Origin of the sequence: Actinomyces gerencseriae DSM 6844, assembly GCF_000429265.1 — a bacterium.
GTDB classification, from domain to species: Bacteria; Actinomycetota; Actinomycetes; order Actinomycetales; family Actinomycetaceae; genus Actinomyces; species Actinomyces gerencseriae.
This window is the reverse complement of record NZ_KE386871.1, coordinates 341,100-507,851: the sequence shown is the minus strand read 5'-3', so window position 1 is coordinate 507,851 and position 166,752 is coordinate 341,100. Positions and strand designations below refer to the sequence as shown.

Sequence of the window (166,752 nt, the reverse complement as noted above, 5' to 3'; positions counted from 1 at the left end):
GTGGTGTTCTACAGTTGGTCGGTGATGTCCTGGCCGGTGGTGTTGTCGTACCAGCGGCGGCGTCCGTTGTGGACGACGAGCTGGAGGTCGGTGCCCACGGGCAGGGTGTAGATGCCGATCAGGGCGGGCTCGATGTTGGCGATGGAGTTGAAGCTGGCCACGACGAGGTTGCCGGGCGTGTTGAGGAAGTCGTCGGTGTCGGCGTCGGACAGGATCCGCCATCCGTTGTCGACGGGGTTGACGGACTTCTCCCGGCGGGCCCACTTGATGTGGCCCCGGCCGTCGATGATGTTGCGGGAGACCAGGCAGCCCCCGGAGTCCTTGATGAACTCGGTGAACTCAGGCGTGCTCACGGACATACTCCTTCATGCGGTCGGCGATGGCGGTGCGGTGCGGCAGTCGGTCGGCGATGTCGATCGGCGTGCGGCCCACGGCGTTGGCGATGGTGAGGTCCAGGTCGGGCTGGGCGAGCATGAGGTCGTACAGAGGTGCGAGCTCCTGGTCGGACATGCCTCCGGTGATGAGCTCGCACATGGCCACGGTACCGCGCCTGTCCGTGGCGTTGATGTTCACGCCGTTGTCGATCAGCCAGCGTGCGATGGTCAGGTCGCGGGCGACGTTGCGGTGGGTGTGGCTGAACAGCACGTGCAGGGGCGTGTGCCCCTCGGATCCGGGTGGTCCGATGAGGGCATCGCGCTCGATGAGAAAGTCCGCGATCGTGTACCGCGTGTTCATGTCGGTGTTGGCGATGGCGCACATGAGCAGCGACCTGCCGTAGAAGCGGCGCTGCTCGTCCCCGGGCTTGTACGCGGCGAAGAACGGCTCCGGCGACTTCTTCATGCGCGCGCTCATCGAAATATCCATGATGGACCTTTCCTCAAACTCAAGTCATCAATGGAAGCAAAGGGAGGCGGTGGTTAACCTATACCCTCGGCTCTATGACTGCGGTTGGATGATGGAAACTCAGGACGGTAGTGTGATGGGTTATTATACCAGTCGCGAAACTCCTGAGGTGTCAACTGCCCGTCAACATAGCTTCTCCAGATATCACGGTACTGATGTTCGGGTTTGTGGCCCATATCCCAAACGCCTCGGCGGGGATCGCCAGCTGTCCACTGAATCTCTTCTCCGGTTAGAGGATCGTACACGTGGCCGCCGTGTTGGGAGGCTGTGAGGTTCCAAGTGTCTTCGGGAACCCCCTGTCGGAAACTAGGTCGATTATCTGGGTCCAGGTAGGGGCGATCGTCGTCCGGGCTGATATGGGGTGTGCCATCGTCGTCCACATAGGTTCCGTGGTTGACGTTCGGATCATGCTTACCCGCCTCCTTTTGCGGCGTAAATGTGTCGTCGTCCCCTTTCCTGTCAGTGTGCGCGTTGGCGTCATCGTTTTCGTTCTTAGGCGATTCTTCCTCTGAGCGAGTGGCGGATGTCGTCTCATCGCTCTCTGACTGAGAAACGTTATCGTCGTTGGAACGCGAAGATATCGATTCGCCGTCCTCAGGGCGGGAGGTGTCAGGATCCTTGCCTTCGGGACGTTGGGGGTGCGGATCGTCTCCCTTGGGGCTGGTGGCGTCGTGGGCGCCGGCTGGCTTGCCTGTCGCGTCGGGGGCGCCGGTGTGGTGCATCCCGCCGCTGGTGGGTGTGCCGCCCCCGGCAGTGTGGGGACTGCTGGGGGCGTGGGCGCCGGCGGCGGGTGTGCCGTTGGTGTGGCTGCTGCCGGCCTCGGACACAGCGGCGTGGGCGTGCTGCGGGGTCTCGGGCGTGGCGTGGGTCCCGCTGGTGGGTGTGGTGTCCCCGGTAGCGTGCGAGGTGTGCGGGGCTTCGGGTGTGCCGGTGTGGCGGGTTCCGCCGGTGGCGGGGGCGTCCTCGGAGTGCGTGCCGGAGTGGGTCCCGCTGGTCTCGGGCGCGCTGCTGGCGTGGGCGGTGCTGCTGGGGGTGTCGCCTCCGGCGGGGTGGGTTCCGCCGGCGTCGTGTGGTGTGTGCGGGGCTTCGGGTGTGTGGGTGTGGCCGGTGACGGGGTCGAGGCCGTGGTAGGTGGGTGTGCCGGTGGTGCCGGTGGGGTGTGCCGATGGTGTTGTCGCGGGGGTGGGGGCCTCGTTGATGGGGCCCTTGATGGGGTCCAGGCCGCGGTAGGGGGAGCCGGTTCCGCCGGTGGTGGACGGGCCCGTCCCGCCACCGTGGCCGCTGCTGGTGTGGCCGGACCCGTCGGTCGAGCCGGCCCCGGTGTGCTCGCCGCCGCTGGTGGGGGTGTGGGCGGGGCCCGTGCCGCTGTGGTCGGATCCGCTGGCGGGGCTGTGGGAGCCGGTGGGACCATGACCGCCTGCGTTGGTGCCGCCGGTTCCGCTGCTACCGGAGCTGCCGGTGGACGGGCCTGTCGATGGGCGCGCGCTGGCGGTGGACGGGCTCGTCCCGCCGTGCCCGCCAGTGCCGGGGGATCCGCTGGCGTGCCCGGCCCCGCCGTCGCTGGTGCTGTGGGCGGATCCCGTGCCGGCGCCGGTGTGCCCGGCCCCGGTGCGGCCGCCGTCGGCGCCGCCGGTGGGGCCGTGGGAGCCGGTTTCTCCACCGCCGGCGCTGGAGTGCCCGCCGGTCGAGCCGTGCCCGCCGGTGCCACTGGCACCGGTGTGGCCGCTGCTGGTGGCGCTGTGGCCGCTGCTGCCGCCGCCGTGCCCGCCGGTTCCGCTGCCGCTGCTGGTGGTGTGTCCGCCGTCGGTGGCGTGGCTGCCGCCGTGCCCGCCGGTTCCGCTGGTGGCGTGGGCGGTGTGTGCGGTGGTGTGGGTGGCGGTGGTGGTGGCGTGGGTGGTGTTGGGGGTTCGTCCCAGGGCCTGGTTGATGCGGCGTCCGGTGGCGTGGCCGGCGTCGGCGGCCTTGTCGGTGACGCTGCCGATCTTGTCCAGGACGCTCTTGAGGCGGGTGACGATGGGCTGGATCTTGTTCAGGAGCTTGGACAGGGCCTGGAAGGAGGAGATGAGGTCGTTCACGCGGCGGGTGACCTTGGTGACCTTGTCGGCGACCCAGGTGCTGATCTGGGCGGCGACCGCGGGGGTGGCCAGGCCCAGGGTGAAGACCTCCTCCAGGACGGACTGGAAGAACATGCCGATGGCCTCGGCGATCAGGTCGCGGACCATGTCGTGGACGACCTGGACCAGGGTGGCGGCCACGCCCAGGCCCGAGGAGATGCCCTCGGCCAGGGACGACAGGGACTCCAGGGCGCCGGTGAGGACCTGTCCCTGGGAGCGCCAGGCGTCGGCGGCGGCGCCGACTTGGTCGGCCATGTCGGCGCTGATGTCGGCGCGCAGGTCGGCGGCCTTGGTCTTCAGGTGGGTGGAGATGTTGGTCCAGGTCTGGGAGCCGGCGCGCACGGCGTCGGCGTCCCCGGTGAGCTTGTCGAGCATGTCGGGCAGGGGCGGGATGTGATCCATGATCCAGCCGGCCACCCAGCCGATGGCCGAGGCCACGGGGTTGAAGGCCAGGGAGGCGACATCGGCGGCGGCCCCGATCCCGGCCATGGTGCCCTGGGCCCACGAGCCCTGGCCGATGGCCTCCGACAGATCCGAGATGTCCTCACCCAGACCCGTACCCGCCCAGAACGACGTCGAATCCTGCCGCGACGCCACCAACGAGTTCTCGCTCACGACCAAACACCACCACGAATCACAGAACCGACATGGAACACAACCAACCTCCTGAAAGCATGCGGGTGGGCGAGCAACGGATGGTGCTGGGTGGTCGGACGGGACCGTCCAGCACCATCGGGGCTCACCACGTGTCGGACTCCTCGGTCCACCTCCCGGCCCAGCCGATGTCGGCGCGCGAGCCCGCCTCGGCGCTGGGGCCCGGGTCGCCGGGCACGGGCCTCTCGGGCTCGTCGAAGACCGGCACGTCGTACGTGCCCCGGGCGCGCTTCCGGCGGCGTCGCGAACCTCCGGCGGCGCCACTCCCCGGAGCACCGCCCATCGGGCGTCCGCCCATGCCCCCGGCCCCTCGTCCAGCGGCCGTTCCCTGACCCGCCGGGCCGGTGGCGCCCGCCGCCGGTGCGCCGGTGGTGCCGTTGACGCCGAGGGCGGACGAGGCCTGCCCGGCGTTGGCGAGGCCCGCTGCGCCGGAGGCGGTCTGCGCCGTCGTGTAGGCGGAAGCGGACCCCATCGCGGCGCCCGTGGCACGAGTGATACCGGCGAGACCGGCCAAACCGGCCAAGCCCGCCAGGAGACCGCCGGCGCCCTTGAGACCGGGGCCCGACCCCTTGGCGCCGCGCGACCTGTTGGCCAGGAACGCGCTGCCGGTGGTCCCGGCGACCATGGGAACGGCCGAGGCTCCCGACGTATGACTGTTGACGAAGCCGTTGCGAACCAGGCCGTCGAGCCCGCTCGTGCTCTGGCCGTCCATGGCGGAGCCGTAGTGGCCCGCGGCGTCGGCGATGCCCGACACGCTGCCGGCGGCCTGCGCGCCGGGGGTGATGAGACCCGCGGTCGAGCCCGAGCCGCCCAGGGCTCCGTCGTGCGATGCCGTCGTTCCGTTCCCGCCCGCCATCGCAGGGCCGCCCGCTGCAGTGGATCCACCGGCTGCGGGGGCGCCGCCGGCGTATCCCGCGCCGGCCGTGCCCGTGCCGCCACCGGAGCCCGTTGAGTGGTCAGCGCCTTCGCCGCCCCCGCCGGCGTCGCCGTTCAGCGGGAGGGAGTGCAGCGGGGTCGGGTCGATCGTGCGGTTGGGGTCGAAGGGGGGACGCGCGAAGTCCAGCAGGTTCAGGTTGGTGGTCGTCGTCGTCAGCGACGCGTCCATCGGCCTGATGGCCTCGCTCGCGGCGGTCTCGCGCTGCGCCTCCACCAGGGGATCGGGATCGATGTCGGTCTGGCACTCCGTGCGGAGCGGAACGCCCTGGTGCACCTGGTCGCCCGTCGTGGCCGGCAGGTCGTCGAACTTCGGCTTGGCGGTGCGCATGGCATCGCGGGCCACGGTGCGATGCGAGTGGACCGATCCGACGAGCAGGTGCCACTTGCGCACCTCCGCCTGCAGCTGGGCGAGGGCCTGGGTGACGGCGTTCTGGGTCTCGCCCGTCAGGGCCGGGGACCCGGCGATGAGTCGGATGGAGTCGTCGCAGGAGACCAGCTCGGAGCGGATCGTGTCCAGATTCGTGTCGTCGGTGTGATCGTCGAGCGACAGGGCGTTGATCTTCTTCAGTTCGTCGACATTGAGGCCCATGGTGCTGTCCTTGGGTGTGTCTAGGGCTTGCTGTGGGCAGGAGGGGGCGGGACGCGGAGGTGGTGTCGGCGGCCGCGGTGCGGTGATTCAGCGCGAGGACGTCGACTGGGGGGCCGAGGGGCTCGCCGTGGGCGTGGGTGTGCCGGGCTCCTCGCCCGAGGGGGAGGCGGTAGGTGTGGGCGCCCCGGGGGCGGTGCCGGACGGCGAGGCGGTCGGCGTGGGCGTGCCGGACGGCGGGGTCGTGGGCGTGGGCGTGCCGGGCTCCTCGCCCGAGGGGGAGGCAGTCGGCGCGGGCGTGCGGGGATCGCCGCCGGACGGCGGGGCCGTGGCCGCGGGCGGGGAGGACGGAACGGGGCAGAACCCGCCGGAGTACTGGTTCGGCGTGGGCGATAGGGAGGGCGGGACGGAGCCGTCGGCCGGTGCGGGCGGAGGGGCGGGGGCGTTGATGGGGGTGCGGTTCATCTTCCAGTTCCGGATGAGTCCCTCGGCCTCCGCCGCTGTGTCGAGATCGCCCTGCTGGAAGGCGGCGACCGCCCTGTCGTAGTTGGTCTTGAGCTTGTCGATGTCCGCCTTGGTGGCCTCGATGCAGGCCTTGAGGTTCTCCAGCGCTCGGGTGTAGGCGTCCTTGCAGGTGGTCGCCTCGGCGTGGTCGCTCCAGGTGGTGGTCGTCTGGTTAACGGTGACGTTGTCAATGGTGGTGGCCGCGGGATCCGCGTGGTCCGAGGCCGTGGCCATCTCCGAGGAGTTGACGGATGCCTGGTCGTAGTCGACGGACGTCTGATCTGCCATCGTGTCTCCTTCCTCCCAAGGGGCTCGCAGGGGAACTGCGCCCACCCTAAAGGACATGCGGTGGTGAGGAGAACGTGCAACACGACATGAGGATGGGGAGAAGGCCCCAGGAGCACCATCGCGGTACTGGCGGCGGCCCCATCCCGAGGCCCCGGGGCGCTGGAGGACGGGCCGTCGAGCTCCTTCCGAGTCGTGGAGCCGATCCTCTAGCCTGTCTCGTGAATCATCAGGGGGTCCAATGATGCAGCAGTCTCAACAGCCTCAACAGCCTCAACAGGACCCGGCCCACGATCCCCGGGCGGCCGACGGGATCCGGCCGCACGACGTCGAGCAGGGGGCTGGGCGCCGGGACGGATCCGGGATCGTGCCGTCGGCCGCGACGCGATCCGGCCCCGGGGGTGTCCCGGGAGCCGCGGCCGGGCCGACGACTGATGGGCAAGACTCTCCCGATCCCGGCCCCGCGGCCTATACGCCCGGGGCGCCGATCCCCCCGAACCGGGAGCGCATCACGCTGCGCGCCTTCTCGACCCTCTCCTCGGCGTTCCTGCCGCTGGTCGGCGGAGGCTTCGGACTCGTGAGCCTCTACGGCGTCGTGGTGAACCTTGTGAGCGACAAGGGGACCATCGGCAACGCCGTCATCCTGGCGATCGTCGCGGCCCTCGCCCTGCCGGGCGCCGCCTTCATGCTCTCGATACGCACTGTGCTGGATCCCACGGGCATCCATGTGCGCGCCATCGGCAGGGAACGAAGCTACCCCTGGCCCGCCTCGCGCACTGGACTGTACGTGCGGATCGCCCCGGGAAGCAGCAGCGGCGCCAACCGCGCCTTCGCCTGCGTCGTCCTGCCCGACGGCGGCGACCTGGAGCTGATGGGCCTGTCGTGGACGGGACCCTGGATCCCTGCGATCGAGGCCAAGGGCGTGGCCGAGTGCAACCGCATCTGGCAGTGGGCCGTCTCCCGCGGCTACACCCGCGAGACTCACCAGTACGTGCCGCTGTCCGGGGCGCTGGGCGTTCACCAGGCGGTGCGCGAGAGCCAGGAGCGGCGCTTCGACCTGCGCTGACCGCGGCGCTGCGACTCACCGGCGCTGACCGGCGGCGCCTCCCACCCCTCCCCGATCCTCCGCCGGGGCGCCGACGGGGACGGGGCCGAGCAGGAGGCGCCGCCGCCGCTTCCCCGGAGTCAGAGGTAGTACTGCTGCCCCCGACTCGCCACGTCGGCGTCGGTCGTCTCGAAGCTCGAGGCCACCTGGCGCAGCGTCGAGGCGCCCGTTCCGATCTGCTTGGACGTCGAGGACAGGCCCTGGTCGAACGCGGTCTTGGCGATCTCGTAGGGCGGCAGGAACAGGGGAGTGCACAGGAGGCCGAAGGGCAGCCCCGCCATCGCCGCCTGCGACGCCGACGCCGCCGTGCCGAGACCGTCCTTGACCTGGTCCACGTGCGAGGCGTGCGTGCGCCACACCTCGGGGGAGACCTCAAGATCCGCCATTACCGACCTCCTCGATTGAAACCGATCATGCCATCCGGTCCCACGCCGGGACCCCGTGAGCCCCGGCTGCGCGAGTCCCGGCCACTGCCGGGATCCGGGGCGTCCGACGCGCCCTCCGTCCGGGGACCGTAGGCCTTTCGCATCCGCTGGGCCAGATCCGACTCCGCGCCCCAGGCGTCCGAGGCGATCTTCGACGCCTTCGCGCCGGCCCGCGAGCGCGCCTTGTCGACGCAGTCAAGAATAGTCGTCGCCAGGTCGGAGGGGAACAGGTCCATCGCCTCCCTCGTGAGCTTGAGGTCCACGAGCCTGCCCCCGGCGTCGACAGTCACGGTGACCGTGCGGTCGCTCGCCGTCTCCGTCTCGCGGATGGCGTCGACCTGCTTGGACACGCGCTGCGCCGTCTCCGCCTGCTCCTGCGACTGCCGTAGCCAGCTGTCCACCTGCTCCTGCGCCCGCTGCGCGGCGAGCTCGAACCTATCGGGCATGGGGTTCTCCCTTCTTCGTGCGGGCATCCGCGCGACGAGGCGCCTGCGACGCGATCAGCGCCAGAGTCAGGGCCGTTGCGCCGCCGAGGCCGACTGTACCCGCCAGGCGCTGGCGCCGTTGCGGACCGAGGTCCGGCTGCGGCGGCGTCGCCATCACCGGGGCGGCGGTCTCGAGCGTGCGGGAGCCGCGCGGGTTCGCGGGTCCCAGGGCGGTGCCGTCATTGATGAACGTGAGCGCGGAGTAGGGCGCGATCGTGCCCCACCCCACTGACGAGCTCCACTCCGCCGGCGTCGTGCGCAGCGCCGTCACCGTCAGCCGGTAGGCCCAGTCCGCCGGGGTCTCGTCCGGATGGGCCGCTGCGACCAGGGCCGCGACGCCCCCCGCGTACCCGGTCGCCAGGGCGGAGGAGGGCGACTCCTGGGCGATGACGCAGTCGCCGTCGCCCAGGAAGGCGGATGTCTCGGACTGCGCCGGGACTGCGAGATCGATGCCCTCGTTGCGCAGGGCGGCCTCGGACGCCGATCCCTGGGAGGTGAGCGCCGTCACTCCGAGGACGCCGTCGTAGGCGGCCGGATAGCGCACCGGGCTCTCATCCTCGTCCTTGGAGCCCTGGGAGCTCTGCGAGCGGTCGCCCGTGCTGGCGACGACGAGGGCGCCCGAGTCGATCGCGTGCTCGGTCGCCTCCCGGAGAGCGGGGGCGTCCTCCGTCAGCGCCTGGGGCACGACGATGACCCGCGCCCCGTTATCGACCGCCCAGCGGATGCCCTCCGCCGTCCGCTCGGGCTGGGGGCCCTGGGGGCCCTGAGGAGTCTGGGGGCCCTGAGGGCTCCTCCCCGTTGCCATCCCCGTTGCCGTTCTCGATCCCGATGCGTCGCTCGAGGTGGTCGTGAAGACCCGCACGGGCATGAGCGTGGCCTCGCTGGCCAGGCCGACCAGGCCGGAGCCCGACACGCTGCGCGCCCCGATGGCTCCGGCGACGGCCGTGCCCTGCCCGCTGGCGTCCTCGGTGGCCCCACCGGCTCTGGTCAGGTCGACGCCCGCGGCGAGCGCCCCGTCGAAGTGCGGATTGGCCTCCGCGATACCCGAGTCGACGACGGCGACGGTCACGCCGCCGCCCTTGGTGAGCGACCACGCCCGTTCCATCCCGATCTGGGAGACGATCGGGGGGACCGTGGGGACGAGCGTCTGCCGTCCCTCCTCGCAGTTCGAGATCGCGTTGTCGTGAGTCGGCTTCTGGGGGGTGGGCTCGGGCGTCGGCTCCGGAGTCGGCTGTCCGGTCTCGGTCGGCTCGGGGGTCGGCTCCGGAGTCGGCTCCGGGGTGGGCTCGGGCGTCGGCTCCGGGGTGGGCTGCTGGGTCGGCGCGGGCTGCTCGGGCTGCTGGGTCGGCGCGGGCTGCTGGGGCTGCCTGGTCGGCACGATCCGGTTGACCGGCGGCGGGGTCTCGTCGGCCCGCGCATCGATGGGGCTCAGACCCGCCAGGACGGCGCCCAGCGCGCAGGCCGCCAGAGTCGCCATGGCCGCGGTCCTCCTGCGGCGTCCTCGGATCATCGTGCTCTCCGTCGTTCGTGTCATCCTTCGTCTCATTGCTCGCTGACCCCGTCCCAGACCGCCTCCGTGGACAGCTCGACCCCCGTGGGGAAGAGCGCGAGCCAGGCCGCCGGCACCGCGACGACGCTGCCCTCCTCGTAGCCGAGCCTCGCCAGCGTGTCGGACAGCGTGCCGCCGAGACCCCAGGCCCGACCGGCGTCGGTGATGAGGAACACGGGGCCGACACTGCCTCCGGCGGAGGCCCGGACGAGCGCGCCGGTGCCGCCGGTCACCTTCACTCCTCCCGACTCGATCTGGTCGGCCGATGCCAGGGTGGTTCTGGCCATCCCGGACGAGGAGGACTCACCGAGCACGGCGCACACGCTCGAGTCCGCCGCGGCGCCATCGTCCAGGGTCGCGGGCCAGTCATCCGGGGCCGCGGTCGTCGTGTTGACCTGGGTGAGGTCGGAGACGCTGACGTCCTGGACGGGCGCCGTGGCGCCCCCGCCCAACTTGTACAGCGCCAGGGAGACGTCGTTGAGGGCCCCCAGGCTCGAGTCGGACTGGACGACGTAGTACCTCTGACCACCGCTTGCGCCGTCCGTCACCGACAGCAGCATTCCGGCGACCGGGTTCCTGATCGTCGAGGACAGGCCGGTCACCGGCACCCCGGCATCGGGCACGGAGAAGCTCTGCATCGCGCTGCCCGGGGTGAATAGAGAGAGCCACGCGGCGTCGACCTCGGTGACGGGCTCGGAATCGACGCCGAGCGCGAGCAGGACCGAGCCGAGGTTCTCCGCGGGCAGCTCGTGGCTGACGCCGTCCGCCACCAGGTAGGTCGTCCCGGCGACCGACACCAGGGCGTGCTGGATGGTGCTCAGGCCCTGCGGCGAGTCGCCCACGCCGGTGGCCGTCGAGCCCGAGGAGGTCGAGCAGGCGGTCCATCCATGGGCCACCAGGGAGCCGGCTCGGGGCAGCTGCTCGGGCGCGTCCTCGAGGCCCACCTGGGAGCCGCGCTCGATCCCGTCCAGGACCGAGTTCTTGAGGGACGACTCCTGGAACTTGCCCGGCTCCGCGAGGAGGCGCGCGCTGGCCAGGTTCGTCACCGGGCGCAGGCGGCTGTTGATGGTGATGTAGCGGGTGCCCTCGCCCTTGACGACGATGAGGGTGTTGTCCTGCCAGTTCGCCGGGAGGGATCCGACGAACAGACCGGAGATCCACGACGCCAGGGCGATGACCAGGGTCAGGACGACGCCGCCGATCAGGGGAGGCGCGACGCGCCGCGGCTCGAGCTCGCGACCCCCCGGCGCGCCTGCGACGAAGGCGGTCACCAGCCGGCGCCGGTTGAAGCGCTGGGCGTCGAGAATGTCCTTGTTGGAGGCCATGGCCGTGCTTCTCCTGTCCTACAGCGCTCCGCAGACGATGGCTGCCAGTGGCAGGATCGCCAGCAGGACGACGATTTCCAGGGCGTCGGCCGCGCGCGCCAGGCGGGGCCGGTAGCTGGGGCCGAGCACGTTGAGCAGCAGGACCACCACGCCGGTCACGCCGACGACCCCGACGGCTGGCATCACCAGGTCGGTGCGGGAGACGATGACCGTGACGACCAGGGCCGCCAGCGCCACCATGCCCCCGGCGACTCCGGCGATCACGTCCGCCTGCGACCTCGCCGCCCGCGTGCCCAGCAGGGAGGCGGCCGCGATGGCGGCGACCAGGCCGGCCCCGGCGTAGCCGACGGAGGCCAGCGTCGGGACGCAGGCGAGGACGATCACCGCGCAGGCGACGCGCGCCGACAGGACCAGGCCGTGCGCGTTGAGCACCCGGGCCGTCAGCGTGGGCGTCACCTCGGTGCCGGGCTCCAGGACCGGCCTGTCGGTTCGGTCGGGCAGCGAGATGTCGATCGGGACCGAGGCCAGGGCCAGCCACGGCGCCAGCAGGGAGATGAGGGCCGCGCACGCGGCGACGACGGCCAGAACGCTGGTCAGTGGACGGCCGAGGAACTCGACGCCCACCCCGGTCAGGGCCAGGGCGGATGCCACGAGCAGGGGTCCCGAGATCAGCCACCGGTCGTCGTCCAGGAGGGGGAGGCAGGCCAGGACGGCGGCGGCGAGCGCGCCTCCCGCCGCCATGATCCGGGTCCCCGTCGCCGGTCCGTCGAAGGCCGTGTGAGCGGCGACGGCGGCGAGCGCGCCCGCCGTCATCACCAGGGGCCAGGTCCCCCTGCCGCGCAGGCGCGAGATCGCGAAGGCGGCCAGGACGAGCAGACAGCCGCACACCAGCGCGCACACCGGGGTGAGGAGCCTGCCCGGGCCCTCGCGCAGCAGGAGCAGTCCCGCCACCAGGAACAGCAGGCAGGTGGAGGCCACCGACATCGACAGCGAGTCCTGCCGGCTCCAGGCGACCTGCTTCGTCTCGACCGCCGTGGCGACTGCCTCGACGAGGTCGTCGTAGCGCGCCTCGGCCTCGGTGCTGCGCACCTCGAGCGTGAGCAGGGCACCCGCCCGGACGCCCTGCTCGACGATCGGTCGCGAGTCGTTCAAGGGCTTGCCGTCCTCGGTCACGAGCATGAGGCCGTACACGGCCGACTCCTCGTCCAGGGCGCCGAGGCGCGCTGCCACGGTGGGGAGGATCTCCGCCAGCGGGAGTGAGGACGGCAGGGCCACGTCCGTCGGGATGTTGCGGTGCCTGATGGTGACCGGCGTGAGACCGGTCGCTCCGCGGCGGGCACTCGTAAGGGGCACGACGTTCTCCTGGTTCTCTCCTGGGTCCAGGGGAGGGGGTGGGGTCGGCGCGCCGGGCGGGCGCGCTGCGCGGAGCCGGACGACTCCACGGTCCATCCTGACACGCCTGTCCCGCTCGGGTCCCGCTCTGGTCCTTTCAGTGAGGCTCGACACCCGACGTCGGGTCGGACTCGGCGGCCGGGCGTCGACCCGAGGCGCTACCGCGGCGAGATGCCCCGCTCCGGCACCCGCTCCGGGTTCGGCTCGGCACCCGGCTCCGGGGTCGGCTCGACGACATGCCTGGCGCTCGGCGCCGTGCCCGACCCGGCGGCCGGCGGAGGACGTCGGCGCTCCGCGCGCCGAGGTGAGGTGAGGGGCCGCCGTGGTATCACGGATTGGAGGGTGGCGGAGTGACGTCAGAGAAGCGTGAGGGGCATGAGAAAAGTGAGGGGTGATGGGGGGCACGACCTGGAAGGTGCTCCGCCGAAAGGCTCGCAACAGGACGGAGACATTGGGTAGGTTGTATCCGCTCAGGAACAGTCGGGAGGTGGGCGACGCTTCCCGCGAGCATCCAAGTTGTCCCCCTGCACCCTCAGGAAGAGAGACCATGGCACCACAGAACCTCGCCGCGGGGAGCGGCGTACTCATCAATGCGGCGAACGTTGTCGCCACTCATCGTCAGCAGCAGCAGTCGATCGTCAGCGGCGTTGAGGGCAGCATCCAGGCGCTTGCGCCGGGGTGGAAGGGTTCGGGAGGCACGGCGTTCACCACCGCCGCCAACCAGTGGATCCAGGACGCCAAGAACATCATCGCCGTTCTCGACAGGTTCGAGTCCTCCCTGCGCGGGACTCACACCACCTACCAGAACACCGAGGCGAATGCGGCCGCCGGCGCGCAGAAGCTCGGCGGGGCCTCGCAGGGCTACCACGGCATGATGGCCTGATCCGGCCTCCTCGACAACAGCTCAGAATCGACGAACAAGGAGAATGATCATGTCCGACGACATGCTGGTGGACTACGGGTCGATGTCGAACGCCTCGAGCGAGCTCGCTCGTGCCTCGCAGTCCATTTCCTCGGACCTGGAGGCCATGGACGGGGAGCTCAAGCCCACGCAGTCCGAGTGGAGCGGTGAGGCTCAGACTCAGTACATCGCCGCCAAGGCCGAGTGGACGCAGTCGGTCACCGACATGAACCAGCTGCTCGCGCAGATGGGGACCCACGTGGAGACCTCGTCCGGCGACTACGGCACGGCCGACAACCAGGGCGCCGCGAGCTTCGGCGCCTGATTCGCGCTGGCAGCCCGGTGATCCCGGATGGATCCGGGATGCTGCTGCGTAACGCGGGCGGGTGCGCCCCGGACCGATCGGTCCGGGGCGCACCCGCCCGCGTTACGCAGCAGCGCTGTGGGCATTGGCTCGAAGGGACGCATGCGCTCGTCGGGCGCGGACCGGACCTCGCTGTGCGAACACTGCGCGGAAGGGGAATCGCCCTGCTCGCCTCGCCCAGGGCGGATGAGGCGGATGAGGTGCGAGATGGACGCCTCTGCGTCCGAGGACCGCTCCGGGGCCTTCGGCGCCGTGCCATTGCGCGAGGCTCATACGAGATCCGCGCGGTCGTACCCGGGGGCGCGTGATCGTACGCGGCGGCACGTGGTCGTACCCGGGGGCGCGCGGTCGTACGCGGGGGCGCGCGGTCGTACCTTAGAACCTCCCTAAGGTACGACCACGCGGAAGGAGGTACGACCTGGCGCAAACAAGTACGACCACGCGGGTTCACGTACGACCACGCGGCCCAGGTACCACTTCGCGAGGTCCGGGTGATGGCGAGCTAGGTTCCGGCGAGGAGGTATCCGGCGTACGACTACTCGGGAATCGGGAAGCGTCGGATCATCGGAGCCGGGGCCCGGTGGCCGCGTGCATCCGGACCGCGCGCCTGAAGGCTGGGCTGAGAAACATGACTTCAGCAGGTGCCCGCGCGCATCCGGACCGCGCTCCGGAACGTGAGGAGTCGCAAGACGACGACGCCGGACCGCGGCCGGTCGGAGCCGGAGCATCGGCGCCCCCGAGGAGAGCGGGGGCGGGCGTTACTGGGCTGCCGCGGGCGGAGGGGTGCGCTGCGAGTCCCAGCGGTCGAGGGCGGCGAGGCAAGCCGGCGGTGATGCCGCGGGCGGGAGGGGGTTTCGCCTGGCAGGCTGGTTGGGGGGGGCGACAATCGGTGGTGCCGCGGGCGAGAGGGGTGCGACCGCGGCACCGCGTTCTTCCGGATCCCCTTCAGGCGCTCTTCTCCACGGTGATGCTCTCGTCGGCGAGCAGAAGGACCGATCCCGGGGCGACGGCGGTGCGCCACTCGGGCTTGAGCCGGATCTGCTGCCCCGTGGGATGCACCATGACGGTACCGTTGGCCGAGCGCATGTCCTCGGCCCATAGTTGCTGATCGTCGAAGCCGATGCGCAGGTGGGAGCGTGATAAGGCGCTTGACGAAGTGGCCAGTGTCACCATCTGAGTGTCATCGGGGAATGCGGGGCGTGGTGCTCGACCGATGACGCACTGGCCCTCCAGGGGGACGCGCATGCCCGAACCCGTGACGAGGACGAAGTCGGGACCACCGGTACCGGCCCGCCGCCCGGCGTTCGGATCCTCCCGCGGGACGGTCCGCGGATCGGCCTGCACGTTCGGCGCGGCTGCGTTCGAGGCGCTGGGGCCCGCAGGGCTCAGGACGGTCTCACGTGTCGTGGTCCGTGTCTGAGCCTGCCCGACGGAGGGCGGGGGCGGAGCCTCGGACGGGCTCGTTGGCGACGGACTCATCGGCGAGGAGGACGCCGCCGGTGAGGCCGACGCGCGATGGGAGGTCGCCCTGCGCCTCCTGCGCATCGGTGCGCTCGCCGTCGCGGCGTCCGGCTCGCCGGGGCGCGCCCGCCGTCCTGCGGAGGGCGGGCCCGGCGATGCGGGTGCGGGCGATGCGGGTGCGGGCTCGGCGGGCGGAGGAGGGACGAACGGCGTCTCCTGCGCGCCCGGGGTCTCGCGCCCCGGGATGGGACCGGCGGTCGCTGCTGGTCCGGGAGCGACGGGCGTGACGGTGCCTCCGGGGGCGGGGGCGCCTGCGGTCTCCGCTGGTTGGGAGTCGATGGGAGCGGCGGTGCGCCCGGGAGGAGCAGCGGTCTCCGCCGGTTCGGGAACGGCGCGCCCGGGGGCGGCGTACTCGGCGGCGTTCTGCGCGTCCGATGAGAGCCGGATAGGGCGCTCCGATTCGTGCGGATCCCCTGTACCGGTATGCGGGCCCGGGGCCCGTGGCACGGGCGCCGCCGGTCCGAGGATCCCCCCGAGTGCGGCGGGCGTTGACTGAACGACGGGCTCCGGAGCCGGCGGGGCCTGCGGCGGCACGGGCGCGGAGTCGACGACGGAGGTCGGGTCGGAGACGGTCGTCGCGGGCCCGGTGCCCACTGCGGGCGGTGAGGGCGGAGCGCCGGCCGGGAGATCGGGCGGGGCGCCGGTCGAGGGCGCGGACGGGGCGCCCGAGAGCATGGCGGCGGGGCGTCCCGCTGTCCCGCCTCCGCGGGTGCGCGGGTGCGCGGTCTCCGCGAGGTCCCGCCGTCCGGCGCCGCCGGGGCCGGGCTTCCGGACGGACTCGTCCGTACGACGGGAGCGGCGCGTCACGAGGGTTCGGCACCGCGTCGCCCCGTCCACGAAACCGGCCTCCCCGCTGCCGATCGGGGTCAGCGGCGTCAGGGCGACGCGGGCGGCCGCGCGGCCCAGACCGGGAGTCGTCGGGCCCTCGGCGGTGACCGTGCGAGCCCCGATCGCGGCCAGCCCCGGGGTCCAGCCGGTGCACGCCAGGGCGATGACGGTCAGCGCGAGGATCTGGACGGCGGTGATGACTGCGAGTGCGGTCCACCCCCTGAGCAGGTGGAGCGCGACCGGCGGGGCGACGAGGACCACCAGGTCGATGGCGGCGGCGCCCAGCAGCCCGGCCGTCGTCGGGCGCCGCCGGGCCCCGCCGGTTCCGGCCGTACCGGCGGTAGTGGTGCTGCTGATGGTGTCGTGGAGTCGAGTGCTCACAGCTGCCTCATGAAGTCGATGATCCCGGCGGCGACCACCGCCGAGGGGAGTGCCAGGAAACCTGCGAGGGACCCCAGGATGTCTCCGAAGCGGCCCCACCACGCGGACGGGCGGCCGCCCAGTCGGGTGAGCATGATGACGACGGACACGAGCCCGGCCGCCGCCACGATCCCGACGAGCAGGTCGAAGGTCGTCGTGCCGGGTCGGACCCCGGATGCCAGAACCGAGACGATGGCCGCGGCGCCCACCGCCAGGCGTGGTAGAACGCGCTCGGTGTGCGAGCGCGCCGTGCGCGGGTGGAGCAGGAGGAGCGCCGTCACGAGAGCCAGCTCGACGCGGGCGCCCCACGCCGCCGGCCCGGTGCCCAGGGCGATCTTCGCCGCCACCGGTGAGCACGTCACCACCACGACCGCCACCACCACTCCGATGGCCACCGATATCGACTCGGCCTGAGCCAGCGTGCGCGAGACCCGGGCGGCGGTCACCTTCGCCGGCGGCTCGATCGTCGGCACCCGCACGCCGCGACTGCCCGCGCGTTGCTCCGAGAGGTCGAGCAGCTGCTGGTCGGGCACAGAGGAGAGGGACACGGTGGGCACGAGCGTGATGAACAGGGTACTGGCCGCCAGAGTGATGACGATCACCGGGGCCCGGGGGACGCCGAAGATCAGGACCGCGGTGACGAGGACGGCCGCGACCGTCCACGCGAGGGCGCCGGTGGCGGCGCACGCGGACCGCAGTCGCAGCCACAGGACCAGCGAGGCGGCGCCCGCTCCCCATGCGCTCAGCAGGGTCGCCGTCGCGGCCGGTTCCAGGACGCCCGCCGGTACCAGCAGGACCCCCGTCGCCGCGCCCAGCAGCGGCAGCGGCAGGATCGCCGACGACTCCTGCAGGGGATCGGGCCGGTCGTCCATCAGGACGACTCGGACCGCCAGGAGCGCCGTGGCGAGCGCGGCGGCGCCCGTGCGCGCCAGCAGCGGCAGCCGCGCGCCCTCGTCGGCGAGCGCCGAGTACCAGCCCAGCGCGAGAAGCAGGCAGGCCACCAGCGCGACGGCGGCGGCGTCGAGCCACGGTCGCGCGGGCCTGGGGCGGGAGGCGGAGCGGTCCGAGAGATGACGAGCCGCGTGCCTGCCGATCGCCTTGCCGCCCACGAGCAGCACGGTGCCGTTGTCGAGATCCCGGCCGACGAGGGCGTCCAGGGGGGTGCGTGCTCCCGTGGTGGTGGTCACCAGGGCGTCGTCGGGGACCATGGCGCCCGTTCTCGCCTCCAGGAGTGCGCGCACCGGGGTCCCAGCCGCGACGGCGACATCGGTCCACCCTCCCTCGTCGACGAGGGTGACGCGTACGTTCGCCACGTTCATGCGGATTCTCGCTTCTCGTGTGTCATGGGAGTCGTTCGTGGTGGAGGTCCTTCGGCACGGCTGGTCGGCGTGGAGGCGCACCGGGCTGCACGAGTACTCTAGGGGCACTTGCCGTCCTGTGACCGCACGCGAGTGCGATCCACGGGAATCGGGACGCCCCCAGCCGGCGGGTCCGCCGCTCACGAATCGGAAGGTTTCCGGCCGCACTCATGACCGACAACCAGGTGAGTTCCTCAGACGCCCCCGAGCGCCCCTCGGGATCCATCGATGTCAAGGCCCCTCCCGACGCCGTCGTCGCTCAGGACGCGTCGAGCATCCTGGCCACGGTGCTGCCCCTGACCGGTTCGATGGGCGTCATGGTCTTCATGGCCATCTCGAACTCCAACGGCAACCGCACCCTGTTCATGGGCGGCGGCATGGTGATCGCCATGCTGTCCATGGTCGGCGTCAACATCTACCGCCAGACGCGTCAGCACCGTGAGAGCGTCAAGGACCAGCGGCGCGAGTACCTCGCCTACCTCTCCGAGTTGCGGGACTCCGTGCGTACGGTGGCCGGCCAGCAGCGGCGCCACGCGGTGCACGTCCTGCCCGAGCCGGAGGCGCTGCCCTACTTCGTCCAGGACGGCCGGCGGGTGTGGGAGCGCAGTCCCGGCGACGACCAGGTGCTCGTGCGCCTGGGGCGCTCGACCCAGCCCCTGTGCGTGGATCTCGTGCCGGAGAAGCTCGACGCGCTGGCCAAGCCCGACCCCGTGTGCCTGTCGGCCATGTCGCGCTTCGTGGTCACTCACCGCGACGTCGACGGCCTGCCGCTGGGGACCTCGTTGAACTACTTCTCCCGTGTGGAGGTCGTCGGCGAGGTCGACTCCGCCCGCGCGCTGACCCGGTCGCTGCTCGTGCACCTGCTGTCCATGACGCCGCCGAGCCGGCTGCGGGTGGCGGTGGTGGCCTCCGAGGAGGCGCTGGGGCAGTGGGAGTGGCTCAAGTGGGCGCCGCACTCCTGGTCGGACTCGGTCCAGGACGACGCCGGCCCCGCCCGCATGATCGCGACGTCGTGGCAGGACGTGGCCGAGCTGCTGCCGGAGGATCTCGCGGAGCGCGGCTCCTTCTCCTACGACGCCACCGACACGCCCATGCCGTACATCATCGTCGTGGTCGACGGCGGGTACGTGCCGATCGGGTCCCCGATCGCCCTGAGCGGCGGGGTGAACGGGGTGACCGTCATCGACCTGCCCGAGAAGTGGGGCGCGTTGACCTCGCTCTCGACTCTCCGGCTCCTGCTGCACCCGGTTTCGTCCCTGACCCGCGCCACGCCGATGGAGGTCGTGCGCGCGGGTGAGGACCCGGCCCTCGCCGTGGCGGACATGATGGACGTGGCGACCGCCCAGGCCGTCGTGAGACGTCTGTCATCGCGCTTCACCACCTCCGGGGAGGCCTCGGTCAACGCCCCCGTGGGCACGACCGACCCGAAGCGCTCGGCGGATCTGCTCTCCCTGCTCGATCTGGGTGATGTGCGCGACTTCGACCCGGACACCGACTGGAGACGGCGGTCGGGGCGGGAGCGGCTCCGGGTCCCCTTCGCGGTCACGCCGGAGGGCGCCCCCGTGGTGCTGGACATCAAGGAGTCCGCTGAGAACGGCATGGGCCCCCACGGCCTGCTCGTGGGCGCCACCGGTTCCGGCAAGTCCGAGGTCCTGCGCACGCTGGTCCTGGCGCTGGCGCTGACCCACTCGCCCGATCAGCTCAACTTCGTGCTGGTCGACTTCAAGGGCGGCGCCACATTCGCGGGCATGTCGGAGCTTCCCCACGTGTCCGCCATGATCTCGAACCTGGAGAGCGAGCTGGGCCTCGTCGACCGCATGGAGGAGGCTCTGCGCGGGGAGATGACCCGCCGCCAGGAGATGCTGCGCGACGCGGGCAACTACGCCAACGTCACCGACTACGAGGAGGCGCGACGCGCGGGCAAGCACGACGGGGAGCCGCTGCCCGCCCTGTTCGTCATCCTCGACGAGTTCTCGGAGCTGCTGTCGGCCAAGCCGGACTTCATCGAGGTGTTCGTCGCCATCGGGCGCCTGGGGCGCTCGATGCAGATCCACCTGCTGCTGTCCTCCCAGCGCCTGGAGGAGGGCCGGCTCCACGGCCTGGAGTCCCATCTGTCCTACCGGATCGGCCTGCGCACCTTCTCCGCCGCCGAGTCGCGCATCGTCCTGGGGGTCGCGGACGCCTACGACCTGCCGCCCTACCCGGGCAGCGGCTACCTCAAGAGCGGTACGCGCGAGATGACCCGCTTCCGGGCCTGCTACGTCGCCGGCCAGCCGCCGGAGCGCGTCAACGCGGCGCTCGCGCCGGCGCCCACCGGGGAGCCCCGCGAGCGGGTCGTCACCCCCCGGGTCGTTCCGTTCTCGGCGCGCCCGGTCCACGACCGGACGGCGCCGCCACCCGTCGAGGAGGACGTCGATGTCGTCGACGTCGGCGACGCCGTCGATGCCCGGGCGGCGGAGTCGGAGCCGAGCGCGCCTCCTCCGGCTCAGGACATCCAGTACGCCGAGATGACGACGATGGACATCGCCGTGGCGCGGATGGCCGGGCACGGCACGCCCGCGCATCAGATCTGGCTGCCTCCCCTGAACGTCAGTGAGACCTTCGACTCGCTGCTGGGCGATCTTGTGGTGGATCCGGAGCTGGGCCTGGTGTCGCCGTCCTGGCGCGCCCGCGGCGACCTGGAGGTGCCCCTGGGCATCACCGACGTCCCCCTGGAGCAGCGCCGTGAGTACTACAGCGTCGACCTGTCGGGGGCCGGCGGGCATGTCGCCGTCATCGGCGGTCCGCTCAGCGGGAAATCGACGGCGCTGCGCTCCCTGGTCATGGGTCTGGCGCTGACGCGCACCCCGGTGGAGGTGCAGGTCTACGTCATCGACCTGGGGGGCGGGACGTTCTCGACCATGCTCGACCTGCCGCACCTGGCCGGCGTCGCCACCCGTGACGAGCCCGACGTCGTCGCCCGGATCATGGCCGAGGTGTCGGCGCTGCTGGACGATCGCGAGCGCTTCTTCAAGGCCAATCGCATCGACTCGATCCAGACCTACCGCCATGAGCGGGCCGCGGGCCGTCTCGACGACGGGTACGGCGACGTCTTCCTCATCATCGATGGATGGTCGACCCTCAAGACGGACTTCGAGGACATCTCCACCCGCATTATGGCGATCGCGCCGCGCGCCCTGGCCCTGGGCGTGCACGTCGTCGTCGCCACGGGGCGATGGACCGACATGCGCATGACCATCAAGGACATGTTCGCCACCCGCATCGAGCTGCGGCTGGGCGACCCGGCGGACTCCGAGATCAACCGGAAGATCGCGCGCGAGGTTCCGACCGGCAGGCCCGGGCGCGGTCTCGACCCCGGGGCACGGCACATGCTGCTGGCGCTGCCGCGCACCGACGACGATCATGACCCCGCGACGCTGGCCCGCGGCGCCAACGACGCCTGTCGTGCGATCGCGGAGGCGTGGACCGGTCCGCAGGGGCCCAAGCTGCGTCTGCTGCCCACGCGCATCGACCTGGCGACGCTTCAGGAGCAGGTGCCGCCGGGCGGCGCCCCGGTCATCGGGATCAACGAGGCGCGCCTGGAGCCCGTGCGCCTCGACATGAGCCACGACCCGCACTTCATCGTCCTGGGCGATGCCAAGACCGGGAAGTCCTCGTTCCTGCGCGCCCTGGGTAACGAGCTGTGCCGCGGGCGCTCGACGAGCGAGGTCCGTCTGCTGGCCATCGACCTGCGGCGCTCCCTGCTGGGCGAGCTCTCCTCCGAGCATCTTCTGACTTACGTCACGGTTCGCGAGGACGCCGCCAGGGAGGTCACCGAGCTGGCCGGCTTCCTCCAGGGACGCATGCCCGGTCCCGACGTGACGCCGGAGCAGTTGCGTAACAGGTCGTGGTGGGAAGGGCCGGACGTCTACATCCTCGTCGACGACTACGACCTGCTGTCCTCGGGGCAGGCCGTCAACCCGCTGATGTCCCTGCAGCCGCTGCTCGCGCAATCCCAGGACCTGGGTCTCCACCTGATCCTGACCCGGCGCATCGGAGGCGCCAGTCGCGCCATGTTCGAACCGATCACCCAGACGCTGAACGACTTGTCGACACCCGGCATCATGCTGCCCGGAAGTCCCGACGAGGGGCCGCTGCTCGGGCGGCAGAAGCCCATTCCCGGGCCTCCGGGACGAGCGCGCCTCATCAGCCGCGACCACGGGGTCCAGTCGCTCCAGCTCGCCTGGGCGCCCCCCACCCAGTAGCCGTCCCGGCGGCACCGCTCAGCGCCGTCGACCTCGGGCCCCGACCGGGAACGCTCGCCTCGACGAGGCGGTCCGCCCTCGCGCGCCACCGCAGTGCGGGGCGGGGGCGCCGGTACAGTCGTGCGCATGGCAAAGGGTCGAAAGGGAGGCGGCACTCCGCCGCGCAGGAGGAGGCGTCGGACGGGCGGTGCTCGTTCCTCGTCCGGCGCGGGCTCCGGTCACGTGCGTCGTTCCACCCCGGGATCTCGCGTTCCCGGAACCCCGCGTCCCGCGCGTGGCGGCCGTACGAGTCGTACGAATAAGCCCTTGCGCTCCGCGGCCGGGGGGCGTTCGGGCAAGGCGCGGCGATCGGCCGGGGAGGCCCGCTCCGCGGCCAGTGGTCGTTCGAGCGAGGGCCGTCGGCCGGCCGGGGAAGCCCGCCGGACCGCCTCTGGCCGGCCCGCCGCGGGCACCGGCCGGCCCCGTTCCTCCTCCGGCTCCAGGCAGGCCGCGCGGGGGACGGCCCGCAGTGCGCGCACCGTGACGACCCAGGAGGGGCATCCGTCGCGCTCCGGCGCGCGTCGACGCCCGGCGGCCGCCGGCCGCGGTCGCGGGACGACTGTGGGCTCCGCCGCCGGGGGACCGGGTCGTCCCTCCGGTTCCCGGCTGCGACGCGCGGCCGCCGGCATCCCGCCCCGACCGCGGTACTGGCTTCGCTGGCTTCTGGTCATCGCCATCGCTCTGGCGGTCATTGGTGCCCTCGCCTACGCGATGATCGCCGGTGCCGGGTGGGTCCGCGGCACCATTCGCAGCCAGGACGACGCCGAGGCCGCCAGCCAGGTCCGCACCGTCTACCCCGCTCCCGTCGCCTGCGATGACGCTCATCTCCGCATCGCCATGGACGCCCCCAAGGAGACCGCCGTCGGCGCCGGCATGAGCATCGACGTCACGCTCACCAATGAGGGGGACGACGCCTGCCTCCTCGATATCGGCGGCGCCTCCCTGGGCGCGGTCATCAGCTCGGGCGACCAGACCGTGTGGGACTCCACCGCCTGTCCGGCCGACCCCACTGAGCGTCCTCTGCTCGTCGATGCCGGGGAGTCCGCCGACGCCTCCTTGAGGTGGAGAGGCGCCTCCGCGGAGGCCGGTTGCTCCCCTCCGCCCCCGAGCCCGTCCCCCTCCCCGACTCAGAATCCGGAGCAGAGCCCGACTCCCGGCTCGACGCCGGAGGCCTCGGCGAGCCCCGAGGCCGGCGCCACGGCGACTCCGTCACCGGTTGATCCGAGCGTGGCCGCCGCGGGCACCTACCGGATCCACCTGCGGCTCGGCGGCACCGACGTCACCGGTGAGCAGGTTTTCGTCATCAAGTGAGACGGGGCGGGTTGAGGCCGGGTGAGATCGAGAGGGCGCGGTGGGCCCGCGCGCCCCGCCCTCACGCGTAGCGGTCGACGATGGAGACCTCGGCCAGTCGCGAGAGCCCGTCGCGCAGGGTGCGCGCCTGCCCCGCGTCCACGCCGTCCGCGGCTTGGAGCTCCTCGACCGTCGCGCCGAGGATCGCCTGGAGCGAGTCCCAGGTGCGCACGATCGTGCGTGCCGTCGACAACGGCAGACGCGGGATCTTCGCGAGGATCCGCAGTCCCCGCGGCGAGATCGAGGCATCGAGCTCCTGGCCGTCGTCGCCGCCGATGCCCATGGAGCGGGCGACCATGGCCATGTCGAGCAGTGCGGGGGAGCCCACCCACTTGAGTCGGGCGTCGACGGCGGCCGTGTCCAGCCCCACCGGCAGGTAGTCGGACAGGAGGAAGTCCCGCTCCGCCATGAGACCGCGTGTGAGCTCTTCGAGCTGGAGGGCGAGCAGACGCCCGTCGGTGCCGAGCTCGACGACGTAGCCGTCGATGTCCGAGGCGATGCGACGCACCATCTCCAGCAGCTGGAGGACCGAGGTGACTTCGCGGACGGTGACGAGATCCTCGATCTCAAGGGCGTCCAGGCCCGCCGAGGTCTCGTCGAGACGCGCTTTGTACCGCTCCAGGGTGGCCAGCGCCTGGTTGGCCCGGGCGAGGATCGCCTCACTGGGCTCGATGACGTGACGCCTGCCGTCGACGTACAGGGAGATGATCCGCATGGACTGGCTCACGGAGATGACCGGGTAACCGGTCTGGCGAGCGACGCGCTCGGCCGTGCGATGACGCATCCCGGCCTCGGCGGTCTCGATGGATGCGTGGGGGAGGAGCTGGACGTTGGCGCGCCGGATGCGTCCCGCGGTGCGGTCCACGACGACGGCGCCGTCCATCTTGGCCAGCTCGCGCAGCCGCGCGGCGGAGAGCTCGACATCGAGGTTGAATCCCCCCGACGAGATCGACTCCACCATCTCGTCGTAGCCCAGCACGATGATCGCCCCGGTGCGACCCCGCAGGATGCGCTCCAAGCCGTCGCGCAAGACGGTTCCGGGTGCGACGAGCGTCAGGGTCTCGCGCACCAGGTTGCCGGGCTTGCCGGTCGGTTCAGTCATGCACATCTCCAGGCGGGGACGATGGGGCTGGGGCACCGATCGGCGCCCCGAGGGCCAGGTGGCGTCATCGTATCCGGGTCCCCGTCGTCCCGCTGTGAGGCGCATCGCGCACGGCTGCGTGCCCGACGCACGTCCCCCGCGCCCGTGCAGGACTCGCGCAGTGGTCTCCGAGTGCCCGCCACTGCTCCGGCACGGCCGTCCCCCGGCATCCCGGTCCCGGCTTCGCCTCGTCATTCCGGCCTCGGTCTCCAAACCCCGTCATCTCAGCGCCTCAACTGCGGGGCAGGGCCGCTCCGACCGCCTCGCCCAGGTGCCCCACCGGCAGCACCCGCATGCCGGTGACGGCGCGCAGTTCCTCCGAGCCCGCCAGGGGCACGATCGCCCGATCGAAGCCCAGTCGCGCGGCCTCCGCCAGGCGCCGCTGGATACCGACCGTTGCGCGGACCTCCCCGGTCAGGCCGACCTCCCCGAAGGCGACCAGCCCCGCGGGCGTGGGAAGGTCGCGCGCTGCGCTGACCACGGCGAGGGCCACCGCCAGGTCCGCGGCGGGCTCGACCGCGCGGGCGCCTCCCACCGTGGAGACGTACACGTCCGAGCCGGAGGTGTCCACGCGCATACGGGCCGTGAGCACCGCCAGCGCCATGGCCACGCGCGAGTGATCCACCCCCGAGGTCGTGCGCCGCGGCGAACCGGCGGTGCCGCCCGCCACGAGCGCCTGAACCTCGACCGGCATGGGGCGGCGCCCCTCCAGGGTGACGGTCGCGCAGGTGCCCGGCACCTCCGAGCGCGCTGCGGACAGGAACAGGCCCGAGGGGTCGGCCAGGCCGATGATGCCGCGTTCGCCCAGGTCGAAGCAGCCGACCTCGTCCGTTGGCCCGTAGCGGTTCTTCACCGCGCGCAGCAGTCGCAGGCGGGCGTGGCGGTCCCCCTCGAACTGGCAGACGACATCGACCAGGTGCTCGAGCACACGTGGACCGGCGATCCCGCCGTCCTTGGTGACGTGACCGACCAGGAGGACCGGTATTCCACGCTCCTTGGCCACGGCGATCAGGGCCCCGGCGACCGCTCGCACCTGGGCGACACCGCCTGCCGAGCCCTCGATCTGCGCCGAGGCGATGGTCTGCACCGAATCGACCACGAGGAGCGAGGGTCCGGTCGCCTCCACCTGGCCGAGCAGCGCCCCCAGCTCGGTCTCCGCCGCGAGCAGGAGCGCCGGGTCGATTCCACCGATGCGCTCCGCCCGCAGGCTGACCTGGCTCGCGGACTCCTCGCCGGTGACGTAGAGGACGGGGCCCTCGCTCCGCCGACGGGCCGCCGCCGCGGCCTTGGCGGCGACGTCGAGAAGCAGGGTGGACTTGCCCACCCCAGGCTCGCCCGCCAGCAGCACGACGGCACCGGGGATGATCCCACCGCCCAGAACCCGGTCGAGCTCGCCGACGCCGGTGGGACGGGCGCGGGCCTCCTCGGCGCTGACCTCGCCGATGGGACGGGCCTCGACGGCGGGGGGCACGACCCGAGCGCGGGCCGGGGCGACTCCGCTCGCGATCGGAGCATCGGACCCGGGAGCCTCGATGAACTCCTCGAGCGTGCCCCAGGCCCTGCACTCGCGGCACTGGCCGAGCCACTTGGGGCTCGTCCAGCCGCACTCCGTGCACACGTAGGAGGTGCGTGTCCTGGTGCTCTTGGTCGAAGCCATGGTGCCAGGCTAGCGAGCGCCACCGACACGAATCGGCCGTGGAGGGGAACGGTCGCCGGGCTCGCGAGACCCCGGTCGGCACGCCGGCGGCCGGGCTCAGCTCCTTCGCGATCCGTCCTGGCCGTACGGGGGCCGGACCTCCATCGGAGGCGTCTGACCGTAGCCAGAGGTCGGCCGCCAACCGTAGCCCGAGTCGCCCGAGCCGCGCTCGGGGGTCCGAGGCTGCTGGGCCTGCCCCGTACCCGGAGGGCGGGGCCTGGGCCTGCCCGTACGCGGAGGCCGGGGCCTGGGCCTGCCCGTACGCGGAGGGCGGGGTCTGGGCCTGCCCGTACGCGGAGGCCGGGGCCTGGGCCTGCCCGTACCCGGAGGCCGGGGCCTGGGCCTGCCCGTACCCGGAGGCCGGGGCCTGGGCCTGCTGGGACTGGCCGTAGGACGCCGCCTCCTCCGAGCGGGACATCTGCTGGCCGTATCCCGCTGGAGCGGATTCCGCTGGACCGGCCGGGCCGCCGTACGAGGAGGGGCCCGATTGGCCGGACGGATTCGTCACCGGCATCGCACCCCGCCCCGGGGCGTTCGGATCCGGGCGCGACTGACGCCGCAGGAGTGCCTCATCGATCAGCTTGACCAGGCCCACCAGGACGAGTGTGGGGAAGATCAGCACGATGTAGGGGATCCTCACGCGACCGGTGGCATTGGTGGTGATCCAGACGAGGATGCCGAGGGTCAGTGCGATGCCGAGGATGATCGCGACCACCAGCAGCGGGTAGTACGCGGCGGAATGGGTCTTGTTCTGAGGGTTCTGAATGCTCTGAGGCGGTTGGGCTGTCATGACTGCTCGTTTCCCTGGAGTTCGCCATCGGCCGGTCTGGTGGACCGGATACGGCGGCACGCGGCGGAGCACGGGGACGATACCGGGGTGCCGATGGGATGGGCGCCCGTCATCTTAACGGCGCGCGGGGCCGGGAGGAACCGGCTGAACCCCGTTCGGGCGCGGCTCACGCGTCCTTCAGGACGGCGCGCGCAGTCGCCTCGTCGGTGACCAGGGCGGACAGGTAGCCGCCGCGCAGTGCGGCTCGGATGGCCACGATCTTGTCGGGACCCGCGGCCACGCCGACGACGAGCGGGATCTCCCTGAGCCGCTCGGGGTCGAGGCACAGGGTGCGGTCGCACAGGGCGGTGTGCACATGGCGGCCGCTCGCATCGAGGTGGTGGCCGCACACGTGCGCCACCACATTCCGCTGGCGGCACTCGCGCACGACCTCGGGGGTCATCCAGCGGCGCAGCAGGGGACTGACGGAGGTCCCGACGGTGCCCACACCGGTCAGGGCGATGTCGCTGCGCGCCGCGAGCTCCAGCGTCGTGGCGACCTGGTCCTCCTCGCGCACGGCTCGGGCCAGGGTCAGGGAGTCGAAGACGAGCGGCACGGTCAGGGAGCGGAAGCGGCCGCCGAGCCGCAGGGACAGGTTGCGGCACACGTCCGGTCCGTCCTCCGTGTTGAAGGACTCCCCGACGCTTCCGAGCATGGCCACGGCGGTCGAGGAGGGCCAGCTGCGCTCGGGCGTGTGATGCACGACGGCGGCCACGGCCCGCCCGTTGGACACCGCGATGACGCTGTGCGGCCCGCAGCTCTCCAGGAGCAGATCGGCGGCGGTGCGGGCGACATCGGGCCCGATGTCGGATCCGTTGCCCGGCGTCGCCTCGCTCACGCGGGCGGTCTTGAGCCCGAAGGCGTCCACGAGTCGCTTCTCCAGGGCCATGAGGCGCTCGATGGGGTGCGCCACGGTGACGGTGACGACGCCGACCCGGCGCGCCTCGGCGAGCATGCGGGAGATCGTCGGGCGGGAGTAGCCCGTACGGCGGGCGATCTCCGTCTGACCGAGGCCCTCATCCCAGTACATGCGGGCGACCTCGAGCAGCAACGATGCGCGATTGCGAGTCAGGTTACCGCACATGCGTTCATTGTAGGGGGATCGTGATGGTCTCCGCTCCAGTTCTAGACTCGTCATTCTGGTTCTTCCTTGATCGCGCCGAGATCACACGTGCACAGATGTGCGCAGAGAGGCTCCAGGTCTCGACGACGGGTCCATACGTTGGTCTCGTCGGGCAGCGGTCTCGGGACCTGGTTCGGGACCTGGTCCTCGGAGCTCGGCCGTCGTGCCCGCACCGTTCACCGATCAGTTGTTCGAAGGAGAGCACCATGGGCATCGTCCGCACCATCCACGGCGACGTCGACCCCTCGACACTGGGCGTCGTCAACGCCCACGACCACCTCATCCGCGTCGGCGCGGGCGAGGTCTACATCGACCCCGACCACCTCCTCATCGACGAGGACAAGGCCGTTCAGGAGGCCACCTACTTCGTCGAGGCCTCCAAGCGCTTCGCACCGAGGGCAACTATCGTCGATATGTGCCCCGCCTCCTCGGGGCGCGGCGTCCTCAAGCTCCGCAGGGTCGTCGACCGCGTCCCCGACCTCCAGGTCGTCCAGACCACGGGCTTCCACCAGCAGAAGGTCTACCTGGAGTGGCGCCAGTCCTGGGTCAACCAGTACACCGTCGCCGAGATCGCCGACCTGCTCATCGCCGACATCGTCGAGGGCGTCGACGCCAACGACTACATGGGCCCCCTGGTCAAGCGCACCGACATCAGGGCCGGCTGCATCAAGTGGGCCACCGCCTACGGCCGGATCACCGACTGGGAGGTCAAGACCGGCGAGGCGGTCGCCATCGCGTCGAAGGAGACCGGTGCCCCGATCAACACCCACGTCACCGCCGGCACCTGCGGCCCCGAGCAGGCCCGTTTCCTCATCGAGCGGGGCGTGGCGCCGGAGAAGATCGCCATCGGCCACATCCAGCGCAACTGGGACCCGTGGATCCAGGAGCAGATCGTCGGGCTCGGCGCCTACGTCGAGCTCGACGGCACCAACCGCACCAAGTACGTGCCCGACAACGCGCGCGTCAACCTCCTCAAGGTCCTGGGCGAGAAGGGCTACGGCAGGCAGATCCTCCTGGGCACGGACTCGGGCAAGGCCTCCTACCAGAAGGTCTACGGCTCGGTCTCCGGCATCGACTACGACCCGGCCGTCTTCTGCCCGCGCCTGATCGACGACGAGGGATTCGACCCGGACTACGTCCAGGACCTCCTGGTGAACAACGCCGCCGCCTTCTTCGCCTTCGAGCCCCTGGCCGGCTGAACGGGGGCGCATCGAGATGACACCCGACCTCCAGATCGCCCTGGACACCGTCGACCTGCCCGGTGCGCTCGGCCCCCTCCAGAAGGCCGCCCCGCACGTCGACATCATCGAGTGCGGCACCATCCTCGTGCTGTGCGAGGGCTACCACGCCGTGCGCGCCATCCGGGCCCTCTTCCCGGACAAGCGGATCCTCGCCGACGTGCGCATCGCCGAGGCCGGCTCCAAGATCGCCCGGCTCGCCTTCGAGGCCGGCGCCGACCTCGTCTCCTGCGTCGCCGGGGCCTCCCTGACCACCATCGAGCAGGTCTGCGACGTCGCCGCCGAGTTCGACGGCGAGGTCCAGGTCGAGCTGGCCGACGAGTGGTACGACGCCGACCGGGCCCGCGCCTGGCGCGAGGCCGGCGTGCGCCACGTCATCGTCAAGCGGTCCCGTGACCGCGAGGCCGCCGGCGACCTGTCCTGGAAGGACGAGGACATGGACCGCGTCGATGAGCTCGCGGCCATGGGGCTCACCGTCACCATCACCGGCGGGGTCAGTGCCGAGGACCTCCCGGCCTTCGCCGGGCGCGGCGTCGGCATCGTCATCGCGGGACGCGCCATCGTGGGAGCCGACGACCCGGCGGCGGCGGCCGCGCGACTGCGCGAGACCCTGCACGAGGTCTGGTCATGAGCGCCGCCCCCACCGCGAGGGCCGAGCCGCCCGCCCACGGCGACCTGGTCGACGGCCTCGCCCTGGGCATCTACGAGAAGGCTCTCGTCTCGAGCTCCCTCAGGACGGCCGACGACTGGCGGGCCCTCCTCGCCCAGGTGCCGACGGCGGGCTTCTCCTTCCTCGACCTGTCCATCGACGAGTCCCCCGAGCGGGAGGCCCGCCTGGAGTGGGACGCCGCCGCCTGCCGCCGGGTGCGCGATGCCGCCGACGCGGTCGGCACCGACATCGGCGGGATCTGCCTGTCCATTCACCGCAGGATCGGGCCGGGGTCGGCCGATCCCGCCGTGCGCCGTCGGGCGCGCGAGGTCATGGCCCGCGGACTTCAGGTGTGCCACGACCTCGGCGTCCCGGTCATCCAGATCGCCGGGTACTACTGCTACTACGAGGACCCGGGCCCCGATGCGGAGCGCTGGTACGGCGAGCTTCTCGCCGACGCGGTCCCCATGGCCGCCCGCCTGGGCGTGGTCATGGGCATCGAGAACGTCGACGGCACCGACGTCACCTCGATCCGCAAGGCCATGGAGTTCGTCGACGCCGTCGGCTCCCCGTACCTCCAGGTCTACCCCGACCTCGGCAACATCGCCGAGCAGCAGCTCGACCCGGCCGTCGAGCTGACGGCCGGGGAGGGGCACATGGTCGCCATGCACGCCAAGGACGTCCGCCCCGGCGAGCCCCGACGCGTCGAGATGGGCGCGGGCACCGTCGACTGGAGTCGCTCCTTCGAGCTGCTGAGAGCCCAGCACTGGGCGGGTCGCCTCATGATCGAGATGTGGAACGACGACGCTCCCGACTCGGTCGCCAGATGCATCGACGCCCGCGAGTTCATCGAGGACAGGGCGGCTTCCGCCGGGATTCCGGTCCTGGCGCCCTGAGCCGTGCACGGCCCCGGCAACAGCTCCAGCACAAACCCCACCACAACATCGCGGCGCGGTCCCCGGGCCCGCCGCGGACGGACCGGCGACGGCCGTCGGAGAAGGAATCGAACAATGACGTACGACCTGACAACCATCGGCGAGGGACAGATCCGACTGACGTGCGAGCGCGGTGATCGGCTGGCCACCGCCCGCTCCCTGCGCATGACCGCTGCGGGCTCCGAGGCGAATGTCTCGGGCCTCCTGTCCGAGCTCGGCCGTTCCACCGCCTGGGCGACCAAGCTCCCCAGGGGCGAGCTGGCCGACCGCATCGCGCTGGAGTACTCCGCCGTCGGCGTGGACATGAGCCACGTCGTGCTCGCGGACGAGGGCCGCGTGGCCCTCTACTTCCTGGAGCCGGGCGAGTTCCCACTGCCCGGCAAGGTCACGTACGACCGCCAGTACACCCCCTTCCGGTCCATCACGCCCGACGACTTCGACTGGGACGCCCTGCTCGACACCCGGGTCGTGTTCCTCACCGGCATCACGGCGGCGCTCACCCCGCAGACCGCCGCGGTGGTGCGCTACGCCGCCGACGCCGCCCACGACAGGGGCGTCGACGTCGCCCTCGACGTCAACTTCCGCTCCCTGCTGTGGAGCGGTGAGCAGGCGCGCGACGTGCTCGGGCCCATCGCCCGGAGGGCGGCGATCCTGTTCTGCTCGCGCTCGGACGCCGGCATCGTCTTCGGCATCGAGGGCGAGGGCGCGGACGTGTGCCACGCCCTGCGCGAGGAGATGGGGGTGCCGACAGTCGTGTCCACCGACGGGCGCGCGGGCACCTACCTGTCCACGGCGCGCACGGAGCGCGTCTTCGAGATCAAGTCCGTCCCGGTCATCGACCGGCCCGGTGCCGGCGACTCCTTCGTGGCGGGCACGATCCACGGCTGGCTCGACGGCGACGTCGAGCGCGGCATCGAGATGGGCACCAAGGTGGCCCAGCTCGCCCTCACCCACCACGGCGACCTCACGCACGTGCGCCCCGGCGAGCTCCTGGCTCTCCACGGCTCGGATATCGTGCGCTGAGACGGCGCCGCCCCTACAACGAGATTGGTTCACACCATGAGCATGCAGACACGTGCGGAGAGCGGCGCGGCGCCGATTGGGCGCACCGCTCCCGAGCAGATCGACAACCATCGCCTCACCGGGCACCAGAAGTCCCTCATCGGGATGGCCATCGTGGGCAACGTGTCGGAGTTCTTCGACCTGTTCCTCATCGGCTTCATCGTCAACCTGCTGATCGAGGCCCCGGGCTGGAACCTCACCGGCTTCCACTCCGGCGTCATCCTCGCGGGCGCGGGCCTGGGCACAGTCCTCGGATCCATCACCTGGGGCCGGCTGGCCGACGTGTGGGGGCGCAAGCACGCCTTCATCTGGTGCATCGTCGTCCTCGTCGTCTTCACCGCCGCCTCCGCCTTCACCCCGGTCAACGGCTGGGTCCTGCTGGCCATCCTGCGCACCGGCGTCGGGTTCGGCGTCGGGGGCCTCAACATCACCTCCGTGCCCTTCGTCCAGGAGTTCGTGCCCGCCAAGCAGCGCGGCCTCCTGTCGGGCCTGACGAGCGTCTTCATCCCGGCGGGCATCTTCCTCGGCGGCCTGGTCACCAAGTACTTGGGCGCCGCCCTGGGCTGGCGCGGCCTCATCGCCGTCGGCTGCATCCCCATCATCCTGCTGGCCTGGGCGCGCATCATCCCCGAGTCCCCGCGCTTCCTGCGCTCCAAGGGGCGCGATGAGGAGGCCAAGGCGGCCTACGCCTGGGCCATGGAGATTCCCGTGGAGCAGGTGGCGGACCTCCCGGAGCCGCCGAAGGAGGCCTCGGCCTCCTACGCGGTCGTCTTCACCAGGTACCCCCGCCAGCTGCTCGTCGTGGCGCTGGGCTCCTTCTCCTTCATCCTGGGCTCCTTCACCGTCCAGTCCTGGGGGCAGACGCTGCTGGGGCAGTCCTTCAAGTTCGAGGTCAGCACGGTGGCGACGCTGTTCATGCTCGTCTCGCTGGGAGATCTGCTGGGGCGCCTGGGCTCGGCCTGGATCTCCGACCGGATCGGACGGCGCTGGACGATGTTCGGCTGCGGCATGATCGGCGCCGTGGGGGCTCTCATAGCGGCCTTCTCGACCCGCATGGTCCACGGGGACGAGATCGGCAGCGCCGGTTACGTGTTCTTCGCGGGCATCTTCATCGTCATGATGTTCGGCGACGGCGCCTTCGGCATCCTCAACGCCTTCGGCGGCGAGCAGTTCCCGACCGAGGCCCGCTCCACGGGCCTGGGACTGGGGTACGGCATCGGCGCCATTGCCAAGGTCGTCGGGCCCTACTTCGTGGGGGCCCTCATCGGGGGCAGCGCGCTGACCGCCGAGGTGGTCTTCCTGCCCTTCATCGTCTTCGCGGTGCTGCTCTTCCTCGGGGGCATCATCTACCTCTTCGCCCGCGAGACGAAGGGGACCTCCCTGGAGGACATCTGAGCAACCCCGAGATCGGTTCAGTTCCGCACCGAGATCGGTCGAACTCCGTGCCGAGATCGGTTCAGTTCCGCACCGAGATCGGTTCGGCGGCGCCCGCTCCCGACGAGTCGGGCATTCCGGGGCGAGTCCGATGACGACGCCGTTGTCGGACTCGCCCCGGAACGCCCATCTGGACGCCAACCCGCATTATTCCAGGCGAAGCGAAACCTCCGCCTCATCTTCGGCACCTCAACGATGGAAACTCGAGACTGGATCAGGGGTAGGCGCGGGGGTCGAGGCTGGCGGTGAAGTGGGCCCTGGTCATCGACGTGGTCCATAGACGTTTCCGGGTGCGGATGTTGCCTCGCGTCCGTCGATCGGTTGGGTCGTACCACTTGGCGGCTTCAATCTTCGTGGTGGTACGGGCGGCGTTGTCGAGGGCGGGGGCCAGGTCGGTGTCCCGAGAGGCGAGGACGACGACGTCACAGAGGCCTGAGCGGGCCAGGTCGACCAGGGCGAGGGCGCAGAGGACGTCGACGCCCTTCTCTCTGCGGGAGGCGCGTACGGGAACCTTGACACCGTCCCGGTACTCCCAGGAGTACTTCAGGGGGCGCAGGGTTACCCTGACCACATCATGGTGTCCGCGCCCCCACTCGGCCTTCTGAGCGAGGTTGCGCCGGTAGGCGTTAGAGTCGTCTTCCTGGATCGGTAGGCCTCGAAAGACCTCGACATGTTTGACTGACGTGTGGTAAATGTCCTCGCTGATCTTGGCGTTGCGCGCCTGCGTGAGCTGGCAGGCGAAGCGGAATGGGTCGATGAGGCCCTCTTCGGGCGGGCGTCCGGGGAGGAACGGGGATGCTCCTGTGAGGTGACATTCTGGTAGTCGACGACGACTGCCATCGTCAGGTCGTGGAAGCCTCCCAGAAAAAGTTAGACCCCGCCAGTCCCGAAGGACGGCGGGGAGTTATGATGTAAAGAGTAGGCAGGCATGATCACCACAGGCAAGAGTGACGTGCACCACTAGTGGGAGTGTCTTGCGGCTACCGGCTTCCCTGCTCGGCGTGCTGAGGGCTGCTGGGTGATGGATTGCCCGGGGTGGGGTGGGCTCGTAGCAGGTTGAGTGCGGCTCTTTGCTGGTCGGGGTCGACGGCGAGCGGCTGTTGGTCGATGCGCTCATGTCCCCGCTGAGGCGCAGAAGGAGGAGGAAGTTGGGCGTATGAATGGTGGTATGAAGGCATGAGGGGTGGGGCATCAGGGGTGCCCCTGACGCCCCACCCCTCAAGTTCATTTCCCAAGTGCGTCCGGTTGGCGGGGAGGGGAGAGCCTCGACCGCCTCATGGCCGGGATCTGCCGTTCCATCGGCCGCTCACACCACGTCGGTGATCGCACGCACCAGCTTCTTCGAGCCGCACTCGGGATTCGTGCACACCCTATTCGCTACGTAGACCGTCGGCCCCGCAATCACCTGAACCGACGAGCGAACCCGAATTTCACGCACCGGCGCTCCGCAGGTCCCACACGGCTCCAACTTGTTTTCCATCGTACTCTCTGCCATCAGTGGTCTCTTTCGAATCTGAGCGCCCGCAGCCCCGTGCTGCGAGCAACCTCTATTCTAGAGGGAGGGCGGGTCGATATAGTTCTTGCACCACATGATGCGGCGCCACCGGCACTGCGCGGTATAGTGGGTGTGGCGGGCGATGGTGGCGGGAATGCTCGTCAGCCGCGGGCGGATCATCCTGGGCTCCCGGCGCGGGGTGGGGTGCCGGTCAGGGCGAGCATCTAGGACCGGGCGAGAAAGTCGCTGGCCGGGGCCGCGCACACCGCCAGGTCCGCCATGATCATGCCCGGATCGTGAATCGCCCATGGCCGCCGCCACGGCGACAGGGCCCGCGAGACCTCGTCGTCCAGGCCGGTGGCTCGGATGGCTTTGGTCAGCAGTCTGGTCCCGGCCAGCCCCGCCGCAGGCGCGTGGCCGGACTCCACGCCCGCAGCCGGGCGCGCCCCGGTAGTCTCCCGCCATGAAGGTGTTTTTCCCCTGGAGTTCTCGGATCTCAGCAACCCGCATTATTCCAGGCGAAGCGGCACCTCCGCCCCATCTTCGGCACCCTGACGATGGAAACTCGAGACTAGATCAGGGGTGGGCGCGCGAGGTCGTTGGCGACGGATCGTACGAGTCGCTTTTCTCGTCAGTTCGTCATTCGCGTCGGTGTCGTCCGGTTCGGTGGGTCTGGGGTGGTGGGTCGTCGTCCGGGAGGTCGGGGGTGGGGGCGAGGCGGTTCGTGGGCGGTTGGGGCTGTTCGGTCGGGCGGGGGAGGCCTGCCGTCCCGGGCCACTCGGGTTGTTCTGCCTGTCGTGCCGCGTCGGGCGTGCTGGTCTGCTGGGGCTGTTGGGCTCGTTCGGCTTGTCTGGCCTGTTCCGCCTTGCGTTCCAGTCTGGCTCGTTCGGCGCGCCACCAGCGCTTGTCGGCCTGCCAGTCGGGATACATCCACCTCGGCAGCCGGAACGGGATCAGGCCCAGCAAAAACAGTGCCATCGATGAAACCGTGCCAAAAAGAAGAAATAGTTGCCAGGGCTCTTCCGTAAGACCTTCTGGGTTCATCAACAGCATTCCCCCACCGAATGTGAACATCATGCCTCCGGCGGGTTCGATGAGTGCGATGGTGTTTCGGCCCAGGTCGAAAGAGTCCTTCGTTATGGAGCGGCACAGGTCGGCGTAGTCGCAGTCCGAGAACATCTCGAACCACCAGTTCACCAGCGTCAGCCCGCCCAGCACCAGACAGCCGATGCCGCCCCACATGCTCTCAGTCATATGCGGTCCCTAGATCTATTTCTGTCGGTGAAACAAATTATGGATTCCTTTATTGGCTGCATCGGCAAGCGATTTTCCTGCGGTGGAGCCTACAGCCCCGCCGACGACGCCGCCGATAATACCCCCGACCGCGGCCCCGACCGGACCGCCCACGCACACGCCAATGGCTGCGCCCGCTTTCGCCCCGAGCACCCCGCCGGCCCAACCGCCTCCAGCGGCACCAGCACCCGACAATCCTGCCCGGGTGACCTTCTCCCCCTCGCCGATGGACGGATTGTGCGAGTCCTTCTCCCACTGCTCGTGGGCGCTGACCGCGAAGGAGAGCACATTGCTGGCGCGTCCCGCCCACTTCAGGGCGGGGGCGGCCCGCCGTGCCGCATTAACGGCCTTGGCTCCCACGGATCCCTCGGCGGACTTGGACGGATCCCAGTTCGAGAGCTTGCCGTCGCGTATCGCGTGCCTCCACCGGCCGACGGCCCTTCCCTTGTTGGACTTGTGAACGGCCCCGATCACCGTGCCGTCTTTGAGCTTGGTCGACAGGCGCGGGTCGGCGTGATGCAGGCCGATCCCCTCCACAAGCTTATTAATGTCCTTAGCGCGGCTGACGCCCCACGTCGTGACGCTCATCGCACCGATGGCGCCGCCGTTCTTGGTGTCGGGGGCGAAGAATCCCTCCGCTGCTTTCGTTACGGGATCCTTCGTACCGCGATCATTCGTGAGCGCGGAGCATGCATTCGTGAAGGCCTGGCGCGCCTCGGTCTCTCGATCGCGGATCTCGCTGGTCTGAGTCGACAGCGTATCGTACAGGGCCTTCTTGTCCTGCTCGTCGGCATATATCTCCATTGCTGCGGAACTGCTCGGGTCGGGCCCGAGCGGGAAAGAGGAGGTCGGTTCGAGCACAGTCTCCCCGGAGACCGTCAGTTCGCCGGTGGTGGCCTGCTCGCGGATCCCCTCCAGCTCCGTCTTGATGCTGCTCAACGCGCACGCCAGATTGTTCAGAGCGGTCCTGTAGCTGTCCATATCCCCGACCAGTCCCTCGCAGCTGGTGACCATCGCGCTGATCGAGGATGTGGCGGTCGTGATCGTCTCGCCGCTCTCCTCGGCCAGATCCTTACGGGCGCTGATCAGGTCGTCCTCGGCGCTGTCCACGGCCGTCTTCACGGTGTCAATATCCGCCACCGAGCTGAAGATGTCAGCCGGAGTCGCATCCAGATGAGTGTCGATTGCCATTGTGGTCGCCTCCGTGCGCGATCGTCGTCAGTAAGAGGTGTTTCGTTTGGAGCAGGAGATGGGGGCGGGAGATGGAGGAGGAGGGCAATCTGACTCGCGCCGAGGAGGGGCGCCCCTCCTCGGCGCGCCCTCCTCGCGGGTGCCGGTGCGGTTCCGGTCAGCCCCTGTCCGCCGACGGGACGCCGCTGGCGACGGCCTCATCGGTGTCCCGCATCGTGGCGTTGGCGGTCGACAGGTTGCTCGAATTGAGCGGTATGTTGGTCTGCAACGACGAGAGTCCCGACTGCAGATTCGAGACCACCGTCGCCGCCGACGACGCCGACCACCCGCACCCCGACGGCGGCTCCACCGTCTTGCCGCTGATCTCGCCACTCGCGGCGTCCAGGTCCTTCACGGCCTGCGACACCTGCTCACCGTTCCACGCCAGCCGATCCGGCATTCGACGACCTCCTGCTGCAGCATCATGGACACGACAAGTTATGACGAGTCCTGAACAAACGTCGACGCTACCACTCGAGCCGGATCCAGTCACGGGGGTGTCCACTTCACGGCCGGCGTCGCCGTGCGAGCGCCCGGGCCGCCCGAACTCGGGCCGGGGGAGGGCGAGGGCCCATTAGGATGGCTCCATGGTCGCGGGGAGCCGGCGCGCGGATGTCGAGATCCTGCTGCGGGTCTCCAGGATGTACTACGAGCAGGGCCTGATGCAGTCCGAGATCGCAGCGCGTATCGGGTACTCCCGCCCCCACGTGTCGCGCCTGCTCGCCCAGGCGCGCGAGCGGGGCATCGTCCGCGTCTCGATCTCCCATCCCCTGGAGCGGATCCTCGCGATCGAGGCGGACCTGCGACGTCGTCTGCCCATCGCGAGCATCCGCGTCGCCGAGGTGCCGGACTCCGACACGATGGGGGCGATCGGTCGGGCGGCCGCGGAGCTGCTGGCCGACACCCTGCTGGACGGGCAGGTCCTCGCGGTGGGCAACGGGCGCTCGATCGCCGCGGTGGCGCGCCACCTCCAGCCGCTCACCCGGGTCAACTGCACCGTCGTGCAGCTGCTCGGATCGATCCCGGGAGGGCTCCCGGAGTGGGGGCGGGACGCCCCGACCGTGTGCAGCAGGATCGCGGAGAGGCTCGGGGCGAAGATGTCGCGGATGTCCATGCCCCTGATCGTCGATAACCCCGCTCTCCTGCCCTCTCTCATGCGGGAGGAGAAGGTCGCCACGACCCTCGCCCTGGGCGCCCGCGCTGATATGGCCATGGTCGGCGTCGCCGGCATCGAGGCGCGCGGTCCGGGCAATATCCTCGCCGAGTACCTCACGCCCGATGTGGTGCAGGCGATTCAGCGGGGGAGCGCCGTCGGGCACATCCTCGACCATCACTACGACATGAAGGGGGATCACGTGGTGACGCCCCTGTCGAGGCGCACGCTCGCGCTCCCGCTGGAGGACCTCAAGCGGATCCCCATGGTCGTGGGTGTGGCCGCCGGAGCCGAGAAGGCGGATGCCATCATCGGGGCCGTCCGGGGCAGGATCATCAGCTCGCTCGTCACGGACTACGAGACGGCCGCGGTGATCCTCGCGGCCCTGTAGCCGGTCGCTCCATCACGAGCGGCCTGCCGCGGGGAGTCGGTCGGTCGGGGTCGGGCCGGACGGCGCCCCGGCCGGACACGGCGCCTTCGGGCCAGCGCTTCGGCCGGACGTCGCTCGCCGGCCCGGCGCTCCGGGCCGGCGAGCGGCTCCTCGCCCTGGCCGGAGCCGGTGCCGGATCAGCGCTCCGGCCGCGTCTCGGCCGGAGCGGAGGCGATGCCGGCGAAGATGAGGCGCCCGACGACGGAGCCGCCGTCGAGCACCCCGATACTGCGCTCGGCCGAGTAGGCGGCCCGTCCGTGGACGGCCTCCATCTGCCGGGTCGCCTCCGATCCGGCGGCAGCGGCGGCCGCGGCATCGCGCAGCAGGGCCCTCTCGGCCTCGGCGTCGCCGGCGGCCCGAGCCGCCCCGCCGCGCAGCACCTCGACGCCGGGCACCAGGGCGTCGATGATCGTCTTCTCCCCGGGCCTCGACTCCGCCTTGTCCATCATGTTCTGCACGCCCGCATCCAGGGCGCCGACGGCGGCGATGACGTCGACCTCCTGGTTTCCACGCAGGCGCTTGGCCATGCCCATGAGCCCGAAGGCGAGAATCGTGCCGAGCGACGAGGGGGCCGCCTCGTTGAGCACCTTGCCGCCCCGACGCAGGAGCCGCCCGAGGTCGGTCTCCTCGCCCGACTCCAGGGACTCGGCGAAGAAGGCGGCGGCGGCCCTGAAGCCGTCGTCCATCGAGATCCCCAGGTCGCCGTCCCCGTTGACCTGGTCGAGACGGACCAGGTAGTCCCGGTTCTGCTCCATCAGCTCGCTGATCGACGAGAAGATCCGGCTCAGAGTCCGTGCGTTGAGCATCATGTCCTCCCTCGTCGTCACTTGTTGGCGTTCGTGTAGAACGGGGTGGAGGCCGGGGCCCGCAGGAGTCGCTTGAGCTCCTCGTCGAGTTTGAAGACCGTGACGGACAGCCCCGCCATCTCCATGGAGGTCGCGAACTCGCCGATGTGCGGCATGACGACGGTCACGCCGCGCTTCCTCAGGAGGGAGGAGACCGACCGGTAGACGATGAGCTGCTCCTCCAGCGGGGTGCCGCCCAGGCCGTTGACCATGACGGAGACCTCGTCGCCGTCGGCGAGCGGCATGTCCGCCTCGATGGTTCGGATCATGCGCGTGGCGATCTCCTCGGCGGTCATCATGGGCTCGACGGCGATTCCCGCCTCGCCGTGGATCCCCATGCCGATCTCGATCTCGTCGTCGCCGATGGTGAAGGTGGGCTCCCCGGCCTTCGGGACGATGCAGGGGGAGAGCGCCACCCCCATGGTGCGGATATTCGCCAGGGCCCGCTCGGTGACCTCGACGACCTCGTCCAGGCTCCGCATCTCATCGGCGGCCGCGCCCGCGATCTTGTAGGCGTAGACGATCCCGGCGACGCCACGGCGCTTGTCCGCCCTCTCGGCGGGGGAGGAGGCGACGTCGTCGCGTCCGAGGAGCTGCCTGGTCTCGATGTCGTCGAACTCGACGTCCTCGCAGGCCATGCGGAAGTTGAAGATGTCGCCGTTGTAGTTCCCGTAGAGGCACAGGACCCCGGCGCCGCTGTCGCACGCCCGGATCATGTCGGCCATCTTCTCCGCCGAGGGGGAGGCGAACACCTCCCCCACAGCGCAGCCGTCGATCATGCCCTGGCCGACGTAGCCGAGGAACAGCGGCAGGTGCCCCGAGCCCCCGGCCGTGACGATGCCGACCTTCCCCTCCTTCTTCGGGTGCGTCGAGACGAGCACCCGGAAGTCGCCTCCCAGCAGCTCGACGCGATCGCCGTAGGCCGCCTCGATGCCCTCCATGGTGTCGCGCACGAACGTGTCCGCGCTGTTCAGTATCTTCTTCATTCTTCCTGTCCTCATTCTCTGCGTCGTCTCGTCTTCTCCCCGCCGCAGTCCCGGGGCCGATCCGCGCGGCCCCGGGGCCGGGCTCAGCCGCGGGGGAGGCCGATCTGCGCGGGGTACTCCCACTTGCGCAGCTCGGCCTGATCGAAGCAGTCGGGCTCCGCGCCGCCGCCCGCGGTCAGGGCGTGGTGGTAGAGCTCGGCGAGCTCCTCGATATAGGCGGCCTTCAGGAAGGCCTCGTAGATGGTGCGATCGTCGATGGCGACGGTGCCGTGCTTCTCCAGCAGGATGCAGTCGGCCTCGGCGGCGGCCTCGCGGACGTGGCGCGCGAGCTCGGGGGTTCCCGGGCGCCCGTAGGGGGCCACGGGGATCCGGCCCCGGCTCAGACCCAGATTGGCCACCTCGTAGACGATCGCCGGGATGGGCCTGGCCAGGACGGCGAAGGACGTGGCGTAGGGCGAGTGGGTGTGGACGATCGCGCGCGCCTCGGGCCGGGCCTTGTAGATCTCGATGTGCATGAGCACCTCGGAGGTGGGGCGCAGCCCCGAGTCGTTCTCGACGACCTGCGCGTCGAGGTCCATGACGACGACGTCGCGCGGGCTCATCTCCTCGCGGTCGAGGCCCGTGGGCGACACGACGAGCAGCCCGCTCTCCGCATCGCGGATGGAGAAGTTTCCGGACTTGTGCTTGCACAGGCCGTCGCGCTGGGCGCGCTTGGCGATGGTGCACAGGTCCTTCTTGAAGGGTTCCAGCATGACGTGCTCCTTTGAGGAATTCGATGAGGTTGCTGCGAGATTTCTGCCGGTGATGATTTCCGCGGATGGGCGATGAGAGCGCTACGCGGACACGGTGGCGGTGCCGGTATCGGCCTCGGCCCGGCGCGCCGCGTTGCGCTCGACGACGAGCTCGCGCGAGTACAGGACGAAGCAGACGAGCCAGACGGCGAGGACGATCAGCGGCAGGACGTTGCCCTCGACCGCCTGCATGAGGTGGGAGATGGCGTAGGTGAAGACCGGCGCATCGATCGACGAGTTCGAGATGAGCTGGCCGTCGGCCAGATCGACGGCCTTGGTGGAGTTGGCCAGCTCGGTCATGAACGGGGCGAAGGCGGTGCCGACCCACAGGAACACCGGGGCGAAGATGGTGCACTGGATGAGCATCCGGATGATGTTCCCCTTGGAGACGAAGTAGGCGGCCACCGCGATGCAGACGTTGATGATGCCCGCGAACGGGAGGATCTTGTTCCCGGGCAGGAAGAAGGAGTAGAGCAGGGTCACCGGGATCGTCCAGATGACGGCGAGCCAGATCTCGTTCGCCCCGCCGAGGAAGGGCCAGTCGAGCCCGACGAAGAGCTGACGGTCGTTGAATCGCTTCTGCATGAACTCGGAGATGGCGTTCGAGATGGGCTCAAGAGCCTGCATGAAGTACTTCGAGATCACCGGGAAGAGCGTGAGGGCGGTTGCCGCCTGGATGCCGAGCGTCAGCGTGGCGGCCACGTCGAATCGCGCCAGGACTCCGAACAGGATGCCCAGGATGAAGCCGAGGATGTGGTTCTCGGCGAAGATCCCCACCTTGTCGCGCAGGTCATTCGCATTGAACGAGCGGTTGAGCGCGGGGATCCTGCGCAGCAGCCAGTCGATCGGATACATCGGCGCGGCGAGGAAGACCATGCGGTGCGTGATCGTGACGCCGGGGATCCCCGACATCGTCTCGACGCGGTACTGGTGGAAGTCCGCGGCCTTGAGCTCGAAGACGGTCTGAACGGCCGCGATCACGAAGGCGAGCACGACCGAGCCCGTGATGTAGTAGACGGCCACCGCCGTGAAGATCTTCCCCCAGACGTTCCACAGATCGGCGTTGAAGGTCTCGGTCTGCCTCAGCAGGATGAGAGCGATATTGATGCCGATCACCAGGGGGAACATGAGGAAGGCGTAGGGCCATGACCAGGAGATGGTGGACATGGTCGTCCAGCCGCCGTCGGTGATGGGCAGATCGACGCCGACGGTCTCCGACATCGCCTGGGCGGCGGGGGTGATGGCGGCGGTCATGTAGCTGATGAGCATCGTCATCCCGGAGAATGCGACACCGAGGGTGATGCCCGCCGAGACGGCGTCCTTGACCCTCATGCGCACGAGCAGACCCGCGACGATGATGATGAATGGGACGAAGATCGCCGCTCCCAGTGAGAGCAGGAAGTTCACCGAGCCCTGAAGAATCTGCATGATGTTCTCCTTCCGAGGTCGTGCGGTGGCGCGGCTCGCGACTCAGCGGTCGCCGTTCGCCCTGATGGCGTCGATCAGCTTGGACAGCTCCCGGTCCTGCCCCATTCCCGTCAGGAAGGCGATGCCGTTGATGACCGGGATATCGCGCTGCTTGGTCTCGCGGACGATGGTGATGTAGGCGGCCGCCCCCTCGAGGTGGCGATCGACGGACTTCAGATCGACCGCCTGGACGTCCGCGTTGATGCGCGCCTCCTTGAGGAGGCGGTCGACCTTGCTGGCGACGGTCTGAGAGGTGGCGACGCCGCTTCCGCAGGCGACGATGACTTTTGCGCTCATCGTGAGGCTCCTTTGCCGAATGGTGGGGTGGGGTTGGGGTTTTGCAATGGGTGTGGTCGAGGTCGTGGCGGGCGCGGTCGAAGCGGGTGCGATGGAGCCGATCAGGCGTCGAGGCCCGACATGGTGGCCAGCGCGGCGACGTACTCGTCCTCGGTGCGCGCTCGGTCCAGCCTCTGCATGAAGCCGGGGTCCTGGAAGTTCTCGAGAAGGATCTGGAGGACCTCCACGTGCCCGTCCTCCTTGGTGAAGCCGAGCATGAAGATGAAGCGGACCGCGTGGGTCTCGTCGTTGTTCGCCATCTCGTGCCAGGTCACGGGGGACGCGAGCCTCGTCGAGGCGATGAACGGCTCGATGATGTGCTCGGCATCGGAGTGCGGGATGGCGATGGCCTCCGGCTGCGTCGGAAGCGCTGTCGGATAGGCCCGCTCGCGCGCTTTGACGGCTGCCGGGAACGACTCTTCGACGTAGCCGAGTCCCAGGAGCCTGTCGCTCATCCGATTGAAGAACTCGTCCTGATCGGCGACCTCCCAGTCCAGCTGGACGAGATCGCGCTTCAGAAGATCGCGCTGCATGGTTCCCTCCTCGATCGTGCCGGGGGATCGGTGCGCCGCAGTGCGCCTCGCTCCGGCCGGGGCTCCTCCTCGAGCACGGCCTCGACCATAGGCGGGAGGAAGGCGAGACGATAGACCCTCCATGTACATATGTGCCCGTCTCGGAGGAGTCTCCTCTGGACAACCTGTGTTAACCGGGGAAATGCCTGAGATCGTCGAGACCTGACCCGGTGCACATGTACATATGTGTCGGGGCGGAGGGGGCTGGGGCGTCCTGGGGCGCCGGCGTCGTCGGCGCCCGCACTCCGCGCCGGCGCGGGTCGGCCGGGCCCGCGCCGAGATCGGTTCAGTTCCGGCTCGAGATCGGTCGAGTTCCGCGCCGAGATCGGTCGAGTTCCGCGCCGAGATCGGTCGAGTTCCGCGCCGAGATCGGTCGAGTGGCCCGGCTCCGGCGCGTAGAGGGTGAGATATCTCGTCCTCGCCCACGTCGGGGCCGGTGCTGCTCAGGTCCGGTGGCGGACGATGCCCCGGATGGATGTCATCGCGCAGTAGGGGAGCTTCCCGTGCAAGGTGACCGCGGCTCGTGCGGTCCGCGGTCACGCAGAGCCGCGGCGTCCGGGGTCGTGGGACCCGCCGCGCCGTCGCGGGGTCGTGCGGTGGTCGAGCCCTGAGCTGCCGTCCGCCCGAGGACTCAGCGCGCGAACGTACCTTTGCAACTCGAACGGAGGCTTCTCCCGGACGACCGATGCTCACCCTCAGCCGTCCGGGAGAAGCCTCCGTTCACGTGACGAACCGCCGTTGCCGATAGGGGCTGCGGCGATCCGCAGCATGGCGGCGGCCGGACGTCCTCGGGGCCGTGACCCGTGGAGGCCGACGTCGTCCTTCGCCACCATTCCCGGCGGCGCGGCACGGCCGATGGAACCCGCGAGGCCGACATCGAGCCCTTCGCCTGCGAGACCGGAAGCCGAGGGGCGGCGGCTGCGAGGGCGGAGGACGGACGGGGCCGGGCCTGCGGTCAGTCGGCTCACCGGTTCCGCTCCGAACCGATCTCGGGCCGGAACTGAACCGATCTCGGTGCGGAACTGGACCGATCTCGGCGGGGCCGCTCGGTGCTGTCGGTGCTGTCGGTGCTGTCAGTGCTGTCAGTGCTGCCCGTAGACGTTCTGGTAGCGCTCGTTGAGCCGGTCGATCAGATCCTGGTCGATGAGCGTGATCTCGCCGCCGGCATGGGCGATGTGGACGGTGCGGGCGACCTCCTCGCACATGGCGGCGGCCTTGACGGCGGCGCGCGCGTCCTTCCCGATGGTGAAGGGGCCGTGGTTGGCCATGAGCACGGCCGGCGACTTCGAGTCCGCCAGGGTCTCGACGATGCCGCGCCCGATGGAGTCGTCGCCGATGAGGGCGAAGGGGCCCACGGGGATGGGGCCGCCGAACTCGTCGCCCATCATGGTCAGGGCGCAGGGGATGGGCTCGCGGCGCGCGGCCCAGGCGGTGGCGTAGGTGGAATGGGTGTGGACCACGCCGCCGACCCGCTCCATGTGCCGGTAGACGTAGGCGTGGGCGGCGGTGTCCGACGACGGCGAGAGGGACTCCGGCGTGCCGTCGTCGATCTTGGTCCCCTCGAGGGTGCACACGACCATGGTGCCGGCGGTCAGCTCGTCGTAGGAGACGCCCGAGGGCTTGATGACGAACAGATCGGTCGTGACGGTCTCGCCGCCGCGGGTGAAGGTGACCCGCTCCGAGACATTGCCGGCGGTCCACACCACCAGTCCCCAGCGGGGCAGCTCGGCGTGCAGCAGTGCCACCCTCTCGCGGGTCGCGGCCACCGCCTCGCGCACCTCGGCGTCGAGCTCGGACAGAACGATCCTCTTGGACGGCTTGGACGACTTGGACGACTCGGACACGATGCTCTCCTATCTTTCGCTGATTCCTCACCGGTTTCCGCCGGTCGTGGGGCTCGCCCCGGAACGGGCGGATCCTGCGGACGCTGCCCACCCTGCCGTCTTCGCCGCGGCATGGCATCGGCCGTGGTGAACGAACGTGCACACGGGGGTCCGGAGGAGACGCGCGGCATGGAGCTGCGCCGTCCGCCCGCATGCTGCGGACGGACGGCGCGGCGCTGGAGGAGTACCTGGCCGACATCGTGTTCCGCGATGCGCGGGGCATCACGATCACCTCCGCGCCCGAGCAGATCGAGGAGTGCGCCCGCGCCCTCGAGGTCTTCGCACGGGTCCTGCCCGTCCAGGCCGCCGCCGTGGCGGCCCTCTGAGAACCCCGCGCCCTGGCTCCCGCCTCCGCTCCTCGTCCCCTCCCCCCCCCGGCTTCCGCCCTCTTCTTCCCCGTCTGGTCGCCGACTCCGTCCGGTCCCGACGACGAGACGGGGGTCATCGCGCAGTGGCGACTGCCACGTGGATGCATTGCCTGACGCTGTTGCCCCTGAGATCGGTCTGCCATTACTTTTTACCGAGGCGAGCCTGACCTAATAATGCGTCCGCTGCTCCGCTCGCGCGGTGCTCCCGGCGCTCCGCTCGCCCAGTGCTCCGCGCGACTGCCCGCCGTTCCCGGCCGGAATCGCGCCCAACACCACCGAAGGAAGACATGTCCCGCAAGATCCCCGCCGCCTTCGCCCTCATCGCCGCCGCCGGGCTCGCCCTGGGCGGCTGCGGCAGCACCACCGGCGGCGACTCGACGTCCACGGGCGCCGAGTCGCACACCTCGTCGGTCACCATCGAGGACAACCGCGGCAGCGTCGATGTCGCCCTGCCCGTCCAGCGCGCGGCCTCCGCCGACAACCGCACCTTCGAGGTCCTGGAGCAGTGGGACGTGCCGCTCGTCGCCGCCCCCAAGGGACTCATCCCGTCGACCGTGACCGCCTACAACGGCGACGACGTGGCCGACATGGGCAACCACCGCGATCCCGACCTCGTCGCCCTCACCGGGGCCCAGCCCGACCTCATCATCTCCGGCCAGCGCTTCTCCCAGTACGACGACCAGATGGCCGAGCTGAACCCCGACGTGCCGCTGCTCGACCTGGAGCCGCGCGAGGGGCAGCCCCTCGACTCCGAGCTCGCCCGCCAGGTCACCGCCCTGGGGCAGGTCTTCGGCAAGGAGACCGAGGCCGAGCAGCTCGTCACCGACTTCAACAACGCCCTGGAGCGGGCCAAGGCGGCCTACGACGGAAGCTCGACGGTCATGGCCCTCAACGTCTCCGGGGGCGAGATCGGCTACGTCGCCCCGACGGTCGGGCGCACCTGGGGGCCGCTCTACGACCTGGTCGGGCTCAAGCCTGCGCCGGTCGACGATGAGGAGGCGAGCTCGAACCACAAGGGGGACGACATCTCCGTGGAGGCCCTCGCCGAGGCCAACCCCGACTGGCTCCTGGTGCTCGACCGCGACGGCGCGATCTCCGCGGACAAGGAGGGCTACACCCCCGCTCAGGACGTCATCGCCGGCAACAGCGCCCTTCAGAACGTCACCGCGGTGGCCAAGGGCCAGACCGTCTACGCCCCCAAGGACACCTACACCAACGAGTCGATCATCACCTACACCGAGATCCTCAACTCGATGGCCGACGCCTTCGAGGCCGCCAAGGTCGGGAACTGACCCGTTCGTCCAGCCGCCCGTCCGCGCGGCCCGCCGAGGCCCGCGCGGACGGGGCAGCCCTCATGCCCTCGATCCCGAACCGGCGCCCCGAGGCGCCCGCGAACCGCACCCGCGGTCCGCTGCTCACCGTCGGACTGCTGGCGGGGGCGGCGGTCGTCGCGCTCCTGCTCGTCGTGAGCCTGTTCACCGGCGAGTACTCGATCCTCTCCCACGGCGACGGCGCCGAGATGTTCCTCAACGTCCGCGTGCCGCGCACCATCGCCCTGGTCCTGGCGGGCGCCGCCATGTCCATGTCCGGTCTCGTCATGCAGCTCATCACGCAGAACCGCTTCGTGGAGCCCACCACCACCGGGACCACCGAGTGGGCGGGGCTGGGACTGCTCCTGGTCATGGCCGTCGCCCCGCGGGCCAGCGTGCTCATGCGCATGGTCGGCGCCGTCGTCATGGCCTTCGCCGGGACCATGGTGTTCTTCCTGTTCCTGCGGCGAGTCTCGCTGCGCTCCTCCCTGCTGGTACCCATCGTCGGCATCATGCTCGGCTCCGTGGTCAGCGCCGTATCGACCTTCTTCGCCCTTGAGACCGACATGCTCCAGTCGCTGGGAGTGTGGTTCCAGGGCAGCTTCACCTCGGTCTACCGGGGCCAGTACGAGGTCCTGTGGCTCGTGCTGGGCGTGGTGGCGGCCGTCTTCCACTACGCCGACCGCCTCACGGCGGCGGGCCTGGGCCAGGACGTCGCCACCAGCATCGGAGTTGACTACCGGCGCACCGTCCTGATCGGGACGGGGCTGGTGGCCCTGGCCACCGGCATCGTCACCGTCGTCGTCGGGTCGCTGCCGTTCCTCGGTCTCGTCGTCCCCAACCTGGTCTCCATGCGGCGCGGGGACGACCTGCGCTCCAACCTGCCGTGGGTCTGCCTGGTGGGGATCGGCCTGGTGACCGCCTGCGACCTGCTCGCCCGCACGATCATCTCCCCCTTCGAGGTCCCCGTCTCGGTCGTGCTCGGCATCGTCGGCGCGGTCGTGTTCGTCGCCCTCATCATCCGCCGGCTCAGGAGGTCGTCATGAGCGCGCCGACCGTGCGCCGCTCCGGCGCCTTCCCCACCTCCCGCGCCCGACGCCGGTGGTGGATCCTCTACCTGAGCCTGACGGCCCTGGCCCTCCTTCTCGTCGCCGGACTGGTCTCCTGGGGGAACCCGCTCCCGCTGGGCACGCGCGGCTTCTGGCTCATCGTCCGATACCGCTCGTCCAGCGTCATCGCCATGGCGGTCGTGGCGGTGTGCCAGGCCATGGCCACGGTCGCCTTCCAGACGGTGACCGGCAACCGCATCATCACGCCGTCGATCATGGGCTTCGAGTCCCTGTACCGGGCCATCCACACCTCCACCGTCTTCCTCCTCGGCGTCGCCGGGCTCGACGCCGCCCGCACCCTGAGCATGTTCGTCCTCCAGCTGGTGCTCATGATCGGGCTGTCGCTGCTGCTGTACTCCTGGCTGCTGACGGGACGGGCGGGCAGCATGCACGCCATGCTGCTCATCGGGATCGTCATCGGCGCGGGACTGGGAAGCGTCTCGACCTTCATGCAGCGCCTGCTGACCCCCAGCGAGTTCGACGTCCTCACCGCCCGCCTGTTCGGCTCGGTGAGCAATGCGGACCCCGCGTACTACCCGGTGGCGCTGCCGCTGGTGCTCATCGCCTCCGTCGGACTGCTCATCCTGTCGCGCAGGCTCAACGTCCTGTCCCTGGGCAGGCAGACGACGACGAGCCTGGGGCTGAGCCACACGCGGACCTCGGTCGCGGTGCTGGTGCTGGTCTCGGTGCTCATGGCGACGTCGACCGCGCTGGTGGGGCCCATGACCTTCCTCGGGTTCCTGGTGGCGATGCTGACCTACCAGCTGTGCGGCACCTACGACCACCGATACATCCTGCCCATGGCGATCAGCGTCGGTCTGCTCGTGCTGACCGGGGCTTACGTCCTCATGAACAACGTCTTCCACGCCCAGGGCGTCGTCTCGATCATCATCGAGCTGGTCGGAGGCGGCGCGTTCCTCGTCGTCATTCTCAGAAAGGGGCGGCTGTGATCGAGCTGCGCCGGGTCACCAAGATCTACAGCCCGGAGGTCTCCATCGGTCCCGTCGAGCTGGATATCCCCGCCGGCGGGGTGATCGCTCTCATCGGCCCGAATGGAGCGGGCAAGTCCACGCTCCTCATGATGATCGGCCGACTGCTCGGCATCGATGAGGGCGCGATCCGCGTGGCGGGGATGGACGTCGCCCGGGCCAGGTCCGCGGACCTGGCCAAGGTGCTGTCGATCCTGCGCCAGGAGAACCACTTCATCACCCGTCTCACCGTGCGCCAGCTCATCGGCTTCGGCCGCTTCCCGTACTCGCGGGGGCGGCTGACCGCCGACGACGAGACGATCATCTCCCGCTACGTGGACTTCCTCGGCCTCTCGGAGCTGGAGGGGCGCCACCTGGACGAGCTCTCGGGAGGCCAGCGCCAGCGCGCCTACGTGGCCATGGTCCTGTGTCAGGAGACGGAGTACGTCCTGCTCGACGAGCCCCTCAACAACCTGGACATCGCCCACTCGGTGGAGATGATGAACCACGTCGAGCGGGCCGCCCGCGAGTTCGGGCGCACGGTCATCGTCGTTCTGCACGACATCAATATCGCGGCGCGCTACGCCGATCGGATCTGCGCGGTCAAGGACGGCCGGGTCATCGAGTTCGGCACCCCCGCGGAGATCATGCGCGACGAGGTCCTCAGCTCCATCTTCGATGCCGACATCGAGGTCATCGAGGGCCCCAGGGGCCTGATCGCGTGCTTCTGAACGGGCTTCTGTGAGGCGGGCCCGTTCTCCTCCGGCCGGTGGTCGGAGGAGAACGGGGCCGGGGCGGGTGGTGGAGGCCCTGGCCGGGGCGGCGTCGGGGCCCCGCGGCGCCGCAGTGGACGCGAGGGCCCCCGGACGGCGCCGCCCTCCCGGGGGGGGGCGGTCAGGCGCGTGCGAGTGCGTCGCGCGCCACGGCGGCGACATTCTCGCCGGTGAAGCCGTTGTCGGCGAACAGGCGGGCGGCGGGGGCGGAGGCGCCGAAGTGATCGATGGAGACGACGGCGCCGGTGTGGCCGACGCGCTCGCGCCAACCGGTGGCGATGCCCGCCTCGATGGAGACCGTGACGCAGTCGGTGGGCAGGACGCGGGCCCGGTAGTCCTCGTCCTGCTGGTCGAACCACTCCAGGCAGGGGGCGGAGACCACGCGAGTGGGGACGGACTCGGTCTGGAGGATGGTGCGGGCGGCGGTGGCGACCGACACCTCGCTCCCGGTGGCGATCAGGGTCACCGCCGGGACGACGGGCTCGCCGTCGTCGCCGGTGGCCTCGGCCAGGACGTAGGCTCCGCGGGCCACGCCCTCGGCCGCTGCCGTCGGGGTGGCCACGACGGGCAGGTTCTGGCGCGACAGGATGATGCCGGCGGGCTCGTTGCGGTGGCGGAGGATCTGGACCCACGCGGCGGCGGTCTCGTTGGCGTCCGCGGGGCGGACGACGTCCAGGCCCGGGATGGCGCGCAGGGAGGCGAGGTGCTCGACGGGCTGGTGGGTGGGGCCGTCCTCGCCCACGCCGATGGAGTCGTGGGACCACACGAAGACGGTGGGAACACCCATCAGGGCCGCCAGACGCGCGGCGGGGCGCATGTAGTCGGCGAAGACCAGGAAGGTGCCGCCGTAGGCGCGGGTCAGGCCGTCCAGGACGATGCCGTTGAGGATGCCGCCCATGGCGTGCTCGCGCACGCCGAAGTGGATGACTCGCCCGTAGGGGCCGTCGCCCTCCTCGCGGGCCGGCTCCCGGGGCAGGAAGGAGGCCTGCCCCTCCATAGTGGTCTTGTTGGACCCGCCGAGATCGGCCGACCCGCCCCACAGCTCGGGGACCACGTCGGCCAGGGCGGTCAGCACCTTGCCAGAGGCGTTGCGGGTCGCCACCTGCGCCCCGAGCTCCCAGACGGGCAGGGCGGCCTCGACGCCCTCGGGCAGCCGGCCGGCCCGCAGGCGGTCCAGCAGGGCGGCCCGCTCGGGGTCGGCCGCCCGCCACGCCTCGTACCGGGCGTCCCAGTCCCGGCGGGCCGCGGCGGCCCGGGCGGCGGCGTGGGCGCGGGTGCGCTCGACCACCCCGGCGGTCTGGAAGACCTCCTCGGGGTCCAGGCCCAGGGCCCTCTTGAGGCCGGCGACCTCATCGGCGCCCAGGGCCGCCCCGTGACTGGCGGCCGTGCCCTGCTTGGTGGGGGCCGGCCAGGCGATGATCGTGCGCAGGCGGATCAGGGTCGGCCGCCCGGTCTCGGCCCGCGCCGCGACGAAGGCCTCGTGCAGGGCCTCCAGGTCCTCCTCGTAGCGGTCGCCGGCCCTCCAGTCGACCTCGATCACCTGCCAGCCATAGGCGGCGAAGCGGGCGGAGACGTCCTCGGTGAAGGCCAGGTCGGTGCTGCCCTCGATCGTGATGTCGTTGTCGTCGTAGACGGCGATGAGGCTGCCCAGTCGCTGGGTGCCGGCCAGGGACGCGGCCTCGGCGACGACGCCCTCCTGCATGCAGCCGTCCCCCATGACGGTGTAGACGAAGTGGTCGAACACGGACTCGCCCGCGGGGGCGGTCGGGTCCAGCAGGCCGTGCTCGTAGCGGGCGGCCATGGCCATGCCCACGGCGTTGGACAGGCCCGCCCCCAGCGGGCCCGTGGTCGTCTCCACCCCCGCCGTATGACCGAACTCCGGGTGCCCCGGCGTGGCCGACCCCGCCCGCCGCAACTGCGCCAGATCGGACACCTCCAGCCCGTAGCCAGCCATCACCAGCTGGATGTACTGGAGGATCGAGGCGTGCCCCGCCGACAGCACGAAACGATCACGGCCCAGCCACCCGGCGTCGCCCGGGTCCCCGGCCATCTCGTACTGGTACAGCAGGTAGGCCACCGGCGCCAGGGAGATGGCGGTGCCGGGATGACCCGAGCCCGCCCTCTCCACGGCATCCGCCGCCAGCGCCTTGGCGACACTGATCGCCTCACGATCGAAGTCGGTGGGCCGGAAGGGCTCAGCGGTCGGCTCACTGGTCGGCTCAACGGTCATGGCGGGCTCCTTCGTGCGTGGGTGTCTGCGACGGGTGTACCCGTCGATCGGTCTCAAGGGAATCCTGCCCCGGCCCCTGCTGAGCGAACAACCGGGCCGGTGGACGGATGTGCATTCCGCGCGCTCCGCGATCCCGGCCCCTCGCCCCCGGCCGGACGACCCGACGGCCCCGCCGACGGGCGGCTCGCATCCGGGGCATGCGACGATACTACTAAAATGCCGGTAGTGAACAAAAGCTGATGATGCGGCGTCGGGTGGGAAGCGCGCCTTCGCGGCCCGCTCTCGGACGGGGGCTCGAGGCGCCATGAGCCCTGGCCGTTGATGCCGTCGACGCGCGCAGTCGAGCACGGTCGGTCTTCGAGTGAATTTGTTGATCCGTTAATATAATCTGGTGCACATTGGCCGTGGCGCCTCGAGGGGGATCGTTCCGCAGGGGCGTCGCCGACGGCGTCATCAGGGTCGAGCTCGTCAACCACCGCGGCGCCCCCGACCGCGGCCCCGCTTCGAGATCGCCGGTGACGACGGCTTCACCGGCGTCGTCGAGGGCGGGGCCGAATCCGAGGCCGTTGGGACGGAGGGGGGCGAGGGGCGGACCGTCACCCTGCGAGCGGGATCGCTGGCCGTCGGCCTGCGCGAGGGGGAGGACTGGACCGCCGAGTTCAGCTCCGGCGGGCGCCTCCTCGCCTCCGGCCCTCCCCGCGCCGTCGCCCACGTCACCGGGCCCCGGTGGGTGCGCGAGCGGCACGACGCCGGCACCCTGCCGCTCTACGCGCGCCAGGGCAGCGTCCTGCCGATCTCCTCCCGCCTCGACCGGCCGGAGTCCGACTGGGCCGATGGCCTCGCCCTGCGCTGCTTCGCCCTGGTCGACGGCGAGGAGCGCGAGGTCGTGGTGCCCGCCCATGACGGGTACGACGCCGTCGTCTTCCGGGTGACCCGACGCGGCGGTGCGCTCGCGGCCCGCGCGACCGGCGCGAGGGGCCCCTGGGCCTTCGAGGCGAACGGCCTGCGCGCCGAGGCGACGGGCGCCGGGAAGGCCGAGCCGCTCGCCCTCCGGCTCGTCTGAGACGGCTGCGCGCCGGCGCGCGGGCTCATCCCGGCGCGCGGGCTCACCCTCGGCTTCCCCTTCCGTCGGGCCCTGCCCGGCGCGCGGGCTCACCCCGACGAGGTCCTCAGGGACGTCCCCGGGTGGAAGACGGGGGCGACGCGCTCGGGCTCCCTCCCGGTCAGGGGCAGCAGCCCCTCGAGCTGATCGGCGAGCAGCCCGACGGCGGTCTCGGTGACCTTGACGACATCCGAGTCGTAATGGGTGTAATCCACGCTGGTGTGCGGCGAGTCCCCGGAGCCGGCGGCCCCGATGACGGAGATATCGGTTCCCGGGGTCAGGCCGTTGGTCATGAGCACGTTGATCGCGTCGTCGATGGAGGTCGCGGGCGCGGCGATGAAGGCGTCCGCCGGACCGGCGTCGGAGAGGTATCCGGACAGCGCCGCGCGCATCGAGCAGAAGTCGCGGGGGACCTCCAGGGACTCGAGCACCAGCCCCAGTGCGGACGCGCGCTCGTCGAGCGCCTGGGCGAAGCGACGTATGAAGCCCATGGGCGTGATGTGCTCGGAGAGCGGATTGATGACGAGGGCTCGCCGGTGCCCCGCGTCGTGGAGCCTCTGAGCGCAGCCGGCGCCGATGGCCTCGAAGTCCGTGTCGGTGGCGACGACCTCGTTCGCGTCGTGGCTGAGGCCTATGAACACCGACGGGATCCGCGATTCGCGCGCGGCGTCGACCCTGGCGTCGTGGTCGCGGACATCCATGACGAGGATGCCGTCGCACAGCGCGGACTCGGTCAGCCGGTGCATGCCCTCGACGCCCTCCTCGCCGCTGATGACCAGCAGCTCGTAGCCGTGGCGCCTGCACGCGGCCGCGAGCGAGACGATGTAGCGGTACTGGCCCGGCGCATCGGTGCTCTCGTGGTAGGGGGCGATGAGTCCGAGGATCCTGCTGCGATTGCTCTTCAGGGCGCGCGCGCTCGCGTGCGGGCGGTACCCGAGCTCGATCATCGCCTCGCGCACGCGCGTCCGGGTCTCCGGGGCGACGAATCTCTTGCCGCTCAGCACATAGGAGACCGTGGACTGCGAGACGCCGGCGGTGCGCGCGACATCGCGGCTGGTGGGCGAGGACGGCATGGCGGGCAACTCCAGAGATAGAAGCCGATGGGCGGCCCTGTGGTCGGGGCCGCTCCTTGCGCTATTAGATGTATCACGATACATTTTGGTCGCGAGGCGTGGCGACGAGGCCGCGTCCGAGATCCCGGTATTTTGCCGCCAATGAGCGCGAATGTCGATCGCATACGTGTGCGCATACGTATCGCTGAGGCTGGTCGCTGGTTGGCGGAGGAATGGAGCTGGCATGTCCACGATTCAGCACAGGCTCATGGTCGACCGTCGCCGTGTCCTGCAGGGCGCGGTGCTCGCGGCGGCGGCGGTGCCGCTGGCCGCATGCGGGGGGAGCGGCGGGTCGAAGGACTCCGCGACCATCAAGATCGTCGACTACTACGCGGACGAGCCCGACAACGGCATCTTCCAGAGAACCCTCGAGGAGTGCGCCGCCAAGGTGGGCGTCACCATCGAGCGGGAGAGCCTCAACGGCACCGGCCTGATCCAGAAGGTCCTCCAGATGAGCTCCTCCAAGTCCCTGCCCGACCTGCTCATGCTGGACAACCCGGACCTTCAGCAGATCGCCGCCACGGGCGCGCTGGCCCCGCTGTCGGACTTCGGCATCGGCGCCGACGGGTTCATCGAGGGCTTCGTCAGCGCGGGGACCTACAAGGGCTCGCTCTACGGTATGGGGCCGTGCGCGAATACCATCGGCCTCTACTACGACCAGGACAGGCTCTCCGCGGCCGGGGTGGCCGTCCCCACCACGTGGGACGAGCTCAAGACCGCCGCGAAGACCCTCACCAGCGGAGACACCTATGGCATCGCCTTCTGCGCCGCGGCCTCCTACGAGGGCGCCTGGCAGTTCCTGCCCTTCTTCTGGTCCAACGGCGCGGAGGAGACCGATATCGCCTCACCCGCCGCGGCCGGGGCCCTTCAGCTGTGGGTGGACCTGGTCAACGAGGGGTCGGCCTCCTCCGGCGTCCTGAACTGGGGCCAGGGCGACGTCGGGGAGCAGTTCACCTCCGGCAAGGCCGCCATGGTGATCAACGGGCCGTGGCAGACCATCACCTTCGACGAGTCCGACGTCAACTGGGCCGTCGCGGAGATCCCGGTCCCCAAGGCGGGCGACACCCTGATCGCGCCCCTGGGCGGCGAGGTGTGGACGATCCCCCAGACCGGCGACGGGGACCGACAGGCCAAGGCCGCCGAGCTCCTCTCCGAGCTGCTCTCGGCCTCCCGGCAGCTCAGCCTCAACACGGAGCGGTACACGATCCCCACCGACTCCCAGGTCGATGCGGACTACCTCGCCGGGCTCCCGCAGATGGCGTCGCTGGTCGAGTCCGTCAACAACGGCCGGGCCCGCACCGCCCAGCTGGGGGAGGCCTGGCCCAAGACCGCGGAGGCCCTCTACAACGCCGTCCAGTCCGCCCTGACCGGCAAGGCCTCGCCCCAGGTCGCCCTGGAGACCGCCAAGGCGGACTACCTCTCATGACGACGGTCGAAGAGCCCCGGGAGACCGCTCGACGCGGTCCGGGGAGGGCGCCGAGGCCCGCCGCGGAGCGGGCGGAGCGCCGGTCGATGCGACGTCGGGAGGAGCTCGGCAGATGGGCCTTCCTCCTCCCGGCCCTGATCTTCATGGCGCTGTTCTTCGGGTACCCCATTGTCAAGAACGTGACGATGAGCTTCCAGGAGTACACCACCTCCACCTTCTACACCGGCCGGGCCCCCTGGGTGGGCCTCGGCAACTACGCCTCGGTTCTGAGCTCCTCGGTGTTCTCCACGGCGATGGTCAACACCGTCCTGTTCACCGTGGGATCGATCGCCGGGCAGTTCACCATCGGGCTGGCGCTCGCGATCTTCTTCAAGCGGCGCTTCCCCCTCAACGGCGTGATGCGCTCGCTCATCCTGCTGCCCTGGCTGCTGCCGATGATCGTCTCCAGCGCGATCTGGAAGTGGATGCTGGACAAGGACAGCGGGGTGATCAATCAGCTCCTCCAGGCCGTGAGCCTGCCGGCCGTGCCGTGGCTGACCAGTACGAGCGTCGCGCTGATCGCGGTCATCATCGTCAACATCTGGCTCGGCATCCCCTTCAACATGACCATCCTGTACAGCGGGCTCCAGGACATCCCCGACGAGCTCTACGAGGCGGCCTCCCTCGACGGCGCCGTGGGGTGGAAGGCCTTCAGGCATGTGACGTGGCCGCTGCTGCGGCCCGTGGTCTCGGTCGTCCTGGTCCTCGGGGTGGTCTACACCCTCAAGGTCCTCGACATCATCCTGGGACTCACCGGGGGAGGTCCGTCGAACGCCACTCAGACCCTGGCCACCCAGTCCTACAAGCTGTCCTTCGCCAACTTCGAGTTCGGTCAGGGGGCGGCTCTCGGCAACATCCTGGTCCTCGTGTCCGTCGTGTTCGCCGTCGTCTACCTCAGGCTCAGCCGATCCGGGGAGGGATCATGACGTCCTCACGCTCCCGCCGCTCCCGCCGCGCCGCCCTGAGCACGGCCCTCGGGCTGCTCTTCCTGTCGATCATGCTGTTCCCCGTGTACTGGATGGTCAACGCCTCCCTTCAGCCGGGCGTGTCCACCGCCGACCTGCGGGTCCTCCCGCTGCACCCCGGCCTGGACGGGTACCGGGAGGCCTTCGCCGGTCAGGGGGGCAATCTCGTCACCAGCCTCGTCGTCTCCCTCGGGGCCGTGGCGGTCTGCCTGCTCGTGGCCACCCCGGCGGCCTACGCCCTGTCCCTCCACCGGGTGCGGCGCTCGGGGATCGTCCTGTTCATCCTTCTCCTGAGCCAGATGATCCCCGGGATCATCATCGCCAACGCCCTGTACAGCGCCTACAACACCCTCGGCATCCTCAACACCGTCCCGGGCCTGATCCTGGCGGACTCCGCTCTGGGGATCCCCTTCTCGATCCTCATCATCCGCGCCTTCATGTCGGCCATACCGGTCTCCATCCTGGAGGCGGCCAGGGTTGACGGGGCCGGTCGCCTGCGCACCTTCTTCTCCATCGTCCTGCCGTTGAGCCGCAATGCGATCGTCACCGCAGCGCTCTTCAGCTTCCTGTTCGCCTGGAGCGACTTCCTGTTCGCGCTCACCCTGGACTCGAACTCGGCGGCGAGGCCGGTGACCCTGGGGATCTACCAGTACATCGGAGGATTCGTGGCCGACTGGGGCTCCGTCATGGCGACCGCGACCATGGCCTCCCTGCCCGCGGCGATCCTGCTCGTCGTGGCGCAGAAATATGTTGCCGCCGGTGCGACGGGGGGCGCGGTCAAGGCCTGAGCGCGCCGCCGGTGCGCGCGGAGTCGTTGGCGATCACGAGCAGGATCTCGCAGATCATCGGGCACCTCCGGTGCGCGCGGCGTCCTTCCTCTCGGTCATTCCTCGCGCCGCCCCCGATCCTGTTCATGAATCCGTAGAAATAGAAGGCGAAAGAGAAGACGAAGATGTATGACATGCTTGAATTCACGCCCATCGAGGAGGGCTTCGAGGTGCGCTACGCGCACGAGGTCCTTCGAGTCGAGCAGTGGGGGCGGGACTCCGTGCGCGTTCGCGCCGCCCAGCATCGGATTCCCGACTCGGACGTCGGGGCGCTGGGGGAGAGGCCCGCGGGGGCGCGGATCGCGCCGGCCGGCCGGGCGGACGACGGGACGGTCCGTCTGGTGGCGGGCGGCCTCACCGTCGAGGCGCGGCTCGACTCGGGCGACGGGAAGCCCGCCGTCATGCTCTCCTTCCTGAGGACCCGGGACGGGGCGGAGCTCCTGGCCGAGGAGCGGGAGCACTTCTGGTGGCCCGGTGCCCACGTGCTCTACGGCCGGCGATCGGGGCTGTACGAGATCCACCAGCAGTTCAAGGCGTACGACGACGAGCGCATCTACGGGCTCGGCCAGCACCAGCACGGTCGCCTGGACCACAAGGGGCTCGTCGTCGACCTCGTGCAGCGGAACACGGAGGTGAGCATCCCGTTCTGCCTCTCCAGCCGCGGATACGGATTCCTGTGGAACAGCCCCGCCATCGGCAGGGTCGAGTTCGCCGACAACGCCACACGGTGGGTCGCGGATGAGGCCCCGGCGCTCGACTACTGGGTGACCGCGGGCGACCGCCCGGCGGACATCATGTCGCGCTACGCCGACGCGGTGGGCCACGCCCCCGAGCTTCCCGAGTGGGCCTCCGGCTTCTGGCAGTGCAAGCTGCGCTACCTCGACCAGGAGGAGCTGCTCGGAGTCGCGCGGGAGTACCGACGCCGGGAGCTGCCGCTGTCGGTGATCGTGACGGACTTCTTCCACTGGACCGCCATGGGCGACTACCGGTTCGACCCCGAGGAGTACCCGGATCCCGCCGCGATGATGCGCGAGCTCGACGAGCTCGGCGTCAAGCTCATGGTCTCGGTGTGGCCCACGATCTCGCCCCTGTCGGAGAACTACGACGAGATGGTGCGACGGGGCCTGCTCGTGGGGAGCGACCAGGGCGTGGAGTTCCACCAGGACATCCACGACAAGAAGATGCCGCGCTCCCTCCCGGTCGCCTTCTACGACTCGACGAACCCCCGGGCGCGCGCCTTCCTGTGGGAGACCGTCAAGAGGAACTACTTCGACCTGGGGATCCGGGTCTGGTGGCTGGACGCCTGCGAGCCCGAGCTCAACCCCGGTCACCCGAAGAACCTGTCGTTCTACGCCGGGCCGGGCGCCGCGGTGGCCAATGCCTACCCCCGCGACAACGCCCGGGGCTTCTTCGAGGGCAACCGGGATGCGGGCGGGGCGCCGACCGTCCTCCTGTGCCGCTCGGCATGGGCGGGGCAGGCCAAGTACGGGGCCGCCGTGTGGTCCGGGGACATCCCGCCGACCTGGGACTCGTTGGCCCGGCAGATTCGCGCGGGTCTGAGCATCGGGATGTCTGGCATCCCCTGGTGGACCACCGATATCGGCGGCTTTCACGGGGGCGACCCCTCGAACGAGGCCTACCGCGAGCTGTACGCGCGCTGGTTCGCCTTCGGTGCGTTCTGCCCCCTCTTCAGGCTCCACGGCCATAGGGAGCCGCGGGGCGAGCTCGGCTCGCCGGTCAGCGGCGGGCCCAACGAGGTGTGGAGCTACGGCGAGCGCTGCCTGGAGGTCTCCCGGGCCCACATGGAGCTGCGCGAGAGGCTGCGCCCCTACATCGGCGAGGTCATGAGGCAGGCCTCGGAGTCGGGCCTGCCGGCCATGCGGACGCTGTTCCTCGAGTTCCCCGATGACGCCGTCGCGTGGGAGATCGACGACGAGTTCCTGCTGGGGCCCGACCTCCTCATCGCGCCGGTGACGGAGCCGGGCGCGACCAGCCGCGAGGTGTACCTGCCGGCGGGCGCCCGCTGGACGGAGATCCACTCGGGGCGGGACGTCGACGGCGGCCGATGGGTCGAGGCCCCGGCGCCGTACGAGTACATCCCCGTGTTCCGGCGTGAGGGCGCGCGCCTCATCCCCGGGTGATCCTCCTCCTGAGCCGCTGCCGGCCCGGCTGCGCGCGGGGCCGGCTCGGCAGGAGTGGGGCGAGTCGTGAGTCCGCCGCGCCGGCTCGGCTGCGCGCGGGGCCGGCCCCGGTCAGGCGATGAAGGCGGCCGGGTCGGTGATGACCTGCTCGAGAAGGGACCAGGCGGCACCGGTCGCGCCCGGCATCTGGTCGTCGGGCGCGGTGACGACCTTCAGGTCGATCCACGACGAGGCCAGGACTCGGTGCGTGAGTTCCGCCTCGAGCTCGGGGCGCAGCGCCTCGGTCAGCGGGGCGAGGTGCCCGCCCAGCACGATCGTGGGGATGTCGAGGAGGTTGATGGCGGCCCCGAGTCCCGCGCCCAGGGCGTGAGCGGCGTGGGAGACCGCCTCCCGCGCGGAGGGCTCGCCCGCCTCCCAGGCGGCGACCAGCGCCTCGGGCTGCGCCGTCGGCGGCAGGCCGGCTGCGGCGAGAAGGGCCCGGCGGCCCGCATAGCGCTCGAGGCAGCCCCGGTTGCCGCAGGTGCACTCCGGGCCGTCCGGGGCGACCTGGATATGGCCGATCTCGCCGGCGAATCCGTGGCTTCCCTCGACCACCCGGCCCTCGCGCACCAGGGCGGCGCCGATGCCGATCTCCCCGGACAGGTAGATGTAGGACGATTCCGACTGGGGGGCGCCGGGGCGACTGCGCCCGGCGGTGAGCGCCCCGAACGTGGCCTCATTGCCCAGGCGCAGCACGAGCTCCTCGGGGGCGAGGGCCGGGGCGAGCAGCGGTGCCGGATCCAGGTCCTGCCAGGCGAGGTTGGGGGCGCGCAGGAGTCTGTTGCGGGACACGAGACCGGGCAGGGCCAGAGCGGCCCCGACCTTGCGGGCGCTGCGGACGGCGTGGAGGTCCAGGATCTCGAGGGTGAGCCGCGCCAGGTGGGGAAGGACCTCGGCCGGGTCGGAGGCCTCCAGGTCATCGACGACGACGCGCTCGGCCAGGACCTGGCCGGCCAGATCGACGGCGCGCGCGGCCATGCGCGAGACGTTGACCTCCAGGCCGATGGCGATGAACGTCCCCGACGCCGGGGCCAGCGGTACTGCGGGACGGCCCGGCCCCGCCGAGGGCGTGGGCGCGAGCTCGGTCAGGATGCCCGTGGCGACGAGCTCATCGGCGAGTCGTGAGGCCGTCGATCGGGTCATCCCGGTCGCGGCGGCGACGCTGGCGCGCGAGACGGGCTCGGAGGAGGCGAAGACCCGGCCGGCGAGCAGTGCCAGATTCGATGTGCGCAGACTGGACTGGCGGGCCGAAGGGGCGGTGCCGGGCGCTCCGTTCTCGGCGGGAGCGCGACGGGACCTGGGGGAGGAAGGCGGTGCTGGCGTGCTTGTGCTTCGTGCCACGTTCTGACCATACCTGACACCCCGGGTTAGTTGTCTTTATGAACAAAAAAGATGATCGGCGCGGCCGGGCGGTTCCCGTGCAGATCCCGGGCGCCCGGTGGGGCCTGTGCCCTCCGCGGGATGACGTGAAGACGTCGTCCCGCGGTGCACGGATCGCGGGACGGGGCGGGGAGGCGCGGGTCGTCGAAGGCCGCCTCGCGGTGCTCCGTTGCGCGTTCCGGGCGTGGAAGCGTCGCTCCTCGCGCGCTGTCGGCCCCGCCCTCACGCTCGTGAGACCGCCCGCGTGGAAGCGCAACGTCAACCCGAGCTCGAAGCCCCGCCCGCGCGCTCGCGAGGCCGCTGGCGGGCATCATGCCGGTCGGGCGACGCCAGGAGCCCCGCCCGCGCGCTCGCGAGACCGCCGTCGGCCGGGAGCGCGCCGGCGACCTCGAGCCGGCCCTGCCCGCGCGCCGGCGGCCCGCAAGCCGATCACCAAGACCTGCCAGCTCCTCCCGCGCGCCAGCGGGGCGAACCGACTGCGCTCGCGGCCTCCGCCCGACCGGGGCGCCGGGCGTCCCCCCTCCCCGCCCGCCGGATCCGATCGCGGCGGCACCGTTCTCGGGTGCCTCCGTCCCGTGATGGCGTCTCGACGATCCTCGGGCGCCGCCGATGGCCTCCGCCGAACTGCTCCCGGGCGATCGGGCCCTTGTCCGCCCCGCCCCGACGTCGTCCGTCGATGGGGGCGCTGCTTCTGCGCCGGGGCTCGTCTCCATGCGCGACTCGCTCGTCTCGGGTCCGATCGTCGGGGTCGATGGCGGCGTCCCGGCCGTCGTCGCGGGCCGCCCGTCAGGGGCGACGGCTCCTCTCGGACCGTCATGGGGCGCTACGGATCGATGAGGAGGGGCATCGCGGACCACTGCGAGGACGGCGCCGCTCGCGGCGCTCCGGTCGCGACCGCTGTCGGCGGCGCTCGCGGCCGATGCCGGAACCTCGTTCGGCGCTCGCCGGTCGAGCGCCGGTTCCGACCGATCTCGATGCGGAACTGAACCGATCTCGGCGCGGAATCGGACCGATCTCGGCGGGCCTCGGCGGCCGGATCGTCCGCCTCTTGACCCGGACGCACCCTCATGTCATAGTTGCACCAATAAACAAATCCTGGCTCGAGGAGGAGCGCATGGTTCGCAAGCCCACCAAGGAAGACAAGTTCTCATTCGGCCTGTGGACGGTCGGTTGGCTCGCAGCCGATCCCTTCGGCGAGCCGACCCGCGCCGCTCTGCGCCCGTGGGAGTACGCGGAGAAGCTCGCCGAGCTCGGCGCCTGGGGCATCACCTTCCACGACAACGACGTCTTCCCCTTCGACGCCACCGACGCCGAGCGCGCCGAGATCGTCGCCGGGCTCAGGGACGCCGCCGATGCCGCGGGCCTGACCATCGAGATGGTCACCACCAACACGTTCACCCACCCGATCTTCAAGGACGGGGGCCTGACCAACAACGACCGCTCCATCCGGCGCTTCGGTCTGCGCAAGATCCTGCGCAACGTGGACCTGGCGGCCGAGCTCGGCGCCACGACCTTCGTCATGTGGGGCGGGCGCGAGGGCGCCGAGTACGACTCCTCCAAGGACCTGAACGCCGCCTTCGACCGCTACAAGGAGGGCCTGGACACCGTCGCCGGATACATCAAGGACAAGGGCTACTCCTTGCGGATCGGGTTGGAGCCCAAGCCCAACGAGCCCCGCGGCGACATCTTCCTGCCCACCGTCGGCCACGCGCTGGCCCTCATCGCCGAGCTCGACAACGGCGACGTCGTGGGGCTCAACCCCGAGGTCGGCCACGAGCAGATGGCCAACCTCAACTACACCCACGCCCTGGCCCAGGCGCTGAACGCCGGCAAGCTCTTCCACATCGACCTCAACGGTCAGAAGGGCCTGAAGTACGATCAGGACCTCGTCTTCGGCCACGGAGACCTGCTCTCCGCCTTCTTCACCGTGGATCTGCTCGTCAACGGCTTCCCGGGCGGCGGCCCGCGCTACGAGGGGCCGATCCACTTCGACTACAAGCCCTCGCGCACCGACGGCATCGACGGCGTGTGGGAGTCGGCGGCCGCGAACATGGAGATGTACCTCCAGCTGGCGGAGAAGGCCAGGGCGTTCCGCGCGGATCCGGAGATCCGGGCGGCCCTCGATCGCTCCGGCATCTACGAGCTCGCCGAGCCGACCCTGGCCGAGGGGGAGTCCCTGGACGACTTCCTGGCCGACCGCTCCGCGTTCGAGGACTTCGACGCCGAGGCGGCGGCCGCCCGCGACTACCACTACGTGGACCTCTACGAGAAGGCCGTCCAGCATCTCATCGGCTGATACGCTCGCCGTCCGGGGCCGCGCCCGTCGGCGCTCATCGGCGTCCATCGGTGCCGCCCCGGACAGGAGCGGTTCTTCCGCGCATCCCCGCCGCGCGCCCTCCTGCCCGATCGCTCCTCTCAACCCCCTTCGATGCGGAAGGAAACTCATGACCCTCGTCGCAGGCGTCGACTCCTCGACGCAGTCGTGCAAGATCGTCATCCGAGATGCCGCCACCGGCGCCCTCGTCCGCGAGGCCAGGGCCCCCCACCCCGACGGCACCGAGGTGCACCCCGACCACTGGTGGCGAGCGCTGGGGGAGGCGGTCGGCGCCGTCGGCGGCCTCGACGACGTCGCCGCTCTGAGCGTCGGCGGGCAGCAGCACGGCATGGTCGTCCTCGACGCCGACGGCGAGGTCATCCGCCCCGCCCTGCTGTGGAACGACACCCGTTCGGCCGACGCGGCCCGCGACCTCATCCGCGAGCTCGGCGACGGCGACGAGGCGGTCGGCCGCAGGACCTGGGCCGACGCCGTCGGCAGCGTCCCGGTCGCCTCGCTGACCGTCACCAAGCTGCGCTGGCTGGCGGACCACGAGCCTGAGCGCGCGCGTCGCGTCGCCGCCATCTGCCTCCCGCATGACTGGCTCACCTGGAGGCTGTCGGGGGCGGGCTCCCTGGAGGACCTCGTCACCGACCGCTCCGACGCGTCGGGCACCGGCTACTTCGACGCCGTCACGAACACCTACCGTCGTGATCTGCTCGCCCTCGCCCTGCGCATCACCGAGGAGGAGGCGGAGCGGATCGTCCTTCCGCGTGTCGCGGGCCCGCACGAGGTCGCCGCCCGCGGCGGCGTCTGCGCCCTCGCCTCGGGCGCCGCCGTCGACCTGACCCACCTGGCTCTCGGTCCCGGTTGCGGCGACAACGCCGGCGCCGCCCTCGGGCTCGGCCTGCGCCCCGGCCGGACGAGCGTGTCCCTGGGCACCTCCGGCGTGGTCGCCTCCGTGTCGGCCACGCCGACCCACGATCCCTCCGGACTGGTGACCGGCTTCGCCGACGCCACCGGCGCCTTCCTGCCGCTGGCCTGCACCCTCAACGGCGCTCGCGTGCTCGACGCCGCCAGGGGAGTCCTCGGCGTCACTTACGACGAGTTCGACGCCCTCGCCCTGTCCGCCGAGCCCGGGGCCGGAGGACTGGTCCACGTGCCCTACCTCGAGGGCGAGCGCACCCCGAACCTGCCCGAGGCCACCGGTGCGCTCACCGGTATGACCCTGGCCTCGCTCACCCCGGCCAATTACGCGCGTGCGTGCGTCGAGGGGCTGCTGTGCCTCATGGGCGCCTGCATCGACGCCGTGCGCGCGCAGGGCGTCGATGTCTCCGCGGTCGCCATCGTGGGCGGCGGCGTGAAGTGGGCCAGCGCCAGGGAGCTGTCCCCGGCGGTTCTCGGCGTGCCCGTGGACGTGCCCTCGGCTGGTGAGTACGTGGCCAACGGCGCCGCCAAGCAGGCCGCCTGGGTCCTGGCCGGGGGAGAGGAGCCCCCCGCCTGGGAGATCGGCCCCGTCGAGCACCTCACGGCCGAGCCCCGACCCGCGGTACGGGCCGCCTATGAGAGGGCGGCCGATGCCGTCGCGGCCATGACCCGACGGGAGCCCTGAGGGCGGCCCCGTCACGACGTCGTCGCGTCGGCGCTCTCGCCGGCCCCGTTGATCCCTGCTGATCCCCTCCGGTCTCCGAGCCGATGCCGAACCCGGGCCGGCGCGGGACGAGGCGGTCTAGGCTTACTGCGACCCCTGATAGACGTGGGACGCCAGATTCCCGCTCGGAAGGATCTCCGCCTATGCCGACTCGTGCCGACACGACGCAACTGCGCCTGATGGTGAGGATCGCGCGGATGTACTACGAGCTCGGCATGCGCCAGACCACCATCGCCTCCGAGCTCCACGTCTCCCAGTCGCGTGTTTCCCGTCTCCTCAAGCGGGCGGTCGCGGACGGGGTGGTGCGCACCGTGGTCGTCGCGCCCGAGGGCACGTACACCGGCCTGGAGGAGGCGCTCGAGCAGCGCTACGGACTCGACGAGTGCGTCGTCGTCGAATCCGGTAGGAAGGAGGCGGAGATCGAGGCGGCCCTGGCCTCCGCCTGCGCGACCTATCTCGAGACCACGCTGACCGGTGGGGACGTCATCGGCCTGTCGTCGTGGAGCGCCACCTGGTTGGCCGCCGCGCAGCAGCTCTCCGCCTTCCGTGCGCCGGTCGCCCAGAAGGTCGTCCAACTCTTCGGAGGGGTCGGCAACCCCAGGGTGCAGGTCAAGGCGACCCGCCTCATCGACCTGCTCGCGCGCGCCACGGGGGCGGAGGCGGTCTTCTTCCCCTCACCGGCGGTGCTCGGCTCCGCGTCGGCGGCCGAGCAGCTCGCCGACGACGCCTCGGTGCAGCGCCTCCTGGACCTGCTCCCGACTGTCACGATCTCGCTGGTCGGCATCGGCAGCCTGAAGCCCTCCGCGCTGCTGCGCGAGTCGGGCAACATGACCGCCGCGGCGGACATGGCCGACCTCGGCGCGGCGGGTGCGGTCGGGGACGTGTGCCTGCGCTTCTTCGACACCGCGGGCGAGCCCGTGGCCAGCGACTACGACGCGCGCGTCGTGGGGGCGAGCGCCGAGCAGCTGCGCGCCATCCCCCGTCGTGTGGCGGCCGCGGGCGGCAGGCGCAAGCACGCGGCCATCCGCGGCGCCGTGCTCGGGAGGTGGGTCAACGTCCTGATCACCGACGTCCACACCGCTCGGGCGCTGCTCAGGAAGGAGCCGCGTCCCGCCTCCGGGCCTCGGGGAGCCGGTGCCCGACGTCGATCGGGAGCATGACGACCTGCTCCCGCCTCCGCGTCCCGGGGCCGGGGTGGGGCCTGCGAGGCGATCGCCGCTCCGGCCGGCCCGCCTCCGCATCCCGGGGGCCGGGGATCCCGTGGGAGGGGAGCCACCGACGGGACGCTCCCGGTGCACGACCATGACGGCCCCGGGGACCTCGCGCGAGGGGGCCACCGATAAATCGGACCGCCTCCGCTGAGCCGTGCGCGTCACGATCTGGGACGCGTCCCGCGGCGGTGGGTCGCTTCCGGGGCGCGTGAGCCGTGCGTCGGAGGACCCTCGGCTGGAGCCGAGTTCGGCCGCCGCCCAGAGCGTCGCGCGGTCGTACGTGGGCTCGCGCGGTCGTACGTGGGCTCGCGCGGTCGTACGTGGGCTCGCGCGGTCGTACCTTCCTGTGCCAGGTCGTACCTTGGGGGAGGTCCAAGGTACGACCGCGGGCATCCGGGTACGACCTGGCGAGTTGGGGTACGACCGCGGGCATCCGGGTACGACCGCGAGCGGGCCTCTCGCGCCGTCTCCCTGCAACCCGGGCGCCGCGCCCGTCGCGCCGTCTCGCGATCCCGCACGAAGGCGGAGGTCTCTGTCCGAGTGACACCGGGTTCGCCTGCGATGTACGCGATCCCGCGCGAAGGCGGAGGTCCCGGAGGCGCATCAGGAGGCGGCGAACGCTGGTGCCCCGATCCCGCACGAAGGCGTTGGACCCGGGCGCGCTCCCAACGCCCGACCGCGCGAAGAGGTCGTCGTCGGCTCCTCGTCCGCCCCGTCCTCCGGGCTTCGAGCCTCGTCCGCGGCTGCCGCCTCTTCTGCGAGACCGCTCGGGGCGGGGAGCCGCCGGGGTGCCTCGCCGACCGTTCCCGCTGCCGACGCTTCCGGCTGATGTTCTCCGAATCCTTGACATGGGACGGGCTCTCAAGGATGATGACTGACACAAGATTCGTCATTGAATAGATATGCCAGCCGTGCGGGCTCCGCTCGGCCGCATCACTCGGAATCGCTCAGAGCAAGGAGGCTCTTGCAGTGGCACAGACACCTGCAGCGCGCCGCAGGCGCTCCCGGGGCATCATCGTGAGGGCCGTCGGAGCGGTGGCGATCGTCGCCGTGTGCTTCTTCGGCACGACCTTCATGTCCCCCGAGGACGCCGAGGCCGTGCTCAACGCGGGCAGCACGGATCCGGTGGCCTACGCGGAGGGCGCTTACGACTCGACCATCGCCTATGTCAAGAACAACGCCCTCGATCTGACAGGCCTCGTCACCGACCTCCGGACCGACGAGGAGGGGACCTCCCAGTCCAGGGGCGCCCGCGACGGCGAGGCCGCCTACACCTTCCCCGCCACCGTCACCGGCACCGTTGAGAAGGGCGGATTCGGCCAGGTCAACATGGCCGTTGACGGCATGCCCGGCGGCGTCGTCGTCTCCGTGCAGACCGGTCCGGCACTTACCGGCACCGCACTGCGCGACGTCACCGGCGAGACCACCTTCGACATGTTCGAGAATCAGATCGACTACGCCCAGGTCGGCCTGTCGCTGAACGAGCCGCTCAAGACCGGCGTGCTCGCCGAGAACGACCTGGCGTCCATGGTCGGCAGGAGGGTGACGGTCGTCGGCGCCTTCGCCTACTCCGATCCGTCCCACATCGTCATCACACCGGTGTCGGTCGAGGCCGCGTCATGACCGTGCGCGACAACGCCCCCGTTGTGCTCGCCGGCCGTGACATCACCAAGGCCTTCGGCGCGACCCACGCCCTGCGGGGCGTCGACTTCGAGATCCATGAGGGCGAGGTGATCGCTCTCGTCGGCGAGAACGGCGCCGGCAAGTCCACCCTCATGAAGATCCTCTCCGGTGTTCAGGGCCCCACCTCGGGAACCATCGAGCTGCGCGGCGAGCCCGTCGTCTTCGCCTCCCCCGCCGAGGCCGTCGCCCACGGCGTGGCCATCATCCACCAGGAGCTCAACCTCTGCCCCAACCTGTCCGTCGTCGACAACATCTTCCTGGGCCGGGAGATCACCGGCGCACGGGGCGTGGCCAAGGGGGAGGAGCGGGACATCGCCCGGGCGGTCCTGGAGCGTCTGGAGGAGGCCATCGATCCCGACGCCCTCGTCGGCGACCTGAGGCTGGGGCAGCAGCAGCTCGTCGAGATCGCGCGGGCGCTGGTCGAGGAGGCCCGCGTCCTCATCATGGACGAGCCCACCTCCGCGCTGTCGGCCTCCGAGGTCGAGGTCCTCTTCCGCATCATCCGCGAGCTGGCGGTCGATGGCGTCGCCATCGTCTACATCTCCCATCACATGGACGAGTGCCTCGAGATCGCCGACACCGCCGTCGTCCTGCGGGACGGGCGCATGGTCGCCACCGAGCCGATGAGTCGGGTCGACCTTCCCTGGATCGTCAGGACCATGGCCGGGCGGGACCAGTCGGACCTCTTCCCGCAGATCCTCACCGAGGTCGGCGATCCCGTCCTCCGGGTCGAGCACCTCGTGGTCCCCGACCCCGCCAACCCGGCGCGGATCGCCGTGGACGACGTCTCCCTGACCATCCACGAGGGAGAGGTCGTGGCCATCTACGGACTCATGGGAGCCGGCCGCACCGAGCTCCTCGAGACCCTCGCCGGCCGTCACCGGCCCGCCTCGGGGCGCATCCTCCTGGATGGGCGGGACGTGTCGCACGCCCCCATCGGCGAGCGCATCGCCGAGGGCATGATCCTCGCCCCGGAGGATCGTCAGGCCGACGGCCTGGTCCAGCTCATGAGCGTGGGCCGCAACATGTCGCTGGCGGCGCTGCGGGTGCTCACGCGGGCCGGGCGGGTCAGACGCGATCGGGAGGCCGACGAGGTGGCCAGGGGGATCGAGGAGGTGCGCGTCAAGACCGAGTCGGCGCGGATCGGCATCACCTCGCTGTCCGGTGGGAACCAGCAGAAGGTCGTGATCGCCAAGGCTCTGATGACGGCGCCGCGGATGGTGCTGCTCGACGAGCCCACACGCGGTATCGACATCGGGGCCAAGTCGGACATCTTCTCCACGATGGAGAAGGTCGCGGGCACCCGGGTCGGCATCCTCTTCGCGACCTCCGAGCTCGCCGAGGCCCTGGGGGCCTCCACGCGGCTGATCGTCATGGCCCGCGGACGCATCGTGGCGGACCTCGATCCGCGCACCACCACCCGCGATCGGGTCATGGCCGCCACCGGCGAGCAGGTCGGCACGGCGGGCGACCCGCAGGACCCGCACGACGTCGGGGCCGACGCGGGGGGCATGGACAGCGCGGGCGGCGCGGACAGCGCGGGCGGCGCGAGCAGCGCAGATGACGCAGCAGACGACGCAGAAGACTCCGGACGACGTAAGGACCCTCACTCATGACCACCACCAGTACCGCCGGATCCGGGCTGCGGATCGGGAACCGGAGCATCGGCGAGTTCCTCATGGCGCAGCGCGCCTTCATCGCCCTGTTCGTTCTCATCATCATCTTCGCGTCCCTGTCCGACTCCTTCATGACCGGCACCAACCTGGTCACCATGACCAAGCACGTGGCCTACAACGCCCTGCTGTCGCTGGGCATGCTGCTGGTCATCCTCACCGGGGGGATCGATCTGTCCATCGGTTCGATCGTGGGACTGTCGGGCGTCGTCGCCGGCGTGATGCTCAAGGGCATGCACCTGTCGCTCTTCAACGTCAACGCCTACCCCTCCGTCCTGGTGGTCGTCGTCGTGGCCCTGCTGCTCGGCACGATCGTGGGGGCGATCAACGGCCTGCTCATCACCCGGTTCCGCGTCGCCCCCTTCATCGCCACCCTCGGCACCATGTACATGGCCCGCGGCGCGGGCCTGCTCATCTCCAAGGGCGCCACCTATCCCGACCTGGCCGGTGAGGAGGCCTTCGGCAACACCGGCTTCTCCTTCCTCGGAGTCGCCCGTCCCCTGGGCCTGCCGACATCGGTGTGGCTCATGATCATCTTCGCCACCGTCGTGGCCCTCGTCGTCGCCCGCGCCCCCTTCGGCCGCTGGCTGTACGCGGTGGGCGGCAACGAGCGGGCGGCCGAGCTCTCCGGCGTGCCGGTCGGGCACGTGAAGATGCGGGTCTACATGGTCTCCGGCTTCTTCGCCGCCCTGGCCGGGCTCATCATCGCCTCCGAGCTGACCGCCGCCGCCCCCGCGGCGGGCGAGACCTACGAGATGAACGCGATCGCCGCCGTCGTCATCGGAGGCGCCTCACTGGCCGGCGGGCGCGGCGACGTCAAGGGCGCGCTCATCGGTGCCTTCGTCATCGGCTTCCTCAACGACGGGCTCGTGCTGGTGGGGGTCTCCTCCTTCTGGCAGACCTTCCTCAAGGGTCTCGTCATCGTCCTGGCCGTCATGCTCGACCAGGGGCAGCAGCGCCTGGAGCGCTCCCGTGCGGCCGCGCAGGCCGCCCAGAGCGTCAAGCGGGAGGCCGCCCGGGCGAATGCGGGACAGGGACCCGAGGGCGCCCCCGGCCCCGACGGCCCTGATGGCCCCGACGGCCCTGCGTCGGCCGGGTCGGGCGCCGAGCCGCTCGTGGAGCCGGGCACCGGGTCGGGCGCCGAGCCGCTCGCGGAGCCGGGCGCAGGACCGGGCACTGAGTCGGAAGCCGAGGCGACGACCGAACCGACGACCGAGTCGGCCGGCGGGCGGGCCCGAGCAGACAGGATCGGAGAAGCATCATGACCACCACCACCGTGCTCTCGCGCCGCAGTGCGCTGCTCACCGGAGCCCTCGGAGCGCTCGCACTGACCGCCCTGACGGGCACCGGAGCCTGCTCCAGGGGCGGGTCCGGCTCCAACTACATCGCGGTCATCACCCCCTCCCATGACAACCCCTTCTTCAAGACGGAGGCCGAGGCCGCCGTCGCCGCGGCGCAGGAGCTGGGGTACACCGCGAGCGCCTTCTCCCACGACGACGACGTCAACAAGCAGTCCGAGCTCATCGATACGGCGATCTCGAAGAACGCCGCGGCCATCATCGTCGACAACGCGGGCGCCGACTCCACCGAGGGCGCGGCCCGCAAGGCGGTCGAGGTCGGCATCCCCGTCTTCCTCATCGACCGCGAGATCAACGCCTCGGGCCTTGCGCAGGCCCAGATCGTCGCCAACAACTCCCAGGGCGCCGCCCTGGTCGCCGAGAAGCTGGCCGATGTGCTCCAGGGCAAGGGCCGCTACTACGAGCTCTTCGGGCGCGAGACCGACACGAACGCGCAGGTCCGCTCGACGGCCTTCCACTCGGTGCTCGATCAGTACCCGGGCCTCGAGCTGGTCGCCACGGAGACGGCCAACTGGGACCAGCAGGTCGGCTACCAGAAGGTCGAGACGCTCCTGCAGCGCGACGCCGAGGTCCAGGCCATCATCTGCGGCAACGACACCATGGCCGTGGGCGCCGTGGCGGCCGTGCAGCAGGCCGGCAAGACGGGAGACATCCTCGTCATCGGCTTCGACGGCTCCCCGGACGCCGTCAAGGCGATCCAGGACGGCTCCATGCTCGCCACCGGCATGCAGCCCGCCGTCCACATCTCCGAGCTCGCCGTCCAGCAGGCCGACGCGTACATCAGGACCGGCGAGACGGGGAAGAAGGAGAAGCAGCTGGTCGACTGCATTCTCATCGACAAGTCCAACGCCGATAAGTACACCTTGTTCGAGCTGGAGGAGTGAGCTCTGTGACCACTCCCTACGTGCTCGCCCTCGACGAGGGCACCACCAACGCCAAGGCCTTCGCCATCGCTCCCGACGGCGCCGTCCTCGCCTCCGGCTCCGCGCCGGTGCCCGTGTCGTATCCGCGATCCGGCTGGGTCGAGCAGGACGCCGACGCCGTCTGGAGCGCTCAGAGCGCCGCCATCGGGACCTGTCTGGAAGGCGTCGAGGGGGCGCCGGAGGGCATCGCCATCTCCAATCAGCGCGAGTCCGTCGTGTGCTGGGACGCCCGCAGCGGCCGGGCGCTCGGTCCCGTGCTGGGCTGGCAGGACTCGCGCACGGCCGAGTTCTGCGACTGGCTGCGCTCGCCCGAGCGCGAGTTCGTCGTCTCCACGACCACCGGTCTGTCGCTGGACCCCATGTTCTCCGCTCCCAAGATGCGCTACCTGCTCGACCGGGTCGGCGCCGAGGCGTCCTCGGACCCCCGGCGCGTGCGCATCGGCACGATCGACTCCTGGCTCGTGGCCCGCCTGACCGGTCAGAGCTCCTACGTCATCGAGGCGGGCAATGCCTCGCGCACCCTCCTGCTGGACCTGACGACACTCCAGTGGTCGGACGAGATGTGCGCGCTCTTCGGAGTCCCGGTCGGGCGCCTGCCGCGGGTCGTGGCCTCCAACGCCGACTTCGGCGCCACCCGGGGACTGGGACTTCTGCCCGACGGCGTGCCGATCGTCGGGGTCCTCGGCGACTCCCACGCCGCGCTCTTCGGCCACGGCTGCCGCACCGCGTCGGAGGGCAAGGCGACCTATGGGACCGGCTCATCGGTCATGGTGCCCTCCGGGGCCGACCGCTCCGTGCGCACGGGCGCGTCCACCACGCTGGCCTGGCTGACCGATGAGCCCACGTACGGGCACGAGGGCAACATCGTCGCCTCCGGCACCGCCATGGACTGGACGGCCCGGCTCCTGGGCGTCGGAGCGGGCCGGGAGCTCGATGAGCTCGCGGCCACCGTCGAGGACTCCGGCGGGGTCAGTCTCGTGCCGGCCTTCACGGGCCTGGGCGCCCCCTGGTGGGACCGCCGGGCCGTCGGCCTGGTCTCGGGGATCACCGCCGGGAGCACGCGGGGCCATCTCGCCCGCGCGGCCCTGGAGTCGGTCGCCCATCAGATCGCCGATGTCGTCGAGGCCCTGGGGTCCGGGGAGCTGTCGGTCCTGCACGCCGACGGCGGCGCCACCGCCTCTCGCCTGCTCATGCAGACCCAGGCGGACCTGCTGGGGCGCGACGTCGTCGTGTCGGCCAACGCGGAGGTCTCCGCCCTGGGCGCCGCCCTCATGGGATTCACCCGGCTCGGATGGGACCCGCCCGAGCCGGAGGACGATGACGGCGGGGGCGGCCGGCGCTACCGCGCCGCGCTCGACGATCCCGCGCGCGGCGCGGCCCGCTCCCAGTGGGCGCGCGCCCTGGCCCGGTCGCGATTCGTCCCGCCCCGGTGAGCTCACGAGGGCGCGGCGCCGTTCGACTCAGGCGCCCGGCTCGGGCCCCGGCCGACTCGCCCCGCTTGTACCTGTCCCGCCCAATCAGTATCGATATCTATGGAGATGATGCACAATGCCCGACGGACCCGTCTTCGGAGCCGGCCTGTGGAACTTCGCCACCTATGTGGACCGCTACGCGGTCGACGGCTACGGCGAGCCCCGCTCCACCATCGAGCAGATCGAGCTCGCCGCCGAGGTGGGTGATATCAGTTACGTCGACCTCAACTACCCCTTCACCGGCGAGCTCACCACCGCCGACGTCAAGGGTGCCCTGGAGCGCACCGGTCTGAGGGCCATCGGCGTCACCCCCGACATCTACCTGCGCGAGCACCAGATGGGCGCCTTCACCAACCCGGATCCCGCCAAGCGTGCCTCCGCCATGGAGATCATGCACGGCGCGGCCGAGGCGGTGCGAGCGCTGGGGGCCCGCTACGTCAAGATCTGGCCGGGTCAGGACGGCTTCGACTACCCCTTCCAGGTCGATTACAAGGAGTTGAACCGCCTCGCCGTCGAGGGCATGCGCGAGCTGGCCAGCGCGCACCCGGACCTGAAGTTCGTCATCGAGTACAAGCCGCGTGAACCGCGCACTCACATGTTCTGGTCGTCGGCGGCCAGGACCGTGCTCGGCATCCAGGCCATGGACGTGGACAACGTCGGCGTGCTGCTCGACTTCGGCCATGCCCTGTTCGGCGGCGAGTCGCCCGCCGAGGCCGCCCAGCTCCTCATCGACCACGGCCTGCTGTGGGGCATGGACGTCAACGACAACTACCGCGGCTGGGACGACGACATGGTGGTGGGCACCGTCCACATCACCGAGGTCTTCGAGTTCTTCCACACCCTGAGGAAGAACGGATGGGAGGGCGTGTGGCAGCTCGACCAGTTCCCCTTCCGCGAGGACGTCGTCGACAACGCCAGGACCTCCATCCGCTTCCTCAAGGCCCTCCACCGGGCGCTCGACCGGCTCGATGAGGACGCCCTCGCCGAGGCCCAGGCCGGGCAGGATCCGCTGGCCGCCCAGCGCGTCGTCCAGGACGCCCTGCTGAGCTGCATGGCCTGAGCCCGACCGGCCCCACCGATTCCCACGGAGACGCACGGAGACGCACCATGAGCTTCCACGTAGACCTGCCCGTCATCGGGCGCACCGCGCCCGGCGCGAGCCGCGAGGAGGTGATCGCCCACCTCAGGGAGGGCGCCCGCCTCATCCGCCGAAAGGACCTGACGAACGTCGCCAATGCCCGCATGGGCCACCTCGGGGGCGAGTTCTCGATCATCGACGTCCTGGCCACGCTCTACCTGCACGAGGCCAACATCACCCCGGACAACCTCGAGGACCCGGATCGCGACCGCGTCGTGCTGTCCAAGGGGCACGCCGCCAACGCCCTGTACACCACCTTCGCCGCGGCCGGCATCATCCCCGTCGAGCAGCTGGACACCTTCGTCCAGCCCGGCTCCATGCTCAACGGCCATCCCGCCCGCACCAAGGTCCTCGGCGTCGAGGCCAACACCGGCCCGCTGGGCCACGGGCTGCCCGTCGCCGTCGGCGATGCGCTGGCGGCCAGGATCGACGGCTCGCCCCGGCGCGTCTTCGTCCTGACGGGCGACGGCGAGCTCCAGGAGGGCTCCAACTGGGAGGCGCTCATGTTCGCCGCTCAGCAGAAGCTTGACAACCTGTGCGTCGTCGTCGACCGCAATCACCTCCAGCAGGGCGCCACCACCGAGGACACCAACGACCTCAGCCCCCTGGGGGACAAGGCGCGCGCCTTCGGGTGGGAGGTCGTCGATGTCGATGCCCACGACCACGGGGCGCTCCTCGACGCCTTCGGACGCGTCCCGGCCGCCTCCGGCAGGCCGACCTTCGTCATCGCCCACTCCCACAAGGGCCATCCGATCTCCTTCATGTCCGACTCGGTTCCGTGGCACCACAGGCTGCCCACCGATGAGGAGACCACCCGCGCCCTGGAAGAACTGGAGGCACTCAAGTGAGCACGCGAACCGCCCCGGAGACACCCCTGCACGACTGCCGCGGCGCCTACGCGCGGGTGCTGACCGACATCGCCCGGGCGGACGAGCGCCTCGTGGTCGTCGCCAACGACTCCGTGGGCTCATCCAACCTGGGCGCCTTCCGGGAGGAGTTCCCCACTCGCCTGATCAACGTCGGCATCGCCGAGCAGAATCAGGTCGGCGTGGCCGCGGGGCTCGAGAACGGCGGCAAGATCCCCGTCGTCTCCTGCGCCGGATCCTTCCTGTCCGCTCGCGCCACCGAGCAGATCAAGATCGATGCGGCCTACTCCCACCGCCACATGCTGCTGTGCGCTCAGTCCCCGGGCCTGGCCTACGGCCAGCTCGGCTCCACCCACCACAGCGCGGAGGACGTGTCGATCATGCGGGCCATCCCGGACATGACCGTCATCGTCCCCGCGGACCCGGCGGAGACCGCCGGCGCCGTCCACTGGGCGTACTCCGAGCTCGACGGACCGGCGTACATCCGCGTCTCGCGCATGAAGGTCCCCGCTGTTCACGGCGAGGACTACGTCTTCACGCCCGAGGCCGTCACCGTGCGCGACGGCGCGGACCTGACGATCATCGCCAACGGCACCGCGCTGCATCGCGCCATCGAGGCCGCGGACCGGCTCGCCGCCGACGGCGTGCGCGCCCGGCTCCTGTCGATTCCCGTCGTCAAGCCGCTCGACGAGGATGCCGTTCTCGCAGCGGCCCGTGAGACGGGTCGCATCATCACCGTCGAGGAGGGCGCCGTCAAGGGCGGCCTGGGCGGCGCCGTCGCCGAGCTCACCGCCGACAGGTGTCCCGTCCCGGTCAGGCGGCTCGGCGTTCCCGACGAGTTCGCCCCCACCGGGTCCGAGGCCTGGCTCATGGATCACTGGGGCGTCTCCGCCGAGGGCGTCATCGCCGCCGCGCGCGGGCTGATGGCCCAACCGGTGGCCTGAGTCCGTGACGTGAGCCCGAGCGCGGGGGAGCGGGGCGTCGGCGGTCCTGGCCGGAGGCGTCCCGTCCCTCCTGCGCCGGGCCGTAGGCGGTGTCGCCTCAGGGGCGCAGGCAGGCCAGCGGGATCACCCAGACCCCGTCCGGCCGCCGCAGCACCGGCCCGGTCGGGACGATGACGGCGAGGGCGGCGGCGGGCCGCTCGACCTTGGCCGCGATTCGGAGCAGGGCGGCCGCGGCGTCGTCGACGGCCCGATGGGAGAGCTTGACCTCGAAGCCCGCCCAGCGCCCGTCGGGCGCCTCGACGACGGCGTCGATCTCGTCGCGGCCCTTGGTGTCGCGCAGATGGAAGACGCCGCGCATGCGGGCGGCCTGTGCGGCGACGCGCAGGTCGTGGATCGCCTGGGACTCCAGAACGATCCCGAGGGTCTGGGGGTCGTTCAACAGGCGGGCGGTGCCGGCGCCCAGGAGCGCGAGCGCCAGGGACGGGTCCGCCAGGTGCCGCTTGGAGGTCTGGATGAGCGGAGTGCGCGAGCGAAGGCGCGCCGCCCAGGCCGGCTGGTCCTCCACCAGGAACAGCCGCGTCGCGAAGTCGTGCAGCTCGGAGACGAGGGAGTCCGCGGGATGGCGCCCGATGATCTCGCCCATGCGTCTGCGCACCGCGGCCAGGGAGGCCGGTTGGGCCACCAGACCCGAGTAGGCCGCGAGGAACGCCCGGAACCTGCGCGGGTCGCGGCGGGGCCCGCCCACCAGCGGATAATCGTGCTCGCTCATTTCGTCGACATAGGACATGACCGCCTCGGCGGCGTCATCGGCCTCCAGGTCGAGCCAGCCGGGCCAGCCCCCGCGGACCATCCAGGAGACGTAGTCGGCGACCGTCGCCTCGGTGCCGGACGACGGTTCCAGGGCGCCGTCGAGAAGGCCGCCGAGAGAGGCCGGTGCCGCCGGGGCCCCGCGCTCGGACAGGCTCATGGTGCGCATGGACAGGTTCCGCATTCTCCCGGCGCCAGAGTGCCTGCGGGCGTCCTCCTCCGGCGTCGCGGAGCCGGTGAGGATGAACTGCCCCCGGGCGCCCCGGTCGTCGACAGCATGGCGGACGGCGTTCCACACGCCCGGGACCGCCTGCCACTCGTCGAGGAGCCGCGGGGTCTCCCCATCCAGCAGGAGACGGGGATCAGCAGCGGACAGCGCCGTCGTCGCCGTGTCCTGGTCCAGGCCGATCTCGGAGGCCGCCACCCGGCGCGCGGTCTCCGTCTTGCCGCAGGCGCGGGGGCCCTTGATGACAACGGCCCCGCTCGTCCTCAGCGCCCGCGCCAGCTCGCCGTCCACCGTGCGGGGAAGATAGGTGCGCATGCCCGTCATCCTATGCGAGGTAGGGAGTAATCCGTACCTCGCATAGGGATTACTCCCTATGCGAGGTACGGATTACTCCGTCGCCCGCTCGCGTCCTCGGGCGACCTCGGGGCGCGCCCCTCTGGTAGCGGGTGAGTTCCGGGGCGGGGCGCCGGGACATTCAGGGGAGAAGGGCGGTGAACCAGTCGACGGGGGCAGCGTCCGTCTCGCCCGCCGCGGCGGCCGCGTTCAGGACCTCCCCGTCCACGTCCGCCGTGAGCGCGGGCGAGGGACCGATGAGCAGCACGGCCCGGTCCCGGTCGTAGGGCGGCCAGTCGGGCACCTCCTGGCAGAGGGGCGAGCCGGTGCGGGCGAAGGCCGCCCATGCCGCTCCGAGGATCCGCGAGACCTCGCGGGCCCCGGCCGTGCCGCCGTTGAGCCCGACGGCGGTATCGACGTTGCCGAAGACCAGGGCGACGTCGAGCTCGTGGGGGCTCATGAGGGCCCCGTCGACGGCGGGCGTGCGCAGCACGTTCCGGTAGCGCCACGTGGGCGCGCCCGCCCCAGTCGCCCGTGCCTCGGCGCCCGTGCGCGCGGGCACGGCGAAGAGCTCGCCGGAGACGATCCGCACGGCCAGCTCGTAGGGGCCGATGCCCGGGCGGGAGTCCTCGACGGCCGTCACGAGGCGCTCCGCCGCCCGTCGCCCGATCGCCCCGGACAGGCGCTCCAGGATCCCGTCGCGGCCCAGGGCCTCGATCTCCTCGCGTCGGGGGAACAGGAACAGCGACGCCTCGGTGTCCATGTCCCCCATGATGAGCGGCTTGTCCCCGCTCAGGGCCACCGACTCCCGTGAGAAGGGCTGGTGCGGCACGATCGCGCCGTCGACCACCGGGCCGAAGTCCATCAGCCCCGTCGCGACCCTCTTGTAGGCTCGCATGAGGTCCTTCAGCGGGAGCTCCGCCAGGGCGTCGGGGCCGGCATCGTCGTCGAGACCGGCGGCGGTGCGCAGGCGCGCGGCGACCGCCAGGGCCTCGGCGGGGGACTGGGCGTGCACGGCGGTGCCGGACGCGACGGTGCCCGACTGGAGGATCGCGCGGTGGAAGAGCGCTTGGGCGGCGGGCATCGCCAGCAGCAGCGAGATCTTCATGGCCCCGCCCGACTGGCCCACCAGCGTCACCCGCCCCGGGTCCCCGCCGAAGGCGGCGATGTTGTCCCGGACCCACTCCAGTACCGCCAGGATGTCGAGCTGGCCGACGTTGCCGGAGGCCGCGTAGGGTGAGTCGGGCTCGGCGACCGGGTCGACCACCTGCGTGTATCCCAGGACGTTCAGCCGATGGTTGAAGGTCACGACGACCAGGTCGTGCTCGGCCGCCAGGGCCGCGCCGTCGATCGACGGCGAGGAGCCGGAGTTGTCCGAGTAGCCGCCGGAGTGGACCCATACGAGCACGGGCCGTGCGGGGGCGGGCGCACCGGTCTCGCGCGCCCGGGGCGCCGTGCTCGGGGTCCAGACGTTGAGGAACAGGCAGTCCTCGGACTGCGGGAGGTTGTCGGTGAGCCCGATCATCTGCAGGAACGGGTCGTCCGCCCGATCGGTGCTGGCGTCGGGGTCGTCCTGGGGCGCCGTGGGCCCGAACTCGAAGGCGTTGACGGTCTCGGTCCACGGCGTCGGCGGGCGCGGCGGCTCGAAGCGATGGGCGGCCGTGTCCGCCCCGTAGCGGATCCCCTTGAAGGAGGTGACACCGTCCGCGACCCGCCCGCGGACGGGGCCGTGGGTCGTGGTCACGACGGCGGAGAGGACGGATTCGTTCATGTCCTCAGTCTTTCAGGAGTCTCCGCCCTCCAGCCAGTCGGCCAGGGCCGTGAAGGAGGCGAACATGTCGTCGAAGAGCAGGTTGTTGTCGATGCGCCGGTAGCGGCGCATGGGGCGGGTCTCCTGCGGGTAGCGGTAGGTCCCGTCCTCGGCCAGCTGCGGCGTGGGCACGATGTCGTAGGAGGAGGAGGCCGTGTCGGGCTCGAAGGTCGTCTGCAGGGAGGACAGGAGGACCAGTGGCTGGTCGCCGAGCACGTAGGTCGCGCCGGGGTGCACGCCCATGCCCGCCATCATGGAGCGCACTCCCTCCAGCTGCTCCAGGAGGTATCGGCCCAGCGCCCCGGCAGCGGTGCAGCCGCGGCGGATGACGGGCAGGGACACCTGGGCGGAGCGGTAGACGTCGCGGGGCATCTGCCAGATGCGGGCCCGCGTCTCGTTGAACACGTACATGGCGGAGGCGATGTCGAGCGCCATGTTGTACTCCAGCGTGGTGGCCCCCTCGGGCACCCAGGCCAGGCCCGCGTGCTCGGAGCCGCCGATCCAGATCAGGGTGAGGCGCTCGGCGATGGCCGGCTCCGCCCTGTAGGCGCGGGCCGCGTCGCCGAGCGATCCGCCGGCGACCAGGTACAGGGGCCGGTCGTCGTCGCGCATGGCCTCCTCGACGATGAACCGCGAGGCGTCGGTGGGGCCGTCGTAGGCGTCGAAGCCGCGGTCGTCGCCGTCGTGGAGGTCGATTCCCGTCACGCCCATCGCCGTCAGCAGGGTCTCGACCCGCTCGCGTCCCGCCCGGATCGAGGAGTCGGTGCGGTTCCAGGCGTCGTCCTCCCGCAGCCGGGAGACGACGACGCCGCGCACCTCGGTGCCCTCGACGAGCAGGTGATGGGCGAGCTGGAAGAGGTCGTCGGGGTCGCCGGCGAAGTCGTTGTCGACGATGACCCGGGTGCGGGGGCGGACGTCGTCGAGACGGGAGGCCCCGGGAAGCCAGGGCCGGGTTCCATAGGCCCAGGTCCTGGGGGCGGTCGGCTCTGTCGGCGCTGCAGAGGCGGTGGGCGCGTCGGTCATTCTGGACTCCTCGTTGAGCTCGTCGGACGGGGTGGGCAGGGCGGTGCGGACCCGCGCGGGGTCGGCGCGCCGCGGCGCGCCGACCCCGCGCGTCGTGCGGTTACTTGACCTTCTTGACGGGGACGATCGCGACGGCGCTGATCGCCACCGCGATGATGGACATGCAGAACAGGGCGTTGTAGCCGGCGGTGATGGCGACGATCTGCCCGGCGGCGACGGGGGCGAGCATCTGACCGATGTTGGAGGCCACGTTGGCCACGCCCAGGTCGCGGCCGGCGGCGTCCTTGTCGGGCAGGACGTCGATGAACAGGGCGACGTCCACGGCCATGTACATGCCGTAGGAGGCGGCCAGCAGGACGAAGAACGCGTAGAAGGCCGGCAGCGTGGGCACGAAGATCGGGATGAGCATGATCGCCGCGATGAAGGCGGACGAGCCGATGACGAAGGGCTTGCGGCGCCCGACCCTGTCGGAGAGCTTGCCCGCGACGAGCATCATGATCAGCTGGCCGGGCAGGGCGGCGGAGGACAGACCGGCGTAGGTGGTGTTCGCCTCGGAGGCCGACAGGGCGGGCTGGATGTGGATCTGCAGAATGTACAGCACGAAGTTGGAGATGGCGGTGTAGCCGAAGAACATGAAGAAGCGGGCGACCCAGGTCCAGCGGAAGTCGTGGTCGCGCAACGGGATCGCGTAGCCCTTGATGAAGGAGATCCAGTCGAAGGAGGCGACCTTCAGGTCCTTGGAGGAGCGGTCCTTGGCCAGGGTGACGAACAGGAGCGCTCCGACGACGACGGCCAGGGCGAAGACGAAGTAGGTGTTCAGCCCCAGGATGTTGAACAGGATGCCGGCCACGACGCTCCCGCCGGTGAAGCCGGCCATCATGCCGACCCCGGACAGGCCCGAGATCATGCCGACCTTGTTCTCCGGGACGCGGTCGGCCACGGTTGTGGACAGCGGCGCCTGCATGAAGTTCAGCGAGACCTGGCCCACGGTCCAGAACAGGGTGAGCAGCGCGATCGTGCTGGAGTAGCGCAGTCCGACCATGAAGATCGCGCCGCCGACGGCCCCGGCGACGATCCAGAAGGCGCGCCGGCCGAACGCCGAGCGCCAGCGGTCGGAGAGGACCCCGACGATCGGCTGGGCGAACAGGGTGAAGAAGGAGCCGATCGACATCATCAGGGAGATCGACTTGGCCCGCGCGGCGTCGTACTGCGCCAGGAGGTCGAGGAGGTGCTGCTGGTCGGCGGTGGCGGTGGCCGTGCCCGCATCGACGGCCTGCTTGAGATCGGTCAGCGCCTGGACGTCGTTGATGGTCTGGACGCTCGTGCCGGCGAAGAAGTGCCGGAACTCGATGGTCTGCACGGAGTTGGGCAGCAGGATGCCCGCCATGGCCGCGTAGCAGGAGTACAGGAAGACCGAGGCGATGATGAAGGAGACGACGTACTGGTAGTAGGGACGACCGCCGAGGTACTTCGCCGACGTGCCGGGCCGCGCCGGCTCCTCGAACAGAGGATCGCGCGCGGCGGTGGTGGACTCAGTGGACATGGAACTCCTTTGGCCGATGTCGGGAACGGGGAGCGGAAATGACCGCTTAGTAAGTATTCAACAACGAATAAGATGCCGCGTCAATGCGGCTGGGGCGCTGAGCGGGGCGGGTGGGGCGGCGCTGTGACGGGCATCGTCCGGGTGCGCCGTCGTGCGTCGCCCGAGTGCCGGGCCGGGTCGTAGTCCGGGATGCCGGCGGGGGCGGCCGCCGTCGTCCGGCCGCTAGACTCGCGCCGTGGCACTCACCATTGGAATCGTCGGACTGCCCAACGTCGGCAAGTCCACCCTGTTCAACGCCCTCACCCGCGCGACCGTCCTCGCGGCGAACTACCCCTTCGCCACGATCGAGCCGAACGTCGGCGTCGTCCCGCTGCCCGATCCGCGTCTGGACCGGCTGGCCGAGATGTTCTCCTCGCGCAGGGTGGTGCCCGCGACCGTCTCCTTCGTCGACATCGCCGGGATCGTGCGCGGGGCGAGCGAGGGCGAGGGACTGGGCAACCAGTTCCTGGCGAACATCCGGGAGGCCGACGCGATCTGCATGGTGACGCGCGCCTTCGACGATCCCGATGTCACCCACGTCGACGGCCAGGTCGATCCCGCCGGCGATATCGAGACCATCGCCACCGAGCTGGTGCTGGCCGACATCCAGACCCTGGAGAAGGCCATCCCGCGCCTGGAGAAGGAAGTGCGCGGCAAGAGGACCGAGGCCGCGGTGCTGGAGACCGCGCGGGCGGCCCTCAAGATTCTGGAGGAGGGAACCGTGCTCTCCGCGGCCGTGGCCTCGGGGGCCGCCGCCAGGGCCGGGATCGACGACGAGGTGCTGCGCACCTTCCAGCTCATGACGACCAAGCCGATCATCCACGTGTTCAATATGGATGATGCCGGTATGTCCGACGAGGCGAGGCAGTCGGAGCTGCGGGCGCTGGTGGCGCCGGCCGAGGCGGTCTTCCTGGATGCCCAGTTCGAGGCCGAGCTCGTGGAGCTGGAGCCGGAGGAGGCGGCCGAGTTGCTGCATGAGAACGGTCAGGAGGAGTCGGGCCTGGACAAGCTGGCGCGCGTCGGCTTCGACACCCTCGGGCTGCAGACCTATCTGACGGCGGGGGAGAAGGAGTCGCGGGCCTGGACGATCCGCAAGGGGATGACCGCGCCGCAGGCCGCCGGCGTCATCCACACCGACTTCGAGCGCGGCTTCATCAAGGCCGAGATCGTCGGCTACGACGAGCTCGTGGAATACGGCTCCGTGGCCGAGGCCCGCGCCCACGGCCGAGTGCGCATGGAGGGCAAGGACTACGTCATGGCCGACGGCGACGTGGTGGAGTTCCGGTTCAATACAACGTCTTGACCGACGCTGGCTGAACGTCGAGGCCTCAGGAGAAAGTGTCGCTCGGGGCCTCGCTGCGTCTGCGGCGCGCCACGTGTGCGGAGTTGGCGAGGCAGTCGTCGGTGTCGAGGTCCCTCTCTGGGAGGCGGGATGCCTTGAGTGCTTCGCTCGTCGGTTCTTCATAGCAGCGGGGAAGTCGCTGTCGGTGGTGCTCGCTACCGTTGCGTCTGCAAAGTATTCGAGCGGAAGGCGGAGACGTATGGCAGACGCGGTGTGGCGGCCACTCAGTGTGCAGACGGAGGAGCGGGTGGCGGAGTATGACGCGCTGCACGAGGGCGTACCGGAGTGGATTGATCGGCAGTTCTGGAACTGGGTCTACTCGGCGCTTGGGAAGGTCCCTGAAGATTGTGACTATGGCTTCGTCGAGATGGACGACCTTGAGCTCGACTGTCCGCTGATGGAAGCGATGGGGGTCGCGTTGCGCTTCTCGGTGCCTGACGAGGTCTATACCTCTTCGGACTCGCTCTGGGTGGCGATCGAGAATATTCAGTGCGCATCTGTAGACCCGCTTGATGTAGCGGACTACCTCTTGGTGCACTCTACCCACGCGCACGAAGAGGAGATCGACGAGCTTCTGCGACGAGGCAACTCGAAGTGGAAGGTTGGCGAGAGGGACGGCTTTAAGGCTCTGGAGCGACGTGTCCCGGAAGGCGTACAGGTAGCCGCTGAGAGCGCCATGCAGGAGGGCGGTCGTTCAGGGCGGCGCCTCGCTCACGCATGGGAACTGCTCTATGGTGTGAGGCCGGACCCGACGGGGGCCTACGCGGAGGCTGTCAAGGCTGTCGAGGGCGTCGCCTGCCCGCTGCTCTGTCCCGATGACGGGAGCGCCACGCTGGGCAAGGCAATCAACATCGTGGGGACGCAGCGCTGGCATGTGCCGATGTCAAAGCAATGCGATCGCGCTCCCACCGGAGATGTCCTTGAGGGCATGATGCGTGTTCTCTGGCGTGGGCAGCATGATCGGCACGACGATGGGAAACCGAGCGCGCCGGGCAAGGTGAGCCTCGAAGAGGCGACCGTGGCGGTGGGCCTCGCAGTCACGCTCGTTCACTGGTTCGCGGCTGGCCTCGTGGTGCGCGCCTAGATGATGGTCAAGTCTCTTGGGGTGGTGTTCTTTCGGTCAGGTGGTGATGGTGGCGGGCAGGGCGGTGCGGTTGTCAGTGCTGTCGGTGTGGAGCATGTCGGTCAGGCGACGGAGGAAGGTCTGGGAGAAGTATCGTCGTTCGCCGTACTGCTACTCCTTGTTGCTCTGGCAGGGTGGATCCGATCAGGCGGGTGGCGGGCTCGCGGTCGGGGAAGACCTGGGCGATATCGGCTCGGCGCTTGATCTCACGGTTGAGTTGCTCGATGGGGTTGCTGCGGCCGGATCTTGGCCCGGTGCTCCCTGAGGAAGGCGGCGAAGGCGGTGGGATCGCACTCTACGTACCCGAGCGTTGCTACAACTCAGTTTTTCTCACCAGGAGCTGCGGCTCGAGAACGGGGATCGGTACGGTGCTGCGGGGAGGATGGGCGCGGAGTGGGGGTGGCGCGCACGGGCACCGCCCCGCGTCGTCCCGGGCACTCCCACGTCATCGCGCCGATCCCGGCCGGTTCGAGGATCTTTCTGATGAGAAAGGCTCACTTCTCATAGTGGAAACAAGGAGGATACGATGGGCGTACCCGTTCAGGTTGTGTTGGATGTCCCTCCGGACATTGCCGCCGGGATAGCGAACGGCACTTATGTTCGCACTGGTGGGGTGATTCGTGACCCGGCGGGACATATCGTCAAGCACCTCAAGGAGACGAGCGTACTGCCGGAACAAGAAGTAGGGCGTCTTGCGGCGGCCGCCCGGTCTGTCTGGCGCTCGACCCCAGGAAAGGTGATCGTCTTCGCCGGTGCATTAACGCTTGCTGCAACGCTAGTATTTGTTAGGGACAGGATGAAGAGTAAGTGCCTGGTTGACGACCTCAATGCCTCTCTTTCCTCGTACATCGAAGCGGCGCAACGGGCTGAGCTGACTGTGGAGCACATCGATGGCTTGTCTGGTGCTGTCGAGCGAGCTCGGGAAAGGGCTTCGCGAGAATCTGGATCGATCTCCGAGAAGGTCGTGGAACTTGTCGAGGAGTACACCTTGCGGCTCGCGGAGGCGAACGCGACCTCCTGGGAGCCCGAACCGAGTGCTGAGACTGGATCGCTCATCCGACTGGAACATTCCCTCAAGGTGCAGCGCCAGATTCTCGGCGCAGCCGCCTGAGACATGTTAGTAGGGTGCCAGGTGGTACACCTGGCACCCTACTCGCTCCCGTTGAGTCTCGATTTTCATGGGTGGGTCGGATGAGGTTGGAGGGCGTCGTTGCCGGTACTGCAGGCATGATCCTCATCCTTCCAAGGCATCAGATCCTCCACCATACCCAGGACGATCCAGTGGTCCGTCCCTGGACTGCACGGACATTAGTAGCCCGTATTATCCCAGGACAAGGAACGCCCTCACCCCGACGGCGAAAACTCGAGGCAGTGAGGCTTGTTCATGGGGTGTAGGTAAATATGAGTCCGAGGATGGATGTGATGGTTGTCGGGAAGGTTTGCAGTGGCCGTCTGCGGCTGGTGTGCAGGGCCCGCCATGTCTTGATGTTGGCGATGACTCTCTCGATTTTATGGAGGATCTGGTTGACAGTGGTGTTGTAGGCTTTGTCGTCGGGGTGAAGGGGAAGTTTCACTGGTTTTCTTTTCGGGGTGATCATGCCTAGTCCGATGTAGCCCTCGTCGCCAATGTGCCTGGGTGGTGAGGCTCCGTTCGGGAAGTCGGTGGGGGCGTCGAGCAGTTCGGAGCGGCGCAGGGCCTCGGTGTCGTGGATGCGTCCGTCTTGGGGGTCGGAGACCCGCGCCAGGCGGCCCGAGGGAGTGCAGGCGACCTGGAACGTTCAGTCCGGTGGTCTTGCGTTTACCGGAGTACAGCTCGGGGTGGTCCTTCCAGGACCGGCACTCAAGGAGGGTGCCGTCCACGATCGGCTGGGTCGTGGGGTCCGGATCCTCCACGACTGGCACCTGGGCGTCGAGCGCATGGGCGATCAGAGGCGTGCAGGTGGCGATGACCCGGGAGGGGGCCTGCGAGACGCCATGGACCTCGGCGAGCAGCTTCTGGGGCAGGTTGTGACGCGGGTAGGTCAGGGTTAGGCGTACGCACAGGAACAGTCCCAGCACCCTGGGCCCGCACGCCGGGGGATTCGCGTGCTACTATTCATGACGGCGGCTTGCTTCCTGATTGAGTTGGCTTGAATGCCAAAGATTCTTTCAGGGGAAGATCGGCACCTTGCTTAGCGACACACAATTACCGATAAAATACCCTAAACACTCCTATGAATAAGCTTTAATCGCCCGTCCAACCATCTAAACCAACTTTGCCGGCCCCGGGGCCTCACCCGACCACGACCCGACGGTCTCCCGCGACGTACTCGAGCGAGAGGCTGCCGCCGACGGCCTCGAGATAGCGGCGGATCGTGCCGATCTTCGCGGCGTCGAGGTCGCCGTGCTCGATCTTGGAGACTTGGCGCTGACCGACGCCGATGCGTTCGGCCACCTGCGCCTGCGTCAATCCGGCATCTTCGCGGAGCTCTCGAAGTCGATAGGCGCGAACCTCTGAGAGCATCCGAGCCTTGTGCGCCTCGACGCGGCCGCGGTCCACGGGGCGCTCGGCGAGAATATCGTCAATCGTCATCACCGTGCTGGTCTCTTCTTTCTCAACGCGCGGATATGTTCGTCGAATAGGTCATCGGCCAGTGGAATGTTCTTCTTGTACCACTGAGCCCATTTGCCAGCTTTATCACCCGCGATCAGCAAGATCGCCATGCGCCTGGGGTCGAAGGCGAAAAGGATGCGAATTTCGGATCGTCCTGTTGATCCAGGGCGAAGCTCCTTCATGTTGCGGTACCGAGAGGTGGTGATGGTGCCGACGAGTGGGCGTCCAAGTGAAGGTCCATGGTCGCGAAGCACTTCGAGCGCAGCGATGACCTGTTCGTAGGAGGCTTGGTCCAGTGATCTGAGCCAGTCGGCGATCAACACGACGTCTACCTCCCACATGTTCCTCAGTGTAGACCTTGCAGGGTCTTATTGGTAGCGTTGATTCCCGCTGTGCGCGCTGCCGCCTGCGTGGCTGGGCCGTCCGGTGGCACGGGGCCTCCGGCGGCGGAGGAACGGGTGGTTCTCACCAGGGCCAGGTCGAGGTCAGGTACGCCTCGACGGCGCGGTGCTGGAAGCGATAGGGCTTGCCGCGCCGGATGATCCTGCGGGTGCGGTCCAGGCGCTGCGCGGTCGGCCCCGCGTCGGTCGCCTTCCCGTGGCCCATCGTCCGGGCGATGTTCGTCAGTGTTCGTTCCTCCGGTGCGAGTCCGGCCATGGCCTCGATGAATTGGCTCTCGCGAGCCGGGAGCCGGTCGAGGATGCGCTGCACATGGGCCTCGGCCTCCGGCGCGGCCTCGCGCCACCCGCTCCTGACGTGCTCGGCGGTGATGAGATCGCCGGTTCCCGCGTACCAGGCGCGCTCCCCGGCGAGCTGGAAGAGGAAGGGCTCCCCTCTGGCGAGGTCGACGACGGCGCGCTGCGCGGCGGGCTCCATGAACACCCGCCCGCCGCCGGCGTCGTCGGCTACAGGCCAGCCCTCGACGACGAAGGGCTGAAGCGCGCTCATGAGGGCGTCGTCGTCGATGGCATCGAGGGTCGTGGTCCGGAATCGGCGTGCGAAGGTGGCACCCGCCCTTGCGCCGGCCATATCCGCGAACTCGGGCAGTCCCGTGAGGTACACGGCGATCGGCAGGCCCCGTTCGATCTGCAGCCCGCCCGGGACGTCGACGGTCTCCTCGTGAGTCAGGGCGTCCCCCAGGGCGATGAGCAGCTGCGAGCGGGCATTCTCGTCGCTGATGTTCTGCACCTCGTCGATGTGGATGGTCACCACGACGTCCCCGTGTCGGATCGCTGCGCGGCCGATCTCGACGAGGAGCCCGGTGAGAGCGGTGTAGGGCTCGGGGCCGTCCTGGGCGCGCACGGACAGCGAGATGCCGGAGGCGGCGACCATCTCGACTCGGCGTAGAAGATCGCCGATGCGCTGCTCCCGGGCGGAGGGGAGGCCCGCTGCGGATGACAGGTCCAGGAGGGCGGAGGCGACTCTCCTGATGGGGTCGGTGCCGGAGGGGATGCGGAGCTGCGGCGTCGTCCAGTCGCCCGCCTCGGAGGCCTCGCGCGCGATCCTCCGCACGAGCGAGGACTTGCCGGAGCCGGCCTCCCCGAGGACGGTGCGGCCCCGCTCGTGGATGCCGGCCACGCGGCGCGGGCGAAGGACGTCCCGCCAGTCGCCGAGTTGGCTGGTGCGACCCGCCCACACCCTGGGCACCGTGTCCGAGCCCGGGCTGAACGGCGAGTCGAGCGGAGTCCTCATGTTGATAAGGTTATCAATGATCGGCAGGCTTGATAAACTTATCAAACCGACTGGGAGGCGGTTCGCCCCTTGTGGAGGCGGTCGCCCGCCCTCGTCGGCTGGGGCGCTGCTTCGGGATGGACCCGCAGTTCTGGATCAATCTCCAGTCGCACTACGACCTCGAGGTCGAGATGGATGCGCTGGGCGACGGGCTGGACAAGATCAAATCGCTGAATTCTGTGGCGTGAGTGCTGTCGATATCAACGGCTGGCGCGCTCGTCGAGCGCGTTCGGCATCGGGCGGCACCAGCACCCCCACGGTCTTGGCCGAGCGTGAAGCGGTCTCCTCCCTCCTCGTTGATGGCGGTGCGGAGGGGAGGGACGGACGCTTGATATGACCAGGTCGTTCTCCGTCCAGGAGTGATGGGTGTTGCCGGCGGGTCGGAGTAACCTTGCGGGGCACGTGACGACCTTCAGAACGGAGTGCATGCAATGACGCATGATGAGCCCCTCGGTGATCTGCTTCCCGGTGACGGCGGTGCGGAGGGGGTATCGGAGGGCGAGGAGCTTTCCGGCATCCTCGCGGAGCAGGACGATCAGGCGCAGAAGTTCGCCGTCAGATTCCTCAAGAAGATCATCCGGCTCCGTGGCGTCCGGATCGGCCGGGATGACTACCTGCGCCAGGAGTTGCGCAAGCGCGGGCTCGACGACGACGCCATCACCCTGGCGCTGAAGACCACCCCCGTCCAGGCGGGCGTCCCCCTCGCCCAGCTCGACAGGCTCGCCGCCTCCACCATCGCCTTCGAGACCCGCAAGTCCGCCGCCATCTCCTTCGCGACCGGGCTACCGGGAGGCTTCGCGATGCTCGCGACCATCCCCACTGACATCACCCAGTACTACGTCCACGCCTTCCGGGTCATGCAGAAGCTCGCCTACATCTACGGGTGGAAGGACTTCCTGGGCGACCTCGATGAGATCGATGACGAGACGATCGGGAAGGTAACCCTCTTCCTGGGCGTCATGATGGGAGTCGGTGGCGCATCATCGTCCCTGACCGCCTTCTCACCACGCAGTTCGTCCGCCCGGCGCTCCAGAAGCAGATCTCCAAGCAGGCCCTGACCAAGACCGCCTGGTACGGGCCCATGAAGCAGATTCTTAGAGTCATCGGGGTCAATGTCACTAAGAACTCCTTCGCCAGAACGGTCACCAAGGCTGTACCCGTGGTCAGCGGCATCCTCTCGGGCGGGATGATGTACATGACGCTCAAGAACCAGGCATTCCGCCTTCAGAGGCACCTGCGCGAATTGCCGCCGCCGGGGGTGGACGCGGCCCAGTACCTCGCCGCTCTTCGCAAGATGAGTGCGTGAGCCGATGAGTCCGGAGTATGGTCGGCCGTTCGCATGACATTCAGAGATGGCCTCGGATATGCCGCTTCAGGAACGAGGAGGATAGAGGAGAGCGGCACGAAGCGGTACCGGGAGTGTCACTGGCGGTGACGTCGCCCGCGTCAGGGGTGGAAGGCGGGCGTTTCGACGAGGTGCTCGCCGCCATCCCGGACATGGTGCCGCCCGCCCTCCTGACCGACAATAGAGCCGAATACCGGACGGTGCCAGGACGATCCGAGAGGCAGGTGGTTCCGATGGCGAGACCGACGACCAAGTCGGAGCTGATCGACGCGGCGGAGGCGCGGTTCGACGGCTTCACCGGGGTCATCGACTCCCTGGACCCGGTGGAGCGGGAGGCCGCCTTCATCTTCGAGATCGAGGGCAGGAAGGGCGCCCACTGGGCCCGCGACAAGAACGTGCGCGACGTCCTCATCCACCTCCACGAGTGGCACAACCTGCTTCTGCGCTGGGTCGAGGCCAATCTGGCGGGGGAGGACCGGACCTTCCTCCCGGAGCCGTACACGTGGAGGAACTACGGGCGGATGAACATAGAACTGTGGCGCAGGCACCAGGGCACGAGCCTGACGGAGGCCGAGGCGCTCTTGCGCGGGAGTCATGAGCGGGTGATGATCCTGATCCGCCGATTCAGCGATGACGAGCTGTTCGTCAAGGGCCGCTTCCCCTGGACGGGGACTCCGACGCTCGGGTCGTACTGCGTGTCGGCCACCTCCAGCCATTATGACTGGGCGGCGAAGAAGCTCCGCCTCCACCGCAGGACGCTGCGAGCCGCCGGGCGGCGGGAACCGGCCTGAACGGGGCGTCGTCGTCCCGCGGGGCGCGCCGGGCCGGACGGCCGCTCGATGCTGCCCTGGCCTCTGGGGCGGGAGGAAACGAGCTCTGCGGTGGGGGCGCAACGAGTCGGGGGCGCAACGGGTCCCGAGTAGACTTCGTCCGTGAGCATTGAAACGAGTGAAGCGCTGACGCCGATCGAGGCCGGGTGGATCGCGGTCATGCGCAATGTTCTTCCGGCGGACCTCAATGGGCTCTGCCTGGCACCCGATGACTGGTACCGGGGCATGGGCATGCCCTCCTCGGGCGGGCGGTGCCTCGCCTGGTTCGATCTGGTCGCCGATGAGTGCGTGGTCCTCACCGTCGGCGCCTACTTCGATGGGACGCGGACCGTCGTCGGCCGCCTCCACAGTCAGTTCCTCACTCTTGACCCCCACGGCCGCAGAATTCCGCAGCAGACGATCGGAGGCCCGATCACGGAGCAGGCGGTCAAGGCCTGCGAGTGGTTCACGAGGATCCGGCGGCGACCGGTGGAGCGGCGCGACTGGTCCTCCACCGTCCATGAGTATCGATTCGCCGACGACGGCGCCGGTCTCGTGGCCTCGGGCAACACCGCCTCGCGCCGGAGGCCGCCTCACCGGGTCGTCAGGGTCGACACGCGAGTGGGCTGACGGGCCTCCCGTCCATGCGCTCATGCACCGGGGCGGCGACGCCGGCAACCCGGATCCGTGCGCGATCCGGCTCGTCCTCGCCAGCAGGTCCCTCGCCCCGAGGACGCTCGACGCGGTGCATGACGTGTCGTGACGACGTGTCGTGACTGGGGCCGCGTCTCGGGGGAAGGGCGATGCGCGGGGCTCCGGTGCGGACCGATCTCGGTGCGGAACTGAACCGATCTCGGCGGTCTGGCTCAGTCGGTGATGACCGCGTCCCGCCGGATCCACTCGGGGTCGTGAGCCGCCTTGTGCATGAAGGCGCCGACGTCGGCCCGGCTGATGCGCGGCATGCCCTTCATGATGATGCTCTCGGCCGCGCGGTAGGAGCCCCGCGCCGGGTCGTTCGTCAGAGTGGTGGGGTAGACGATCGTCCAGTCCAGCCCGCTGTTGCGCAGGATCCGCTCGGACGCGGCCTTGTCGGCGTAGATCCTGCGCAGGATGATGCGGTACATGGCGCGCTGCGGCAGCGATGCGGTCTTGATGGTCTCGCCCACGCCGAAGGAGGACAGCCAGACCAGCCGCTTCGCCCCGCACCGGTTCATCGCCTCGACGACGGCCCCGGCGGCGCCCGTGAAGAGACCCTCCGGGCTCAGCGAGCGTCCGCGCCCCAGGGCGGCGATGACCGCGTCCTGGCCCTCCGCGGCGCGGGCGACGTCGTCGGCCACGGTGGCGTCTCCACGGAGCACCGTGATGCTCCCCTCGGCCGCGGCCAGCGCCTCGGGCCTGCGGGCGAGGACGGTGACCGTGTCGCCGCTCTCGAGTGTGTTCGTCAGGACATGCCCGCCGGTCGGGCCGGTGGCGCCGAGGATCAGGACCTTCATACCCGTACTACTCCTTGTCGATTCTTCCGGATTCTTGAGCGCGGACCGCACTCCGCAGTCTAGCCGCGGGCGGGCCGCACGGGCGCGCGGACCCGGCCGGAGTCCCTGGGCGGGCGGCTCCGATAGGCTGGGCGCCGTGATCGACGCCGACGTGCAGGAGACCCTCTTCTTCCCCCTGCTGGGACGCGCCCGGGCGGCGCGAACCTGGCCGACCTGCTTCCAGGACCCGTGGTCCGAGCATGTCGCATCGCGGGCCGCCGCGGCCCGCCCCGATACCCGGGACAGGGACATGGGGGAGATGCCCGCGGCGATCTACGCCCTGCGTCATCTGGCCGCGGTCACCGAGATCCGGCGCTACCTCAGCACGCATCCGACGGCCGCCGTCGTGGACCTCGGCTGCGGTCTGGATCGCCTGGTCGGCGATGTCGGGAACGGCGAGACGACCGTCTACAACCTCGACTTCCCCGAGGTCCTCGAACTGAGGCGCACCTGGATGGGATCCCACGAGCGGGAGCGCGACCTGCCCTTCTCCCTGACCGACCACCGCTGGATGGACGAGGTCGATGCCTCCGGCGGGCTGGTCGCCGTCGCCTCCGGGGTCTTCTACTTCCTCCGGGCCGCCCGTGTCGCCGCCCTCGTCGATGCCATGGCCCGCCGCTTCCCCGGCGGCCGTCTCGTCTACGACGCCGAGTCGCCCGAGCTGGTCGCCAAGAGCGAGCAGGCCGTGCGGGACCAGGGCCTCAGAGCCGCCCCCATGCCCTTCCGGGAGCCCGACCCCTACGCGCCGCGCGGCTGGAGCGAGGCCGTCGCCCGGGTCGAGGTCGCCTTCGACCTGTCCTCCTACGCCCCCGATCCCGCCGCGCTCCCGCAACCGGTGCGCGACGGGTTCGCCGCCATGAAGGAGGGCCGGGCCCTCTACGAGGTCGTCGTCGATTTCGCCCCGGCGGCGGAGAGCCACTGACTCGCCGCCCCGCGCGGCACCTCCTCGCGTGGTGGCCGACGAGATCCGGCTGCGGCTATCGAATCTCCTCCCGAGCGGGGTCCTTCATCTCCGCGATGGCGCGTGAACCCGAGAGGGCGACAGCGTCACTGAGATCATCACCCCATGCGTATCGCCGGCATCGACCACATCGTCCTCACCGTCGCCTCCATCGAGGCGAGTACTGACTTCTACTCGCGGGTTCTGGGGATGGAGGTCGTGACCTTCGGTCGAGGGCGGACGGCGCTTCGGTTCGGGAGCCAGAAGATCAACCTTCATGCCGTGGGCAATCCGATTGCCCCGCACGCCTCGCATCCCGCCCCCGGCAGCGCGGACCTGTGCCTGGTCGTCGTCGGTGGGGTCGATGAGACTCGCGAGCACCTTGCCTCCAAGGAGGTTCCAGTGGAGCTCGGGCCGGTTGACAGGACAGGCGCATGCGGCCCCATCCGCAGCCTGTATGTGCGCGACCCCGATCAGAACCTCGTGGAGCTCGCCTTCTACGTCGAGCACTGAGGGGATCCGGGGTCTGGTCGATCTGGTCGCAATGACTGTACGACTGCCTGTGCGACCTGGCGGCGGCCGGGCCCGGAGGCGAGTGAGGCATGGCCGGGCGGTGCTGTCGGGTCTGTTCGACGTGAGGGAGGTCGCATCGTCCTGCATTGAGTGCAAGACTGCACCGAGTGCAATATGGTTGCGTGACCGGAACCGATCTGCGCGCCACCCATGCGCAACGCACCCGCGCCGCCATCCGCGCTGCCGCGCTCACCCTGACCAGGGAGCGCGGTTACTCCGCTATGACGGTGGACGACGTCGCAACCCTCGCTGGGGTCTCCCGGCGCACCGTCTTCAACCACTTCTCCTCCAAGGCCGATCTCCTCGTCGTCGGCCTGGAGCCCCCTGAGCCCGAGGCCATCGAGGCCTTCGTCAACGGCTCCGGAAGCGTCCTGGAGGACCTTGGCGCCCTGCTCGCCTCCGGCGCCGAGGCCGTCGAGTCCGAGGGCGGACGGCTCCTGTCCTTTCCGGAGCTCGTGCGAGACAACCCGGAGATCGAGCGAACCGTCCACGAGCGCCTGCACGTCATCGCCATCTCCCTGACCGACGCCACCAGCCGCCGCCTGGGCGCGGAACCCGATGACCCGCGCGCTCGCGCCGTCGTCGCCCTGGCCATGGCGATTCAGCGCAGCGCCCTGGACCTGTGGTGCGGACGCACCCACCCGTGGGGGCGGCGCCACGAGGAGGCACCGGCTCGAGACGAGGCGTCCGAAGCCTCGGTCCAGCGTCCCGAGACCCGCTTGGCAGACTCAGTCCGCACCATGGTCGAGGCGATCTCCGACGTCGTCGCCCAGCCCCGGCCCGATGATGGAGCAACCTGAGCGCCTCCACCGGGCCGCCGCCGTCGGACCCGCTGGGCTGTTCCGCGCGTCTCCGGCGCCCTCCCCCTCTTCCTTCCTGTCAGTTCTTGCCCGTCTAGCTACCCGTAAAGGTTCTCACTGTGACCCAAAGCGCCTCGACGCCGGCGCCCGCCGGCACCAGCCACCACAAGCCGGGGGTCGACTTCCATCCCGACCACCGCTTCTGGGCGGTCTACGCCTCTCTCCTGGTCGTCATGTTCCTGTCCGCCATGGATCAGACGATCATGGGCACCGCCCTGCCCACCATCGTGGGCGACCTGGGCGGGGCCGCCCATATGGCCTGGATACTCACCGCCTACATCCTGTCCCTCACCGTGGCCATGCCCGTCTACGGCAAGCTCGGCGACCTGGTGGGGCGCAAGAACCTCTTCCTGGTGGCCATCGGCCTGTTCCTGATCGGCTCGGCCCTGTGCGGCACCTCCGACACCATGACCCAGCTCATCGTCTACCGCTTCCTCCAGGGCCTGGGCGGCGGCGGCCTCATGGTCTCCTCCCAGGCGATCACCGGCGACCTCATCCCGCCGCGCGTGCGCGGCACCTACATGGCGCCCATGGGGGCCATGTTCGGCATCGCCTCCGTCCTGGGGCCACTCATCGGCGGCTGGCTCACCGACTCCGTCTCGTGGCGCTGGACCTTCTGGATCAACCTGCCGCTGGGGATCCTGGCCTTCGCCGCCATCGCTGTGGTGCTGCGCCTGCCCAGCCGCCGCCTGACCGGCTCCATCGACTGGTGGGGCCTGGTCCTCATGGACGCCGGCGCCGTGGCCATCGTCATGATGGCCACCTGGGGTGGCAACCAGTACGCGTGGGCCAGTCCCGTCATCATCGGCCTGGGGGTCGTCGGCGTCGTGTGCTGGGGTCTGTTCGCCCTCGTGCAGAAGCGCGCCGCCGACCCGATCCTGCCCTGGTCGATCCTGACCAACCGCACCTTCGTCGTGGCCACGGTCGTGGGCATGCTCGCCATGGGCGGGATGATCGGCGTCATGGGCTACCTGCCCACCTACCTGCAGATGGTCTACGGGTACTCGGCCACCGTCTCCGGGCTGCTGCTGGTGCCCATGACCATCGGCATGCTCATCGCCTCGATCCTGTCGGGCGTCCTGGTGGCCCGCAACGACCGCTACAGGGTCTACCCCGTGCTCGGCGCGCTCATTGCGGCCGCAGGCGCCTTCTGGCTCTCCCGCCTGACGACGTCGTCGCCCGCGTGGCAGCCCTCGGCCGCCATCTTCGTCATGGGCGCGGGCATCGGCCTGTTCTTCCAGCTGCTGGTCACGGTCGTCCAGAACGCCGTCCCCGCCCGCCACCTGGGCACGGCCACCAGCGGCAACAACTTCTTTCGCGAGGTCGCGGTCTCCCTGGGGGTTTCCCTCATTGGCGCGGCCTTCTCCTCCGGTCTGACCTCCAGCCTGGCCGATCGGATCGGGGCGCTGGTCGCCGGCTCCGATCCGACGGTGCTGGACTCACTGGCTCAGTTCGTCGACGCCGATACCTCCTCGCTCACGCCTGCCCTCGTCAACCAGCTGCCCGCGGCCCTGCGCGACGCCGTCGCGAGCTCCTACGCCGATGCGCTCCTGCCGATCTTCGGCTGGATGATTCCGTTGTTCGCGGCCACGGCCGTCATCGCCCTCTTCCTGCCGGAGGTGCCCCTGTCCCGCAAGAGCGGAATGGAGCAGGTCGCCGAGGCCGAGGCGGGCGGGAGCACTGAGGCGGTTGAGGGGAACGACGTTGCCAATGCCGATGGTGCTGATGGGCTCGAGGTCGAGGCGGCCGGGACCGATGAGGTCGAGGCGGCCGGGACCGATGAGGTCGAGGGGGCCGGGACCGATGAGGTCGAGGGGGCCGAGCCTGAGGGTGCCGAGGTCGAGGGGAGCTGAGGGCGAGGAGCCCGCGCGACCGCGCGGGGTTCTCGAGCCGCCTCTGTGGAGCTCTTTCGCGTAGGGGAGAATGGTCCTTGACGCCTCGGCGCTCCGATCCATAGTGTGATCGGACCCGGGCGGGAGTTCTCCCCGATGGCACGATATCCGCGGCGAGCAGGGGGAGGGCGATCGTGAGCGGTCGTCGAGGTCGGCGTCCAGTACTGATCTGCCTCATTGTGCTCTGCCTCGCCTGCGTCGCTCTTATGACGAAGGCGGTTATCTCCTTCGTCTCATTCTCCCCCCGATACGATCCGGTCGCAGACGAGCCGGAGGTCCTGTTCGATCTCAACGCCTCGGATTATGGGGAGAGGATGCGGATCGTGCCCTTGTCGGACGAGGCCGAGCGGAGCACGCTTCATACCCCCGGCTCGTCGGTGACCTACGTCGGAATGAGTGACGGGGCGTCGTCCGTGATCGTCGCTCTGGATACTGCAACGGCCGAGGTGCGGTGGGACGCGCGGTTGAGCGGCTCTCGACCGCGGTGTGTGACATACAACGGTCCGGGGCTCCGATGCTCGGCGGGTGGTGAGCTCGTGGGCATCGCGGAGGACGACGGGGCCGTGACCGTGCTGGCGGCGCTTCCGTCCGATGACTATCGGGTGCGCAAGAATGAGGAGGAGCGCATCACCTATCTCCTGCCGCCGGTGGACGGTCGGTCCCAGGACTACCAGGTGATGTGGATCGGCGAGGGGGACCGCGTCGTGGTTCTGCCGTGGTCGCCGCCGCCGACTCCGTGCGCCGAGGCCTCCGGGACGAGTTTCAAGGATGTGGACACCCACGCCGGTGCGGATGATCACGATCTGCTGGCCGCGGTGGTTGTTGACGGGTGGATGGTCCTGTCGTCGGTGGACACCGGGGAGATCGTCGATCAGCGCTTCGGTGATCTTCATGAGGAGAAGAGCGAGTTCGACCCCCTGCTGTCGGGCAATGAGGCGTGCGGGTCGGAGTGGAGCCAGGTGGATGTGTCCTACCCTCTCCCTCCTCATGGTCCGGTCTTCAGCGTGGTCCCGCTTCCTGCGGAGAAGGTGCCGGCGTCTCCGCCCGCGGACGAAGCCAGGCCGGTCTTCTGGACTAATGGGGAGAGCAGTCGATGGTACGTCACCCCGGACGGCGAGTTCGGGGAATGGTATGGGGGATCGACGTGGTCCTGTGACGTCGATCTGCGCGGTTCTCGTGTGGAGAATGCCTTCACGGACGGAATCGACGTGGATGAGGGCGTCGTGAGGGGGACAAAAATGGGAGGGCTCACGCAGGAGTACGATGAGTACTGGGTCATGGTCTCCGGAGGCGGCATGGTCTCCACCCGGGAAGACAATAATAGTGCCGGTGGGAATCGTCGTAGGATCGTGTGGAGCGCGGATATCGGGGGCGACGAGTGGAAGGTGAGGGGCGGAGCCGTTATGACCCGCGACTCCGATGGACGGGTGACTGCCAGGAGCATTGATAGGGGGGAAGAGTTGTGGGTCCTGGACACTCCGGGGGAGATGCGCTGGGAGAGGGGCTCGGGGGAGCCCCGAGGATCCATGGATGACTCCCCCCTCGTGGTGCTGTCCACGGACTCCCGTGCTCTTATCTACGGGCACCGGGCCGGGTCCGACGGGGACTGACGCGGAGGGGATCGGGAGTGGATCGGCGGAGCCTCGCGGGGTGCCAGCGGCTCAGGGCCGGGCCAACGGTCCTTCGGCCCAGGCGATCTCATCGCCCGCCAACCCGGGCAGGGCCTGACCGGAGACGATGAAGCGGGCGCGCTCCCACGGTCGATCGGCGGCGAAGAACGGGCGCTCGCTGCGCGTCCACCAGTGCCAGAACTCCACGGACTCCTGCTCGTCGCCGTTCGTGCCGTCGTCGATGTCCCGCGCGATGCCGCGTCGCTCGGCGACCTCGTCGTCGGTCTGCATCCAGATGTGGATATCGACGAGGTCGGCCACCGCGCGCATCCCCGAGCCCGTGCCCTCCACGATCACGAGCGGTGCGCCCGCGGTGATGGTGATGGAGCCCTCGCGTCCGTGGCGCTGCCATGCCGGGGGCCTGAGATCGAGGGATCCGTTCCGGCGCAGCTCGGTGAGTGCGGCGACGAGCAGGTGATCCCACTGGAAGAGGGGCTCGTTCCAGTCGAGGTCGTCGATGTGCAGCACCTGCGCGTCGGGGACGACGGAGGTCAGTCGTGAGGTGACGGTGGTCTTGCCGGAGCCGCTGCGCCCGTCCACCGCGATGATTCCCGGACGACCGGTGGGGTGGGCCACTCGGGAGAGGACGGCCAGGACATGGTCGGCGAATGCGCGCTCATCGCTGGCGTACCAGTCGGGGACCGGCGGCTCCTCCGGCTGGAGCGCCGCGCGGCCCCGAACCGGTAGGACTCGTCGAGGGATGACCGGGGCGCCCGAGCGGGGCTGTGTCGCGTCGTTGGAGGACATGGGTCGATGCTACTGGCTCAGCCGTGGATGCGGGTCGGCCCGACGGGGCGCTCCCACCGCCGGTCGGGGCCTCTCGGGGGAGAGGAGGCCGGGCGACATGGCCATGATGACGAGACCGAGGACCGGGGGGGACGGAGATGGCGTCCCGGAACATCGTCGCGGCCAGGACCATGCAGATCAGCCCCAGGCCGATGCCTCCGACGATCCGTGACGCCAGGTTGAGGGAGAACCAGGCGAGTACCACCCAGATGAGAGCCGCCCCGCAGCACGCCGCCACCGCCGCACGGGCCGGGAGCGTCGAGACGGCACCCGTGCCCGATGCCCCCAGACGGTACAGAACCGCGAGTCCGATGGCGGAGGCGCTCCCCAGTGCGACCGGTCCCCAGACTCCCCAGACGTGCACCGCGGGGCGGGAGAAGCGCCCGGACACCCACAGGCCGAGCGCCATCAGCAGGGGGATGAAGGCGATGAGGCCGACCGGAACTCCGAGCGTCAGGAGCACCTCCCGCGGGGCGACGGCTGGAATCCCCATGATCCTCATGATGACGCACGCGGCCGCCACTGCTCCGAGCGCGGTGGCGCAGGCGCCGAGGAGCCGTATCGACCGGACTCTCCATCGGGGCAGGTCCATCTGCGGCAGGTCCCTCATGATCCTCCTGGTCGTCACGGCCCGCGGTGCTGCCGCGGCCGGTGGCCGTGCCGGCTTCTTATCAGCGGCCGTGACCACTAGGAGCGCCACCGGAGCGGCCATGGCGTACATCCAGAGGAATGAGAAGGCGATCCAGACTGCCGGTGCCAGCAGCGCGCCCACTGCGATCCCGGCGACGGCGCGCAGTCCCGGGTCCAGCCGCCTGCTGATGGTCAGATCGCTGACGGCGATCGCCACGGCGGCGGCGAGAGCGTGCCATGAGGCCAGCCGCGCTCGCGGGCGAGGCTGAGAAGCCCGATGGCCAGGAAGGCGGCGCTGAGGGAGGCGGATGCGCCCGTCACCCAGCGGAGGGGGTGATCATCGGCGTCGGCCTGCACGAGTGACGTGCCGGCCAGGAAGACGGCGAGGGACACGGGGGTCAGGGCGAGCAGGAGGAGCGAGATGATGCTGCATCCCATTGCCGTCTTCCTGCCGAGCCTCATCCCCATGCGATAGGCGGGGGAGGCTCGACCGGGTCATCCAGGCACGTCACCCGCACGCTCATCCCCATGCGATAGGCGGGGGAGGCGCTCGCCGCGGATCCCGGCCGGCGCTGAGAGCGGGGCGCGGGGCCCGCAGGTCGCGCCGCCTGCGAGGGCGTCGACACGTCAGGATGAGTCCGCCGACGAGGGGGATGACGGGGGCGGCACAGGTTGCCAGGGGCATTCCCAGCAGCTGCGTGTAGAGCAGTCCCGCGGCGACTGCCAGAATGGTGCGTCGCACTGCGGGCATGCGCACCCCGCGGATGATGGCCCAGCCGATCGCGATGCCGCCGCAGGCGGCCGAGACGACCATGGCCAGGGCGATCCAGTCGAGATCGGGTGAGTCCAGGAGCTCCGCGATCGCCATCGCCGCCACCGATAGACTCGCCAGCGCGATCGGCCCCCAGGTGTGGATCGACGAATGCGGCGAAGAGCCCGAGAACCGCAGGCCGATCGCGGCGAGCAGGGGGAGGATGGCGAATAGCCCGATCTGGACGCCTGCGACCATGAGATCGGGTGCCATCGACGACGGAAGCATCGTGCGCACGGCCGCGCAGCCGATTCCCACCAGCCCCACCAGTCCGAGAAGGGCGGCGCAGGCGCCGAGCGGCCGCACCCATCGGGTTCTCGTGAGAGTCCTCGCGGGAGACGGGGTGGCGGTCGCCCGTGGCTGAACCGGCGCCTGCGGCGGTTCGGTCGATTCGGCTGGTTCGGTCGCGGGCTGGACTCCCCGCCCGCGGGAGAGCGCGAGGGCCATGAGCGCGATGGAGGCTCCGGCGATCGTGAACGAGGACATCGTCAGGGCCAGTCCACCCACGGGCGCTATGAACGCGCCCGCCACGATCCCGATGATCATGCGCGGCCCCCGGCGCAGCCGTTCCGCGATGACGCCGTCGAGAACGATCGCGATCGCCGCGGCTCCCAGCCCCCAGGCCGCAAGGCCCAGCGGTACGTAGAGACGCCCGGAGGTCGGGACGGGATCGCCGACGTCAGCGGCGGTGAACGCCACCGCCCACGAGACCTGCGCAATGGCACCGAGAATCAGCGACAGCGTTGAGATGGCGGCGGTCCACGACGTACGGCCCGGTGGCAGCAGGTCGTGCCGGCACGCCAGTCCGAGGGCGCCGATCACCAGGGGCAGCGGTGCGAGGGCCATCGACGCGGTCGGCGCCCACATGAGGAGGCCGTCATCGAAGGCCCGCGGGGACACAAGGATCAGGGCGACGTTCACCGCGCTCAGGAGAAGCGCGGTGATCCCGCACCATAGGACCTGCTTCGTGCTGAGTCGCATCGTCATCATCCTCCGCTGACGGGGGCGCTGATGCCGGCCACCGTATCAGCCGGGGGAGCCGTCATACAGGGGCGCCGGCACTCGCACGCACGAGTAGCCGGCCCGCTCCAGGGGGGAGCCGTCATACAGGGGCGCCGGTGCGTTCGCGTCGACCCGCCCGTCATCGGCCGGGCGGACGGACGCGTGGACGGCCGGGCGACCGGGCCGATCGGGCCGCTAGGCTCCCGCGGTATGGAGAGGACTATGGGCTCGATCGATCCGCTCTCGTCGATCGTCGGCAGCAGACCGCTGCTCATCACCACTGGGAGCCGCGGCGACGTTCAGCCGTTCCTGGTGCTGGCCCGCGCCCTCGCCGAGTCCGGGGCCGGCCCCGTCGTCGCCGCGCCGAGGCGCTTCGGCGACCTGGCCACGCGCTTCGGCGTCGAGTTCGTCGGCCTGGACGACAGCATCCTCGATCTCCAGGACGAGCTCGTGGGGGCGGGGCCGGTCCGGGCCGCGCTCTCGCTGGGTCGCATACGGCCGCTGATGCGGCGGTGGCTGGACGATCTCGCTGAGCTCGCGCACGAGGAGGCCGGTCGGGCCGACGTCGTCGTCTTCACCCAGAAGGCCCTGGGCGGAGCGAGCGTCGCGGAGAGGCTCGGGGTCCCCGGGCTGCCCGCTCAACTCATCCCCACCGGGCCGCCGACGAGCGCCTTCCAGGTTCCGTTCGCCCCGGTCGGAACGCCGCGGCCCCTGCGCCGCGCCTCATGGTCGCTGGTCGGGGCGTCCGAGGCGCCATGGCGAAGGATGGTGGCTCAGTGGCGGTCGACGCGTCTCGGTGTCACGACGCGCCCGATCCCCTTCTCCAGGATCATCGCCTCGCGGGGGATTCTCAGCGCCTGGAGCCCCCGTCTGCTGGCGGCGCCGCCCGAGTGGCGCCCCTCCCAGCGCCCCCTCGGCTTCTGGCGGTTGCGTGAGGCCGGGACTCTTCCGGCGGACGTCGAGCGCTTCCTGGTCGCCGGGCCGCCACCCGTGGTCGTCGGCTTCGGAAGCATGAGGCACGGCGACCCGGCGCGGCTCGCCCGAGAGGTGGTGGACGGCCTGCGCCGTGCGGGGCGCAGGGGGATCCTCCTGGCCGGATGGGCGGGGTTGAGCGCGTCGGGAGGCGACGACGTCCTCGCCGTCGAGGAGGCTCCTTTGGGCGGGCTCCTGCCGAGGGCCGCGGCCGTCGTCCACCACGGCGGAGTGGGAACCGTGGGCGCCGCGCTCCATGCGGGGACTCCGCAGATCATCCGTCCATTCTTCGGCGATCAGCCCTTCTGGGCCGGCCGCCTCCGCGAGCTGGGGGTCTCGCCGCGTCCGCTCGAGCGCATGACCGGGGAGGCTCTTGCCGAGCGCCTGCGCGCCATCGACGCCCTGGCCGACGCCGCCGGAGCGCTGGGCGAGGCGATGGCGGACGAGGACGGCTGCGCCGCCGCCATCGATCGCATCAACCGGGTGCTGTGCCGAGGGGGAGCGGCGGGAGTCGGGCGACGCTCATCGCGCGGAGGCCCGGAACGAGTCCGCGAGTCGGATGGGTGAGAAGTGCAAGAAGGCATTCGGGCTCCTCGGCTTCTGTCACTACGGGCACGGTCGCGACCCCGGCGATCCCGACGCCTCGGCGCGGTTGCGCGTGGAGCCGCACGCCCCGGGGCGGACCGCCGACTGCGGTAGGGCGCGGGCTCGCGCCGGACCGCCGAGCGGACCGCCCGCCAGGGTCTGAACCTCATGAGCCCCACCCTCCCGACCGAGGCCGCCGGCACGTATCGACTGCCGGGGATGCGGCAGCGCGGGCTCCGCCCTCCCGACCGAGGCCGCCGGCGATGGCCTCTCGCGGCTTCAGGCGGAGCGGACCCACCGTTACCGCAACACCTGGAGGGAAGCCGGTCACGACTGGACCCCGCGGGTGAGCGCGTCCCGCTCGATCGTCCCGATCGTCTCGGAGACCGACCGCAGCCTCTTCGGCCTGCGCGGTGAGGACTCCCACGACGACGTCGGCGTTATCGGGTTCTTCGTGCGTGAGGGTGTGGTCGGGGCGGGCGGTGCTGGTGGTTCGGCGTTCCGGAGTCCTGCGCGGTCGTACCCGGAGACGCGTGGTCGTATCCGGGGGTGCGTGGTCGTACTTCGCGTTGCGCGGTCGTACCTTAGAGGAACTCTAAGGTACGACCGCGTGGAATTGTGTACGACCGCGTGCGGTAGGGGTACGACCGCGCGGTTTTATGCACGACCGGGTGGGACTGCGTACGACCGCGCGGGGCCGGTGGCGCACGGCGACGAAGCGGCGGCGCCTCCCGGCGCTCCGGGCTTCACAGGTCGACGGCGCGCGGCGCACGGGCCGGCGGCGCGCAGCGCGCGGACCAGCGGCCCGACACGGAGGGACCGGTGACGGGACACGCATTGGACGACGAGGGCTGAGTCCCGGTGATCGATCCGGGGACGGATCATCCGGCGGACGGGCCCGAGACACCGGCGGCCTCGAGGATCGCATCGAAACGAGGTGCGGGCAGGGACAGAATCGTCCGCGTCCCGCCCACGGATCCCTGACCCGGATCGGGCAGCGCCACCGCCTCGATCTCACCGTCGGGGGCGCGGTAGAAGACGAATGCGGACAGCAGCGGATCGACGTGCTGGGCGATCTCGTCCTGGATGAACAGCACCATCGAACGCAATGCCCACTCCGGATCCCGCCGGTCCACCGGGTGCAGGCCCAGCGCGTGCTTGTGCGGGACGGCGAAGAGCACGCCCGCGCTCGTGTCGACGTCGATCTCCCCCAGGATCCGTCCCAGGTTGGCGGCCTTGGAAGCCGTGAAGAAGCCCTCCCCGTGCAGGGCCCACGCTCCGGCGCCGATCGGGCCGGAGTGGACCACAGGCGCCTCATCGGTGTTGCGCTGGCCCGCCTCGAAGAGCTCATCGATGGTCAGCGGGCAGTCCCCCAGGAGCGCGGGGAGGATCGGATGGACCCCGCCGTCGAACCGTCGGTACAGGCCCAGGACGAGGTTGCCTGCGAAAGGACGATGGACCGGCCCTCCCCGGGGGCGGGCCTCATCCGGGTCGATCAGCCGCGTGCGCACCGCGGCGCGCCACTGCTCGGCAGTACTCAGCGGCTTCCCGAGGCAGGCGGTCATGCTGACCGTCTGGGCGACCCGCACGTCCAGTATGGTGTTCCACTTCGATCTGCTGTGGCCCGCCAGCTCGAAGGCCGTCTTATCCAGGGGCAGGATCATGCCCTCGTAGGTGTTGGTGCCGTGCAGCTCGGGGCCGCCGCTTCCGTCCGCCAGCTCGGTGGTGATCCCGCGGGCGGCGAGCTTGGCCCGCATTGTCAGGGCGATCTCGATCAGGGTTGTCTCCTCGAAGGTGTTCTCCACGGCGCCGGGGGCGTCGGCCAGGCCGAAGGCGGCGCCGGTGTGGAGCATCCGGACCGGATTGGTTGTGCGGGGGCGGGAGTGCGGGCGACGGCGATCGGATACGGACATGGTGGCTCCTCGACGGGGCTGCGCGGATCGAGGGGGCGCAGCGAGTAGGTGACTGTGTCCTCGCACGCTAGGGCCCGGCCCCCTCGGCGTGCGACGCGGCGGTTCGAGCCCCGTGGACAACGGCTGCGGAGCTGCTGTTGTGGGGCCCTGCGAGATGCTTCCCGTCACATATCCGGCGTCCCGGCGCCGCCGGCGCTCGGGCCGGTCCAGTCCAAAGGCGTCCGCGACGGTGAGGCCGCCCCCGGCGCCGCCGGCGCTCGGGCCGGTCCAGTACGGCGAGAGGCTTGAGGGTCGTGGTGAGCTCGGTGCCGCCGTCTCTCGGGCCGATCACTCGGGACGGTTCAGGGGACGTGCGCGCGGTGGCCCGTCCACCGGCTGGTCCCGGCCGACTGCTAGGCGAGTCCCATGGCGAGCGCGGTGCCCGCCCTGAGCCAGGCGCGGCGGGTGGGCGGCGCCAGCGAGTCGAGGATCAGCGGTCTGCCGGCCATGGCGGGGTCGTAGGGGATTCCGACGGCGGCGCGCGCGATCCCCCGGAACGTGGAGACGAGCTGAGAGGGCTCGGGCTCGCCCTTGGACCCCTGGGAGACGACGACGAGGGCGTTCTCCGCCAGCCGCGCCGCGTGGGCGTCGGCGCCGGCGAGCTCGGCCAGGAGGAGGCGCGCCGACTCGGCGTGGTCCGGTCGGGTGGTCGTGGGCACGACGATGGCGTCGGCCCGCGCGATCATGGCGCGCCACTGCGGGCTGGACTCGTCGTTGCCCGAGTCGATGACCACGAGGCGGTAGTACTTGGTCAGGACGGAGTGGATGGCGTCGAAGCTGTCCGCGTCGCCGGGCTTGGCGTCGGCGAGGACCTCGGGCCGGCTGCGCAGGACGTCGTAGCGGTCCTCGCGCTGGTGGTGGACGAATCCGGAGATCTCGGCGGCCTGGGCCTGCGGGGACAGGAGGTGGTCTACGTGGGGGAGCAGGTCGATGACCGTGGCGTCGTGCGGCCCCTGCTGGGTGCGCCACCCCAGCGTGCCGCGCGTGGAGTTGTTGTCGTAGGCGATGACGCCCGCGCCCCCGTAGCGCGCGAAGACGGCGGACAGGAGGATCGCCGTGGGCGTCTTGGTGGCGCCGCCCTTGCCGTTGACGACGGCGATGGTGCGCGGCCCCGCCCAGTGCTGGGCGACGGCGGCGGCGTCGGCCCGCTCGGCGCGCTCCCGCTCGGTGGGGGCTAGGTGCAGTCCGAACTGGTTCAGGGCGCCTCGCAGACCGGTGGCGGCGGGCGCCTCGTTGGTGATCTCGGTGAGCAGCGATGTCGAGCGGGCCTGCTCGCGTGGATTCGGCGGCGCGGCCGACGGGGAGGGCGGTGTGGCCGTCATCGGGGGCTGAGCCGCCTGCGCCGCCGGCGCTGCCGCCTCCGGGCTCGGCACTGCCGTCACTGCTGTCGCCGTCGTCGCTGCGGTCGCTGCGGTTTCCGAGTACTCCGAGTACGGCGTGGTCAATGCGGTCGTCGAGCCCCGGGGCGGGGCCGGAGAGGTCGCCGATGCGGCCGATGCCGGAGGGGATGCGGCTGATCCCGCGGACGCGGCCGACTGGGAGCACTGGGAGCGCGATGCGGGCGGTGCCGGCGACGAGGGCGGCGGCACCGCCGATCTCGTGCGCGGCGGGGCCGACGGGGAAGGGGGCGCCGCCGATACCGCGGGGGACGGCACCGACGTCACCACCGGTGGCGCGGGCGTCGGGTCGGCGCGGCGCCTCCGCGGCGTCGTGCGCTCCGTGGTGCTCTCGTCCCGGGGCAGAAGCCCCGGGGGCAGCCGGATTCCGGCGGTCTCGGGGGTATCCGCGTCCGGAGCGGGCGCGGCTCGCTGTCGGCGGCGGGTGGGAAGCGGAGGCGAGGACCTCGTGGCGGCTGAGGGCCTGATCCTCGACTGGCGCGTCATCCGGGGCGCCGCAGGAGTCGGAGTCAGCGCGCCCTCGGTGATGACGGCGCCGTCGGGGTAGACGGCGATGCGCCAGCTTCCCGCGGGTTCGGTGATCGTGGTGGAGATCGGGTGCCCGAGTGCCCTGGCGCGGTGGGACAGGTGAGTCACGACGGCGGCGCGGGCCTCCTTCGGAGTCGGCTTGCTCAGGTCTGCCTCGACGCCTTCGAAAATGACGTGCGCGTGGCCCTCGGCGCTCAGCAAGACCTCGGCTCGAGGCCACTCTGTTGCGGTGCTCATGTGCATGTCCTTCGTAGCGAGCGCTTTGGGCGAGCGCGTGATATTGACTGGGCTCAGGGGCACCAAGGCTGTGCTGCGACGGCGCGCCGCTCGAGAATCGGGCCGCCGGCGATCCGATCGGGGCCGGGGCGCTGCCGGGCTCTCGCGCCTCCCCCGAGCCGCGGGCGTCACGACTGGAGCGTACCGCGAGAACTTCGAAAGTAACGATTTTGTCTCTTCGGCGACGCCCGCGAGTCCCCGACGCGCCCGTGTCCGATCGCCTGATTCGCCCGGCTCACGCGGCTCGCCCGGCCGCCGGATAAGCATTCAGGATAACGGAGGATTCGCGGGACCATGCTCTCAGTGAACAAGCGGGCGGTGACATAGCCGTGATCTCGGGTGCCGTGATGAGGTGGGGCCCGTCGCCGCGCCTCTGACTGACAGGAGACAGCCCATGAAGATCTCACGCACCCCCGTCCTCGCGCTCATCGCCACCGTCTCCTTGGCCGCTGTACCTGCTGCACAGGCCGTCCCGGTGGCCGGGCCGTCCGCGCAGCAGGTCTCCACCGCTGCGGAGCCAGCCGCAGTCACATCGGAAGGGGCTGGCTACGCCGACACGATTCTCAGCAAGGTCAATGAGCTGCGGGCCCAGCAGGGTCTAGGGCCTGTGACGCGCTACACCCAGCTGGACTCGGTGGCCCAGGGCTGGTCCGAGCAGATGGTGGCGCAGCAGTCCATGAGCCATAACCCCAGCTTCGCCGACCAGTACCCGGGCGGATGGTCGGTCGCGTCGGAGAACGTCGCCACGCTGTCCGGTGCCCGGGGCGTCGACGTCGGGACGCAGCTGTTCGAGCAGTGGCGCAACTCCCCGGGGCACTACGCCAACATGGTGGCGCCCGCTGCCAATGCCGTGGGCATCGGCGTCGCCTACGATCCGTCGACGGACTCCTGGTACGCGGCCCAGAACTTCTCCTCCTACTCCGATCCGAGTGCCGCCGGTCTGACCCGGACGGCGGCGGACCAGTCGAATTCGGCCCAGTCCGCGCAACCCGGAGCCGAGGCGCCTGCGGCGCCCGCGCCCGCATCGACCGATTCGAGCAGCGCGCCCGCTGCAGTGCCCGCCACCGAGGCCCCCGCCTCCGAGTCTCCGGCCGACTCCGCGTCTGCCGCCACCTCGGCATCGCCGTCCGAGGCCGCTCCCGTTGAGGCCTCGACCGGGACACCCGCCGTCGTCGCCGCGGGTGCGAGCGCGACTCCTACCGCCGGGGACCCGTCTGCTGCGGCGACGACCCAGCCCTCCGCCAACGCCAAGCAGGCCGCGCTGTCCCTGCCGGTCACCGGTGCGAATGCGATTCTGATCGGCGGCGTGGTCGCCCTCGTCGCCGTCGTGGTCGGAGGGGTGCTGCTCGGCCTGCGTCGGCGTCGTTGATCCGCGCCCCCGAACGGGCCCAGCAGCTGCGCGTCGTGGAGGTCCTCGTCCCGTTGGCCGTCGTGCACGAGTCGGTCGGGCGCACGCACGGGGCGGGATCCTCCGTACGCTGCCGGCCGATCGATAGGGCGCATCGCGCGGCAGTACTCACGGGCGCCCGCGCATGAGCGAGAGACTGTGCCGATGAACGACTTCGCGCCCTTCGAACCCATGCTGCACGGCACGTCGGTCGGCGGCGTCATCGTCCGTCCAGCCGGACCCGACGACGCACCCCGCGTCGCCAGGCTCCTGGCGCTGCGGGGGATCTCGGCGGAGGAGGCCCGCGAGCAGGCGCCCCGCATGATCGATGCCCTTCCGGTGCTCCTCCTGGCCCTCCTGTCCGCCGCGGAGGCGGCGACCGGTGACGACGGGGTCGGGGGCGCCGACGATGAGACGGCGGTGGCTCCCGACGACGCCCTGCTCGCACCCGTCGCGCTGTCGGGAGCCTTCCCGCTGCCCGAGCGCCTGCGCGCCTCGTTGCCCGAGGCGAGCGCCGATTCCGACGCCTGGATGGTCTCGGGCCTCGTCGTCGATCCCGTGGCGCGCCGACGCGGCGTCGGCCGGGTGCTCCTGACCGCCATCGCCGATGCCGTGCGCGCTCTGGAACCCGCCGCCGCCCTGTACAGCGTCGTCAACGCCACCAACCACGCCTCCGTCGGCCTGCACCTGGTGGTCGGCTTCGAGAGGCTCGCGCGGCTGGAGGGGTTCGGCGCCGTCACCTTCGAGGGAGGGCAGGGCGTCCTGCTGCGTCGAACCGGGTGAGGCGGGAGCCGGGTCGCGGGGCCCGGACCTCGCCGGCGGTCGGCCGTCGGCGGTCACCCGGTCCCGCCGTGGCTGGGGTCGGTGCGAGACGGTCGGAGGGGAGTCGGATCGGCCAGGCGCAACTCGTCGCGACTCGCGGAGTAGGACAGGCCCGGGTACCGGCCGAACTGCTCCTCGGCTCCGGGCACCCGCGGTTCGTCGTCGCGCATGCCGGCCAGCACCTCGGCTGGAGTCGGCCAGTTCCGGCTGCGCTCCCTGCCGATCGGGCTCACCGGTGGGTACAGCGCGTGCCCGGGGCGCACCATGAGTCGTCCGGGGCGGCTGCGGTCCCGCAGCGCGTGGGCCCTCCAGGTCAGGACCGGGTGGGTCGAGGACCACTGCACGAGATGCACCCAGAGGCCCCTCTCGTACACGGCGCGATCCGCCACCGCGTGCAGATTGACCTGCGCGCCCAGGTACTTGCCCGCTCCGAGCAGCCCTATGGCGCCGGGCGCGCCGGTGGGGGCGACGTCGTAGCCGTGGTTGTCCGCCGTGTACTCCTGCGCCCGCGACAGCGCATTGCCGAGGATCGGCACGGAGTACACGATCTGGAGGATGAGGACTCGCCAGAAGGAGGTGTGGCCGGCGGCGAGGTGGCCGACCTCGTGGGAGATGATGAAGCGCAGCGCCTCGGGATCGCGTGCGGATCCCCCCGTCTCGAACAAGTCGGAGTAGACCGCGACGAAGCGGCGGAAGCCGTGCCCCGCGGCGAAGGCATTGATTCTGCCGTTGCCCAGAACCACGTAGGCGTCGGGGACGCGGCGCAGCCCGACGTGCTCCGCGGCCTCCACCACCATCCGGTATCCCTCGGGGAACTGGGTCGGGCTCATCTGCACCGAGGAGGCGCGCATCTTCGCGTACAGGAGCGCACGCGCGCCCCAGACCACCAGCGGCAGGAGCGGGATGGCCAGGAGGACCTGGCCCCCCGTCGACGTGGCGTTCTCGAGGATGAGGCGGCGTACCTCCCCGGCCGGTCCGGTCGGGTCGGGCACGGCCGCGAGCCAGATCACCAGTGCCAGCCAGGCCGCGACCGCCATGGCGCTGATGATCGTGCTCGCCCACAGCAGCGGCATCTCGGCGCGGTGGCGCAGACGGCGAATGCCGTGCGGCCCGTGGACAGTGGCGCCGTTGAGCGGTCGGGGGCGGCCGGGGGCGGTGGGCGGCACCGGAGCGGGGGAGGGGAGCGTCATGCCCACGACCCTAGAGCGTGCCGCCGGGGAGCGTCCCGCCGGGGATGCGGCGGGGCCCGCGATCGGCGCGGGTGCCGGCATCGCTCGTGGGGCGTCCCCCGGGGGCGAGGCGGGCTCTCCTCATCGACGCCGGCGACATCTGCGAAGGAGAGCGTTCCCCGGGGACGGGGCGGGCCCGGGCGCCTCACCTCCGGGACGGTCACCTGGTCGAGCGTTCCCCGGGGACGGGTCCGCGACGGGCCGGGCCGCCGTCGGGACCGTCGGCCGGGCGACTGAGTAGGGTCGGGGCGTGACCGACCACGAGATCCCTTGGGGCATGCAGATCGCCGTCCGCTACGACAAGGTCCACCCGCCGCGCCGCATCGACGTCGCCGAGGCCGCGGCCCGCGCCGTCGTCGCCCTGCTCGCCTCGCCGCGGACCGCTCCGGGCGGGGACTGGCACGATGCGGTCGAGCACTGGAGGAGCGGGCGCATCCGCAAGCTCGTGCGCCGTGCCCGCGGGCGGCGCTGGGAGGAGGTCCAGGACCTGCCGGGCATCACCGTCGAGCAGGAGGGTCCGGCCGGCTGGGGGCCCGCAGCGGCTCGCGCCTTCGTCCCCGGCCCGGTCAGGCCGTTGCCCCCGGCGCTGGCCAAGACCCAGGTCGAGGGCACCCACTTCCCCCACGGGGGCGAGCTGCCGCCCCCGCCGGCCGCCGTCGCCGAGGCGGTCGCGCGCGACCCCGGGGCCGCCACGGGCATCGAGCTGACGGACGAGTCCGTCTCACCCGGGGCCCCGGTGACGGTCGAGGTCACGCCACTGGAGGGGATGACCAGCGGCAAGCTGTGCGCGCAGGTCGCCCACGCCGCCCAGCTCGCCTGGCAGAGCCCGGCCATGCCCGGGGCGGTCCGCTCCGCCTGGGCTGCGCAGGACTATCGGATCCGGGTCGTCTTCCCGACGCCGGACGCCTGGCGCGACGCCTCCCGGCCGGTCTCGGTCGTGGATGCCGGCTTCACCGAGCTCGACGGGCGGAAGGAGACGACGCGGGCGCTGTGGTGATGCGCGGTGGGGCCGGGGCGATGCGGGTGGACTCCGCCGGGTCGTCAGGTGGGCATCGGCCCGCTCGAGCGGACTCAGGCCGCCGCCGGTGCGCTGGGCTCGTCGTCGTCGGGCTCCGGGGTTCCTCGGAAGACCCAGAGCCTCATCAGGGCGTAGAGGTAGAGGCCCTCGCAGCAGGCCGAGATGAAGCGGGCCAACTCGGCCTGGACTCCGATCCAGTGCAGGAAGGAGGACAGACCGAGAATGAAGATGACGTACTGGCTCACGAGCCCGATGGCGTAGCGGGAGCCCTGCGCGGCGAGATGTCCGCGGGACTGGAAGTTCAGCCACCGGTTGAGCAGCAGGGAGTAGACGCCGGCGATCATGTACCCCAGGCTGACGGCCAGGGGGTAGAACCAGTGGAGCCCGTCGTAGAAGAACCACAGGAGGCTGATGTCGATGAGGAAGGCCGAGCCGTTGATGAGGGCGTAGCCGACGAAGGTCACGGGCACGCGCTCGCGCAGTGCGCGGGGGATGAGCCGGTGGATGCGGCTGATGACATGGAGGAAGGCTCTCGGGGCGCGCCGCGAGGGGTCGTTGAGACGCTCGTCGAGCCTGTTGGAGAGACGTTCTCGCGCGGACGCGGCGGAGCGCGCGGGTGTCGCCGCCCTGCGCTGCGGGGTGCGGAACCGGGCTGTGGAGCCAGCGGCATCCTGCGTCGTCATATCATCCTCTCGGAGCGGTCAGGTGTCAGTCCCCACCTATGAGTGAGTCTTTCGCGAGAGGGCGTGCTGTACAAGTTCTTCGGGACGAAAAAGACGTCGTCTTGGTCTCCTTCTTCAGGGGGATGCTCCTTCAGGAGGATGCTCCCGCGCCGCGTGCCGCGAGGTTGTCCGCGGGATCGCCGCGGCCCGGCCATGATCGGGCCATGCGCCGGATCTTTCAGGTTTTTTGTTGTCCTCGCGCACGAATCGGGGCGGGTGCTCCGCACGGGATCGCATGGGGCCGTACGGGGCCGTATGAGCTCGTGCGGGGTCGCGCGGCCGTTCGCGTCAGGCGGCGCTCAGCACGTCGACCAGCTCGCTCCTGAGCGCTCGTCCGCCGGCGTCGGTCGGGTGGTGCACTGTGCGCAGGCCCAGCGCCGCGGCCGCGCTGATGTTCTCAGCGCTGTCATCCACGAAAAGCGCTTGGTCCGCATCGACCCCTGCCATCTCGAGGGCGCCGAGGAAGTACTCCGGGGCGGGCTTGGCCGCACCCACGATGCAGGAGTAGGCGTCCACATCGCACAGGCCGTCGTAGTCCAGCGCGGTGCGCATCCACTCACGGCGCTCCTCGTGCTGGTTGGTGGCCAGGACGGTGAGGTAGCCCGCGGCTCTCAGCTCGCCGACCAGGCGTCGGGCGAGCGGGTCCGGTGTCGCCCGGCGCCACAGGACCATCAGCTCGTCGGCGCTCGTCGCCAGCTCCAGCTCGGCGACCAGCCGTTCCAGCAGGTCCCGCAGGCTCTCCCTGCCCGACAGCGCCGGTCCCTCCCTGGACAGCAGTGCCTTCGCGAAGGGCTCCCCGCCGCCCTCCGAGAGCGCCCGGTACCAGGGCATGCCGATGAATTGGAGGACGCCGTCCGCGTCGAGGAGCACGGCGCGCACCGAGGTGGTGCCGACCGGCGGTAGAGGCGGGGCGAGCGAGACGGCGGGACCGACGGGCTGGGAGGACGGGGTGCTCATCCGCCCCATCCTGCCTTATCGGGTCGATGGGCGCCGCGGACATGCCGTGCCGAGGCGCGGAGCGCGGCCCGGGCGCGGGCGCACCCTGTCCGCACCCGGGCCGGATCGGGTGCCACACTGTGCCCATGCCGATATCCGTGCCGTCAGAGTCATCAGAGTCATCAGAGTCATCAGAGCCGTCTGCGCCGTTCGTGCGGACCTCGCCGTCCGCGCAGGTCCCCCCGCCCCGGCCCGTCGTCCCGGACGCCCCGGGCGACGACGACGCCTACACCACCGCCCTCATCGACTTCGTCACCGCCTCCCCGACCAGCTACCACGCGGTCGCCGAGACGGCGTCGCGCCTGGACGCCGTCGGCCTGTCGCAGGCCGACGAGTCGCGGCCCTGGGGGGCCGGGACGCCGCGTCGTGGCTACGTCGTCCGCGATGGCGCGATCGTCGCCTGGATCCTTCCCGAGCGGTGCGATGAGCGGGCGGGCTTCCGGATCGTGGGCGCTCACACCGATTCCCCCGCCCTGAAGCTCAAGCCTTCGGCGGCCATGGTGCGCGACGGCGTCCAGGTCCTCGACGTCGAGGTCTACGGCGGGCCCCTGCTCAATTCCTTCCTCGACCGCGAATTCGGCCTGGCCGGGCGCCTCGTCACCCGGGACGGGGCCGTTCGCCTCGTGCGCACCGGCCCCGTCGCGCGCGTGGCCCAGGTCGCCCCGCACCTGGACCGCAGCGTCAACGACTCCCTCCATCTCGACAGGCAGGCGAACCTCCTGCCCCTGTGGACCCTGGCGACCGATGGCGCCCGCCCTGACGACCCGGAGCGCCACCTGTGCGAGCTGGCGGGCATCGACCCCCGTGAGCTCGCCTTCCACGACATTCTGACCTTCCCCACCGAGCGGCCCGCGCGCTTCGGGCGCCACGACGAGTTCCTCGCCTCCTCGCGGCTCGACAACCTCTCCTCGGTCCACGCCGCTCTGGTGGCCCTGGAGGCCCTCGCCCGCGAGGACAGCGAGCCGGACGAGCCGGTCGTCATGATCGCCAACGACCACGAGGAGGTCGGGTCCGCCACTCGCTCGGGGGCGGGCGGCCCTCTCCTCGAGACGGTCCTGGGGCGCCTGTCAGGGCTGCTCGGCGTCGACAGCGACGCCCGGGCGGCCATGCTCGCCCGCTCGATCTGCGTGTCCGCGGATGCCGGGCACGCCGTCCACCCCGGATACCCCCAGCTGCACGACCCCGCGGTCAGGCCGGCCCTCAACCGGGGGCCGCTGATCAAGATCAACGCCCAGCAGCGCTACGCCACCGACGCCGTCGGCGCCGCCGTGTGGCTGCGCGCCTGCGCCGCCGCCGGCGTACCCGTGCAGAGCTTCGTGTCCAGCAACGCCGTCCCGTGCGGCTCGACCATCGGCCCCATCACCGCCACGCGGCTGGGGATCACCACCGTCGATGTCGGTCAGCCCCTGCTGTCCATGCACTCCCAGCGGGAGATGTGCGGCGTCGCCGACGGCCCCTGGATGGCCCGGGCCATGCGGGCCTTCTGGCTGGGGGCCTGAGTCGGGCGGGGGTCGTGCGAGGACCGCGCTCCTGCCCGCCCCGTGAGCCGCGCGGACCGATCTCGATGCGGAACTGGACCGATCTCGGCGCGCGTCAGCGCCAGGCGCCGCGCCAGTACTGCAACGGCAGTCCCGCCGCACGCCAGTCGTCGACGCCCAGATCGTGGGCCCAGCGCACCGGCAGGTACGGCTCGCGCAGAGCCGGACGGCCCACGGCGACGGCGTCCGCCTGCCCGGTGATCAGGATCTGCTCGGCCTGGGCGGCCTCCGTGATGACACCCACCGTCACGACCACCGGCTCGCCGCCGTTGGGCGTCGTCGTCCCCGCCACGGCCGCCTTGACCCGCGCGGCGAAGGGCACCTGGTAGCCGGGTCCCACCGGCACGCGCGCGGGCACGTTCCCCCCTGTCGAGATGTGCAGGGCATCGGCGCCCGCGGTCACGAGCAGGGGCGCGAGCCCGGCGGTGTCCCGGCCGGTCAGGCCTCCCTCGGCCCAGTCGGTCGCCGACAGGCGGATGCCCAGGACCGTGGAGTCCCCGATCGCCTCGCGCACGGCGGCCACGGTCTGAAGGGGGAAGCGGCGCCGTCCCTCCGGCGAGCCCCCGTAGGCGTCGGTGCGGGTGTTGGACAGCGGGGAGAGGAACTCGTGAATGAGGTAGCCGTGCGCCCCGTGCAGCTCGACGACGTCGTAGCCCGCCTCGACGGCGCGACGCGCGGCTGCGACGAAGGCGTCCGTCGTCGCCCGGACCTCCTCCTCGGTGAGCGCGCGCGGCTCCGCGTGCTTCGGGTAGGCGATGGCGCTGGGCCCCACCGCGTCCCAGCCCTCGATGGTGGCGGTGCGCGCCCCGGCGGCGGCGTCGGGGCGCCACGGGGGAGTGCCCGCCTTGCGCCCTCCATGGCCGAGCTGGACCCCCGCCAGGGAGCCCGCGGCATGAATCGCCTCGACGATGCGGCGGTGCCCGGCGATCTGCCCGTCGTCCCACAGCCCCAGGTCGTAGGGGGACAGCCGGCCATTGGGGGTCACCGCGGTGGCCTCCACGATCACGGTGCCGAAGCCGCCCATGGCGCGCGTGGCGTAGTGCAGGACGTGCCAGTCGGTGGCGACGCCGTCCCGGGCGCCCACGGAGTACATGCACATGGGCGGGAGCCACATGCGGTTGCGGGCGGTGAGACCGCGCAGGGTCAGGGGCGTCAGGATGGTCGGCGTGGTCGGTGCTGTCATGAGGTCACGCTACGCGCCCGGAGTCGCCCGCGGTACCCCGGGCGACTCCCGGTGGGCGGGCCGGGCACGGGCAGCGGGATCGGGCGGCCCTCGTGTCGGGGGACGGGGACGTGGGGCCGGGCACGGGCAGCGGGATCGGGCGGCCCGTCCGCGGCGGCCGCAGCGCGCCGGACGAGTGCTGGACGGCGCACCCGTGCCGCGAGGCTGCGGCGATAGCCTGAGACCACCATGAGCTCCACCTCCCTGCGCCCCCGCCCCGTCCCCTACGGACAGCCCGGCCACGCCCCGGCCCCGATCACCCGACGGGTGGACGACGTCGCCCTCGTCTTCGAGGGGGGCGGCATGCGCGGCACCTACACCGCCGCCCTCGTCCAGGTCCTGCTGGAGGCGGGGCTCTTCTTCCCCTGGGTGGGCGGGATCTCGGCGGGCTGCACCAACACCGTCAACATGGTCTCGCGGGATCTGTGGCGCACGCGCGAGGCCTTCGTCGGTCTGACGACCGATCCGCGGACCGGCGGGTGGGGCAGCTTCGTCCGCCGTCAGGGCTACTTCAACTCCGAGCACATCTACCGGCACACCTCGGCCCCCGACGAGTCCATCCCCTTCGACTGGCCCGTCTTCAAGAGCACGGAGGCGACCGTGCGCATCGGCTCCTTCCGCTGCGACACCGGCGAGGAGGTCTACTGGGGGCTGGAGGACGTGGACGAGCTGGCCGACCTCCTCCCGCGCTGCCAGGCGTCGTCGTCCATGCCCCTGCTCATGCCGATCGTTCGCATCGACGGCGTCCCCTATCTCGACGGCGCCCTGGGGCCCACGGGCGGTTTCGCCACCGACGCCGCGGCGGCGGACGGCTACGAGCGCATGCTGGTCGTCTCGACCCGCCCGGCCGGGTACCGCAAGCCCGACGAGAAGCGCCCCGGCGCCTACCGGCGGTTCTTCCGCCGCTACCCGGCGGTGGCCGAGGGGATCGTCTCCCGTCCGCCGAACTACAACCGGACCATGGAGGAGCTCGAGGCCGCGCGGAGCCGGGGGCGCGTCTACCTCTTCCAGCCCGACCGCATGGCGATCGCCAACGGCGAGCTGCGGTACGACCGGATCGTGGGGGCGTACGAGGCCGGGCTCGTCCAGGCGCGACGGGAGCTGCCGCGAATCCTGGAATTCCTCGGGCTCTGAGGGCCGGTGAGGGGACGGGGCCGGCGACCGGTCTCAGTGAGGACGCGTCGTCCCGTAGACGGCGATATCCTCACCGGCATCGAAGCCGAAGGTCGTGATCGCCGGAACCGGCTCACCGCCGTCGAGCTCGCCGGCGAGCCGGTTCAGCACGGCCCGCTCGTGCGGGGGTACCGGCTCGGGCAGGTCGTTCAGTGCGAACCATCGCAGCCCCGCGCTCCTCCCCGGCTCCGCCACCCTCGGCTCGCCGCTCCAGCGGCGCGCCGTGAAGAAGAAGTCGACCCGCTGCTCCAGGGCCGCCCCGCCGACGTCGTTGGACCGGTGCACGACGGTCAGCGGTCGCACGTCCTCGGGCGCGACGCCGATGCCGATCTCCTCGGCCGCCTCGCGCACGACGGCCTGCGTCGCCGACTCGCCCGACTCGACGTGCCCGGCCGCCCCGCAGGCCCAGTGGCCGTCCATGTAGCCGGTGCCCCTGCGCAGCTGGAGGAGCACCTCGGCGCGACCGGATCGTGGGACCGTCCCTCGGGCCCGCCGCAGCAGCAGGAGGTAGACGGCCGGGACGAGGGCGAAGGGGGCTGCGGGCATGGGGCAACGGTAGCGTTCCGCCGGCGCCGTTCCCGTGCGCGACCGGCTGCGGGCCCGCGGAGACCGGTTGGTCGGGCGACCGGGCTCAGCTCCCGCCCAGCGCAGTACCGACATGGCATCGCCGTCGGCCTGGGGGATTCGGCCTGGGAGATGACGGCCGCTCAGCCCCCGCCCAGCGCGGCATCGATGACGCCGACCAGCTCATCGACCCGCCCCGGCTCGTCGGTCGGCGCGGTGACGACGATCGGCCATGGGGGAGCGCCGGGGCCGGCGTGCGGATCCGGCCAACTCACCGGCCCCCACATCCCCGCACGGGCCAGCGCCTCCTCGACGTCGGCGAGCGCGCGCGGGGCCGCCGGCGCGCCCTCTTCCCCCCGCTTCGCCGCGCCCAGGGCCACGCAGCCCGCCGAACCGGGGTTGACGACCCGCAGTCCGTGAGCCCCGACGCCTCCGGCCAGGCGCTCCCGCAGGCGGCGCGCCGTCTCGGCTCGACGCCGGAGACCGTCGAGCCGCGGCGACATCAGCAGCGCGACCGTCCGCGCGCTCGCGGGCGCGGGAGTGAGCGCGGTCTCGACGGCCTCCTCGTGCCGGGCGGCGATCTCGCAGACATCGAGGCGCGACCGTTCCCGGCTGCTTCCGCGCGAGGCGCGCATGGCCGCCACGGCGCGGCCGAGCTCGACGCCGAGGGCCGTCGCGCGCTCGTCCACCGGCCGCCGCGCGGACAGCCGTGCGACGACGCGCGCCATGCCGGCTGCGAGCGGGGAGCCCTCCGACCACTCCAGCCAGGCGCCGTCGGGCACGGGCAGCAGCTTGCGGGCGCTCGCGACCACGACGTCCCAGGCGGCGTCACGGTCGGTCGTCCAACCGATGCTCCGGCGAGCCCCTCGCCGCCCCTCCCGGCCGCTGGTCGCCTCGGGAGGCGGGCCCGGCGCGCTCGCGGCACCGATCAGCCGGTCCACGGCCGAGTGAGTCGCGTCCAGGACCACCACGGATCCGTCCCGTCTCGCGGCGCCGAGCACCGATCCCAGCTCCTCCCCGCAGCGATTGCCGTAGGTCTCGCAGTGCAGCACGGCCGCACCGGGTTCCCGTGCCAGCGCCTCGCGCAGCGCCGGAGGATCGAGCAGCAGGTCCGCGCCGACACCCACCGAGCGCACTCCCATCCCCTCCAGCGCGAAGGGCAGTGCCATGGCCTCGCAGCGGTACCGCGGCGCGAGCACGGTTCCGACCCCGGCGGCCCGCAACGCCCGGGCGACGAGCGCCAGGGCCTGCTTCCCGTTGCCCACGAAGGTTCGCACTCCGGCAGGTTACCCGTCCGCCGCCCGCCTCCCGGGGAGGGGCCTCGACACCCGGTGCCTCGCGGTCGGCCCGGCCGCCCGCCTCCCGGGGAGGGGCCGCGTCGATCGTGACGGGGCGGCCCGGGGCCTCCCCGACCGGAACCCGACTCACATCTGAGGAAATCCACAAAAGTCGAGTGCCGGAACCGGCGAGCGCGGGGGATGTGGCGGGCGTGGTGCTCGCCTACGGTTGTGGCATGACGATGAACACTTCCCCCGTCGGCCCCCATTCCACCGCCAATGCCGGATGCGCCGACGGCCCTGCCGGTGCCGACGGCACCGCGAGTGCCTCCGCCGCCCGCCCGCTTCCCGTGATCCTCGCCCGCGAGGCCGGGCTCGTCGTGGCCGGAGCCGTCGCACTGGCCCTCATCGGTCAGATCTCGCTGCCGCTGCCCTTCACCCCCGTGCCGGTCACCCTGGGCACTCTCGCCGCGCTCGGCGTCGGCGGTCTCCTCGGCGGCCGCCGTGCCCTGGGATCGGTCTCCCTCTACGCGGCCGCGGCCGCGGCCGGCGCGCCGGTCCTGGCCGGCTGGAGCAGCGGCGTGACGGCCTCCTTCGGCTACGTTCTGGGCTACGCCCCGGCGGCCGTCATCGCCGGGCGCGCGCTGGCCCGCACAGCCGACGGGGCCCGGCGCCCGCTCCCGGTGCGAATCGGTCTCATGCTGATCGCCTCCGCCGTCGTCTACGTCCCGGGCCTGATGTGGCTCAAGGTCGCCACCGGGATCGCCTGGAAGACGACCCTCGCTGCGGGGCTGGCGCCCTTCGTCATCGGCGACGCCCTGAAATCGGTCGTCGTCGCCCTGCTGCCCTCGCGCCGCTGAGGGGGAGGGCGCGGGCGGCATCCGCCCGCACCGATCGCGCCTCCGGCGCCCCGGCCGCATACCCGGCCGACTCGGCAGCCGAGACGCGTCGTCCGCGCGGACGACGCGAGGAGTAGGACGGGGCTCATGACCGCCCCCGCATCCCAGACCACCGCCCCGAGCATCGAGGACCGTTCCGCGCGCACGGCCGTGACCGTCTTCCCCGTCCTCATCCTGGCGGCCTTCGCGATCGCACTGCTTCTGCCGACGCGGCTCTCCCCGCTGTCCGCGGGGACCAACTGGGCCCTCGGCATCATCATGTTCGGCATGGGGCTGACCCTGACCCCGCCCGACTTCGCCCTCGTCGTGAAGCGGCCGCTACCGGTCCTCATCGGCGTCGTCGCCCAGTTCGTCATCATGCCGGCGCTCGCCTGGGCGCTCGCCAGGGCCTTCCGGCTCGATCCGGCGCTCGCCGCGGGCGTCATCCTCGTCGGCTGCGCTCCGGGCGGCACCTCCTCCAACGTCATCTCCTACCTGGCCAAGGGCGATGTCGCGCTCAGCGTCACGATGACCTCCATCTCGACCCTGCTCGCCCCGCTCATGACGCCGCTGCTCACCCGGTGGCTCGCTGGCCAGTACATGCCCGTCGATGCGGGTTCCATGGCCATGAGCATCGTCCGGATGGTCCTGGTTCCCGTCGTCGGCGGCCTCGTCGTCCGTGTCCTGTTCGCCAGGGCCGTGGAGAGGGTCCTGCCGGCGATGCCGTGGGTCTCGGTTCTCGGCATCTGCTACGTGGTTCTCGCCGTCGTCTCCACGTCGGCCGCGACGATCCTCTCCGCCGGTCTACTGGTCCTCCTCGTCGTGGCCTGCCACAACGTCCTGGGCTACCTGCTCGGATACGGCGCGGGTCGACTCGTCGGCCGCAGCGCCCGGATCCGCCGGACCATCTCCATCGAGGTCGGCATGCAGAACTCGGGCCTGGCCGCCACCCTGGCGGCGTCCTACTTCTCGCCCGAGGCGGCTCTGCCCGGCGCCGTCTTCTCCACCTGGCACAACCTCTCCGGCGCCGTGCTCGCCGCCGTCTACCGCCGCGGTGACGACGCGTCGGGTGCGGCGATGTGACGCGGGGGAGCGCCGCAGCCGCCCGCCGATCCCGCGCGGTCGCCTCGGTGCGGCGCGAGCGACGGCCGGGCGGCGGGCGGCGCCGTAGGGTGCGTCCATGAGCTCCGCACGCCCTGTGCTGTCCGTCCTCGACCTCGTGCCGGCCTCGGCCGGGCGCGGCCGCGCCGACGCTCTGAGGGAGATGCTGGATCTGGCGCGCGTCGCCGACGACGCCGGCTACGCCCGCTACTGGCTCGCCGAGCATCACGGCTCCGCCACGTACCTCGCCTCGGCGACGACCGTTCTCATGGGGCAGGTCCTCGCCGCCACCAGTCGCATCGGGGTCGCCAGCGGCGGCATCATGCTGCCCAATCACGCGCCCCTGGCCATTGCCGAGCAGATCGGTACCCTCGCCACTCTTCACCCGGGCCGTGTGGGGCTGGGGCTGGGGCGCGCCCCGCGCACCGACCCCCTGACCGCGGCGGCCCTGCGCCGCCGTCGAGCCGATCCCGCCCGATTCGCCGAGGAGGTCCTGGAGACCCTCGCCTATCTCGGTGCGATCCCCGACGACGTGCTGGCGGCGGTCCCGGCCCCGCTCCTGCCGTCCTCCGCCGCGGGCGGGGACGCCGACAGCGGTGGGACCGGGGACCCGACCGTTCGCCCCGCCGCCCCGGGACGCGTGCGCGCCATCCCGGGTGAGGGCACCGATCCGGACGCCTGGATCCTCGGCTCGTCCGTCAACGGCGCGCGCGTCGCCGGCACGCTCGGGCTGCCCTTCGTCGTCGGCTCGCACTTCGCGCCCGCCCAGGCGGAGGCGGCCATCACCACCTACCGCAGCCACTTCAGCGACGTCGGCGGCCCCGTCGACGCCGGCGGCGTCCGCCCGCTCTCACGGGACGGCCGGCCGCACGTCGCCGCGGGCGTCAACGCCGTCGTCGCCCCGAGCCGGGAGGAGGCCGGACGATTGTTCTCCACCGCCATGGCGGCCGTCGCGAGAGTCGTCGGCGGCAGGCCGGGCCCGCTGGACCGGCCCACCGCTGACCCGCGGGCCTGGCGCTCCCTGGCGGGAGGACGGGAGGAGGCCGTGGAGGCATCCATGGGGCTGTCCTTCGTCGGCACCCCCGATGTCGTGGCCTCCGGCATCCGTGAGCTCGCCGTGCGCTGGGGTCTGGAGGAGCTCCTGGTGGTCACCCACATCCACGACGCGGCCGCGCGCCGCCGCTCCTACGAGCTGCTCGCGGACGCATGGTGACGCAGCACTATTGTGTCCGCAAGGTTACTGAGCGAGGGGTAGGCTGCGCTCCGCGCTGTCGGTGCGTCCTCGTCCGGCACGCGTCAGATCGTTGCCGACGAGTGCCGACAATGTCGTACGGAGGTAGTCCCCTTGAACAATCCCATCATCTCTCGCCGTGATCTCGGTCGCGGGGCCGCAGTGGTCGCAGTGCTGCTCGCCGGCGCCTGCGGCTCCGACACCCCCAATGGTGGTGGTGCTACCGGCGAGTCGAACGGCCAGGGCGCCGACAGCGGCGGCAGGCTCACCCTCGCCTACAACTCCGACGGGCCGCACAAGGCCTGGGTCGAGGCCGTGTGCAACTCCGTGAGCAACACGCTGGGCATCTCCATGGAGCCGCTGCCCTTCCCGCAGTTCTCCGAGCTGCGTCAGCAGATCTCCGACCACGAGATCGTCGGAGCCTTCCGCTCCGGATGGCAGGCGGACTACCCCTCCATGGGGGATTTCCTCGGCAGTCCCTACCAGACGAACGGGGGCTCGAATGACGCCGAGTACTCCAGCGCCGCCTTCGACGATCTCCTGGCCCGGGCCGCCTCCACCACGGATGAGGCGGCTGCGCTCGGATTCTACGAGCAGGCCCAGGAGCAGCTCCTGGCGGACCTCCCCGTTATCCCCCTGTGGTACCAGAACGGCTTCGGCGGGTACTCCAAGAACGTCAGCGACGTGACCATGGATTGGCACGCCGTGCCCTGCTACGACTCCATCACCACCACTGCCTCCGACGGCGTCGTGCGCGCCAACGGCACCGAGCCCCAGAATCCCCTCATCCCCTCCAATACGAATGAGACGGGTGGCGGCCGCATCGTCGACCTGCTCTTCGCCGGCCTGGTCTCCTACGCGTCCGACGGCTCGGTGAAGAACGAGGTCGCGGAGTCCATCGAGACCTCCGACAATCAGAACTTCACGGTCAAGATCAAGGACGGCTGGACCTTCTCCGATGGCACTCCCGTTACCGCGGACTCCTTCATCAAGGCGTGGAACTACGGCGCCCTGCTGTCGAACGCTCAGCTGTCCAGTTACTTCTACGAGCTCATCGAGGGCTATTCTGCCGAGAAGGACTCCGAGCTCACCGGCCTGGCCAAGGTCGATGACCTGACGTTCACGATCAAGCTCACCGCGCCGGCCTCCGACTTCGCCAAGCGCCTGGGCTACGCCGCCTACTACCCGCTGCCCGAGTCCGCCTACGCCGACATGGAGGCCTTCGGTCAGGCCCCGATCGGCAACGGCCCCTACACCCTGAGCAGTTGGGAGCACGACTCCCAGGCCGTGCTCGTCAAGAGCCCTTCCTACCAAGGCGTCCGTTCGGCCAAGAACGAGGGCGTCACTTTCACCTTCTACACCGACTACGGCTCCGCCTACAATGACCTGCTCGCCGATGCCGTCGACGTGCTCGACGCCATTCCGGACTCGGCTCTGTCCTCCTTCAAGAGCGAGCTGGGCGACCGGGCGATTAATCAGCCCGGTGCCGTCATCCAGTGCTTCGCCATCAATGTCAACTCCGAGCACTGGAAGATGGACGACGAGGGCCGCGCCCGTCGTGCCGCCCTGTCCCGCGCCATCGACCGCAAGCAGATCTGCGACACCCTGTACTACAGCACTCGCACTCCCGCGTCGGACTTCACCAGTCCCTCCATCGCTGGATGGAAAGAGGACGTGCCCGGCAACGAGGTCCTCCAGTTCGATGAGGCCGAGGCCAAGAGCCTGTGGGAGAAGGCGGAGGCCATCTCCCCGTTCTGACCCGGTCGCCATCTCCCCGTTCCGACCCGGCCGCCGGCCCGGCGAGGCGCTCGAGCGAGTCCCGGACGGATTCCGGGCCTTCGAGCTCCGGCGCTGGCCCGGGCGCCGCACGTCCCTCCGCTTCCATCCGCATGAAGGAGATGCCCATGCTCCGCTACGCCGGGCGCAGGCTCCTGCAACTGATTCCCGTATTCTTCGGGGCCACGCTGCTCATCTACGCCATGGTCTTCGCCCTGCCGGGTGATCCCGTCGCCGCCATGGGCGGCGACCGAGCGCTCAGCGCCGATCTCCAGGCTCAGATCCGCTCCCAGTACAACCTGGACCAGCCCTTCCTCGTCCAGTACCTCCTGTTCCTCAAAGGACTCGCGACCTTCGACCTGGGGAGCACCATCCGCGGGTCCAGGCCGATCGTCGACGTGCTGGCCGGCGCCTACCCGGTCACGATCAAGCTCTCGCTCATGGCGCTCGCCTTCGAGGCGCTGTTCGGCATCGCCATCGGCCTGCTGGCCGGGATGCGCAAGGGCGGGTTCTTCGACGCCACGGTGCTGGTCCTCTCCCTCGTGGTGATCGCCGTCCCGACCTTCGTCATCGGATTCCTCCTGCAGTTCTTCATCGGCGTCAAGCTCGGCTGGCTGCCGACGACGGTGGGGACCTCGCCGGGATTCAAGGAATTGCTCATGCCCGCGATCGTGCTCGGGGCGGTCTCCCTCGCCTACGTCCTGCGACTGACGCGCACGGAGGTGGGGGAGAACCTCTCGGCCGATCACGTTCGCACGGCGCGTGCCAAGGGCCTGTCGGGAGGTCGGGTCATGATCGTGCACGTCCTGCGCAACTCGCTGATGCCGGTCGTCACCTTCCTCGGCGCGGATCTGGGTTCGCTCATGGGCGGTGCCATCGTGACCGAGGGGATCTTCAACATCAACGGCGTGGGCGGCACGCTCTACCGGGCCATTCTCAACGGGGAGGGCCCCACGGTCGTCGCCTTCACGACGGTGCTCATCCTGGTGTTCATCGTCTCCAACCTTCTCGTCGATCTCCTGTACGCAGCTCTTGACCCGAGGATCCGCTATGCCTGACAACACCGAGGATCAGAAGCAGGACCAGCACGGGGCCCGGGACCGGTCCGGAGATCGGCCTGTCCCGTCCGGCGCCCGCGCGGGTCAGGAGCACTTCGTAGCTGAGACCGACGAGCAGGGTCTGGGCGCCGTCGACGCCGTGGACGACGACTCGGCGCCGGCCTCGATGTGGGGGGAGGCCTGGAAGCAGCTGCGCCGTCGGCCCATCTTCTGGGTCTCCGCCCTGCTCATCGCCGTCGCCCTCCTCCTCGCCGTGGCCCCAGGACTGGTCGCTCGCGCCACACCCACCTACTGCCAGCTCAGCAACTCCTACGGCGCGCCCTCCGCCCAGCATCCTTTCGGCTTCAACCAGCAGGGCTGCGACATCTTCGCCCGAACCGTGCACGGCGCCCGCGCATCGGTGACCGTGGGCGTGCTCACGACGTTGCTGGTCACCCTGCTGGGCAGTGTCATCGGCGCGATCGCGGGGTTCTTCGGGGGATTTCTCGACGCGTTGCTCTCTCGCGTCACCGACGTGTTCTTCGCCGTGCCCTTCGTGCTGGCGGCGATCGTCGTCATGCAGATGTTCAAGGGCAGGTCCTCCATTATGACCGTCGTCGTCGTGCTGGCGATGTTCGGATGGCCGCAGATCGCCCGCATCACCCGGGGTGCGGTCATGAGCGTGAAGAACGAGGACTTCATCACCGCCTCGGTATCGCTCGGTAGCGGACGGGCCGCCATTCTGCTGCGTCATGTCCTGCCCAACGCCGCCGCGCCGATCATCGTCACCGCCACCGTCGAGCTCGGCATCTTCATCGTCGCCGAGGCGACCCTGTCCTTCCTCGGGATCGGGCTGCCGGCCTCCGTGGTCTCCTGGGGCGCCGATATCGCCGCGGCCAATGCGGCGCTGCGCGACCACATCTCCGTTCTGCTGTACCCCGCGGGCGCCCTCGCGCTGACCGTGCTCGGCTTCGTCATGATGGGCGATGCGGTGCGCGACGCCCTCGACCCGAAGGCTCGCAAGTGACTATCGACGACATCGCTGCCGGCAACCCCGCCGGCGCTGCTGACGACCCCGCGCCCGACACCGTCGCGCTCGATGAGGACGCCCCGCTGCTGCGCATCGAGGACCTTGAGGTGGCCTTCAGATCCTCCACCGGGCTGGTCCCGGCCGTTCGCCGGGCGAACCTGACGATCCATCCGGGGCAGAGCGTGGCCATCGTCGGGGAGTCGGGCTCGGGCAAGTCCACCCTGGCCAACGCCGTCATCGGGCTGCTGCCGGGGACCGGTCGCGTGACCGGGGGCCGTATCCTGTTCGACGGCGAGGACATCGCGCACGCCTCCGGCAAGCGGATGCGGCGTCTGCGCGGCAGCGAGATCGGGATGGTCCCGCAGGACCCCATGACCAACCTCAACCCGGTGTGGTCCATCGGATTCCAGGTGCGCGAGGCGCTCCGGGCCAACGGACTGGCGGGGATGGCGGACGACAGGCTCGTCCAACTCGCCGCGCAGGACGAGGCGGGGTCGGACCGCCGGGACGAGGCCGGCTCGGAGGAGCGCCGGGGCAGGATCGCTGTCGCGGACCAGGTGGCTCTTCTACTCGAGGACGCCGGGCTACCCGACGCCGCCCGTCGCGCCAGGCAGTATCCGCACGAGTTCTCCGGGGGCATGCGTCAGCGCGCGCTCATCGCCATCGGCCTGGCGGCGCGTCCCCGCCTGCTCATCGCCGACGAGCCGACCAGTGCCCTGGACGTGACTGTTCAGCGTCGTATCCTGGACCACCTCGGACGCCTCACCGACGAGCTGGGCACGGCGATGCTCTTCGTGACCCACGATCTCGGCCTGGCCGCGGAGCGGGCCGGGCACGTCGTCGTCATGCATCGCGGACGCGTCGTCGAGTCCGGGCCGAGCTTGGATGTCCTCCAGAACCCGCGCCACCCCTACACCCGCAGGCTCGTCGAGGCAGCGCCGTCACTGGCGTCGAGGCGCATCGAGGCCGCGCACGCCGAGGGCATCCGGGTCGCCTCCGACGAGCTGGGCGTCCATGAGATCGCGGAGGACGCCCCGGAGATCCTGCGGGTCGAGCATCTGACCAAGGTGTTCGACGTACGCGGGGCCAAGGGCCCGGACGCACGCATCCGGGCCGTCGATGACGTCACTTTCGGGGTGCGCCGCGGCACGACGACGGCGTTGGTGGGGGAGTCGGGGTCGGGCAAGTCCACCGTGGCGAACATCATCCTCAACCTGATCGACCCCACCGAGGGCAGGGTCTTCCACAACGGCGTCGACCTGTCGACCCTGGGGCGTAGGGAGCTCTTCGATCTGCGCCGCATCATGCAGCCGGTCTTCCAGAACCCCTACGGCTCCCTGGACCCGATGTACTCCATCTACCGGGTGATCGAGGAGCCGCTGCGGGTGCACGGCGTGGGCGGTCGCAAGGAGCGCAACGAGCGCGTCGCCGAGCTGCTCGACATGGTCGCCCTGCCGCGCTCGGTCATGCGACGCTACCCCAATGAGCTCTCCGGCGGGCAGCGCCAGCGCGTGGCCATCGCCCGGGCCATGGCCCTGCGACCCGAGATCGTCGTGCTGGACGAGGCCGTCTCCGCCCTCGACGTGCTCGTCCAGGCGCAGATCCTGCGGCTGCTGGCCGACCTGCAGGCCGAGCTCGACCTGACCTACCTCTTCATCACCCACGACCTGGCGGTCGTGCGCCAGATCGCCGACGACGTCGTGGTCATGGAGAAGGGACGAGTGGTGGAGTCCGGGCACGCGGATCCCCTGTTCGCCCACCCGCGCGAGGAGTACACACGCGAGCTCATCGACGCCGTCCCGGGCGCCAGGATCGCCCTCTACGGGGGAGCCAGCTGAGCGGGCCGCCTGGGAACGCTCGCCGTGGGAGCGGGAGTCGCCTGCGCGGTCGCCATGATCTGGTTGTCGGACGGCGTCGTCTACGGTCTTCGGGCCCTGGCCTGGGGCGGCCTGCTGCTTCTGGCGACGTGGGCCCTGTGGTGGGCGCCGCAGGTGCGTCTGGACGACGACGCGCTGACCGTGCGCAACGCGTGGCGCAGTCACCGCCTCGCCTGGGGGGACGTCGAGACCTGCCGCACCCGCTGGATCCTGGAGGTGGTGACCCGCGACGGGGCGACCGTCAGGGCCTCGGCGGCCCAGCGCACCGGCGGGAGCGGATGAGCAGACGACGGGGCGCGGGGACCGGCCCGGGGCCGGATTCCGAGGCGGCCGGTGATGGCCGCGCAGATGGGGACGACGTCGGCCGGGACACCGCGGGCTGCGACGCCGGGGGCGCTCGCCCCGCCGACGCCGCGGGTGGGAGCGTCACCCGCGACGGGAGAGTCCGATCCCGGCCCAACCCGGTCCCCGTCGTCGTCGGCTGCGGACTGCTTCTCCTGCTCGTCGTCGCCCAGATGATCGCGGTCTGAGATGCGGCGTGAGCGGGTGCACAGCGTCCGTGTCATCCCCGTCATGGCGACTGTTGGACGGTGCCGTTACCCTTACCCGCTGTGCGTCAGCGGCGGGCCCCGTGCCCCGTCCGCGCTCCGGCGCTCCTCGGACGGAAGAAGTACTCCATATGACTGTGCGCCAGGATCTGCGCAACGTCGCCATCGTCGCCCACGTCGACCACGGCAAGACGACTCTTGTCGACGCGATGCTGTGGGAGGCCGGGGCCTTCGGCGCCCGCGCGACCGAGGAGAACACGGGCGAGCGCGTCATGGACTCCGGCGAGCTCGAGCGCGAGAAGGGCATCACCATCCTCGCCAAGAACACCGCCGTTCACTACCGCGGTCCCGCCGCCGTGGCCGCCGGGCTTCCGGAGGGCATCACGATCAATGTCATCGACACCCCCGGGCACGCCGATTTCGGCGGTGAGGTCGAGCGCGGCCTGTCCATGGTCGACGGCGTCGTCCTGCTCGTGGACGCCTCGGAGGGGCCTCTTCCCCAGACCCGCTTCGTGCTGCGCAAGGCGCTCGCCGCCAATCTGCCGGTCATCCTCGTCGTCAACAAGGTGGACCGTCCCGACTCGCGCATCGGCGAGGTCGTCTCCGAGTCCTCCGACCTGCTCCTGTCCCTGGCGTCCGATCTCGCCGACGAGCACCCCGACATCGACCTGGACGCCGTCCTCGACCTCCCCGTCGTCTACGCCTCCGCCAAGGCCCGCCGTGCCGATACCGAGCAGCCCGCCGACGGCGAGCTGCCGGCCAGCCGGAATCTCGAACCGCTCTTCCGCACCATCATCGAGCGCATCCCCGGCCCCTCCTACGACGAGGACGCCCCTCTGCAGGCGCACGTCACCAACCTGGACGCCTCGCCCTTCCTCGGACGCCTCGCCCTCCTGCGCATCCGGGGCGGCACCCTGCGCAAGGGGCAGGCCGTGGCGTGGGCCCGCCATGACGGAACCCTGGCCACCGCCCGGGTCTCCGAGCTGCTCGTCACCGAGGGCCTTGATCGCAGGCCCGCCGAGGAGGCCCATGCGGGCGACATCGTCGCCGTCGCCGGCATCGAGGACATCACCATCGGCGAGTCCCTCGTCGATCCCGATGATCCGCGCCCACTGCCGCTCATCAAGGTCGATGACCCGGCCATCTCCATGACGATCGGCATCAACACCTCGCCGATGGCCGGCCGCACCAAGGGGGCCAAGGTCACCGCCCGCCAGGTCAAGGAGCGTCTGGACCGCGAGTTGATCGGCAACGTCTCCCTGCGCGTGCTGCCCGCCGGGCGCCCCGACGCCTGGGAGGTTCAAGGGCGCGGCGAGTTCGCGCTGGCGATCCTGGTGGAGCAGATGCGCCGCGAGGGTTTCGAGCTGACCGTCGGCAAGCCGCAGGTCGTCACCCGCACCATCGACGGCAGGCGTCATGAGCCGGTCGAGCGCACGACCATCGACGTCCCAGAGGACTACCTGGGCGCCGTCACCCAGCTCATGGCCGCGCGCAAGGGTCGTATGGAGACCATGATCAACCACGGCACCGGATGGATCCGCATGGAGTTCCTCGTCCCGGCGCGCGGTCTCATCGGTTTCCGCACCCGGTTCCTCACCGAGACCCGCGGCACCGGCATCGCCTCGTCCATCGCCGAGGGCTATGAGCCCTGGGCGGGACGGATCGTCGCCCGCACCACCGGCTCCCTCGTCTCCGACCGCGCCGGGGCCGTCACCGCCTACGCCCTCATCCGTCTGCAGGATCGCGGCACCTTCTTCGTCGAGCCCGGGCAGGAGACCTACGAGGGCCAGGTCGTCGGGGAGAACCCGCGCAACGAGGACATGGATGTCAATGTTGTGCGCGAGAAGCAGCAGACTAATATGCGTTCGTCCACCGCCGACTCCTTCGAGGGCCTCGTCCCGCCGCGCAGGCTCTCCCTGGAGGAGGCTCTCGAGTTCGCCTCCGATGACGAATGCGTCGAGGTGACCCCGGACGCCGTGCGCATCCGCAAGGTCATCCTCGATTCCCAGGAGCGGTTCAAGGATGCCGCTCGCCGCCGCCGTGCCAACGCCTGAGTAAGAATGCGATCATGACCGACGACGCCCCCACTCCCGATGGCGCCTCCCACGACGAGGACGCTGTGACCGCACCGCGGACGGCCGAGGCCCGCGCCTCCTCTCTGGAGGACATCGCCCACGTTCTCAGTGCCAGGACGCCGGACATCGCGGGCGATCCGCGTCCGGAACCGGAGGACGAGGATGCATCCGCCGCCGATTCCGACGAGGGGCCGGAGGTTGAGGCCGCCGAGGAGCCCGAGTCCGTATCGGTCGGGATGGACGATGCCGAGGACGGCCGCTCCGAGTCCGATGATGCCGAGGGCTCGGGGGTCGGGGGCGATGGGCCTGCCGGTGAGCCCGACGGCGGCGAGTCCGCGCCCGCGGATGCTGCGGCCGAGGAGTCGGCGGGGGCCGATGAGAGGGACGCCGAGATCGAGGAGTCGGCCGGGGCCGAGGAACCGGAGAGTGAGGCTGCCGAGGAGCATGCTGAGCCCGGGGCTGAGGAGCCGGAGGCGGCCGAGCGCCCGGGGGCCGGGGAGCCCGGTGAGGGCGCGGAGGTCGAGGCTGAGGTCCAGGAGCCCGGTGACGTCGAGGGGTCGGAGGCCGACGAGTCCGTTGAGGCGGAGTCGGTCGAGGCCGCGGAGTCGGCTGAGGCCGAGGGGCCGGAGGTTGAGGCCGCCGAGGAGCCCGAGTCCGTATCGGTCGGGATGGACGATGCCGAGGACGGCCGCTCCGAGTCCGATGATGCCGAGGGCTCGGGGGTCGGGGGCGATGGGCCTGCCGGTGAGCCCGACGGCGGCGAGTCCGCGCCCGCGGATGCTGCGGCCGAGGAGTCGGCGGGGGCCGATGAGAGGGACGCCGAGATCGAGGAGTCGGCCGGGGCCGAGGAACCGGAGAGTGAGGCTGCCGAGGAGCATGCTGAGCCCGGGGCTGAGGAGCCGGAGGCGGCCGAGCGCCCGGGGGCCGGGGAGCCCGGTGAGGGCGCGGAGGTCGAGGCTGAGGTCCAGGAGCCCGGTGACGTCGAGGGGTCGGAGGCCGACGAGTCCGTTGAGGCGGAGTCGGTCGAGGCCGCGGAGTCGGCTGAGGCCGAGGGGCCGGAGGTTGAGGCCGCCGAGGAGCCCGAGTCCGTATCGGTCGGGATGGACGATGCCGAGGACGGCCGCTCCGAGTCCGATGATGCCGAGGGCTCGGGGGTCGGGGGCGATGGGCCTGCCGGTGAGCCCGACGGCGGCGAGTCCGCGCCCGCGGATGCTGCGGCCGAGGAGTCGGCTGGGGCCGATGAGGCGGACGCCGAGGTCGCGGAGTCAGCGGGGGCCGAGGAGCATGCTGAGCCCGGGGCTGAGGAGCCGGAGGCGGCCGAGCGCCCGGGGACTGAGGAGCCCGGTGACGTCGAGGGGTCGGAGGCCGACGAGTCCGTTGACGCGGAGTCGGTCGAGACCGAAGAGCCGGAGGTGGAGGCGGCCGATGGGGCCGCGCCCGCGGATGCCGAGGTCGACGAGGCTGGGGCCGATGAGGTGAAGGCCGAGGCTGAGGAATCGGGGGTTGAGAGGTCGGAGGCTGGCGGGACGGACGCCGAGGCGGAGGAACCGGGGACGGAAACCGGGAGCGAGGAGCTGGAGGCCGACGAGGCCGACGCGAGTCGTCAAGCCCAGTCCACGCAGGACGAGACGGCCGGGGACGTCGTCCCCGAGCCGACGGGTGCTGTGACGACCCCTGTTGACGAGACCCTCGCTGCCATGTCGGCGCTCACGCCCGCTGAGCCGGCCCCGTCCATTGAAGCTCTCGGGTCCGCTCGTGAGGCCCAATCCGCCGAGGCGGAGTCCGGTGAGACCGATCTCGTGCGCACGGCCGATACCGTGCGCACGGCCGATACCGCTGACAGCGCATCCGAGGATGCTCCCGTTACCGCCGCAGGCTCCGCTTCCGATACGGTCGAGGCGGCACTCGCCAGGAGCAAGGACGCTCTCGCCAGGGCCACGACGGCGGTGACGACGCTCCTGCGCGGTCACAGGCCGAGTCGTGGTGTCCTCGCCTGCATCGTCGGCCTGGGCCTGCTCGTCGTGGTCTGGGGAGGCGCCGTCGTCGCCACCACCCAGCACGTCTTCGCCGGATCCACGGTCTCCGGCGTCGACGTCGGGGATACGAGCCCCGACGAGGCCCGTCGGCTCGTGGCCGATCAGATCGGCTCCGCACTCGCGCGTCCTGTCGTCGTCGCCGTCAACGACTCCTCCGACACGCTCGTACCGGCCGACTCCGGCGTGGCCGTTGACGCCGATGCCAGCGTTGATCGGCTGACCGGCCCCACTATCAACCCCGTGACGCTCATCAAGCGTCTGAGCGGCACCGACGTGGACGCCGTCACCACTGTCGACTCCGCGGAGCTCACTGCCGCCCTCAATGCCCGGCTCGATACGCTCGCCACGGGGACCGCCGACGCCGTCGTCACCATCGAGGGCACGACCCCCGTCGTGACTCCGGGCTCCGACGGCACGGGTCTTGACGTCGAGGCCTCCGTGAAGGCGCTGAGCTCCGGTTGGCCCCTGGGGAAGGAGTCGATCTCCCTGGTGGGGGGCACCGCGAAACCCGCCATCACCGACGAGGACGCGCGGGCGTTCGTCGACGCCGTGCTCACGCCCATGCTGTCCGACGACATCACCATCACCGCCTCCGGCACGGACGTCGAGCGGGTCGCTACCGGCAAGCAGCTCGTCCTGACTCCGAACCGGCTCGCCGACGTGATCTCCGTCTCGACCGCTGACGGCGCGCTCTCCGTCGACTTCGACTCTCAACGGCTTCACGACGACGTCATCCGCGCCATGGGCCCGATCGAGACCCAGGCGGTCAACGCGGGTTGGACGATCGATGGCTCCGCGACCGGCGCCGCCGGAGCCAGGCCCCGATACGTGTCCCCGTCGCCCGGCCAGGGCATCGACATGGACTCCCTCACCCAGCAGCTCCTCGACGCGGGTACCACAGGGTCGTCCTCCGCGGCCCGCACCATCGTCATCCCCATGATGGTCACTCAGCCGGAGATCGTCACCGCTGAGGCGGACTGGGGCGTCGTCGAGGTCACCGGGGAGTTCTCCACCCCCTTCAACTCGGAACCCGGTCGCGATCAGAACCTCATTCGCGGCGCCGAGCAGATGAACGGTCAGATCGTCATGCCCGGGGAGACCTTCTCCGTCGAGGAGGCGCTCGGCCCGGTCGACTACGAGCACGGCTTCACCGACGCCGGCGTCATCTCCAACGGCCAGCACGTCGACGCGCTGGGCGGCGGCCTGTCCCAGATCGGCACCACCATGTTCAACGTCGGCTTCGAAGCAGGCATGGACGACATCGAGCACCACCCCCACTCCTACTACTTCAGCCGGTATCCGGCGGGGCGCGAGGCGACGCTGTGGACCGGGCAGAAGGATGTCAAGTTCGCCAACTCCACACCCTATGCGGCGCTCATCCAGGCGTGGGTCGCCGACGGCGAGGTCCACGCCCGCATCTGGTCCACCCACTACTACGACGTCTCCATCACCAGCTCCGAGCGCTACAACTATCGGCCCGTCCAGACGATCACCCGTCCGGCCGGGGCGGGATGCCAGTCGTACTCCGGAGGGAGCGCGGGCTTCGACATCACCGTCACCCGCACCCGCACGGCCCCCGACAAGACTCCGCCCGACGACGTCCTGACCACCACGTACGACGCGGACAACAACATCGAGTGCGGGGGGACGACCAAGCCCGCTCACTCGGTCCAGCCGGGCCCCTCGACGACGATCCCGGACGCGGATGCCCGGGACGTGGCGGACACGGGGTCGGTCGGCACCTGATGATCAGCCACTGGACGACACAGATTCCATTATCATAACATTTTGATTTCATCACCATATCGGCAGGCGTGGCCGTTCGCGTCCTACTACGCTTGTCGGGGCGATGGAGCATCGTTGTCCCCTTCCTATGAGGAGAACGCATATGACTGTGACGACGCCGGACCGTTCCGTCGTTCTCAATACGTCGGGCCTTCCTGCGGAGGAGGGATCCGCCCGGCGTCATGCGCCCGCCGAGGCCGACCCGCAGGGGCGTCATCGCGCGTCCGCCCCAATGGAGGGCGGGACGGGGCATCATGCCGGCTCACCGGTCGCACCCGCCTCCGAGGCCGGCTTCCAGTCCTACTCCATGTTCTCCGGGTCCCGCCCGGCGAACGCCGTTCCGGTCTATCGCAGTGCCACCGGTCACGGCGCGGGAGCCCGGCCCGGGGCGACGGGCGCCGGCGGCTCGTCGACGCCGCGCAGGGAGCCCGCTCGCGCTCCCCGGAGAACTCCTTCCCCGGGCAGGGTCGTGCGCCCGGCCGCGGTCAAGGGCCCCGGATCTCAACGGCCGTCCGCCGCCCCCGACAGGGCCACGACCTCCTCGACGCCGCAGGCGCGCCCGGTCGCCCCCCGGTCCGGGGCCAGCGGGGCGTCGTCCACCGGGAGTCCCGCGCCCGATCCGCGGCCCGCGACCCAGCCCCGCCCCGCTGCGGCACGGCCCGCGACCCCGCCCCCGGGGGGAACCGCTCCCGCCGCATCGCCGACCGCGCCCGGGGGGGCACGTGTATCCGCCACCGAGGCGGAGCTCAGCGCCCTGCTTCTCGGCGGGGCGCCGACCCACCCCATCGGTACGGGGCCGTCGACGCGGACGGGGTCCCGGAGGGGGACCGGCGCATCGGACGCGAGCTCGGCATCAGCGCGTTCCGGGGATTCCATCGTGGCGCGTCCCGGGGATCCGAGGGCCGGCACGCCGGACGGCTCCCGTGCCTCGGCCCCGGCGGCCCCCGCTTCCCGACCGGCCCCCGCTGCCGCCCCCGGTGGGCGCGCGCGGTCCGCGGCGCCGTCCGCGCGGTCCTCGGGAATGGCTCCGACCGGGGCGTCCGCAACCTCAGCGGCCTCCGCCGCCTCGACGACCGGCGGGTTCCCGACGCAGTCGCCCGCTCCGGCGTCCGGCGCCGCGCGTCGTCGTCCTGTCTTCGCGCCGGGCACCCCCTCGGCGTCGTCGGCCGGGACCACTGGTCCTGTCGGTATCCTCCCTTCGCCGGCCTCGGCGGGCGCCTCCGAGAGCAGCGCGACCCTGTACCGGGTGGTCGTCGCCGACCAGCAGGTGGCTGTGACGGCTGCTCATGAGACGTCGGGCGCGGCTCGTCCGGCGTCCCCGGCCCGGGCATCGGCAGCGCCGGCCCGGGCATCGGCGCAGTCCGCGCCCGCTGCGTCTGCGTCTGCGTCTGCTGCGCATGCCGTTCCGGCCGCATCGGCTGCGCCTGCGGCCCCCGCCGCTCCGCGGCCCGCGTCCGCACGATCCGCACCGGCGGGGTCCGTGCCGACGGAACCCGTCTCACGACCCGCGACGTCTCCTCGCGCAGCCTCCGGGACGGCCTCGGACGCTCGTGGCCGCGAGGTGTGGTCGACGGAGGAGGGGCTCACATGGGTGGCGCTCTCCGGGGGCCCGCAGACCCATCCGGGGACTCGTCGGCACACGACCGCGGACGGCGGTGCGAAGCGGCGGGGGATTCCGACGGCGCTGAAGGTGCTCGCAGTCGTCGTCGCCGTGCTGCTGGTCGTACTGGCGGCCGCGATCTGGGGTCTGCCCATGCTGCTCGGTCCGGACTTCTCGCTGTCGCGCATCCTCGGCTCGCTCCTCGGTCAGTCCTCAGCGGTGGGCACGGCTTCCACTGCGGGCTTGCCGGGCTCCCTGGCCTAGCGAGTCGCTGGAGGGGCGATGCGCGGGGCGCGGGGTGCGGCGCTCCGGCCGGGTCGTGTCCCCGGCCCGGACAGTGCCGACGCGGATTTAGTCTTCTCCCCATGACGAAATGAGCGGTGCGCACGCTCGTGCGCAGGCCCACGCTCCGGTCCTCTTGGGCGGGGTGGGGCGGCGAGGCAATATTGTTGCCGTGGTTGCGTCGCCGTCCGCACGACGCCTTCCAGGAGAAGAGGAATCCACTCATGACTTACGTCATCGCTCAGCCATGTGTCGACGTCAAGGATCGTGCGTGTGTGGACGAGTGCCCGGTCGATTGCATCTATGAAGGCGAACGGACCCTGTACATCAACGCGGATGAGTGCGTTGACTGCGGCGCCTGCGAGCCCGTGTGCCCCACCGAGGCGATCTTCTACGAGGACGACGTCCCCGATGAGTGGGAGGACTACACGCGCGCCAATATCGATTTCTTCGACCTCAAGGGATTGGGCTCTCCCGGCGGCGCGCAGAGAACCGGTCCTCAGCCCTACGACGACCCGATGATCGCCGCCCTGCCTCCGCAGAACGACGAGTGGAAGGCCGAGAACGGATACGAGTAGGGCCGGTCGGTCCGGTTCCGGGTCCGCTGCGGCGGCGTCGCCTCGATCCGACGCGGTGCGGCGGCGTGGGGGAGAATCGGGCGCGTGACTGATTCGCCCTCCGCCCCTCGCCCCCTCCTGCCCCGCGCCTCCGCTCTGCCCGACTTCCCCTGGGACTCCCTGCGGCCCTACCGCGCCGTCGCCGCCGCGCATCCGGACGGCGTCGTGGATCTCGCCATCGGCACTCCCGTGGACGACTCGCCCGACGTCGCCCGCGCCGCCCTGACCGCGGCCTCCAACGCGCCCGGCTATCCCGCCACCATCGGGACTCCCGCCGTCCGCGAGGCCATCATCGGCTGGATGGAGCGTCGCCGCGGGGTGCGAGACCTGAGCGACGACGCCGTCATCCCCACCATCGGCTCCAAGGAGTCGGTCGCTCTCCTGCCGCTGCAGCTCGGCGCCGGGCCCGGTGACGTCGTCGTCCACCCGCGCGCCGCCTACCCCACGTACGACGTCGGGGCCCGCCTGGCCGGTGCCGCGCCCGTGCCCGTCGATACCGACGCCGATCCCGATTCCTGGGAGCTGCCCGCCGGTCCCGACGGCGCCCCCGCGGTGCCGGTCATCGTGTGGCTCAACAGCCCCGGCAACCCCGACGGCCACGTCCTGGGAGTCGAGCAGCTGGCGCGCATCGTCGCGTGGGCCCGGCGGCGGGGCGCCGTCGTCATCGCCGACGAGTGCTACGCCGAGCTCGGCTGGGCGGAGCCGTGGGCCTCCGAGGGCGTGCCGAGCCTGCTGGACGCGCGCGCGGCCGGCCGCACCGGCGGCACGACCGATCTGACCGGGCTCATCGCCCTGTACTCCCTGTCCAAGCAGTCGAATCTGGCCGGCTACCGGGCCGCCTTCCTGGCCGGTGACCCCGAGCTCGTCAAGGCGGTGACCGAGGTGCGCAAGCACTCCGGCCTGCTCGTGCCCGCCCCGGTTCAGGCGGCCATGGCCGCCGCGCTCGGCGACGACCCCCATGTGGCGGCCCAGCGCGAGACCTACCGCAGGCGTCGTGAGGCGCTTCTGGGGGCCACGTCCGCCGCGGGCCTGGTCAACGACCCGGCCTCGGTCGCCGGCCTCTACCTGTGGCTGTCGGGACCGGCCTCCATGAGCGCCCTGGACCTGGTGGGGGCCTTCGCCGAGCTCGGGATCGTCGTCGCTCCGGGAGACTTCTACGGCGAGGCGGGCGCCGGCCGGGTGCGCATGAGCCTGACCGGTACCGACGAGCACGTGGCCGCCGCCTGCGAGCGGCTGCGCTCCTCCCGGGCCCGGGACCTCTTCTCCTGATTCTCCCGAGCGGGACGAGCCGGAGCTGATGGCCGCGGCCGATCACGGCCGACCACGGTCCCATCCACCGGCTCGGGTGCCCGTCATCGGGCGCGGCACGTCGGTGCGCGTCGGGCCGGCACCGGCCGCCGCCCCGGGCGAGCAGCCCGTAGAGTGGCCCGAGGAACGGGACCGCGACCGGCCCGCGATCGGCCCGCGGTGGGCTAGGGTGCGTCAGCGCCGACGTCGTCAGTCCTTAGGAGGCACCATGACCGACACGACCATCGATCCCAACGACCTGGACGTCCCGGGTGCGCTCTCCGTCGGGGGAGCGAACCTGGAGCTGCCCCGCATACACGCCACCGAGGGGTCCGATGGCCTGGGCGTCGGCCGGCTGCTCGGCTCCACCGGGATGGTGGCCCTCGACCCCGGCTACACCAACACCGCCTCGTGCACCTCGGACATCACCTACATCGACGGCGGGGCCGGCATCCTGCGCTATCGCGGCTACCCGATCGCCGAGCTCGCCAAGTCCTCCACCTTCCTCGAGGTCGCCTACCTGCTCATCAACGGCGAGCTGCCCGACGCCAAGACCTTCGAGCGCTTCGAGCGCCGCATCGGCCGCCACCGCCTCCTTCATGAGGACTTCCGCAGCTTCTTCACCTCCTTCCCCTCCTCCGGCCATCCCATGGCGATCCTCCAGGCGGGCGTCGCCGGCCTGGCCACCTACTACGAGGACACCCTCAACCCGCACGATCCCTACGAGCGCGAGCTCGCCACCGTGCTGCTCCTGAGCAAGGTGCCGACGATGATCTCCTACATCGCCCGTCGTGCCATCGGTCTGCCGCTGCTCTACCCGGACTCCAAGCGCGGCTACGTCGAGGACTTCCTCAACATGACCTTCGGCATGCCCGATCAGAGCTACGAGATCGACCCGGCCGTCATCCGGGCGCTGGACATGCTGCTCATCCTGCACGCCGACCACGAGCAGAACTGCTCGACCTCCACCGTGCGCCTGGTCGGCTCGTCGGACGCCAATATGTACGCCTCGGTGGCCGCGGGCGTGGGGGCGCTGTCGGGTCCGCTGCACGGCGGCGCGAACGAGGCCGTCCTGCGCATGCTCGACACCATTCAGGCCGAGGGCATGACGACGACCGAGTTCGTCCGCAAGGTCAAGAACAAGGAGGACGGGGTCCGGCTCATGGGGTTCGGCCACCGCGTCTACAAGAACTACGACCCGCGTGCCGCGATCGTCAAGGAGACCGCCCACGACGTGCTCAGCCGGTTGGGCAGCGAGGACGGCGACCGCAAGCTCGAGATCGCCATGGAGCTGGAGGCGGTCGCGCTGTCCGACGAGTACTTCGTCTCCCGCAGCCTCTACCCGAACGTCGACTTCTACACGGGTCTGATCTACCAGGCGATGGGCTTCCCCACGAAGATGTTCACGCCGCTGTTCGCCCTGGGGCGCCTGCCGGGCTGGATCGCCCAGTACCGCGAGATGATCTCCGATCCCGCCAAGCGCATCGGCCGTCCGCGCCAGGTCTACACCGGTGAGATCGAGCGGCACTACATCGCCATGCGTCGTCGCAAGCGCGCCGCCGAGTACCCCGGCACCCGCATGGGCGAGACGAGCCTGGACCACATCACCAAGGTCTGAGGGCCGGAGGGCGGCGGAGGGCGTCTGCCTGGCGGCGGGTGGTGAGGCCCGCCGGTCGTGGGCGGACGGCGGGCCCCACCGGTGCGGCGCGGCCCGCCGTCCGCGCTCACCGGGCGAGCACGAGGAAGTGCGCTGGCCCTGAGACCAGGGCCCCGCCGCTCGCGCTCACCGGGCGAGCACGCGGTCCCGGGCGCGGAGCGCGACCCCGCAGCAGACGACCACGAGCGCCGCGATCGCGGGTAGAGCCGGTGAGCCCGCCCCCGTGCTGGGCAGGTTCCCCCTCGACGACGGCGATGCCGATGGTGCTGAGGATGCGGACCATGCTGACGGCGCCGGTGATGCTGCGGCCTGCGGTCCGACGAGCGCGGCGTCGGGAGCCGGGGCGCCGGAGGCGGGGGCGGCGGAGGGGCCGGCCGGGAACTCGGGCTCGCCCGATGCGGCCGTCGACGGCGCGGGCGCGGCGCTCGGGGAGGGCGCGGGCGCGGCGGGGTCGTCCGGGCAGTTCTCGCCGATGACGCACACGCCCGGCTTGTCCTCGGTCGGGTATCCGGGGTCGGGGTCGCACTCGTCGCCGAGGCCGTCCCCGTCGTAGTCTGTCTGCCCGTAGTTGTAGGTGTCAGGGCAGTTGTCCTGGGCGCGCGGGGTGATGTCTCCGTCGTCGGTGATATCGACCCGCGTGGTCCCGACGGCGCTCCGGCCGTCGGCCTGGGTGACGCGCACCCCGATGGCGCCGCCGTAGAGGTCGTTGAAGGCGTGCTCCGTCAGCGGTCCGGACGAGGTCTCCTCGTAGACGCCGTCGCCGTCGAAGTCCCACTCGTACCGGGTGATCTCACCGGACGAGGCATGGGAGGCGCGGGCGTCGATGGTCAGGGTCGCACCCGCCCGGGCGACGTAGGGGCCCTGGATCCAGGCGAAGGGCTCGTCGGCGGCGCTGGTGCTCGTTGTGCTCGCCGCCGCGACCACCGCCCGGGTGACGTCGCCAGTGGCGACGTCGCCGTGCGCGGGGGCCGCGGCGCCGGCGGCGGCGTTGCCGGCGTTCCCGTTCGGCTCGCCATCGGCCTGGGCGGAGACGGGGACTCCCACCTTGTCCTCTATCAGACGGGCGATCTGCTCGTGGCCGATCATGTTGGGGTGGTAGAACTCGCTGGCGTCCGCGCTGAACGAGGAGGTCGTCTTGCCGTCGTCCCCCAGTCTTCCCCTGGTCTCCAGGAACTCGTTGATCCACCGGTAGTCGTTGCGCGCGGTGACCGACGGGTCCGGTTCGTGGCCGTCGAAGGCGTTGATGACGCCGTCGATGTAGGTGACCTTGAGGCCGGGGTGGGCGGCGTTCCAGTCGTTGACGAGGTCGGACTGCATCTGCCTGGACGCGTCGCTGAGCCCTCGCACCCCGGCGCCGGCGTCGTAGGAGAAGGTTCCCCAGAAGTTCTTGAGCACGTACTCGCGGTCCGTGGCGAGACGAGGGTAGCCGACCAGGACCACCTGGGCGCCGTCCGGCAGCTTGTCGTCGATCCTCTGCAGAATGTTCTGGGTGGACTGCCTGACGTCGCTCATCCCGGTGCTGGCCGCATCGACCTTCTCCTTGCAGGTCGCGGCATCGCGCATCCCCAGCATGAAGCACTGCTTGACGATGTCGGCGAACCCGACGTCGTTGCCGCCGATGGTGAACATCGCCACGTCCGTGTCCGCGGGCATGCTCTCGATCTGACCCGTCCTGCCGTCGGCCCCCAGCAGGTCGTCGGTGACGCTTCCGCTGTGCGCGAGGTTGGTGAGAGTGGCGCTGACGTTCTGCTCGTTCAGCCAGTCCACGTAGTGGTGCGCCCAGCTGTTGCGACTGCGGTAGGCGCCCTTGTCGTCTCCGTAGTAGTCGCCGGCGCCGTTGCCGGCCGAGTAGGAGTCGCCGAGAAGGGTCACGTTGATACTGCCGTGGGCCTCGACGGCCGCGGCGGGGGGCGCGGACAGGAACGGGCAGGATGGCAGGAGGAGTGCCATGATCAGCAGGATCGTGGGTGCCGAGCGGGCGACGCGATGCGTCATCGGAGTGCCTTTCAGGGATTGCAGGGAGTCGGGCGGTCGAAGGGACGTGGGGTCAGGAATAGGTGAGCGAGATCCTCACCGTGCGGTGGAAGGCGCTGTCCGATTCGTAGGTGTCCTCCTGGGAGATCAGTAGGCCCAGCGGGGCCTGGAGGCCCGGGGCGCTGCGAGAGGCCGCCCACAGGGTTGGCAGGGAGTAGTCGCCCGTGCTCCAGCCGTTGCCGCGGGCGTGATCGATGAACTCGCCCATGAGCGTCTCGGGCGCGGTGGCCTCGTCCCGGAACCAGTTGCGCACCCACAGGGTCGTCTTCTTGGAGAAGAGCCCCGGCGGGGACGACTCGTCACTGTAGACGGCGCGGTGCCCGAGAATGGTGTTGGCTCCCATGGGATCGTCGTGCAGGGCGCTCAGCGCCCTGGCCGCGACGGCACGCGGTCCCCCCGGGCGGTAGCGCCAGAGCGCCCCGCCCCCTACTGCCGTGCCGGTGAGAGCGAGGGCCGAGATGAGAAGACGACGGCGCGCTACGCGGCCCGTGCGATGAGGCGCGGGCTGGGCGAGGTCCTGCGACCCGGAGTCAGGGCTCGGGGCCGATAGAGTGACAGGGATCATTGCAGGTGACTTTAGGTCCATTGCGTCACGATGGCAAGTGCTCGTGCCACCGGGGTCGTCGGGCCCGGCGTGCCGAGACGCCCCTCCGCGCCGCGATGCGCCCAGGTTAGGCTTGCTTCATGAGCGAGAAGCCCGCCTCCGACGTCCCCCTTCCATACGCCGACCGCCCGGTCGCCACGGCTCCAGGCCACTGGGTCCTGGCCCGCGCCGGCAAGCGCGTCCTTCGTCCCGGCGGAGCCGCCCTGACCGCCGACATGCTCGCCCACGCCGGGCTCGCCGGCGCCGACGTCGTCGAGATGGCCCCCGGCCTGGGGCGCACCGCCGCCGAGATCGTCGCCGCCGATCCCGCCTCCTACACCGCCATCGACCGCGACCCGCAGGCGGCGGCCAGGGTGGCCGCCGTCGTCGGGGATCGCGGCACCGTCCGTCAGGGGGAGGCCGCCGAGACCGGTCTGCCCGACGCCGGCGCGGACGTCGTCGTCGGCGAGGCCATGCTCACCATGCAGGGGGACAAGGGAAAGGCCGCCATCGTCTCCGAGGCCGCTCGCGTTCTGCGGCCGGGGGGCCGCTACGCGATTCACGAGCTCGGCGTCGCTCCCGATGACATCGACGAGGAGTACTACACGCAGCTGCGTCGCGACCTCGCCCGCGCCATCCACGTCAACGCCCGCCCCATGACCGCCGCCGCCTGGCGCGCCCTCATGGAGGACGCGGGGCTGGAGGTGGACTGGGTCGGCACCGCGCCCATGGCGCTGCTCAAGATGAGCCGCAACCTGCGCGATGAGGGCCTGGGCGGCTCGATGAGGATGGTCCGCAACATCCTGGGAGACAAGGAACTGCGCGCTCGGATCCGCCAGATGCGCTCCGTGTTCGCCCGCTACGAGAAGGACATGGTGGGCATCGCCCTCGTCGCCCGCAAGCCCGAGGACTGATCGCCCGGTCCGACGGCTGGCGCGGACGATCGTCGTCGGACCCGGCTCCGCCGAAGCGGCTCGGCCGGGCGGACGAGCGCGGAGCCGGACCGATCTCGGTGCGGAACTGAACCGATCTCGGCGAGGGGGGCGGGGCGCGCTACTGGTTGGCGTGCAGGACGCTGTTGAGCTCGATGCCCTTGCCCCCGCGAGCCAGGGCTTCCACGGCGCCGGACTGCGAGTTGCGGCGGAAGAGTACGTTCGACGCGCCCGCCAGCTCGCGGGCCGGGACCACGCGCGGCTCTCTGAAGAGACCATGGGAGCCGGGAACCACGCCTCCGGAGGGGAGCACCGACAGCTTGGTGCCTGCGGTCAGGTACAGGCCCGCCTCGACGACGCAGTCGTCGCCCAGCGGAATGCCCAGGCCCGAGTTCGCGCCCAGCAGGCATCGCTCGCCCAGCGCCACGCGCTGGCGGCCCCCGCCCGAGAGCATTCCCATCGTCGAGGCGCCACCGCCGACGTCGGAGCCGTCGCCGATCACGACCCCCTGGGAGACCCTCCCCTCGACCATCGAGTGGCCCAGCGTGCCGGCGTTGTAGTTGACGAAGCCGGCGTGCATGATCGTCGTCCCCGCGGACAGGTAGGCGCCCAGGCGGACGTTGGCCGCGTTGCCGATGCGCACGCCCGAGGGCAGGACGTAGTCGGTCATGCGCGGGAACTTGTCGATCGAGTTCACCTGGACCGCGTGGCCGAGCTTGTTTCGCAGGCGGGTGCGCGTGGTCTCGAAGTCCTCGGCGGCGCAGGGACCGGCGGAGGTCCACACGACGTTGGGCAGACGGGAGAAGACGCCGTCCAGGTTGACCGTGTTGGGCAGGGCCAGGCGGTGGGACAGCACGTGGAGGCGCAGGTAGGCGCCCGCCACGGTCTTCGGGGCGTCATCCAGGTCCGCCCAGGTGCGCACCACGGTGGTGTGGACCCCGCGCGCGGCGTCCCTGCTCTCCATGGCGGACAGCGTGGCGAGCAGATCGGCGTCGCCGTCGGCGGGCTCGTCGCCCAGGAGCGGTCTCGGGTACCAGACGTCGAGGGTGTTGCCGTCGTCGGTCACGGTAGCCAGGCCGAGACCCCATGCTCTGCGAGTCGTCATGGCATCCAACCATACGGGAACCCGCCCCGACGCGCCGGGCCGCCCGGCATCCGGGCGGGGAGGTGCGAGGGCTCCCCGCCCGGGCGCCGGCGGGTCCCGCCGGATCCCGCCGCTGCGCCACCGGGCCGTCGCCGGACCCGACCCTCCAGCCGTTGGGGCGCCCCGCGCTCATCCCGCCGCGCGCTCGGTCCCCTCCGATTCATCCGGCGAGTCATCCGGCGCCCCGCGCTCACCCCGCCGCGCGGCCACGGCCGTCTGCGATGAGCACGCCGATGACGGGGACCGCGGCGACGAGGAATACGACGGACGCGGCGCCGACCGCGCGATGGAACCCGGCGAGGAGCGCGTCGGCGGTGATCATCGCTCCCAGGGCCGCCACCCCGACGGCGCTTCCGGTCTGGCGGGCCGCATTGATGACGCCGCCGGCCAGACCGGCGTACGCGGGCGGCGCCGAGACCACCGCGGCCGACGTCGCCGCGGGCATGGCGAAGGCCATGCCGAAACCGCCGATGAAGGTCGCGGTGGCGGTCATCGGGTACGGGGTGCCGTCCGCGACCGCGATGAGGCCCCCGAAACCCGCTGCGCCTGCGAGGAGACCGATCAGCATGGTGGGGAATGCTCCGATGCGCGCCGTGCAGCGCCCCCCGAGCGGGGAGGCGATGACCGCGCTGCAGGCCTGCGGGGCGAGCGCGAGGCCGGCGTGCCAGGGCGTGTATCCCAGATATTCCTGGAAGAACAGGGAGAGGACGAACAGCTGACCGAAGAAGCTGGTGTTCAGTGCGAAGCCGACGATCATCGCGACCGTGAATCGTCGTTCCCCGAACAGGGGCATGGGGAGCATCGGGTCGTCGGCGCGGTTCTCGATGGCGACGAAGCAGGCGAGCATGATCGCACCTCCGAGGGCGGCCGCGATCGATGAGCCATCCCAGTCGCTCTCGCCGCCGGCGATGATTCCGTAGGTGAGTGCGGCCAGGGCCGAGGCGGAGAGGGCCTGCCCCGGCGGATCGATCGCGCGCTCGCGCCGGACGACCGATACGGGAAGGGAACGGAGGGCGAGCCGGTATGCGAGAATGACGATGGGGATGTTGACCCAGAATACGGCGCGCCATCCGATCCAGGAGACCAGCGCGCCCCCGAGCACCGGACCCGCGGCGGCGGCGACTCCGCCCGCCCCTCCCCACAGGCCGATTGCGCGTGACCTCGTGCCCGGGTCCCTGTAGATCGCGGCGAGTGAGGCCAGGGAGCCCGGGACGATGGCGGAGGCCCCCAGCCCCTGGAGCGCCCGTGCCGCTATCAGCGCCCCGCCCGTGGGGGCGAGCGCGCACACGGCCGAGAACGCGCCGAACAGGATGAGGCCGACCATGTAGACGGTCCGGGCTCCCAGCCGGTCGCATGCCGCTCCCGAACTGAGCAGGAAGGCCGCGAATGCGAGTGTGTAGCCGTCGACGACCCATTGCAGGGACGTCACCGGAGCCGCCAGGTCCGTTCCCATGTCGGCGAGCGCCACATTGACGATGGTGATATCGAGCATGACGGCGAAGAATCCGAGGAGAACCGCGACGAGCGCTCCGCGCCGGTGCGGTGCGGACGCGGCGGGCTCAGCACTCATAGCGTTCATGGCAGTGATACCTCGTCCTCTCGCCACTGGGGTCGATCCGCCCTCCCGCGTGGATGCTGAAGATGCTGCGGATGCCACGGGCGGCACGGCTGGGCTCACGGTAGTGCCGCTTCTGCTCGGTGGTCGCCGAACGATCATGGCGCTAGCCTCCGAGGCGTGACGACTCGTGCATTTCCGGAGGCGGTCCCGGATATCACGACCATTGCGGCCGCCCTCGCGGATCCTTCGAGGGCGGCCATGTGCGCTGCGCTGATGGATGGTCGCGCGTGGACGGTCGGGGAGCTCGGCGCATACGCCGGGCTGGCGCGATCGACCGCCAGCGAGCACGTCAGCACCCTGGTCGAACGGGGCGTCGCCGTCGATGTGCGGCAGGGGCGCCACCGCTACGTCACCCTCGCGGGCGAGGAGATCGCCCGAGCGATCGAGAGCCTGGGCGCGGTGTCCAGGAGAACCCTGCCCACTCCGCCGAGCCTCAGCGCGTGGACGGCCAATAAACGCTTGCTGGAGGGGCGCACCTGCTACAGGCATCTCGCCGGCCGCCTCGGCGTCGATCTCGCCGACCGGCTCCGGGATCGCGGTCTCGTCGGTCGCGACTGGCAGCTGACGCGGAGCGGGAAGGGGCTCGTGACGGGTTGGGGCCCGCTCCAGGATGATGAGGGGCTCGCGGTTCCGTGCATGGACTCCACCGAGCGCCGCGTCCACCTGGCCGGCCCGCTGGGCACGGCCATCCTCCGGATCCTCTTCGCCCGCGGATGGGTCGAACGGCTCGGGTCCACCCGCGCGGTGCGCCTCACCCCGGCGGGCAGGGCCGCCCTCGACGACGCCGGCCTCGGCCTCGGAGCGGGCGACTGATCCCCCGATGACCCATGTCCGTCTCCCTGCGACCCGGGGCGGAGCGCTCCGGGTGACCCGGCCCGGGCCGCGAGGGCGCCCGACCCTCCCGACACCGGCCGACTCCGGCGGATCGTCTCGCGGGCGTGCGAGAATCACGCCATGGCGCGCACGACGATCCACCTCATGAGGCACGGCGAGGTCCACAACCCCGAGGGCATTCTGTACGGGCGCCTGCCCGGCTACCACCTCTCCGAGCTGGGTCTGCAGATGGCCGTGCAGGTCGCCGACGTGCTGTCCGCCTCCGGCCACGACATCGCCGCGGTCATCACCTCCCCGCTGGAGAGGGCGCGCGAGACCGGTGCGCCGACCGCCACGGCCTTCGACCTGACGCCGATGACCGACGCGCGCCTCATCGAGGCCGGGAACCACTTCGAGGGCGTGCCCGTCAATCGCAACCGGTGGGTCCTGGCGCATCCCGACCACTGGCGCTACTACCTCAACCCCCTGCGGCCGAGCTGGGGCGAGCCCTACGCCGAGCTCGTCGCCCGCGTGAGCGCCGCCGTGCGCGACGCCATCGACCTGGCCGAGGGCCATGAGGCGCTGCTCGTCTCCCATCAGCTGCCCGTGTGGGCGACGCGCCTGTGGCTCGAGGGCCGCCCCCTGGCCCACGACCCCCGTCGCCGTCAGTGCTCGCTGGCGTCGTTGACCTCGCTCACCTTCGACTCGCGCACGCTGGTCGGGCTGTCCTACTGGGAGCCGGCCGGCGACCTCCTGCGTCGCGCCGAGGACATGGTTCCCGGAACCTCCGCGGCGGCCGAGGCGCTGGGGCGGGGACCCGAGCCGGCCCGCGGCGCGGACGCCCCGGCGGGGACGACGGCGTGACCCTGAGCCCCCTGTCGGGGCGGGGCGGGCAGGACGGACCCGACGACGGCGCCCCGGGCGGGCTCGTCCCCGTCGGACCCGCCGGCCTGACGGTGCCGAGCGGGTCGCGCCCCGCGCCGCGGCGCCCGTGGACGGGCCAGGACTTCGTGTGGTGGAACACCGCCGCCGTCCTGAGCGCCCTGCGCAACGGGCGCCGCCCCAACCCCGTCTCGCCCGTCGTCGACCCGGTGCGCCGTGCCTTCGCGGCCGACGAGGTCATGCTCGCCACCTGCGACGCCGAGCTGCTCGTGTGGCGCCGCGGGGACGCCGTCTACAACCCGTCGCGCGGCTTCTTCCTGGCCGGCGGCCCCGTCGGGCTGGCGCTGACCGCCGCCTTCTTCGGCGGACAGGCCTACCTCAACTCGCGTCGCAGGAAGGCGGCCGAGGCGGACGCCGTCGAGCGCTGGCGCCACCTCGCCGACGCCCGTCTGACCGTGTCCACCCACGGGATCTACCTGGGCACGGGGGAGGGCATCATGCCGATCGCCTTCCGCGATGTGCAGGAGGCCCAGCTCACCGGCACCGGCGAGATCGTCATGGCGGCCGCCAACGCCGGCGGCTCGGCGCGCTGGAAGCTGCGCGGGCAGTGGGCCGAGCTCGTGCTGGTGCTGTGGTCCTTCCGCTACCTGCCCGAGCACCCGCAGGTCGTGGGTCGCACGTGGCTGCCCGATGACTGGTTCGTCCACGCCGCCGCGCACGGGTACGACGTCGATACCTCCACCTGGCCGCGCGTCAACCCGCGCGCTCCGGGCTGATATGGATAGTCGTGGTCGAATTTCTGGAACGACAAGACTCGGTTCTATACGTCTATTAATGCCAATTCTGCAGCAAGCCATCGCATTCTGATCTGAATCGGACTTGTCTCCCTTATCTATGTCAACATCTATGTCAACTATTCTTATTTGGAAAGATGATTGACGAACCGCGCGGCCACTTCTGAGCGCGAGCAGACATGAAGTTTGGCGAACAATCGTCGAACGTAGGTCTCTATAGTTCGTTCACTTAAGCCGAGCCTCGCCGCAATCTCACGCCCCGCACCGATTATTCCAGGCGAAGCGGCACCTTCGCCCCGTCTTCACCACCTCGACGATGAAAACTCGAGGCTGACCTGGCGACTTTCCAGGATCAGGGCGCGGCCGTGAGTCTGTCGCGTGAGTAACGTCATATTCCTGAGTGGCGGGGGTCGTGTCGATCACTTAACATACATGTTAGCATGCATATATGAAACGAACGGCCGAGGACGCGGCCAAGACCCGCGTCGCGCTGCTGGAGGCGGCGCTGAAGTCCTTCGAGGAGAAGGGGTGGCGGGGGGCAACGTTCGAGCATGTCGCCGAGCGAGCAGGTGTGACACGAGGTGCGCTGCACCATCACTTCCGCAGCAAGCGGGCTCTGCTCGTGGAGGCGCTTGAGTGGGGCTGGTCCGATTACGAGCAGCGCTTGTTCGCGGATCTCGGTGGCGACGACGTCGAAGCCGGTACGGAAGACGAGATCGGCGACCGTCCGAACCGGGACATTGAGGAACTACTGCTGCGTTTTGTGCGGCTGGTGACCGGCGACCCGAGATTTCGGGCCCTGACGTCGACGACGGTGCTCATCGCGCCGCAGGCGCTCGGGGATCGCTCCGGGAAGGACGATGCGCTCGACGGCTGGCGCGGGCGCATCGAGACGATGATCGCCCGCCGCGGCGGGGACGGGACCCGTCTCGCGCCGGCCGATGCCGCTGGCCTCGTTCTCATCGTGCTCCAGGGGTTCACCGTCGCCGCGGTGACCCGACCGAAAGACATTCCGCAACCCGACGAGCTCGGCACCGCGATCACGGCGCTGGTGAGGGGGTTGCTCGAGACCTGAAGGAACCACATGACCATCGATATGACCAATAACGCGACCGGCGGCGTCTCGCGCTCCGCGAGCGTGACTGCCGGCCGTGCGACCGCCGTCGCCGGAGCAATACTTTTCACCGATATGTTGTTGCAGGGCCTGGCGATCCCTGTGCTTCCGCTGCTGCCCTCCGTGGTGAGACAGGGGGCGGCGGCGACTGGCGTGCTCTTCGCCTCCTATGCTGTCGCAATGGTGATCGCCACCCTCTTCGCCGGTCGTATGGTCGACCGGCGTGGAGCCAAAGGACTGCTTGTCACCGGACTGATCGTCCTTGCCGTCGCAACCCTCCTGTTCGCCACCGGGGGCCCGTATTGGCTGCTGTTGACGGCCCGTTTCGTGCAGGGCATCGCTGGCGGGATCGCATGGGTCGCGGCCCTGTCCCTGATCGCAGCAACAACCGGATTCAACGAGCGGGGCCAGATGATGGGCATCGCCATGTCGACCGTGACCCTGGGCGTGCTCGTCGGCCCGCCCCTGGCTGGTTTCCTGGTCGATGCCCTGGGACCCGCCTCCCCGTTCCTCGTGGCCACGGCTGTGACGGTCATTGACCTTGTTTTGCTGCTGAGCCTGATCCCGGGCTCGCCCCGGCAGGTCGACGACACCGCGGGTCCCTTCACGGTGCTGCGCGTGCCGGGATCCGTGTCCATTGTGATCGCCATCGCCATCGGCGCGGCGGTGATTGCCGCGGTGCAGCCGGTTCTGCCCGGCCATCTCGGTGCGCAGGCCTCCAGCACCATGATCGGGGTTCTGTTCGGGATCGCGGCGCTGGTGAGCATTATCGCCAACCCGATCGCAGGACGCTTCGTGGCGTCGGTGAGTCCTCGCCTGCTCATCGGCATCGGAGTGATCGCCGTGGTGGCGGCGCTTCTCATGCTCGGCTGGTCGTCCGGAGTCTGGCAGGCCGGGGTCGGCATGGGTCTGCTCGGCCTATCGTCGGCGATGCTGCTCGCCCCGGCCACCACGTTGATCAGCGAGCAGGGATTCAAGTCGAGCCCGCCCACGTTGGGCGGCTCCTTCGCCCTGTACAACCTCGCCTACGCCGCAGGCCTGGCCATCGGACCGCTGCTGACGGGCTTCGGCGTGCAGCAGACCGGGTTCGCCACGGCGATGGTGATCGCCGCCGTCGTGCTCGCCGCTCTTGGCGGCGGCGCCCTGACGCGCCTGCCCGGCCGGGCCGCCGAGCGCGCTTCCGCCACCGCTCGCGGAGACGGCGCCCATGCGTGACGCGGCGACGCTCAGGCGCACCCTCGCCCGGATCGACGGGCGGGGGTACGCCTCGTACAAGCAACTGGTGGGCGACTGGCGGCTCGGTGCATTCCGGCTCGCCATCGACCACGTCCAGGTCGATCCCTACGCGCCGCCATCGCGGATGCGCATGATCGTGGATCCGCATACCGCGGGTCTGCCCGCTGATCTCACCGATGACGCGGTGGGGAGAACGGCCGCAGCCGACTTCCTGACACGCGGCTTCGCCCGCGTCGCGCACCGGCTCGTCCCGAAGCCGACCGGCACCGGCAACAGCGGGCTCGTGACCATCGGCCGGCCGGGCCAGGAAGTGCTCGAACGTACCAGCGCCGTCATCGCCGCGGACCGGATCGAGGCGCGTATCGACGTGGGGCTTCCCGCATCCGGTCGCAGGGTGCGCGGGCACCGGGCCGCGGAGCTCCTGGTGGATCTCCTGCCGCGCATTGCCGAGGCCTCTTTACTGCACGCGAACCTCGACCGGAGCGCCCTGCGCGAGCACGTCACCCTGCTGCGCGATCAGGAGCATGTCCGCGCCCTTCTGCCCGACCGGGGACTGGTCGCACTCGTCGGCGACGGGGCCGTTCTGCCCCGTCGCGCCGGCGACTGCGACCTTCCTCTCGCCGGTGACGCCGCTGTGCCGTTCGCGAGCCCGGACAACCTGCGAGTCGCCTTCGACCTGCCCAGCGGCCGGCGGGTCACGGGGATGGGGGTGCCCGAAGGGGTAACCGTGATCGTCGGCGGCGGGTACCACGGCAAATCGACTCTGCTGCGCGCGATGGAGCGCGGCGTCTACCCCCATATCGCAGGAGACGGCCGCGAATGGGTCATCACCCGATCGGATGCGGTGACCGTGCGGGCGGAGGACGGTCGCGCCGTCACCGGAGTGGACATCTCCCCGTTCATCATGGACCTGCCCTCCGGCACCGACACACGATCATTCACGACGACCAACGCCAGCGGATCCACCTCCCAGGCCGCGAACCTCGTTGAGGCCATCGATGCCGACGCATCGGTTCTGCTCATCGACGAGGACACGTCGGCCACCAACTTCATGATCCGGGACGCGGGCATGCGCGCCCTGATACCCGCCGACCAGGAGCCCATCACCCCGTTCGTCGATCGCATCCGCCCCCTGCTCACCGATCTCGGAGTCTCAACGATCCTCGTCGCCGGCGGCTCCGGGGCCTTCTTCGACGTCGCCGACCACGTCATCGCCGTCAACCACTACACGGTGCGCGACGCCACCGACGACGCGCACCGGGTCACCGGGAGGAGCCGCGACGACGGCGGAAGCCGCCGTGGCGCGCCCCGGGGACGGGTCTTCGGTCATGTCCGTGCTCGGCGGATCCCCGATCCGCGGGCCTTCCCCCGGGTCGGCAGGAGGAAGCCCGCCAAACCGCGCGGAACCACCATTCAGTTCGCGGGCGACACTATCGACCTCGGCGCGGTGCAGCAGCTCGTCGATCCGGCGCAGACGGAGGCCCTCTCGCGGGCCCTCGACCGGGTTGCCGAGTTGGTGGACGGGCGGAGGTCCTTGGATGATCTGGTGCGCGACATCATGGGGCGTATCGAGGCCCGAGGGCTGGACTGGCTGTCCCCGTATGCGGGTCATCCCGGGAATCTGGCGAGGCCGAGGAGCCATGAGTTGCGCGCCGCGATCAACAGGTACCGTCGGCTCGGGCTCCTGCTGAATTCGCAGGAGCCTGCGAAACCCGGGAGTCCGCAGGAGTCCGTGAAGTCATCGTGACCGACGACGACGGACGGGGCGACGGGCGAGGCTCGACCGGGATCGCTTGCGCCGCCCGGTCCGAGCCGTGATCAGGCCCCCTCCTCGGAGGAGTCGGGGGTGCCGGAGTCGGTGTCCCCGGCACCGTCTCCGGCGTCGCCCTTGTTCCCGTGGTGGCGCTTGCGGCGGATGTCCTGCTCGAGGCCCCGCAGGAACTCCGGGTCGTCGTCGGGGGCCACGGGACGCGGCCGCTCCGCCCGACGGAATCTCGTGCCGTCCTTCGAGGACCACACCGTCGGCTCGACGGCCCCGTCACGGTCCTCGGCGGCCTTGACGCGGCTGACGATGATCCACGCGATCGGGCCGATGACCGTGACCATGACGATGATGACGATCCACAGCAGCTTGGGCATACGGGCCGGCATCGACTCCTCCGGCGTACGGGCGCAGTCGAGCAGGGAGTAGATCGTCAGGGCGAGAATCAGGACTATGAGGGCGGCGCGCATGACGTCACCCTAGCGGTAGTCGGTCCCGATATCGCACGGCCGTGCGCGTGCGATGTGCGATCCTGATGGTGTGAGCGCGCTCGCCGTCCCCCGTCGTGCCCTCCGCCTCGTCGTGGGCGGGACCGACAGCACCCGTGTCGGTCACCTGCGCAGCGCGCTCGTCGGGATCCTCGCCGGACGCCCCGTCGGGACGGGCCCGGCGGCGGACGGCGACGGGGGAGAGGGCTCAACGGACGCGGTCGACGGTCCTCGCCGCCTGCTCGTACCGATCGGCCCCCATGAGGATCCCGCCGTCGTGCGCGCCCGCCTGCCCGGGCGACTCGCCCGCGTTCCCGAGCGCGCCGATGTTATTCTGCGCACCTCCGGCTCCACCACGGGCACGGGCAGCCTCGTCGCCATGAGCGCCGCCGCCCTGGTCGCCTCCGCGCGCGCCACGCACGAGCGGCTCGACGGTCCCGGGAGCTGGGTGCTGGCCCTGCCCGCCCACCACGTCGCCGGCCTGCAGGTGCTGGTGCGCTCCATCGTGTCCGGGACCCCGCCCGTCGTCGTCGATACCGCCGGGGGCTTCGGCCCCGGCGCGCTCGCGGACGGTCTCGGGCGGGCGCTGAGGCGCGGGGGGCCCGTGTACATCTCGCTCGTTCCCACCCAGCTGCTGCGCACGCTGGCGGACCCCGATGCGACCGCCGCCCTCTCCCGCGCGAGCGCCGTGCTCGTCGGCGGCGCCGCCGTCGACCCCGCGCTGCTGGCGCGCGCCCGGGCGGCGCGCATCCGCGCCGTGACGACCTACGGCATGAGCGAGACCGGAGGAGGGTGCGTCTACGACGGCGTCCCGCTCGCGGGCGTGGGCGTGCGCATCGAGGACCCCGATGAGACGGGCGCCGGCAGGATCGTGGTGACCGGCCCCGTCCTGGCCGAGGGCTATGCCGATCAGGGCATCGGCCAGGGAGATCCCGGCGCCGCTGCGAGCGCGATCTCCGGGGCGTCGCCGGGCACCGGCCCCGCGTCCGACGACCCGCCCGATGCCCCTGTCCTCAGGACCGCCCGATCCTCCTTCTTCCGCACCGACCCGCACGAGCTCGTCACCGCCGACCGCGGACGATTGGAGGCCCGGCCCGACGGCTCGACCCGGTTGACGGTGCTGGGGCGTCTCGACGATCTCATCATCACCGGCGGCATCAAGGTCGATCCCCATGAGGTCGAGCAGGTGCTGACCGCCCTCCCCGGCGTCGCCCGGGCCTGCGTCGTCGGCGTCCCGGACGACGCGTGGGGCAGCGCGGTCGTCGCCGCCGTCGTGCCGGAGGCGGGCGCCCGGCTCGACGGCGAGGGGCTCAGAGGCCGGGCCAGAGCGCGCCTTGACGGCGCCCGCACCCCCAAGCGCATCCTGGTCGTCCCCGATCTGCCCCTGCGCGGCCCGGGCAAGGTCGATCGACGCGCCGTCGCGGCCCTCCTCGAGGCGGTGTGAGGCGTCGATGGGGCGTGGTCCCCATGGGGTCGGGTCATCAATGCGTCTACCATGGCGCCGGTCTCGTCCAGCGCCCCCAGGAGCAGTCTCATGTCGCAGCCGCCTTACCCCGGCCAGCCGCAGCCATCCGACCGGTACGGGTACCGGCCTGCCTCCGGGCGACCCGCCGGCCACGGGGAGCGGCCCGTCCCCGGAGCGGAGCATGCGCCCGCCGGATCATCCGGATACGGTCGGGTTCCGACCGGGCACTGCGGGCCTCAGGTCGCTTACGGCCAGGCCCCGGTCGAGTACGGGGGAGCCGCGGCTCCCGCCTCCGCGCCCGCGGGCTCGTCGAACCCGCCTCCCGGCGGCGCGCCGATTCCCGTGACGCAGGAGTCCGTGGTCATCCGCGCCTCCGCCACCGGGTCCTCGCGCCTCATCATGCTCGTCACCGGGGGCTTCGGGCTCGTCGCCCTCGCCGGCGCCGTCCACGACCTCGTCGACGCGAAGATCGGTTCCGGCATCATTCTGATCATCGTCGGCTCGCTCGCCCTCGCCATGGTGATGCTGTTCATGACCATGCGCACCACCCTGGACGCCACCGGGATCCATATCGGGTCTGCCATCGGGGCCAGGGACGTCCCCTGGCCGGTCTCGCGCACGGGGCTGTTCGTGCGGGTGAGGCTCGCGACCGGCAAGGCGGTCCTCATCGCCAACAATGCGCAGGCCATGGTCGTCACGCCCGAGGGCAGGGCGGTTTCCCTCACCGGCCTGATCTGGATGGGGCCCCTGCCCGGCACGATCGAGGCCAAGGGCGTAGCGGAGATCGACCGCATCTGGCAGTGGGCCCTCGCCCGTGGATACGCTCACGAGACCGGCTGGTACACCGAGCTCCGCGGTGCGCAGAAGCTGCTGCAGATTCAGCGTCGCAAGCAGGAGGAGCGTTACGGGCTCGTATGAGCGAGACCCTGACGGCCGGCCTCCGAGTTCGCTCGAAGCCTCGAGGGTATCATCAGCGCGGCCATTCCCTCGTCGTCCCGTCCGGCGAGAGGTAGGCTCCACGGCAGGCTCGGGGGAGAGGACATCATGGGCGCCAGCAGCATCGCACGACCGGCGGGCGCGGACCCTCGCGCCACCGGCTGGGCGGAGGTCGTGCGCCTGCGCACCCTGCCCGCCGCGGTCGCCCCGGTCATCCTCGGCGGTGGCGCGGCCGCGGCGCTCGGGACCTTCTCGGCGCCGCGCAGCCTACTGGCCGCGGGGGTCGCCCTCGCGCTCCAGATCGGCTGCAACCTCGCCAACGACTACTCCGACGGCGTGCGCGGCACCGACGACGAGCGCACCGGTCCACCGCGTCTGACCGCCTCCGGCGAGGTCTCGCCCAAGGCCGTCATGCTGGCCGCCCTCGGCTGCTTCGGGGCCGGCGGACTCCTCGGGCTGATGCTCCTGGCCCTGTCGGGCCAGTGGTGGATGCTGCTGCTGGGAGCCGCGGCGATCGCGGCCGCCTGGTTCTACACCGGCGGCCCCCGCCCCTACGGCTACGCCGGACTCGGGGAGATCTTCGTCTTCGTGTTCTTCGGACTCATGGCCGCCGCCGGCACCCTCTACGTCCAGGGCGGGAGCGTGCCGGGCTGGGCGTGGCTCGCCGCTTGCGGGATCGGGCTCATCGCCTGCTCGCTGCTCATGGTCAACAACCTGCGCGACATCGGCACCGACCCGATCCACGGCAAGCGCACGCTCGCCGTCCGGCTGGGGGAGCGCCGCGCGCGCCGGGTCTTCTGCGCCATGATCGTCATCCCGGTCGTCCTCGGCGTCGTCTCCCTGTGGTGGGCCCGCCGTGCCGACGGCGCCATGGCCGCCGTGACGCCGGCCGGGGCCGCGACCGTCGTCGTCTACCTGCTCCTCGTCTCGCCGCTCGCGGGCCGCGCCGTCCGCCCCGTCCTGGGTGGCGCCACGGGGCGCGACCTCATCCCGTCCCTGCGGGACGCCGGGGTGTACGAGCTCGTCTACGGCGTCGCCTCCGCGACGGCGCTCGTCGTCGTCGCCCGTTGAGAGCCCGAGTGAGCGCCTGCATGAGGGGATCGGAGGACGCCGCCGGTCCGGCCGGGTACGTCCCCGCTCCGGGATCCCATCAGTGGGCGTCGCCGACGTGCGTCGTGCCCTTCGGGCTCCTCGGACGCGACTCCTTCACCTGGAGGTTCTGGCGGACGCCGTCGTGGACGTTCGTGATCGGGATCTCCGCTCTGGTGACCACGGGCATGACCGTGGGCATGCTGATGGACTCCAACCGGTCCAGGTGGATGATCCTTCCCGGTCTGATCGTTCTCCTCCTGTGGACGGCGGTTCTCAGCGCCCTCGTGGGGCGAACGCGCGGCGACGCCGCCGGACTGCATGTGCGCACGCTGTTCGGCAGCTGCCATCTGAGGTGGGAGGACGCGCCTGGCGCCCTGCGCGTCCGATCGGTGTCCGGGGCGAAGGGGGGCGTATCGGCATGCGTAGACGTCGAGGCGCCCGGAGGAAGGCGTCGCCTCGACATGCCCGGCACCTGGCGGTGCGGTTTCTCCAGTCGTGTTCACGAACGCGCTGAGCGCGATTCCGAGGGGATTCTCGCGTGGGCGGTGGCGCAGGGGTATATCGACCGCGGCGGCTCCCGGGCGCGGCAGGAGGACTGGGGTTCCCGGGGCGCGGTTCGCCCGGGATGGTACCCGCAGTGATCCTCGTGCCGTCGTGACGGGCCTCCACAGGACGGAGAGGCGCCGTCGCGAGCGGTCGCGGGCCGCGGATCAGCGGGCGTCGGCGGGTGGGGCGACCTCGGCGTCGGGCTCGTGGGTGATGCGGCCCCGCAGGTCGTGGCGCACGATCTCGATGGACCACATCCACACGATGTGGCCGAAGAACTCCGAGACGTGCTCCGACCACGTCTGGGCGCCCGCCACCCACGGGAAGGGGTTCGGCGCCCAGCCCAGCAGCGGCATGACGACCACGTGCGCGCCGACGTACACGAGAATGCCGAAGGCCGCTCCCTGCCAGAGCTTGACCCGCGGGACGTACTCGGCCGCGATGCAGTAGACGAGGCCGAAGACGATCGCGAATCCGAAGTGCACGATGAACGACATGATCGGCAACTGGTTGTTGCTGAAGGTCACCATCGTGTGCGAGGTCTCGTGAGACATCCCGAACCACTCCAGCATGGACTGGGGCGGGTTCGTCTCCGAGCGCGGGCCGGGAGTGCGGGGCGGGAAGGGGACCTCCCAGCCGAACTTCACGAGCGCGGAGAACGCTCCGCCGATGAGTCCCACGATCGTGGCGACCCCGAGGCGGCGTCGGGAGGGGGCGGTGCTGCCGAGCAGCGAGGTGATCCAGGCGGGCATGGGAACCTCCGGGGTGGGGCGGAGTACCGATGGCATTGATCGGGTGCCGGTTCGGCGCCGGTCATGACGCCGACCACCATGGTGCCAGATGGTGGGGCGCCGTCCACGAAGGCGCTCCATGGCCCTTCGCCCCTTGCCGATCTCGACGCGGAACTGAACCGATCTCGGGAAGGGCTTCCGGGAAGGACGACGGCGGCCCGCACCCGATCACCTCGGGGCGGACCGCCGCTCGTCGGGCTCTTGAGAGCCCTGGTCGCTGTCCCTACTTGCCGCCTTCTCCGTCGCTCATCTTGTCGTCCGACATCTTGTCGTCGCTCATCTTGCCGTCGTCCATCTTGTCATCGCTCATCTTGCCGTCCGACATCTTGTCGTCGCTCATCTTCCCGTCGTCCATCTTGTCGTCGCTCATCTTGCCGTCGCTCGACGTTGATGTCTCCTGCATTCCGGGCTTTCCCGTGTCGGCCTCCGACGAGCCGCAGGCGGCGGTGCCGACTGCGAGCGCGGCGACGAGAAGGGAGGCGGACACGATGTTGCGAATGCGCATGGGGATCTCCTTGAGGAATCGATGATGTGGAGTGGCGCGCCGGCGGGCGCGCCGTCATCGGGGGTTCGGAGCGGTCGGCGGTCCGGATTGGACGCGGATCGGGCAAATCGAGTGACCCTCATCACGTGATGTTCGGGCATCCGGGAGGCCGCCCGTGCCGAACACACGGTGACACGATCGCAAAGGAGGAACGACATGGTCAGTCTCGTTCTCATCGGCTTGCTCGGCGGCCTCATCACCGGCATATCCCCCTGCATCCTCCCGGTCCTACCGGTCATCTTCCTGTCCGGAGGGGCCCAGAGCGCACGCGCGCAGGACGAGGACGGAGCGCCGGCCGTCTCCAGGTGGCGGCCTTACCTCGTCGTGGCGGGACTGGTCATCAGCTTCACCACGTTCACGCTGCTGGGATCGACGCTCCTCAATCTCCTGCACCTGCCGCAGGACGTCATCCGCTGGGCGGGCATCGTCCTTCTCGCCCTCATCGGAATCGGGATGATCATCCCCAGGGTCATGGAGATCATGGAGCGCCCCTTCGCGCGCTTCCAGCGATCCGGCTCGTCCAACCCGACCAACGGCTTCCTCCTGGGGGTCGTCCTCGGGGCCGCGTACGTGCCCTGCGCCGGCCCGGTGCTCGCGGCGGTGTCGGTCGCCGGCTCCACCGGCCGGATCGGTGCCGACACCGTCACCCTCGCCCTCTCGTTCGGGCTGGGAACCGCCATCCCGCTGCTCGGCTTCGCACTCGCCGGCCGCGGGCTCACCGAGCGGCTCAAGGCCTTCCGCCGCCGTCAGAGGACGGTTCGGGTGACCGCCGGAGCGGTCATGCTGGCGCTGTCCGTGGCGCTCGTCCTCGATCTGCCGGCCGCCCTCCAGCGCGCCCTGCCGGACTACACCGCCTCGCTCCAGGCCCGCACCGACAGCGTGCTGCACGGCAAGGCGGGGGTCGGTGAAGGGGGCACGTGCGTCGACGGCGCCGACGAGCTCGCCCACTGCGGGCAGCTGCCCCGTATCGACGGCGTCAACGCCTGGCTCAACACTCCCGGCGAGCGGCCCCTGGCCGACGGCGACCGCGCGGGCAAGGTGAACCTGGTCGACTTCTGGGCGTACTCCTGCATCAACTGCCAGCGCTCCATCCCGGGCATTCAGAAGCTCCACGAGACCTACGGGGACCTGGGCCTGCAGGTGATCGGCGTCCACTCCCCGGAGTACGCCTTCGAGAAGGAGGTCGACAACGTCCGCGGCGGCGCCGCCGACCTCGGCATCACCTACCCGGTGGCCGTCGACTCCGACCTGGCCACGTGGCGCAGCTTCGACAACCACTACTGGCCCGCGCACTACCTCGCCGATTCCAAGGGCGAGCTGCGCCAGGTCAAGTTCGGCGAGGGCGGCGAGGCCACCACCGAGAGGCTCGTGCGCGAGCTCCTGCGCGAGGCGAATCCCGACGTGCAGCTGCCCGCCCCGGTATTCACCGACGACGAGCCCGCCGTCAACGGTCCACGCACCCCCGAGACCTACCTCGGCTCCGCCCGCGCCAACAACATCGCCGGCGACAGGCTCTCGAACGGGACGTCATCGTACAGCTTCCCGGACAAGCAGGCGTCCGACACCTTCTCCCTGGACGGCAGGTGGAACGTGTCGCCCCAGTCCATCTCGCCCGAGGGCGGCGCCGCCCGCCTGCGCCTGCGCTACCAGGGCAGGCAGGTCAACCTGGTCGCCTCCGGGGAGGGGGACATCACGTACACGACCGGCGGCGAGAAGCGCACGGTCCACGTCTCGGGGGTCCCCAACTCGATCGAGCTCGTGAGCACGGAGGACACCCGGGAGGGCACGCTCGACCTCGAGGCGAGCGAGGGCCTGTCCCTGTACTCCTTCACCTTCGGCTGATCGGTTCCAGAGCCGATGAGACCGGCTGCGAGACCGACTGAGGACCCGAGCCGTACCATGCGACTGTGCATGACGAGGAACTGGACCACGACAACGCCCTCGTGCTCAGGGTGGCCGTCGGGGATCACGACGCCTTCGCCGAGTTCTACGACCGCTGGTCGGGCCGGCTTCTCGCCCTCATCGTCCAGATCCTCGTGGATCGCGCCCAGGGTGAGGAGGTGCTTCAGGAGGTCTTCCTGGAGATATGGCGGAGTGCTTCGACCTTCTCCCCGAGCAGGGGCAGTGCTCGGGCCTGGGCGGTGACCATGGCGCGGCGCAGGGCGATCGACAGGGTCCGTTCCTCCCAGGCGGCCAGGGACCGTGAGGACCAGTGGCACGGCTACATGCCGGACACGGACCTCACGGTCCAGGCCGTCGAGGACCGGCTCGTCGGGCAGGACGTGCGCCGGGCCCTGGACGCCGTCGGCGAGCCGCAGCGGTCCACGCTGGTCATGGCCTACTTCACCGGTCTGACCCATACCGAGATCGCCCGACGCACCGGCGTGCCGCTCGGCACCGTCAAGACCAGGATCAGGAACGGAATCGCACGACTTCGCGAGGAGATGGGGGCGGAATCATGACGGGGCTGGACAGGCGACGCCGACCGGAGGACTCCCTCGACGCGCCCCCGGTGGACGACGGACCGGCCGAGGACATGTCGGACGAGGCCCTCGCCCGGCTCGGAGCGTCTCTGGAGCCGATCGAGCCGCCCGCCTCGCTGCGCGCCGCGCTGCTGGAGCGCATCGAGCGCGAACCTCGGACGAGCGGTTCGCCCGGGCCCGACGAACCGGCAGAACCCGGGGCCGCTGGGACGGCCGGGACAGCCGGAGCGGCCGGTGCCGCTGGGCCAGGGGCGCAGGAGGGCGATGACGACGCTCCGCCCGGAGAGGTCGTCCCCCTGCGCCCGCGCCGACGCCGGTGGGCGGCGGTCGGGCTGCGGATCGCCGCGGTCGTCGTCATCCTGGGCGTCGGCATCGGAGTGGGCCGGTGGACGGCGCTGAGCTCGATGGCCCCCACCGAGCACTACGCCCACCTCAACCAGGCCCAGGACGTCCAGCGGGTCACCGACACCATGCCCGACGGCCACGTCGCCACCCTCACCTGGTCGCGGGGCATGAGCATGACGGCGCTGAGCCTGCCGGCCGAGATGATGGACGCCGCCGCGGGCGGCAGCCTTCAGATCTGGCTGCGCAAGGGCGACGCCGTGAGCTCGCTGGGCCTGTACGACCCGGAGTCGGGAACGGGATTCGCCTTCCTCGATCTCACGCCCGAGACCGGGGAGCAGATCTTCATCACCCAGGAGCCCACCGGGGGCTCGGAGCAGCCGACGGGGGAGGCCCTGGTCGCCTTCGACGTCAACGCCGACGGCACCACCACCCGCCGGACCCCGACGCCGACGTCCGATGGCGGCGGCGCCGACGCCTGAGCCGCGACCCCGAAGCGCTCAGGAGCCGAGCAGGAGCCGATCGGGACAGGGCGGAGCGGGTCAGAAGTAGTAGGGGTAGGGGGACCAGTCGGGAGCGCGGCGCTGGAGGAAGGCATCGCGCCCCTCGACGGCCTCATCGGTCATGTAGGCCAGGCGCGTGGCCTCACCGGCGAAGACCTGCTGGCCGGCCAGGCCGTCGTCGGCCAGGTTGAAGGCCAGCTTCAGCATGCGGATGGCCTGCGGGGACTTGCCCGCCACGGTGGCGGCGTACTCCAGGGCCCGCTCCTCCAGCTCGGCGTGGGGGACCGCCTCATTGACCACGCCCCAGCGCTCGGCGGTGACGGCGTCGTAGGCGCGGGCCAGGAAGAAGATCTCGCGGGCCCGTTTGTCTCCCACCTGGCGGGCCAGCAGGGCCGAGCCGTAGCCGGCGTCGAAGGAGCCCACGTCGGTGTCCGTCTGCTTGAAGCGCGCGTGCTCGATCGAGGCCAGGGACAGGTCCGCGACGACGTTGAGGGAGTGCCCGCCGCCCGCCGCCCAGCCGGGCACGGCCGCGATGACGACCTTGGGCATGGTGCGGATGAGGCGCTGGACCTCCAGGATGTGCAGGCGCCCGGCGCGGGCGGCGTCGATGCGCGCCCGCGCCGCCGCGACGTCCGCCTCGTGATCGTGGCCGATCGAGTCCCCCGCGGCCGGGGCGTCGACGGCCTCCTCGCGCTCGTGCTCCTCGTGCTCATAGCGATAGCCGTCCCGGCCGCGGATGCGCTGGTCGCCGCCGGAGGAGAAGGCCCAGCCGCCGTCGCGCGGGGAGGGGCCGTTGCCGGTGAGGACGACGGCGCCGACGTCGCCGCTCATGCGCGCGTGGTCCAGGACCCGGTAGAGCTCGTCGACGGTGCGGGGGCGGAAGGCGTTGCGCACCTCGGGGCGGTCGAGGGCCACGCGCACCACCGGCAGATCGCGCAGCCAGGCGCCGTCGGCGTCGCGCACGCAGCCGCGGTGGTAGGTGACGTCGGTCAGGGGCGACGGGCCCGTGGGCCCGTCCGCGTGAGGAGATGCGACGTGGGCGAAGCCCTCGACCCCGCGCCAGCAGGAGGGATCGAAGAGCTCGGAGACTCGATGCGGCAATGGATGGACGGGGGACGCGGAGGTGTCGGGCTCGCTCATGGAGCCAGGGTAGGGGCGCGGCCGCTCATGGCTGTTGCGGCCTCTCCGATTCGCATGAGAGCCGGACCCCTGACGAAAATCAACTGTGAGGAAGGCAATAGTCTGCGTAGTGTGAATCACAGCCGGGCGGCAGGCCCGCTCCCGGTCCATTCGCATTGATGACAGGAGAATATGATGAATGTCCTTGCCGGATGCGCCTCGGTCGCTGCCGTGCGCACCCTCGCCCTATCGGTCGGAGGACCTGCTCGGGCGAGTTCCTCGTCGGAGGAGGGAGCCTCCGAAGCGGAGTTCGAGCAGCAGGTCGCCGTTGATCCGAATAATGGTGCGCAGCGGTCGGCCGTCCTCATTGAAGGAGAGGGGTTGAAGTTGAACACTCAACCGGGCGATCGGATTCGCATTGAGGGTGGCACGGTGACATGGCTTGATAGTGCCGGGGGCGTCGTGGCGACCATCGGCGTGTCTTCCGATCAGGGCGAGGATGCGCCATTTGGGGTGGGCGGAGTCGCCACTCCGATTGCTGGGGCCATTACGGGAGCCGCCTGCGAGGCTGCTGGTGGTGCGCTTGTTACCGCCGTTTCCTGCTAGGTAGATCTGAGGCGTAGGATTGCAATCAGCGATGAACTATAAGCGGCACATTTACTGTCTCCTGATATCGCTCGTCATGATCGGAGTTACTGTGCCGTTCCATCCCGGTATTCCGTGGACAGCGTGGGCGGGTGCGTTCGTCCTCTTCATGCTGGAGTCCGAGGTGCTCCTCTCGATGATCGACCGCGGCCGTGATGATGAGGGGAGGGCGACCGATGATATTCGGCGAGGGCGCTCCCGCGGAATGCTCGTCGTGGCCGGTGCGATGGCCATTCTTCTTATTCTGATCTGGGTCGTGCTGCTGGTCGTCATCTGAGGAGGGGGAAGTCATAAGTTCGACTGGTCCGTCGGCCTCGCCGGTCGCCGGCCGGGGCCGACGTCCGCGGCGGTACGGCCCTGGGGCCTGACCCGGGGCCTTCGCGGAGCTCGGTCGGTGCACGGGCGGGCAATCTCGGCTCGCGCTCGGCGCGGTCTCGCCGCACGGCGCGCGGATCGCAGTCGATGCGCCATGGCGCGCACGCCACGGTTCTGCGCCCGCAGCGCCCGATCCGTACGCCATCGCCGACGCTCCATCCTTGGAGATGTCACCCGTACCCGTACTCGACTCCTCGCGCACCGCACGGGCTCGCCCCCCACCAGGTTGTTGCGACAATCAGATGAATCCGCTGCCAAAGAGAATCGTGCGATGGGGAACGTCCTGAAATCGTCAGCCGGTCAGATCAGCGCAGCGGCCAGGAGCTCTGTTCGTGAGGAGTGGCCCAGGTGATGCAGGACATCGGAGACATAAATTCGAACGGTGTTCTCCGAGATATCGAGTTCTTCGGCGATCTGATGATTGGTGAGGCCTCTCAGGAGGCGGGCATGCACGTCTTGAAGTCTGGGTGGCAACTGCTCGACCAAGTGTCTCATGTGTTGAGCCGTCCGTTGCCTGCGTCTCTCCGACTGGTAGGCATTGACGAGGATCTCCGTGGGGCGAGCGGACAGAACAGGTTCCCCGTGCACCGCGCGTATGATCGCCGCGGCGACGTCCTCGGCGGCTTCGTCCTTTGTGATGAAACCGCTCACCTCCTCGTCAAGGGCCTTGTCCAGCGTATCGTCGTTACGAAAAGTGGTGAACATGATGACGGGGATTCTCGGGCGCTCCTGATGTATAATCCGCACGGTCGCGGTGCCATCGATGAGGGCGGCATCGGTGCGTCTTTCATCTGTTGATAGCAGATCGAGGGCCTGGTCGCTCCGCGACGCAGTGGCGCTCACTGCTATCGAGGGACGGGCGTCGAGTTGATTCGCGAAGTCGCCGCGAATGCGGGGGTCGTCGTCGACGATCAGGACTCGTAGGGGGGAAGCGGTTTCTTCGGACATGGTCGTCCCCGTCCGATGATGAGGTGATCTCGGGGTGCGGGGAGAACTGCTCCTGCGGGGGGACGTGACGCGTTTTAGAGGGCGAGAAGGGGATTTGAGGGTCAGTCGGCCCACCGTCGTGGTCGTGGAGCGGGCCGCTCTACGACCATGCGATTGCGCCGTGCCGGCCCGGGCGGGGCCGGAGCCCCGGGGTGCGGGCCGGTCCGCGGCCTCATGCGCGCCATCGGTGTCCGAATGGTCGTCCGGTGCCTGGCATACGAGAAGCCATGAAAATGTGACAATTCCTACACGAACGCCCCTTCTGGGGCCGCGGTTGCGGATGCTGTGCGGGTTCGTTATGGGACGACGTGCGGGATCGGGGCGGGGTGGCGGCGCCGACTGCTCATCATCCCGCGTCATAGCAACGATTGCTCGCGATCTCGGGTCGGGTGGGCGGGCCCTCTCCCGTTGCGGTGCGCCCCGGTGGATCGCTGACGTGACCTCAAACACTTCAAATCCGGTGTCAAGGCCGTGCGGGCGCTGATTCGACGGGCCGCACGGCGCCCAGCGCTTGACCGGTCGCTCACCCCGCAGCATTCTGATGCGGGTCTCGTGGTCGTGCCGGGCTCGTCCGAGTCATCTGAGTCATCGCGAAGTCTTCCCGAGTGGTGGCGGGTCCGATGCGTTGACGAGCGCCTCCGCCGTCCTGGCAGTCCCGATTCCATTCCATGTACGTAGCGAAGCCATCCGATCCCGGCCCTGGTCATCCAGAGGGCGCCCGGAAGTGACTC

149 protein-coding genes are annotated in these 166,752 nt (G+C 70.7%); 84 read left to right on the top strand and 65 right to left on the bottom strand.

What is annotated here, in order from left to right:
• Positions 1-8: 8 nt before the first annotated feature.
• From G448_RS0111705 to G448_RS0111685, 5 genes are all read right to left on the bottom strand, one after another.
• Positions 9-353 (bottom strand): DUF2185 domain-containing protein, encoded by a 345-nt coding sequence (locus G448_RS0111705; protein ID WP_026408138.1) that lies wholly within the window; start codon positions 351-353, stop codon positions 9-11.
• The gene (locus G448_RS18245; protein ID WP_169720849.1) at positions 340-840 is read right to left on the bottom strand and encodes an ankyrin repeat domain-containing protein; all 501 of its coding nucleotides are present in this window, start codon (positions 838-840) and stop codon (positions 340-342) included. Before G448_RS18245 ends, G448_RS0111705 begins: the two co-directional genes overlap by 14 nt.
• Before the next feature lie 77 nt (positions 841-917).
• Positions 918-3,632, bottom strand: coding sequence for a GH-E family nuclease (locus G448_RS19040; protein ID WP_156911025.1), 2,715 nt, complete (start codon positions 3,630-3,632; stop codon positions 918-920).
• A 124-nt stretch (positions 3,633-3,756) separates the two neighbouring features.
• Complete coding sequence (locus G448_RS18240; protein ID WP_026408135.1) at positions 3,757-5,196, bottom strand: hypothetical protein; 1,440 nt, start codon at positions 5,194-5,196, stop codon at positions 3,757-3,759.
• A gap of 87 nt (positions 5,197-5,283) precedes the next feature.
• Entirely contained in the window at positions 5,284-5,985 is a 702-nt protein-coding gene (locus G448_RS0111685; RefSeq protein WP_026408134.1) for a hypothetical protein, read from the bottom strand.
• Positions 5,986-6,223: 238 nt separating this feature from the next.
• On the opposite strand from G448_RS0111685, the gene G448_RS0111680 reads away from it, so the two are divergent.
• Positions 6,224-7,048: a hypothetical protein gene (locus tag G448_RS0111680; RefSeq protein WP_156911024.1), complete on the top strand. Its 825-nt coding sequence runs from the start codon at positions 6,224-6,226 to the stop codon at positions 7,046-7,048.
• A gap of 119 nt (positions 7,049-7,167) precedes the next feature.
• On the opposite strand, the gene G448_RS16405 is transcribed toward G448_RS0111680, so the two are convergent.
• From G448_RS16405 to G448_RS0111655, 5 genes are read right to left on the bottom strand one after another with little or no spacing between them, the layout of a single operon-like run.
• A complete protein-coding gene (locus G448_RS16405; RefSeq protein ID WP_034495106.1) occupies positions 7,168-7,473 on the bottom strand; it encodes a type VII secretion target in 306 nt (101 codons plus the stop codon).
• Positions 7,473-7,958 (bottom strand): YbaB/EbfC family nucleoid-associated protein, encoded by a 486-nt coding sequence (locus G448_RS0111670; protein WP_026408132.1) that lies wholly within the window; start codon positions 7,956-7,958, stop codon positions 7,473-7,475. The genes G448_RS16405 and G448_RS0111670 overlap by 1 nt, the downstream gene beginning before the upstream one ends.
• Positions 7,948-9,531 carry a S8 family serine peptidase gene (locus tag G448_RS17130; protein ID WP_026408131.1) on the bottom strand — a complete coding sequence of 528 codons (1,584 nt, stop codon included), beginning with the start codon at positions 9,529-9,531 and terminating at the stop codon, positions 7,948-7,950. Before G448_RS17130 ends, G448_RS0111670 begins: the two co-directional genes overlap by 11 nt.
• Positions 9,532-9,539: 8 nt before the next feature.
• Entirely contained in the window at positions 9,540-10,871 is a 1,332-nt protein-coding gene (eccB, locus tag G448_RS0111660) for a type VII secretion protein EccB (protein ID WP_026408130.1), read from the bottom strand.
• A gap of 18 nt (positions 10,872-10,889) precedes the next feature.
• Positions 10,890-12,224, bottom strand: a complete 1,335-nt coding sequence (locus G448_RS0111655) for an EsaB/YukD family protein (RefSeq protein WP_034495104.1) — start codon at positions 12,222-12,224, stop codon at positions 10,890-10,892.
• Between the two features lie 586 nt (positions 12,225-12,810).
• Between G448_RS0111655 and G448_RS0111650 the strand changes: the two genes are divergently transcribed.
• A complete protein-coding gene (locus G448_RS0111650) occupies positions 12,811-13,146 on the top strand; it encodes a WXG100 family type VII secretion target (RefSeq protein WP_084436674.1) in 336 nt (111 codons plus the stop codon).
• A 49-nt stretch (positions 13,147-13,195) separates the two neighbouring features.
• Positions 13,196-13,489: a WXG100 family type VII secretion target gene (locus G448_RS0111645; RefSeq protein ID WP_026408127.1), complete on the top strand. Its 294-nt coding sequence runs from the start codon at positions 13,196-13,198 to the stop codon at positions 13,487-13,489.
• A gap of 984 nt (positions 13,490-14,473) precedes the next feature.
• On the opposite strand, the gene G448_RS0111640 is transcribed toward G448_RS0111645, so the two are convergent.
• Together G448_RS0111640 and G448_RS0111635 are read right to left on the bottom strand one after the other, a co-directional pair.
• Positions 14,474-16,258 carry an FHA domain-containing protein gene (locus tag G448_RS0111640; protein WP_026408126.1) on the bottom strand — a complete coding sequence of 595 codons (1,785 nt, stop codon included), beginning with the start codon at positions 16,256-16,258 and terminating at the stop codon, positions 14,474-14,476.
• A complete protein-coding gene (locus G448_RS0111635; protein ID WP_026408125.1) occupies positions 16,255-17,616 on the bottom strand; it encodes a hypothetical protein in 1,362 nt (453 codons plus the stop codon). The genes G448_RS0111640 and G448_RS0111635 overlap by 4 nt, the downstream gene beginning before the upstream one ends.
• Positions 17,617-17,825: 209 nt before the next feature.
• On the opposite strand from G448_RS0111635, the gene G448_RS0111630 reads away from it, so the two are divergent.
• Complete coding sequence (locus tag G448_RS0111630; protein WP_026408124.1) at positions 17,826-21,899, top strand: type VII secretion protein EccC; 4,074 nt, start codon at positions 17,826-17,828, stop codon at positions 21,897-21,899.
• Positions 21,900-22,418: 519 nt separating this feature from the next.
• Positions 22,419-23,249 (top strand): hypothetical protein, encoded by an 831-nt coding sequence (locus G448_RS0111625; RefSeq protein ID WP_156911023.1) that lies wholly within the window; start codon positions 22,419-22,421, stop codon positions 23,247-23,249.
• A gap of 61 nt (positions 23,250-23,310) precedes the next feature.
• On the opposite strand, the gene disA is transcribed toward G448_RS0111625, so the two are convergent.
• The 3 genes from disA to G448_RS0111605 form a co-directional block, all read right to left on the bottom strand.
• The gene (disA, locus tag G448_RS0111620) at positions 23,311-24,390 is read right to left on the bottom strand and encodes a DNA integrity scanning diadenylate cyclase DisA (protein WP_026408122.1); all 1,080 of its coding nucleotides are present in this window, start codon (positions 24,388-24,390) and stop codon (positions 23,311-23,313) included.
• Positions 24,391-24,661: 271 nt separating this feature from the next.
• Positions 24,662-26,086 carry a DNA repair protein RadA gene (gene radA, locus G448_RS0111615; RefSeq protein WP_026408121.1) on the bottom strand — a complete coding sequence of 475 codons (1,425 nt, stop codon included), beginning with the start codon at positions 26,084-26,086 and terminating at the stop codon, positions 24,662-24,664.
• A 995-nt stretch (positions 26,087-27,081) separates the two neighbouring features.
• Positions 27,082-28,038: a sugar-binding transcriptional regulator gene (locus tag G448_RS0111605; RefSeq protein ID WP_034495102.1), complete on the bottom strand. Its 957-nt coding sequence runs from the start codon at positions 28,036-28,038 to the stop codon at positions 27,082-27,084.
• Between the two features lie 245 nt (positions 28,039-28,283).
• On the opposite strand from G448_RS0111605, the gene G448_RS0111600 reads away from it, so the two are divergent.
• The 5 genes from G448_RS0111600 to G448_RS0111580 all read left to right on the top strand — a co-directional run bounded on the left by G448_RS0111600 (position 28,284) and on the right by G448_RS0111580 (position 33,356).
• A complete protein-coding gene (locus G448_RS0111600) occupies positions 28,284-29,276 on the top strand; it encodes a phosphotriesterase family protein (protein WP_026408119.1) in 993 nt (330 codons plus the stop codon).
• 16 nt (positions 29,277-29,292) lie between these two features.
• Complete coding sequence (locus G448_RS0111595) at positions 29,293-29,946, top strand: 3-dehydro-L-gulonate-6-phosphate decarboxylase (protein WP_026408118.1); 654 nt, start codon at positions 29,293-29,295, stop codon at positions 29,944-29,946.
• Positions 29,943-30,860, top strand: a complete 918-nt coding sequence (locus G448_RS0111590) for an L-ribulose-5-phosphate 3-epimerase (RefSeq protein WP_051268968.1) — start codon at positions 29,943-29,945, stop codon at positions 30,858-30,860. Before G448_RS0111595 ends, G448_RS0111590 begins: the two co-directional genes overlap by 4 nt.
• A 114-nt stretch (positions 30,861-30,974) precedes the next feature.
• The gene (locus G448_RS0111585; RefSeq protein ID WP_026408116.1) at positions 30,975-31,922 is read left to right on the top strand and encodes a sugar kinase; all 948 of its coding nucleotides are present in this window, start codon (positions 30,975-30,977) and stop codon (positions 31,920-31,922) included.
• Between the two features lie 36 nt (positions 31,923-31,958).
• A complete protein-coding gene (locus tag G448_RS0111580) occupies positions 31,959-33,356 on the top strand; it encodes an MFS transporter (protein ID WP_051268966.1) in 1,398 nt (465 codons plus the stop codon).
• Positions 33,357-33,609: 253 nt separating this feature from the next.
• Here the strand turns inward: G448_RS0111580 and G448_RS18885 are convergent, their stop codons facing one another.
• The 6 genes from G448_RS18885 to G448_RS0111550 all read right to left on the bottom strand — a co-directional run bounded on the left by G448_RS18885 (position 33,610) and on the right by G448_RS0111550 (position 37,813).
• Positions 33,610-33,966 (bottom strand): PIN domain-containing protein, encoded by a 357-nt coding sequence (locus G448_RS18885; RefSeq protein WP_245572309.1) that lies wholly within the window; start codon positions 33,964-33,966, stop codon positions 33,610-33,612.
• Between the two features lie 981 nt (positions 33,967-34,947).
• Positions 34,948-35,070, bottom strand: a complete 123-nt coding sequence (locus tag G448_RS19035) for a hypothetical protein (RefSeq protein ID WP_281170954.1) — start codon at positions 35,068-35,070, stop codon at positions 34,948-34,950.
• Between the two features lie 44 nt (positions 35,071-35,114).
• Positions 35,115-35,318 carry a hypothetical protein gene (locus G448_RS16390; RefSeq protein WP_051268965.1) on the bottom strand — a complete coding sequence of 68 codons (204 nt, stop codon included), beginning with the start codon at positions 35,316-35,318 and terminating at the stop codon, positions 35,115-35,117.
• A 211-nt stretch (positions 35,319-35,529) separates the two neighbouring features.
• Positions 35,530-36,144 carry a cell envelope integrity protein TolA gene (locus G448_RS16385; RefSeq protein ID WP_211228004.1) on the bottom strand — a complete coding sequence of 205 codons (615 nt, stop codon included), beginning with the start codon at positions 36,142-36,144 and terminating at the stop codon, positions 35,530-35,532.
• Between the two features lie 15 nt (positions 36,145-36,159).
• Entirely contained in the window at positions 36,160-37,374 is a 1,215-nt protein-coding gene (locus tag G448_RS0111555) for a hypothetical protein (RefSeq protein WP_026408114.1), read from the bottom strand.
• A 157-nt stretch (positions 37,375-37,531) separates the two neighbouring features.
• On the bottom strand, positions 37,532-37,813 hold the full coding sequence (locus tag G448_RS0111550) for a hypothetical protein (RefSeq protein WP_026408113.1): 282 nt from the start codon (positions 37,811-37,813) through the stop codon (positions 37,532-37,534).
• A gap of 187 nt (positions 37,814-38,000) precedes the next feature.
• Here G448_RS0111550 and G448_RS0111545 point away from each other — a divergent pair, with 187 nt between their 5' ends.
• A complete protein-coding gene (locus G448_RS0111545; RefSeq protein WP_026408112.1) occupies positions 38,001-38,957 on the top strand; it encodes a sugar-binding transcriptional regulator in 957 nt (318 codons plus the stop codon).
• Positions 38,958-39,133: 176 nt separating this feature from the next.
• On the opposite strand, the gene G448_RS0111540 is transcribed toward G448_RS0111545, so the two are convergent.
• From G448_RS0111540 to G448_RS0111505, 7 genes are all read right to left on the bottom strand, one after another.
• Entirely contained in the window at positions 39,134-39,805 is a 672-nt protein-coding gene (locus G448_RS0111540) for a dihydroxyacetone kinase subunit L (protein ID WP_211228003.1), read from the bottom strand.
• A 14-nt stretch (positions 39,806-39,819) separates the two neighbouring features.
• Positions 39,820-40,827, bottom strand: a complete 1,008-nt coding sequence (locus G448_RS0111535) for a dihydroxyacetone kinase subunit DhaK (RefSeq protein ID WP_026408110.1) — start codon at positions 40,825-40,827, stop codon at positions 39,820-39,822.
• An 83-nt stretch (positions 40,828-40,910) separates the two neighbouring features.
• Positions 40,911-41,579, bottom strand: coding sequence for a class II aldolase/adducin family protein (locus tag G448_RS0111530; RefSeq protein ID WP_026408109.1), 669 nt, complete (start codon positions 41,577-41,579; stop codon positions 40,911-40,913).
• A gap of 81 nt (positions 41,580-41,660) precedes the next feature.
• Positions 41,661-43,046, bottom strand: a complete 1,386-nt coding sequence (locus G448_RS0111525) for a PTS galactitol transporter subunit IIC (RefSeq protein ID WP_026408108.1) — start codon at positions 43,044-43,046, stop codon at positions 41,661-41,663.
• Between the two features lie 42 nt (positions 43,047-43,088).
• Positions 43,089-43,382, bottom strand: coding sequence for a PTS sugar transporter subunit IIB (locus G448_RS0111520; RefSeq protein ID WP_026408107.1), 294 nt, complete (start codon positions 43,380-43,382; stop codon positions 43,089-43,091).
• 101 nt (positions 43,383-43,483) lie between these two features.
• Entirely contained in the window at positions 43,484-43,954 is a 471-nt protein-coding gene (locus G448_RS0111515) for a PTS sugar transporter subunit IIA (protein ID WP_026408106.1), read from the bottom strand.
• 1,121 nt (positions 43,955-45,075) lie between these two features.
• Positions 45,076-45,798: an L-ribulose-5-phosphate 4-epimerase gene (locus G448_RS0111505; protein ID WP_026408104.1), complete on the bottom strand. Its 723-nt coding sequence runs from the start codon at positions 45,796-45,798 to the stop codon at positions 45,076-45,078.
• Positions 45,799-46,028: 230 nt separating this feature from the next.
• Here G448_RS0111505 and G448_RS18235 point away from each other — a divergent pair, with 230 nt between their 5' ends.
• The 5 genes from G448_RS18235 to G448_RS0111480 all read left to right on the top strand — a co-directional run bounded on the left by G448_RS18235 (position 46,029) and on the right by G448_RS0111480 (position 50,362).
• Positions 46,029-46,202, top strand: coding sequence for a hypothetical protein (locus G448_RS18235; protein WP_156911022.1), 174 nt, complete (start codon positions 46,029-46,031; stop codon positions 46,200-46,202).
• 329 nt (positions 46,203-46,531) lie between these two features.
• Positions 46,532-47,536 carry a siderophore ABC transporter substrate-binding protein gene (locus G448_RS0111495; protein WP_026408103.1) on the top strand — a complete coding sequence of 335 codons (1,005 nt, stop codon included), beginning with the start codon at positions 46,532-46,534 and terminating at the stop codon, positions 47,534-47,536.
• Between the two features lie 62 nt (positions 47,537-47,598).
• Complete coding sequence (locus G448_RS0111490) at positions 47,599-48,600, top strand: ABC transporter permease (RefSeq protein ID WP_026408102.1); 1,002 nt, start codon at positions 47,599-47,601, stop codon at positions 48,598-48,600.
• Positions 48,597-49,613, top strand: a complete 1,017-nt coding sequence (locus tag G448_RS0111485) for an iron chelate uptake ABC transporter family permease subunit (protein ID WP_026408101.1) — start codon at positions 48,597-48,599, stop codon at positions 49,611-49,613. The genes G448_RS0111490 and G448_RS0111485 overlap by 4 nt, the downstream gene beginning before the upstream one ends.
• The gene (locus G448_RS0111480) at positions 49,610-50,362 is read left to right on the top strand and encodes an iron ABC transporter ATP-binding protein (protein WP_026408100.1); all 753 of its coding nucleotides are present in this window, start codon (positions 49,610-49,612) and stop codon (positions 50,360-50,362) included. The genes G448_RS0111485 and G448_RS0111480 overlap by 4 nt, the downstream gene beginning before the upstream one ends.
• A gap of 163 nt (positions 50,363-50,525) precedes the next feature.
• On the opposite strand, the gene tkt is transcribed toward G448_RS0111480, so the two are convergent.
• Positions 50,526-52,634, bottom strand: a complete 2,109-nt coding sequence (gene tkt, locus G448_RS0111475) for a transketolase (protein ID WP_026408099.1) — start codon at positions 52,632-52,634, stop codon at positions 50,526-50,528.
• A 391-nt stretch (positions 52,635-53,025) separates the two neighbouring features.
• On the opposite strand from tkt, the gene G448_RS0111470 reads away from it, so the two are divergent.
• Positions 53,026-53,697: a hypothetical protein gene (locus G448_RS0111470; protein ID WP_026408098.1), complete on the top strand. Its 672-nt coding sequence runs from the start codon at positions 53,026-53,028 to the stop codon at positions 53,695-53,697.
• 89 nt (positions 53,698-53,786) lie between these two features.
• Here G448_RS0111470 and G448_RS0111465 read toward each other — a convergent pair whose 3' ends face one another.
• The gene (locus G448_RS0111465; RefSeq protein ID WP_026408097.1) at positions 53,787-54,809 is read right to left on the bottom strand and encodes a LacI family DNA-binding transcriptional regulator; all 1,023 of its coding nucleotides are present in this window, start codon (positions 54,807-54,809) and stop codon (positions 53,787-53,789) included.
• 223 nt (positions 54,810-55,032) lie between these two features.
• On the opposite strand from G448_RS0111465, the gene G448_RS0111460 reads away from it, so the two are divergent.
• From G448_RS0111460 to G448_RS0111450, 3 genes are read left to right on the top strand one after another with little or no spacing between them, the layout of a single operon-like run.
• On the top strand, positions 55,033-56,274 hold the full coding sequence (locus G448_RS0111460; RefSeq protein WP_034495099.1) for a sugar ABC transporter substrate-binding protein: 1,242 nt from the start codon (positions 55,033-55,035) through the stop codon (positions 56,272-56,274).
• The gene (locus G448_RS0111455; protein ID WP_026408095.1) at positions 56,271-57,239 is read left to right on the top strand and encodes a carbohydrate ABC transporter permease; all 969 of its coding nucleotides are present in this window, start codon (positions 56,271-56,273) and stop codon (positions 57,237-57,239) included. The genes G448_RS0111460 and G448_RS0111455 overlap by 4 nt, the downstream gene beginning before the upstream one ends.
• A complete protein-coding gene (locus tag G448_RS0111450; protein WP_026408094.1) occupies positions 57,236-58,066 on the top strand; it encodes a carbohydrate ABC transporter permease in 831 nt (276 codons plus the stop codon). Before G448_RS0111455 ends, G448_RS0111450 begins: the two co-directional genes overlap by 4 nt.
• Here G448_RS0111450 and G448_RS0111445 read toward each other — a convergent pair.
• Positions 58,056-58,241 carry a hypothetical protein gene (locus tag G448_RS0111445; protein ID WP_026408093.1) on the bottom strand — a complete coding sequence of 62 codons (186 nt, stop codon included), beginning with the start codon at positions 58,239-58,241 and terminating at the stop codon, positions 58,056-58,058. The genes G448_RS0111450 and G448_RS0111445 overlap by 11 nt on opposite strands.
• Here G448_RS0111445 and G448_RS0111440 point away from each other — a divergent pair.
• Positions 58,240-60,246, top strand: a complete 2,007-nt coding sequence (locus G448_RS0111440) for a glycoside hydrolase family 31 protein (RefSeq protein ID WP_026408092.1) — start codon at positions 58,240-58,242, stop codon at positions 60,244-60,246. The genes G448_RS0111445 and G448_RS0111440 overlap by 2 nt on opposite strands.
• 111 nt (positions 60,247-60,357) lie before the next feature.
• On the opposite strand, the gene G448_RS0111435 is transcribed toward G448_RS0111440, so the two are convergent.
• Entirely contained in the window at positions 60,358-61,626 is a 1,269-nt protein-coding gene (locus G448_RS0111435; protein ID WP_026408091.1) for an ROK family protein, read from the bottom strand.
• Between the two features lie 1,153 nt (positions 61,627-62,779).
• Here G448_RS0111435 and xylA point away from each other — a divergent pair.
• The 11 genes from xylA to G448_RS0111375 all read left to right on the top strand — a co-directional run bounded on the left by xylA (position 62,780) and on the right by G448_RS0111375 (position 76,898).
• Entirely contained in the window at positions 62,780-63,961 is a 1,182-nt protein-coding gene (xylA, locus tag G448_RS0111425; RefSeq protein WP_026408089.1) for a xylose isomerase, read from the top strand.
• A gap of 148 nt (positions 63,962-64,109) precedes the next feature.
• The gene (locus tag G448_RS0111420) at positions 64,110-65,591 is read left to right on the top strand and encodes a xylulokinase (RefSeq protein WP_026408088.1); all 1,482 of its coding nucleotides are present in this window, start codon (positions 64,110-64,112) and stop codon (positions 65,589-65,591) included.
• Between the two features lie 182 nt (positions 65,592-65,773).
• On the top strand, positions 65,774-66,790 hold the full coding sequence (locus G448_RS16380; protein WP_051268961.1) for a sugar-binding transcriptional regulator: 1,017 nt from the start codon (positions 65,774-65,776) through the stop codon (positions 66,788-66,790).
• A 1,020-nt stretch (positions 66,791-67,810) separates the two neighbouring features.
• The gene (locus tag G448_RS17125) at positions 67,811-68,464 is read left to right on the top strand and encodes a DUF2291 family protein (protein WP_051268959.1); all 654 of its coding nucleotides are present in this window, start codon (positions 67,811-67,813) and stop codon (positions 68,462-68,464) included.
• A complete protein-coding gene (locus G448_RS16370) occupies positions 68,461-70,140 on the top strand; it encodes a sugar ABC transporter ATP-binding protein (RefSeq protein ID WP_084436672.1) in 1,680 nt (559 codons plus the stop codon). Before G448_RS17125 ends, G448_RS16370 begins: the two co-directional genes overlap by 4 nt.
• Positions 70,137-71,462, top strand: a complete 1,326-nt coding sequence (locus tag G448_RS16365) for an ABC transporter permease (protein ID WP_084436670.1) — start codon at positions 70,137-70,139, stop codon at positions 71,460-71,462. The genes G448_RS16370 and G448_RS16365 overlap by 4 nt, the downstream gene beginning before the upstream one ends.
• A complete protein-coding gene (locus G448_RS16360) occupies positions 71,459-72,439 on the top strand; it encodes a D-ribose ABC transporter substrate-binding protein (RefSeq protein WP_051268957.1) in 981 nt (326 codons plus the stop codon). Before G448_RS16365 ends, G448_RS16360 begins: the two co-directional genes overlap by 4 nt.
• A gap of 5 nt (positions 72,440-72,444) precedes the next feature.
• On the top strand, positions 72,445-73,911 hold the full coding sequence (locus G448_RS0111390) for an FGGY-family carbohydrate kinase (RefSeq protein ID WP_026408087.1): 1,467 nt from the start codon (positions 72,445-72,447) through the stop codon (positions 73,909-73,911).
• A gap of 115 nt (positions 73,912-74,026) precedes the next feature.
• On the top strand, positions 74,027-75,010 hold the full coding sequence (locus G448_RS0111385; protein ID WP_026408086.1) for a sugar phosphate isomerase/epimerase family protein: 984 nt from the start codon (positions 74,027-74,029) through the stop codon (positions 75,008-75,010).
• A gap of 47 nt (positions 75,011-75,057) precedes the next feature.
• Positions 75,058-75,936 (top strand): transketolase, encoded by an 879-nt coding sequence (locus tag G448_RS0111380; RefSeq protein WP_084436667.1) that lies wholly within the window; start codon positions 75,058-75,060, stop codon positions 75,934-75,936.
• A complete protein-coding gene (locus G448_RS0111375) occupies positions 75,933-76,898 on the top strand; it encodes a transketolase family protein (protein WP_026408084.1) in 966 nt (321 codons plus the stop codon). The genes G448_RS0111380 and G448_RS0111375 overlap by 4 nt, the downstream gene beginning before the upstream one ends.
• Before the next feature lie 97 nt (positions 76,899-76,995).
• On the opposite strand, the gene G448_RS0111370 is transcribed toward G448_RS0111375, so the two are convergent.
• The 4 genes from G448_RS0111370 to G448_RS16350 all read right to left on the bottom strand — a co-directional run bounded on the left by G448_RS0111370 (position 76,996) and on the right by G448_RS16350 (position 82,640).
• A complete protein-coding gene (locus G448_RS0111370; RefSeq protein WP_026408083.1) occupies positions 76,996-78,246 on the bottom strand; it encodes an ATP-binding protein in 1,251 nt (416 codons plus the stop codon).
• A 160-nt stretch (positions 78,247-78,406) separates the two neighbouring features.
• Positions 78,407-80,035, bottom strand: coding sequence for a carboxylesterase/lipase family protein (locus G448_RS0111365; protein WP_026408082.1), 1,629 nt, complete (start codon positions 80,033-80,035; stop codon positions 78,407-78,409).
• 12 nt (positions 80,036-80,047) lie between these two features.
• Entirely contained in the window at positions 80,048-81,097 is a 1,050-nt protein-coding gene (locus G448_RS16355) for a nucleoside hydrolase (protein WP_051268955.1), read from the bottom strand.
• Positions 81,098-81,197: 100 nt separating this feature from the next.
• The gene (locus tag G448_RS16350) at positions 81,198-82,640 is read right to left on the bottom strand and encodes an MFS transporter (protein ID WP_051268953.1); all 1,443 of its coding nucleotides are present in this window, start codon (positions 82,638-82,640) and stop codon (positions 81,198-81,200) included.
• Positions 82,641-82,875: 235 nt separating this feature from the next.
• Between G448_RS16350 and ychF the strand changes: the two genes are divergently transcribed.
• The gene (ychF, locus tag G448_RS0111350) at positions 82,876-83,982 is read left to right on the top strand and encodes a redox-regulated ATPase YchF (RefSeq protein ID WP_026408081.1); all 1,107 of its coding nucleotides are present in this window, start codon (positions 82,876-82,878) and stop codon (positions 83,980-83,982) included.
• Positions 83,983-84,268: 286 nt separating this feature from the next.
• Positions 84,269-85,105 (top strand): hypothetical protein, encoded by an 837-nt coding sequence (locus tag G448_RS0111345; protein WP_156911021.1) that lies wholly within the window; start codon positions 84,269-84,271, stop codon positions 85,103-85,105.
• Between the two features lie 73 nt (positions 85,106-85,178).
• Here the strand turns inward: G448_RS0111345 and G448_RS19270 are convergent, their stop codons facing one another.
• Complete coding sequence (locus G448_RS19270) at positions 85,179-85,331, bottom strand: hypothetical protein (protein WP_425393663.1); 153 nt, start codon at positions 85,329-85,331, stop codon at positions 85,179-85,181.
• A gap of 339 nt (positions 85,332-85,670) precedes the next feature.
• On the opposite strand from G448_RS19270, the gene G448_RS18225 reads away from it, so the two are divergent.
• Positions 85,671-86,255, top strand: a complete 585-nt coding sequence (locus tag G448_RS18225; RefSeq protein ID WP_156911020.1) for a hypothetical protein — start codon at positions 85,671-85,673, stop codon at positions 86,253-86,255.
• A gap of 271 nt (positions 86,256-86,526) precedes the next feature.
• Here the strand turns inward: G448_RS18225 and G448_RS18880 are convergent, their stop codons facing one another.
• Positions 86,527-86,889, bottom strand: a complete 363-nt coding sequence (locus G448_RS18880) for a transposase family protein (RefSeq protein ID WP_245572314.1) — start codon at positions 86,887-86,889, stop codon at positions 86,527-86,529.
• Between the two features lie 104 nt (positions 86,890-86,993).
• Between G448_RS18880 and G448_RS18875 the strand changes: the two genes are divergently transcribed.
• Positions 86,994-87,155: a hypothetical protein gene (locus tag G448_RS18875; RefSeq protein WP_245572308.1), complete on the top strand. Its 162-nt coding sequence runs from the start codon at positions 86,994-86,996 to the stop codon at positions 87,153-87,155.
• A 261-nt stretch (positions 87,156-87,416) separates the two neighbouring features.
• Here G448_RS18875 and G448_RS0111325 read toward each other — a convergent pair whose 3' ends face one another.
• The 3 genes from G448_RS0111325 to G448_RS0111320 all read right to left on the bottom strand — a co-directional run bounded on the left by G448_RS0111325 (position 87,417) and on the right by G448_RS0111320 (position 89,429).
• Entirely contained in the window at positions 87,417-87,683 is a 267-nt protein-coding gene (locus G448_RS0111325; protein ID WP_211228002.1) for a helix-turn-helix domain-containing protein, read from the bottom strand.
• A 32-nt stretch (positions 87,684-87,715) separates the two neighbouring features.
• Positions 87,716-88,078 carry a type II toxin-antitoxin system RelE/ParE family toxin gene (locus G448_RS17725; RefSeq protein WP_084436665.1) on the bottom strand — a complete coding sequence of 121 codons (363 nt, stop codon included), beginning with the start codon at positions 88,076-88,078 and terminating at the stop codon, positions 87,716-87,718.
• 124 nt (positions 88,079-88,202) lie between these two features.
• A complete protein-coding gene (locus G448_RS0111320; protein ID WP_026408076.1) occupies positions 88,203-89,429 on the bottom strand; it encodes an AAA family ATPase in 1,227 nt (408 codons plus the stop codon).
• Between the two features lie 29 nt (positions 89,430-89,458).
• Here G448_RS0111320 and G448_RS18220 point away from each other — a divergent pair, with 29 nt between their 5' ends.
• The 5 genes from G448_RS18220 (at position 89,459) to G448_RS0111300 (ending at position 92,252) form a co-directional block, all read left to right on the top strand.
• Entirely contained in the window at positions 89,459-89,656 is a 198-nt protein-coding gene (locus G448_RS18220) for a helix-turn-helix transcriptional regulator (protein ID WP_211228001.1), read from the top strand.
• A gap of 243 nt (positions 89,657-89,899) precedes the next feature.
• On the top strand, positions 89,900-90,526 hold the full coding sequence (locus G448_RS16345) for a hypothetical protein (protein WP_211228000.1): 627 nt from the start codon (positions 89,900-89,902) through the stop codon (positions 90,524-90,526).
• Positions 90,527-90,549: 23 nt separating this feature from the next.
• Entirely contained in the window at positions 90,550-90,774 is a 225-nt protein-coding gene (locus G448_RS18570) for a hypothetical protein (RefSeq protein ID WP_211227999.1), read from the top strand.
• A 272-nt stretch (positions 90,775-91,046) separates the two neighbouring features.
• Positions 91,047-91,604, top strand: coding sequence for a ClbS/DfsB family four-helix bundle protein (locus tag G448_RS0111305; protein ID WP_026408075.1), 558 nt, complete (start codon positions 91,047-91,049; stop codon positions 91,602-91,604).
• Positions 91,605-91,745: 141 nt separating this feature from the next.
• Entirely contained in the window at positions 91,746-92,252 is a 507-nt protein-coding gene (locus G448_RS0111300) for a hypothetical protein (RefSeq protein ID WP_245572307.1), read from the top strand.
• A gap of 236 nt (positions 92,253-92,488) precedes the next feature.
• Here G448_RS0111300 and G448_RS0111295 read toward each other — a convergent pair whose 3' ends face one another.
• Positions 92,489-93,115: an NAD(P)-dependent oxidoreductase gene (locus G448_RS0111295; protein ID WP_026408073.1), complete on the bottom strand. Its 627-nt coding sequence runs from the start codon at positions 93,113-93,115 to the stop codon at positions 92,489-92,491.
• Positions 93,116-93,251: 136 nt separating this feature from the next.
• Between G448_RS0111295 and G448_RS0111290 the strand changes: the two genes are divergently transcribed.
• From G448_RS0111290 to G448_RS0111270, 5 genes are all read left to right on the top strand, one after another.
• Entirely contained in the window at positions 93,252-94,076 is an 825-nt protein-coding gene (locus tag G448_RS0111290) for a class I SAM-dependent methyltransferase (protein ID WP_026408072.1), read from the top strand.
• A gap of 144 nt (positions 94,077-94,220) precedes the next feature.
• A complete protein-coding gene (locus G448_RS0111285) occupies positions 94,221-94,607 on the top strand; it encodes a VOC family protein (protein WP_026408071.1) in 387 nt (128 codons plus the stop codon).
• A 182-nt stretch (positions 94,608-94,789) separates the two neighbouring features.
• A complete protein-coding gene (locus tag G448_RS0111280; RefSeq protein ID WP_026408070.1) occupies positions 94,790-95,467 on the top strand; it encodes a TetR/AcrR family transcriptional regulator in 678 nt (225 codons plus the stop codon).
• Between the two features lie 119 nt (positions 95,468-95,586).
• A complete protein-coding gene (locus G448_RS0111275; RefSeq protein WP_026408069.1) occupies positions 95,587-97,380 on the top strand; it encodes an MDR family MFS transporter in 1,794 nt (597 codons plus the stop codon).
• Between the two features lie 353 nt (positions 97,381-97,733).
• A complete protein-coding gene (locus G448_RS0111270) occupies positions 97,734-99,029 on the top strand; it encodes a PQQ-like beta-propeller repeat protein (RefSeq protein WP_245572313.1) in 1,296 nt (431 codons plus the stop codon).
• Between the two features lie 51 nt (positions 99,030-99,080).
• Here the strand turns inward: G448_RS0111270 and G448_RS0111265 are convergent, their stop codons facing one another.
• The 4 genes from G448_RS0111265 to G448_RS16340 form a co-directional block, all read right to left on the bottom strand.
• On the bottom strand, positions 99,081-99,665 hold the full coding sequence (locus G448_RS0111265; protein ID WP_245572306.1) for a uridine kinase family protein: 585 nt from the start codon (positions 99,663-99,665) through the stop codon (positions 99,081-99,083).
• Positions 99,666-99,705: 40 nt separating this feature from the next.
• A complete protein-coding gene (locus tag G448_RS17720) occupies positions 99,706-100,722 on the bottom strand; it encodes a hypothetical protein (RefSeq protein WP_245572305.1) in 1,017 nt (338 codons plus the stop codon).
• Positions 100,698-100,943, bottom strand: a complete 246-nt coding sequence (locus G448_RS18870; protein WP_245572304.1) for a hypothetical protein — start codon at positions 100,941-100,943, stop codon at positions 100,698-100,700. The genes G448_RS17720 and G448_RS18870 overlap by 25 nt, the downstream gene beginning before the upstream one ends.
• 82 nt (positions 100,944-101,025) lie before the next feature.
• The gene (locus tag G448_RS16340) at positions 101,026-102,297 is read right to left on the bottom strand and encodes a hypothetical protein (protein ID WP_245572303.1); all 1,272 of its coding nucleotides are present in this window, start codon (positions 102,295-102,297) and stop codon (positions 101,026-101,028) included.
• Between the two features lie 231 nt (positions 102,298-102,528).
• Between G448_RS16340 and G448_RS16335 the strand changes: the two genes are divergently transcribed.
• Complete coding sequence (locus G448_RS16335) at positions 102,529-103,857, top strand: glycosyltransferase (RefSeq protein ID WP_245572302.1); 1,329 nt, start codon at positions 102,529-102,531, stop codon at positions 103,855-103,857.
• An 899-nt stretch (positions 103,858-104,756) separates the two neighbouring features.
• Here the strand turns inward: G448_RS16335 and G448_RS0111240 are convergent.
• Both G448_RS0111240 and G448_RS18860 read right to left on the bottom strand, forming a co-directional pair.
• Positions 104,757-105,788, bottom strand: coding sequence for a hypothetical protein (locus tag G448_RS0111240; RefSeq protein ID WP_051268948.1), 1,032 nt, complete (start codon positions 105,786-105,788; stop codon positions 104,757-104,759).
• Positions 105,789-106,180: 392 nt separating this feature from the next.
• On the bottom strand, positions 106,181-107,149 hold the full coding sequence (locus G448_RS18860; protein ID WP_245572301.1) for a MinD/ParA family ATP-binding protein: 969 nt from the start codon (positions 107,147-107,149) through the stop codon (positions 106,181-106,183).
• Positions 107,150-107,264: 115 nt separating this feature from the next.
• Between G448_RS18860 and G448_RS18855 the strand changes: the two genes are divergently transcribed.
• From G448_RS18855 to G448_RS0111225, 3 genes are all read left to right on the top strand, one after another.
• Complete coding sequence (locus G448_RS18855; RefSeq protein WP_245572300.1) at positions 107,265-107,771, top strand: hypothetical protein; 507 nt, start codon at positions 107,265-107,267, stop codon at positions 107,769-107,771.
• A gap of 651 nt (positions 107,772-108,422) precedes the next feature.
• The gene (locus G448_RS0111230; protein ID WP_026408063.1) at positions 108,423-109,397 is read left to right on the top strand and encodes a CAP domain-containing protein; all 975 of its coding nucleotides are present in this window, start codon (positions 108,423-108,425) and stop codon (positions 109,395-109,397) included.
• Positions 109,398-109,580: 183 nt separating this feature from the next.
• Complete coding sequence (locus G448_RS0111225) at positions 109,581-110,198, top strand: GNAT family N-acetyltransferase (protein ID WP_026408062.1); 618 nt, start codon at positions 109,581-109,583, stop codon at positions 110,196-110,198.
• 53 nt (positions 110,199-110,251) lie between these two features.
• Here G448_RS0111225 and G448_RS0111220 read toward each other — a convergent pair whose 3' ends face one another.
• Positions 110,252-111,427 carry a M48 family metallopeptidase gene (locus tag G448_RS0111220; RefSeq protein WP_051268946.1) on the bottom strand — a complete coding sequence of 392 codons (1,176 nt, stop codon included), beginning with the start codon at positions 111,425-111,427 and terminating at the stop codon, positions 110,252-110,254.
• Between the two features lie 289 nt (positions 111,428-111,716).
• On the opposite strand from G448_RS0111220, the gene G448_RS0111215 reads away from it, so the two are divergent.
• Positions 111,717-112,463: a peptidyl-tRNA hydrolase gene (locus G448_RS0111215; protein ID WP_026408060.1), complete on the top strand. Its 747-nt coding sequence runs from the start codon at positions 111,717-111,719 to the stop codon at positions 112,461-112,463.
• Between the two features lie 74 nt (positions 112,464-112,537).
• On the opposite strand, the gene G448_RS0111210 is transcribed toward G448_RS0111215, so the two are convergent.
• The gene (locus G448_RS0111210; RefSeq protein ID WP_026408059.1) at positions 112,538-113,167 is read right to left on the bottom strand and encodes a GtrA family protein; all 630 of its coding nucleotides are present in this window, start codon (positions 113,165-113,167) and stop codon (positions 112,538-112,540) included.
• Positions 113,168-113,494: 327 nt separating this feature from the next.
• Entirely contained in the window at positions 113,495-114,163 is a 669-nt protein-coding gene (locus G448_RS0111205) for an HAD-IA family hydrolase (RefSeq protein ID WP_034495091.1), read from the bottom strand.
• A gap of 191 nt (positions 114,164-114,354) precedes the next feature.
• Here G448_RS0111205 and G448_RS0111200 point away from each other — a divergent pair, with 191 nt between their 5' ends.
• Positions 114,355-115,701 carry a M18 family aminopeptidase gene (locus G448_RS0111200; RefSeq protein WP_051268944.1) on the top strand — a complete coding sequence of 449 codons (1,347 nt, stop codon included), beginning with the start codon at positions 114,355-114,357 and terminating at the stop codon, positions 115,699-115,701.
• Between the two features lie 94 nt (positions 115,702-115,795).
• Here G448_RS0111200 and G448_RS0111195 read toward each other — a convergent pair whose 3' ends face one another.
• Positions 115,796-116,923 (bottom strand): NADH:flavin oxidoreductase/NADH oxidase, encoded by a 1,128-nt coding sequence (locus tag G448_RS0111195; RefSeq protein WP_026408056.1) that lies wholly within the window; start codon positions 116,921-116,923, stop codon positions 115,796-115,798.
• A 228-nt stretch (positions 116,924-117,151) separates the two neighbouring features.
• Between G448_RS0111195 and G448_RS0111190 the strand changes: the two genes are divergently transcribed.
• Entirely contained in the window at positions 117,152-118,096 is a 945-nt protein-coding gene (locus G448_RS0111190) for a patatin-like phospholipase family protein (RefSeq protein ID WP_026408055.1), read from the top strand.
• A gap of 33 nt (positions 118,097-118,129) precedes the next feature.
• On the opposite strand, the gene G448_RS0111185 is transcribed toward G448_RS0111190, so the two are convergent.
• Complete coding sequence (locus G448_RS0111185; protein ID WP_026408054.1) at positions 118,130-118,681, bottom strand: NUDIX hydrolase; 552 nt, start codon at positions 118,679-118,681, stop codon at positions 118,130-118,132.
• A gap of 161 nt (positions 118,682-118,842) precedes the next feature.
• Positions 118,843-119,976 (bottom strand): hypothetical protein, encoded by a 1,134-nt coding sequence (locus G448_RS16330; RefSeq protein WP_034495086.1) that lies wholly within the window; start codon positions 119,974-119,976, stop codon positions 118,843-118,845.
• A gap of 236 nt (positions 119,977-120,212) precedes the next feature.
• On the opposite strand from G448_RS16330, the gene G448_RS0111175 reads away from it, so the two are divergent.
• The 11 genes from G448_RS0111175 to G448_RS17120 all read left to right on the top strand — a co-directional run bounded on the left by G448_RS0111175 (position 120,213) and on the right by G448_RS17120 (position 135,311).
• Positions 120,213-120,836, top strand: a complete 624-nt coding sequence (locus G448_RS0111175) for a biotin transporter BioY (protein WP_051268942.1) — start codon at positions 120,213-120,215, stop codon at positions 120,834-120,836.
• A gap of 126 nt (positions 120,837-120,962) precedes the next feature.
• Positions 120,963-121,937 carry a bile acid:sodium symporter family protein gene (locus G448_RS0111170; protein ID WP_026408052.1) on the top strand — a complete coding sequence of 325 codons (975 nt, stop codon included), beginning with the start codon at positions 120,963-120,965 and terminating at the stop codon, positions 121,935-121,937.
• A 97-nt stretch (positions 121,938-122,034) separates the two neighbouring features.
• Positions 122,035-123,168 (top strand): MsnO8 family LLM class oxidoreductase, encoded by a 1,134-nt coding sequence (locus G448_RS0111165; RefSeq protein WP_026408051.1) that lies wholly within the window; start codon positions 122,035-122,037, stop codon positions 123,166-123,168.
• A gap of 132 nt (positions 123,169-123,300) precedes the next feature.
• Positions 123,301-124,944: an ABC transporter substrate-binding protein gene (locus tag G448_RS0111160; protein WP_026408050.1), complete on the top strand. Its 1,644-nt coding sequence runs from the start codon at positions 123,301-123,303 to the stop codon at positions 124,942-124,944.
• A 146-nt stretch (positions 124,945-125,090) separates the two neighbouring features.
• Complete coding sequence (locus tag G448_RS0111155; protein ID WP_026408049.1) at positions 125,091-126,020, top strand: ABC transporter permease; 930 nt, start codon at positions 125,091-125,093, stop codon at positions 126,018-126,020.
• A complete protein-coding gene (locus tag G448_RS0111150) occupies positions 126,013-127,026 on the top strand; it encodes an ABC transporter permease (protein WP_026408048.1) in 1,014 nt (337 codons plus the stop codon). Before G448_RS0111155 ends, G448_RS0111150 begins: the two co-directional genes overlap by 8 nt.
• Positions 127,023-128,867 (top strand): dipeptide ABC transporter ATP-binding protein, encoded by a 1,845-nt coding sequence (locus tag G448_RS0111145; protein WP_034495081.1) that lies wholly within the window; start codon positions 127,023-127,025, stop codon positions 128,865-128,867. Before G448_RS0111150 ends, G448_RS0111145 begins: the two co-directional genes overlap by 4 nt.
• Before the next feature lie 24 nt (positions 128,868-128,891).
• Positions 128,892-129,188, top strand: a complete 297-nt coding sequence (locus tag G448_RS16325; RefSeq protein ID WP_051268940.1) for a PH domain-containing protein — start codon at positions 128,892-128,894, stop codon at positions 129,186-129,188.
• Positions 129,185-129,436, top strand: a complete 252-nt coding sequence (locus G448_RS0111135; protein ID WP_026408046.1) for a hypothetical protein — start codon at positions 129,185-129,187, stop codon at positions 129,434-129,436. The genes G448_RS16325 and G448_RS0111135 overlap by 4 nt, the downstream gene beginning before the upstream one ends.
• Positions 129,437-129,585: 149 nt before the next feature.
• Positions 129,586-131,508: a translational GTPase TypA gene (gene typA / locus G448_RS0111130; RefSeq protein WP_026408045.1), complete on the top strand. Its 1,923-nt coding sequence runs from the start codon at positions 129,586-129,588 to the stop codon at positions 131,506-131,508.
• A 14-nt stretch (positions 131,509-131,522) separates the two neighbouring features.
• Positions 131,523-135,311, top strand: a complete 3,789-nt coding sequence (locus G448_RS17120; RefSeq protein ID WP_051268938.1) for a VanW family protein — start codon at positions 131,523-131,525, stop codon at positions 135,309-135,311.
• 540 nt (positions 135,312-135,851) lie between these two features.
• On the opposite strand, the gene G448_RS17115 is transcribed toward G448_RS17120, so the two are convergent.
• Positions 135,852-136,526, bottom strand: a complete 675-nt coding sequence (locus G448_RS17115) for a hypothetical protein (RefSeq protein WP_026408044.1) — start codon at positions 136,524-136,526, stop codon at positions 135,852-135,854.
• A gap of 415 nt (positions 136,527-136,941) precedes the next feature.
• Between G448_RS17115 and G448_RS0111115 the strand changes: the two genes are divergently transcribed.
• The 4 genes from G448_RS0111115 (at position 136,942) to G448_RS16310 (ending at position 140,754) form a co-directional block, all read left to right on the top strand.
• Positions 136,942-137,214, top strand: a complete 273-nt coding sequence (locus G448_RS0111115; protein ID WP_026408043.1) for a hypothetical protein — start codon at positions 136,942-136,944, stop codon at positions 137,212-137,214.
• Positions 137,215-137,456: 242 nt separating this feature from the next.
• Positions 137,457-137,810 carry a ferredoxin gene (gene fdxA / locus G448_RS0111110; RefSeq protein ID WP_026408042.1) on the top strand — a complete coding sequence of 118 codons (354 nt, stop codon included), beginning with the start codon at positions 137,457-137,459 and terminating at the stop codon, positions 137,808-137,810.
• 84 nt (positions 137,811-137,894) lie between these two features.
• Complete coding sequence (gene dapC / locus G448_RS0111105; protein ID WP_026408041.1) at positions 137,895-139,118, top strand: succinyldiaminopimelate transaminase; 1,224 nt, start codon at positions 137,895-137,897, stop codon at positions 139,116-139,118.
• A 247-nt stretch (positions 139,119-139,365) separates the two neighbouring features.
• A complete protein-coding gene (locus tag G448_RS16310; RefSeq protein ID WP_084436663.1) occupies positions 139,366-140,754 on the top strand; it encodes a citrate synthase in 1,389 nt (462 codons plus the stop codon).
• A 165-nt stretch (positions 140,755-140,919) separates the two neighbouring features.
• Here G448_RS16310 and G448_RS16305 read toward each other — a convergent pair whose 3' ends face one another.
• Entirely contained in the window at positions 140,920-142,788 is a 1,869-nt protein-coding gene (locus G448_RS16305) for a GDSL-type esterase/lipase family protein (protein ID WP_051268937.1), read from the bottom strand.
• Positions 142,789-142,840: 52 nt separating this feature from the next.
• Positions 142,841-143,392: a hypothetical protein gene (locus tag G448_RS18210; protein ID WP_156911018.1), complete on the bottom strand. Its 552-nt coding sequence runs from the start codon at positions 143,390-143,392 to the stop codon at positions 142,841-142,843.
• 119 nt (positions 143,393-143,511) lie between these two features.
• Between G448_RS18210 and G448_RS0111085 the strand changes: the two genes are divergently transcribed.
• A complete protein-coding gene (locus G448_RS0111085) occupies positions 143,512-144,324 on the top strand; it encodes a class I SAM-dependent methyltransferase (protein WP_026408039.1) in 813 nt (270 codons plus the stop codon).
• A gap of 139 nt (positions 144,325-144,463) precedes the next feature.
• On the opposite strand, the gene dapD is transcribed toward G448_RS0111085, so the two are convergent.
• Together dapD and G448_RS0111075 are read right to left on the bottom strand one after the other, a co-directional pair.
• Entirely contained in the window at positions 144,464-145,447 is a 984-nt protein-coding gene (dapD, locus tag G448_RS0111080; RefSeq protein WP_026408038.1) for a 2,3,4,5-tetrahydropyridine-2,6-dicarboxylate N-succinyltransferase, read from the bottom strand.
• Between the two features lie 229 nt (positions 145,448-145,676).
• Positions 145,677-147,056, bottom strand: coding sequence for an MFS transporter (locus tag G448_RS0111075; protein ID WP_026408037.1), 1,380 nt, complete (start codon positions 147,054-147,056; stop codon positions 145,677-145,679).
• A gap of 165 nt (positions 147,057-147,221) precedes the next feature.
• Between G448_RS0111075 and G448_RS0111070 the strand changes: the two genes are divergently transcribed.
• From G448_RS0111070 to G448_RS0111060, 3 genes are all read left to right on the top strand, one after another.
• Positions 147,222-147,917 carry an ArsR/SmtB family transcription factor gene (locus G448_RS0111070; protein ID WP_026408036.1) on the top strand — a complete coding sequence of 232 codons (696 nt, stop codon included), beginning with the start codon at positions 147,222-147,224 and terminating at the stop codon, positions 147,915-147,917.
• A gap of 141 nt (positions 147,918-148,058) precedes the next feature.
• Positions 148,059-148,781 (top strand): histidine phosphatase family protein, encoded by a 723-nt coding sequence (locus G448_RS0111065; protein WP_026408035.1) that lies wholly within the window; start codon positions 148,059-148,061, stop codon positions 148,779-148,781.
• The gene (locus tag G448_RS0111060; protein WP_026408034.1) at positions 148,778-149,575 is read left to right on the top strand and encodes a hypothetical protein; all 798 of its coding nucleotides are present in this window, start codon (positions 148,778-148,780) and stop codon (positions 149,573-149,575) included. The genes G448_RS0111065 and G448_RS0111060 overlap by 4 nt, the downstream gene beginning before the upstream one ends.
• A gap of 143 nt (positions 149,576-149,718) precedes the next feature.
• Here G448_RS0111060 and G448_RS19265 read toward each other — a convergent pair whose 3' ends face one another.
• Positions 149,719-149,844 (bottom strand): LuxR C-terminal-related transcriptional regulator, encoded by a 126-nt coding sequence (locus G448_RS19265; protein ID WP_425393662.1) that lies wholly within the window; start codon positions 149,842-149,844, stop codon positions 149,719-149,721.
• Positions 149,845-150,041: 197 nt separating this feature from the next.
• Between G448_RS19265 and G448_RS0111055 the strand changes: the two genes are divergently transcribed.
• The 3 genes from G448_RS0111055 to G448_RS0111045 are packed head-to-tail and all read left to right on the top strand — an operon-like array spanning position 150,042 to position 153,690.
• Positions 150,042-150,668, top strand: coding sequence for a TetR/AcrR family transcriptional regulator (locus G448_RS0111055; RefSeq protein WP_026408033.1), 627 nt, complete (start codon positions 150,042-150,044; stop codon positions 150,666-150,668).
• Between the two features lie 9 nt (positions 150,669-150,677).
• Complete coding sequence (locus tag G448_RS16300) at positions 150,678-151,922, top strand: MFS transporter (RefSeq protein ID WP_245572299.1); 1,245 nt, start codon at positions 150,678-150,680, stop codon at positions 151,920-151,922.
• Complete coding sequence (locus G448_RS0111045; protein ID WP_026408032.1) at positions 151,915-153,690, top strand: ABC-ATPase domain-containing protein; 1,776 nt, start codon at positions 151,915-151,917, stop codon at positions 153,688-153,690. Before G448_RS16300 ends, G448_RS0111045 begins: the two co-directional genes overlap by 8 nt.
• A 71-nt stretch (positions 153,691-153,761) precedes the next feature.
• Here G448_RS0111045 and G448_RS0111040 read toward each other — a convergent pair whose 3' ends face one another.
• Positions 153,762-154,175, bottom strand: coding sequence for a PLDc N-terminal domain-containing protein (locus G448_RS0111040; RefSeq protein WP_026408031.1), 414 nt, complete (start codon positions 154,173-154,175; stop codon positions 153,762-153,764).
• A 70-nt stretch (positions 154,176-154,245) separates the two neighbouring features.
• Here G448_RS0111040 and G448_RS0111035 point away from each other — a divergent pair, with 70 nt between their 5' ends.
• The 4 genes from G448_RS0111035 to G448_RS0111015 all read left to right on the top strand — a co-directional run bounded on the left by G448_RS0111035 (position 154,246) and on the right by G448_RS0111015 (position 158,327).
• The gene (locus G448_RS0111035) at positions 154,246-155,637 is read left to right on the top strand and encodes an AMP-binding protein (RefSeq protein ID WP_026408030.1); all 1,392 of its coding nucleotides are present in this window, start codon (positions 154,246-154,248) and stop codon (positions 155,635-155,637) included.
• A gap of 363 nt (positions 155,638-156,000) precedes the next feature.
• Complete coding sequence (locus G448_RS0111025; protein WP_245572298.1) at positions 156,001-156,576, top strand: hypothetical protein; 576 nt, start codon at positions 156,001-156,003, stop codon at positions 156,574-156,576.
• Positions 156,577-156,702: 126 nt separating this feature from the next.
• Positions 156,703-157,665, top strand: coding sequence for a 1,4-dihydroxy-2-naphthoate polyprenyltransferase (locus G448_RS0111020; RefSeq protein WP_026408028.1), 963 nt, complete (start codon positions 156,703-156,705; stop codon positions 157,663-157,665).
• A gap of 20 nt (positions 157,666-157,685) precedes the next feature.
• Positions 157,686-158,327: a hypothetical protein gene (locus G448_RS0111015; protein WP_026408027.1), complete on the top strand. Its 642-nt coding sequence runs from the start codon at positions 157,686-157,688 to the stop codon at positions 158,325-158,327.
• A gap of 69 nt (positions 158,328-158,396) precedes the next feature.
• Here the strand turns inward: G448_RS0111015 and G448_RS0111010 are convergent, their stop codons facing one another.
• Both G448_RS0111010 and G448_RS0111005 read right to left on the bottom strand, forming a co-directional pair.
• Entirely contained in the window at positions 158,397-158,984 is a 588-nt protein-coding gene (locus G448_RS0111010) for a YagU family protein (protein WP_026408026.1), read from the bottom strand.
• A gap of 262 nt (positions 158,985-159,246) precedes the next feature.
• Positions 159,247-159,528 (bottom strand): hypothetical protein, encoded by a 282-nt coding sequence (locus tag G448_RS0111005; protein WP_026408025.1) that lies wholly within the window; start codon positions 159,526-159,528, stop codon positions 159,247-159,249.
• A 195-nt stretch (positions 159,529-159,723) separates the two neighbouring features.
• Here G448_RS0111005 and G448_RS0111000 point away from each other — a divergent pair, with 195 nt between their 5' ends.
• From G448_RS0111000 to G448_RS16295, 3 genes are all read left to right on the top strand, one after another.
• The gene (locus G448_RS0111000) at positions 159,724-161,409 is read left to right on the top strand and encodes a cytochrome c biogenesis protein CcdA (protein ID WP_026408024.1); all 1,686 of its coding nucleotides are present in this window, start codon (positions 159,724-159,726) and stop codon (positions 161,407-161,409) included.
• Positions 161,410-161,474: 65 nt separating this feature from the next.
• A complete protein-coding gene (locus G448_RS0110995; protein ID WP_026408023.1) occupies positions 161,475-162,029 on the top strand; it encodes a sigma-70 family RNA polymerase sigma factor in 555 nt (184 codons plus the stop codon).
• Positions 162,026-162,874 (top strand): anti-sigma factor, encoded by an 849-nt coding sequence (locus tag G448_RS16295; RefSeq protein WP_034495074.1) that lies wholly within the window; start codon positions 162,026-162,028, stop codon positions 162,872-162,874. The genes G448_RS0110995 and G448_RS16295 overlap by 4 nt, the downstream gene beginning before the upstream one ends.
• Positions 162,875-162,934: 60 nt before the next feature.
• Here G448_RS16295 and G448_RS0110985 read toward each other — a convergent pair whose 3' ends face one another.
• The gene (locus tag G448_RS0110985) at positions 162,935-164,035 is read right to left on the bottom strand and encodes a 1,4-dihydroxy-2-naphthoyl-CoA synthase (RefSeq protein WP_051268934.1); all 1,101 of its coding nucleotides are present in this window, start codon (positions 164,033-164,035) and stop codon (positions 162,935-162,937) included.
• 171 nt (positions 164,036-164,206) lie between these two features.
• Here G448_RS0110985 and G448_RS18205 point away from each other — a divergent pair, with 171 nt between their 5' ends.
• Positions 164,207-164,620, top strand: coding sequence for a hypothetical protein (locus G448_RS18205; protein ID WP_156911017.1), 414 nt, complete (start codon positions 164,207-164,209; stop codon positions 164,618-164,620).
• 76 nt (positions 164,621-164,696) lie between these two features.
• Positions 164,697-164,936: a hypothetical protein gene (locus G448_RS0110980; protein ID WP_156911016.1), complete on the top strand. Its 240-nt coding sequence runs from the start codon at positions 164,697-164,699 to the stop codon at positions 164,934-164,936.
• A 398-nt stretch (positions 164,937-165,334) separates the two neighbouring features.
• Here the strand turns inward: G448_RS0110980 and G448_RS0110975 are convergent, their stop codons facing one another.
• On the bottom strand, positions 165,335-165,982 hold the full coding sequence (locus tag G448_RS0110975; protein WP_026408020.1) for a response regulator: 648 nt from the start codon (positions 165,980-165,982) through the stop codon (positions 165,335-165,337).
• Between the last annotated feature and the right edge of the window lie 770 nt (positions 165,983-166,752).

Bases quoted from the DNA above. Each gene is read 5' to 3' on its own strand.
- G448_RS0111485 (WP_026408101.1), top strand. From the start codon at position 48,597: ATGAGCGCGCCGACCGTGCGCCGCTCCGGCGCCTTCCCCACCTCCCGC.
- G448_RS0111635 (WP_026408125.1), bottom strand. From the start codon at position 17,616: ATGAACGTGGCGAACGTACGCGTCACCCTCGTCGACGAGGGAGGGTGG.
- G448_RS0111515 (WP_026408106.1), bottom strand. From the start codon at position 43,954: ATGCAGCGCGATCTTCTGAAGCGCGATCTCGTCCAGCTGGACTGGGAG.
- G448_RS18225 (WP_156911020.1), top strand. From the start codon at position 85,671: ATGGGCGTACCCGTTCAGGTTGTGTTGGATGTCCCTCCGGACATTGCC.
- xylA (WP_026408089.1), top strand. From the start codon at position 62,780: ATGGTTCGCAAGCCCACCAAGGAAGACAAGTTCTCATTCGGCCTGTGG.
- radA (WP_026408121.1), bottom strand. From the start codon at position 26,086: ATGGCTTCGACCAAGAGCACCAGGACACGCACCTCCTACGTGTGCACG.
- G448_RS0110975 (WP_026408020.1), bottom strand. From the start codon at position 165,982: ATGTCCGAAGAAACCGCTTCCCCCCTACGAGTCCTGATCGTCGACGAC.
- G448_RS0111155 (WP_026408049.1), top strand. From the start codon at position 125,091: ATGCTCCGCTACGCCGGGCGCAGGCTCCTGCAACTGATTCCCGTATTC.
- G448_RS0111015 (WP_026408027.1), top strand. From the start codon at position 157,686: ATGAGGGGATCGGAGGACGCCGCCGGTCCGGCCGGGTACGTCCCCGCT.
- G448_RS16360 (WP_051268957.1), top strand. From the start codon at position 71,459: ATGACCACCACCACCGTGCTCTCGCGCCGCAGTGCGCTGCTCACCGGA.
- G448_RS0111605 (WP_034495102.1), bottom strand. From the start codon at position 28,038: ATGTGCGGTAACCTGACTCGCAATCGCGCATCGTTGCTGCTCGAGGTC.
- G448_RS0110980 (WP_156911016.1), top strand. From the start codon at position 164,697: ATGATCGGAGTTACTGTGCCGTTCCATCCCGGTATTCCGTGGACAGCG.
- G448_RS0111225 (WP_026408062.1), top strand. From the start codon at position 109,581: ATGAACGACTTCGCGCCCTTCGAACCCATGCTGCACGGCACGTCGGTC.
- G448_RS0111590 (WP_051268968.1), top strand. From the start codon at position 29,943: ATGAGCGCCGCCCCCACCGCGAGGGCCGAGCCGCCCGCCCACGGCGAC.
- G448_RS0111285 (WP_026408071.1), top strand. From the start codon at position 94,221: ATGCGTATCGCCGGCATCGACCACATCGTCCTCACCGTCGCCTCCATC.
- G448_RS0111000 (WP_026408024.1), top strand. From the start codon at position 159,724: ATGGTCAGTCTCGTTCTCATCGGCTTGCTCGGCGGCCTCATCACCGGC.
- G448_RS0111085 (WP_026408039.1), top strand. From the start codon at position 143,512: ATGAGCGAGAAGCCCGCCTCCGACGTCCCCCTTCCATACGCCGACCGC.
- G448_RS0111165 (WP_026408051.1), top strand. From the start codon at position 122,035: ATGAGCTCCGCACGCCCTGTGCTGTCCGTCCTCGACCTCGTGCCGGCC.
- G448_RS0111040 (WP_026408031.1), bottom strand. From the start codon at position 154,175: ATGCGCGCCGCCCTCATAGTCCTGATTCTCGCCCTGACGATCTACTCC.
- G448_RS0111685 (WP_026408134.1), bottom strand. From the start codon at position 5,985: ATGGCAGATCAGACGTCCGTCGACTACGACCAGGCATCCGTCAACTCC.
- G448_RS0111585 (WP_026408116.1), top strand. From the start codon at position 30,975: ATGACGTACGACCTGACAACCATCGGCGAGGGACAGATCCGACTGACG.
- disA (WP_026408122.1), bottom strand. From the start codon at position 24,390: ATGACTGAACCGACCGGCAAGCCCGGCAACCTGGTGCGCGAGACCCTG.
- G448_RS16335 (WP_245572302.1), top strand. From the start codon at position 102,529: ATGGAGAGGACTATGGGCTCGATCGATCCGCTCTCGTCGATCGTCGGC.
- G448_RS0111055 (WP_026408033.1), top strand. From the start codon at position 150,042: ATGAAACGAACGGCCGAGGACGCGGCCAAGACCCGCGTCGCGCTGCTG.
- G448_RS0111075 (WP_026408037.1), bottom strand. From the start codon at position 147,056: ATGAGTGCTGAGCCCGCCGCGTCCGCACCGCACCGGCGCGGAGCGCTC.
- G448_RS16365 (WP_084436670.1), top strand. From the start codon at position 70,137: ATGACCACCACCAGTACCGCCGGATCCGGGCTGCGGATCGGGAACCGG.
- G448_RS16340 (WP_245572303.1), bottom strand. From the start codon at position 102,297: ATGCGACTCAGCACGAAGCAGGTCCTATGGTGCGGGATCACCGCGCTT.
- G448_RS0111490 (WP_026408102.1), top strand. From the start codon at position 47,599: ATGCCCTCGATCCCGAACCGGCGCCCCGAGGCGCCCGCGAACCGCACC.
- G448_RS0111220 (WP_051268946.1), bottom strand. From the start codon at position 111,427: ATGACGCTCCCCTCCCCCGCTCCGGTGCCGCCCACCGCCCCCGGCCGC.
- G448_RS0111600 (WP_026408119.1), top strand. From the start codon at position 28,284: ATGGGCATCGTCCGCACCATCCACGGCGACGTCGACCCCTCGACACTG.
- G448_RS0111295 (WP_026408073.1), bottom strand. From the start codon at position 93,115: ATGAAGGTCCTGATCCTCGGCGCCACCGGCCCGACCGGCGGGCATGTC.
- G448_RS17130 (WP_026408131.1), bottom strand. From the start codon at position 9,531: ATGACACGAACGACGGAGAGCACGATGATCCGAGGACGCCGCAGGAGG.
- G448_RS18870 (WP_245572304.1), bottom strand. From the start codon at position 100,943: ATGGGATGCAGCATCATCTCGCTCCTCCTGCTCGCCCTGACCCCCGTG.
- G448_RS0111535 (WP_026408110.1), bottom strand. From the start codon at position 40,827: ATGAAGAAGATACTGAACAGCGCGGACACGTTCGTGCGCGACACCATG.
- G448_RS16310 (WP_084436663.1), top strand. From the start codon at position 139,366: ATGACCGACACGACCATCGATCCCAACGACCTGGACGTCCCGGGTGCG.
- G448_RS18245 (WP_169720849.1), bottom strand. From the start codon at position 840: ATGAAGAAGTCGCCGGAGCCGTTCTTCGCCGCGTACAAGCCCGGGGAC.
- G448_RS0111595 (WP_026408118.1), top strand. From the start codon at position 29,293: ATGACACCCGACCTCCAGATCGCCCTGGACACCGTCGACCTGCCCGGT.
- G448_RS0111380 (WP_084436667.1), top strand. From the start codon at position 75,058: ATGAGCTTCCACGTAGACCTGCCCGTCATCGGGCGCACCGCGCCCGGC.
- G448_RS18860 (WP_245572301.1), bottom strand. From the start codon at position 107,149: ATGACGGCCACACCGCCCTCCCCGTCGGCCGCGCCGCCGAATCCACGC.
- G448_RS0111240 (WP_051268948.1), bottom strand. From the start codon at position 105,788: ATGTCCGTATCCGATCGCCGTCGCCCGCACTCCCGCCCCCGCACAACC.
- G448_RS16370 (WP_084436672.1), top strand. From the start codon at position 68,461: ATGACCGTGCGCGACAACGCCCCCGTTGTGCTCGCCGGCCGTGACATC.
- G448_RS0111540 (WP_211228003.1), bottom strand. From the start codon at position 39,805: ATGATGCTCAACGCACGGACTCTGAGCCGGATCTTCTCGTCGATCAGC.
- G448_RS0111190 (WP_026408055.1), top strand. From the start codon at position 117,152: ATGAGCTCCACCTCCCTGCGCCCCCGCCCCGTCCCCTACGGACAGCCC.
- G448_RS16350 (WP_051268953.1), bottom strand. From the start codon at position 82,640: ATGTCCACTGAGTCCACCACCGCCGCGCGCGATCCTCTGTTCGAGGAG.
- G448_RS0111185 (WP_026408054.1), bottom strand. From the start codon at position 118,681: ATGCCCGCAGCCCCCTTCGCCCTCGTCCCGGCCGTCTACCTCCTGCTG.
- G448_RS18205 (WP_156911017.1), top strand. From the start codon at position 164,207: ATGATGAATGTCCTTGCCGGATGCGCCTCGGTCGCTGCCGTGCGCACC.
- G448_RS0111210 (WP_026408059.1), bottom strand. From the start codon at position 113,167: ATGACGACGCAGGATGCCGCTGGCTCCACAGCCCGGTTCCGCACCCCG.
- G448_RS0111305 (WP_026408075.1), top strand. From the start codon at position 91,047: ATGGCGAGACCGACGACCAAGTCGGAGCTGATCGACGCGGCGGAGGCG.
- G448_RS0111420 (WP_026408088.1), top strand. From the start codon at position 64,110: ATGACCCTCGTCGCAGGCGTCGACTCCTCGACGCAGTCGTGCAAGATC.
- G448_RS0111135 (WP_026408046.1), top strand. From the start codon at position 129,185: ATGAGCAGACGACGGGGCGCGGGGACCGGCCCGGGGCCGGATTCCGAG.
- G448_RS0111680 (WP_156911024.1), top strand. From the start codon at position 6,224: ATGATGCAGCAGTCTCAACAGCCTCAACAGCCTCAACAGGACCCGGCC.
- G448_RS0111545 (WP_026408112.1), top strand. From the start codon at position 38,001: ATGGTCGCGGGGAGCCGGCGCGCGGATGTCGAGATCCTGCTGCGGGTC.
- G448_RS16355 (WP_051268955.1), bottom strand. From the start codon at position 81,097: ATGACCGACGCGCCCACCGCCTCTGCAGCGCCGACAGAGCCGACCGCC.
- G448_RS0111495 (WP_026408103.1), top strand. From the start codon at position 46,532: ATGTCCCGCAAGATCCCCGCCGCCTTCGCCCTCATCGCCGCCGCCGGG.
- G448_RS0111440 (WP_026408092.1), top strand. From the start codon at position 58,240: ATGCTTGAATTCACGCCCATCGAGGAGGGCTTCGAGGTGCGCTACGCG.
- G448_RS0111170 (WP_026408052.1), top strand. From the start codon at position 120,963: ATGACCGCCCCCGCATCCCAGACCACCGCCCCGAGCATCGAGGACCGT.
- G448_RS0111525 (WP_026408108.1), bottom strand. From the start codon at position 43,046: ATGCAGATTCTTCAGGGCTCGGTGAACTTCCTGCTCTCACTGGGAGCG.
- G448_RS0111385 (WP_026408086.1), top strand. From the start codon at position 74,027: ATGCCCGACGGACCCGTCTTCGGAGCCGGCCTGTGGAACTTCGCCACC.
- G448_RS16295 (WP_034495074.1), top strand. From the start codon at position 162,026: ATGACGGGGCTGGACAGGCGACGCCGACCGGAGGACTCCCTCGACGCG.
- G448_RS0111645 (WP_026408127.1), top strand. From the start codon at position 13,196: ATGTCCGACGACATGCTGGTGGACTACGGGTCGATGTCGAACGCCTCG.
- G448_RS0111045 (WP_026408032.1), top strand. From the start codon at position 151,915: ATGCGTGACGCGGCGACGCTCAGGCGCACCCTCGCCCGGATCGACGGG.
- G448_RS16385 (WP_211228004.1), bottom strand. From the start codon at position 36,144: ATGACTGAGAGCATGTGGGGCGGCATCGGCTGTCTGGTGCTGGGCGGG.
- G448_RS0111460 (WP_034495099.1), top strand. From the start codon at position 55,033: ATGTCCACGATTCAGCACAGGCTCATGGTCGACCGTCGCCGTGTCCTG.
- G448_RS0111580 (WP_051268966.1), top strand. From the start codon at position 31,959: ATGAGCATGCAGACACGTGCGGAGAGCGGCGCGGCGCCGATTGGGCGC.
- G448_RS19035 (WP_281170954.1), bottom strand. From the start codon at position 35,070: ATGATCCGCCCGCGGCTGACGAGCATTCCCGCCACCATCGCCCGCCAC.
- G448_RS0111150 (WP_026408048.1), top strand. From the start codon at position 126,013: ATGCCTGACAACACCGAGGATCAGAAGCAGGACCAGCACGGGGCCCGG.
- G448_RS0111520 (WP_026408107.1), bottom strand. From the start codon at position 43,382: ATGAGCGCAAAAGTCATCGTCGCCTGCGGAAGCGGCGTCGCCACCTCT.
- G448_RS18240 (WP_026408135.1), bottom strand. From the start codon at position 5,196: ATGGGCCTCAATGTCGACGAACTGAAGAAGATCAACGCCCTGTCGCTC.
- G448_RS0111465 (WP_026408097.1), bottom strand. From the start codon at position 54,809: ATGCCGTCCTCGCCCACCAGCCGCGATGTCGCGCGCACCGCCGGCGTC.
- G448_RS0111320 (WP_026408076.1), bottom strand. From the start codon at position 89,429: ATGAGGACTCCGCTCGACTCGCCGTTCAGCCCGGGCTCGGACACGGTG.
- G448_RS0111670 (WP_026408132.1), bottom strand. From the start codon at position 7,958: ATGCCCGATAGGTTCGAGCTCGCCGCGCAGCGGGCGCAGGAGCAGGTG.
- G448_RS0111650 (WP_084436674.1), top strand. From the start codon at position 12,811: ATGGCACCACAGAACCTCGCCGCGGGGAGCGGCGTACTCATCAATGCG.
- G448_RS0111005 (WP_026408025.1), bottom strand. From the start codon at position 159,528: ATGCGCATTCGCAACATCGTGTCCGCCTCCCTTCTCGTCGCCGCGCTC.
- G448_RS16380 (WP_051268961.1), top strand. From the start codon at position 65,774: ATGCCGACTCGTGCCGACACGACGCAACTGCGCCTGATGGTGAGGATC.
- G448_RS16300 (WP_245572299.1), top strand. From the start codon at position 150,678: ATGACCATCGATATGACCAATAACGCGACCGGCGGCGTCTCGCGCTCC.
- G448_RS0111630 (WP_026408124.1), top strand. From the start codon at position 17,826: ATGACCGACAACCAGGTGAGTTCCTCAGACGCCCCCGAGCGCCCCTCG.
- G448_RS18570 (WP_211227999.1), top strand. From the start codon at position 90,550: ATGAAGCAGATTCTTAGAGTCATCGGGGTCAATGTCACTAAGAACTCC.
- typA (WP_026408045.1), top strand. From the start codon at position 129,586: ATGACTGTGCGCCAGGATCTGCGCAACGTCGCCATCGTCGCCCACGTC.
- G448_RS0111065 (WP_026408035.1), top strand. From the start codon at position 148,059: ATGGCGCGCACGACGATCCACCTCATGAGGCACGGCGAGGTCCACAAC.
- G448_RS16345 (WP_211228000.1), top strand. From the start codon at position 89,900: ATGACGCATGATGAGCCCCTCGGTGATCTGCTTCCCGGTGACGGCGGT.
- G448_RS0111205 (WP_034495091.1), bottom strand. From the start codon at position 114,163: ATGAGCACCCCGTCCTCCCAGCCCGTCGGTCCCGCCGTCTCGCTCGCC.
- G448_RS17725 (WP_084436665.1), bottom strand. From the start codon at position 88,078: ATGTGGGAGGTAGACGTCGTGTTGATCGCCGACTGGCTCAGATCACTG.
- G448_RS0111455 (WP_026408095.1), top strand. From the start codon at position 56,271: ATGACGACGGTCGAAGAGCCCCGGGAGACCGCTCGACGCGGTCCGGGG.
- G448_RS18210 (WP_156911018.1), bottom strand. From the start codon at position 143,392: ATGATCCCTGTCACTCTATCGGCCCCGAGCCCTGACTCCGGGTCGCAG.
- G448_RS0111555 (WP_026408114.1), bottom strand. From the start codon at position 37,374: ATGGCAATCGACACTCATCTGGATGCGACTCCGGCTGACATCTTCAGC.
- tkt (WP_026408099.1), bottom strand. From the start codon at position 52,634: ATGACCGTTGAGCCGACCAGTGAGCCGACCGCTGAGCCCTTCCGGCCC.
- G448_RS0111450 (WP_026408094.1), top strand. From the start codon at position 57,236: ATGACGTCCTCACGCTCCCGCCGCTCCCGCCGCGCCGCCCTGAGCACG.
- G448_RS0111550 (WP_026408113.1), bottom strand. From the start codon at position 37,813: ATGCCGGATCGGCTGGCGTGGAACGGTGAGCAGGTGTCGCAGGCCGTG.
- eccB (WP_026408130.1), bottom strand. From the start codon at position 10,871: ATGGCCTCCAACAAGGACATTCTCGACGCCCAGCGCTTCAACCGGCGC.
- G448_RS0111010 (WP_026408026.1), bottom strand. From the start codon at position 158,984: ATGCCCGCCTGGATCACCTCGCTGCTCGGCAGCACCGCCCCCTCCCGA.
- G448_RS0111365 (WP_026408082.1), bottom strand. From the start codon at position 80,035: ATGAACGAATCCGTCCTCTCCGCCGTCGTGACCACGACCCACGGCCCC.
- G448_RS16305 (WP_051268937.1), bottom strand. From the start codon at position 142,788: ATGACGCATCGCGTCGCCCGCTCGGCACCCACGATCCTGCTGATCATG.
- G448_RS16405 (WP_034495106.1), bottom strand. From the start codon at position 7,473: ATGGCGGATCTTGAGGTCTCCCCCGAGGTGTGGCGCACGCACGCCTCG.
- G448_RS0111530 (WP_026408109.1), bottom strand. From the start codon at position 41,579: ATGCTGGAACCCTTCAAGAAGGACCTGTGCACCATCGCCAAGCGCGCC.
- G448_RS0111175 (WP_051268942.1), top strand. From the start codon at position 120,213: ATGACGATGAACACTTCCCCCGTCGGCCCCCATTCCACCGCCAATGCC.
- G448_RS0111195 (WP_026408056.1), bottom strand. From the start codon at position 116,923: ATGACAGCACCGACCACGCCGACCATCCTGACGCCCCTGACCCTGCGC.
- G448_RS18235 (WP_156911022.1), top strand. From the start codon at position 46,029: ATGCTGCGGACGGACGGCGCGGCGCTGGAGGAGTACCTGGCCGACATC.
- G448_RS0111445 (WP_026408093.1), bottom strand. From the start codon at position 58,241: ATGTCATACATCTTCGTCTTCTCTTTCGCCTTCTATTTCTACGGATTC.
- G448_RS0111020 (WP_026408028.1), top strand. From the start codon at position 156,703: ATGGGCGCCAGCAGCATCGCACGACCGGCGGGCGCGGACCCTCGCGCC.
- G448_RS0111230 (WP_026408063.1), top strand. From the start codon at position 108,423: ATGAAGATCTCACGCACCCCCGTCCTCGCGCTCATCGCCACCGTCTCC.
- dapD (WP_026408038.1), bottom strand. From the start codon at position 145,447: ATGACGACTCGCAGAGCATGGGGTCTCGGCCTGGCTACCGTGACCGAC.
- fdxA (WP_026408042.1), top strand. From the start codon at position 137,457: ATGACTTACGTCATCGCTCAGCCATGTGTCGACGTCAAGGATCGTGCG.
- G448_RS0110985 (WP_051268934.1), bottom strand. From the start codon at position 164,035: ATGAGCGAGCCCGACACCTCCGCGTCCCCCGTCCATCCATTGCCGCAT.
- G448_RS17120 (WP_051268938.1), top strand. From the start codon at position 131,523: ATGACCGACGACGCCCCCACTCCCGATGGCGCCTCCCACGACGAGGAC.
- G448_RS0111270 (WP_245572313.1), top strand. From the start codon at position 97,734: ATGCGGATCGTGCCCTTGTCGGACGAGGCCGAGCGGAGCACGCTTCAT.
- G448_RS0111370 (WP_026408083.1), bottom strand. From the start codon at position 78,246: ATGCGCACCTATCTTCCCCGCACGGTGGACGGCGAGCTGGCGCGGGCG.